Raw genomic sequence first — 230,686 nt, forward strand, 5'->3', positions numbered from 1 at the left:
ATCATTCTGCGGCGGGATCACGACCGTGGTTTTGAACTTACGCGGCAGATACGTTGAACCTAAAATCGGCTCTTCATCCGTCGTTGCCACTTTTTCCTGATCCATCCAGATCTCAGCATAGGCGCGCGTGCGCGGCAGCAGATGCTCAGAAATCTTTTTCGCCCACTCATACGCCTGCTGATGCAGTTCGGACTCGATCGGGTTAGACGTACACAGCACGTTGCGGTTCATATCATTCGCCGTCGCCAGCGCATCCAGCCCGATGCTATTCAGCATCTGGTGTACCGGTTTCACGTTCGATTTGAGAATGCCGTGATACTGGAACGTCTGACGGTTCGTGATACGAATGCTGCCGTAGATCGTATTTTCAGTCGCAAATTTGTCGATCCGCAGCCACTGCTCTGGCGTCATCACGCCACCGGGCAGACGGCAGCGCAGCAGCATCGCATGGCGCGGCTCCAGCTTCTGCTCGGCACGTTCGGCGCGAATATCGCGGTCATCCTGCTGATACATACCGTGGAAACGGATCAGCAGAAAGTTATCGCCCTTAAAGCCACCGGTCAGACCATCGTTCAGGTCTTCAGCAATCGTGCCGCGCAGAAAGTTACTTTCTGTCTTCATGCGCTCTGCGTCAGCGAGTTTCCCTTCTACCACTAAGGGGCCGGGGTGTTTTTCACTGAAAACGTATTTTTCACTCATTAGTACACATCTCGCTGATAACGGCGCTCAAGGCGCAGATCGCTTAAAAACTCATCGGCCTGTTCACTGTCCATGCCGCCATGCTCAACTATCACATCCAGCAGTGCTCGCTCGACGTCTTTTGCCATACGATTGGCATCACCACACACGTACAAGTGTGCACCGTCCTGAATCCAGCGCCAGATTTCCGCGCCTTTTTCTCGCAGTTTGTCCTGCACATAGACCTTGTTCGCCTGATCGCGTGACCAAGCCAGGTCGATGTTGGTCAGCAGGCCATCTTTGACGTAGCGCTGCCATTCAACCTGATACAGAAAATCTTCCGTAAAGTGCGGGTTACCAAAGAACAGCCAGTTTTTCCCTTCTGCTCCTTCGGCATCACGCTGCTGCATAAACGCACGGAACGGCGCAATGCCGGTGCCCGGCCCAATCATGATGACCGGTGCGTCGGAATTCGCAGGCAGACGGAAGTTATCGTTATGTTCGATGAAGACGCGGATTTCGTCGTCTTCGCTCAGCCTGTCGGCCAGATAGCTGGATGCGCCACCGGCACGCACGCGGCCTTCGTATTCGTAGCGCACCACGCCAACGGTGATGTGCACTTCACTTTCGGCTTCCGCCTGCGAGGAGGCAATAGAGTAAAGACGCGGCGTCAGCGGACGCAGCAGACCCAGCAGTTGCTCCGCCGTCAGTTCAGTCGGCGCTTGTCGCACCATATCAACCAGCGGCGTCCGCTGTGCGAACTGTTGAAGCGCAGGCTTATCGGCCAACAGCGACAGCAGCGTTTCATTACGCGACAGTGCTGCGTATTTTTCGACAATCGGTGCCGTGTTCTGCGTCAGCTCAAAGTGGCTTTTCAACGCCTGCGATAGTGGCAGCGTCTTGCCGTCAACGCTGACAGACTCATCGCCTTTCAGCCACAGTAGTTCCAGCAATTCCTGAACCAGCGCGGGATCGTTATCGAACCACACACCCAACGCATCTCCCGGCTGGTAACGCAAACCAGAATCGCCCAGATCGATCTCGATATGGCGAACATCCTTTTCGGAGTTACGCCCGGTCACTTTCTGATTGACGGCAAACGTGGCATGCAGCGGTGAAGTTTTGCTGTACGGGCTGCTGGTAATTTCATCCAGTGCGCCCTGAGCGGCAATCTGCGCGACGGCGTCCCCCTGAACTGGCACCCGCGCCTGTAAAATGTCCACCAGTTGGCGTCGCCACTGTTCGGCAAGCCCCTGATAATCGACATCGGCATCAACGCGATCCAGCAGGCGTTCCGCACCTAGCTCAGCCAGACGGCTATCGAAATCCTTACCCGCCTTGCTGAAGAATTCGTAAGAAGTATCGCCCAGACCAAACACGGCAAACGCGGTGTCTTTCATCTCTGGGGCTTTTTTGGACAGCAGGAACTTGTGCAGCGCGACGGCTTCTTCCGGCGGCTCCCCTTCCCCCTGCGTCGAGGCCACGATCAGCAGCAGCTTTTCCTGCCCGATTTGCTTGAATTTGTAATCACCCGCATTGACCAGATTGACGGACAGCTTGGCTGCCAGCAGATCGTCACGCAGCTGTTCCGCCACCCGACGTGCATTGCCGGTCTGTGAGGCGGAAATCAGCGTAATCGTTTGTACCGACACCGTGACTGCGGATGCTGTCGTTGCCGTGGCAGCGATCGCCCCCGGCTGCACATTCCCTGGCTGCTGAACTAAACCCCAGAAATAGCCGGATAGCCAGGCTAGCTGCGTCGATGAGAAATCACCGGTTGCCGCCTGTAAACGCGTTAATTGCTCCACACTCAACGGAAGCAATGAAGTGGGGGAAACCGGAGTAGTCATTGTGATTTCTGTTTCCTTGTGCCTGTGCTGTTAGCCAACGACGCTAATACAAAAACATGCAATAAAAAGATGGATGGAGGATAAGGGTAACGATCTGCATCTTAACAATTAAAGAAATGATGGAAATATTAAATAACCAAAATGACTAAATGGTTTTTCTGATAGTCCTTATTGCTTAAAGTGTTATGCCTGATAGCACATGCGCTTCATGCCTGTTGCGAGAGAAATATCGGTAGGATGTGATAAGGAATAAGGGCTGCCATGCAGCCCTCTATGCAGACGGTACTCGCTAAATTTTCAGGACCTTCATGCCGAAATCGTCAGGATGAACGATATTTTCGAGCTTACCGACCTGCTGCAAGTCGCCATTAGAAACGACACTGCTGATATTGGTATCCGGAAAACGCAGGTTTTTGATGAGATGCACCATGATAGGCTTACCCTTTTTATCAATATCCATCACCCACCCGAGGAAGCCTCCCGAATATTTCGCCAGACTGCCGATGGGGTAGAGGCCATAAATCTGCACGTATTTGACCAGCACGGCCTTATCATAGGCCGCGTTAGCCTCATAGATTTTGCGATAGACAGCCAATGGCGTGCGGGGAGAAACACCATTACGCGCATGCCTGAGCTTATTAATCGCCTTAATCACAGAGACCAATCGGACTAACGTCGATAATTGATCGGCGCGTTTGCCTTGCGGATAGCCGCTGCCGTCCAAACGCTCGTTAGCATTCTCAATCACATCGCGACAGGTAGGGGTCATCACCCAGCCTAGTTCACGTAACTTCGCGCACAGCTCCGCCACATGACCACTAAGGATCGCTTTTTGCGCCGGATTCATATTGACCTTGAGCGACGGCAGACGGGCGTTAACCAGCAGCGGCTTGCCCATCGTGTGGAGTAACGCGCCTAACACCGCCTCACGCACATGGGGATCGTGTGGATCGGCAATTAACAGCATGTCGGCCAATCTGCCAGCAACCTGCACCGCATGCCTGACCCAATCAGCCTCATCGCGTAGGAACGACAGCGCATACAGAAAAGCCTTTCGATCTTTTTTGACCATATACAGCAAGGTATCGACACAGTCATAAAAAATCTCAACGGGCAGTTGATTGCGTGTTTTGATGTACATCAGCCCAATCTGAAGCCGATGGGCAACCTCCATGACGCCGCGTTCCATCGGCGTCTGACGGGTACGTTTCTCCCGCTCCTGGCTTTCTCGCAGCAACAGATTTTTCTCCTTAGTGCCCGGAATGAACAACGGAGACGAATACACCATGCTGCCAGTCATGCCGGTTCGGTATGCGGCCTCTCTTTCCGACTCGTTTGTGTAGTGAAGCAAGGCCTCAGACTGGGATGAGGACAAGTTGATAAATTGGATACCGACGGCCGCATAGCCATTATTCCCAAAGGGGCGTATATGGCGAATTTTCCCCTCGGCATAAAAGCTTTCTCCGTTAGGGAATTCAAGCGTAATACCGGGGATATCCTGACCTACTTCAATCGCAATACTCTCAACCAGATCGATTTCGACCATACATCCACCGGTCGATAAATTACGCAGGGTTCCGGGCACATTAAGCGTGTGTAGATAAACTTCAATGCGAGCACGAGCCTGCATGCCAAGAATAAAGGGAATACGAATCGCGCCCCTGTTTTCAGTGACAAAAACAGATTCTGGCAAGCAACACTCCAGACGATAAAACATACTGTCCGTTTTGAATAACTGGGTTGGAATATTACAAAGACTGTAGGTTTCTCGTTCGATGTTATCCGTGCCTTTAAGCGCCTCTAGATCGAAATTCAAACCACCATCGGCAAGATATCTGTCGATATCCGAGCCAGAATATTCCACGTCCAACACGATACGGCTTTTATCCAGATTCAGTTCTACGACGTCTGCCTTCAATGCATATAACATATCTTTGGCATAGATAGACATCACATAGGTATGTTTCAGCAATGTGCTAATCACTTTAGCGGGCGGAGGAGAAAAATGTTCCACTATAATATCTACCTATTAACGCGATGGTGATATACCCAAAAACCCCAAAAGGATTTCTCTTTTTTAAGAAAAATGAATTCTTACGTGGGATTAACGGCTTTAGAAAATGCCTATTCTGACTGAGTAAAATATCAATCAGGATAAATTCCTTATTGCTTCTCACCCCGATATCATTACGAAACGACGATCTTAACATCGTTTATCATCCTAACAAGGATGACATGAACTCACAACGGTCGCACACACGGATCAAATAGATTTTAATTTAATCAAATTGAATGTAAATACCGATTAAAACAAAAATAACGACACTTAACACCAATAAATCACACATAAATGGAATTAAAACCCAACAACCACATAGATTTAAACGATCATTAGTTTTTATTCAATAGTCAAAAGCTATCAAATGGAAATTAATGATCGTTTAAAACAATTTCCAAATATTCCAAATTACTGTGTAGAATCCAAACGAGCAATGTTACGGAATTGCTATTTCTATGGAGAGGGTGAGTAATCAGTAAAATGAATACAACAACATTGAATATCGATGGAAAAATTCTTAGGCTGACCGCAGAGTTTCAGCCTATTATCCATCTCCCTCAAAATAAAATATTCCGCTATGAAGCCCTCGCCAGGTTTTATAACTCAGAAGGCGTTTTAACATCGACTCAGCAGACCATAGATAAAATTGAGGAGTGTAAAGCAATCGATAAAGTGACAGACTTTATGTTTGATGTGGTCTGTCAGGTAATAAAAAACAAAAGTAGCATGACAATATCATTCAACCTGTCGCATTTACTTTTTAATAACGTCCTCTATCTGGAAAGCTTATATCAAAAATGCTTAATGCATAATGTTAGCCCGCAGAATATAGAAATAGAGATCAGTGAAAAAACCACCCGACAACAGCTTATTGATGGAATACCTTTTTTAAACCAGGCAAAAAAATATGGTTTTATGATTTCATTAGATGACTTCGGCGCAGGAAATCTACAGATAGACAGCCTCAGTTTGTTTGACTTCGATACCATAAAAATCGATCGTTCCATTATCGATGGCATCGGTAAAGAAGAGACAAAATCACAAAAGCTAAAAGCCTTATTGAATAAACTCATTCCTCTTGGGGTCAATATCATCTGTGAGGGCGTTGAGAAAGCGACCGATTTGAATCGATTAAACAAATACCATCCTATTGGTATTCAAGGATATATCTTCTATCGTCCGTTAACATTCAGCCAATTAAGGCTACTGGAAGGTTTTTAGCTGGCGCCCTTAACATCGGCAGCCCTGCCCATAGCAGGTTAACGCATCATAATCTGTCCGTCATACCCACAACCACAATAACTCCCTCGCCAACAACGCCTTAGACGATCGACATTAGCGAACAGGCTCACATTTCTGGCGTTCGCTTCAGGAATTTATCCTTTGCGATAGCACATCAATGCGATACTCACGCCAGTGGCAACGGGAGAAAAACGATGTGGCAACGACGCGCGCTGGAACTCAATACGCAGGATATTTGGCACTGGCAGCAGGTCATCTCGGTCGTCGATTACGCCCGTGAGCACGGCTTTACTACGCTGGTGCTGGGCGCAGCGGATTTGCTGGACAAACTGGTGACGCCGGAAGCCTACAATAACGCGCGTTTTGACGATCGCATCAGCAGCCAGCAGCGTTCACGCTGTGTTTATCTGAATCAGGTCGCGGCGCACTGCCGTGAACAGGGGCTGGCGCTGTATCTGCAATGCAAAGAGCTGTCGTTTCCCACAGATCTACTACTTCATCACCCGGAATTGCTGGACGACACACATAGCCTCCGTATGGATACCGATTTTTGGTGCGACTACCTTGCCGCCAAAGTCGAACTGCTGATGCAGCAAATTCCACGTCTGAGCGGCCTGCTGCTGGCGATCTCCAACAGTGATAGCCTGCTGCGCTTTTCCGCCCCTTCCGGCGATGCGATCAACGGCGTCGTTCCCGTTACCACGCACTGGCCGACCAACGCCGACAGCGAGCAGATCTATCACCGCTTATTCTCCGCCGTCGCACGCGTGATGCACTATCACCAGCGCCATCTGGTATTGCGTGCGTTTCCCGCCAGCCATCAGGATATCGGTAATGTCCTGAACGCCATTCGCACGCTGCCGGAATCCGTCTCTGTCGCCATCAAAGTCACGCCGGAACGCTTCTGGCCTGAGTTTCCCAATAATCCGGCGCTGCTGGACATCAACGGGCGTGAAGTCTGGGTTGAGCTTGATCTGGCAGGCGAAGAGGTCGGCTGGGGCAATCTCCCCTTCCTGCGCTACACCGAAGTTCAAGGAAGACTGTTGTGGTGCCGGGAGAAAAATCCCGCGATTGTCAGCGCCCTGTGCCGCATCAGTTGGGAAGGCGTAGATAATCACAGCGTGATCGGCACGCTCAGCGAATTTACGCTGTTTGCCTGTTCCCGACTGTTGACTAACCAGACCGCAGCGGCAAACGAAAGCACGCTGTTTGCACAGTGGTTAATGACGCGCTACCAATGGCAGCCGGACGATACCGTGCTGCATGCGATGCTCGCCTTGTTGGATCAGGCTCATCAGGCCATTTCCCTATCGCTGTATGCGCGCCACCACGTTTTCCACCGTCACAGCCTGCTGCCGACCAGCTTTGGTCAGGCGATCTGGAGCCTGTACGGCCAGCTCAACCGTAACCACTGGCTGCCGGGTTCCGGTCAGGATATTACGTTCGATCCGCAGCATGCGGAGCTGGCTTCGCAGAATCTCTATCACATTGCGAAAGAGAAAGATGCCGCCTGGCAGTTGGCGGAACAGTGCCAGCAGGCCGCACTGCAATTCTCCCGCGAACACACGATGCCAGAAGCGCTTAGCGTGCGCTGGCAGCAGGAATGGCGCGGTCTGACGCTGTATTGCCGCGCCTTTGTTCACGCGCAGAAAGCCTTCTTTACGCTGCACTACTGCAAACAGGTGGAGAACAACTGGACGTTGCGGGAAATCGCCAAAACCAATATTCAGGCGCTGTACGGGATTGGGCATGAGATGGAGGATTTCTGCCTGCAACACCGGGATTATCCGGTGAGCCTGCATGTGATGTTTGATGCCGGGCGTCCACGCGCGTTAGCCGATAGCCTGCAACAGCAGTTGGCTGAACTCACGTAACGCACCGGCACCCTACCTTAATCAATAACGATCTTAATCAGTAACGATCTAGCGAACCACCCGTTTCAGAATGCGCTCACCTGAACTGCTGAAGTTTTTCGCCGATTCTTCCACGCTCTTCTTGCCATAGTCGAGCTGTTCGATGGTTTGCAGGATCAGGCTGGCAAGCTGCGGATCTTCAAGATACGAGGAAACAGGCGTTTGCATCGGTTTTTGCAGCGCCAGCGATAATCCGGCAACCGACAGATCCTTTGTATCCAGCTTCTGCTTTTCTTCCAGCGTTTGTCTGGCGATACGGCTGAGCGGAATGCCACGCTCGGTACCCATCAGCAGCGCACCTTCAGGATCGTTCATCAGATAATTCAGCAACAGCGCCGCTTCTTTTGGGTGCTTGGTATTCTTGCTGATGGCAAACAACATCGACGGTTTGAAGAACTGCCCGGAGTTATCCGATCCCGGCGTCATGATGTAAGGCCCTAATTCGAGCTTACCCGGTGCCGCCAGCGGATCGGCGTACTTCTTCACGACCGAAATCCACAGGTGTGCCCCACCATATTCCCCATTAATCCAGGGACGTGTTTCATACATGCCGACTTTACCAAACGCGTTGTAATACTTCGAAGACGGCATCACATGTTCGTCGATCAAACGTTTATAGAAGCGAAACGCCTCGATCCACTGCGCCTCGCTGTAGTTAAAGCGCTTGTTCTTTTCATCGATCATGCCGATCTGGTATTTCTGCGTCATGTAATAGTTGATCAACTCCAGCACACCTTCACCGCTGTCCTGCGCAGGCGAGGCGATAGGGAAATAGTTATCACCCAGCTTCTCTTTAAACACCTTGCCCGCATGGAACAGCTCATCCCAGGTGGTAGGATACGGCAGCCCGGCCTTCTTCCAGGTTTCCGTGTTGTAGTACATCACCAGCGCATTCAGCGAGGTGGAAATCGCGTTCACCTTGCCGTCGATTGTCGCGGGTTTCAACGCATCTTCGGGGAAATCCTGTAATTTCAGCGTATCAGTCAGCTTATTCAGGTCATAAAATCCGGTGCCCGTCTTGGAAAAAATCGGCAGCCAGTTCCAGTTTACCTGAAGCACATCCGGTTCTTCACCGCTGGCAATCTGCGTCGTCAGGCGGGATAGGTGCCCGTCCCAACCGGTATATTCTGGTCTCACGCTGATGTTCGGATACTTTTTCTGAAACGCTTCCAGCGCCGTCAAGGTCGCCTGATGGCGGCTGTTTCCTCCCCACCAGGAGAGGCGTAATTCCACAGGTTCAGCGGCCTGCGCGAACGAACAGAGCGCAGAGAAGGCGATGACAATCAGTCCAGGTAATCTCATTTTTCCCCCAACGACATTATTATTGTGTTTGTGTTTGTGCGTGTGTCTGGCGTACTGGTGTGGCGATATAGATGAGAAAGCAGGTAGGTACATAGCCGTGAATCAAACCATTTCTCGACCCTGACAAGATAGGCAGAACCCTTTTTATCGCGCTAGTCATCACGGCGGGAAAACGCGTGATTTGCGGGGCTGACGGAAGAAATGCTGATGACTGCACCGCGTTAGCGGGCGTTTCAACCACGCGGTGCGAGCCCGATGTGATGTGGCAGGGGGGTGCCTCACATCATTAACCGCCGCACCACACCAAAAAGAGATTTGATTCACAAATAAGAAACACAAAAACAACAAAATCACGCCGCGCGCGCAGAAAAAGCGGGAAAACGGCGCAAAAGCGTGATGAAACACACACGGCATAACGCGCCACATCGTCCTCTTCGTTATGCCTTTCACATTCTCTTACGCCACGCACCGTGCGCTGTGAAGCCCGCTCCAACCTGCGCAGATTTGATCACGACAGCCACAGCTAAAGGCCAGCAAACGTGCTGCAATCGGAGCAGGCTCGATCAGATAGGATAAAGCGATGAAGCACTCTATTCAGTCATACTCCCCCGCCGCCGACGGTATCACGCCGGATACTGCCATCTTTCAGCAGGCAATCGATCGGATTGCGGCACAGGGTGGCGGCACCCTGACGGTGGAACCGGGGCGCTATCTGTTAGGAGGATTGCTGCTGCCTTCCAATTTTTGTCTGCAATTGGAGGCAGGCGCTGAGCTCATCGTCAGCGGTGACTATGAACAGTTTGCGCAGGCCACGACGATCAGCATGGCCGAGCTGTCGCACCGTGCATTTCTTTATGCCTACCAACAACGCAATATCACGATCTGCGGTCAGGGTAAGATCATGGGAAATGCCGACGCCTATTTCTCTGCGGAACCCGACGATCAAGGCTATCGCCTGCCTGCACAGCATCGCCCGCGCATTGTGGTCTTTGAGGATTGCGAACACGTCCGCCTGTGCGATTTTACGATTGAACATGCTCCGATGTGGACCGTGCATCTGGTCAGCTGTCGCCAAATCATCGTCGAACGGCTGACGATTGATAACGATCTGAGCATGGCGAATACCGACGCGCTGGATCTTGATAGCTGCCAGCAGGTGCAAATCAGCAACTGCTCGCTGAGCGCCGCCGACGATGCGCTGTGCATCAAAACCACCCATAAGCCGCCCCATCTACAGCGTAAGGTGCAGCAGGTCGTCATCAGCAATTGCCTACTGCGATCCAAGAGCTGCGCTCTGAAGATCGGTACCGAAACCTTTGCCGACATCGAAGATATTTCCGTCAGCAACTGCGCCATTTACGATACTAACCGCGCGATCGGCCTGATCTCGCGCGATGGTGGCGCGTTCCGACGTCTACAGTTCAGCAACATCACGTTCCAGTGCGTTGCTGCACATCCCTGCCATTGGGGCAAAGCCGATCCGATCTTTATCTCCGTGCGCTATCGCGATCCCGCCATCGAACCAGGCCGGATCGAGGCAGTGCAATTTTCTCAGATCGCAGGGATCAGCGAGGGAGCGATTAACCTGCACAGCACGCCCGCAGGCTACATTCGGGATATCCATTTCCATGCCGTGCATCTCGAACAGCGGCAGAGCGACTCACCGGAACAGGGCATGTACGATGTGCGTCCCCCTTGTAACCCAGAGCGCCCGACGGGTATGGGGCTGGACAATGCGTATCGGGTCGATCCAGCGACAGGCCGTGCCTTCGGTGTCGACCATTACCCAGGCGGCATGCCCGCGCTATTTGCCCGTGGCGTTGTGAACCTGACCACCAGCCACATGACGATCCACCGCCCCGATCCGCTGCCATCAGGCTGGCATCACATGACAATCGTGGAGTTGGAAGAATAAGCACTTTCGGGTAGTATGCGACGGTTTTTTGCATACTATGTTCTGAAAGCCCCTTTTTCAGAACGAAACCGGGAACATCGCTATGGTCACTACGCTATTTAAAGATTTTCAGTTTGAAGCCGCGCATCATCTGCCCCACGTACCAGACGGCCACAAATGCGGGCGGCTGCATGGGCACTCTTTCATGGTGAGACTGGAAATTACCGGTGAAGTGGATCCGTATACCGGCTGGGTGATGGATTTCTCTGAGCTGAAAGCCGCGTTCAAACCTACGTGGGAACAGTTGGATCATCACTATCTGAATGAGATCCCCGGTCTGGAAAACCCGACCAGCGAAGTGCTGGCGCACTGGATCTGGCACCAGTTGAAACCGACATTACCGCTGCTCAGCGCCGTGATGGTGAAAGAAACCTGCACCGCCGGCTGCGTCTATAAAGGCGAGTAACAAAGAAGTGGTGGTGCTGTAGTCTGGCGTGAGCATTCCTCTCTCACGCCGCTACGATCGGTCGCTATTATCAGTAAATGAATATCAGGCGATATTCAGGTACTTATGTGTCTGCATAGACAGCCGCCAGTTGCGGGCGATACAAGTCTCGATACACAGTTTGGTCGCATCGTCTTTCTGGCTGATCGGCTGTAGCGCCACAATCCGCGGCTTATCATCATCAAGCCGCGCCAGTAATGCATCTAACGCCTCAATGTCACGCTCACGCGCCACTGGGTGTTTGATCTCATCCGCCCGTTGCAGCGCCTGATCGAGCACTTTCATACCGCCACGCATATTCACCTTCGGCGATACCGTCACCCAGGTTTTGGGCGAACAGCGCACGTCATGCGTGCCGCTGGTTTCGATCTGGCAACTGAAACCCTGCTTTTCCAACTGTAGCGTTAGCGGTGCTAAATCGTGGATGCAGGGTTCACCGCCGGTGATCACAATGTGGCGTGCCGTGTAGCCTTGCTGCACCATCAGCGCCAGAATGTCGTCCGCACTCGCCGCGCCCCAGGCATCGCTTTCTTCCGTTTTTACCAGCACCTGATCCAATGAGGTTTCCCGCTCTGCCAGTTTGTCCCAGGTATGTTTGGTATCGCACCAGCTACAACCGACCGGGCAGCCTTGCAGGCGTACAAACACCGCCGGCACACCGGTAAAATAGCCTTCACCCTGTAACGTCTGGAACATTTCATTAATCGGGTACTGCATGGTTTTCACTGTCTCTCTCACTTAAAAATGCAGTATACCCTAAATCATTCGCGTTGCAGGACAGCGGAAACGTCGTGACAAATCTGGCGGGAACACGCCAAAGTCAGGACAGTTGAGTAATTTGGCCCCTGCGTCAATAATCAATCTGTTGTTACAACTTCACCTGCTTTCATACGTTTCATTATTAACAAGGATAAGAATCAATGAAGTTATTGAAACCTCTAGCCCTATTACTCATCTCGAGCGCCTTTGTGCCTGCATTTGTTCAGGCGCAGGATATCGCTCAGATTAAAACTCAGCCGGGCTATTACCGCATGATGCTGGGCCAGTTTGAAATTACCGCGCTGTCTGACGGCACCAATACCATGCCAATGGATAAACTGTTACAGCGCACTCCACCGGAAAAAATCACCGAACTGCTGGCAGAGAAATCGCTGACGCCGCAGGTGGAAACCTCTATCAACGCCTATTTGGTCAATACCGGCAAACACCTGATTTTGATAGACACGGGCAACGGCAAGCAGAGCAACCCGACGGTCGGAAAAGTGCTGCCGAATCTGATTGCGGCGGGCTACAAACCTGAACAGGTCGATACCGTATTGATGACTCACCTGCACGGCGACCATTTTGGCGGTCTGGTGCAGGACAAGAAACTCAGCTACCCGAATGCCACCGTGTATGTCAGCCAGCCAGAAACCGACTTCTGGCTCAGCCCGGATAACCTGAAGAACGCGCCAGAGAACAGAAAGTCCGCGTTCCAACGCGTGCAAAGTACCTTTGATGCTATTCGCAAAGAGAACAAGCTGAAAACGTTCCCAGCTCAGCAGGCCGTCTTGTTACCCGGCATCACCGCGATTCCGAGCCCGGGACATACGCCGGGGCACACGTCTTTTCTGATCGAGAGCGAAGGTAAAAAACTGCTGGCGTGGGGAGACATCATTCATGCGGAAGCCGTGCAAATGAGCTTACCGGCCACCACCATCAGCTTTGACTCAAATATGGATCAGGCGACGGAATCCCGTAATAAAGCGCTGGCCGACGCCGCCAGCCAGGGTTACTGGGTTGCAGGCGCTCACCTGCCCTTCCCCGGCATCGGCCACGTTGGCACGCGTCTGGAACGCAACGGCACCACCAACGGCTATCGCTGGCTTCCAGCGAATTACAGTGTGGCAGGATTATCGCAATAATCTTCTTGTCGTCACTCAAGCAGGGGGCGGTTCCGTCCCCTGCTCTGCCACCACCTCAGCAATTTGCCCATACAGCCACGTTATCGCCGGATTACTGTCCTGTCTGGCATGCCAGAGCGCCGAGAGCGTATAGGTCGGTAACGCAAGCGGCACGGGGCTATCGATCAAGCCATAATACTGACACCACTGCGTCGCCAGCTTTTCCGGCACGGTAGCGATTGACGGCGTTTGCTGCAATATTCCCGGCAGAGCGGAGAAATGTGGCGTGGTGTAATGAATCGTCCGCGTCATGCCCTGTTTTTCCAACATGTCGTCCACGATGCCATGTGCACGTTCACGGTAGGTCACCAATAAATGGCGCTGCTGGCTGTATACGGCCAAAGGAAGAGGACGCGGCAGATCAAGCTGCTGCGGATGCCAAAGTACTCTGAATCCTGACGTTAGCAAGGCACGCTGCTTCAGCCAGCCTGCCTGTGCGCTGGCAACAGAAATCACCAGATCGACGCTGTCATTTTCCAGCCGAGCCACATCCAAAAACGGATCGGTGGCAACAAGGTTGATGCGCAAATTGGGTGCCTTCGCTTTGAGCCGTTTCAGCAGCAACGGCATTAGCCATATTTCCACCCAATCGGTCATTCCCAGCGTGATCACGCGTGAATCGGTTAGCGGATCAAACTTCTCGGGTTCGCCCAGAACCGACTGCAAGTGTCCAAAAGCGGGATATAGCTGGGCCGCCAGATAATCCGCACGCGCCGTCGGGCGCATAACCTGTCCCGTACGGATAAAAAGCGGATCGTCAAACAGGGTACGTAAACGTGCCAGCGCACCACTCACGGCGGGCTGCCCTAAATGCAGCTTATCCGCCGCCGCAGAGACGCTTTTCTCACGATACAACACCAGAAATGTCACCAACAGATTTAAATCCACGCCGCGAAAATCATTTTCCATGATAGGCAGTATCAAATTAATCAATTTGAACAATAGTACCGCCAGCAGAATAATCGTTCCAGTCCCTGACAAGCAGGATCACCTTCCAAGAGTGTGTGATGAAAATGAATCTTCTGAAACAAACGTTATTATCGGTCGTTTTACTGGCGGGAACGCCCCTTTTAGCCAAGGCAGAATCGGTGCCTCAACAAAGAACGCAGGCACCGGGTTATTACCGGATGATGCTAGGCCAGTTTGAAATTACTGCCCTTTCTGACGGCACGGTCACTATTCCATTGGATAAGCTGCTCACCCATATTTCCCATGAGGAAATGCTACATCTACTGGCGCAAAAGAATCTCCAGCCACAGGCTGAAACCTCCATTAATGCGTATCTCATTAATACGGGTAAACAGCTGATATTGGTAGACACGGGGGCTGGGCCACTATTCGGTAAACTGGGTGGAAAACTCCCCGACAACCTGCGCGCAGCTGGCTATCCGCCCGAGAAGATCGATACCGTTCTGCTGACCCATATTCATGCCGACCATTCCGGCGGCGTCTCGCGTGATGGCAAGTTGGTTTTCCCTAATGCCACCGTTTATGTTAACCAGAAGGATGCGGATTTCTGGCTCAACCCAGCTAACAGCGACCATGTGCGGGATAGCGAGAAACACACGTTCGGGCAGTCTGAAGATTCATTGCAACCCGTGCTTGCCGCCAACCGGCTGAAAACCTTCGCAGGTAAACAGCGGCTTTTCCCTGGCATTACCGCCGTGCCAGCACCGGGACATACGCCGGGGCACAGCCTTTATCAGATCGAAAGTGACGGTCAAAAACTGACGCTCTGGGGCGATACGATCCATGCCGAAGCCGTACAATTTCCTCGCCCCCTGACCACGATCGACTTCGATCGCAATATGGATGAAGCCGCAGAAGCGCGTTTACAGATTCTGGCAGAGGCCGCACGCAATAATGAATGGATTGGGGCGGCACACATTTCCTTCCCCGGTTTAGGCCAGGTTAAAGCCGTGTATGATGCTAACGGTAAACCAAACGGCTATCGCTGGCTCCCAGCGAATTACAGTATGGCGGGGCTAAAAAACTAAGGGGCAAAATGGAATTCATTACGTTAATTACTGGCGGTTCCCGCGGCATTGGCCGCGCAACCGCGAGCTATCTGGCAGGAAAAGGTCACAAGATTTGTATCGGCTACCGCACCCAGCAGGAGAGTGCGAATAGCCTCCTCGAAGAGATTCGCGCTAGCGGTGGAACCGCCATCGCCGTTCAGGTCGATATCGCTGATGAAGAGCAGGTTATCGAGCTTTTTAAGCGGACAGATAAAGAACTTGGCTGCCTCACGGGTCTGGTGAATAACGCCGCGATACTCAAACCTCAAGCCACCATTGAACAGCTTGATGCCGGGCGACTTAACGACATGTTTGCGACCAATACGGTGGGCAGTTTTCTCTGTGCTCGGGAAGCGGTCAAGCGTATGGCGTTCCGTCATGGCGGAAAAGGCGGCGCTATCGTCAACGTGTCATCCGCAGCCGCCCGTCTGGGCTCACCGCATGAATACATTGATTATGCGGCGTCAAAGGGCGCACTCGATACCTTAACGATTGGTTTGTCTCTGGAAGTCGCCGATCAGGGCATTCGTGTTAACGCCGTGCGCCCCGGTTTTATTTATACCGATATGCACGCTGACGGCGGGGAACCGGCAAGAGTCGATCGCATCAAGCATTCGCTGCCGATGAAACGGGGTGGTCACCCGATGGAGGTCGCGCAAGCGATAGGCTGGCTGTTATCGGATGAAGCGTCCTATGTCACTGGGAATTTTATCGATCTAGCGGGTGGGAAATGAAACATCCCTCTTATCTTCACTAATTTCTAATACACAAATGCTGCCAATTATTATGGTTTTTGCCGTTATCCAGCGTAAAAATTATGCAGCGGTGGGCGTGACCGCCGAGTGAGCGGCATGGATGCCGCGAAAGTCAGTGCCGCGTCGGACAAAAACGTCAGGGACGTTTTTGAACAGCACTTGTGCTGGCCCGAAGGGCGAGCCACATTTATGGGGCGAGTAAACGCGTCACTGACGGCTCGAATCGCGGTCATGAACACCGATGGCACCGCGCAGCGGCATAATTTAGCCGGAAGCCAGGGTTCACAGGGTGGCGGCGACTGAGCCTCCCTGTGTCGGGCGCGTATACGGTATCGCATATGAATAGCGGCGGTATCGCGCACGAAACATGCCCCTTAGCCAGCATAATAAATATGGCTAAGAGGCAACGCTCACGTTAACCCTTTACAGATACACCCGCAGGTATTCCGCCAGACACAGAATCGCCATTGCCTGACCGTACGGCATGGAGGTCAGGGCGATATTGCGATAGAAATCCAGATCGTTGCCCATCGCGGTGCCGAATGATACTTGCGTCAGCTCACCATCCTTATTGACGTGATTAATCACGCCACGAATCGCTTTCTCCGCCACTTCAGCGTAGCTCGGGTCGACGTAGCGCTTGCGCACCGCTTTCAGGATCCCGTAGGCAAAACCGGCGGTTGCCGAGCTTTCAAGGTACGAATTCGGATCGTCGATCAGCGTGTGCCACAGGCCGCTGTCATCCTGATATTTCGCCAATGCTTCAATCTGGCTTTCCAGCACTTGCAACAGGAAGCGACGCGTGGCGTTGTTCTCCGGCAGATCCAGCAGCTCGATAAATTCAGGAATAACGATCGTCAGCCAGCTGTTGCCACGTGCCCAGCGCGCTTTGGCGTAGTTATGCTGCCCTTCGAACGTCCAGCCGTGGAACCACAGGCCGCTTTCGCGATCCATCAGATATTGCACATGCAGCAGGAACTGATATGTGGCTTCTTCCACAAACTCAGGCCGGTTTAACAGCTTGCCAATTTTCGCCAGCGGCAGCACGCTCATCATCAGCGTGTCGTCCCACATCTGCTGGTGGTTTTCGTTGTTATAAACAATGTGCTGCAAGCCCTGCTTGTCCGTGCGCGGCATTTCATACATCACCCACTCCGCCCAGCGCTCCAGATATGGCAGCCAGCGGGCATCGCCCGTTTCTTCATAACGATAAGCCAGCGTCAGGAACGGGCATACGGTGTTCACGTTCTTCGTCGGCGTACCTTCCGCCAGACGCTCGGTAAACCAGTCGTCGATGATGGCGCGCATCTGCTCGTCGCCCGTCTGCTGGTAATACTGATAAATCCCGTACAGCCCGATGCCGTGCGTCCATTCCCATCCCGCCCAGCCTTTGGTATCAATCACCCGACCATCGTCCAGCCGTAACAAGAACTCACCGGTTTTATCCTCGATATTCACCAGATTGTCGGTGATACGGCAAATCAGCGCCTTCAGATCCTCACGGGAGATGAAGCGTTCCGGCTGACGTAAAAGCGGGCTATGTTTTACACTGAATACGGTCATAGTCATTCATCCAATTGAGTTATCAGTTAACAGTTCAATACAGTTACGGCTGCGTGGCGTGCGTGACCGGCTTGTCGCCTTTGTGGCGGTTCAGATAGCCGATATTGTTGTTGCCCCACAACGATTCATACGGCATACCAGCCAGCATTTCGACCGTTGCCCGCGCCTGCGGCGTAATTTTCTCCGGCACAGGACGCCCGGCTTCACGCATTTTCAGCGTCTCTTCCCGCAGCACGCTGTGCGTTTGCAGGTTGAGTTTAAAGCGCAGAGAAACCAGGAAGCCCAGCGCCAGCACGCCCACGGTGCCGAAGCTCAAAATCATCAGAATCGTGTGGCTAACGCTCGGTGCCTGTACGCTCTGGCCGGACACAAAGCCGGAGAGCTGTAACACCACGCCCACCAGCATCACCGCACCAGCCTGAGAGGCTTTGCGAGTCAGCGTCATAATCCCAGCGAAGATCCCTTCGCGACGCTGCGCGGTGATCACTTCATCCACATCCGCAATGTAAGTGTAGGTGTTCCACGGCACGTAGTTGATCCCGCCGCGTCCGATGCCCGCCAGCGCAGAAATCAACAGCAGCAGAGAGAAGGTGTCATGCAGGCCGCTGTACCACAGGACCGCGTAGGAAAGCGCGCTCACGCCAAACAGGCACACGACCAAGCGGTAAGATGGAGCTGGCCCAAAGCGGATGCACAGCGGAATCATGCCGATCACCGCGATGAATTGCAGAATCGCCATCGTTCCCATCAGGTTCGACGCCATGGTCGGGCTTTGCATCAGCACAAAGACCACGTAGTAGGTGAATACGGCGTTAAACACGTCCTGCGCGATATACCCGCCCAGATACATCCCGAGATGCTGACGGAAAATACGAATACGCAGCGTGGAAACCAGCTCGACGTTCAGCCGTTTCAGACTTTGGCCTAACGTCAGAGACTGGCGCTCTTTCTCCGCCCGCAGCGACGCTTCCGACATCTGATCGCGTGGCCGTTCCCAGGTAAAGAAATAGACTAGCGTCAGCACCAGCGCACAGATAACGGAGAACACCAGACTCGAATAGAAGAAGGACACCGCATTGTCTTTGCCAAAGTAGCCTAACAGGATGCCCGGCAGAAACGCGGCCAAAATCGCAGACAGCTGCGCCAGCGCGATACGTGCGCCGGAAAACTTAGTCTTCTGTTTGAAGTCATCGGTCATTTCCGGCACCAGCGTTTCATACGGCACCAGCACCATCGTATAAACGACATCGAACAGCAGGTACGTCAGCAGATAGTACCAATAGCTCATATCCCCGACCCACATGAAGCTGTAGCTAAACACGAAGGGAATACCGAGCAGAATAAAGAACTTACGGCGGCCAAAGCGTTTGCCCAGCCAGGTTGAACCGAAGTTATCGGTCAGGAAGCCCATCAGCGGGCTGACGACGGCATCGAGCACGCGCGCCATCGCAAAAATAAACGTTGCCTCAATCGGCGTTAAGCCACAGAACGTAGTGTAAAAATAGAGTAACCAAGCGGCCGTCAGCGCGGTGGTACCCGCACCAAGAAAGTCCCCTGAACCGTAGGCTAAATAGTTAGCCAAACCGATCTTACGCGTTTTCATCGCCATCCTTCCCCGAACATTTTTAATTATGAAGGTGTCACGCTGATACGGTAGCGCCCGGCGATCGTGAAAACCTTTGCGCTTTTGCCACCACGCGCCCCACGCTGGCAGCACAGGGAAGATTGGTGCGATCCGCTTCAAAGATTTTATAAAAAGCGATTTTAACTGAACGAAACCAGCAGTTCGTTTATGGCGATCACAGGATAGAAGATAGGAATTCAGCAGGAAGAAGGGCACCGTCGCCAACGGACGTTGCCTTGTGATGTCTTGAAAAATGGCGCTTTTTTTAGCAGAGAATAGCGCTATTCAGCGTGCTGTAGTCGCCACAGGAAAGTTTGCCGCGCGTGGGCTAAACGCGGCTGGCGCAGCGCACCCGGCACCCAGGCCAGATAGTAATCCAGCTGCGTTGTGCCAACGGGAGGCGGAATGACAACAAGCTCCCCCGCATCCAGCAGGTCCTGACACAAATACACCGGCATCACCGTCCAGCCAAATCCACTGGTCAGCACGCGACGCAGCGCACGCAGATCCTGACTCACCACGGCAGGCACCAGTCCCTTATCCTCCATGCGGTTCTTCTTCAACCAGTGATCGATCAGAGGAAACTCAAGGTCATACGCCAGCATCGGTTCCTGCGCCAGCGCCTGCGGCAAATCGCCCGTCTGCAATAGACGCTCGACGATTGCAGGTGCCGCCACAGCCTGTAATGTCGCACTCTTCAAAAGATCGCTTTTCAGCCGCTTATCCGTCACCGGGTGCGCCGTTATACCCAGATCGCAATGTCCTTCAAGCAGCATTTGTTTAATCAAATCGCCGTCGCCGGTATGCATGTGCACCCGCACACCCGCCTCAAGCAGCGGCAATAGCTGTTCCGACACCACTTCGGCCATGAAATCCGCATGACCAATGATATGCAGCGTCCCCGCGACGTCCATTGACCTCGCACGGGCCGAAGCCAGCGCCGCTTCCGCTTCATCGAGCTTATCCCCCAGATCCGCCGCCAGATCATCCGCTGCCGACGTTGGCGTTACACCGTTTGCCTGACGCTCAAAGAGACGACGTCCCACCGCCACCTCGAGTCCGGCAATATGCTGCGACACCGCTGGCTGGGTCAGATTGAGCGCGCGTGACGCGCCGCTAATCGAGCGCTGCCGATAGACTTCCACAAACGTGCGTAGACGGATAAGTGACATACGATACCTATAGATATTTATACCCTAAATAATTCGAGTTTCAGGAAGGCGGTAAGAGAGCGAATCCCGATGAGCTTACTCAAGTAAGTGATTCGGGTGAGTGAACGCAGCCAACGCACATGCAACTTGAAGTATGACGGGTATGGGCCATAAAATTATTTATACCCCCAGAATAATAATCTTGTTGGCGAGCGGATCAACCCCTGCCGTATCCTTTATCCCATCTTAAGTGACCCGGAAACCCCGGCTAACTTTCTGTTTTCTCTGGTACTCGACGACGAAAAGGAGACAAAACATGTCGACACAACAATCCAAAAAGGATTTACAAGCTATCCTGAATACGATGAAGCGCGCTCACATTGCCTCTGGCCCCGCCGATGCCGCACTGCGTCAAGATCGCTTACAGCGCAGCATCAACCTGCTCCGTGAAAACCATGCGGCGCTCGCGCAGGCTATGAGTGACGATTTCGGCCATCGCAGCCTGTATCACTCGTTCGCCGCCGACATCGGCATCACGCTGAAAATACTCCAGAACGCCATCGACAACGTTGAACGCTGGATGCAGCCAGAACCTGTGGATGAACCCGCTCCCGGCATGCAGGCATGGATTCAACATCAGCCTTTGGGCGTGATCGGCGTGATCAGCCCGTGGAACTTCCCCGTGAACCTATCGTTCGGCCCGCTGGCTGACATTTTTGCTGCCGGTAATACCGCAATTCTGAAACCGTCAGAGCTCACGCCGCGTACGTCTGAGCTGCTGGCGGAATTGATTGCCCACTATTTTGATCCGCTGGAATTGGCCGTGGTGCTGGGTGATGCAGAAATCGGTCAGGCATTCAGCGAACTGCCGTTCGATCATCTGGTTTTCACCGGCAGCACCGCCGTTGGGAAACAGGTGATGCGCGCGGCGGCAGAGAATCTGGTGCCGGTCACACTGGAGCTGGGTGGTAAATCACCGGTCGTGATTGATAGCAGCGCAGATATCACTGAAGCCGTTGAACGCACGCTGACGGTGAAAACCTTCAACGCCGGACAAATCTGCCTGTCGCCGGACTATGTTCTCCTGCCCGAAGGTCAGGAGCAGGCTTTCCGCGATGCCGCAAAAGCCTTTATGCAGAAAAGCTTCCCGACGTTACAGGCGAATCCAGATTACACGTCTATCATTGCTGACAGGCATTACGATCGCCTGATTCGTATTCTGAAAGAGGCTGAGCAGCAAGGCGCGACCGTCGTCAGTCTGGCACCAGAAGGCGAAGCGCCCTACGACGCTAAAAGTCGTAAGATTGCCCCGCATCTGGTGTTCGGCGTAAGCGATGAGATGACGATCATGCAGGAAGAAATTTTCGGCCCGCTGCTGCCCATCAAAACCTATCAGGCCGCAGAGGAACCGATTCACTACATCAATGCGCATCCACGCCCGCTGGCGGCCTATCTGTTCAGCAACGATGAGGCCATGCAGCAACGCTTCGCCAGCAGAACGACATCAGGCGCGCTGGTCGTCAACGATGTAATGACGCACGTGTCTATCGACACACTTCCGTTCGGCGGCGTTGGCGCATCCGGCATCGGCGCGTATCACGGCGTTCATGGATTCCGCCGTTTCAGCCACGCCAAACCGATTGTCATACAAAGTGAAGATGGCGCGTCTAACCTGACACTGCGTGCGCCTTACCATGAGAAACAAGACGCGATTGTCGCCGCCCTGAAAGGGTAACCAGCGTCTATTCACCCGATCATCCTGCAACCCTAGAGAGAAAAATGATGAAAATTTTAATGGTACTGACTTCTCACGACAAACTGGGCAATACGGGTAATAAAACCGGCTTCTGGCTGGAAGAGTTTGCCGCCCCTTATTACACCTTTAAAGACGCAGGTGCCGAGCTGGTGCTCACCTCCCCTGCTGGCGGCCAGCCGCCTCTTGACCCGAAAAGCGATTTGGCCGATTTTCAAACCGAACTCACGCACCGCTTTAAAGCCGACCCGGCTGCGCAGCAGGAACTGGCGAATACGATAAAATTGGATACCGTCAGCGAACAGGATTTCGATGCCGTTTTCTATCCCGGCGGTCACGGCCCGCTTTGGGATCTGGCAGAATCGCCGATCTCTATCGCGCTCATCGAAGCTTTTGTGCGCGCCAACAAACCGACCGGTTTTGTCTGCCACGCGCCGGGCGTACTGATTCATGTGAAAGCAGAAAATGGCGACGCGCTGATTAAAGGCCGCAAGGTGACAGGCTTCACCAACGGTGAAGAAGCGGCGGTTCAGTTGACGGACGTCGTACCTTTCCTGATTGAAGATGAATTCAAGAAACTCGGTGGGCTTTACGAAAAAGGCCCGGACTGGGCACCGTACCTCGTTGAAGACGGCAAGCTGATCACCGGTCAGAACCCGGCCAGCTCGGAAGTGGTCGCTAAAGCGATTCTCAAGCAGTTAGCTTAACCCGCGCTATACCTCATTCATCTGTGTCTAAAAAAGCAGGGCCGCATCAGCCTAGTGATGCGGCCCTACTCTGAAGCAATCGATCTCATTCAGGGGGAGACAAAATAGTATTTACCTGCTGCGCGGTTAAATCGAAGCCGTAAAAGCGCTGATAGAAGTCATGCGTCTCTTTTGCCATATCAATGTGCTGCATCTGCTGCGGATACAGCGTTTTTGCCAGCCAAAGAAATTGCAGCGCCTGCTCTGACGTTTCCCGACACCACCAGAACATGCCCAGCGGATTCGCGTAGACGCGCCCCTGTTTTACCGCCCGTAGCTGCTGCCACTGCGCATCCTGACGAATCGCCTTCGCATCCCCAGCCCGCATCGTAATAATCACATCGGGATCGGCCTGAAAAATTTGCTCAAGCGAAACGGGCGCGGTTGTTACACCAGAACGACTAAACCACGGCTCAGCCACGTTGATCGCGCCGCCCAGATCCATCCAATCCTGATTCAGTGAAGGACGTCCCGATGTCGTTAACGGATCGCCAACCGCATGGTAGACCTTTACACGCTGCTGTGACGGAATGTTCTGGATCACTTCCGTCACTCGCCTGACGTTATCCTGATAGTAGGCGGCAAAATCCTGTGCCCGACGCGATGCGTCCGGCCCCAGAACGTCACCGGTAATCAGCGTGCGTTCGACCATCGCTGCCAGTGAGTTATAGTGGAGCGGCACAATGGCGATCCCCGCCTTATTCAGCGCTTCGGCTTCAGCAACCGGAACGCTGTCAGACACGAAAAACACCTGGGCACGGCGAGAAATCAACGCTTCCGTGTTAATTCCCATGTTTCCACTATGAGCAACCAGCGAAGCCTGCGTGATGGACGGCACAAACTGGCGGAACAGTGGCATATCGCGCACAAGTTTGGTCGTCCCGACAATACGATCGCCATAGCCCAGCATAGCCAGTATCGAATTTTGCGCATTCCACGAGGTGGCAACGCGCTCAACCGTCGCGGGCACCGTTACAGTGCGATCGCCGTAATAGTGAATTGTCCGCTGCGGTGGTTCAGGCGTTTCCGCCTGAACCAGATGCACACCGGAGAAACTCACCGCCAACAGCACTAACGCATTGAGCAAATACTCGCGATACCGCGTTGTAAGGTTACGTTTCAGCATCACACTCACCAGTCAACGGTCAGAGAAGCACGAATTTCACGTGGTTCACCGACGAAAGCGTTGGCACCGCCGTTAATGCCGTCCGTGCTGCCGGGGAAAATTGAGGCCCAATAACGTTCATTGGTGACATTATTGAGCGACACGCGCAATGCCGCCGGTTTATCGTATAGTTTAAAGCCGTAGCGCGTACCGAGATCCAACGTGACGAAGCTATCTGCCCAGGTTGTGTTGGTATCATTCGCGGCACGTTTACCGGTGTAGTGGAGGTTCGCGATATAGACCAGATTAGGTGCTGATGGATGGCTATATTCCGTCAGCAGATTGGCCTGAAACTTCGGCACTCCAACCACCCGTTTATCACGCGTTGCCGCTAATGCAGTATCTTTCAGCTTGGGATCCAGCAGCGTCATGCTGCCATAGAGGTGCAAACCGGAAAGCACTTCACCATCCGCCATCAACTCCAGACCGGTGTTAACCTGATTACCTTGCTCTCTGAAAACGTTATCCGATGCAACATACGCAAAAGGACGCTCCAGACGGAAAATGGCCGCGTTCAGATTCAGCCCATCCCACTGCGATTTCACCCCCGCTTCATACTGGGTACTGCGATAAGGCTTCAGCGCTTGCCCTTCGTTCACCACCGGATTTAATTGATTTACCGGCGCAGTATCCCCCTGCTCAAACGAATCGGCGTAGGCGACATAGGTCATCACATTAGGTAAGGGTTTGTACATCAGCGACAGCGTTGGACTAGTACCCGTATCGCGAGTCACTTCACCATCAGCGCCAAAGCTGCGTGAGGTGATCCAACTTTGGCTCACCACACCCATCGCCGACCAGCGATCGTTGAACGTGATGGTATCGCCAGCCGTGATAGCCTGCTGACTGGTACGGCTGGATTTATAGCGGCCCGACCCCAGATAGAAACGCCCATCGCTGGGATCGGTATAGTTACGCGGCGAATCAATGGTGCTACTTCCCAGCGGGAAGCGCTTGCTATTCCCCAGCCCGTTATAGATCGTCCACTGGTATCCCGTAGTGCTGAATACCACGTCATGAGAAGGCCCATTCGTATCGATATGACCGTTCAGTTGCAGCGTATTGCTCAATACCTTAAAGCGTCCGGCGGTATAAGGCTGAGTCAGAGACGTACTCACGGTGCCCTGATTGTTAGTAATGGCATTCGACAGTGAACGCATACCGCGATCGGCGGTTTGATAACCTACGCCGCCAGAGGCATACCAGTTATTGTTGAAGTAGTGCTTCAGGCGTGTACTGGCGGTTTTCGTTACCAGATCCAAGCCCGAAAAACTTTGCCCGTATCCCTGTTTCGTCACATCCGGTGCGCTAGGTAACTGAATCGTCGGCCCATAGGAAAACCCACCGGCATAGCCCATTTTCCTGAAGCGATACTCGCTGGCATTGACTTCCAACACCGTATCGGGAGAAATATTCCAGTCAAATGCCACGCTGGCTAGTTGCCGTCTCAGGGTGCTGTTACTGATACTCCCTTCGCCTTCATCGTGCAGCAGGTTGATACGATAGCCGAACTGGTTTTCGTCCCCCAGATGTCCACCGAGATCGGCATGCCCCATCGCGGCACCTTTACCGGAATAGCCCACGGTAAGGCGGTTCAACGTCTGCGCAGTGGGTCTTTTTTGTGTGAAGTTAAATTGGCCGGACGGGCTGGCGGGTCCGTACAATGCGCCAGTCAGGCTGTTAATCACATCCAGCCGCTCCAGCATTTCCACCGGAAAGGCAGTGGTGGAAATAATGTTTAGCCCATCCAACCGACTGTTCGCCAGCACGTCACCTTGCATACCACGACTTTGTGGACGACCTACATCAATACCGCCTCGCGCCTGCATTTGGCTGGATGCGCTGTATTTCAGGAGGTCGTTAACGTTTTTCGCCTGCTGATTAGCAATCATGGCTTCCGTTACAGTCGTGGTCGAATACGGCGTGTCCAGTCTTGAGCGTTTACCCAACGGCCCGATCTCCACATCATCGGTCGTCATGCCTGCGCCAGCCAGATTTGCATTAGTCTCACTATGTTCTGCCTTGACGATCATAACGTCAGCCGCTTTTGCCTTCTCACTGGCGTTGCTCGTTGCGGGTTCAGCGCTCAGTACTGGTGGAACAACCACCATTAATGCTGGTAATAACCACTGTGCTTTTTTTCTATTATTTTTTTTTGGGGCTTTCATCTGCTATGTCCCTGTTGGTCAATATAATGTCAATTATCGATATGTAATTTTTTATATATCGCCGCATACTATACAGACATGACAGGAAGAAAATAAGGCGAGTGATAGAGGGATTTATTTTATAAAACGTTGAATATTAAAAATTAAAATATAAAAACGAGGTGTATAACCGATACCTCAAAGTGAGCATCTGCTATTCAACGAAAGAAAGAGATGGGCGATAAGCGCGTTGCGTAGCAACGGCCCGAAGGATGACAAACAGAGATGTCCGCCATAAAAAACGTCAGGAGCGTTTTTCAACGTTGCGTAGCAACGGCCCGAAGGGTGACAAACAGAGATGTCCGCCATAAAAAAACGTCAGGAGCGTTTTTCAACGTTGCGCAGCAACGGCCCGCAGGGTGACGGACAAGGATGTCCGTCATAAAAAAATCCAGAAACGTTTTCACGCTTCTGGATTTTTATAGTTAATCACGCTGGGCGCGTATCAGGCCGCTTTCTCCGCTACCTGATAACACCAGAGGCGTAATTACTGGCCTTTAACTTCTTTCAGGCCATTGAACGGTGCAGCATCACCCAGCGCTTCTTCGATACGAATCAGCTGGTTGTATTTAGCAACACGGTCAGAACGGCTCATAGAACCCGTTTTGATCTGGCCTGCTGCGGTACCTACAGCCAGGTCAGCGATGGTGGCATCTTCAGTTTCGCCTGAACGGTGAGAGATAACAGCCGTGTAGCCTGCATCTTTCGCCATTTTAATTGCAGCCAGCGTTTCGGTCAGAGAACCGATCTGGTTGAATTTGATCAGGATGGAGTTAGCGATACCTTTATCGATACCTTCTTTCAGGATCTTGGTGTTGGTTACGAACAGATCGTCACCAACCAGCTGGATTTTGTCGCCCAGAACTTTGGTCTGGTAAGCGAAGCCAGCCCAATCAGATTCGTCCAGACCGTCTTCGATAGAGACGATTGGGTACTGTTTGGTCAGATCTTCCAGGAAGTGGGTGAATTCTTCAGAGGTGAACGCTTTGTTGCCTTCGCCAGCCAGAACGTATTTACCGTCTTTGTAGAATTCAGAAGCTGCACAGTCCATCGCCAGAGTGATGTCTTTGCCCAGCTCGTAGCCTGCTGCTTTTACCGCTTCAGCGATAACAGCCAGCGCTTCGGCGTTGGAACCCAGGTTTGGCGCATAGCCACCTTCGTCACCAACAGCAGTACCCATACCTTTGGATTTCAGAACTTTAGCCAGGGTGTGGAACACTTCAGAACCCATACGGATGGCTTCTTTCAGCGTTTTCGCGCCAACAGGCTGAATCATGAACTCTTGGATATCAACGTTGTTATCCGCGTGCTCGCCGCCGTTGATGATGTTCATCATTGGCAGTGGCATAGAGTATTTGCCTGGGGTGCCGTTCAGTTCAGCGATGTGAGCATACAGCGGCAGGCCTTTTGACGCAGCTGCTGCTTTAGCGGCTGCCAGAGAAACGGCCAGAATGGCGTTAGCACCGAACTGGGATTTGTTCTCAGTACCATCCAGGTCGATCATGATCTTGTCGATGTTCGCCTGATCTTTCGCGTCTTTACCCAGTACAGCCTGAGCAATCGGGCCATTAACAGCAGCAACAGCTTTCGTTACGCCTTTGCCCAGAAAACGGGATTTGTCACCGTCACGCAGTTCCAGTGCTTCGCGAGAGCCAGTAGAAGCTCCTGATGGCGCAGCAGCCAGACCTACAAAACCACCTTCCAGATGAACTTCCGCTTCAACAGTTGGGTTTCCGCGTGAGTCGATGATTTCACGGCCGATGACTTTAACAATTTTGGACATTAGATTTTCCTCAGTACAAGTTAAACTAAAACTTTAGATAGAACTAAAACCCTAGACGAACAACGCGCGATAGCGATCGCGCGTTGCTGATATAACTCTTACTTCATCTGACGCTTCTGGTACGCGCCAGCGGCTTTCACAAAGCCGGCAAACAGGGGATGTCCATCTCGCGGCGTTGACGTGAATTCCGGGTGGAATTGGCAGGCAACGAACCAGGGATGATCGGGTAATTCAACAATCTCCACCAGTTTGCGGTCGGCGGAAAGACCAGCAACCCGTAATCCCGCCGCTTCAATCTGTTTCAACAGCATGTTGTTAACTTCATAACGATGACGGTGACGTTCAATAATCGTCTGCTCACCGTACATCTGACGCACCAGACTGCCTTCGGTCAGATGGCATTGCTGCCCGCCAACGCGCATGGTGCCGCCCAGATCGCTGGCTTCATCACGGATTTCAACTTCACCGTTCTCATCACGCCATTCGGTGATCAACGCAACCACTGGGTACTTACAGTCTGGCACAAACTCCGTTGAGTTTGCGCCTTCCATTCCAGCAACGTTGCGAGCAAATTCCATTAATGCGACCTGCATACCCAAGCAAATGCCCAGATAAGGGATATTGTTCTCACGGGCGTAACGCGCCGACATGATTTTCCCTTCGACGCCACGATAGCCAAAACCGCCCGGAATCAGAATAGCGTCTAAATCTTTCAATACTTCGACGCCACGGGTTTCAACATCCTGTGAGTCGATCAGCTTGATATTTACCGTCAGACGGTTCTTCAACCCGCCGTGTTTCAGGGCTTCAATAACGGATTTGTAGGCATCCGGCAGCGCAACATATTTGCCGACCATACCGATAGTGACTTCACCGCCCGGATTCGCTTCTTCATACACAACCTGTTCCCATTCTGACAGGTTCGCTTCGGGACAGTTCAAGCTGAATCGTTTACAAATATAATCGTCCAGCCCCTGTGATTTCAATAGCGACGGGATTTTATAAATTGAATCAATGTCTTTAAGGGAGATTACTGCTTTTTCCGGCACATTACAGAATAAAGCAATTTTTGCACGCTCGTTGGCAGGCACAGTGCGATCGGAACGGCAAATCAGCACATCAGGCTGAATACCGATAGAAAGCAGTTCTTTAACGGAGTGCTGCGTCGGCTTGGTTTTCACTTCGCCCGCCGCCGCCAGATACGGCACCAGCGTCAGGTGCATAAACAGCGTGTGTTCGCGGCCCACTTGCACCGCCATCTGCCGAATCGCTTCAAGGAACGGTAAAGACTCGATATCGCCGACGGTACCGCCGATTTCTACCAGAACGACATCGTGGCCTTCGCCACCTTCAATGATGCGTTCTTTAATCGCGTTGGTGATATGCGGGATCACCTGAATGGTCGCGCCCAGATAGTCGCCACGGCGCTCTTTGCGCAGGACATCAGAGTAGATACGGCCAGTGGTGAAGTTGTTGCGGCGCGACATTTTGGTGCGGATGAACCGCTCGTAGTGACCCAAGTCCAGATCGGTTTCGGCGCCGTCTTCGGTGACAAACACTTCACCGTGCTGCGTCGGGCTCATCGTGCCCGGATCCACGTTGATGTACGGGTCCAGTTTCATGATGGTAACGTTGAGGCCACGGGCTTCAAGAATAGCCGCCAGAGAGGCTGCGGCAATGCCTTTACCCAGAGAGGAAACGACCCCGCCGGTCACAAAAATATAATTAGTTGTCATGCTGAACCTGAGAGTTTAGGTTTAAAGACGATGGAGGTACCAAGACGGGAAAGTAGTATACCTGAACCTGATGAACGCCACAAATGTTCGTTTTACACAATGTGGCGATTCCAACACCCTCGAAGGCGAAGTAAAACCGCCCTCACCACAACCAATAATTACCTTTAAAAACAATATAATAAATTCATTAAAATCGATAAAAACAGAGTTTATGATTAAAAACGGATTAATGACCTATTTCCTGTTTTTTCACCTGCTGCCATGCGGCTTCCATTTCATCCAGCGTCGCCTGTTCCAGCGTTTTTCCCGATGCCGTAACGATTTGTTCTACCTCGCGAAAACGACGAGTGAACTTGCGATTTGCCGCCTGTAACGCATTCTCAGCCTTGTGCCCCAGATGACGAGAGAGATTGACTGTAGCGAACAATAAATCACCAATCTCTTCACCTAATTTTTCTTCATCGACAACGGCTTGCCGCGCCTCAAACATCACCTCGTCGATCTCTTCATAAACTTTGTCGAGCACCGGGCCCAGGCTATCCCAATCGAAGCCAACAGAGGCACAACGCTGCTGAATTTTTTGCGCTTTCATTAAGGCAGGCAGCGCATCAGGAATGTCATCCAACGGCGAATGACGATCTTTCTCCGCCCGCTCCTGCGCTTTGGTCTGTTCCCACTTTACCAGCACGGCATCGCTGTCCGTCAGCGTCAAGTCGCCGAAAATATGCGGGTGGCGGCGTTCCAGCTTGTCGCTGATGGCGTTACACACGTCGGAGAAATCGAACAAGCCCTTTTCCTGCGCCATTTGCGCGTAAAACACCACCTGAAACAGCAAATCCCCTAACTCACCGCGCAAGTCATCAAAATCCTGACGGCTGATGGCATCCAACACTTCATACGTTTCTTCCAGCGTATAAGGCGCGATAGTGTCAAAAGTCTGTTCCTTATCCCACGGACAACCATTTTCAGGGTCACGTAGGGTTTTCATGATGGCGAGCAGGCGCTCAACGGAGGATAAATTCGTCAAAGGTACAATCATAATATTCCTGAAAAAATTTGTGTGAAAATAGCAAAACACGGTAGCTAACTGTGCTAAAAAGCGCAAAGACATCACTATCTTCATTTAAACGGCGTAGAAAATTGTGCTGAGATGCACATGATCGCCGAGTGAGCCGCATGGATGCGGCGAAAGCCTGTGCCGCGTAGGGAACGCGTCACAGGCGGCTCGACAGCGGGCATGTTCATCGAAGGAACCGCATCGCGGCACAATTCTCGCCAAAAGCCAGGGTTCTGAGGGATGCGGCGTCTGAGCATCCCTCAGTCGGGCGTGGCAATGGTGCCACAAAGAACAATACGGCTAATCACGCACGAAACTGTTCACCACACCCGCACAAGATTTTCACCTGGCTGATGGTGAAACCAGTATTTACGCCCCCTGCTGGCGCCTCGCATCGATCACATCTGGAAGTTGGTTGAGCTTCGCCAGAATGCGGCCCAGCACTTGCAGGTTGTAGATCTCGATATCCATATCAATCGTGGCCAGTTGCTGCTTGGTATCGCTGCGGCTGGCGACGCCCAGTACATTAACCTTCTCATTCGCCAGAATCGTGGTGATATCTCGCAGCAACCCGCTGCGATCGTTAGCAATCACCCTCACCACCAGCGAATAGCCGCTGGAGTAGCTTTCGCCCCATACCGCATCCACAATGCGCTCCGGCGAACTGGCGCGCAGCTCGTCCAACTGTTCACAGTCGGCACGGTGAATCGAAATTCCGCGTCCGCGCGTGATAAACCCGGTGATCTCATCACCCGGAATCGGCTGGCAGCAGCGGGCAATGTGGTGCATCAGATTGCCCACACCTTCCACTACCACGCGACCGTTGTCCTTCGTGTTACGTGCCGCTGGCTGATGCGATTTTTGCGTCAGCTGACGCAGCGCTTCGCGATCCAGCTCTTCCGCACTCGGCTGTTTTAGCTGCGATTGCAGGAAATTCACCATCTGGTTCAGACGAACATCACCGCCACCGATGGCGGCCAGTAACTCATCCAGCGAATTCACGTTGTAACGCGGCAGCAGCAGTTTTTCCGCGGCTTTCAGGCTGACACCCAAATGCGCCAGTTCGTCATCCAGGATCTGTCGACCCGCCAAAATGTTCTTGTCGCGATCTTGCTTACGGAACCAGTTCTGGATCTTCGAACGTCCGCGGCTGGTGGTGATATAGCCTAAATTCGGGTTCAGCCAGTCACGGCTCGGGTTCGGTTGCTTCTGGGTGATGATTTCAATCTGATCGCCCATTTGCAGTTGGTAGGTAAACGGCACGATACGTCCGCCGATTTTCGCCCCGATGCAGCGGTGCCCGATATCACTGTGGATGTTATAAGCAAAATCCAACGGCGTGGAGCCCGTAGGGAGATCCACCACATCGCCTTTCGGCGTAAAGACATAAACCCGGTCGTCAAACACCTGACTGCGAACTTCGTCCAGTACATCATTCGAATCCGCCACTTCTTCCTGCCAGGCAAGCAGTTTACGCAGCCAGGCAATGCGGCCTTCGTAACCGGAACGCCCGCCCACGGAGGTGCCTTCTTTGTATTTCCAGTGTGCTGCGACGCCCAGTTCGGCATCTTCATGCATCTGCCGCGTACGAATCTGGATTTCGAGCGTCTTTCCACCCGGCCCTAACACCACCGTGTGAATAGACTGATAGCCGTTTGGTTTGGGGTTAGCGACGTAGTCGTCAAACTCGTCCGGCAGATGGCGATAGTGGGTATGCACGATACCGAGCGCCCCGTAGCAGTCCTGCAAGCGCTCAACGACAATGCGTACCGCACGGACATCAAACAGCTCATCGAACGACAGCGCTTTCTTCTGCATCTTGCGCCAGATGCTGTAGATATGCTTAGGACGACCGTAGATCTCCGCCTGCACGCCCTCTTCTTTCATCGCGTTGCGCAGCGTTTTGACAAAATCGTCAATGTACTGCGCACGATCGATACGGCGCTCGTGCAGCAGCTTGGCGATTTTTTTATATTCATCAGGATGCAGATAGCGGAAGCAGAAATCTTCCAGCTCCCACTTTAACTGGCCGATACCTAAGCGGTTAGCCAGTGGCGCATAGATATTGGTACACTCTTTAGCCGCCAATACCCGTTCTTCTTCCGGGGCATCCTTCACTTCACGCAGGTGCGCGATCCGCTCGGCGAGCTTGATCACCACGCAGCGGAAATCTTCCACCATCGCCAGCAGCATGCGGCGGATGTTATCGACCTGCTCAGACGAGCCTGAATCATTCTGCGTCGCTTTGAGCTGGCGGATTGCATCCATATCGCGCACGCCATGCACCAAATCAACGATGTTTTTACCAAACGCGGCTTCCAGCGTCGCCTCATCCACCACGTTCGCATCTGCCAGCGGAAAGAGCAGCGCCGCGCGCATGCTGTCATTGTCCATGCTCAGCGTGGACAGGATTTCCACCATTTCAATGCCGCGCCACAGCAGTAGCGATGCATCGGCGTGATCTTGCGTTTGCTGCTCACAGTAACGCCAGGTTTCGGCTAAACGTTCACACGATTGCTGGCTGGAAATACCCAGTGAAGCAATCCACGCGTCAGGGACAAACTCACCTGCCGTATTCAAATGCGCACTTCTTACCGCAACCATAATTTCTCCCTACGTTACCCTTCACCTTGCAAACGACGCCGCTTTGCTGCCTATTACGCCTTTCGCGTGCCGGTATCGTGCAAAAACAGTGCCATCGATTCAAGGTGACCGGTATGTGGAAACATATCCAACATGGCGACATTCGCCAGCCGATAACCAGCGGCCAGTAATACTTTGCTGTCGCGTGCTAGCGTCGTGGCGTTACAGGAGACATACACCACGCGTTTCGGTGCCAGTCTGGTTATCTGTTCCATCACGCCTGCCGCGCCCGCACGTGCCGGATCAAGTAATATCTTATCAAAACCCTGAGCCGCCCATGGCTGCTGCGTGACGTCATCTTCAAGATTTTGGTGAAAAAATGTGACATTGGACAACCCATTGCGTCGGGCATTCTCGCGTCCTTTCTCAACTAACGCGGTCACCCCCTCCACACCAACGACGCTGGCGGCACGATGTGCCAGCGGTAGCGTGAAGTTACCCATGCCGCAAAACAGATCTAATATTCTATCCTGCGGTTGCACATCCAGCCATGCCAGCGCCTGCGCGACCATCTGCTGGTTCACTGCGTCATTAACCTGAATAAAATCACGCGGGCTAAAGGCCAGCGTCAGCCCAGCAACGTGATAAACCGGCTCTTCACCCTGTAAACACGTCAGCGAATCGGCATCCGGTGCCAGATAAACCGAAACGCCCTGCTGCTGCGCAAAATCACGCAGCGCCAGTTGATCCGATGAATAGAGTGGGTCAAGGTGCCTCAGCACCAGCAGCGGACCGTTCTCCGCCTGCACCAGCTCCACATGCCCAAGGCGCTTCACCGCCTTTAATCGGCTCAGGCAATCGCGCAGCGGTTGCAGCAACGCTTCAAGCTCGGGGCGCAACACCGGACAGGCTTTGATATCCACCAGATCGTGAGAATTTGACTGCCGGTAGCCCATCAACAGACGCTGCTCTTTTGCCTGAAAGTATAACGCAAGCCGCGCGCGCCTCCGATAGGCATAAGGTGTGCCAGCAATCAGCGAGGCTTCAGGCAGCTCTGCGCCCGTTTCCCGCGTCATCAAACGCATCAATGCAGCCGATTTACTGCTCTGTTGCAGCGCGATATCCGCGTGCTGCTGTTGGCAACCGCCACAGCGGGTAAAATGCGGGCACGGCGGCGTAACGCGCTGCGGGCTAGGCGTCAGCAGGCGTTTAAGTTTTGCATGCGAAAACTGACGCTTCTCTTCTGTCAGTTGGACCTCGGCCTGCTCTCCCGGCAGTACACCCGTGACAAACACCGTCTTGCCTTCGTGACGCGCCACCCCCTGCCCAAACGGATCAAGCGACGTGACCGTAACAGTGAGGTTCTTAGCAGGAATTGCTTTCCGGGTCGTCACACGCCGGTTTGGAGAGTAGAATTGCGCCATAATGTACTATCGATTGATCTCTTGAGTTGAACGGCTGTAACCGGTACATGCAGTACCCGATAACTAATTACATCATTGGGTGCTCAGCATCCTCTAATTCTCCCACATTGGAACCCCATGACCAAATACAGTCTTCGTGCACGGATGTTGATACTGATTTTGGCACCGACGTTGATGATCGGGCTGCTGCTTAGTTCGTTCTTCGTCATCCATCGTTACAATCAGTTGCAGTCGCAATTGGCCGATTCGGGCACCAGCATCATTGAGCCGCTGGCGACCATCAGCGCTTATGCCATTACTCATCGCCAGATGGACACGATTCCCGCGCTAATCAATACGCTTCATCGCCGTCACTCCGCGATTATTCGTACCATTAGCGTGTTCGATGCGCGTAATCAGCTCCTCGCCACCACCAACGTCCGCAACAACGTGACCTTAGAGTCGCTCAGCAGCGATGCGCTTGCACACAATAAGCTGCACCTGCACCACACGAATGACGCGCTGATTCTGCACATGCCGATCGTCACTGACAGCGAATTCATGCAGGGCGGAACAACGCCCGTGCTGCCCGGCACCGCGACACCTCTCGGCTATCTGGTGATCGAGCTGGATACCAGCACCATTCGGCTTCAGCAGTATCAGGAAATTTTCATTGCCGCGCTCCTACTGCTGTTATCTTTGGGTGCCGCCGTCATCTTTGCCTATCGTCTGATGCGGGATGTCACCACACCGATTCGCAATATGGTGGATACCGTCGATCGTATTCGTCGTGGGCAGTTGGATAGCCGGGTCGAAGGTTACATGCTCGGCGAACTGGATATGCTGAAAAACGGCATCAACTCGATGGCGATGTCGCTGACCGCCTACCACGAAGAAATGCAGCAAAATATCGATCAGGCGACCTACGATCTGCGGGAAACGCTGGAGCAGATGGAGATCCAAAACGTCGAGCTGGATCTGGCTAAAAAGCGCGCACAGGAAGCCGCCCGCATCAAGTCTGAGTTTCTGGCAAATATGTCGCACGAACTGAGAACGCCGCTAAATGGCGTGATCGGTTTCACCCGCCAGACGTTGAAAACACCGCTGAACACGACACAGACGGACTATCTGCTCACCATCGAGCGGTCCGCCAATAACTTGCTGAATATTATTAACGATGTGCTGGATTTCTCGAAGCTAGAAGCCGGAAAGCTGGTGCTGGAGGATATTCCGTTCTCGCTGCACAACACGCTGGACGACGTTGTGATGCTGCTGGCGCACACGGCACATGAAAAAGGGTTGGAACTGACGCTCAGTATTCAGAATGACGTGCCCGAACAGTTTGTCGGCGATCCGCTGCGGATTCAGCAAATCATCACCAACCTGCTGGGTAACGCGATTAAATTTACCGAACAGGGCAACATCGATATTCGGGTGGAGAAGCGTCGACAGGAACTTCATCAGGTGCAGTTAGAGGTGCAAATACGCGATACCGGTATCGGTATTGCCGAGTTGCAGCAATCGCAGCTGTTCCAGGCTTTCCGTCAGGCCGACACCAGCATTTCTCGCCGTCATGGTGGTACAGGGCTCGGGCTGGTCATCACCCAACGTCTGGTCAAAGAAATGGGTGGCGATATCAGTTTTCAGAGCGAACTCAGCAAGGGATCGACCTTCTGGTTCCACATCACGCTACCGCTCAACCCGCACGCGATACCGACCGAACCCGCCTACACGATGCTGCAAGGCAAACATCTGGCCTATGTGGAATACCATCCCATCGCCGCGCAGGCCACGCTGGATATCCTGAGTCAGACGCCGCTCATCGTGAGCTACAGCCCGACGTTTGAGCAGTTGCCGGAAGGGGAATTTGATATCCTGCTGCTCGGTATTCCCGTGCAATACCGTAATACGCTGCTCGACTACACGCCCAGACTGCGCGATATCTGCCGCCGCTCGCCCTGTGTGATTCTGGCGCTGCCCAGTCTGGCGCAAATGGATGCCGAGCAGTTGAAAACCTTCGGCGTACATGCCTGCCTGAGCAAACCGCTCGCCGCGTCACGCCTGCTGCCGCTGCTACAGGACAGCACGCTGTTCCAGTTCTCTTTTCTGCCGGACGATACTGCATCGCATCAGAGTGCCGCACGCCATCTCGCCCGTTTACCGTTGAGGGTGATGGCGGTGGATGACAATCCAGCTAATCTGAAACTGATCGGCACGCTGCTGGAAGAGCAGGTCGAGACGATTATCCTGTGCGAAAGCGGACAAGATGCGATTGCACAGGCAGAACTGAATCAGTGCGACATTATTCTCATGGATATTCAGATGCCGGGTATGGATGGCATTTGCGCCAGTGAGCTGATCCGTCAGATCCCTCACCATGCCACCACGCCTATCATCGCGGTGACGGCGCAGACTATGACGGGTGAACGTGAGCATCTGCTGCGTTCGGGTATGGATGACTATCTGGCGAAACCGATAGACGAACAGATGCTGAAAAGCGTGTTGACGCGTCATGCACGGCAAGATCCGTTGAAGCGCAATCGGGGCGAGATGACGGGATTACTGAACGAGCACGACGATAGCCAGCTATCACTCGACTGGGCGCTGGCGCAGCAACAGGCGGCCAACAAGCCGGAACTGGCGCGCGACCTGCTGCAAATGCTGTTGGATTTCTTGCCAGAGGTTCAGCGGAAGATAGAAAACGTGCTGAAGGGGCAGACGGATGATGACATCATCGAGCTGGTTCATAAACTGCACGGCAGTTGCAGCTACAGCGGCGTTCCGCGTCTGCAACGCATCTGCCGCTATCTGGAACAACAGCTGCGTAAAGGTGTTCACGCCAGCGATCTGGAACCCGAATGGCTAGAGCTGCTGGACGAAATCGACAACGTCAACAGAGCCGCCCAGCCGCATATCAATCCCCGACTCCCGTAATCACAACCACTGGCATAGCCCTGTCTCTTCGTCATATTTTATGTGGCCGTGGAGACAGTTTCGTGCGCTTACAATACGGCTGTTTCATGCTCCGCCGTAGCACGCGCCCGACACGAAGCGGCTCAATCGCCGCCGCCCCGTGACCCCAGGCTTTCGGCGTGAATTATGCCGCTACGCGGTACCTTCGTCGGTATCTGGCTTTACGGACCACTTGCAACACGATTACTCACCCCATAAATGGGGCTCGCCCTCCGGGCCAGCACACGTGCTGTTCAAAAACGTCTCTGACGTTTTTGTCCGGCGTGGCGCAAGTTTTCGCCGCGTCCTGCGGCTCATCCTAAGCCTGCTACCTCCTCAGCATAATCTTTTACGCCGGATAACAGCAAAGCCCGCAATTTCTCTGTATCTGCATAAGAAACAACGACTTGGAAAACGGCCATAATCCTGAACGTTTTAGGTACGAACGCGCGAAACTACCTCAGAGTCTGCATAAAAACGTGTAGATAAAAGGCGCTGATTAACAATCCTGCTGCCGCATCACGATGACGCTCAGCGCGACACAGACTGCGCCAGTCGGATCGTGGCGGCGATATTACGTGCCGTCATCCGCACATTCTCTGCCGCATTATCCAGCGCTTCTTCTAGTGAGCAGATGTTGTAAAGCACGCTGAATACTGCATCCAGACCATGTTCATGCACCACGCCGACATCTGCCGTCAGGCTGCCAGCAATACCAATCACCGGTTTGTTATACTGTTTGGCGATCCGCGCCACGCCAATCGGCACTTTACCGTGAATCGTCTGGCTGTCGATGCGCCCTTCCCCAGTAATCACCAGCGTGGCATCTCGTACCAGTTCATCCAGCCCCAATGCTTCTGTGACAATCTCAATGCCCTGACGAAGCTCAGCGCCGCAAAAAGCCTGTAGCGCCGCCCCCATACCGCCCGCCGCCCCCGCACCGGGAACGTGTTCCACGTCCATATCCAGATCGTGGCGAATCACCGCCGCATAATGCTTCAACGCATTATCCAGCTGTTCAATCATCTCCGGCGTTGCCCCTTTCTGGGGGCCAAAAATCGCCGACGCACCCAGTTTCCCCGTCAATGGGTTGGTCACATCACAGGCCACTTCAAAGCGACAATTTTTAATACGCTCATCCAGCTCGCTGATATCAATGCGAGCGAGTTTGTCGAGTTCACCCCCGCCAAAACCGATCTGTTCGCCCTGCTTATCCAGCAACTTCGCGCCCAGCGCCTGCACCATGCCCGATCCGCCGTCATTGGTTGCGCTTCCACCAATGCCGATGATGCAGTGTCGAACACCGTGATCTAACGCGCAGCGAATCAACTCGCCCGTGCCATAGCTGGTCGTTTTTAACGGATTACGCAGTTGCGAAGGCACTCGTTCCAGACCGCTCGCTGCCGCCATCTCAATAAAAGCCGTTTTTTCATCGCCAGACAGGCCAAAGAACGCGTCGATGTTATCGCCTAACGGTCCTGTCACCTTAACATTCACAATCTTGCCATCGGTCGCAGCGACCATGGCTTCAACGGTGCCTTCCCCACCATCTGCAACAGGCAATTTGACATAGCAGGCATCGGGGAATATTTCACGAAATCCCTTTTCAATCTGCGTAGCAACCTCTTGTGCAGACAGGCTTTCTTTATAAGAATCCGGTGCGATCACTATTTTCATAAACGATCCGATTTCATCAACGTTCCGATTGCATCAATAATCCGCGCGCTCATGAAACGGCGCTTATACCTGCCAACGTTCAGGGCAGCAGATCCTGAAACCCAGTAGGTAGATCAGAGTGATTATCTGCCAGTCGGCTGGCATCCTGTGCCAGCCTCGTGACTATCGCTTCACGGCTTATCGCGTAACTTCAACTTTGGCCAGCTTCTCGTAGTAACACGCCAGCGCACTGTGGTCAGCCGATCCCAGATCGTCCGCTTTCAGCGCCTGCATCATTTCCATCACAGCCGCCGTTAACGGCAGCTGTGCGCCGACGCCGTGTGAGGTATCCAGCGCGTTCGCCAAATCTTTGATATGCAGATCGATGCGGAAACCTGGCTTAAAGTTACGATCCATCACCATCGGCGCTTTCGCATCCAGCACGGTGCTGCCCGCCAATCCACCGCGGATCGCCTGATAAACCAGATCTGGGTTAACCCCTGCTTTCGTCGCCAGAACCAGCGCTTCAGACATGGCGGCAATGTTCAGCGCCACAATCACCTGATTCGCCAGTTTGGTCACGTTCCCTGCACCGATATCACCAGTATGTACAACAGAACCTGCCATGGATTTCAGAATCTCAAAGCAGCGCTCAAACTGGGCTTTGTCGCCACCGACCATCACAGACAGCGTGCCGTCGATCGCTTTCGGTTCACCGCCGCTGACTGGCGCGTCCAGCATAGCGATCTCTTTCGCCGCCAGTGCGGTAGCAATTTCACGGCTGGCAAGCGGGGCGATTGAACTCATATCCACCACAATGCTTCCGGCGCGCGCACCGTCGATGACGCCGTTTTCACCCAGCACCACCTCTTTAACGTGTGGAGAGTTAGGCAGCATGGTGATGATGACATCACACAGCTCCGCAACCTGTTTCGGCGTTTCAGCCGCCGTAGCGCCCGCTGCAACCACTTCCGCGACCGCGTCCAGATTTCGATCCATCACGACTAATGAGTAACCTGCTTTCAGCAGATTTTTACTCATCGGTTTTCCCATGATGCCCAATCCAATAAAACCAATTTTCATCGCCCTAACCTCATTGTCTGATGTAGATATCACTTCAATTCACGATGAACCCACCTCATGGCGGATCCGATTCGCACGGAATTAATCCATTACTTCTTGTACTTGTCGCTCAGCGCCTGTGTTGCGCTGCGGAACACGCCCAGATCGCTACCGACCGCAACGAAGCTTGCGCCCCATTCCAGATAGCGACGCGCATCGGCTTCAACCGGTGCCAGAATGCCGCACGGCTTGTTGTGCGCAGCGGTGCGATCGAAGATGTGGCGGATCGCTTTCTGCACGTCAGGATGATTAGGCTGACCGAGATAGCCCAGCGCCGCAGACAGGTCGCTCGGGCCAACAAACACGCCGTCTACGCCGTCAACGGCAATAATTGCATCCAGATTGTCGAGGCCGTCCTGACTTTCGATTTGCACTACGACGGTAATGTTGTCGTTAATCTTGGCGAAATAGTCCGGTTCGGTGCCATAGCAGTTGCTACGGTGCGCCACGGAAACGCCGCGGATGCCCGCAGGCGGATAACGGGTTGACGCGACCGCACGCGCAGCTTCTTCCGCCGTTTCCACGAAAGGAATCAGGAAGTTATTGAACCCGATATCCAGCAGTCGTTTGATAATGATCGGCTCATTGCACGGCGGACGGACGACAGGCGCACTGTGGCTGCCTTTCAGCGCCATGAGCTGAGGAATAAACGTCACGATATCGTTAGGCGCATGTTCTCCATCCAGCACCAGCCAGTCGAATCCCGCCAGCCCCAGCACTTCAGTTGAAATCGGGTTGCCCAGCGCACACCAGCAGCCAATCAACGTTTTCCCCTGCAGCAAATCTTGGCGAAAACGGTTAGGTAACAGCGGAGTCTTCATTTTTTATCCTCGGTCATTCCAGCGCCGCTTGCCTGAAGCGGCGCGCTCAAAAAACGGAAAATCAGAACGTTAGCGAACCAGACACGGACGTTTATTATCAAACGTCCACTCAGGAATAAGGTACTGCATTCCCATGGCGTCGTTACGTGCGCCTAATCCCATGTTTTTATACAGTTCGTGTGCTTTCATCACTTGGTCCATATCCAGCTCGACGCCCAGACCCGGTTTCTTCGGCACTTCCACCATGCCGCCAGCAATCTGCAACGGTTCTTTCGTCAGGCGTTGGTTGCCTTCCTGCCAGATCCAGTGCGTATCAATCGCCGTAATCTTGCCCGGTGCCGCCGCGGCGACCTGAGTAAACATGGCCAGTGAAATATCAAAGTGGTTATTGGAGTGAGAACCCCAGGTTAAGCCCCATTCGTGGCACATTTGCGCCACACGTACGGAACCTTGCATTGTCCAGAAGTGCGGATCGGCCAACGGAATATCGACCGATTGCAGCGAAATAGTGTGCCCCATCTGTCGCCAGTCGGTAGCGATCATATTGGTCGCGGTAGGCAGCCCCGTCGCACGGCGGAATTCCGCCATCACTTCACGACCCGAGAAACCTTGCTCCGCGCCGCACGGATCTTCTGCATACGCCAACACGCCGCGCAACTGTTTGCCCAGGCCGATAGCTTCATCCAGCGACCAGGCACCGTTTGGATCCAGCGTGATGCGGGCCTGCGGGAAGCGTTTCGCCAGCGCGGTAACCGCTTCGGCCTCTTCGCTGCCGGCCAGTACGCCGCCTTTCAGTTTGAAATCATTGAAACCATATTTTTCGTACGCGGCTTCAGCCAGACGCACGATGGTTTCTGGCGTCAGCGCTTCTTCATGACGCAGACGATACCAGTCGCATTTCTCGTTAGCCTGACTCTGGTAAGGCAGATCGGTTTTATTACGATCGCCAATGTAGAACAGATAACCCAGCATCTCGACGGCATCACGCTGCTGCCCATCCCCCAGCAGCGAGGCCACGCTGACGTTGAGGAATTGCCCCAGCAGATCGAGCATGGCGGCTTCGATCCCCGTGACGACATGAATGGTGGTACGCAGATCGAACGTCTGCAAACCGCGCCCGGAAGAATCGCGGTCGGCGAACTGCGCACGCACCGCTGTCATCACGTTTTTGTATTCGCCCAGCGTTTTGCCCACCACCAGCGCGGCAGCATCTTCCAGCGTCTGACGGATTTTCTCACCGCCGGGAATTTCTCCGACACCGGTATTCCCGGCGTTATCTTTCAGAATCACAATGTTGCGAGTGAAATAAGGTGCATGTGCGCCACTCAGGTTGAGCAACATACTGTCGTGACCTGCAACCGGAATAACCTGCATGTGGGTAATCACCGGAGTTGAACTTTGCAATGTCATTTTCTTATCCTTTCTCTCTAATTTTTCTATGTAGGGTTAGCGGCCAAAAACCGGGCGTTTACGATCAAATTTCCAACCAGGAATCAGGTACTGCATGGCGACGGCATCATTACGTGCCCCGCTCGGTAATTTTTTGTAGAGATCGTGAGCCTTCATGACCTGTTCCATATCCAGCTCAATTCCCAGACCGGGACGATCCGGCACCTTAATCTTGCCGTTGACGATTTGCAGTGGCTCTTTGGTCAGATGCTGCCCTTCCTGCCAGATCCAGTGCGTATCAATCGCAGTCGGGTTACCCGGTGCCGCAGCCCCCACGTGCGTGAACATCGCCAGAGAGATATCGAAGTGGTTATTGGAATGACAGCCCCACGTCAGCCCCCACTCATCACACAGTTGGGCGACGCGCACCGCACCGTGCATCGTCCAGAAATGGGGATCGGCTAACGGAATATCGACCGCCTGCAACATCACGGCATGGTTCATTTCGCGCCAGTTGGTCGCAATCATGTTGGTCGCGACCGGTAGCCCGGTAGCTCGGCGGAATTCCGCCATCACTTCACGACCGGAGAAACCTTGTTCGGCACCACACGGGTCTTCCGCGTAAGTCAGAATGCCCTTCATGTCTTTGCACAATCCGATCGCTTCATCCAGCAGCCAGGCACCGTTTGGATCGACGGTAATACGCGCATCCGGGAAACGCTTTTTCAGCGCTTTCACGGCATCGATTTCCTGCTCGCCGGGCAGTACACCACCTTTGAGTTTGAAATCTTTAAATCCGTAGCGGTCGGTTGTGGCTTCGGCCAAACGCACAATCGCATCGCTGTCCATCGCCTGCTGGTGACGCAGGTGATACCACTCGTGCTTGCCTTTCTCACCTGATACTTTCTCACCCGACAGATAAGGTAAATCCGTCTTCGTGCGATCGCCGATATAGAACAGATAACCGAGCACGGTGACTTCATCACGCTGTTTACCCGGCCCCAGCAGCTCGGCAACGGGGACACCCATGAATTGCCCCAGCAGATCGAGCAGCGCCGCTTCGAGTGCCGCCACCGCATTCACGCGCAGTTCAAACGTCCAGGCACCTTTGCCGAAGGAATCAAAATCAGAAGACTGGTTGCCGACATGAATGTCATGAACCAGACGGTTCATCCGGGCGATTTGTTCGCCTTTCACACGAGGAATAGCTTCAACCAGCGTGTTGTAAATGACTTCACCACCGGGCGCTTCGCCGACACCGGTATGCCCAGCGCTGTCGGTTAAAATGACGAGGTTACGCGTGAAGTAAGCACCATGCGCACCGCCGATGTTCAGCAACATGCTGTCATAGCCCGCAACGGGAATGACTTTCATGTCGGTAATCACAGGCGTCGCTGAAAAGTTTGTCATGACAGGCTCCCGTCATGAATGGATCGCACAGGATTGACGCTTAGGTTTCCGATGGTTGCCACAACGCAGAAGCGCGCTGAAGCGGATGAAAATAATTCAGTCATACAGAAATAAAAAACAGATGGTGCACCAGTAGATGATTTCATGTTGTTTTCCTACTTTATTAGCGCGACCTTGTTTTTACTCTGATTTGAACTGAACAATGCTTGTAGGGCTTGTAAGATTGTCAGAATAAAAACAGGTTATTACTGAAATAAACCAGTCAGGAATGCGGTGTTGTAATTCGTACCGCCTCACCAACCTCAGTAAAAAGTATAAGTTTTCTTATTTCACAACTCATTGGGCAATAGCACAGCATTCCCTATCGAAATGCAGATTAAATATGTCATTATCACAGGCCAATGGGAGGTGTTTCACGAAAACTGGGAAAAGCGAATTCCTGCTTTATCAACACCGAAATACGTCCCCTTGGTACTCGATTTCGAAGAGGTAAAACCCGACGTTAAAGGGCATGAATAAATGACAAATCTAATAGCGAAACGCTGCGCCATCATACTGATGCCGCAGCGTTTTGTTTTATTACCTATATTCAAACTAATACGGTAACGACTGGCCTTAATTCTTAACGAACGGCTTCAATTCGACACGTTTAATATCTTTCACAATGAACAGGTAGCTGAAGATCGCAACCAGCGCATGAATCCCGACATACACCAGACCACCATTGAAGGAACCAGTCATTCCGATGATGTAGCCAATCGCAATCGGCGTCACGATACCAGACGCGTTACCAAACATATTGAACAGTCCACCGCTCAATCCGCTGATTTCTTTCGGTGCGGTATCGGCCATAACCGCCCAGCCCAGCGCACCAATGCCTTTGCCGAAGAAGGCTGCAGACATCACCGCAATAACGACCCACTCGGTTTCAACGTAGTTACAAATCACCATCGACATGGAGAGCAACATACCGAGAACGATTGGCGTTTTACGGGCAAAGGTCAGTGAATTAGTCCGGCGCATCAGGTAATCGGAAATAATGCCGCCCAGAACGCCTCCCACAAAACCACAGATAGCAGGAACCGAGGCGACGAATCCTGCTTTGAGGATCGACATACCGCGCGCCTGAACCAGATAAAGCGGGAACCAGGTGATGAAGAAGTAAGTCAGTGCATTAATACAATATTGACCGATGTAAACACCAAGCATCATACGGGACTGCATTAATTGCTTGATCTGGTGCCATTTTTCACCCTTCTCAGTCGCTTTCTTCGACCCTTTGGCATCCATATTGATCAGTGCGCCACCGGCCTCGATGTAATCCAGTTCTGCCTGATTCACGCTAGGGTGATCTTTAGGATCGTGGATCACTTTCAGCCAGACAAAGCTCAGAATGATCCCCAATCCGCCCATGAACCAGAACACATGCGCCCAACCCACGGCGTGTACCAGCCAGCCCATGATCGGAGCAAAAATCACGGTAGCGAAGTATTGTGCCGAGTTGAATATCGCGACAGCAGTACCGCGCTCTTGTGCAGGGAACCAGGCCGCTACAATTCGGCTATTCCCCGGGAAGGAGGGTGATTCACACAAACCAACCATAAAGCGCAGCAAGAACAGGGAAATGACGATGCCCGCACCGCTGAAGATATCGACAAAACCTTGTAATAAGGTAAAAATCGACCAGGTAAAAATACTATAGAAGTAGACTTTCTTTGAACCAAAACGATCGAGCAGCCAGCCTCCGGGTATTTGCCCAATAACATATGCCCAGGAGAAAGCAGAGAAGATATAGCCCATCCCCACCGCATCCAGCCCAATTTCCTTAGACATTGCTGAACCAGCAATGGACAAGGTTGCGCGGTCCCCATAGTTAAATGACGTGACAATAAACAACATCACGACAATCCAGTAGCGGGCGTTTGTTCTCTTTTGTATCGCGCCAGCTGCTGAGCTTACTGTATTCATGATGAACTCCTGCTTCAATCGCGGTTCGCTCATTCATTCCGAATAACAGATAACGGTGTAGGGTTATCAGAATGAAGATCAGTGGATAGTTAACATTCCCATTTTTATTTTTTTTGCGAATAGCCAGGCTATATAGCATCAGAGTAATTAGCTGACATCTTCAACTCGCAGGAACATTATAATTTTTACCCACTGACGGCTCACTAGCTAAAAGCACAACATTAAAAATGTCCTTTTGAATATGTTGGTGCACTTGCCCTATATAGTGCGAGGTGTTTCACGAAAAACGCCGCTATTCTCTTTTTACATTCATACACATTATTTTCATTTCTGACTTAAAAACCGTGCGCCGGAAGAATGTGATCAAACTCACCAAAAATTGGGTCTTCGCCTGATAAATCAGAAACAAAAAGCGCTGGCTTAGGTCAATTGCATAATGTACGAGAAGGGAACCTCACGTATACTCATTAGCGAGCAATGAAGTAATAGCGTGGTAATAGTTACCACCGTGTTTCTGATAAACCAATAATAAAGGCTTGCATCATGTCAGATAAATCAGAAAGTAATGCTGCACAAGAGCAGCCACTTTATATTAAGGTCCACGATTCTGATAATGTTGCCATTGTTGTTAATAATAATGGCTTACGTGCCGGAACCCGTTTTAATGATGATCTGGAATTAATTGAGCATGTTCCGCAAGGTCACAAAGTGGCGCTTGTGGATATCGCCAAATCAGGCGCCATCATCCGCTATGGTGAAATTATCGGGTATGCGCTGCGTGATATTGCCAAAGGAAGCTGGATCGATGAATCTCTGGTCGAGTTGCCTCAGGCTCCCGCGCTGGAAACCCTGCCGCTGGCGACCAAAATCCCCCCCACGCTGCCTGCGCTGGAAGGCTACACCTTTGAAGGTTACCGCAACGCCGATGGCAGCGTAGGTACGAAAAACCTGTTGGGCATTACCACCAGCGTGCACTGCGTCGCGGGCGTGGTGGACTATGTCGTCAAAATTATCGAGCGAGACTTATTGCCGAGATATCCCAATGTGGATGGCGTGGTCGCACTCAACCATCTTTATGGCTGTGGCGTGGCAATCAATGCCCCTGCTGCGGTGGTTCCCATCCGTACCATTCACAATCTGGCGCTGAACCCGAATTTTGGCGGCGAGATACTGGTGGTCGGCCTGGGCTGTGAAAAATTACAGCCGGAGCGCCTGCTGGAAGGGACGCCTGATGTACAAGCCATCTCCCTCGACGACACCAGCATTGTCCGCTTGCAGGATGAACACCATGTTGGTTTCAGATCGATGGTGGATGACATTCTGACGATGGCAGACAAGCACCTGCAACGGTTGAACAAACGTCAGCGTGAAACCTGTCCGGCCTCTGAGCTGGTTGTCGGCATGCAGTGTGGCGGCAGCGATGCTTTCTCCGGCGTCACCGCGAACCCTGCCGTTGGTTTTGCATCCGACCTCTTGGTTCGCTGCGGCGCGACCGTCATGTTCTCCGAAGTGACCGAAGTACGCGATGCCATTCATCTGTTGACGCCGCGCGTCATCAATGAAGAAGTCGGTAAACGCCTGCTGGAAGAAATGGCCTGGTACGATAACTACCTCGACAGCGGCCAGACCGATCGTAGCGCCAACCCATCGCCGGGCAACAAAAAAGGTGGCCTCGCGAACGTGGTGGAAAAAGCGCTCGGCTCCATCGCCAAATCCGGCACCAGCGCGATTGTCGAAGTCCTGTCCCCCGGTCAGCGTCCAACCAAACGCGGGCTGATTTACGCCGCAACGCCAGCCAGTGATTTCGTGTGCGGCACCCAGCAGCTTGCTTCCGGTATCACCGTGCAGGTCTTCACCACCGGTCGCGGTACCCCTTATGGCCTGCTGGCTGTCCCTGTGATCAAAATGGCGACCCGAACCGCATTGGCAAACCGCTGGCACGATCTGATGGATATTGATGCCGGAACCATTGCTACCGGAGAGGCCACGATCGAAGACGTAGGCTGGCAGCTTTTCCACTTCATTTTGGATATCGCCAGCGGCAGGAAAAAAACCTGGTCCGATCAGTGGGGGCTGCATAACGCACTGGCCGTTTTCAATCCGGCGCCAGTAACCTGATTATCTTTCTCCGCAGGCCAGAATCATTATCTGGTCTGCGGATAGCGTTATTTGATCTGCAATAAATTCAGCGTCAATAAAAATGGAAGAAAGGCCGTAATTAAAAGAATAAACAGCAGGGCAGCAACATTTAATTTCATTCGCGCAAAGAAAAGATAAAAAAAACTTAACAAGTCATTCTTCTTAGCGTCACCTTCATCAATTCTAAAACACCTTTTAAGAAAAATCCCTATTTTAATCCCCGCCTATTTTTAATCATTTTTTACCAATTATTTATTGCCAATAAAATGAATCAATTGACAGATAATCGTCCTCATCATAGATTTACGCGTGCTGAAAAAGCGTGCTAACACTGATGACATATTTGTTACAAAAATACAGTTACAAAATCTCCATCACGCACAATATAGGGTCAATAGCCCGCTCATAAATAATGCATAACATTATTTTATATAAATGAGTAAGCCACCCAAAAAATTTCAGTATACCCATTTGAATAACTTGAATATTTACACAGCAATATGCCTGACAGATTTCACGGGACTAACCATTCGGCAGCGACACTGCGTTTCAGCCTCTGTAATAAACAGAGCAGCAGAGACGAGAAAAGCGGCCAGCGTGGCTGAACCTGGAAACTGAGCGGGATACGTACGCCGGGGTTTCTAATGAGATTGAATACACCTGTTACACAGCAGGAGTATCTGTTAGACATGGACACCATATTGATGTCCACGACAAATATTCACAGCCACATTACCTATGCCAACTCTGCCTTCATTACGGTTAGCGGTTTTTCCGAAGAGCAGCTCATCAACCAGCCTCACAATATTGTGCGCCATCCCGACATGCCCGTGGAAGCCTATGCCGACATGTGGTTTACGTTGAAACAAGGCGATAGCTGGACCGGATTAGTGAAAAACCGTCGCAACAACGGTGACCACTACTGGGTTCGCGCCAACGTTACGCCGGTCTACCAGCAGGAGCAGCTCGCAGGCTATATTTCGGTGCGTAACACGCCCAGCGCCGAAGAAATCAAGTATGCCGAAACGCTGTATAGCGCAGTGCAGAAAAAACAGGCGGGCAGCCGTAAGTTCTACAAAGGATTAGTCGTTCGCACTGGACTCTTTTCGCCACTGTCGCTCTTGCAGAAATTGTCAGTCCGCTGGCGCTTGCGCTTCGCAGTACTGGCGGTGGGCCTCATTCCAGCACTGCTTGCTTTCAGCGGCATGAATCCGCTGTGGCTGCTGGCAATGACGCTGTTACTCATCGTCATCATGGATCAGTTTCTGCAAAAGCAAATTGCACAGCCAATCAGGATGATACTAAAGCAGGCTCAGCATGTGGTATCGGGCCGTAAAGTAAAGCATGTCCACCTGAACCGGGTCGACGAAATTGGCTTGCTTCTCCGCTCTGTTAACCAGTTTGCCCTGAACCTGCATTCGCTTGTCGACGACGTCAGTACACAGGTAAACGGCATCACCAACGTCAGTCATAAGCTGGCGGAAAACAATGTCGATCTGAATACCCGCACGGAAGAGACATCGGCCAATCTGCAACAGACTGCCGCCGCCATTGAAGAAATTACCGTTGCCGTGCAGCAAAGTGCAGAAACGGCGGCACAGGCCACCACCATGGCAGAAGCCGCCAGCAGCACCGCGTTTAAAGGTGGCAACATCATGAAGGAAACCATCGGCATGATGGATTCCATCTCAAGCGCCAGTGATAAAATCGTTGATATCATTGGCGTGATAGACAGTATTGCCTTCCAGACCAACATCCTTGCGCTGAATGCGGCCGTTGAAGCCGCTCGTGCTGGCGTACAAGGACGCGGGTTTGCGGTGGTAGCCGCCGAGGTTCGCAATCTGGCACAGCATTCCGCCTCTGCGGCCAAAGAGATTAAAACGTTGATCGATGCTAACGTCCAAAGTGTGAAACAGGGCAGCACAATGGTCGAAAACGCGGGCAAACATATCAGCGATATCGTTGATGAAGTCTTGCAGGTCTCCACCATGATCAAAGAGATCAGCAACGCAACGCATGAGCAAACCTCGGCATTGGGCCTGATCAATACCTCTATTGCACAGATAGAACAAATGACACAGCGCAACACCGATATGGTTACCCATTCAACAGAAGCGGCTGAAGGGCTAAACCTCCAGGCCAGAAGGCTGAACAGCGCGATTAACGTGTACGGTAGTTAACGAGCATCATCTCTTCAACTCTGGCAAGGGAGTAGGACAGCGCCCTTGCCAGCAACTTTTTTTCCTTCCAGCAAACGCACAGCCCCCCATTTGTAAGTTTTTCGTAAAGAAAAGCACGATACAGCCGATAATAGTCGAAGAATTGACTTATTTCAGGAGGAAGTGATGTCCATTACAATGAATACGGTGTCAAACGTAACAGCGACGGCCTCTGCGGCCAATAAGCCTGCAGCGAATAAGGCTTCATCTGATACAGAGAGTAAAGCTGCCTCTACCGCCAATACGGGTAGTGGCGCTCAACAAAAAATCGCTGCTATACAAAATCAAATCAAGCAACTGACTAACAAGCTAAAAGAGCTGGGTGCATCCGCCCAAAAAGCGCAAAGTGAAGCCGAGCGCAAACTCATCAAGCAGCAGCAGCAGATGATCCAGGCGCAAATTCAGGCGCTCTATACCGAAATTGCCCGTATCCAAAAAGAAGAAGCAGAAAAGAAAGCAGCCGAGGCTGCATCAAAAATGACATCACAACAAACTGAAAATAAAGACAAAAAAGGCGGAGTTAATATCTACGTCTGACAGCAATATCTGACGCATTCCCTTCTTTCTTTCTCTCTCTTTCCTGATTGATACATTTTGTTACATGAGCTATCAGGAAAGTGAGTATTTAATGCTTCATTGCCAACAATATCCCCTTCGAGAAAGTGCTTAAATTGCCGATGCAAAGGCATGTAGCCCAAACCATTCGGGTATAAACCCTAAATAATTCGAGTTTCAGGCAGGCGGCAAGCGAGCGAATCCCGATGAGCTTACACAAGTAAGTGATTCGGGTGAGTAAACGCAGCCAACGCACATGCAACTTGAAGTATGACGGGTATATCGGCATCTTTTCAGGAGGGAAAATGTCAAACACCATCAGCAGTATCAGCGTATCGACAACAACAGCAAGCAGCAGTAAAAGCAGCAACACCTCAGAGCAGCAGATTGCGCAGCTAACCAAGCAGGTTCAGACGCTTACCAAACAGGTAAGTAAACTGACCGAATCTGCTTCCAGCGCAGAAAGTGATGAAGAACGTAAACTGATCGAACAACAACAACAGGCAATTCAGGCACAGATTCAGGCGTTACAAGCACAAATTGCCCGCTTGCAGAGTGAAAAATCAGAACAGCAGTCTGATTCATCTGCTCCGACTCAAAGTGCTAAACAAGAAGGCGTTAACCGCCCGACAGAAGACAACCAGATTAATATCTACGTATAGTCTGCGTCAGGGATGGGGTAGTCAGTAAACGTGAAAGGTCGCTTCATTGAAGCGACCTTTTTTCATCGAGGGTTACGACAGGAAATGGATAATCAGGGACGGAGCCGTTTCAGTGGCGTGACCAACCCTTGCAGACCTTCTATCTTGATTGCCAACGTAATTTGCATCAATTCCCCTAAGCGACCTTTAGGAAATTCATCCTTGCGGGAGAACCACAGCAGGTACTCTTCCGGTAAATCAATCAGCACTCGCCCTTTGTATTTACCAAACGGCATCTGCATCCTAGCAATGTCTATCAGGTCTTCTTTTTCCATCCGTTTACGCCCCCAATAGTCGGATCATTTCCGCCTCATCGATCACTGGGATCCCCAATTCTTGCGCCTTCGCCAGTTTAGAACCTGCGGCTTCACCAGCAATCACCATATCGGTTTTCTTCGAGACGCTGCCGCTCACTTTTGCCCCTAACGCCGTTAGCCGATCTTTGGCTTCATCTCGGGACAGAATACTCAGCGATCCGGTCAATACTACGGTTTTCCCCGCAAATGGGCTGTCGATCTCTTCAGCATTGACCACCTGAACCTCAGGCCAGTGAATGTTGATGCCTGCGGGATCGGTTAATTCGCGGATCACGGTTTGGTTGTGCTCTTCCTCAAGGAAATGACGCACATGCGCGGCAACGACTTTACCGACATCCGGCACCTCCAGCAGCGCGTCTTCATCAGCAGCAAAAAGCGTTTCCAGCGAACCAAAATGGGCAGCCAGATTAGCCGCCGTCGATTCGCCAACGTCGCGGATCCCCAACGCATAGAGGAAACGCGCCAGCGTGGTGCTTTTCGCCTTTTCCAACGCATTGACCAGATTCGTCGCGGATTTCGGCCCCATGCGATCCAGCCCCGTCATGATCCCAGCGCTCAGGCGGAACAGATCGGCGGGCGTCTTGACGTACTCTTTTTCCACCAGTTGATCGATGATCTTATCGCCCATGCCTTCCACATCCAACGCGCGACGAGAAACAAAATGCTTCAGTGCCTCTTTGCGCTGGGCACCGCAGATCAAGCCAGCGGTACAGCGCGTGACGGCCTCACCTTCTACGCGTTCAACGTCAGATCCACATACGGGACAAGCAGTAGGGAAAACGATCGGCTGCACCGTTTCTGGCCGTTCAGATTCCACGATACCGACGATCTGCGGGATCACGTCCCCCGCTCGACGCACAATCACGCGATCGCCAATCTGCAAACCTAGCCGTTCAATTTCATCGGCATTATGCAGCGTGGCGTTGCTGACGATCACGCCAGCTACGGCGACGGGTTCAAGACGCGCAACGGGCGTAATCGCGCCTGTCCGCCCAACCTGAAACTCGACATCGCGCACCCAGGTCAGCTGTTCCTGCGCTGGGAATTTAAAGGCTACAGCCCAGCGAGGCGCACGAGCAACGAACCCTAATCGCTCCTGCAACTCCAGCGAGTCAACTTTGACAACGACGCCGTCAATATCAAAACCTAACGAGCCGCGAGTCTGTTCAATCTCACGATAAAAATCGAGTACCTCAGTCGGACCAGTGCATAGCCTAATTCTATCGCTAACCGGCAGCCCCCACGCCTTGAACTGCATCAGCCGCTCTTTGTGGCTTGCGGGTAGCTCACCGCCTTCCAGCAGGCCGACGCCGTAACAGAAGAAGGTCAGCGGACGCGTAGCGGTAATGCGTGGATCGAGCTGGCGCAGCGATCCGGCAGCAGCGTTACGCGGGTTAGCAAAGACTTTGCTCCCCGTACGGCGAGCTTCTTCGTTCAGTTTTTCAAAGCCGCTGTGCTTCATGAACACTTCGCCGCGCACTTCAACACGACGCGGAATATTGTCACCCTCAAGGCGCAGTGGAATCGCCGCAACGGTACGAATGTTACTGGTGATATTTTCCCCAGTCGTGCCATCCCCGCGCGTGGCCGCCTGTACCAAAACGCCCTCTTCATACAACAAGCTGACGGCTAAACCATCCAGTTTCAGTTCGCAGCAGAACGTCAGATCGTCACCGTTTTTCAGCCTGTCGCCAATTCGCTTGCTGAAGGCCAGATAACTCTCTTCATCAAATACGTTATCCAGCGATAACATTGGCACTTCATGACGAACCTGTTCAAATGCCGCCAACGGTGCCGCGCCTACACGCTGCGTCGGAGAATCGCGGGTCACCAGCTCGGGGTGATCCACCTCTAACGATTTCAGTTCCTGCATAAGTTTGTCATATTCGACATCAGGAATTTCGGGCGCATCTTCAACGTGATATTTGTATTCGTGATGGCGTAAGACCCGGCGCAACTCCGCTACCCGCAGTGCGGCCGCATTCACTTCGGCTGGTTCTTTCTTCACTGGTTTCATACCTGTTTTATCTGACGTGTCGCCCTGTCGGCATCGTGATTGTTATGATTCTCGCCCGTGATGTACCAGAGCGAGAATCATTAGCTTGCGGACTAACGGCGTCGAAACCTTTCGAGCACCGTCAGTTTTATTTCGTTCAAGATTTAGACGTGTTGGCTTTAATCGTGTTGATGATGTTCGTCGTGGAGCAACCATCCTCAAAGTTCAGGACTTTCACTTCACCGCCGTTGGCCCAGACTTCTTCACTACCGGCGATTTCATGTGGCTGGTAGTCGCCGCCTTTCACCAGAATGTCTGGCAGAATGCTGGCAATCAAACGCTGCGGTGTATCTTCTTCAAACGGCACGACCCAATCGACAGCTTCCAACGCACCCAGCACGATCATCCGCTGCGGCAGCGGGTTGACGGGACGAGTCGGCCCCTTCAGACGCTTGGTTGAGGCATCGCTGTTTACCGCCACGATTAAGCGGTCGCCAAGTTTGCGAGCGTTTGCCAGATAAGACACATGTCCGGCGTGCAGAATATCGAAGCAGCCGTTAGTCATCACAATCTTTTCGCCACGCTGACGCGCCAGTTCAACAACATGTTTCAGCTGTTCTTCGGTCATCACGCCAAATCCGGTTTCAGCACGACCGCGGATAGCATTTTCTAATTCAATCGGCGTGACCGTTGACGTACCCAGCTTGCCAACGACGACGCCTGCGGCAGCATTCGCCAGGAAACAGGCTTCTTCCAGTGAGTTACCTGCCGCCAGCGCAGCGGCCAAAACACCAATCACCGTGTCGCCCGCACCGGTCACGTCATACACTTCCTGCGCCTGCGTCGGCAAATGCAGTGGCGCCTTGCCCGGCTGTAGCAGCGTCATCCCTTGCTCGGAACGGGTAATCAGCAACGCGGACAGATCGTAATCAGCCACCAGTTGCATACCGCGCTCGACCAGCTCTTCTTCCGTTTTGCAACGCCCTGCGACCGCTTCAAACTCAGACAGGTTCGGCGTCAGCAATGTCGCGCCACGGTAGCGGGAAAAATCCGTGCCTTTCGGGTCGATCAGCACCGGAACGCCAGCCGCTTTTGCCGTCTGAATCATGGTTTGCACATGCGCTAACGCGCCTTTTGCATAGTCAGACAGCACCAGTGCGCCAATTTTTGGCAGCGCCAGTTGAATACGTTCGATAATCGGCTGAGGATCAATCCCCTCAAAGCCCTCTTCGAAATCCAGTCGGATCAACTGCTGATTGCGCGACAGCACGCGCAGCTTGGTGATCGTCGGGTGCGTAGGAACAGCGACAAAGTCACACTTCACATTCACTTCGCCAAGTTTGGCATTCAGTGCGCGAGCAGCATCGTCAATGCCCGTTAACCCCACCAGACGCGATCCCGCGCCCAATGCAGCGATGTTCATGGCGACGTTCGCTGCGCCGCCTGGGCGCTCTTCGATCGTATCAACCTTGACCACAGGCACGGGTGCCTCTGGTGAAATTCGGCTGGTCGGCCCATACCAGTAACGATCCAGCATGACATCACCCACCACTAACACACCCGCTTGACGGAAATCAGGCAGCGTCACTTTCATCCTCTACTCCAGGCTTATTTCGCATAATGCGCGTAATAATATCATAGGCACGTATCATACACGCCACTGCCGTGCGGCTCTTCACCGCACGGCACATTTGACCATTAGATAGGAGGAACTTACGCTCCCACTAACCACTTATTCCAACTCACCAGTACCTGCTCCCGCTCCGCAACAAACCGATCCTTGCTGACCCGACCAGACAGTTCCTGCAAGGCCAGATGGTGCAGTTCATTGCGCATGGTGACATAGGCCAGCTTGAGCGCGTTGGCTTCGCTCTCTTCCATCACGCCATATTGCGCCATCAGTTCCAGAATACGCACGTTGTCTGACCAACGGGTCAAACGCGGTTCCTGAGCGGCGTAACGCAGCATCAGATACTGGGCAATGAATTCGATATCCGTAATGCCGCCTGCATCCGTTTTGATGTCAAAGAGTGCTTTATCTTTGTTCGCCAGATGCTGGCGCATTTTTTCCCGCATTTCTCGCACTTCGGTTCGCAGAGTCTCCGCGTCACGCTCTGCGCACAGAATACTGCGGCGAATAGACTCAAATGTCTGCTGCACGCCACTTTCGCCGTACACCATACGCGCGCGCACCAGCGCCTGATGCTCCCACGTCCATGCCTCATTGCGCTGATAGTCATCAAACGCTTCTACCGTACTCACCAACATACCCGCCGCGCCCGATGGCCGCAGACGGGCATCCACTTCATACAAAATGCCTGATGACGTCCGAGTGCTAAATAGATGCATCACTCGCTGTGCGAGGCGCAGGTAAAACTGGCGGCCATCAATGCTGCGTTCGCCATCCGTCATCACGTCCGATGGACAGTCCAGCAAGAACACCAAATCCAGATCGGAGCTGTATCCCAGCTCCCAGCCGCCGAGTTTGCCGTAGGCAATAACGGCAAACCCACGACCTTCACGATGCTGCAAATGCGACGGCTGGCCATAGCGCGCCACCATCTGCCCCCACGCTTGCTGAACCACTGCCGCGATAATCGCTTCCGCCAAATACGTTAAGTGATCGCTCACTTTCATCACTGGCAGTACGCCACCGATATCTCCTGCGGCGATACGCAGTTGCTGCGACTGTTTGAACTGGCGAACCGCTTCTAACTGCTGTTCTTCGTCATCCTCAGGGACGCGCATCAAATACTGGCGTAGCTCATCGGCGTACGCACCCGGTGCCGTCGGCTGATACAGCGTTGACGCATCGAGCAATTCATCCAGCAGCAGGGGATAGCGTGCCAGTTGGCTGGCAACCATCGGCGACGCTGCACACAGGCGAATCAATTGGGCGAGCGCAGCGCGAGACTCCAGCAGCAATTCGAGATAGGTGGTTCGTGTGACGATCCCCAGCAGCAGCGGCGTCAGACGAGACAGCACCGTATCCGCTTCCTGACGAGCGCAGACTTCCGCCAGCAAACACGGCATGAGCTGATCCAGCACGTCTCGCCCACGCGGCCCTATGGTGCGTTTCGCCACGTCGTGACGGAATTCCACAATCGTCCGCATCAGCTTTTCACGCACGCTTTCCGAGAGATGCGGCGTCAGCGGAGCCAGTTCGCCGTCGTCCAGCGTGTCCTGCCATAGGCTGCTATAGCTGCCATGTTCGGGGATATCATTATTGTCCGGCGCATCATCGCCAATCAGGTCATCAAAGACGTGTCGCACCGCCTGCATATGCTGTTCCAGCATGGATTGCAGCGCGTCCCAGTTGTCGAAACCCATTCCCCATGCCAGCCGCTGCTGATTCAGCTCATCACCCGGCAAGGTTTGCGTCTGCTCATCGGCAATGGCCTGCAACAGGTTCTCTAAACGACGCAGAAACAGGTAAGAGGTACTGAGGTCAAGTACCTGCTGCGGCGTTAATAATCCCAGCGATCCCACATGCTGGAGCGTAGGCAGCAGCGAACGCCCTTGTAATCCCGGTTCACGTCCGCCACGAATCAGTTGGAAAACCTGCGTGATAAATTCGATTTCACGAATCCCACCCGCACCCAGCTTGATGTTGTTGCGCAGATCCCGGCGACGCACCTCACGGGCAATCATGCCCTTCATATTTCGCAGCGATTGGATCACACTGAAATCGATATAGCGACGGAAGACAAAAGGCTTCAGCGTACTGCGCAGTTCCTGACTGTAAGCATCGTCCATTCCCCCCATCAGGCGCGCTTTGACCATTGCATAGCGTTCCCAGTCTCGGCCCTGCTCCTGATAGTAATCTTCCATCGCCGCGAAGCTGAGCACCAGCGGACCACTGTCACCAAAGGGACGTAGTCGCATATCCACACGGTACACAAAACCATCGACGGTCGGCTGATCCAGCACCTTAATGAGCCGCTGCCCCAGACGCGTGAAGAACTGCGCGTTATCCAGCTCGCGCCGCCCGCCTTGCGTATGACCATTTTCGGGATAGACAAAAATCAGATCGATATCCGAAGAGAAGTTAAGTTCTCCCCCACCCAACTTTCCCATGCCAAGAATCAGCAGAGGCTGAGCCACGCCCTGAGCATTGCAAGGTGTGCCCCACTCGCGACAACAGGCCTGATATAGCCAGCTTCTGGCCGCTACAATCATCACCTCAGCCAGTTCACTAAGCTGACGCAGCGTGTGTTCTGTCGTACTGGTTTGCAGCGCCTGTGACCACGCAATTCGTGTCAACATATGTCGGCGAAACCGTCGCAATGAGGCCATCAACGCATTTTCATCGTTCACATCGGCCAATGCATTGCTCAACCAGTCGGCGTAGTGCTGCCACTCTTCGGGCTGCGGCGGTTGCTGATGAATCCCTTGCCACCAGTCAGGATGCAGCGCAAGCGCATCGCTGACAAAATCGCTCAATGCCAGAACAGCAGAGTCACTGTCGGTTATCGGTTCATCAGGTGCGGCTTCCCACAAACGTGACAGAGCACGCTGAGAGTGTTCCGTCAGAAGCACAGGTAAAGCGGGCAAAGGAAGTATCGACATGGGGGTTCCCTTGATGCGCCGCCTATCCTCACTGACAAGCGGCAGTTAACAGTTACTGTGATGGTCCGCCGCTATGTAGCCAGAACGGGGACAAGTTCAGCACCTCTTTACGGTAGGCTTCCAGATACGCAGAAGGAGCCTGCCCAGCAGCGAGCCGCTCAATTTCGTGCAGTAACGCCTGCCAGTGTTCAACGTAGGCTTCCACTTGCTCCGCCGGATAGGCTCCGGATAAGAGAAGAAAAGCGTAGATATTACGTTGCAGGCGAGGAATCTGCTGTTCGTACTGTGCTTCCGTCAATTTAGAAGAAAAGGCACTTTTCAGCTCCGCAGTACTGCGGCTTAGCATAATGTCGGCAAAGCGTTTGAACGAGCCCTGTAACTTAATGCGATCTTTATTACCCATATGGTCACACCAGCCAGACTCGACCAACCAGGAAGTCAGTACTAACTTACTTTGCAGGTACTCAGCGCTGTAACACACATCCGCGCCATCAGGGCCTTGTAGCCGAGCCTCCAGAGTGGCGAGTGCAGAGCGAAAAAGCGTGGTGACCTTGCGTAACACGACGCCTCCCACCAGCACCAACATTTCGCGCATCAACGCACTGGCTTCTGGCAGAGCTTCGCGGGCAGAGGCATTCCCTCTGACCCACAGTTCTTCGTGGTATTGCCAGTGACTCAACCCCAGTTCCAGCGCCGCGCGGATGGCTTGATCGATATTGGTTTTTGGATCCACAATCAGTCGATTGAGAGGCTGGCACTCACGAACTGGATTACCTTTAGCCAGATGGTATCCGCGCGCTGCCTTACTCAGGCTGCCCTGTCGCATACCACCAAACTCCGCGATTTCCTTTGCCAGCTCTAACAGATGGGTGGTCTGCCCGACCTTAAGCTCCATCTCCAGTTCGCACAGCGGTTCACTCAGATCCCCGGCGCGAATCTCACCGCGATCTAAGGCAACCTCAATCACGCTTTGATAGTAAGTAAACACCCACTTTTCACGCGTGAAATCTGTACTAAACAGCGGGTTTAGCGACGATTGCAGCTCCACAACATCGCAATCCTCCGGCCAGACTTCCGCCGGAAACAGGCTGAGATCCAGCTCTGCTTTCTCCAGCTCAACGTTATATTCTGGGTGTTGATGCAGCCCGCCAATCACCTTGCCAGCCGTTTTCGCCGTCATTTCGTAGCGTTCATTTTCACCGCGAATACGCAGGCCGATGCCATTGCGGCGCAGGTAATTATCCGCCGTTTCATAATAGGTATTGCTCAGACGCTGAGCACGCATATGCTCATACTGACTGTAATCACTCTCCCAGTCAGTCAGTTGCGTCAGCAGCGATTCAACGCTGTCGGGATGAACAATAAACTTCAGCTCAATTTCTTCACTCATAGCATTCACAACACCAAGACCGCGTTCATTATTATGTCAGTAAATAACATTTTACCTTACCTGACTACTCTTACCGCACACACTCTTTTTCACCTGCGAACAAGCGCGCATTTCTTATGCAAACCTGTCATCAGCTGCGCGGTTTTACCCCGCTTAAACACGCTGCACGCCGCCTTCTAAGAACCTATCCCAGTAAGCGCTATTGGGGCAAAATAGCCCTAATGGGACAGGTTCTAAGACTGTTCTCATTTCGGTTTATAGATTGCCTCGTCAGACTTAAGCCTCTACTATCGGACCACCATTAACGCAACATGATGATCTTATGCAGAAATTAGGCTTACTCTGTTTTACTTTATTTTCTCTCACGTTGAGCTGGACCGCACAGGCGGAAGAAAAACGCTACATTTCCGATGAGTTATTGACGTATGTCCACAGCGGGCCGGGCAATCAATATCGTATCGTCGGCACCGTGAATGCTGGCGCTGAAGTCACGCTACTCAGCGTTAATGAAAGCGCGGGCTATGCGCAGATCCGTGATGATAAAAACCGTACGACCTGGATCCCACTCGACCAGCTTAGCAATACGCCGAGCCTGCGCACGCGGGTGCCGGAGCTGGAAAATCAGGTCAAAGACCTGACTGACAAACTGAATAATATCGATCAGACTTGGAACCAACGTACCGCAGATATGCAGCAGAAAGTCGCTGCCAGCGATAATATTATCAACGGGTTACGTCAGGAAAATCAGGATCTGAAAAATCAGCTTATCATCGCGCAGAAGAAAGTCAGCGCGGCGAATGTCCAGCTTGACGATAAGCAGCGCACCATCATTTTACAGTGGTTTATGTATGGCGGCGGCGTTGCTGGCATAGGTTTGCTGCTGGGCCTGCTGTTGCCGCACATCATCCCTCGCAAAAAGAAAAATGACCGCTGGATGAGCTAATCAGAACACGTGCCTGCTTCTTGCAGGCATTTTTCTTTGCGGCCAACGCAGCGGCGCAAAGATGGTAGTATGTGGTGAAGTATTGGTTATTTATTCAGGAGCCCGACGTTGAAGATTTACCTTGTCGGCGGCGCTGTTCGGGACAGCCTGCTGGGTTTACCCGTCACCGAGAAAGATTGGGTGGTGGTCGGCGCGACGCCGGAGAACCTGCTCGCGCAGGGCTACCAGCAGGTTGGAAAGGATTTTCCCGTCTTCTTACACCCCGTTAGCCGCGATGAATACGCCCTCGCGCGTACCGAACGCAAATCTGGCAAAGGCTATACCGGGTTTGTCTGCCATGCCGCCCCCGATGTCACGTTAGAGCAGGATTTGCTGCGCCGCGATTTGACCATCAATGCCATTGCCCGCACCGAGCGGGGCGACCTTATCGATCCTTATCACGGTCGTCGCGATCTTGAAAGTCGCGTGCTGCGCCACGTCTCCGACGCATTTAGCGAAGATCCGTTACGGGTGCTGCGCGTCGCGCGTTTTGCCGCGCGTTTTGCTCATCTCGGCTTCCAGATTGCAGAAGAAACCATGGCGCTGATGCAAAAAATGGCGCATGAGGGCGAGCTGGCTTACCTGACGCCAGAGCGCGTCTGGAAAGAGACGGAAAAAGCGCTTGGCACATCGTCGCCAGATGTCTATTTTCAGGTGCTGCGAGACTGCGGCGCCTTGGCCGTGCTGTTCCCTGAAATCGATAATCTGTACGGCGTGCCCGCCCCCGCCAAATGGCATCCGGAAATTGATACCGGTATTCATACGATGATGACGGTGGCAATGGCTGCTCGTCTCAGCCCCGAGATTGACGTACGTTTTGCTACGCTGTGCCACGATTTAGGAAAAGGGCTGACGCCGCCTGAACTCTGGCCGCGTCATCTTGGCCACGGCCCAGCGGGCGTCAAACTGGTTGAAGCACTGTGCCAGCGCCTGCGTGTGCCGAATCCGATTCGCGATTTGGCAAAACTGGTTGCGGAATATCATGACCTGGTTCATACCGTGCAGGTGCTGCAACCCAAAACCCTGCTGAAGTTATTTGATGCGATTGACGTCTGGCGCAAACCACAGCGTCTGGAGCAGTTAGCGCTCACGAGCGAAGCCGATGCCAGAGGCCGTGCCGGTTTTGAAGAGAACCCGTATCCACAAGGTGATTATCTGCGTGAAGCCTTCCGCGTCGCCAGTCAGGTCAGCAGTACGGCCGTCGTCGCCGATGGTTTTAAAGGCATTGACGTGCGTAACGAACTGGCACGTCGTCGCATTCATGCACTGGCAGACTGGAAAGCACAGCAGCCGGATAGCTCGGGCACGTCCTGAAACAAAGAGGCCACGCATTAGCGTGGCCTCTTCTCTATAACGGTCTACCTAAAATCGACGTTCTCAGTCTTACATAAACACTATGTAAACCACGCCTGCGACGATAAAACGGTAAATCGCGAATGGGACAAACGAGATGCGTTTGATGATTTTCAGGAAGGTTTTAATCGCAATCAGCGCCACGACAAACGCCGTCACGAAGCCCACGGCAAACATCGGCACATCGGCCAGCGACAGGAAATGCCAGCTTTTATACAGATCCAGAACAGTCGCGCCCATCATCATGGGAACCGCCAAAATAAAAGAGAACTCAGAAGCGGCATAGCGGCTGACGCCCATCAGCATCCCACCAGAAATGGTCGCTCCCGAACGTGAAAAACCAGGCCACAGCGCCAGACATTGAAAACAGCCAATCATAAATGCCTGACGGTGCGTGATGTCATCCAGCCCGACAGCACGCGGCTGTTTTGGCTTGAACCATTCCGCCGCTAACAGCAGGAAGCCACCGATAACCAGCGCATACATCACGTTCTGCGGATAAAACAGCGACTTGATGAAGTCATGAAAAATCAGGCCAAGCACCACTGCGGGAATCATTGCCAGCAAGATGTGCGTCAGTTTCAGACGCCCAGAGGTTTTCCCCTCGTGCGGAACTTCACCGAAGTGAATCCCTATTAGACCAAAGAGGCGGCGCCAGAACATCACGACAACGGCCAGAATCGAGCCAAGCTGAATGATCACTTCAAATGTCTTGGCTTTCTCATCAGCAAACCCTAACCAATGACCAACAATAATCATATGCCCTGTAGACGATACGGGCAAAAACTCGGTCAGTCCTTCGACCACGCCAAGAATAAATGCGATTAGCAATGAATGCAGGTCAGTCATCTAAAAATCCTTGCCTCTAATATAAAAACGAAAATACAGCCCACAAAAAAGCGGCCGCGTACTTCCGCGAGCCGCTACACACCCTAAATAATTCGAGTTGCAGGCAGGCGGCAAGCGAACAAGTCCCGATGAGCTTACTCAAGTAAGTGATTCGGGTGAGTGAACGCAGCCAACGCACATGCAGCTTGAAGTATGACGGGTATAACTGGCTTATAGACTATTTGGGTTACGGTTTAGTTGCACGTAAAGCCGTATTTATTCTGTTAAACCAGATTTATCGTATGCCGCGCTCAATAATCACTCCAACCTGACGCGCCTGCGCGACGGCGCCCGGCTTGCTGAGCTTGATCCGCAGCCAGGGAATCGAGAAGCGCTGCATCAGCATGTGCGCGACTTCTTCAGCAACGCGTTCCACCAGCGCAAAACGCTGGTTTGCCACGTGGGCAATCACCGCCTCGCTGACATCGGCATAGCTCAGGCAGTCATTAACATCGTCACTGGCGGCTGCCTGACGGTTATCCCAGCCCATTTCGATATCGAACACCAGTTTCTGCTGGATGGTCTGTTCCCAATCGTAAACACCAATAGTAGTGATTACAGTAAGTTCTTCAATAAATACGATATCCATCACGCCATTCTCTGTTTTTGTCGCTGTCGGATACCACTTCCGACGGAATGTGCGTATTATCCACAGATGAGAAGAGTAAAACGACCCTTATTAAACGTCTCTCTATACAAACTAAACGGAATAGCGTTATGAGTGTTACCGCGCTTGGTATGATGTTAATCGCGTATCTGTGTGGCTCTATTTCCAGTGCGATTTTGTTTTGCAGAATTGCTGGGCTACCCGACCCGCGCCAGCATGGTTCTGGGAACCCCGGAGCCACTAACGTATTGCGTATTGGCGGCAAAGCGGCCGCTGCAACCGTATTGGTGTTTGATATCCTGAAAGGCATGCTGCCTGTTTGGGCTGCTTACGCGTTAGGCGTTGCCCCGCTGTATCTCGGGCTAACCGCCATCGCCGCCTGCCTCGGCCATATCTATCCGGTCTTTTTCCACTTTCGCGGCGGCAAAGGTGTGGCAACGGCTTTGGGCGCCATCGCCCCGATCGGCTGGGATCTAACGGGCCTGATGACCGGCACCTGGCTACTGACCGTACTGCTGAGCGGCTATTCCTCGCTTGGCGCGATTGTCAGTGCGCTCATCGCGCCGTTTTATGTCTGGTGGTTCAAGCCACAGTTTACCTTCCCCGTCGCGATGCTCTCTTGCCTGATACTGATGCGTCATCATGACAATATCCAACGCCTCTGGCGCGGACAGGAAAGTAAAATCTGGAATAAGCTGCGTAAGAAAAAACAGCCGGAAGACGAACAAACCTCCCCCGAAGAGTAAGGCAAAAAAATTCCCGTTTTCACGGGAATTTTTTTATGAAATATGACTAGAATCGGCCGATAGCGGCAAACTCCTGCGACTGCACTTTAAACTGTGACATGCTTTCTGCCAGCAGGCGCGCCTGATCTTCCAGTGAGCGCGTGGCCGCGGCGGACTCTTCTACCAGAGACGCATTTTGCTGTGCGACTTCATCCATCTGCGATACCGCCAGATTTACCTGCCCAATGCCATTACTCTGCTCACGCGTTGCCGTTGAGATCTCCCGCATCAGGGACGTCACGCGCGCCACAGCGTCAGAAACGTCATTCATCGTTTCGCCCGCCATTTTCGCCATAACGGTGCCTTCACTGACGCGACTTTGAGATTCTTCCATCAGCATTTTGATCTCTTTGGCCGATTGCGCACTGCGCTGTGCCAGACTGCGGACTTCCCCCGCCACCACGGCAAATCCACGCCCCTGCTCACCCGCACGAGCCGCTTCAACTGCTGCATTCAGCGCCAGAATATTGGTCTGGAACGCGATGCCGTCGATCACCGCCAGAATATCGCCAATGCGTGCTGAGCTGCTGGAGATCATCTGCATTTTCTCAATCATGCTCCCCACGGTTTCACTGCCTTTATTGGCAATGTCGGACACATTTTGCGCCAGCGAATGTGCTTGCTCTGCACTCTCCGCGTTCAGCGTCACCGTAGCGGTCAACTGCTCCATGCTGGCTGCGGTTTCTTCCAGCGAGGAGGCTGACTCTTCCGTACGCGCGGCTAAATGGGTATTGCCGGAAGACAGTTCGCGCGTACCGACGTCAATCTGCATACCGGCATCACGGACGCGGCCCACGGCGGTTGCCAGCGAATGCTGCATGGCCTTCATCGCCTGAATCAGGCGGCCAATTTCATTATTGCCGCCATCGGCGATGCGCTGAGTCAAATCACCATGGGCAATAAATTCCAGTTGGCCGACGGTCTCTTCAAGCGGAGACAGAATGGAACGCTTCAACGCAATCCAGGCAGCCAACACCAGAAGCAGCACGGATATACAGGCAACACCAATAATCATCAAACGGTTGAACGCAAAGCTTTCCGCTTCTGCGAGCATGTTTTCCCCGACTTCCAGACCGAAGTCACGGAATTCGTTCGCGACCTTATCCATCTTAACGCTGAGCGGCGGTAGCACGTCCTGCAACAGCACGTAATAGGCAGCGACATCGCCACGCTTCAGCGCATCGACCATCGGCTGAACGCCAAGATTCATGTATTGCTCGTAGTTGCTTTTAACTTCTGCGGCCATTTTGGCACCGCGCTCTGTTACGGTCCCGTAGGAAAGAAAGCGTGCCATTTCTTTGTGGGAAAGTGCGGTGTAGGCTTCTGCCCGCGCGACCGATGCATTCGCCAGATCGGTCAGCCCATTTTCCATCTGACGAGCGGCCAACGCCGCCCCCGTTCTTGCACGCAGTGAAGCGGTATAGCTCCCTGCCAGCGCCGTAACTTCTTTGCCCTGAATCTTGTCGATTGTCGTAAGAGACGTGATTCCCTGATTGATTGAAGTGATGCCGATTCCGCACACCAGTAGTAAGAGCAGTACCATCGTTCCTAACAAAGCAATCAAGCTCGTCTTGATGGTGATATTTCTTAACATTTTCGTTTCCCTGGAATTACAAATGATAAATAAATGCGGAGAAAAGCTCTGCATAACGTGATCTTGATCATGTTCCCTATCGGTAACAAACCCACTTTCTTTAAAGAAACTTTAGTAACGAAAGTATTTTTACTTAAACGACTCACGGGAGCCGTATAGCGCCTCGGTACGCTAAAAATCGGCGACATCAAACGCTTTTTGGCTATAATGACGGCCACGCTATTTCAGGTTTAAGAGAAGGAAACCGACATGAGTCTGATCAATGTCCCGGCGGGTAAAGATCTGCCGGAAGATATCTATGTAGTAATTGAAATTCCCGCGAACGCCGATCCGATCAAATATGAAATTGATAAAGATACCGGTGCGCTGTTTGTAGACCGTTTCATGTCTACAGCCATGTTCTACCCATGCAACTACGGCTACATCAACCACACGCTGTCTCTGGATGGTGACCCGGTTGACGTTCTGGTTCCGACCCCGTATCCGTTGCAGCCGGGCTCAGTGATCCGCTGCCGTCCTGTTGGCGTGCTGAAAATGACCGACGAAGCGGGCGAAGATGCCAAGCTGGTTGCCGTTCCGCACAGCAAGCTGAGCAAAGAATACGATCACATTAAAGACGTTAACGACCTGCCTGAACTGCTGCGTGCACAGATCAGCCACTTCTTTGAACACTACAAAGATCTGGAAAAGGGCAAGTGGGTTAAAGTTGAAGGTTGGGATAACGCTGAAGCGGCAAAAGCCGAAATCGTTGCTTCCTTCGAGCGCGCAAAAAACAAATAAGCGCCACACGATATGCATTAAAGCCCTTATGGGCTCAAGATATCGCATGATCAAAAACACCGCCTTGCGCGGTGTTTTTATTTATGGCGACCATGACTTGATTGGCTACTCGGCCTCAAGCCTCTTCTTCATCTTCTTCGCTGCGCTTTAGCCAGTCACCGCTGGCAATACGCGTCAGCCCTACAACAGGGTGCTTGTACAGATAGATCCAGGCACTGCCCAGAGGCGTACGAATCAGCTCACGTTGGTATTCGTGGCCGTCCCGCTTTAAGGCATCCAGCTCTGTCAAAATCGACGAACTAATGCGATAGACCTCGCAATGGATTTCTCCATCGCCGGGTACGACTGCCGGATAATGGCCGAGATCGTACAGCTCGAAACCTGCGAGCTGACAGTCCCCTAACCATTGCGCATTTGTCATCCAATGACTGTTTCCCTGTTTGCGTCGTAAACTGCCGTAAACAATAATTCGCATCGCTAGAACTCAAACTGATAGAGCACATCTAATGCCTGGCTAATGCCAGACACCGCTTCCAAGTATAGTTTTGGCATCAGGCGATAACGTAGCGTTAACGTTGCCAAAGAATCGAATATGCCAACACCATATTTCACTTGCAGACCCGGAAGGACGTAGCCGCTGACGACAACTTGAGAATTATCGCCAACACCCTGTGTATCCAGAGCTAAATTACTTACGCCAAAGGCCTCGCCGATTTTACCCACAACTTGACCACTTTGTGCAACCCCTAAACCGACTAACATTGAGGTCATTGCCGAGCTATCTGCTCCACCGCTGTCCAAACCCTGTCCACGCAGCAGATAAGAGAGCGCTTCCTGCTGTGACATCGCCGGATCGGAGAAGACTTCCAGCTTCGGTGTCGCAGCCATGCCAGTGACGCGCACGCCAGCAATGACGTCATTCGCCGTGTTGTCTGGGTTACGAATGGCTTCGATATTCAGGATCGGCTGATCCGGCGGGCCAGAGAACAGAATCAGTCCTTTGCGGACGATCAGATCCTGCCCGTAGGCTTTAAAGCGGCCAGACGGAATGTCGATCTGGCCGTTCAGCCCTAATCCGCGCTCGTCCTGAACCATTTTCAGGTCGCCCTGTAGGCGAGCCGCCAGCCCGAACGCATCCAGCTGTACATCATTACCGACGCGGATCGTCAGGTTGCTGTTAATCGGAATCGCGGCGCTGGCTTTCTTCAGCGGCTGCCGCTGCGCATCCAGCATCACTTCATCCGATGACACCGCCACCGCACTTTCCGGCATGTCTTTAACCACAATGCGCGCCCACGGAATACTGACCGATCCGTTTAATGCGAACAGCTGCGGCGTGGCCTCGAAGACAATATCCGGTGAGACATCCAGCCGCGCCATCGGCGGAATCGTTACCCGCAGCTTCTGGCCTTTCGCCGCAATGCGCGCACGCCAGGCATCCGGCTGCGACCAGTCCGCGTTCCCGCCAAGATTCAACTGTCCGTTATCCGTTTTCAGGAAGCCTTGCAGCGTTGACGACATCCCACTGAAGTTCACCGCCAGCCGCCCGTTGGTCAGATCGACCGGCATCCAGTTGCCATCAATATCCAAGCGTTCCAGCACCATCTGGCCGAAGAGCTGAGGACGCGCCGCATCCCCCGCCAGACGCAGGTTCGCATTCAGTATCCCCGCCGCTTTTTCTCCTTTACTCAACGCAGGGTTGAGCAACGCCAGCGAAATAGTATTGATCGTGACGCTGCCGCCGAGATTGCGTCGGCCCTGTGGATCGGTCACCTGAATATCACCGCTGAAGCGTCCGTTCTCTCGAATCGCCATCAGCCAGCCGAGCTGCGCCCGCCCGCGATCGAGCCCGGCATTCAGCGTAAAGGTATCGAAATCAATCGGCAGCGTGTTGCCCTGCATCTGCTGGCGAACGCTGACGCCGTTACCCACCAGCGACACTTTCGCCTGTGGTAAACCTTGCCCTGCCTGCCAGCTGATATCCGCACCACCGGTGAACGTCCCGGCTAGCACCGTATCCGCCATCAGGAACGGTTTCAACATGGCGAGATCGAAGCGGTTCAGTCGAATGTTCGCCTGTCCACTCGGCCCAGCTTCAATTGCTTTTGGTACGCAAAGCTCTGCGTTAGGATTCCGCCAGCAGTGCGTGCCGATGGTGATCTTCTGCTGCGCATTCAGATAATCCAACGCCATATCCTGCGTCAGACGCCATTCCCCCACCGGCGTGTCGAAGCGGGTATTGTTCAGCGTGCCGCGCCAGCGCTGTTCCTGACGATCGAAACTGCCCGAAAGTGCCAGTTGCCCGGCAACCGGTTCGCCCTGCATAGTCAGCCGGAGCTGATGCTGTTTCTCGTTACCGCTGGCATCCAGCGTCAGCAGCGCAATATTCAGGCCTTCTTGCTTCAGTGCTTCGAGGCGTACGGTCAGCTTGCCCTGAATCTGCTGCTCGGAGCGCACATCGCCTTCCACCCGCACCTGACTAATCGTCATCGCCTGCCAGCGCAGGCCAGACGCAGTGATATCCGCCAGCATCTGCGGTTCACGCAGATTGCCACGTAATTTAAGCGTGCCGATGGCACGCCCTGCCAGACCGGGCAACATGCCGTCCAGCGACGGTGCATTGATGTCTGCATCCAACTGCCACTTATCGCTCAGGTCGCCTTTGACGTTCAACTGGTTACGGCCTAACGCCAGATTCAGTGCTGGAATTGTCCACTGGCCCGCCGCGTTACCGCGCAGTTCACCTCTGGCCGTGAGTTTATTCGCTTTCACGTTGCCGTCCAGACGCAATTCCGGCACCTGTAACTGCCAGCTACCGCCATAGACGCTGCCGCGCGTCGTTATCTTACCGTCTACTTTCGCGGGCCATTCAGGCCACTGTTTCGCCGTGTTAATCCCGTTCAACACCAGCTCACTGCGCCAGCTTATGGCTTTGCTCCAGTCGATAAGCGCACTCAGATCGGCATTACCCTGCAACGCCGCCAGCCGCAAGCGGCTCAGCGTAAACTGCTGTTCGTTGCCTTTACCATCGAGCAGCAGCGTTGCGGGAGGAATATCCGCGCCGCTCAGATCGCCGCGCAGCGACAGCGCATAGTCGGTCGCTTTGCCGTTAAAACGCAGCCTGACGTTATCAGCCTGATATTGCGTCGTGCCCGTCAACGGCCAACGAACGCGTTCGGTTTGCAGCGTCAACGCCAGCGGCAGCCCAGCTTCCGCCAGCTGAGTTTGCAGCTCCAATTGCGCACGCTGCGGCCCCGAAAGATTCAGCGCCACATTCAACTGCTCGCGCAGGCCGCCATCAACCGTCAGTTTCAGCTTCTCGCCTTTGAGCGGATCAACGTTTAGCACGCCGTTTGCTGTCAGCGAGACAGGCCAGTTATCGCTAAGCGTCGCTTCACCGCGCACATTCAATCCACCCTGTGGCGATTGCACGATCAACTTGTCCAGACGCAAATGCTGTTGCTGGGTCGATGCTTGTACGAAAAGGTTATTAATCAAAATGTCCTGATCGCCCGTCAGCCGTAGCTGTTCACCGTGAATCTCGACAATATTCAGATCCAGCGGCAGCGTGAACTGCGGTAAATCAGGTAATAGCGGTTTGGAGAACAGCTCGCTAAGGCGTTCACCCAATGGCTGTTCAGGCACGGCAGGCTTGTCAGAATCATTATCTGCTTTGGATGTCGACGCAGTCGGTATCGGTGTCGTCGTGGCTGCCGCTACCGTATTATTTGCCTTGAGTACTTTATCGATGTTAAGCGTTTGCGAGGAGCCTTGCTCGGCCGCTTCACGCACGCTCTGCGCCGTTTCTTTGACGACAGACGCCATTTCCGCCGCCGTCACTTTGCCATCTTCCAGCACATCGACGGGAGTCTTTGGCAAGGCCACCAGCAGCGCGCTGATTTTGGTCGGTAGCAGCGTCAACGCGCGCCCTTCCCACTGCATGCCCGTGCGGAACTCGCCCAGTGAAATCGCCGTATCGTCCACAGTGACCTGAACGTTGCTGAGCGTTAGCTGGCGCAGAGAAATAGGGAAGGGTGTTGAAATTTCCGTTACTGTTGTTGAAGGCGGCGGTGGCTCTGCCGCCACAGGCAAGGCTTTGGTATCCACAACCACATCGACACGGTTTGCCGACAGGTCATTGATGCACAGCTGACTTTTGCGCAGACAGCCCAGCGCGAGCGACAGATGAAACTCATCGCTCTTTACCGTCACGCCCGGCATTTCGTAGCTGACGTTTTTCAGCGTTAAATCGCGCCAGCCGCCGCTCACGCTGGCAATGTCCAGCCCCGGCACCACGCGTGCAGCGGTATTCAGCAACAGATGCAGGCCCGGAGTGGTTCCCACCAGCAATCCTAGCCCAACAACGAGAAGCAGTAAGAAGGCGACGATGCCAATACCGACTCTTTTCCACCAGCGCCCTTTCCGCGCAGGCGTCGTCGGCGCGTTGTCGTGCGCGACACCTTCTTCCGCCACCGAATCCTGTGCTTTTTTTTCGTTTTTATCATCCATCATAATTCAGGCCCCAGTGCGATATAGAACTGAACATCGTTCTTCTTCTCTGCATCGCCGATCGGCATAGCAACATCAAGTTTCACCGGGCCAATCGGCGAGGCCCAGCGTACACCAACGCCCGTACCGGTCTTGAAGTTACTCCGTTTGATGTCATTCACTGCTTCACCTGAATCAACAAAAACCGCGCCCCACCATTTTCCCGTCACGTTGTATTGGTATTCGAGCGAGCCAGTCGCCAATTTGGACGCACCGGTCAGTTTGCCGTCGCTGTCGCGCGGCGAAATAGATTTGTACTTATACCCACGGATGCTGCGATCGCCACCGGCAAAGAAACGCAGTGAGGGTGGAACGCGGGAGAAATTATTGGTCTCAATCCAGCCCAGATTGCCACGCGCAACAAAGCGGTGTTTATCCGCCAGCGTACGAATCCAGACGTTTTGTGCCTGAACCACGGCAAAGTCGATATCCGATCCCCAAGTGGTGTCGGAAATATCGATAGAATAACGTTGCGTATCGCCCCACACTGGCATCAGCCCGCCGCGTTGGCGGGTTCGGTTAATGCTCACGCCCGGATAGATCAGCATCGTGGTATCCGTCACGCTTGCCTGCGTAAAGTGGTCGAGGCTCCAGCGCAGGTTAATCGCACGTTGCCAGCCGCTGGAGAGATCCCAGTAGCGCGCCACGTTCAGCGTGGTGCCATCGGATTTGGTATCGTTGAGATCTTCGCGCTTGAAGCCACCTTGTAGCAGGTAATACTGCTCAAGCGGGTTCTTCAACAAGGGAATTTTGTAGCTAAAATCGAGTGATTGCTCCGGCGCAGACACGCTCAGGCTACTTTCCAGACTGTGGCCCCGTGAATTCACCCAAGGCTTATTCCAGGTCGTTTTAAAGCGGGGGCCAACATCCGTGGCATAGCCGACCCCGGTTTCAATCCGGTTACGGGTTCGCGGCGTCACCACCGCTTCCAACGGCAGCACCTTGGAGCTTTTCGACCGTTCGAAATCAGGCGACACCACCACAGAGTTAAACCACCCCGTCGCAGAAAGACGGCGATTTAACTCACCGAGATCTTCACTGGTGTAAGCCTCACCTTCGTGAAACGGCACCAAATTTTGCAGATAATCATCGCGGATTTGGGCGCCCTGAAAGTGTACGGCGCCAAAGCGATAGCGTTCACCGCTATCAAAGTCGATATCCCAAAACGCTTCTCTCTCTTCCCGCATCACGCCGAGCTGGCTTTGCTGGAAGCGTGCATCGAAATAGCCTTTGCGTAATGACAAACCGTTCAGCCCGCTTTTAAAGCGATCGAAATCACCGTGGTTCAACACCGAACCGATTTCGGGGCGATCGTCTTTAACCAACTGTTGGTAGTCTTTATCGTCATGCGCACCGCCGCGCAGGGTGATGTTCACCCCGGCAATTTTTACCGGTTCACCGGGAGTGACGGTGGCAATCAATACGGGTCGTCCGCCATTAACGGCAGGCCGGAATTCGAAACCAATCTGTGGATCGTAGTAGCCGAGCGCGCGCAATCCCTGACGGATCGCGTCATCGACCCGTGAGCGGAAACGCCCGTCGGCATTAATCTCATCGACCGCAATGGTAGATAAGCGCGCCCGTACATTCTTTTGTAACTGCCCTTCCAGCCCCATGACTTGCAGACGCACATTCGCCGCCTGGCTCTCTGGGGCCAGCATAAGCAGCGCGCACATCAGGCCAAGAACCCGGTATCGTGGCGCACCGCAGCCAGCAAAGCTATTTTTTTGTCCTGCGATGCCTTTTTGCCCGGTAACGCTTTTTTTTCCAATGAAACTTTTCGTTGAGATGAAAATAGTCACTGAGCTCCCTGATAAATCTGTCTGTCGCCTAAAACCTATAGCATGGCTTTTATCACTTCGCCCGCCGCATTGACGGCCGTCGTTGTACGCTTACCTGACAATCCGCCACGCAGCGCCGAAATCTCCTACCAACTTTGCATGATATTAGTGATAAATACTAATTTTCCATCTTAAGAATAGATTTTCACCTACAAACATCAATATGCGGCATTACAGATAAACATTACCTTAACATTAAACACGATGAAGATATAAAGACAGCCCCCTGCTTCTTGGTTATGCTTTCCATGAAAGCGGGTTATTTACCCAGTCTAGCTGGAGTTAACAACGTGATGAATTCAATTGATAAAACACAGCGGATTACGCAATCCGATGCTCTACCGGGGCGTTCCACGCCTATGCCAGTCGCCAGGCTGCATGTCGTTCATGAACATTCCATGACGCATGTGCCGGAACCGATGTCTGTCGCTATTTTTGCGATGGGCTGTTTCTGGGGCGCTGAGCGTTTGTTCTGGCAACAGCCGGGCGTCTACAGCACCGCAGCAGGTTATATCGGGGGTTACACGCCTAACCCGACCTACCGTGAAATATGCAGCGGGCAAACCGACCACGCCGAAGCCGTGCGCGTCGTTTTCGATCCTGCGGTGATCAGCTATGAGCAGTTGCTGCGACTGTTCTGGGAAAATCACGACCCCGCGCAGGGTATGCGTCAGGGTGGCGATATCGGCAGCCAATACCGCTCTGCTATCTATACGCTCACGCCCGAGCAAGAACAGGCGGCACAGGAAAGCCTTCAGCGCTTTCAGCAGGCGATGAGAGAGAACGGCGACGGTCGCGCTATCAGCACAGAAATCGAGCCTGCGGGCCCGTTCTATTATGCGGAAGACGACCACCAGCAATACCTGCACAAGAACCCGAACGGCTACTGTGGGTTAGGTGGCATCAGCATCTGTCTGCCGCCTCCGCGTTGACTGCTGGCGGTAATTTCACCGCTCCTGCTATAATGCCCCCGAACCGGGCTAATCCTCGCCCGGTTATGACCTTCAATAATGATCATAATGTGTTCACTTTTATGTGCTCACCTTTCTGAGGATCGCTGCGTCAATCTCGGCTCATGCGAAAACTTACCTAAAGTAAAAACTATGTTAAACAGTCTATTACTGATTCTTTGTCTCATTGCCATCAGTGCGTTTTTCTCGATTTCGGAGATCTCGCTGGCGGCGTCTCGTAAAATTAAACTCAAACTGATGGCCGATGAGGGAAACCTCAACGCCGATCTGGTGCTCAAGTTTCAAGAAACGCCGGGCATTTTCTTTACCGTGATTCAAATTGGCGTCAACGCCGTCGCGATTCTGGCCGGTATCATCGGCGATGCGGCATTTTCTCCGACCTTCTCCATGCTGTTTGAACGCTTCATGTCACCCGAAGCCGCAGATAAAGTCAGTTTCATCTGCTCATTCGTACTCGTCACCAGTCTGTTTATCCTGTTTGGCGATCTCACCCCGAAACGCATTGGTATGATTGCGCCGGAAACCGTCGCGGTCCGCATAATCAACCCCATGCGCTTCTGCCTGTTCCTCTTCCGTCCGCTGGTTTGGGTATTTAACGGCCTGGCTAACGTCATTTTCCGCCTGCTCAAGCTGCCGATGGTGCGTAAAGATGACATCACATCCGATGATATTTACGCCGTGGTGGAAGCCGGTGCTCTGGCTGGCGTACTGCGTAAGCAAGAACATGAGCTGATCGAGAACGTGTTTGAGCTGGAATCCCGTACCGTGCCGTCTTCGATGACCTCACGCGAAAGCGTGGTCTATTTCGATCTGCGCGAGCAGGAAGACAGTATTAAGGAAAAGATCGCCCAGCAGCCACATTCCAAGTTTTTGGTTTGCGATGGCACTATCGATCAGATCATCGGCTACGTGGATTCCAAAGACCTGCTGATTCGGGTGCTGGGAAACCAGAGCCTGACGCTGAGTAGCGGCGTGCAGATTCGTCCGGCGCTGATCGTGCCGGATACGCTGACATTGTCCGAAGCGTTAGAAAGCTTTAAAACCGCGGGCGAAGATTTCGCCGTTATTCTGAATGAATACGCGCTGATCGTCGGCATCATCACCCTTAATGACGTGATGACGACGCTGATGGGCGATCTCGTCGGTCAGGGAATGGAAGAACAGATTGTCGCGCGCGACGAGAATTCGTGGCTGGTTGAAGGCGGTACGCCAATAGAAGACGTAATGCGCGCGCTGAATATTGATGATTTCCCGCATTCCGGCAACTACGAAACCATCGGCGGCTTCATGATGTATACGCTGCGGAAAATCCCGAAACGTACCGATGCGGTGCGCTTCTCAGGCTATAAGTTTGAAGTGGTAGATATCGATAGTTACAAGATCGATCAGCTGCTGGTGACGCGTCTGGAAGACCGCCCGATTGTCTCATCAAGCGCGAGGCTTGATAGCGACGATTAACCGCTAAAAGGCATGCATATCATAAAAAACCAGAACGGCCCGCTACGGGCCGTTTCTTTATCACTCATCCCATCTCGGCCTGAAGCCGGATGACCTGGCGATTGACTTCGGACATCACCAGAAGATGCTGCTTATCCTGTTTCTTTGGCAATAGAATTTTGCCGTAGTCGAACTCAAAAGCACCAACCCCTTTTATGTACAGCCGCCCACGAAACAGGGTTTTCACATACTTGGCGACTTTCAAAGGATTGTAACGTTCGAAGATCCTCATCGTTTTACTCTCCCGTTTTATTTTTCTACGCTCTCCCTTTCGCCAACATGGCTGAGGTTCTGGAGCGCTAATGAGATAACGGATACTGCTAATTAGTACCGTAAAACGGCATTTAGTTCCCCACTATTCAGTATTCTTAACTGCTTTTACAGATTTTTACAGAGTAGTGTTTAAGGAAACCCCTAGTCATCAGTATAAACCTTCAAAAATAAGGGTTTTGTGCACTCGGGCACAAAGCGTTTTATCGCGGAGCAGGACAGACCAGTTTCCTGAATCTACGCTTATTCCATAGCCCGATATTTCCCACCATTGACACCGCATCGGGCCACCCACACTGAAGGACATACCATGATAAAAATACGCCACCTGCTCTTCACGCTCTCTATCACGTCTCTGTTGGGGCTGCTCTCACTCCCAGCCTCGGCCCATACGCTGGTGCTCAACCAATTGGTTCCACCGGTTGGCGTCGCGGACAGGGGAGAACTTCAGTACCTTAATAATCAGTTTAGTTATAAAAACTGGAACAGCGCGCAGTTGCCCGGAAAAGTACGGGTGATACAACATATCGCTGGCCGCACCTCTGCCAAAGAGATGAACGATCCGCTCATCTCCGCACTGAAGGCCGCTAACCTACCGCATGATTATTACCAAACGACGACAATCGTGAATACCGACGATGCCATCATCGGCACCAGCATGTTTGTGCGCAGTAGCCTTGAAGACAACAAGAAAGCCTTTCCGTGGTCGCAGTTTATTGTCGATAGCAACGGCAACGTGCGGAAAACCTGGCAGCTCCAGCCACAGAGCTCAGCTATCGCGGTGCTGGATAAACAAGGGAAAATCCGTTTCGTGAAGGATGGCGCATTAAGCGGACAGGAAGTGCAGCAGGTGATGTCCCTGCTGCGCCAGTTACTGGAAGAGAAATAGCGCTAAAGTAGTTAAAACAGGGAGACGCGAAAACCGGGGTTGAGGAAAGATTCACGCGGCGTGTAAGACAGAGTTTGCCCCTGCCAATCGTGAATCTGCGCCCCGGCCGCTACCGCCACCGCATGGCCCGCCGCCGTATCCCAAATGTTCGTCGGCCCGAAGCGGGGGTAAAGCTGCGCTTCACCTTCCGCCACCAGACAAAATTTTAGCGATGACCCAACCGCCACCGTCTGGTGTTCACCCAGTTGATTGAGATAGTCCTTTAATTCGCGATCGGCATGAGAGCGGCTGACCACTACCAGAGGAGGTCGAGCCTGTTTCACTGTAATTTGCCGACGCTGGCCGTTCTCTTCTTTCCAGGCTTTACCCTCCGCCGCGGAGTACATCACACCCGTAACCGGCACGTAAACCACGCCGAGTACGGCCTGACCGTTCTCGATCAGCGCAATATTCACCGTAAACTCGCCATTGCGGCTGAGGAACTCTTTAGTGCCATCGAGCGGATCGACCAGCCAATAGCGCTGCCAGTGCCGGCGGATTTCCCATTCAGGCGGATCTTCTTCTGACAGCAAAGGAATGTCAGGATACGCGGCAGCCAGGCCATCCTTAATGACCCGATGCGCCGCAAGATCGGCGGCGGTTACTGGCGAATCATCTTTCTTGTGCGCGACATCTACGGGATGCTGCCCGTCATAAACCTGCATAATGGCAGCACCGGCATCACGGGCCAGTTGGCAAATAGGTTCTAGCATGATCTACCTCGTCGTTATCGGTTACGCGACGATAGCGTAACGCAGACTTCATCTCTGTCATTCATTATACATCTGTGAAGCAATCTACGATTATTGCCATTATTGATGTCATCCTCAGCATTTAGAGACGATAATCACTTTAACTTCATCATGATATGAAAAACACCCCCGATCGCCTCACGCGTCGACAATTACCTCACAAGGAGTTACGCAATGAAGCATTCACTGGCACTCAGCCTGCTTGCTACGCTGGTCGCCACGACCGTTCATGCCGCTACTGTTGATCTACGGGTATTGGAAACCACCGATCTGCACAGCAATATGATGGACTTCGACTATTACAAGGATACGCCAACCGATAAATTTGGTCTGGTGCGTACCGCCAGCCTGATTCACGCCGCACGCGAACAAGCCACCAACAGCGTGCTGGTGGATAACGGCGATTTGATCCAAGGCAGCCCGTTAGGGGATTACATGGCGGCGAAGGGGCTGAAGGCAGGCGATGTACATCCGGTTTATCAGGCGATGAACACGCTGGATTATTCCGTCGGCAATATCGGTAACCACGAATTCAACTATGGCCTGGACTATCTGCACAAGGCGCTGTCCGGCGCGAAATTCCCTTATGTGAACGCCAACGTGCTGGATGCGAAAACGGATAAACCGCTGTTTACGCCTTACCACATTGAAAACAAGTCGGTCACCGACCGCGACGGCAAACAGCATACCCTGCGTATCGGCTATATTGGCTTCGTCCCGCCGCAGGTCATGGTATGGGATAAAGCTAATCTGACCGGAAAAGCCACCGTAGAAGACATCACCGCCAGCGCGAAAAAGTGGGTACCGGAAATGCGCAAGCAAGGTGCCGATCTGGTGATTGTGATCCCTCACTCCGGTCTTTCTGCCGAGCCGTATAAAGCGATGGCGGAAAACTCCGTTTACTACCTCAGCCAAATCCCCGGCGTTGACGCGATCATGTTCGGTCATGCTCATGCGGTTTTCCCCAGCAATGACTTTGCGAACATCAAGGGCGCCGACATCAAACAGGGAACGCTCAACGGCGTGCCTGCGGTGATGCCGGGGCAATGGGGTGACCACCTCGGCGTCGTCGATTTCACGCTGAATAACGACAGCGGCACATGGAAAGTGGAACAGGCGAAAGCGGAAGCCAGACCGATCTATGACAAAGCGCAGAAGAAATCACTGGCGGCGGAAGACGACAAACTGGTGAAAGTGCTGTCCGATGCCCACCAGAATACGCGCGAGTTTGTCAGCAAACCGATCGGCAAATCCGCAGACAACATGTATAGCTACCTGTCGCTGATTCAGGACGATCCGACCGTGCAGATCGTCAACAATGCTCAGCGCGCTTATGTAGAGCATTTTATTCAGGGCGATCCCGATCTGGCCGATATTCCGGTGCTCTCCGCCGCCGCACCGTTTAAAGCCGGTGGCCGTAAAAACGATCCGGCCAGCTATGTCGAAGTAGAAAAAGGCCAGCTCACCTTCCGTAACGCTGCCGATCTGTATCTCTACCCGAATACGCTGGTGGTAGTGAAAGTCAACGGGCAGCAGGTACAGGAGTGGCTGGAGTGCTCTGCGGGTCAGTTCAAACAAATCGATACAAGCAAGCGTGAGCCGCAATCCCTGCTCAACTGGGACGGCTTCCGCACGTATAACTTCGACGTGATCGATGGTGTTAATTATCAGATTGATGTGACGCAGCCTGCCCGCTACGACAGCGAATGTGCGTTAATCAACGATAAATCACACCGTATCAAAGGGCTGACGTTTAACGGCAAACCGATCGATCCCAAAGCGACTTTCCTGATCGCCACCAATAACTATCGCGCCTACGGCGAGAAATTTGCCGGTACGGGTGAGAAGTATGTGGCCTTCGCGTCACCGGATGAAAACCGCTCCGTTCTGGCGGCCTACATCAGCGCGGAAACGCAAAAATCGGGAGAAGTGAAGCCGCAGGCAGATAACAACTGGCGTCTGGCCCCTATCGTCAGCGATACGCCGCTGGATATCCGTTTTGAGACCTCACCGTCTGAGAAAGCTACGGCGTTTATCAAAGAGAAAGCGCAGTACCCGATGACGTCAGTCGGCAATGATGAAACGGGCTTTGCAGTTTATCGCCTTGACCTGCAACACGCTAAATAAAGACTGACAGCGATGTCATTCACAGGCTCCTGCTTCGGCAGGAGCCTGAACGGCTAGTCGCGAAACGATCCTCGCCCATTGCGATAGTAACCATTTCCCCGCTCGTGCCCGCGCCTGTCCCACTCGCCGCGACGCGGCCCGCGATCGTCAACATAGCGTGGCGGATCAAAACGACGGTTGTCATAATCACGTCTATCACGCTGACTCTCACGCCACCAGCGGGCATCGCGCCAGCGCCAGCCATCCCAATAGTAGCCGTGCCGATTACGTTCACCACGATGGTAACCCCGGTGCTCCTGCCACCAGCGCTCACTGCGCCAGTCATAGCCATCCCAGTAATTACCTCGTCTGTCACGCTCGCCGATATTCAACGTGACGCCGGGCATCAGCTCAATGCTGGCACCCTTAGCCTCTGGTGCTGGCATAACCGCAAACATTCCCACAAACAGGGCACTGATGACGAGTGGCTTAAACATAGGGTAACTCCTTGCTCACCGCGACTGCGGCCTGACAGAGATATACGGGGAATTCCTCTGCATCACTATCAGATAAATGCGCATTTTCCTGATTTTACCGTTCTTAACGTTTCGCTAACGCCAACGCACGCTATTCATCAGCCCCCTATTAATTAATTCATTAATAAATTTAATACAAAAATCTCTCCCAAGTGAGAATAAATGCAGGGTTAGGGATTAACCATAGGGAATAAATATTAGAAATATTCACCTTAGCGCTAATACTTAATTTCAGAATATCCATCATTCATAGAGGGAATAGCAATGAGCGAAAACTATACGGTGGGCGATTATTTACTGGATCGTCTGACACAAATTGGTATTCAGCATCTCTTCGGGGTGCCGGGCGATTACAACCTGCATTTTCTCGATCATGTCATCAGGCACCCGGAGATCGCCTGGGTGGGCTGTGCGAACGAGTTAAACGCCGCTTACGCCGCCGATGGCTATGCGCGATGCCGGCCAGCGGCGGCCCTGCTCACCACCTTCGGCGTGGGCGAACTCAGCGCGATTAACGGAATTGCAGGCAGCTACGCGGAATGCCTGCCCGTCATTCACATTGCCGCTGCACCCAGTCTCGCGTCACAACACAACGGCGAATTACTCCATCACACATTAGGCGACGGTGACTTTAGCCACTTTTCCCGCATGGCAGCAGAAGTTACCGTTGCGCAGGCCAGCCTCACCGTCGAGAACGCCACCACAGAAATCGACAGGGTTATTGGAGAAGCGCTTGCGCAGCACAAGCCGGTATACCTGTTTCTGCCATTGGACGTGGCGGCGGCACCTGCGGGTACACAACCATATCCACTCGTTATCCCTGAACCACTCCGCTCTGATGAATCGCTGCAAGCTTTTATCGCAGCCGCCACCACGATGCTCAGCGAGGCAAGATCAGTCTCATTGCTGGCTGACTTTCTAGCTCAGCGCTCAGGCGTTGCAGGGCAAATCCAACGCTGGCTCGATAAAACCCCGCTCCCCCACGCCACCTTGCTGATGGGGAAAGGCACGCTAAACGAACAGCACCACAGTTTTACCGGCACCTACGCGGGTGGCGGCAGTCACGAAGCGATCCGGGCACACATCGAAGACGCGGATGTCATCATCAGCATTGGCGTGCGTTATACCGATACGATTACTGCTGGCTTCAGTCACCAGATTTCCAGCGAAAAAAACATCGATATCCACCCAACGCTGGCGCGCGTTGGAGGTCAGGTTTTCCCTGCGGTTCCGATGTCAGACGCCATCACCGCGCTGGAAAACATCACCGTGACACTCGCGCCCCGTTGGGATCACCGCACCATTACGCCTCCGGCCTTACCGCAGTCAGAGCACACCGACACACTCAATCAACGGGAGTTTTGGCAACAGATGCAGCGTTTCCTCCGCTCTGGCGATATTCTCGTGACCGACCAGGGCACTTCCTGTTTTGGAGCCGCCACGCTCCGGTTACCAGCGGACTGCCATTTCATCGTCCAACCGCTGTGGGGTTCAATAGGCTATTCTCTACCCGCCGCATTCGGCGCACAGATTGCCGAACCGGAACGACGAGTAGTGCTGTTGATCGGAGACGGCTCACTTCAGCTCACCGTACAGGAACTGGGCTCGATCATTCGGGATCGCCTGAACATGGTCATTGTGGTGCTGAATAACGAAGGCTACACCGTTGAACGCGCGATTCACGGCCCCGAACAGCGCTACAACGACATTGCCGCCTGGAACTGGACACAGCTTCCTACCGCGCTAGGGGCGAATGAAGACGAGATACTCTGCGAACAAGTGTGTTCACCAGCAGCACTCGCGCAGGTGCTTGAGCAGATGAATGCCACATCTCGCTTCTCACTCATTGAGGTGGTATTGCCGAGAATGGATATTCCCGCGCTTTTACACACCATCACGCAGTCGCTTGAGACCCGCAATACCGTGCAGTAGCACGGTCAGACTGTTGACGAACCTATTTATTGAACAAGAACGGGAGTAACGGAATAGAAGAGTAAAGCGTTTGCGCCATGGATGGCGCAATCCGAGCGTACAGGGATGTATTCACAGCGTCTTTACGATCTATCCGTTACTACCGCCATACGGGCTTTGTCAGCAACCTCGGTATACTTTATGCCACCTACCTCGTAAGCGGTATATTCAACGCTTAAAGATGCATTTAAAATGCAATTTATAAACTGCATTCGTTGAGAGGCAACATCATGGCATACCGCGATCAATCCCTGGGTGAGTTGGCTATCGCTATTCCGCGCGCGACCAAACTCTTTCGTGAACTCAATCTGGATTTCTGCTGCGGCGGAAAGCAAACACTCAGCCGCGCGGCTGGCAAAAAAGATCTCAATATCGACGAGCTGGAAGCACAGCTAGAAAAACTGGCCGCGCAGCCTTCTGACGCGCGGGACTGGCGTGAAGCACCGCTGGCTGACATTATCGCGTACATCATCCCTCGCTTTCACGATCGCCACCGTGAACAACTGCCAGAGCTGATTCTGATGGCGGAAAAAGTCGAGCGCGTGCATCACGATAAAGCCGATTGCCCGCACGGCCTCGCAAACCAACTGACCGCCATCTATAACGAGCTGTCTCAGCATATGATGAAAGAAGAGCGCATCCTCTTCCCAATGATCAGTCAGGGCATGGGGGCGAATGCTGCCGCTCCGATTTCCGTGATGGAGCACGAGCACGATGACGCCGGGCGTGATGTAGAAGTGGTCAAAGAGCTGACCAACGGCGTTGTACCGCCAGAAGGTGCCTGCAACACCTGGCGTGCGCTGTACTCCGGTATCAACGAGTTCATTACCGACCTGATGGAACACATCCATCTGGAAAACAATTTGCTGTTCCCACGCGCGCTGCGCGGTGAGTAATGTCGTTTCAATAAAAAAAGAAAGTCAGTAAAAACTATTCAGTAAAAACCATTCCGTAAAAATAACAAAGGCGCTCAGTGAGCGCCTTTGTTTTTGTCTGGAGATTACAGAATTTCCAGCAGTTCCACTTCAAAAATCAGCGCGCTGAACGGCGGAATGGACGCACCCGCACCACGTTCGCCATACGCCAGATTGTGCGGAATATAGAGTTCCCACTTGGAACCGACTGGCATCAGCGTCAACGCCTCAATCCAGCCAGGAATTACGCCGCTTACCGGGAATTCAGCGGGTTGGCCACGCTGAACGGAGCTGTCGAACACGCTGCCGTCAGTCAGGCGACCAGTGTAATGTACACGTACGCGATCCTGACGAGCAGGAATCGAACCTTCACCCTGAGTCAACACTCGGAATTGCAGACCAGATTCCGTGCTGTTCACGCCTTCTTTCTGCGCGTTTTCGGCCAGGAACTGCTGACCTTCTACCGCCAGCACCTGTTGGCGATCGCGACGTACCGCATCAGCACGTTCATGAACTTCACGCAGCGCACGATGAACCACATCCACAGGCACCGCTGGCGCATTACCTTCCAGCGCATCGCGTAGACCAGCAAGCAGGGCTTCCGGAATCAGGCCTTCAAGGCCTGATTCCTGTAACTGTTGACCAACCTGTAAGCCGATGCCGTAACTTGCCTGCGCTTCGACGCTATCAAAAGAAGGAGTTGTCATGGATGTTCCTTTTAATCTGTAAAAAACTGAAAGCGCAGCATAACAGCGACGGGGATTGGGGTAAAATCCTGTGTGCAGGTAATCACGTTAACCGCACGTCAGCCAAGCCATTCCGGGAAGCTGGCCTATACTGGTAGTTCTAATGTTTCTGTCGCACCGGTTACCTTAATCATCAACGCGTTAACTGGTCAGCTCATGCGGATTATCGGTATACTGGATTGCGTTATTATCCTGATACTGTTTTTATGCCAACGCCGCCTGGCTAGTGATGTAGCTTAGTTACTGGCATAGTTTTAGTTACTGGCAAGTTTGTTTGGTTGCTGGCAAGTTTGTTTGGTTGCTGGCATAGCATTGTTAATGACATCATTTTTATATGATGCTGTTTTTATACTGATTGTTTTTATACTGATTGTTTTTATGCTGAACTGTTTTTATATTAAACCGTAGTAAGAGAGGTCACCATGGGCAGAATTGCGCCCAGGAAGCGGAAAACCACCTGGGATTATCAAACGCTAGTACGCTTCTGCCAGCGAATCATCCAGCGGCAGCCCTCACATGCTGTAGCCGTAGAAAACGACGGGGAGTGCGAAGAGCAGGAACAGTTGCCTTCTCCTTCCCTGCGCGAACGTCTTGGTGCCATACTGCAAAAAGTCTGGCATCTGCCCGACGGCTATCACTGGATGGAACCGTTGCCGTTCCTCCATCGTCGCTGGATTTTAATCGCTATCGCACTGCTGCTCGTCGTGTTGCTCTGGCCTTACAGCGCGCAACATCCGCAGCCTGCCCGTACCACGCCCGTCCCTCTTACGCAGGCGGATAATCAGGCGGCGATGCAGGCAGTGATTATTGAAAGCCAGCCTTTAACACCCCAGCAGCAGCCTGCGGCTACCGAGCCTCCAACGTCGTCATCAGCACCGTGGCGACAGTATGAGATCGCCTCGGGGCAAACGCTGGCCCAGCTCTTTCGCGATAACAATCTGCCAGTCAGCGATGTGTTCGCGATGGCTCAGGTGGAAGGCAGGGATAAGCCGCTCAGCAATTTACGGGCGGGTCAGGCAGTCAAATTACAGTTAAATGCACAAGGTATGGTCGCAGAGTTGGAGATCGAAACCACGGCGAACCAGACGATTCGGTTCACCCGCAGTGCAGACGGTGCTTTTACTCGTACTCGCTAACGAGCATGCCGTTCCAATAGAAAATCGCGCAGGACAATAGCATGGTTGTGCTGCGCATCTTTACTGCCATAAAGCAGCGTGATTGCCTGCTTCTGCGCAAGTAACGCTAGCAGCCTGTCGCACGCCGTACCCTGCGTTAACTCATTACGATAATAATCCACAAATTCCGCCCAGCGTTCAGGCTCGGCGTGAAACCATTTCCGCAACTCGCTGCTCGGCGCGATGTCTTTAAACCACTCAACGCCCTCCAGACGCGCTTTGCTGATGCCGCGCGGCCACAGACGATCAATCAGAAAAGTGGGGGAAGAGAAAGGCGCGTGCGCGTCATAAACGCGGGTGAGATGAATCAAGTCAGACATGCGGCCTCCGGCCTCATTTTTAGGTATATACCCGTCATACTTCAAGCTGCTTGTGCGTTGGCCGCCCTTACTCACCCAGTCACTTACCTGAGTAAGTTTCTGGGGATTCGTTCAGTTGCCGCCTTCACGCAACTCGAATTATTTAGGGTATAGGCAATGATAGATCATTTCCCGATCCCTAAAATGCAAAACGCTGGCACAAGGCCAGCGTTTCACATGTTAACTAAAGTGTTAATTCAACGATAAACGTGAATTACGCTCCAGCAACAACAACTACATTCAGTTCAGCAAAGACATCGCTGTGTACCTGGAAGCTCACTTCGTGCTCACCCACAGTACGCAGAACGCCGTTCGGCAGGCGAACTTCGCTCTTAGCAATATCAACACCGGCAGCCGTTACCGCATCAGCGATATCGCGAGTACCGATGGAACCGAACAGTTTACCTTCGTCGCCTGCTTTAGACGCGATGGTAACGCTACCCAGTTCTTTGATCTTAGCAGCGCGAGCTTCAGCAGCAGCCAGAACGTCAGCCAGTTTGGCTTCCAGTTCAGCACGGCGTGCTTCGAAGAACTCAACGTTTTTCTTGGTTGCCGGGACAGCTTTGCCCTGTGGAACCAGGAAGTTACGAGCATAGCCCGCTTTAACGTTTACCTGATCACCCAGGCTGCCCAGGTTTGCTACTTTATCAAGCAGAATAACTTGCATTACTTTATCCTCTCAAAGTCTCGTTAATGGACAGTGGCCGATTACTGATGACGGTCAGTGTACGGCAACAAAGACAAGTAACGCGCACGCTTGATAGCGCGGGCCAGCTGACGCTGGTATTTTGCACGAGTACCGGTGATACGGCTCGGAACAATCTTGCCGCTTTCAGTGATATAGTTTTTCAGCGTAGCGATATCTTTATAATCAATCTCTACAACGCCTTCCGCGGTGAAACGGCAGAATTTGCGACGACGGAAATAACGTGCCATGTGGCTAGTCTCCAGAATCTATCAATTCAATCTGCTCGGCATGTAACACTATCTTGCTCAAGCCATTGCGCCCTTGATGGCAGCTAATGAACCCGTGCACGGTAAGTTGCGTGCCGACCGTTATACTGTGGGTAACTGCTTGTGACGAGAGTCCGCTGACAATCACGGGCATACGACACCATGCTTGCCGACTCAACCCGGCTTCCTCTTGTGTCGAGCGGTGCTCAAGCACAAACTGACAGTGAGGAATGCCTGACGGGCTGACTTTACGAATGGGCGTCTTGCACACTGTGCCGGACAACACCAGACGGTTCACCGTCACCACAACAATTACTCTTCAGAATCCCCTGCATCCACATCATCGCCAGCTTCAGCGAAATCTTCACGACGCTCACGGCGTTCGTCTTTCGCTTTCACCATTGGAGATGCTTCAGTTACCGCGTGCTTAACGCGCATAACCATGCTGCGGATAACGGCATCGTTAAAGCGGAAGTTTGTTTCCAGCTCATCGATCGCTTCCTGCGGCGCTTCAACGTTCAGCAGAACGTAATGTGCCTTGTGCAGTTTGTTGATCGGGTAAGCCAGCTGACGGCGGCCCCAGTCTTCCAGACGGTGGATCGTGCCCTGCGCACCAGTGATAGTGGCAGTGTAGCGCTCGATCATGCCCGGAACCTGTTCGCTCTGGTCAGGATGAACCATAAATACGATTTCGTAATGACGCATCGAATTGCTCCTTACGGATTATTCAGCCTCCTGTCTGGGTCAACCGCGGCCCGTGGAGGCAAGGAACGTGTGTATGTGCGGCTGAAAAAATGACGCGTAAGTATAGTGCCCGACATTAAAGAACACAAGGAAGAAACACAGGAGTTTTCTGCGTGGCAATATTTAAACAGCCGGGCCAGGATTACAGCGTCCGCCGGAAGAAATCAGCACCCGCCTGCAGCGCCGTTGGCGTAATGCGATGCCCTACGCCCGGCTCGGTCAAATACGTCAGATTGGCCAGCTTATCGCGCGCCTGTAATGCCTGATAGAGACGTGCGCTTTCTGCCGCCGGCACGACATCATCCGCTTCACCGTGCCACACCAGCAGCGGCCGATCGGACAGCGCATCCAGACGCGTCGTGACATCATAATCAGCCAGTTTGCTCGCTAACGCCTGCAACACGTCCTGATTTTCCTCACGATCGGCCGGAACGGGAGGAAACAGCGCAGACGATAGCGTAGAGAAATAACCCGATCCCATCAACGCTGCCACCGCAGTAATCCAGGGGTAGCGAGCCATACATCCGAGTGCACTCATTCCACCAAGTGACGCGCCGCAAACGCCAACACGTTCCCCGTCGATCAGGCCACGCTGCCGATATTCCGCGACATAATCGGGAAGTTCTTCAATATTCGATTGCAGAATATCCCAGAAATGGCGCAATCGATGCGCTTCATCGCCGTTATAGCGCGCACCGTGCATGGCCGCATCGGCTAAAATCACCCGAAATCCAGCCTGAGCCAACGCATAGCCAAAATACGAATACACCTCTTTTGATGACGTGTAACCATGAAAGAAAAAAATCGTCGGCAGGGGCTGTTCTCTTTTTCCCGCAGGTGTCGCGTGAATCGTTTCAATACCGCTACCGAGTTTATCCAGTGACATTTCGACCATATTTCCCTCGTTTTCTGTTCTGTCAGCCTATTTTTATGTAGCGAAATCGTATTTAGCAGAAAGGGGACGACCTTTTACGATAACCCCACTCACAGCCATTTCTTATCTCCGTGTCGTCCTTGATTCCGTTCGGGTTTAATCGGCGCATTTATGTAAATAAAAAAATCACATTGATCTAGATCAATAACTGAAATGAATGTTTACACTCCGTGATTAATTTTTTTCCATTTACTGCCGTTAACGCATGTGAAGCAAGACTAAAAAATAACCTTTTTTATTATAAGAGACACACATATGTTGGGACTTTCTTTTAAGCACTGGGGCCTGGGTATCAAATTATCAGTCATCGCTTCACTGAGCGTGGCGATACTTTTTATCGCATTCACCCTATCCCTTACCCGATCAGCAGGCAATCAGCTCAAGGCCCTGACCCTTAACGACATGCAGAGCCAGGTGAATGGCGTCACCGACATGATCAACATGTACGATGCCAGCCTACAAGCCGAGGTCAGCAACTATACGCGGCTGCTGGCAAGCTTTCTGCCAACGCGGTTTTCGCTGGATACCATTAACCGCACGCCTTTTGGCAACACCTCTCACCCAACGCTTAAGGCTGGCGATACGGTATTGAACCTCAATACTGAAGTGCCGGACGACTTTCTGAGCCGTACCCACGCGATCTCAACGATTTTTGTCCGCGATGGCGAGGATTTTACGCGCATCACCACTTCACTGAAAAAAGAAGATGGATCGCGTGCAATGGGCACCAAACTCGATCGTGAAAGCCCAGCCTATGCGCCCGTGATGAAAGGTGACACCTACAGTGGGTTAGCCACGCTGTTCGGCAAACAGTACATCACGCAGTATCAACCGATACGCGATAGTGAAAACAAGGTTATCGGTATTCTGTTCGTCGGTGTCGACATCACGAAGCAATTTACCGAGATGCAACAAACTATTCTGAACAAGAAAATCGGTGAAACTGGCCATTTCTTTGTCCTTAGCACGAAAAAAGGAAAGGATGCGGGTAACTATCTTTACCACCAAAGCAATGCCAATCAGCGCCCTGATTGGTCAGAAGGTGCGCTAGAGAACGTGCTGGCAACCGGTAATGGTACGATCGAATACGACAACAACACGATGACGGGCGAAGAAAGAACCCGAATAATGGTGTACCGCAGTATCCCGCAGTGGAACTGGATTGTTGCAGGCGCAGTGAGCAAAGAAAGCCTAATGGCAGAGGTTAATCACACCCGTAACTTGTTTTTGGGCGGCGGCATTATTCTGGTTCTGCTCTTCGCTGGATTCTTTGTCGTACTGACGCGCAAATGGCTGAGCCAGCCGCTGGTTGAAATCGTCAAAGTGGCGGAACAGTTTTCTGCCGGTAACCTGACAGCGACGCTTTCAAGCAACCGTTATGATGAAGTTGGCCGTCTGATCGATGCCATTAACGGCATCGGACAAGGGCTAACGACCATAGTGTCGCAGGTGAGAAACTCATCCGAAGAAATCAGTGCCAGCACCGATGCACTGGCTGCAGATAGCGAAAACATCAGCGAGCAGATTGCCCGTCAGGCCAGTAGCGTCGAAGAGACATCTGCCAGCATGGAACAACTCTCCGCCAGCGTGAAGCAGAACGCCGATAACGTCTCCGCCGCCAAAGATCTGGCAGAGCAGAGCGCCGCAGCAGCACGAAACGGCAGCCAGACCGTCACCGACTCCGTTTCTACGATGAGCGATATCAAGAACTCATCGCAGCGGATTGCCGATATCACGACAGTAATCGAATCTATCGCTTTCCAAACCAATATTCTGGCGCTTAATGCCGCAGTAGAAGCCGCTCGTGCAGGCGAACATGGCAGAGGCTTCGCCGTGGTTGCTGCCGAAGTACGGGCGCTGGCACAGCGCAGTTCGACCGCCGTGAAAGAGATTGAAACCCTGATTGATGAATCACTGGAGAAAATCGAAGCGGGTTATCACTTCTCAGAAAAAACGCAGGCGGTAATGGACGACTTGCGTAACCGTATCTTGCAGGTCAGCACCATCGTGAACGATATCGATATCGCCTCACGCGAGCAGTCCGCTGGTATCAGCCAGGTGAACATCGCGATTGTACAGATTGGTCAGGCAACACAGGAAAACGCCATTCTGGTCAACAATTCGGAAGACACCGCGCAGAGTCTGCGCCAGAAAGGCCACCACCTCAGCGAGCTGGTCAGTGTCTTCCGTATTTAACATTCACACATACCCTAAATAATTCGAGTTGCAGGCAGGCGGCAAGAGAAGGTATCCCGATGAGCTTACTCAGGTAAGTGATTCGGGTGACTGAATGCAGCCAACGCACCTGCAGCTTGAAGTATGACGGGTATAACAGCCATCGTGTTACAGGTATTGCACGATGGCCGCCACTTGAGTATTATGCCGACGCTTTTTCACCCATCCCCCACACTGACAAAGGAGACGACATCATGACAACACTTACTCTGATTCTTTGCAGGACATCTCGGGACTAATTCCGCATTCTTTTCCGCTTTGCGTTATCCCCCAGCTGTAGCCTGCCTTACCCTATTTTTAAATTGATCAGCAGGATGATCTATGGGCAATGCTATTCGCTCTATTTCGGCGCGCGTCAGTGTGATCGCGACGGAAAACACCTGGATTGAAGATAAAGCAATCCAACAGCTTCAAATTACATCACAACTTCCCGATATGGTTCGCGTGGCCGGCATGCCAGATTTGCATCCGGGTCGGGGTTACCCTATCGGTGCGGCCTTCTTTTCACAACAGCGCTTCTATCCGGCGCTGGTCGGAAACGACATCGGCTGCGGCATGGCGCTATGGCGCACGAGCCTGAACGCCAACAAAATTTCGCTGGATAAGCTGGAGAAACGTCTTGGCAATATCGATGGGCCACTAGAAGACGATATCGATATTCCCCCATCTCTGGCGGATTTCCGCTATTCACTGGGCACCATCGGTGGCGGTAACCACTTTGCGGAATTGCAGCAGCTTGATGAAATTTATCAGCCAGAGGCGCTGCACGCTCTGCACATCGATCCTAAACAGCTACTGCTGCTTGTGCATAGCGGCTCGCGCGGATTAGGACAAACCATACTGGAAGCTCACGTGCGGGAATTCGGCCATCAGGGGCTTGAAGCCAATACGCCAGCCGCTGAGGCCTATTTGGAACAGCATCAGTTCGCGCTGTTGTTTGCCACCCACAATCGGCGACTGATCGCACAACGGATGCTGGAACGCTGGCATACGGAAGGCGATGCCGCACTGGACGTGAACCACAATCTAGTGACACCGGCAACGATTGAGGGCATTTCCGGCTGGCTGCACCGCAAAGGCGCGACGCCTGCCGACTGCGGCCCGGTCATCATTCCCGGCTCGCGCGGCGATTACAGCTATATTGTGCAACCCATTCCCCACGCTGACAGCCTGTATTCGCTGGCACATGGCGCAGGCAGAAAATGGATGCGTACGGAGTGCAAGGATCGGCTGTCTTCACGTTATAGCGTCCAGCAGTTGGCACGTACCCGCTTCGGCAGCCGCGTGATTTGTCAGGACAGGCAGCTGATTTTTCAGGAAGCACCAGAAGCCTACAAACCCATAGATAGCGTGATCGGCGCGATGCAGCAGGCGGGATTAATTACGTTAATTGCTCGCCTGAAACCGGTACTCACCTACAAAACGCGCGGGGAGGACAAATGATATTGCTCCAACTTTCCGCTGCGCAGGGGCCGGACGAATGCATGCTGGCAACCGCAAAAGCGTTGCAGGCTCTGACGCGAGATGCTGCGCGACAAGGTATCGAATGTGAAGTCATCGAAACCGAAGCAGGGAAACGTTCTGGTACGCTGCGTTCCGCACTGGTTCTGTTAAACGGTGAACAGGCGGAAACGCTGGCTGCCAGCTGGTGCGGTACACTCCAGTGGACGTGCAATAGTCCCTGGCGCAAAGGTGGCGGACGCAAGAACTGGTTTATCGGCGTCGCACGCTTTCATCAGGAACAGGCGTTTGCCGATAATGAGATTCGCTTTGAAGCCACCAAGTCTTCCGGTCCCGGCGGGCAGCATGTGAATAAAACCGAGTCTGCCGTCCGCGCCACGCATGTCGCCAGCGGCATCACGGTGAAGGTGCAGAGTGAACGTAGTCAGCACGCCAACAAGCGCCTGGCCTGTTATCTCATCGCCTATCGTCTGGAAGCGTTACAACAGCAGCAGCATGCTGAACTACGGGCACAGCGGCGCCTATTCCACCACCAGATAGAACGCGGCAATCCAGTAAAAGTCTTCAAAGGCGAAGATTTTACGCTGGTCACGTCGCGCTAACCTCAACTCACGGGTGGCACCTACTGCCGCCCGTTATTTTCCCTGTTAAAGAGAATGCCATCTGTCCGATGATAGCGCTACACTCCCGCTATCTACTCCTGTCAGGCTGAAACGATGAACATCGTGCGGATACTTTTCTTACCCTTAATACTGATGCTGTCCGGCTGCCAGATCATCCAAGGAAAGCCCGTCGCGGCACCGCCGCCTGCGGAGAAAGCACTCGAAATTCGCTACGCGCAAACCAGCCAGTTGGAAAAAATGGGGACGATTTCGGTTAACGTGCACGGAAACGCTGATGATGTGGATCGCGCCATTCAACAGAAAGCCGATGCCTCCGGCGCACATTATTATGTGATTGTGCTGAAATCCGAGGCCGCGACACTCCCAGGCATATGGTTCGCCCGCGCCGTGCTATATCAATGAATCTAAGGGACATGCAGTAAAACAATACCGGGCAGATCCCCGATATTGTCATGCCACGGCAAATTAATACGACATACACGCCGCATTCAGAATCCCGCCGCTAAGCGAAGCGGCACAGAGAAAGGCTCCAGTGGCGATATCGTTATTCTGGATATGCTGGCTGAGGCGCGGCATATACAGGCGCACAGCGAAATAAATCAGTAATTGCACCACCAGCGCGACCGCACCCCAGGTGATGTAATCCACCAGACTCACCGAATTAATCGCCGCACTGGAAAGCGGGATCACATAGCCAATTAACGCCCCACCAAACCCAATAGCAGCCGTACCGTTGTTCTCTTTAATCAGCGCCCACTCATCATGCGACGTGATGCGGGTGTAGATAAACAGAAAGGCCAGCACCATGGCAAACCCGATAAAGAAATAGGAAGCGAAAGCGAGTAGCGACGTAACAATAGGCATAGCGATATTCCTTTTAAATGAGCCCCGTTGGCGCATCAGCAACAGATAAGGCGAAGGAGGGAGAATTATATACCCTAAATAATTCGAGTTGCGTGAAGGCGGCAATCGCACGAATCCCCAGGAGCTTACTCAGGTAAGTGACTGGGGTGAGTAAGAGCAGCCAACGCACAAGCAGCTTGAAGTATGACGGGTATAGATGATTCTTGCATAGCAAAGTGTTTATACATAACTTTACGTGATAAACAACGCAGGAATCCCCTGCGGAGCACTTTATCCCCCGCTCTTCATATCCGCACAAGTCTCCTCACATTTTTTAAGAAAACGGATAAGCATTGCGCCTGAAATGCCGATAACAGATAAGGCATTTTTTATCAGTTAGATAGTGCCTGTTTCACCTTTATCACCTGCTTTTTATGCAAACACACAACAACAACTAATCCGTTATTGACCTGCGATGACGGTAAATAATTAATGAACGAAAGGAAGAGGTTTATGCTGCGCTGGATGTCATTTCAAAACCTGTCTGTAACGCGAAAGTTATTGGTAGGGTTTGGTTTATTGCTCGTCATGGGGGTCATCCTCTCCATGGTTGGCTTTTACGGATTGCACAATAGCGACCAATCGTTAAAACGCATCAGCCGTCTTGGTGCCATGTATGACAAGACGGTGGTCGCGCGGGAAGGCAACTTTGGTTATGCGCTGGAGCGTAAAGCACAGTATCTGGAACAGCACGACAGTGCGATCGGTAACATTAAGGAAGAGCTGTCCGCGTTGCTGAAAGCGATCGACACGGGCCACTGGCCAGCGGAAGACAAAAGTGCCATTCAGGATATCAATGCATCACTCAGCGCTTATATTTCACAGCGCCAGCAGGTTATGAGCCCGGATGTGAGCCAACAGCGGCTCAGTGAATTGAACGAGCAGATGGCGGTGTTGCAGGAAAACATCAACAAACTTTACTTCACGGAAGAGAGCCGCGCGGGTCGTAATGTCATTAGCAGCGACATACAGCTGGGCGTGATTACGCTGATTGCCATCATACTCGGCCTGACCACAGCCATTGTTATCTCACGGCAGATCGTACGCCCGCTGCATCAGGCGTTACATGCCACCCGTGCGATTGCGGAAGGCGATCTCACCGTGCAACTTCACAACGATCGTCATGATGAATTAGGCCAGTTGATTTCAGCCATGGGGCAGATGAACAGCAATCTGCACAGCATGATTGATAAAATTCGCCTCAGTGCGAACCACATTTCCTATGCCGCAGGGGAAATTTCTGCCGGTAATACCGATCTCTCTTCTCGCACAACGCAACAAGCTGCTGCGCTTGAAGAAACCGCCGCCAGTATGGAGCAGTTGACGTCAACGGTGAAACAGAATGCTGATAACGCCCATCAGGCCAACCGGCTGGTTATGGATGCTTCTGACACCGCGAATCAAGGGGGAGAACAGGTTTCTAAAGCCGTCAACACCATGCACGATATCGCGCAAAGCTCCCACCGCATCGCTGAAATTACCTCAATGATCAACAGCATCGCGTTTCAGACCAATATTCTGGCGCTTAATGCCGCGGTAGAGGCTGCGCGAGCCGGTGAACAAGGGCGTGGTTTCGCCGTCGTCGCCAGCGAAGTGCGTAGTCTTGCACAGCGCAGCGCACAGGCGGCCAAAGAGATCGATACACTGATTGCCGAGTCGGTTTCGCAGATTAATAACGGTGCAGCACTCGTTAACGGCGCGGGGAAAACGATGGAAGGGATTGTCCAGTCAGTGACGCAGGTCCACGACATCATGAAAGACATTACTACCGCTTCTGACGAACAGCATCGCGGCATTTCTCAGGTTGGTCGGGCTATTATAGAAATGGATCAGAACACACAGCAAAACACCGTGCTGGTGGAGCAATCCTCATCTGCCGCTCAGTCGCTGGAACAGCAGGCGATCGTGCTGTCTGACGCCGTTTCCGTCTTCCGGCTTTTACAGCCTTCGCAACACGAGGTTCGCAGACTGACATCTGCTGCATAAGCACTATTTAGAACACCAACCAAAAAAATCAACGAGGTGCCTGATGGCACCTCGTTATTATTGATAGCGACGGCAATTATGCGCGCTGGCGAACGGCTTCAAACAGACACACACCAGTAGCAACCGACACATTCAGTGAAGACACGCTGCCCGCCATCGGAATACTGATCAGTTCATCGCAGTGTTCACGAGTCAGACGACGCATCCCTTCCCCTTCCGCGCCCATCACCAGCGCCAGCGGCCCGGTCAGCTTACTTTGGTATAAAGTATGATCCGCTTCACCCGCCGTGCCGACGATCCAGATATTACGCTCCTGCAACAGGCGCATCGTACGGGCAAGATTGGTCACGCTAATAACCGGTACAGTTTCTGCCGCACCACAGGCCACCTTCTTCACCGTCGCATTCAGTTGCGCGGAACGATCGCGTGGCACAATCACCGCGTGCACGCCAGCCCCATCCGCATTACGCAGGCAAGCGCCCAGATTGTGTGGATCAGTCACACCGTCCAATATCAGCAGGAAAGGCGTTTCCAAATTGTCTAACATCGCAGGCAGATCGTTTTCCTGATATTTCCGCCCTTCTTTGACTTTCGCTACGATCCCCTGATGCACCGCGTCTTCAGCCTGCTTATCCAGCCATTGGCGATTCGCCACTTGAATGACGATGCCCTGCGCTTCCAGCTCCGTAATAACGGACTGAAGGCGACGATCGTCGCGTCCTTTCAGAATAAAGACTTCCAGAAAACGCTGTGGATCGCGCTCAAGCAGTGCCTTAACCGCGTGGATACCGTAAATAATTTCGCTCATTGATACTCTTCAAATTGTGTAAAGCGAGATAACATTCGTCTTGCGGGTTGTAGAGACCGAAGCCTCTACAACGTCAAGCCGTTCGTTATTCCTCAGATTTCTTCTTTGCTCGTTTAGCCTTCGTCGCGGCGGCAATTTTACGCGTTTTTTCCGCGTTCTTTTTCGCTTTATCGCGGTTCTTTTTCGGCTTGGCTTTTGGCTTATCCGATTTCGCGTTGCTATCGCCTTCTTTGCGGAATGCGGCATCCGGCTCAAAGTTTGCCGGCGCTTTACTGGCGCTGCGACGACGTCGAGCTGGTTTGGCCTCACGCGACTCCGGCTTCTTCACACGATCGCGCGCCGTTTTACCTTCGCCACGCACCTTACGCGTGCTGGAAATCAGCGCGAAATCAATGTTGCGCTCATCCATATGAACAGCTTCAACACGAATTTCGACTTCATCACCCAGACGATAAACCTGCCCGCGTGATTCGCCGATCAGCCGCTGGCCGATATTATCGTAGCGGTAGTAGTCATTATCCAGCGTGGAAACGTGCACCAGCCCATCGATAAACAAATCTTTCAGGCGTACGAAGAAGCCAAAACCGGTCACACTGGCGATAATCCCCGTAAAGACCTCACCCACGTGATCCTGCATAAAGTCGCATTTCAGCCAGTCCGCAACGTCACGCGTGGCTTCATCCGCACGGCGCTCCGTCATCGAGCAATGCATACCCAGCTGTAGCATTTCGTTAATGTCACTATGCCAGCCGCCCGTTGACGTCCAGCGCTCATGACGATCGCTCAGCAGATACTTAATCGCGCGGTGCAGCGACAGGTCTGGATAACGACGAATCGGTGACGTGAAATGACCGTAAGACGTTAATGCCAGACCGAAGTGACCTCGGTTCTCTGGGTCATAAATCGCCTGTTTCATTGAGCGCAGCAGCATAGTTTGCAGCATTTCCCGGTCGGGACGTTCAGCCAACTCATTCATCAATTCCGCGTAATCTTTCGGCTGTGGCTTCATTCCGCCTTTCAGCGTCAGCCCCAGCTCGCCCAGTACGCTACGCAGGGCTAAGACATGGTCTTCACTCGGCTGATCGTGTACGCGGAACAGCGCTGGCTCTTCGTTTTTCTCCACAAATTTCGCGGCGGAGATATTCGCCAGAATCATGCACTCTTCGATCAGCTTGTGCGCATCGTTACGCACCACCGCTTCCACACGCTCAATACGGCGTTCAGCGTTGAAAATGAACTTCGCCTCTTCCGTTTCAAACGCGATGCCGCCACGCACTTCACGCGCGTGTTCAAGCGCCTTGTACATACGGTGCAGCTCTTCCAACCCACCGACCAGCGGCTTGTAGTGCTCGCGCAGCTCGGCGTCACCTTGCAGAATATGCCACACTTTGGTGTAGGTCAGGCGCGCATGTGAACTCATCACCGCTTCATAGAACTTATAGGACGACAGCTTACCCTGCGCCGAGACGGTCATTTCACAGACCATACACAGGCGATCGACCTGCGGGTTAAGCGAACAGAGTCCGTTCGACAGGACTTCCGGCAGCATCGGCACCACCTGCGACGGGAAGTACACCGAGGTGCCACGCGCCCGCGCTTCATGGTCGAGCGGCGTATTTGGCCGAACGTAATAGCTCACATCCGCAATCGCAACCCATAAGCGCCAGCCACCGCCGCGTTTCGGTTCACAGTGCACCGCGTCATCGAAATCGCGAGCATCTTCGCCGTCAATGGTGACAAGCGGCAACTTACGCAGATCCACACGGCCTTTTTTCGCGGCTTCCGGCACCTCTTCGGAGAGATCTTTCACCTGCTCTTCCACTTTAGGTGGCCAGGTGTGCGGAATATCATGGGTACGCAGGGCGATATCCACCGCCAGCCCGGTGCCCATGTTGTCACCGAGGATCTCGACGATCTTACCCACCGCTTTCGTGCGGCGCGTGGCGCGTTGTGTCAGCTCAACCACCACCACGAAGCCCATGCGAGCACCGTTAATTTCTTCTTTCGGGATCAGAATATCGAAGCTCAGGCGACTATCATCTGGCACCACGAACCCGACACCAGCATCGACAAAATAGCGGCCGACAATTTGTCCGGTACGCGGTTCCAGCACGCGTACAATGCGCCCTTCACGACGTCCTTTACGATCCGCACCCAGCGGCTGTGCCAACGCCACATCGCCGTGAATCGTCCGTTTCATCTCTTCAGCCGACAGATAAAGATCGTCTTTGCGGCCTTCCACGCGCAGGAAGCCAAAACCATCACGGTGACCAATGACCGTACCGCGCAGCAGATCGAGCTTTTCCGGCAACGCATAGCACTGGCGGCGGGTAAAAATAAGCTGACCATCACGCTCCATCGCACGCAGGCGACGGCGTAGCGCTTCGAGAGCTTCTTCTCCGGTTAATTGCAGATCGGTGGCTAATTCTTCTCGGCTAATCGGGGTATCGCGCTTGGCGATGTGCGCCAAAATATATTCACGACTGGGGATGGGGGATTCGTATTTTTCTGCTTCTCGTTCCAGGAATGGATCTTGTGACATTGCGGTTCCTCCGTTGTCATCAGCAGGAGGCTGAACAAAATTCATTCAACCAACAATAATTTATAAAGCGGCGGGTTTTCTTTGACCATATCAGCCAGTGTGTATTGATCCAGCTCATGCAGGAAATTTTGTACCGCCTGTTGAAGCACCTGCTTTAAGCGACAGGCCGGCGTAATGTGGCAAAACTCTTGGCTACAGTTAACCAGCGTGAGCGGCTCCAATTCGCGCACGACATCGCCAATTCGGATGGTTTCTGCCGGTTTTCCAAGACGGATACCGCCATTCTTGCCGCGCACGGCCATCACCAACCCAGCACGACTAAGTTGATTGATAATTTTGACCATATGATTACGAGACACGCCATACACTTCCGTTACTTCCGAAATGCTGGTCATTTTCCCGCCCGGCAGCGATGCCATGTAAATCAGCGCTCGCAAACCATAATCCGTAAAACTTGTTAACTGCACATAAACCTCGGATACCTCTGGGTATCATTGACTGGCGTATTGAGTACGCCCCTGAAAAACCAACGCTATTAACAGATAATAAACCAGGCGTAAACGCTACGGCTAATTATTTATACCCTTTGTGTTGTGAGAAGCCTGTGTTGAGAGAAACCCGTGTGAGAGAAGCCTGTGTTGCGGGAAGCCTCGCGGCTACGCTCTTCTTGCCCAAGCCTTTTTACGCCTGCCATAGCTTTTTAATTTTATCTCACCGCAACACAGATAACGTATTCTCTCCCGTTGCACACACCACATCCAATGATGACTGGGTTATCACCCACGAAGGCGGCGTAAGGAAAAGGACACCATGGGGTTGAAAAATATTTCTATTCGTACCGGCTTATTAACGTTATTGCTGCTAACCACCCTGTTACTGCTTATCGTCAGCAGCATGGGCGTAGTCGCCATTAAGAAAGACAGGGAAACGCTGACAGCACAAAATCAGATTCAGGGCATTGAGCTGGGCAACCTGATGAGCGGCTATAACCAGACGCTCAGCGCACGTGCCTCGGCAACGCTTGCCGTCAGGAAAATCGAAATCGGCCTGCTGGACGACGGTGCCAAGGAAACTGGGGTCGTAGAGAAACATCTCCGCCAATCGCAGGAAGACATTGAACGCGTGATCAAATCAGCCAATGCCGATCCCAAACAGCAAGCGCTGGCGCAGGACGTGTTGAAAACCTATCAAACCTATTTTCAGCAAGGCATGACGCCGATGCTGAGCGCACTGCAAAAACAGTATACCGACGAATACTATGAAGTTCTGGAAAAACAGCTCGGCCCGCTGAGCGAAGCCTTTGATTTGTCGATCCAGAATTTCCGACAGTATGCTCAGCAACTTTCCGAACAGGGTCTGGCGCAGTCCGAGCACAATGAGCGCCTCATGCTGCTGCTCATTGCCATCGCCAGCCTGTTGTCTATCACGCTGGTGGCATTAGCCTGGGTCGCACTGCGTCACATGCTGCTCAAACCGCTGGACTATGCAATTGAGCAGTTGGAGCAGGTTGCTAGCGGTAATCTGACGCGCCGCCTGATTCAAGGCGGAAACAACGAACTGGGTCGGCTCAATGATGCCATCGGCCGTATGCAAGGGGCGCTGCTGGAGTCGGTTAGCCAGGTGCGTGATGCCAGCACGCAAATCGATCTCGGTAGCCGAGAACTGTTTGAAGAAAACGCCCAGCTTTCCCAACGCACCGAAGAATCCGTTGCCGCACTGGAACAGACAGCAGCGAGCATGGAGCAACTGAGTGCGACGGTGAAACTCAATGCCGATCACGCAGAACTCGCACATCAGCTCGCCAATAACGTCTCAAACACCAGCAGCCGCAGCAACGAGTCCGTCTGTTACGTCATTGAAAAAATGCACGAGATTGCCACCAGCGCCAAGCGCATCAATGACATTCTTAGCGTCATTGATGGCATCGCGTTCCAGACCAACATTCTGGCGCTGAACGCCTCCGTCGAGTCCGCTCGCGCAGGCGAACAAGGCAGGGGCTTTGCCGTCGTCGCAGGAGAAGTCCGTAATCTTGCGCAGCATAGTGCGCAGGCGGCGAAAGAGATCCGTTCGTTGATTCTAGATTCCCAGACTCGCGTATCCGAAGGGCTTGAATTAGCCTCTAAAGCGGGTGAAACCATGGATGAAGTGACCGACGAAATCATCCGTATTACACAATTGATGCGAGATATTTCCACCGCCACGCAAGAACAGCATCGCGGTATTGAGCAGGTTAACGTCGCCTTCACACAGATCGACAAGGTCGCTCAGCACAACGCACAGCTCGTCAAAGCCTCATCTGCAACGACACAGTCGCTGGAGCAACAGTCCCAGCAGTTGATGCGGTCTATGGCGCTGTTTCAGGTAGACCCCCGCCTTTCCTAATTTATTGGTGTATTGCACCGCCTGTGGTCGGCCCAGCGCTGGTCACAGGCCTTTCGCTGAATCGCCCGAGCCCTATTTACGCCGCATATCCTCTCAAGAATCGAATAAATAATGACAGAAGGCAGGAACCCTTTCCCTCCTTAACATACCTATTTCATAGGTATACTTTCAGATAATTTGAGTATTATTTTTTTACCGCTATTCTCTGTTTTTACACATAAGCGTATAAATAGAGTTTCTGCGTGAAAGCGGCAAAATCAATTACGGCAATACATTGAATAAAAAGACAATCAGAGACATCTCTTATTGGTAATATTCATCATGCGTTTTAGGCCATTAATTATATCTCGATATAATATTTATTAATTTAATTAATAGCACGCTATTTTATTAATTCGACCCATTGATTTTCGCGTAAAAAAAGGGGGCAGCCAATCACCCGATAGCATCACAGATGGCTTCATGATAAAAGAGTGCCTCTGAAAACAGCGAATCAAGGGTAAAGACAGAAAGAATATAGGCAAATATAAACATGAATAATCAGTCAGTTGATGTTGATTTGATTACCAGGTTTGACAATGAAGCCAAACTGCTCGCGCTCAATTCCGTTTATGCCATCGCCGAATTCGACCTGGCAGGGAAACTAATTGAAGCCAATCCTCTTTTCTGCAAAATGCTGGGCTACAAAAAAGAAGACATTATTCAGAAAAGCCACACGCTTTTTATGCCAGAAGCACTGCGCCAAAAACACGATCATTTCTGGCACGATGTGATTAAAGGGAATATCAACGCAGGGGAATTCCAACGGAAAACCCAAAAAGGAGACATCATTTGGCTCCATGCGGCTTATACGCCCATTATTGATCATTCAGGTCGCCGCATTGGCGTCATAAAACTGGCGCTTGATATTACTCAGGAAAAGCGTCTGATGTCGGAGCACCGGGCACAGCTAGACGCGATTGAAAATTCGCAAGGCGTGATCGAATTTGATAAAGACGGCTATATTACCCACGTCAATAAACACTACCTGATGCTGACGGGCTACGAAGAGAAAGAAATTCTCGGCCTGCACCACAAATCACTCTGCGATCCCCTTTATACCGAACAAGCCGACTATCAAACATTCTGGGAAACCTTGCATCGCGGTCACCCTATCAGCGGGCGCTTCCATCGACTGGGCAAAGGCAACCATTCATTCTGGATACAGGCGACCTACAGTCCGGTCATGGATAGCGACGGTAATGTGAGAAAAATCATTAAATATGCTCACAACATCACGCAAAACGTCGAAACCGAAAAGAAAGCCCATCAGCAAGGCATCATTCTCGATATCCTGCTGTCAGTTCACGACAGCTTTCTGCTCGACCACAATCTGCCTTCCGCCTGCGATAAAGTCTTTGAGCGACTGCTCAGCGTCACCAACAGTACCTTCGGCTTCATTGCCACATTGCAGGAAGATGAAGACGGCCAGTCGCTCTATCTTCCCGCGATTTCCAACCTGGCCTGGGATGAAGAAACCCTGAACTGGTACAGGCACCAGCGCAGAACCCACGGCGGCCTGAGACTCCGTAAACTGGATAATCTGTTTGGCCACGTGGTGACCCACAATACGGTGGTGTGCACCAATAACCTGCTGAGGCAAAAGGCCGGCCGGGATCTTCCTCCCATCCATCCCGCACTGTATTCCCTGCTTGGGATTCCAATTACCCACAATGGCAAAGCGATCGGGATGATCGCGCTGGCCAATCGCCGGGAAGGTTACGATCAAACGATGATCGAACTATTGGCACCACTGGTGAAAACCCTCGGCATCATTATGCATGCGCGTTCGCTTGAGGATGAACGCACGCAGATAGAAGCGTCTCTGCGCTTTAACGCGGGACATGATTTTCTTACCGGACTGCCGAATCGCAGCAGCTTCTTTGAACAGGCCAGCGCCTTTTTTCTACTCAAGCAGCAAAGCCAACACACCGACAAAGGCTGTCTGGCGATTATCGATATCGATTTGTTCAAAAACATTAACGATCAATACGGCCATCTGGCTGGCGATGCCGTCCTGAAAGAGCTGGCAATGCTCATGCGCATGTCGCTGCGTCAGGAAGATCTGGTCGCCCGCCTCGGCGGAGAAGAGTTCATCATCCTGTTAAAAGAGGTCTCTTATCAAACGGCAGTGGTAACGATTGAGCGTATTCGTCAAGCGATTGAGCAACATACGCTGGAATACGATCGCCAGAACCTACGTTTCACGATCAGCGCTGGCATTGCCGCCTACCGTTCCGATCTTGCTTCCGTTGAAGAGTGGATTCAGTTAGCCGATGAAAACCTCTATGCAGCTAAACGGCAAGGTCGCAACTGTGTGAAATAAGCCCATCCCGACAGCGCTGCTGGTAGCTTTGCTCGAACGTTTGCATTCCCGCAGCGGCTCCCGTCTGAATCAGGCCGGGGAGCTGGTGCGTTTTCCCTTCCCGAATCAGGTTGCTGACTGCCGCGGTGGCGGTCAGTACTTCATAAAGCGCAATGCGGCCACCGTGTGCCGCAGGCAAGAGTGTTTGCGTCACCACCGCCTGCAAACAGGTGGCTAACTGGCTGCGAACATAGGCTTTTTCTTCACCAGGAAAGACGTCAATCAGACGATCGACCGCCTGCGATGCGCTACGGGTATGCAGCGTCGACAACACCAGATGGCCGGTTTCCGCCGCCGTCAGCGCCAGCCGAATCGTCTCCGTATCGCGTAGTTCTCCCAGCAGAATGACATCGGGATCCTCCCGCAATGCGGCCCGTAATGCCTGCGAAAACGACGCGCTGTGCGCACCGATCTCCCGCTGTTGAATCAGGCAGCGTCGGCTGGCATGGATAAACTCGATCGGATCCTCCAGCGTAATCACATGGCGATCGCAGCGGTCGTTTAACGCCCCAAGCATGGCCGCCAGCGTTGTGGATTTGCCGCTCCCCGTCGCACCGGTAATCAGGAGCAGTCCGTTCGGTTTCTCCAGCAGCGTCGAGAAAACGGGTGGCGCGTGTAGCGCGTCCAATGAAGGCTGAGCGGATGGAATAACGCGCAGCGCCGCAGACAGCCCTTCCCGCTGGCGAAACACGTTAACCCGCAGGCGTTGCCCATCAGGCAGCATTAATGCCCCATCCACCTGACCAGCCTGCCGCAGTTGCTCGCGCTGAGCCGGTTCGAGCCAGGCATCGCACCATTGTGCCACCTGATCCGGCGTTAAACGTGGTAAGGTATTTTCAGGCTGTAGCCGCCCGTCCACACGCAACACCGGCGGGTGACCGCTACAAAGGTGCAGATCCGAGGCATTATGTTTTACACTACGCGCCATCCACTCATCCAACTCCATAGATTAACCTCCTGAATAACCATGACGACAATCCAGCAGAATCTACAGGACATCCGGCAGCAAATCGCCACCGCCGCCGCGCATTGCGCGCGGGCACCAGAAGAAATTACGCTACTTGCAGTCAGTAAAACCAAACCTGTGAGCGCGATCGAAGAAGCCATTGCGGCAGGGCAACGGGCATTTGGCGAGAACTATGTTCAGGAAGGCGTGGAGAAGATCCATTATTTCCAGGAAAACCACCCGGACACGCCGTTGGAGTGGCACTTTATCGGCCCGCTACAGTCAAATAAAAGTCGGCTGGTGGCTGAGAATTTTGACTGGTTTCACACCGTGGATCGCCTGCGCATCGCGCAGCGTCTGAGTGAACAACGTCCAGCCACCTTGCCGCCGTTAAACGTTCTGTTGCAGATTAATATCAGCGGCGAACCAAGCAAATCCGGCATTATGGTCGATGAACTCGCGGAACTCGCCACCAGCGTCGCCGCACTGCCCAACCTGCGCCTGCGAGGCCTGATGGCGATTCCGGCACCGGAAACCGATTATGAGCAGCAGCTTGCTGTTTTCAAGCAAATGACCGTGCTGTTCCAAACGTTGTCTGCAAATCATCCGCATATTGATACACTTTCTATGGGGATGACGGACGACATGCGTGCGGCGATTACCGCAGGCAGCACATTGGTGCGCATTGGTACGGCAATCTTTGGCGCGCGCGACTATTCAGCCAAAAGCGTATAAATAAACAGTCAGTCAAAAACGAATCAACAGCAGGGCACGCCCTGAACGGCACGTCATCTTTGACAGAATACAAACGGAACAGGTGATCAGCGATAATGCAGATGCAACAACGTAAAATAGCGTTTATTGGTGCCGGGAATATGGCGCAGGCCATTATCGCCGGATTGGTCAACGGCGGTTATCCCGCTCAACACATCAGCATCTGCGCGCCTTCGGGTAAGAACCGCGATGCGCTGGCTGCGCAGTATGGCGTGATCAGTAGCGCGGACAATGTACGCTGCGCTCAGGAAGCCGACGTCATTGTGCTGGCCGTCAAACCGCAGATGATGGCAACGGTTTGCGAACCGCTACGTGAACAGGTCAACTTCAGCGGTAAGCTGGTGCTCTCGATTGCGGCAGGCATCAACATCGCCCGTTTTCAGGCGCTGCTGGGCGAGCCACTGAATATCGTGCGGATTATGCCAAATACGCCGTCTCTGGTCGGCAAAGGCATGAGCGGGATGTATGCCCCCGCCTCCGTCAGTCAGGCGGATAAAGACTTCACCGCACAGCTGATGCAGAGCGTCGGTAAAATTTGCTGGGTGGATAGCGAACAAGGTATTAACGGCGTGATCGCCGCAGCGGGCAGCGCACCGGCCTATTTCTTCCTGTTTATGGAAGCAATGCAGCAGGAAGCCATCCGTCAGGGGTTCAGCCAGGCAACGGCTCGCCTACTGGTGCAACAGGCCGCGTCCGGCGCTGCCGCACTGGTTGAAGCCAATCCCGATACGCCGCTATCGACCCTGCGGGAAAATGTGACGTCCAAGGGCGGTACCACGGCAGAAGCCTTGCGGGTATTTAACGAACAGCAGTTGACGCAAACCGTGGCTGAAGCCATGCAGGCGGCAATTGCTCGCGCACAGGAAATGGAAACGCTTTTTTAACCAAAGCGGGTTCCCCGATTCTTTATCTTATTAAGGAAAAGACGTACTTATGCTCACGCTGACTTTTCTGGTCAAAACGTTGGTCGACCTCTATGTAATGGTCCTGCTGCTACGCATCTGGATGCAGTGGTCACGCAGCGATTTCTATAACCCGCTGTCGCAGTTTGTCGTCAAAATCACCCAGCCGATTGTCGGGCCGCTGCGCCGCATTCTGCCGTCGTTAGGGCCGATTGACAGCGCCTCGCTGCTGCTGGCCTTTATTCTCACGACGATCAAATACCCGTTACTGCTATTAATTCAGGTTGGTGCGATTTCCCTTAGCCCAATGAACCTGCTGGTCGGGCTCATTTCGCTAATTAAATCCGCAGGCTATCTGGTTTTCTGGGTCATCATCATCCGTTCTATTATGAGCTGGGTCAGTCAGGGCCGTAGCCCCATCGAGTATCTGCTGCATCAGTTGACCGAACCGCTGATGGCGCCGCTCCGCCGCATTATTCCGGTTATGGGCGGCATCGATTTCTCCGCGATGGCGGTGATTCTGATTCTGTATATGCTCAACTATCTGGGCATGGACCTGTTTCCGGGGCTGTGGTTTCTGCTGTGAGTGCCATTACCCGCCACGGCGATGCGCTGGTGATTCGGCTGTATATTCAGCCGAAAGCCAGCCGGGATCAGATCGTGGGTTTGCATGGCGACGAACTGAAAGTCGCCATCACCGCTCCGCCGGTTGATGGGCAGGCCAATGCCCATCTGACCAAATTCCTCGCCAAACAGTTTCGAGTCGCCAAGAGTCTGGTCGTGATTGAAAAAGGCGAACTCGGACGGCATAAACAGATTAGAATTACCTATCCGCAACACATCCCGGCTGACGTCGCGGGCTTCATTGAATAAACACGATTGAATAAATACGCAGGACAAGACGATGCAAAAAGTGGTTTTGGCTACCGGAAACCCCGGTAAAGTGCGCGAGCTCGCCAGCTTGCTGGCCGATTTCGGTCTGGATATTGTGGCGCAGACCGAGCTGGGCGTGGATTCCGCCGAAGAAACCGGCCTGACCTTTATCGAAAACGCCATCCTGAAAGCACGTCATGCGGCACAAATTACGGGACTGCCAGCGATTGCCGATGATTCCGGTCTGGCTGTCGATGCACTGGGCGGCGCGCCGGGCATTTACTCGGCACGTTACGCGGGCGTGGATGCCAGCGACCAGCAAAATCTGGATAAGCTGCTGCTGACACTAAAAGACGTACCGGACGAGCAGCGCCGCGCCAGCTTCCACTGCGTGCTGGTGTATCTGCGCCACGCGGAAGACCCGACGCCGATTGTCTGCCACGGTAGCTGGCAGGGTGTGCTGACGCATGAAGCTGCGGGCAGCGGCGGCTTCGGCTATGATCCGATCTTCTTCGTGCCAGAGCTGGGTAAAACGGCAGCGGAGCTGACGCGTGAAGAGAAGAACGCACGGTCTCATCGCGGTCAGGCGCTGCGCCTGCTGCTGGATGCGCTACGCAATGCTTAAGCTGCCCCCGCTCAGCCTGTACATCCATATTCCGTGGTGCGTACAGAAATGTCCGTACTGCGACTTCAACTCTCACGCACTGAAAGGCGACGTGCCGCATCAGGAATATGTCGATCATCTGCTGGCGGATCTGGATGCCGATTTGCCGCTGGCAAGCGGTCGTGAACTGCACTCGATCTTTATCGGCGGCGGCACGCCCAGCCTGCTGAGTGCAGAGGCAATGCAGGCGCTGCTCGACGGCGTGCGGGCGAGAATTCCGCTAACGCCGGATGCCGAAATTACGATGGAAGCCAATCCCGGTACGGTTGAAGCCGACCGTTTCAGCGGCTATCAGCGCGCGGGGATTAACCGCATCTCCATCGGCGTGCAGAGTTTCGATCCGCAAAAGCTGACGCGTTTAGGGCGTATTCACGGCCCGGACGAGGCCAAGCGCGCCGCGCACCTGGCGACCGGTCTGGGATTACGCAGCTTTAATCTGGACTTGATGCACGGCTTGCCGGATCAATCGCTGGAAGAAGCGCTGGACGACCTGCGTCAGGCCATTGCACTCAATCCGCCGCATCTGTCTTGGTATCAGCTGACTATCGAGCCTAATACGCTGTTTAGTTCGCGCCCGCCGACTCTACCGGACGACGACGCGCTATGGGACATCTACGAGCAGGGCCATGCGCTACTGAGCGCGGCGGGTTACCAGCAATATGAAACCTCCGCCTACGCCAAACCGGGCTACCAGTGTCAGCACAACCTGAACTACTGGCGCTTCGGTGACTATTTGGGGATCGGCTGCGGAGCACACGGCAAGCTAACCTTCAGCGACGGCCGCATTCTGCGCACGGTAAAAGTCCGCCATCCTCGTGGCTACATGCAGGGCACGTATCTGGATAAACAGCACGACGTCGCCAACGACGATCGGCCTTTTGAGTTTTTCATGAACCGCTTTCGCCTGCTGGAAGCCGCCCCGCGCGAGGATTTCACGGCGTACACCGGTCTAGAAGAACACAGCATCCGCCCACAGTTGGATCAAGCGCTAGCACAAGGCTACCTGACGGAAACCGCCACGCACTGGCAAATCACCGAACACGGCAAACTGTTTCTGAACTCCCTGCTGGAACTGTTTCTGGCGGAAGAGTAACGATAATTCTGTGGGCACGTTTTCTCTGATAAACCTGCCCACCGCTTCCCACCCTATCCCTCCCTTTTGCAATGCTTACAAACCTTATGTCGAGCCGCCTCCCTTTTCCATCACGCGCCGCTTGTCCGCCGAGCGGAAATCCTTTTTCCTTGTGCTGGACGACAATTTCATCTTTAAGTACGCTACGTGCTTCTAGTAAGAATAAATCTTACATCTGAGAATCGGGAGGCATGATGGCCAGAACCATGACAATTGACCTTGGAGATGAACTTCGCCATTACGTGGAATCGCTGGTGGAATCCGGTGATTACCGCACACAAAGTGAAGTCATTCGGGAAGCGCTGAGAATGCTACGGGAAAAACAGGCGGAGTCAGATCTGCAAACACTGCGTCATTTACTCGCTGAAGGGATAAACAGCGGAGAGCCACAGGAGTGGAATAAAGATGAGTTCTTACAAAAAATCAGAAACAGGACGCGAACGGCCACCCGATAAAATCAAGCTAACCCCGCTGGCGCAACGCGATCTGGAAGCAATTTACCTCTACGGTTTACAGCATTTTAATGAGGAAAGCGCCAACACCTATCTGGAAACCATCGAACACGCGTTTAACGCTATCAGGCACAACAAGATAGGCATCGAACGTAGGGAACTTGGGCCAGGCTTGTACTCATTTCCCGTCGTCAGACATACGCTATTTTTTCTGTACGAAACAGATAGCGTCATTGTTGTTCGAATACTCCATCAGTCGCAGGACATTGTGCGCCATCTTAAGTGGCTATGAACCCTTTCTTGCAACCATCGGTTGAACTCACAGCAAGAAGCGGATATAAAAATGTAGTATGTTAGTCAAAGGGAAGCAGGTCACCAGCTCTCCTTACAACAATCATCTCTCACACTCCTAAATGTATTCTGAATACGCTGATAGGTACTTCTTTTTCAATATTAAGATCAAAATTTATCCTGATGTACCCTTACACTTGCAGCAGCGGAGAGTGTAACGATTCCGCTGGCTGCACTTGCTAAGCTTTTTCCATGGCATTAATAAAATAACTATTTTCGAGATATTGATACCAATGCTCGAAAGATTCATCTTCGCCTCGAGGGGCATAAGAATTGCCGTTCTTATATAGTTGGCCACCAATTAGATAGTGAGACACCCTTATCTTCAATACATTATTTTTAATAGAAAGACTATTTAGCTTAGAACTTTTACTTCCTTCATCAATGAAATAAAAATAGACATGGTGATTTGTTTTTGAAAGTTCAAAGAGTTTCTGAAAGGTATCTTTATCCGGATGATGGGTACGTACTACTTCAATAATAATGTTTGGATAAGCCGAACGTGGGAAGAACTTGTTTCTATCTCTTCCCCCTATGTCGGGTTGAATATAAGATCCCTCATGAAATGCGATACGTGCATCCTTTTCTTTATACCACTGAAAATCACTGTCGTTCAGAGGACTAAAAATCACTTGCTCTTCATATTTTCGGTCTTCAGCAAAAACATATGTAGAGAACTTAACAGATTCAATATTTTGGTTATTTAGCTCATCATATAAGTAATTCACACAATCATCGTGCGTTGGATTATTCTCAGCTCTACCTAACCTTTTACCGAAAGATGGATTTCCTACTTTTCTAAAATGGGGGGCGTTATCATTTCTAACAGGTACCACAATACAATCATCTTCATTAAGAAGGGGCTCCTCTTTCATTCTCGGATATAAAGTCTGATCAAAGATATCGCACTCCGAGTAATCTCGACCTGAGATTAGTCCTCTTGGCATATGTTCTCCTTAAGCTTAACAGTTAAGACTTCTAAATAAAATTTTAGTTTTGATATTAAAAAACTTATAAAACAAATACAATCAATAGGTTATTATGAATCCACGCCGTTTACAACAGGATGTTATTGTGACTCCATAATAATCAAGATGATCTCCGTTAATCTTTACTCAGTGGTGCTCAAATCACTTGAATTAACCATAATGATATTTTCGCTATTGGCACAAAACTGCCCGTCAGATTAGGTTTAGCTCCGCGCAGCAACAGTACCAACTCAGGCCAGATCTAATACACATCAGCCGCAACATAATCTCAAACAATATCAGCTGGTTCAGTGCTATCGAGGATTGAATTTTTACCTGCGGTTATGACACAGTAGAAACCTGTCACGCTCTGTTTATCAACAACCTGCGGGTAACGATGATGAAACGTATAACAACGATCGTAGTAGCGTTGCTGGTCACAGCAACATTGAGCGGCTGTAACACCACACGCGGCTTTGGTCAGGATGTGCAGAAACTGGGTAGCAAAATTTCTCACGCTGCCAGTTAACCCACCGTCAAATAACAAAAAACCGGCTATACCTTAGCCGGTTTTTTTGTTTACGCCGCGCGCCCTACTCTTTCCGCAGCTGGCTCGATATCCCTCAGAACGCCGACAGCATATCAATATGCGGAATGCCGTCTTCGTCGTATTCCTCACCGGTCGCCACAAAGCCGAACGCGCCGTAGAACGATTGCAGATGAGCCTGCGCGGACAGGAAAAGATGCTTTTGCGGCCAGTGGCGTGCGCAGGCAATCAGCGTGTGTTCCATCAACTGGTGCCCCAAGTGTTGCCCACGGGCATGCGGTGCGACAATCACGCGCCCAATCGTCACCACATCGTTGTTCGGATGGGGAGCAAGCAGCCGGGCGCAGGCGGCCAGCTTGCCGTCACGGTACGCCGTAATATGGCGATTGCCGTCCACCAGATCGCGACCATCAATATCCAGATAGGGGCAGGTTTGCTCGACCACGAATACCTGATTGCGCAGCGCCAATATGTCATGCAGTGAATACACGTTAAGGTCTGCCACATCCCAGTCATGCCATATCAAACTCATACCTTTCCCCATTACACAATGTGTTCATTACACGATACGTTTATTCTTTACCTGCGCCGACGGAACCATCGCGGCGCTTAGCCAGAATCAGCCATGCCCACAGCAGCGCAATTGCCAGCGCAAACAAGACGCCAAAGCCAATCCCAATGGTGATGACCGACACACCCAGTTTCACCACCAGAGAATAGAGCCCCAGCATTAACAGCATAGCGCCGTTCTCACCCAAATTCTGTACGGCGATCGCATTCCCCGCACCGACGCTGGCCTTCCCACGTTCCTGCAACAGCGCGTTCAGCGGGACAATAAAGAACCCACCCAGCGCCCCCAGCAGAATCAGCAACGAGTAGGCGCTCATGAGGTTATGCTGAAGCGTGAAAATCACCACTACCACGCCGATGAGGAACCCCGCAGGCAGGCAGCGCCGTACATTATCGAGCGTCACCAGCTTAGCGGCCGCACCCGCACCCGCCACGATGCCCACGGCGACCATCGCGTTAAGCAGCGTCGGCGTGGCATTGTCGGTTATGCCGAGCGCATGCGGCACCCACAGCACCAGCAGAAAGCGCAGCGTCACACCCGCGCCCCAGAACATACTGGTCCCAATCAGCGACAGCCTGGCATCACCATCGCGCCACAGCACCCGACAGGCGGAAAAGAAGCTGCTCACCATCTGCACCGGATGCCACGGCTGCCCCGGTCGTGCCGCGTTGAGACGAGGAATCAGCATATTCGCCCCCAGCGCTATGCCGTAAGCCACCGCACAAACCGACAGCGCCCCGTAAATGTTCCAGTCCGCCAGCACGCCGCCAGCGACGGAACCGGTCAGGATCGCCGCAATCGTCGAGGCTTCCATCAGCCCATTGGCCTTGACCAACTGATCGCCACGCGTGATCTCACCCAAGATGCCGTATTTCGCCGGTGAATAAGCGGCTGCACCAATCCCCACCAGCGTGTACCCCAGAAACGGATTCCCGCCCACGCAAATCAGCAGCGCACCCGCCAGCTTCAGGGTATTGGCGAACATCATCACCTGCCCTTTGGAGAAGCTGTCCGCAATTTGCCCGACAAACGGTGCCAGAATGATGTACGCGGCGACAAACCCCATCTGCAAAAACGGCTGGCTCCAGTCGGGATACACCAGCTGTTTGATCAGCGCTAAGGTGGCAAACAGCAGCGCGTTATCACCAAACGCGGAGAAGAACTGCGCGATAATCACCGCGCTCATACTGCGCGACAGCAAAGGCGTCGCAGGTTCAGTCTGTTGACTCATGCATTCGACTCCGATGCGTTAGTGACGGACTCTTCGGCCATCTGGCGCAGCGTGACAAAGTCAGGCTTGCCGCTGCCGAGTAACGGTAAGGCTTTCACATAGCGAATATCACGCGGCACGGCCAGTTCCGGCACGCCGCTACTGCGAGCCTGTGCAAGCAGCACGTCACGGGTAATCTGGTTGTCCGTCGTAAACAGCACCAGCGCCTCGCCTTTGCTGCTGTCACTTTTCGCACTGGCCGCATGCTGCGCTTCCGGCGAGATCTTCACCGCCAGCTGTTCTACGCTTTCGAGCGAGACCATCTCCCCCGCCAGCTTGGCAAAGCGCTTCACGCGGCCAATGATGGTGCAGAAGCCTCTTTCATCCAGCTCGACGATATCGCCCGTGTCATACCAGCCCTGCTGCAACTCGCCCTGGGCATTTTCTGCCGCAGGCGCTTCAAGTACGCCGGGGTTTTCCACCCGCAGATAGCCTTTCATGATATTCGGCCCACGCAGTTGCAGACGACCACCGCGCGTAATGCCCGGAACCGTAATCAAGCGCGATTCGATTTCCGGCAACAGCTTGCCGACAGAATGAATTTTCGTCGCCATCGGCACGTTGATCGCCACCACCGGCGCGCACTCAGTCACGCCGTAGCCTTCCAGAATGCGGATACCAAATTTGTCCTGCCAGACCTGACGCGTGGTTTCAGACAGCTTTTCCGCCCCAGCAACCACGTAGCGTAAACGAGCGAAATCATACGGATGGGCAAAGCGCGCGTAGTTGCCTAAGAACGTTGATGTCCCAAATAGCACGGTGCAGTTCTGGTCATAAACCAGCTCCGGCACAATGCGATAGTGCAGCGGGCTGGGATAGAGGAACACGCGAGCGCCCGTCATCAGCGGCGTTAACAGCCCCACCGTCAGGCCAAACGCATGGAACAGCGGCAGCGCGGACATAAAGCGGTCGCGCGGCGTGAAATCCGCCACCGTACGAATCTGCTCAACGTTCGCCAGCAGGCTGTCATGGGAATGCACGACGCCTTTCGGATTCCCCTCGGAACCGGAGGTAAACAGCACGATGGCTGCATCGTCAGGTTTCTGCGGCAGCATCGCGCGGGCAGGAAACAGCAGATGGAACAGGATCCATAGCTTATCGGTCAGCGTCACGGTGTCTTTCAAATCTTCCAGATAAACCCAGTTGGCCTCGCTGACCTGCTTCGGTAGATCCGTCAGCTTGCCCTTTTCCAGAAACTGGCGAGACGTGACGATGGTTTTGATCCCCGCCGCTTTCATCGCGCTTTGTAGCCCTTTCGCACCAGCGGTGTAGTTCAGCATGGCAGGGACGCGGTTACGTAGCGATGCGCCCAGGATGGATGCCGCGGTAATGGTCGCGTTGGGCAACAGCATGCCGACATGTTCATCGACGCGGGTGAAGCGCTGCAAAATGCGCGATACGCCCAGCGATTTTTTCAATAAGCCCTGGTAGCTGTCTTCATTGAATGAGATATCCGCAATGCTGGGGGAGGAGCTCCCGTAACGGGTTCTCGCCGCCAGAAAAGCCTGATACAGCGTGTGCTGCGGGCGCGTATCCATCCGCGCTTTCATCATAATCTGGTGTAAATGCTCACCGGCCAGCGCACGGCGTTCTCTGGCACTGCTGGCTTCCGGCATCGGCAACGTGGTCGGTGGCAAATAGGTGATCGTAATCTGCGGGAGGCAGCGGCGTTTAAAGACGCCAGCCAGCCGACCAAACGGCGTGAACTCTGCGCCATCAATGCGCACGGGGATAATCGTTGCCCCCGATTTCGCCGCGACAAACGCCGCGCCGCTGTAAATCTTCATCAGCGATCCGGTGACGCTGATCCGCCCTTCCGGGAAAACCACGACGGGCTGCCCGCGTTCGATCACTTTGATTAACCCTTTGATCGCCAGCGGCTTGGCGGGATCTAACGGTACGAAATCGATGTAAGGCTTCAGCCAGCGCATAAACCAGCGATCGGAAATGGAAGAATACACGGCAAAGACGGGTTTTATCGGTAAGAATAACGCCAGCAAAACACCATCAAGGAACGAGACGTGATTCGGGGTGATGAGCAATTTGGATTGCTGAAACTGGCTGCTGTCGCCCTCGATCCGGATGCGGTACAGACGCTGGAACACCCAACGTAACAGGGTATGAATCATGCCTTCTCCCAATAGACAGATAAACGGGCAGCTTGCTGAAGCGCAAAAACCACCAAGCGATACGTCAAAATACTACATACACACCATACTTCAAGCGACGGGTACGCGGCTGAACGCGAAGATTGCCGACGGCACAGCATTCACATCGCATTAAAATGGCTGGAAATAACGAAAGCGGGAAATTCAGGCAAAAAAAAACCTACGCATCCGCGTAGGTTGGTGTAATCAAATGGTTTCAATGTACAGAGCACATCGATATATCACCAATCAATACCTCTGGGACTTGTAACTCTAAAGATCGCCGCTTCGCTTCACCAGCGATGAATCGAAAGAGTTATTCTATAAGTGCAACCAACTGTAAGATTCTGGTGAATCATGTAAGGCAGCCGCCTTTTAGCGCGTTTTTCTAGCTTGATAGCGACTGGTGATACAGGCGCACGGACTTATCTGGATAGTCCAGTCCATCGCCGATATAACGCCAGCCGTGTTTTTCGTAATAGCCGCTAAACGTGGCGAACAGATAAAGATCGTCGAAGCCCTGACGGCGGCTGAAATCCAATACGTGCTGTTGCAGCGCGATGCCCAGCCCTTTATCACGCTGGCTTTCTTCCACATACAGCGATGCCAGCCAGGGCGTCAGATCCTGTCGGCTGATTAAATCGCAGCGCCATAATCCCACCGTCCCGACTAAACGCTCGCCCTCCAGCGCGATAAACGTCAGCGGCAGCGCCTCTGGGTTCAGGCTATTGCGCACCACGCTGGCAAAGAATTCACGGCTGTTCTGGCTGCCGAACGCCTGCCATATCCAGTCAATCACCTGCTCTTGATGCTGAGGATGATCCGCCAGATAAACAATCTTCACCTTAGTAAGGTCTGTCATCGCTACACCAGCTTCCCTTGAAAAATCGGTACAGAATCAAACAAATAGCCGTCAAACTCCGGCGCATCGGCGTCAGAGATTTCCATCAGCGTATTTTTGACATTTTCGAGGTGCTGCCACATGGCCTGATAAGAACCAGACACATCGCGACGCCGCAGTGCCGCCAGAATAGCCTGATGATCCGCCAGCCATTTCAGGCGATAGCCCTGCGTCCCGACGTGCGTATAAAGCTGCTGCCAGAGCGCGTTATCGTCACGGCACGCCCAGATATTGCTGACCGTTTCCAGCAGCATCTGGTTTTGCGTCGCACCGGCAATTTGTAGATGGAACAGGCGATCGAAATCGCCACGGTAATCTTTTACGGCAATCGCGGCCTGCTCTTGTTCCAGCGTCTTACGCAGGTTTTCGATATCCGCCCGCGTTGCCATACGTGCCGCAAACGCCGCAATGTTGCTTTCCAGCAACTGACGAGCCTGTAGCATTTCAAACGCGCCAATATGGTTTTTGCCACCGTCTGCCGCGTCGTCTTCATCAGGAATACGCAAGACATAAACCCCGGAGCCTTGACGAATATCGACTGTGCCTTCCAGTTCAAGCATCAGTAGCGCTTCGCGCACTATCGTCCGGCTAACGCCATAGGTTTCCGCAATATTGCGTTCAGGAGGAAGGCGCGATCCGACGGGATAATCCCCTGACTGAATCTTCTGGCGTAAATCACAGCCGATTTCCTGATATTGCTTCTTCTCTTGCAGAACCACATCCTTCGCCACGCTTTCACCCTACATGCACTGTCGCCCTGAGTGCGGGCGTCAGGCCCGCTCTGATTTTGCCCGTCATACGTCAAGCTGCAACTTGAATGATGACGGGCACGTCTCCAGCCACGTACTGACGTGGCGGTGGGGCATTAGTTTACCAAACTCAGCGCCTGATCCAGTACTTTTGCGCCATTTAATGTGCCGTAGGCGACGGGGTCGATCACCGCGATAGGAATCTGGTAGCTGTCCGTCAGCTTTTTATTTTCGTTAAGCTTGAAGCGCACCTGCGGCCCCAGTAGAACCGCAATAATATCGCTGCCGAACTCCTGCAACTCATCCCGCAAATTTTGCTCTGGGATCGCGTAGATCTTAAACGCCATTCCCCGTGTTTCCGCTTCCTTCTCCATCTTGGTGACCACCAGTGAGGTCGACATTCCTGCTGAACAGGCCAGTACGATTCTTTTCATATTCCGTTCCTCATTTTGGTTATCTGCACCTATTTCTCTTCATCATCCAGCGTCAATTCAAGCCGACGTGTGTCGTGTAGCTGACGAAACCAGGCGGCGGATTTTTTCGGCCGCCGTTGCCGATCCTGTTCCAGATCGATTTCGATCAATCCGTAGCGGTTTTTAAACGCGTTCATCGGCGAGACGTTGTCGGTAAACGCCCACAGCATGTAGCCGCAGCAGTTTGCCCCCTCTTCCTTCGCCTTCAGCGTCCAGTAAAGGTGCTCGGCAATAAACGCGATGCGGTAATCGTCCTGAATCACGCCCGCATCGTCTTTAAAGCGCGCTTCGTTCTCGATACCGATACCATTTTCCGCCACAAACCACGGCGCATTGCCGTAGTCGCGCTCTATGCGTTTCGCCATGTCGTAAATGATTTTGGGATTGATCTCCCAGCCACGCGAGGTGTTCATCCGACGCCCCGGCAGCTCAAAGTGCTCGTAGTAATAGGCCGGGTGGAACGGTGTCTCCTTGTTCCATTCACGGCTGGGCGCTTTGACCCGATGCGGGTAATACAGGTTGATCCCCACCTCATCGACCGTATTATCCCGAATGATCGCCAGCTCTTCTTCCGTGTAATCCCACTTCACCTGATGCTGTGCCAGTAGTGCCATCAGTTCCGCCGGATATTCACCTTTTAACGCCGGATCGAGGAAAACCCGGTTATAGAACAGATCGTAAAGGTGCGCCGCTTTCACATCGTGCGCCGCACGGGATCGCGGATACGTGACTTCGGGATTGAGGATCACGCCGATCGAGCCGCCATTCTGGTGATAGCCCTGCTGCCGAAACCGCTGCACCACTTTTGCCGTCGCCAGATTTTTATGGTGATTCCACTGCATCCACGTGTGCGTGTTCTGCTCATAAGGGTAGCGTAGCGCGTCCAGATAAACGCGCGTCTGCACCACAATCGGCTCATTGAAGGTAAACCAGCGCTTCACTTTCCCGGCATAGCGGGCGAAAACCGCGTCGGCGTACAGCACAAACCACTCCACCACCTGCTTTGATGACCAGCCCTGATACTTCTCCAGCAGGCAAGCGGGCAGCTCGTAATGTTCAAGGCAGATCATCGGTTCGATCCCCTGCCGGTGCATTTCATCCAGCAGGTTATCGATGTAGGCCGCGTACTCCTCATCGACGATGCCTTTCTCATAGTCCAGCATAAAGCGTGACCAGTTGATCGACGTACGATAGTGCGTCAGCCCTGCCAGCTTCATCAGCGCCACGTCTTCCCGATAGCGATTAAAGAAATCCGTCGCTTTCGCCGGGCCGTAGCCGTTATGCCAAACCTGACGATCCTGCTTGTACCAGAGATCCAGATAGGAATCCTGCCCGGCTTTCTTGCCGCTCCATCCTTCCGTTTGCCATGCCGATGCCGCCGCGCCCAGAATAAAATCCGGTGGAATAGTCAGTGCAACCTTACTCATGCGTTACCTCTCTTCTCGTCCGTTTCAGGCTTTTTCCGCTGCGGACTGCTTTTCTGCTTCCAACTGCGCCAGTTCAGCACGACGGGACGCCACTTTGACAAACGGCAGATAGATCAGCATCGCGACGATGATGCATACGATCTGTGTAGCGACGGCTCCCATCGATCCCGCCGTCGACAGCCAGGCGTTAATGATCGGCGGCGTCGTCCACGGCACCATAACCACGGCTTTGCCCGCAAAGCCCATGCTGGTGGCGAAATAACCAATCGTGCCCGTCACTAACGGTGTGATAATGAAGGGAATAGCCAGAATCGGGTTGAGCATAATCGGCATACCAAAAATTACCGGCTCATTAATATTGAACACGCTGGGGCCGAAAGAAATTTTGGCGATCTCTTTCATCTCTTTGCGTTTAGAGGCAATCATCACCGCCAGCAGCAGGCCAATGGTCAGGCCGGAACCGCCGATGCTCATGTACACATCCCAGAACGGCATAGTGATAATGTTCGGTATCTCATGCCCCTGCTCGAACGCGGTCATGTTGACGGCAATCGCCCCCAGCAGCAGCGGTTCACGAATCGGTTTAATCATCTGGTTGCCGTGAATCCCGATCACCCAGAACAGCTGAGCGACAAACATCAGCACCAGTAACCCAGGCAGGCTCTGCACCACAGATTCCAGCGGCTGCTGTACGACTTTATAAACGGCGTCATACAGATACATGCCCGTCACGCGGTGAAACACAAACCCAAAGGTGGCAATCGCAACCACCGTGATGATGGAAGGAAACAGCGCAGAAAAAGAGGCGGCGACGTTGGGCGGCACGCTGTCCGGCATTTTAATCTGCAACCGATCAATATTTTGTAGCTTGGTATACATCTCGACCGACAGGATGGCGATGAACATCCCCAGAAACAGGCTTTTGGTATCGGAGAACTGTTTCGCCAGCACGTCTTTCACCACCATCATCTGCCCGTTGACGGCCATTTCGATCGTGGTTGGCGTGACGGCAATAAAGCAGATCACCGCAAGCAGACCGGGAAACAGCCCGCGTGAACCGTTAATCTTCCCAAGCTCGATACCAATCAGGAAGACGGCACCGATAGTCAGAAAGCTGAGCGTGGCGTAGTTAATGCCGCTCATAATCGGTTTAAGTTCAGCCAGAAACGAAAATAGGGGAAAACTGGCCAGACCATTTTTCGGGTCCATCACCATGTTGGAAATCAGAACGGAAAACGCCCCGACGATAATGACAGGCATCAGCGTAATAAAGGATGCCTTAATCGCCATAATGTAACGCAGACTGTTAAATTTATTGGCAAAGGAGCCCAATGAATCAATCAGTTGGTCCTTAAATGACATAACACCACCTCTTTCATCATCATATTGTTATATCGCGTGTGACACGCGGGATGGCCGTTACGCGCAGGGTAAATGCAGGTACCGCGCTTTCGCGTTTGGCATACCAAAAATCAACCATAATGAATTATTTTTCTGTGACATGATTCTCACAAGACGATATTGGAATTCCAATATGATGAAAATGTGATTTTTGGCATACCATAATTTCTCAGCTACATAGATTGTCAGCCACATAAGTTATCAACCAACTTGGGCTGCTTTCCTGACTGCGATAAGGAAACCTACGATGAAAGACACAGAAAACATTCCTGCATTCGATATGGAACAAACCGTGATGGAACTGCTGATTAATGCGGGTGAAGCGCGCTCAAACGCCATGATGGCCATTCAGGCGGCACGCCAACGGGAGTGGCAACAGGCTGACGATCTGCTCGCGGCGTCACAAGAAGCGGCGCGTGCGGCTCATCGCGTTCAAACACGGCTGATCGGTCTGGACGAAGGGGAAGGCAAGGTGCCCGTCAACCTGATCATGGTGCATGCGCAGGATCATCTGATGACCGCCATGCTCTGCCGGGATTTGGCAGAAGAGATTGTCTTGCTACGCCGAGAAATGGCTGCATCACAAAATTGACAAAAATCTGATTGAGAAACGAACATCAGGCGTTAAATCCAACAATATGCCTGTGGTAACATGCCATATGATGTTCGTAACAGGGATGAATAGGCGTTTTTAGCCCGTCATCATACTCAATTAAGGTGCAGCGATGAAAACCATGCTTGAGGTGGCAAGACGTGCAGGCGTGTCTAAAGCGACCGTCTCCAGAGTGCTAAACGGCACGGGTCAGGTCAAACAGGCAACACGCGATGCCGTATTTCAGGCAATGGAGGAGCTAGGCTACCGTCCTAACTTTCTGGCGCGTTCGCTGGCTCGTCGTACTTCAAACAGCATTGGTCTCGTTATTTCCAATTTTGACGGCCCCTACTTTGGCCGCCTGTTGCGGCGTGCGGCGGATATCGCGGAAAGCAACGGCAAACACCTGATCGTCACCGACGGGCACGATACGCCGGAAGATGAGCATCGTGCGGTGCAGCTTCTGTCTGACAGACAATGCGACGCCATTATTCTCTATACCCGCTATATGTCCGAAACGGACCTCATGACGCTGCTCGACACGCTGACTATTCCGATGATCGTGATGAATCGCGATCTGCCACAGGCACGGGAACGCTGTATTTTCTTCCGCCAGCAGCAGGCCGCATTTGACGTAGTGAATTACCTGATCGAACAGGGCCACCGTGAGATCGCTTTTATCACCGCCCCCATGAAAACGCCGACGGCACAGGCGCGGCTCGCGGGTTATCAGCAGGCATTAACCACCCACCAGATCGCGCTTGAACCACGTCGGGTGGCATATGGCACCAGCATGGTCGCCAGCGGCTATCAGGCTGCACGCCAGTTGCTGGACAGCGGCGTCAGCTTTAGCGCGCTGTTTGTCAGCAACGATCACATGGCGATTGGCGCGATGAAAGCGCTGTACGAGGCGGGAAAAAAATTACCGCAGGATGTCTCCGTCTTCGGTTTTGACGATGAGCCCTGCGCGACCTATCTGCACCCTTCGCTTTCCACCGTCTACATGCCGATTGAAGAGATGGCCGCCACCGCGATTACGCAAGTGCTGGATCTGATTGCGGGCAAGGACGTCAACCCGCTACAGCCCTTCACCGGAGAGCTAAAAATCCGCGAGTCGGTACAGAAAGGGCCGTACTACGCTAAGTAAAGCTCACCGTAAAACTGCGTCCCGCGCAAACAGCCTGCACGGGGTTCGCCTCTTTAGCCATGTTCAATCAACATCACCGCGCTCGTATCCGCTTCCAACGCGTCAAACAGGTGCGGGACATCCGCCGAATAACTGATGTAATCCCCCGCGCTCAGTTCAACGGGCTGTGTGACAGGCCCGATTCTGGCGCGGCCGCTGCTCAGAATCACATGTTCTATCGTTCCGGGCATATGCGGTTGCGAGATTCTAGCCTCGCCCGGCTGCACCTTAAGCCGATAGATATCACGCTGCACGCCAGCCGGACAGGCAGCCAGCAGCGTCGCGGCATAGTTTGCCTGCTCCGAATAGGTGGCTGCGCCTTCATTAGCTCGAATCACCTGTACGTGCTGACGAGATTGGCCAATCAACTGGCTGACCTGCACGTCAAGTGCCATCGCCAATGCCCAGAGCGTTTCCAGGCTCGGGTTGCCGATCCCGGTTTCCAGCTGTGAAAGCGTTGATTTAGCTAGCCCCGCACGCTTTGCCAGCTCGGTGACTGACAGGTTTAACCGCTCACGCTCACGCCGAATAGAGACAGCCAGCCGTGCGATAGGCGTGGCAACCTGCATACCCTCTTGTGCGCCATTTTCCTGATTATCGATCGTCATAGCGTTCACCATAATGTCCATTTGTTCGACTTGACGAACAAATGGTTTGTGTTCATTATTTTGTCCTGTTGTTCATTATAAAAAATTTTGTTCGCTATAGCAGCACACTTTTCACACTGACAGGCAGGAAAAAGAGATGACACCCCAGACGCGCGGCACGATAGAAATGACTATCGCGATGATCATTTCCGGTACGGTTGGCTGGTTCGTTTTAACGGCAGGACAGCCAGCCATGACGGCGGTCTTCTGGCGCTGCGCGTTCGGCGCATTGACGATGTTAATCGTCTGCGGGCTATTGGGCTTGCTGCGGCGAGGCATCATTAGCAGAAAACAGGCTGGCATTGCCGTACTCGGTGGTCTGGCGCTGGTGCTCAACTGGACGCTGCTGTTCGGTGCTTATGCACACGCCTCTATCGCCGTCGCCACCGTGGTTTATCACACACAGCCCTTTATGCTCGTGGGGCTAGGCGCGATCTTTTTCAGGGAAACGCTGACCCTCAACAAAACCAGCTGGTTACTGTGCGCCTTTGGCGGCATCGTCCTGATCGTCAGCGCCCAAACGGGGGCCGACAGCGATAGTAACGGTTATCTCTCTGGCGTGCTGATGGCATTGGGTGCGGCATTCTTTTATGCCATTGCAGCCGCGATAACGAAAAAGCTGTCAGGAATTCCGCCGCATGTGCTTGTGCTGATACAGTTGCTCGTTGGCGTTGTGGTTCTTGCGCCCTTCGCGGCAATACCTGCTTCTCCTACGGCTTCACAGTGGGGAATGCTTGTGGCGATTGGCGTGATCCATACCGGCCTGATGTCGACGCTCTTGTACAGCGCGATCCAGAAGATCCCGACCGCGCTGGTTGGCGCACTGTCGTTTATCTATCCCGTTATCGCGGCGCTGGTAGACTGGGCGACTTTTGGGCATCGGTTGGATGCCATGCAGCTTGCCGGGGCGGTCGCAATTCTGCTGTCCGCCGCCGGAATGACGTTCGGCTGGCGCATCACGTTCTGGGGGAAAAGCAGAGCGCTTCTCCCCTGATACCACCGAATAAAACCGATTAAAGCGCTTCCAGCGCCAGCAGCTCGTCCAGCGTCTGACGACGGCGAATCAGGCGCGGTTCGCCGTTTTCAAACAGCACTTCCGGCAGCAGCGGACGGCTGTTGTAGTTAGAAGACATGGATGCACCGTACGCACCGGTGTCATGGAACACCAGATAGTCGCCAACCTGCGCATCCGGCAGCGCGAACGTTTCCACGCCGCCACCCGCCTGCTGGGTAAACACATCGCCGGATTCACACAGCGGCCCAGCAATCACGCTGTCGCGCAGCGCGGACTGGCTGATATCTCGACCATCGCCCGGCAGCAGAGAAACATGGTGATAGCTGCCGTACATCGCCGGACGCATCAGATCGTTAAATCCGGCATCGACCAGCACAAAGTGACGGCTTCCCATCGATTTTATCGCCCGAACTTCCGCCACCAGCACGCCAGATTCCGCGACCAGAAAACGTCCCGGCTCGATTTCCAACGTTACCGGATGGCCGAGGTGCGCAGCAATTTTCTCGCGCGCCGCGTTCCACAGCCCGTAGTAGTGTTCAGTATCAATCGCTTCTTCGCCGTGGCGATACGGAATAGACAGCCCGCCGCCCGCTGAAATCGCCTCGATATCCTGACCCAGCTCAACGACCTGCTGCACCATCGCCTCGCACACCTGTTCCAGATGGCCGTAATCAACGCCGGAACCAATGTGCATGTGAATTCCCACCAGCTTCAGTTGATAGCGCTGAATGTGTGCCAGCGCCAGCGGCAAATCGCCGTACCAGATACCGTGCTTGCTGTTCTCGCCGCCGGTGTTGGTTTTCTGGCTGTGACCATGACCAAAGCCTGGATTCACACGCAGCCACACCGGATGCCCCGGTGACTGCTGCCCGAGCTGTTCCAGCATATCGACTGAACCGGCGTTCACCGGAATGTTCAGTTCGGAAACGCGTTGCAGCGTCGGGCGATCCAGCAGATCGGCGGTAAATACGATCTCATGCGCATCGGTGCCCGGTACAAACCCCGCAATCAGCGCACGCTCGATCTCACCCAGCGATACCGAATCCACTTTCACACCCTGCTCACGCATCAGGCGCAAAATATGCGTGTTGGAACACGCCTTCTGCGCGAAGCGGATCGTGTCGAACTGGCGCAGTTGGGCGATGCGGCTAACGATGGTTTGCGCATCATAGGCCCAAACCGGACAACCAAAGCGGGCAGGCAGTTCACGCAGGCTTTGTGCGTTCAGAGCATGGGTTACGTCATTCAGATCGTGTGGCATAAAAGTTACCGAGTTTCAGGATTAAAGGTGATAGGCAATCACTATAAAAAGTACCCAATGGGTACACAAATATCGTTTTAGGCAGACTCTATTCATTTCTGATATGGTTTATAAAATAAATGAAGGAGGCGACATGGCGGCAGTATCCCTACGACACATCGAGATTTTCCATGCAGTCATGACCACTGGCAATCTGACAGAAGCAGCAGCGCTGCTGAACACCTCGCAGCCGACCGTCAGCCGCGAGCTGGCCCGCTTCGAGAAACTGATTCAGATGACGCTATTTGAACGGCTGCGCGGCAGGCTTTACCCTACCGCACAGGGGCTACAGCTGTTTGAAGAAGTGCAGCGCTCTTACTATGGACTGGATCGGATCATCAACGCCGCCAGCGATATTCGCCGTTTTCAGCAGGCACAGCTTTCTATTACCTGTCTGCCCGTGTTCTCACAGTCACTGCTACCCAACGTCTGCAAGCCGCTGCTGGCGCGTTATCCACTGCTTAATCTGCACATCATTCCGCAGGAATCGCCGCTGCTGGAAGAGTGGCTGTCTGCCCAGCGCCACGATTTGGGCCTAACGGAAAACAGTCTCACGCCAGCCGGTACCGAGCGGCAAACGCTGATGTTACTCAATGAAGTGTGCGTGCTGCCTGCCGGACATCCGCTGGCGCAAAAAGCGGTGCTCACGCCGCAGGATTTTGCCGATGAACCCTTTATCAGCCTGTCGAGCGCCGACAGCTATCGCCAGTTGCTGGACAAGCTGTTTCAGGAACAAGGTGTGTCGCGCCGGATGGTGCTGGAAACTCACAGCGCGGCGTCAGTGTGTGCGATGGTGCGGGCGGGCATTGGGCTGTCCATCGTTAATCCGCTCACCGCGTTGGATTATGCCGCCTCCGGCGTGGTCGTGCGGCCTTTCAGCATCGACGTACCTTTTACGGTCAGCCTGATTCGTCCGCTGCACCGCCCCGCTTCGGCGCTGGTCGATACCGTGATTGATCAACTCAAGCAGTACGCCGCCGGCGTGCCTTCACGTCTGGAGCAGGTCTTGCGGCAGTAATATTCCGGCCTTGGTTCGGCTCACTTCACCGATTACAGCGCTAACGCCCGCCAGCGAGGATCGTGAGCAAACCATTCCACCAGAAAATCCAGCAGGATACGCAGCGCGGCAGGCATTTGGCGGCGCGAGGTGTAAATACCATAAATCCCCATCGCCTGCGGACGGTATTCCGGCAACAGCGCTACCAGTTGTCCGCTGGCGAGATAAGGCGCCACCGAATAGCGCGGTTGCAGGGCGATGCCCGCGCCTTCCAGCGCACCGGCCAGCAGCACCAGCGATTCATTGCCGCTCAGGTTACCGCTAACGGGAATCGTAAACTTTTCATCACCGCGGGAAAAATGCCACAGGCTTTTGCCGAAATAGGTGTAGGTCAGGCAGTTATGAATCGAGAGATCGGTCAGCTGTCGCGGAATACCGTGCTCATTCAGATAAGAAGGCGATGCACACAGCACCGACTCACAGCTTGAAAGCGGTCGGGCGATCAGATTGGGATCCAGTTCGTTGGTAATGCGCAGTGCCAGATCGATACGTTCCTCGACCAGATTCACCGTTCGGTTATTCATTTGCAGGTCGATAGCGACCCGAGGATGCCGCCGCAGGAAGGCCGTTATCGCCATACCGAGCGCGCCCTGCGCCAGCGACTGCGAACAGCCGATGCGCAGCAAACCGCTTAACGTGGCATCGTCGGTATCGGCCTCGACGCGCATATCCGCCGTCAGCGCTAGCATCTCCCGACAGCGCGCCAGCGTTTTTTCACCGGCATCCGTCAGACTCAGCTTACGCGTGGTGCGGTGCAATAATCGCGCCCCCGCCCACGTTTCCATCTCCGCCAGATAGCGCGTCACCATTGCCCGAGACATATCCAGCGTGTCCGCCGCCGCGATCATGCTACCGCGGTCTATAATAGTCACAAACACTTCGGCTGCCGTTATACGATCCATAAATTAGTCCGTTTTATGCAACAAACAATTGCCAGTTTTGCGGTTTTTCGTACGATTAATGCAACATAACATGAACCCACTTTCTGTCATACCTGTGGAGTATCACCATGTCTAAATCTATCGCTTTTACCGTATCTTTACTCGCTGCATCGCTGGGCCTGGCTTCTGCTGCTAACGCTGCCGAGTTAAAAATCGACGTGTTTAATCCAGGTGAAGCCAGTGTATTCCCTGTTTCCTCTGAAATTATCAGCGGCGATAAAGAAGTCGCCCTGATCGATGCGCAGTTCCAGCGTAACGATGCTCAAACGCTGGTTGATCGCATCAAAGCCACCGGAAAAAAACTGACCACCGTTTATATCAGCCACTCCGACCCTGACTACTATTTCGGTCTGGACGTGATTAAAGCCGCGTTCCCAGACGCTAAAATCGTTGCGACCCAAGCCACCATCGATGCGATTAACGCCAGCAAAGACGGCAAAGTGGCACACTGGGGCCCAGTTCTGAAAGAAAACGCGCCGAAAGAGATCGTCGTTCCTCAAGCGTTGGAAGGCGATAGCTTTACCGTTGACGGCAAAAAACTGGAAGTGAAAGGTCTGAAAGGGCCAACGCCGGATCGCACGTACGTCTGGATCCCTTCTCTGAAAGCCGTTGTCGGTGGTATTCCGGTGTCTGCCAACATCCACGTCTGGCTTGCCGATACCCAAACGCCAGAATCTCGCGTTCACTGGCGTGAAACGCTGAAATCCATTGAAGCGCTGAAGCCAACCACCGTCGTGCCGGGTCACTTTATCGCGCCAACGGATTACACCTTGAAAAACGTGACCTTTACGCTGCAATATCTGGATACGGTGGAAAAAGAGCTGGCAAAAGCGAAAGATTCTGCCGAACTGATCGCAGCAATGAAAAAACACTACCCGACGCTGAAAGAAGAATCGGGTCTTGAACTGAGCGCCAAAGTCCTGAAAGGTGAAATGAAGTGGCCACAGTAAGACTGCATTACATTTACGATCCGTTGTGTGGTTGGTGCTACGGCGCCGCCCCACTCGCGCTGGCCGCGCAGGAGATTGACGGGCTGGATCTGATCCTCCACGGCGGCGGTATGATGACGGGCAGCAATAGCCGCACCATAACCCCAGAGTGGCACGATTATGTGATCCCCCACGATCGCCGCATTGCGCAAATGACCGGGCAGACCTTCGGGGAAGCCTATTACGAAGGGCTGCTGCGCGACACCAGCGTCGTGCTGGATTCCGCGCCGCCAACAGCCGCCGTACTCGCTGCGGAAGCGATGGCTGACAAAGGCATGGTGATGCTGCACGAGATCGAGCGTGCGCACTACGTTTCCGGGCTAAAAATCGCCGACACCGCCGTGCTGCGTCAGTGCGCGGAAGCAATTGGTCTGGATGGCGATGCTTTCAGCACCGAGTTCGCCTTTATTCAGGCTGAAACGCTGTCAAAACACATCAGCGCTAGCCGGGAATTACTGGCGAAAGTGCGTGGGCAAGGCTTCCCCACTTTTGCGCTGGAAGACGCCAACGGGAATTTCCAGCAAATCCCGGCGGCAAACTACCTCGGTCAGGTAGATGCATGGCACAAGATGCTGACACAGATGGTCAGCCACGCGATCGCATAAGCATCCGCATCAACCTTCATAAGGGAGCACGCCAACGGCCTGCTCCTTTTTTCGTTCCCGATACTGTCTGTATCTCGTCCCCTTAAACCGTTAAAGTATCCTCTTCTCGATAAACCAGTACGCGGCGGCGTTATAAACGTGATGGTTTACTTATTGCGTCGTAACCGGCGCTTTTTATTATTAAAAATGTGAAGGATTGCACATGAAATTTATTTCATTACTTTTTGTCATCGCACTCTCACTTATCCTGCCAACGGCACACGCCGTAGCCAGCGACGTTGAGAATAAAACACTCGCAGAAATGCAGCAGCTAGCGAACAACGGTAATGTGGACGCACAGTTGGCGCTGGGCGACATGTACTATGACGGTGACGGCATAGAAGAAGATTACGCGCAAGCCAAAACGTGGTACATGAAAGCGGCAGGGCAAGGCAATGCCTACGCACAATTGATGCTGGGTGACATGTACTATAACGGTGACGGCGTAGAGAAAGATTATGCGCAAGCAAAAGCGTGGTACACGAAATCCGCGGAGCAAGGCAGTGCTGAAGCACAATATGAACTTGGTACCATGTATTTTGACGAAAAAGAGTCAGCTAAAGCGATCTCATGGTTTAAAAAAGCGGCCGAGCAAGGCATGCCTGACGCACATTTCGACCTGGCTGTAATGTATCTAAATGGAGTGGGTACTCCGGTAAATGCCAGAGCGGCGTTTACGCATTTTAAAGATGCAGCAGAACAAAATATGCAAAAAGCACAGTTCATGACCTCAGCAATGTACGCTGACGGCATTGGTGTTAAGAAGAATGACTCTCAGGCCTATTTTTGGTTCTCGGTATTCAATCGAAACGAAAAAGATCTGGAATGGGGCTCAATCCCAGAGATCCAAAAAGCCATTCAGATACATGAGAAAAGAATACAAGAAATTGAGAAAAATATGTCGCAAAGTGAGCTTCAGGAGTCTAAACGCTTACAGGACAAATTTATTAGTAAGCATAACAATAGGGCTTAGTAACGCACTATATTACTAATAGTAAATTGCTGACGTGGTCGCTTAGGCGACCTTTATGATAACCGATGGATAAGGAGTGTAATAAATTATTTAAAATTTCAATCCACACTCTCCTGTTGAGATCATTTACATGAATATAATATACCCAAGCGATTACTTTGATAGTTCCAAAGTAGATGAGATTTTTGAGGCAGAGTATAATTCTGCAAAGGAAAGCGGATTATCATGCATATTACTATCAACACAGCATGCATCAGATGGAAAATACAAGTTTTCCAAGTATTTTGAACCAAACGCATCCGCCATTTGGCGCGGCTGGATGCTCAAATCTGATGAATATAAAAAATTGAGCGATGCAGTGAATCAGAATAGCAGTAACATGCTCGTTTCTTTAGAGGATTATCTCTCAAGCCATCATATTACGGGATGGTATAACTCATGCAAGAAATACACGCCAGAGACCATTTTCTTAAATGAAGATGATAACGTCGATCAAATTACTAACCAGCTAAAATGGCCAGACTATTTCGTTAAAGACTATGTTAAATCGCTAACCACATCCAGAGGATCTATCGCTAAAAACGCTGAAGAGATCCGAGAAATAATAGCCGCCATTAAGCAATTTCGTGGCGACATTGAAGGCGGGATTAGCCTGAGAAAGGTTGAAGACATTATAAAAACTAGCGAAAGACGCTATTTTTCCTTTAGAAATAACGTGTGTTCCTCTGACGGCATTGTTCCTGATATTGTTGTTGAAATAGCACAACCTATCAGCTCACCCTTTTTCTCGATTGATATGGCTGAAAACGCTTCTGGTGAACTTCGCCTGATAGAAATTGGTGATGGGCAAGTCTCTGATACCAAAGAATGGAACGTCGACAGGTTCATTCAACTATTTCTTAATACTTAGCGAAAAGCGTCATGAATCCCATTTATTGATGCCAGGTTATCGCGCACGCGGGACACCCGTTTCCTAGCCCAGGGTAAGATAGCGATCAGCCACAGCCCGCTCCCTGTGCTATAGTCGGCACCAGCAAAGATAACCTCAGACAACACCGCCAGACACACACGAAACGATGACTGACAAACCATGACCGACGTAAAATCAGGTACACACAACACGGTATCCACCGACACCCGCGCTTCTCGCCTTAACCGCTTCTCCATCGCGCCGATGCTCGACTGGACCGATCGCCACTGCCGGTATTTTCTTCGCCAGTTGACTAGCCAGACGCTGCTGTATACCGAAATGGTGACGACGGGCGCGATTCTTCACGGCAAAGGCGACTATCTGGCCTACAGTGAAGAAGAACATCCGCTGGCGCTACAGCTTGGCGGTAGCGATCCGCAAGCGCTGGCGCAGTGTGCCAAACTGGCAGAACAGCGCGGCTATGATGAAGTAAACCTAAACGTCGGCTGCCCGTCTGACCGTGTACAGAATGGCCGTTTCGGTGCCTGCCTGATGGGCGAAGCCGCACTGGTGGCAGACTGCATCAAGGCGATGAAAGACAGTACCTCAATCCCGATTACGGTGAAAACCCGCATCGGCATTGACGATCAAGATAGCTATGAATTCCTGTGCGACTTTATTCAAACCGTCGCCGAACGCGGCGAGTGCGATACTTTTATCGTCCACGCGCGCAAAGCCTGGCTATCAGGCCTTAGCCCGAAAGAGAATCGCGAAATTCCACCGCTGGATTATCCGCGCGTTTACCAGCTCAAGCGCGATTTCCCGGCGCTCATCATCGCCATCAACGGCGGCGTCAAAACGCTGGAAGAAGCCAAAACGCATTTACAGCATCTGGACGGCGTAATGATGGGCCGTGAGGCGTACCAGAATCCCGGTATTCTGGCGCAGGTCGACCGTGAGCTATTTGGCATCGACGCCACGACACCGGATTTGGCTGGCGTGGTACGAGCCATGTATCCCTATATCGAGCGCGAACTCTCTTCCGGCGCATCATTAGGCCACATCACGCGCCACATGCTCGGCATGTTTCAGGGCATCCCCGGTGCGCGTCAGTGGCGACGCTATCTGAGTGAAAACGCCCACAAACCCGGTGCCGACGCGGCAGTGGTAGAACGTGCGCTAGCGCTGGTTAATCTGGTTTAAAAAACACTAACAGTTAGTATTTTTCATCAACACTCTTTCATTTCTCTTCCTCATGCTGCTGGTAAATCAATCACTTACCAGCAGCACATCTTGGCACGATTCTTGTTATAGCTTATGTAGCACGCAGAACCTTCTCTTCCCTGCGTAAGATACGGTTTAACCGCTACAGGAGCGCACCATGTTGGAAATTTTCTTCGTTATTGGCTTTTTTATCATGCTGATGTTGACGGGCGTGTCACTGCTGGGCGTGATTGCTGCACTGTTTGTGGCGTCCCTTTTTATGTTGATCGGTGGGCTGTTTAGCATCGCGATAAAGGTACTGCCGTGGCTGATCTTGGCCGTCGCGGCGGTGTGGCTGTGGCGCAAATTTAGCGGACGACCTGTCTACAACTCGCACCGCTATACCTATCGCAAATACACGTATCGCCAGCGCAACGGGAATGAGTGGTAATGCCAGAAAGGGAAAAAACTGGGTTACACGAAAATGAGTTGCGCACGCAAATGACGGGCAAAGCCGTATTTAACACCGACTTATTTTAGTACGTGTTTTAGTACGGTCTGTTTTAGTACAAAAGTGTGCGCCAGCAGATATTTTTTCCCTGATGTGGCTGCTAGGATGGCGCCACAGTTTGACACCCCATAGTTGTTTAAAGGGTGAACAAACTAAACTGGGTAAATAAAACCTGGTGGCAAGCAAGCCACACGATTTCATCGTCGTCAGGGAAATAATAGCCGCACAGCGGCACTTTCGTGACGATCACCACGCTGTACCCTACATACAGTCTGATGAAATTAGCGTAACGGCCAAGGCTTTTCTGGCAATCATACCGACTCTTAACGAGTCGGTATGATTGTCTGGCTTAACCGCCGTCCTCCCTGACCTCAGCACGTTCACTCACACCCCACATCCAGCGTTGCTATTGCAACGGTTCGCGCTTGTATAGCTTCACGCGAAAACCGGATGGCGACATCGTAAAAGCAAAATTCTCGGTGACGTCTGATGCAGGCTGCTGCGCCTCGACGCGGAACCCGCTACACAACGCGTGAAACCCCAGTTTAATTTCCATTAATGCCAGCGACCGTCCGGGGCACATCCGCGGCCCACCGCCGAAAGGCTGGAGATCGGAAAAAGAGGCTTTTCCGCGTTCAAGCCACCGCTCAGGCACGAAATCATAGGGCTGTTGAAATAACGCGTCGTCAAACCCGCTCGCACTCAGCATCAGCAACAAAGGTGTGCCTTTTTTGATCAGGAAATCATCAATAACGGTGTTCTTCGTTGGCTCAAGATACAGCAGAGGCGCAACGGGCTTGAGCCGCATGGATTCATACATCACGGTGGTGAGCCAGGGCATACGCGGCAGCGGCCACGGGAGGATAGCCCCAGCACCATCAGTTGCCTCTTTGCACTCCTGAAAAACGCACTCTTCTACCGAAGGCGACGAACAAAGCAGAAAACTCATCCAGGTGAGCGTATTTGCCGTCGTGTCCTCCCCTGCAAGCAGAAGCGTAATGGCATTCGCCATAATATCGTCGTCTTTCAGCGTCCCGTCTTTTTTCTGCTCGGCGAGCATCACTTGCAGCATGTTTTCAGGCGCATCCATCAACTGCGGATTTAGCTGGATGCGCTTACGCTGACGATAAATGAAGCCATCAAGGTACTCGCGAATCAGGCTCAGGCTCGCATCAAACTGCTTATCTCGCGCCGTCCTGATGAATCGCCAGAAGGGAAACAAGGCGCTGCTGCGGGCATTAATCATGGGGAATAAGTGGCGTAAGCTTTGCGATAGCGGGTTTTCGCCCTGTTCGAGCGTATTCACGTCCTCGCCGAAGGCCAGTAATGACGTGATATCAACCGTATAGCGCTTAAACTCCTCTACCAGAGCGACGCTCTCCCCGGTTTCAGCCAGCAGCGTAAAACGGTCAGATAACCGGGAAGTCACCTTCCTGAGAAGGGGATAGAAATGCTTCAAATGAGCGGGCTGAAACATCGGCTCCGTCAATTTGCGCTGATGTTCCCATCGTTCTCCTTCCGATGAAAAAACACCGTTCACCCCAGCTTCCTGAAACACGGATTCAATGCTGCTGATTCGCCGAAATTCGTCGGGGCGGGATTTCATAATGCTGCGAATACATTCAGCGTCGGAAATCACTATCGCTGACGTGAGCCCCAGCCTTAAGCGGTAAAAGCGACCATACTGTGCTTTCCACCGCAGCATCTGTAGATGAACATCACTTCGTTTTAAGTAATCAACATGCCCGAGAATGCTTCGGGTTGGGGGCATTGGCAGCAGTTTGATGGATCTCATACTCACATCCTTCTTTAGTGTGTTCAAAATCAGGCGAGAATTCGCCTGTGAAAACAACAATCGAGATAGCGAAGAGGTAAAGAGAGAACCATTTTTGAAAAAATACCGTGGAACCTATGCTCACAGCCAAATGCAATATGCGCGATCGACGCTGCTTATTGGGATTGATATACGGCGCAGACAACGAGCAAGGCACAGAATCTGAATGACTGTCTTACTCTATTTTTCGTCAAATCCTACAGAGGGGTGTTTAAAAAACAAACAGTGCGTTTTGGTTTTTTTGTTAAGAAGTAATACCGTAGGCAGCCCTTTATCCTGTCTGGAAAAAGAACGGCGGGAGAAGCGAGGTTATCGCCAGAACACGATAACCTCATTGAGTGATTAGCCCGGAATTAACAGGCAGGAGCCCTGCGTGCTGCGGCTTTCCAGTGCCCGATGGGCCGCTTGCGCATCCGCCAGCGCGAATTTCTGGTTCTGCGGCACGTCTACCGTAATCGCCCCGCTGGCGATCAGTGAAAAGAGTTCATTGCTGGCCTGCTCGAGTTCGGCGCGGTTCGTCACGTAACCAAACAGCGACGGACGCGTGACGTACAGCGAGCCTTTCTGGTTCAAAATACCCAGATTAACACCGGTCACCGGCCCAGACGCATTGCCGAAGCTGACCATCAATCCGCGACGACGCAGGCTATCGAGCGAGGCTTCCCAGGTATCTTTCCCAACCGAGTCATAGACGACGTTCACCTTCTGCCCATCGGTCAGTTCCGCGACGCGCTGTGCAATATTCTCGGTACGGTAATTAATGGTCGCCCAGGCACCCGCCTGTTTTGCCCGCTCCGCTTTCTCATCAGAACCCACCGTTCCGATCAGCTTCGCCCCTAGCGCCTTCGCCCACTGACAGGCAATCAACCCAACGCCACCCGCCGCCGCATGGAACAGGAAGACTTCATTTGGCTTGATTTCATACGTCTGGCGCAGCAGATAGTAAACCGTCAGCCCTTTCAGGAAAGAGGCCGCGGCCTGCTCAAAGCTGATGGCATCCGGTAGCAGCGCAACCTTCTCCGCTACCACGTTATGCACTTCGCTATACGCCCCTAACCCAGACTGCGCATAAACGACGCGATCGCCGACCTTCAGCACGCTAACCCCTGCCCCGACTTTCGTCACGACGCCTGCCGCTTCGGTTCCCAGACCGGAAGGTAGGTCAGGCACTGGATACAGGCCGCTGCGAATATAGGTATCGATAAAATTAATGCCGATGGCGCGGTTCTCAACCTGAACCTCTCCCGCTGCGGGGTCGGCAGGCGTAAAATCCACATATTGCAGAACCTCTGGGCCACCATAAGCTCGGAACTGAACGCGTTTTGTCATGTTATCTCCTTAATCGTGACAGGTTCGTTGTCTCTCTATAATACGTATACCCTAAATAATTCGAGTTTCAGGCAGGCGGCAAGCGAAGGAGTCCGATGAGCTTACTTGAGTAAGTGATTCGGGTGACTGAACGCAACCAACGCACATGCAACTTGAAGTATGACGGGTATATTGTGTTATTTCGGACGTGTGGCATATACAATGCCCCCTAATCCAATGGCAAATCAACCGGTAAAGAACCCGTTTCATGGCAGAGAAAAGACCCACCAATAAATCGAATGAACCCCGTGACCGCCAGATGGAAGGTCTGAAACTTCCACCACATTCGCTGGAAGCGGAGCAATCGGTATTGGGCGGCCTGATGCTCGACAATGAACGCTGGGATAATGTCGCCGAGCGTGTTGTTGCTAACGATTTCTATAACCGCGCCCACCGTCTGATCTTCACAGAGATGCATCGGCTGCTGGAAATGAGCAAACCGATCGATCTGATCACGCTGTCCGAATCGCTCGAACTGCAAGGTTCATTGGAATCCGCCGGTGGCTTTGCCTATTTGGCCGAGCTGGCAAAGAACACCCCCAGCGCCGCTAACATCGGTGCCTACGCCGATATCGTGCGCGAGCGCGCCGTGGTACGTGAAATGATCTCCGTCGCCAATGAGATCGCCGACGCGGGCTACGATCCGCAGGGGCGCAGCAGCGAGGATCTGCTCGATCTGGCGGAATCCCGCGTCTTCCAGATCGCTGAAAACCGCGCCAGCAAAGATGAAGGCCCAAAAAGTATCGACCGCATTCTGGAAGATACCGTTTCCCGTATCGAGCAGCTTTACCAGAAACCACATGATGGCGTTACGGGTGTGGACACGGGCTATCAGGATCTCAACAAAAAAACCGCTGGCTTGCAGAAATCTGACCTGATCATCGTGGCAGCACGTCCATCAATGGGGAAAACCACCTTTGCGATGAACCTGTGCGAACATGCCGCGATGACTCAAGAAAAGCCCGTACTGATCTTCAGTCTGGAGATGCCCGGCGAACAGATCATGATGCGTATGCTCGCGTCTCTGTCGCGCGTGGATCAGACCCGCATTCGTACCGGTCAGTTGGACGATGAAGACTGGGCGCGCATTTCCAGCACCATGGGGATCCTGCTGGAAAAACGCAACATGTACATCGATGACTCCTCTGGCCTGACGCCGACCGACGTGCGATCCCGCGCCCGTCGCGTGTTCCGTGAACATAATGGCCTGAGCCTGATCATGATCGACTACCTGCAATTGATGCGCGTGCCGTCATTGTCCGACAACCGTACGCTGGAAATTGCAGAAATTTCCCGCTCGCTCAAAGCGTTGGCAAAAGAATTGCAGGTTCCTGTTGTCGCCCTGTCGCAGCTTAACCGTAGTCTGGAGCAGCGCGCCGACAAGCGCCCGGTTAACTCGGATCTGCGTGAATCCGGCTCCATCGAGCAGGATGCCGACCTGATTATGTTTATCTATCGTGATGAGGTTTATCACGAAAACAGCGACCTGAAAGGCATCGCTGAAATCATTCTGGGGAAACAGCGTAACGGCCCGATTGGTTCCGTTCGTTTGACCTTTAACGGGCAGTGGTCGCGCTTTGATAACTATGCCGGCCCACAATATGACGATGAATAACGCAGCGCTCAGTAATGACAACACTGCACTAAGGAACAAGAATGAAAACGGCAACTGCCGTCATTAACCGGCGTGCTTTGCGCCACAACCTGCAACGTATCCGTCAGCTAGCGCCTGACAGTCAGGTCGTTGCCGTCGTGAAAGCCAATGCCTACGGCCACGGCATGAGCGAAGCTGCCCATACTTTTTCCGACGCTGACTGCTACGGCGTCGCGCGACTCTCCGAAGCGCTGGCGCTACGCGCCGCGGGCATCACCAAGCCCATCGTCCTGCTGGAAGGCTTTTTCTCCGCCGACGACCTCCCGCTTCTGGTGGAGCACCAGTTAGAAACCGCCGTTCACAGCCCTGAACAGCTTGCCGCATTGGAACAGGCCGCGCTGCCACAGCCGATCCCCGTGTGGATGAAACTGGATAGCGGTATGCATCGCCTTGGCGTTCTGCCGGAACACGCCGACGCATTCTGGCAACGCCTGACCGAATGCCGCAACGTGGTGCAGCCAGTCAATATCATGAGCCACTTTTGCCGCGCCGATGAACCCGAAGCGGGAACCACCGAACGCCAACTGGCCTGCTTCGATGCCTTTACGCAAGGTAAACCCGGCGCACAGTCCATTGCGGCCTCCGGCGGTATTCTGCTGTGGCCGCAGTCGCACCGCGATCGCGTTCGTCCCGGAATTATTCTCTATGGCGTGTCGCCGCTGGATAACGAAGACGCCGCACATTTCGGCTTCCAGCCAGCCATGACCTTTACGTCTCACCTGATCGCGGTACGCGAACACAACTCAGGCGAAGCGGTCGGTTACGGCGGCACCTGGACCAGCCCGCGCAATACCCGTTTAGGCGTGGTCGCCGTCGGTTACGGCGATGGCTACCCGCGCTGCGCGCCAGCCGGTACGCCCGTGCTCGTCAACGGTCGCGAAGTGCCGCTTTCCGGCCGCGTATCGATGGATATGATTACGGTGGATTTAGGGCCGGATGCGCAGGACAAGGTCGGCGATGAGGTCATCCTTTGGGGGCCAACGCTACCGGTTGAACGCATTGCCGCACATACGGGTGCCAGCGCCTACGAACTGATCACGCGCTTAACCCAGCGCACCGCGTTGGAATACATCGACGGTGAATAAAAACGGACTGGCTAGTTTTTATCGGCAGGCTCATGACTTGCCGACCTTAAAACGGGTTATCTACTATACGGCAAGCTGGCTTGCCGTATCCGCTATCCTGACGCTGTTTGCCCTCATTAATTTCTATACTTTGAAACCGACGGACGTCGGCGGCACGCTGTTTGGCGGCATGTTTAGCGCGATGTTCGATCTCATCTACTGGTCTTGCGCGGCATCGGGTTTCTGCTTTCTGGCGCTCTTTCGGCTTTCAGGATGGCGTGTTGCCTGGATACTCGCGGGGCTGGTGCAAATCGGTATCAGCGCCCTGTGGCGCATTCAATATTGGCAGGATTATGAAAACGACAATGTGATACTCTCCCCGATGCCCGGTGAACTGTATGTTTCCATGCTGGTAGGCGCAGGCATGGCCGCCATTGGCATCGTGAAATATCGACACGCTCGGCGCAACCCAGTCGCTCAACGCCCAACCTATGCGAAAGCGGTCGCTGCATTGCTGCTCGTTGCGCTTTATTTCGCGCTCCCGCTGCATCTCTACCTACGTGAACCTCTCCCCTACTGCGCTTTCAGCCCTGACGGCCAGCAGTTAAGTATCTGTCTGGGAGAGAATGATGAGCGGATTATTGTGGAGTGATGGATTTACTGCCGTGTAGGCAGCTTAACAAGTATCAGGACTTTCACTTCACCAGACATAATCCGCGATTATTTAACCCAATCTTCCAACGTCAACCCCGGTACTCGCTCAAATTCTCTCAGATTATTGGTGACCAATATGGCCTTAGCACTGATGGCATGACCCGCGATGGCCGTATCATTCGGGCCAATAGGCGTGCCTGCTGCGGCTAGCGCGATTTTAATTTTCGTCGTAGCGTCTACTGCGGCGCTATCCCAAGGTAACACCGCATCGAGCGATACCTGACATAGGCCTATCGTCGATAAATAAAATCTTTGCCATACGTTCATGACCCTTTTTTTACGCATAGTCGTAGCTCATTGATTTTTAATTTTGATTATCAGCCCTGATAAAAAAGGGTTTTTCGGGAAAAATGGTTTATTTCCTTTTAAAATTAGGTAACTACCGTAAAATATGAACGGTTCACTGCCGTATAGGCAGCTTAGAAATGGCTGCAAAACTGGATCTGAACGCTGGCATCGTTCACTGCCGTATAGGCAGCTTAGAAATCCGGGCAAAAATAAGGCCCGCGATTATTAGCGTTCACTGCCGTATAGGCAGCTTAGAAACTGTAGACATCACTAATACGGTAAAGGCCATCGGTTCACTGCCGTATAGGCAGCTTAGAAAAATTAGTCGTTGGGTGATAGTCGTCCCATAGAGTTCACTGCCGTATAGGCAGCTTAGAAATTCCGGCACTGAACCATCCGGAGTTACCGGAGGTTCACTGCCGTATAGGCAGCTTAGAAAATGATGTTGAACGCATAGCCCGGCCGGATCTCAGTTCACTGCCGTACAGGCAGTTAAGAAAATTAAACGCGCCGAAAATCAGTAATAAAAAACTCATAGGCAACGCGGCCTAAAAAGCTGGTAGTCTGTTTGGCCGACTGCCTGATACTGTTTAGGAAACGCGATGTACCACATTGATGATTTCGATCTGAAAATCCTGACGCTGCTACAGACGAACGGCCGCCTGACCAATCAGGAACTGAGCGATCTGGTTGGGCTTTCCGCCTCGCAGTGTTCCCGCCGTCGCATCGCGCTAGAACAGGCACAGCTGATTCTCGGCTACCATGCCCGCCTGTCGCCGAACGCAGTCGGGTTGGAATGCCTAGGGTTAATTGAAGTGCGGTTGATCAACCATACCAGCGAATACGTTGAACGCTTTCACCAGATGCTGGGGGAAGTGGATGCCATCATCGATGCCTATAAAACCACGGGTGATGCCGATTATCTGTTAAAAGTCGCCGTGGCAGACCTGCCCGGACTCAGCACGCTGATTAGCCAGATTCTGTCGCAAAACAAAAGCGTCGCACACCTGAAAACCTCAGTGGTATTGAACCGCCTCAAAGAGAACGGTTTGATGATGCCAGAACTGCCTGCGTTGCCCTGAATTGGGGCAACTGCCTCTATTTGGTGCAAAAAATGAGTGCATCACGCAACAAACCCCATATAAACGCACGATCCAGCCAAATAAATAATAAAAAACGCATGAATCACGCATTATTTTCATTCATATAATTCAATACGTTGCTCTTATCGCAGTCAACATTACGCAGACACCAGCCGCTAAACAGCACTATCTGGTGCGATTCTTGCTTTGGTAAGCACATGTTTTTACGACAGTCTGTTGAGTGCTCACCATGGATAACGTTATTCCTACACAAAAAATATCACATACTCTGCTGGAAGATATTCTGGCGATCCTGATCGGCACGCTGATGGTGTCGTTTGGCGTTATCCTGCTGCGTCAGGCCGGCGCCCTCACCGGCGGCACCGCGGGCATCGCTTTTCTTATCCACTATCTGACCAACGTCTCCTTTGGCGTTGCCTTTTTCCTGCTGAATCTGCCCTTCTATTATCTGGCTGTGCGCCGTATGGGGTGGGAGTTCACGGTGAAAACGTTCTGCGCCGTCGGGCTGGTTTCTCTGTTTTCCGACCTGCATCCACTGTTCGTTCATTTCGATCAGCTCAACCCGTTCTACGCCACGCTGTTTGGCAATATCATTACCGGAATCGGCTTCGTGGTGCTGTTCCGCCATAAGGCCAGTCTCGGCGGCATGAATATTCTGGCGCTGTATCTTCAGGACAAATATGGCCTGCGGGCGGGAAAACTCCAGATGGGCGTTGACGTTGTGATTGTGCTGACTTCCCTGTTCGTGGTAAGCATACCGATGTTGATTGCTTCGATTCTGGGGGCAACCATTCTGAACCTGATTATCGCGATGAACCATCGCCCCGGCCGTTACGCGGCCTGATTATCCCCACCATCGTCGGGGTTGCGGTACCCATAAAAATGACACACTCAGGAGAGCTACACTGTGTTTCAAAACGTTGATACCTATGCCGGAGATCCTATCCTGTCTCTGATGGAAAAATTCAAACAGGATCCAAGAGCGGATAAGATCAATTTGAGTATCGGGCTCTACTACAACGAGCAGAATATTATCCCGCAGCTGCGCTCCGTCAGCGCGGCCGAAAGCAGCCTGAAACAGCCGGCTCAGAGCGCAAGCTCCTATCTGCCGATGGAAGGGTTACAGCCTTACCGTACCGCGATCCAACACCTGCTGTTTGGTGAAAACCACGCTGCGCTGGAAGCGGGTCGCATCGCCACCATCCAGACGCTGGGCGGTTCCGGTGCACTGAAAGTCGGTGCAGATTTCCTGAAACGCTACTTCCCGAACTCAGAAGTGTGGGTCAGCGATCCAACATGGGAAAACCATATTGCGATCTTTGAGGGCGCGGGCTTTAACGTTCACACCTATCCGTATTTCGATGGCGAAAACCTAGGCGTGAAATTTGACGCCATGCTCGCCACCCTGCAAACGTTGCCAGCGCGCAGCATCGTGCTGCTCCACCCGTGCTGCCACAACCCGACCGGTTCCGACCTCACCACCGAACAGTGGGATCGCGTCATTGAGGTTATCATCCAGCGTGAACTGATTCCGTTTATGGACATCGCCTATCAGGGCTTTGGCCTCGGGATTGAGCAGGATGCCTATGCGATTCGCGCCGTTGCCAGCGCGGGCGTTCCGGCACTCATCGCCAACTCGTTCTCCAAGATTTTCTCGCTGTATAGCGAGCGCGTTGGTGGCCTTTCTGTGGTGTGTGACGATGCCGACAGCGCACAGCGCGTGCTGGGTCAGTTAAAAGCGACCGTCCGTCGCAACTACTCTTCCCCGCCGAATTTCGGCGCACAGGTAGTTTCTAAAGTCCTGAATGACGGGCAGTTGAACGCTGACTGGAAAGCGGAAGTCGAAGAGATGCGCACCCGTATTCTGAGCATGCGTCAGGAGCTGGTTTCAGCACTGAAAAACGCGCTGCCGAACCGTAACTTCGACTACCTGCTCACCCAGCGCGGCATGTTCAGCTACACCGGTTTCAGCCCGGAACAGGTTGATCGTCTGCGTGAAGAATTCGGCGTCTACCTGATCGCCAGCGGCCGTATGTGTATGGCGGGGCTGAACCACAGCAACGTCCAGCGCGTCGCCGCCGCTTTCGCCGCGATTCAGTAAATTGTAAATGACAACGCCACTGGCTTAACCGACTCACATGAGTGAACTCGCTTAACCCAGTGGCTTGTGTTTTCAGTTAACTATCGCTGTCGTGCTATCTGTTCTCTACACTCAGACTGAAAGCAACACATCGACAAATCCGCCATGCGCTATCCCAACGAATAAAATATGACTCAGCTACGCTACCTTAACGGTTATCCCCCAGCAATTATTGCCCAAGTTCAAACGCTCCTTGATCAAGGCAAACTCGGCCCGTGGCTGGAAAAAAAATACCCTGACCGCCATCCGATCCAGAGTGACAAATCGCTCTATCAGTTTGTCGCCGAGCTGAAACAGCGCTATCTAAAAAACGCCCCGGCAATATCAAAGGTGCTTTACGACAATAAACAGAACCCGATCAAAGGGACGCTGGGAACCAATACCTTTGTGGCACGCGTGCAGGGCGGAAAATTAAAGTCCAATAATGAAATCCGAATAGCAACGCTATTCCGTGATGGGCCGGAAGATTTCCTGCGGATGATCGTGATACACGAACTCGCTCACCTCAAAGAAAAAGACCACAACAAGGCTTTCTACCAACTCTGCTGCCATATGGATCCTGATTATCACCAGCTGGAATTTGATATGCGAATCTGGCTGAACTGGCGAGAAATAAATTCAGGCGCGGTCTGAATTCACCGTTTATGATTGTTCGCTTTGCTTTGACGTTGCCTTAGCCGTATTATTTCCGAGCTGATGATTGATATATTTTCACTCAGCCTATTGATAAATTTTCTCATAAGGATTTGATATGGCTAATTTGATTTACGCCAGCATTAATGGTCAAAAACAGGGTTTAATATCATCGGGTTGCTCAACGCTCGATTCAATTGGTAATCGCTACCAAACAGGTCATGAAGATCAAATACAGGTATTAGGTTTAAATCATAGCATCAGCCGCGATCAGAATGTCGCTCATCACCCCATTCATTTTATTAAGCCAATCGATAAGTCGTCCCCGTTATTAGGAATGGCAATCTCTTATAATGAAAAGGTCGATGTGACATTTTATTTTTATCTCGTCAATTCCGCTGGGCAGTTAGAGCTTTATTATGAAGTCACCTTAACGGATGCGAGCATTGTCGACGTCACCTGTGTCTATCCGCACGTCATCGATAACAACGACATCATGCCGTATGAAAAAGTCCAGCTAAAATATAAAACCATAGCATGGAACCATAAGATCGCAGGCACGTCGGGTTATAGTATTTGGGAGGAAATGAGCCTCTAAAATTTATGACCTTTGATAACAAGCGCATCTTATCAGGTGTGCTTGTTATTCACTATTCATCACAAAGAGCGATATTTTTCACATATTTATTGGGATCCATTCAAGATATTTTAGGGCATATTTCATAACCATAATCTCTAAAATTATAAGACATGTAGAAAGATGAGAATGAACTAATTACAGCACCAACGATCATTATTATAAATAACCCTCCTCCAAATTTATTATTAATTTTCGCCACTTTATTATTTATTGCGGAATAAAAAAATAAATATGAAAAATAGAATAGCAAAGGAGAACCAAATACCATCAACCCAACTTTCCATGAAAACACTATCACATCATTTAAATGTAAAATATCCAAATATGAATTAAAAGAAAACCAACCAGTAAAGCATGTCAATAGAAAAATAAAAACTGCAAAAGCGCCAACTAATGGCCTATTTACCTTAACCAAGAATATATCCACCCTAAGCTTAAAAAATAAAAAATCATCAGATAATTGTTTACCATTCATCACAAAGAGAAATATCTTTCACATACTTACTGGGAGCTACCCATGAGTTATTAGGACAGATTTTATAATATTGAGCATTAAGATTATATGATATATAAATTGATGAAAAAAAACTAACAACCGCACCAAATATAGCCACAATAGCTAATGAGTTAGCTAGTTTATTATTCATTTTAGGCACTTCATTTTTTATAGCTGAATAAAATGCCAAATATGAAAAATAAAACAACAAAGGTGATCCAAATACCATTAAACCAAGTTTCCATGAAAAAATGATCACATCACTTTTTTGTAAAAAACTCAAATATCCATTGAAGGAAATCCAGCTAATAAAACATGAGATACAAAAAAGAAAAACTGCAAAAGCGCCAACTAATGGCCTATTTACCTTAACCACGGCTGTACCTCCCCCAGGCATGAAAGAATTGATCGGGATGGTATGGTGTATATTGTTTTTTATGTGATTTTAAATTTTTTATTATCGTCTCACTTATTTTATATTCGTTATCCAACCAAAGTAACGCAAAACTGACACCTAATCCCAATATAAATATACCAAAAGAAATAGCAATAACACTACCTCCTGCAACCATAAGCCCAGTAGCTGCCATTTTTGCTCCCCAAGCAACCCCAACCGATATAGCCAGCTTTGCCGCATCCATCGTTAAATTAACAAAGAAATCGGTTAGTGCGTATTCGTCTTTCACCATCAACTCAATGGCTCGATAAGCGCCTGAAAATACAATACAGAACCTTGCTCCAGTCGCAATACCACTTTCAATTCCTTTTGTACCTATCCCTATGTCGAGTATTTTTTGGTTACTGACTAAATATCGGGTGGCATCTAAATATTTTCTTACTCCTGGGTATCCAGATAGTTTTATGTACTTACTGCCATTCTTCCCGACATATTCCGTTGCCGTTACGCCGAACCCTTTCATCTCCATCACGATTCTGCTTACAGATACCGCTTCTGCAATATTCCCAGCAAACGATGAGATGGGGTCGGTACAACCAAATATTGCCGTTTTCCAGGAGTCATTAGGATTGGGTGTGCATAACGTCTTTAAAAAATACATCGCTTCCTGCGCAGTCAATATGGCATGAATATTATCGTTATTTATTTCGTTTAGTTGAGCATGTAATTTCTGATAGTTAATATCTGCATGCTGCTTTTTAAAATCAAGATGATCTTCTAACCGATAGTCATCATCCACAAGCGTTTTTAAAACGGGATCGTATTTCACAGTCACTCACTCCCTTGAATTTGACTTAAGTCAACGTGCTATTCCCCTATAAGGACACTTTAACGGAAAAATGATGATTTTTAAATGTTAATAATGCCGACCCCACAATTTTTCATTCCCTCTAAAATAAACTCATTACTTAAAAACGTTACGGAATAAGGCCATCAATATGCGTCATTTAACGAGGGTGAGCGCTGGCGCAGTACTACTTCGATAATAGCCAGACAACAGCGCTTAAGGTCGTGGATGAACTGCCTGTGCGGCAGTGAACAATTGTTATATTTTTACCATCCCTTACTGTCTTTTCTAAGCTGCCTGTACGGCAGTGAACACATCCGGTCTATCAGCATCGTCGGTCGGTAATTTCTAAGCTGCCTGTACGGCAGTGAACTACTAAATGCGTTTTTTGCCCCACAACATACGTTTCTAAGCTGCCTGTACGGCAGTGAACCTTGAGTTACGATCCCGTATGATATGCCAGCTTTTCTAAGCTGCCTGTACGGCAGTGAACTATCTGCGCCTAAATTGTTGGTCTGTGATCTGTTTCTAAGCTGCCTGTACGGCAGTGAACAATCCGGCCTTGCCCCCTGCCTTGCTGCTGGAGTTTCTAAGCTGCCTGTACGGCAGTGAACGTGTGGTCACACCCTCTACTGCGCGGTGCGATTTTCTAAGCTGCCTGTACGGCAGTGAACGTCAGCAGTGGGAATCCAGATTTAACGATGGCTTTCTAAGCTGCCTGTACGGCAGTGAACGGCGCGGATCTAACATTGAGATTTTCTGATGATTTCTAAGCTGCCTGTACGGCAGTGAACGAGTTCCGTGTGTTGCTTATATTCATCTTCCGTTTCTAAGCTGCCTGTACGGCAGTGAACCTGTGCGGCGGCGGTATTGTCCGTAATACTCATTTCTAAGCTGCCTGTACGGCAGTGAACGGACGTGCCCGCTGAGGGCATGGATACGGTCTTTTCTAAGCTGCCTGTACGGCAGTGAACATCCCAAAATCATGCGGCCAACAAACAGACGCTTTCTAAGCTGCCTGTACGGCAGTGAACGCACCGCAGCGGGCAGCGTCTGACTTTTTGCTTTTCTAAGCTGCCTGTACGGCAGTGAACGCGGTGCTGAGCTGGGAACGCTGGCCGTATCGTTTCTAAGCTGCCTGTACGGCAGTGAACCCCAGGCCCGACACATTGCAGAACGGGTTTCATTTCTAAGCTGCCTGTACGGCAGTGAACCATCAGGTCGATTTCTTCCGCCGTCAGTTCGCTTTCTAAGCTGCCTGTACGGCAGTGAACAGTTGTCGCGCGGTGCGATGGCTGAGCTTCAATTTCTAAGCTGCCTGTACGGCAGTGAACATTTAAGGTTCAACATTTTCAATAATCATGCTTTTCTAAGCTGCCTGTACGGCAGTGAACGCAATGGCGTAGGCAGCAGAGTACGCATTCTCTTTCTAAGCTGCCTGTACGGCAGTGAACGGATGAATTTGATAACAGGAGATTGATGTAATTTTCTAAGCTGCCTGTACGGCAGTGAACGAGCGCATGAATCTTCCCGTTGTTCCTGCTCATTTCTAAGCTGCCTGTACGGCAGTGAACTCAGCCTTGCGCTTCTCTTGCTGATCTGCGTATTTCTAAGCTGCCTGTACGGCAGTGAACTTTTTACACTCGTTTTCTGCTGCGCTGTCAGATTTCTAAGCTGCCTGTACGGCAGTGAACATCCTCAATCCCCATGTGCCGCAGTGGTGCGGTTTCTAAGCTGCCTGTACGGCAGTGAACCAATCAAAGTAAATGATATCAGGCTGCCTTCGTTTCTAAGCTGCCTGTACGGCAGTGAACTCATCGATAAGCGCTCTCCGTCTTTACGCTGGTTTCTAAGCTGCCTGTACGGCAGTGAACATGGCCTGTTTGACAAAGCCTATTTAATTATCTTTCTAAGCTGCCTGTACGGCAGTGAACCGTTGCCCGATTACTCTAACGGTTTGTTTTATTAGCAGCAATTGCCATTTTCGCCGCAAAAACCCTTTTTTTCAGCCTAGCCGTAACTCATTGATTATTAAACCTGTGAAATGGGCCAAATAAAAAGGGTCTGTGTTTGGGTAATATTTTTTGCAGCCACCATTTTCCCAGAATATTTGTGATAGTCTGATTTTCGTTAGTTTTCTTGACGATTATATTTTTCTTTATCAAATAGTTAGCCTGCGATTTATTCCGCTGGCGTCACCGCTATTATCGATTACGGCAGAAAATACATGATGGATAACGCCTTTAGCCCTTCGGACTTAAAAACCATTCTGCATTCCAAACGCGCCAATGTTTATTACCTCCAGCATTGCCGCATTCTCGTTAACGGTGGCCGTGTCGAATATGTCACGGAAGAAGGAAACCAGTCTCTGTACTGGAATATCCCCATCGCCAATACCAGCGTTGTGATGCTGGGAACCGGCACCTCCGTCACGCAGGCAGCGATGCGGGAGTTCGCCAGAGCAGGTGTAATGGTTGGCTTTTGTGGCGGCGGCGGTACACCGCTGTTTGCGGCCAACGAGGCGGAAGTGGCGGTATCCTGGCTATCGCCGCAGAGCGAATATCGGCCAACCGAGTATTTGCAGGATTGGGTCAGCTTTTGGTTCGATGATGAGAAAAGGCTCGCCGCCGCCATCGCTTTCCAACAGGTGCGGATAACACAAATTCGTCAGCACTGGCTGGGCTCTCGTCTGTCCCGCGAATCTCACTTTACCTTTAAGGCCGACCACCTTCAGGCGCTTCTGAATCGCTATGAAAAAGGGCTAACCGACTGCCGCACCAGCAATGACGTGCTGGTGCAGGAAGCGATGATGACCAAAGCCCTGTACAAACTGGCCGCTAATGCCGTGAGCTATGGCGACTTTACTCGTGCCAAACGCGGCGGTGGCACCGATCTGGCTAACCGCTTTCTCGATCACGGTAATTATCTGGCTTACGGGCTGGCCGCCGTCTCGACATGGGTCTTGGGTCTGCCGCACGGGTTAGCGGTGTTACACGGTAAAACTCGCCGTGGCGGGCTGGTATTCGACGTTGCCGATTTAATTAAAGATGCACTTGTACTGCCGCAGGCCTTTATCGCCGCGATGGAAGGCGAAGATGAGCAAGAATTTCGTCAGCGCTGCCTGACTGCATTCCAACAATCCGAGGCGCTGGATGTCATGATCGGCAGTTTGCAGGATGTCGCCAGCACGCTGAGTCAGGTGGGTCGATGAACATTCTGCTGATTTCAGAATGCAATAAGCGCGCGCTGGTCGAAACCAGACGGATACTGGATCAGTTTGCAGAACGCAAGGGCGAGCGCACGTGGCAAACCGCTATCACGCTAGAAGGGCTGAACACGCTACGCAAGCTGCTGCGCAAAACGGCGCGTCGTAATACGGCTGTCGCCTGTCACTGGGTTCGTAGTGCGAATCATACCGAACTGCTGTGGATCGTCGGTAATTTACGGCGTTTTAATACGCAGGGGAGCGTGCCGACCAACACCACCAGCCGCGATATTTTGCGCTCGAAAGATGAAAACCCATGGCACAGCGCCGAGGTGTTTAGCCTGCTGGCGGCCATTGCTGGGTTATTTCACGATGTCGGCAAGGCCAATGCGCTATTCCAGGCGGGGTTGAGCGGCACAGGTCCACGCAGCCAACCGTATCGCCATGAGTGGGTGTCGCTGCGGCTGTTTCAGGCCTTCGTAGGGGAGCAAGACGACAAAGGCTGGTTAACCGCGCTCAGCACGATGACGCCAGAGGCAGAAACAACCCTGCTGACAGCCCTACAGCGGGATAAGCAAACGCCCAGTAGTAGCCCATTTCGCACTTTGCCGCCGCTGGCACAGGTTATCGCCTGGCTGATTGTTTCTCACCATCGGCTGCCTGTGTTTAACAAATCGACAGAGCTTGCCCCCAACAGCAGTGAACCCCAACTCGACTATGCAGAAACATGGTTAACCGACCATCTCTCGGCACAATGGAATGCACTCAATCATTGCAAGCCCAATGTCACGTCTGCCGATCTGGCACAGGTGTGGCAGTTTCCGCATGGCACACCGCTACGCAGCAGCGTCTGGCGTGAGAAAGCGCGCAAGTTTGCAGATCGTGCATTGAAGCTCCCTTCATTTATTCATTTTGCTCAGTTAGACCAACGGCTGACCGTGCATCTGGCGCGTCTCGCACTCATGCTAGCGGACCACCACTATTCGGCTGGTGCCGCAACGGTTGGCTGGCAGGACATGGCTTATTCCGTCTGGGCTAACACCGATCGCAAAACGGGGGAATATAAACAGAAGCTGGACGAACACTGCGTCGGCGTCGGGCAAAACGCGCTGCTGCTGGGACGCAGCCTGCCACATCTGCGCGACACGCTACCCGCGATTACTCGCCATAAAGGATTTCGTCAGCGCAGCACGCACCCGCGCTTTCGCTGGCAGGATCGCGCCTTCGATCTCGCCTGTTCCATTCGGGAATCCAGCAAGCAGCATGGTTTTTTCGGCGTCAATATGGCGTCGACAGGCCGGGGGAAAACCTTTGCTAACGCCCGAATTATGTATGGTCTATCAGACGAGTCTACCGGCTGTCGCTTCTCGGTCGCGCTGGGGTTACGCACGCTGACGCTACAAACCGGTGATGCACTACGGCAGCGCTTAACGCTGGATGAAGACGACTTAGCGGTGCTGATTGGTTCACAGGCCGTGCAAGATCTCCATGAAATGCGGCAGGACAATGAGACGCGCCAACAAAACACGCCGCAGACGGGCAGTGAATCCGCCGATCCGCTGTTCTCTGAACATCAATATGTTCGTTACGATGGCTCTCTGGACGATGGCAGGTTAAAGACGTGGCTGGAACGTAGCCCCACCCTGCATCAATTACTGAGTGCACCGGTGCTGATCACCACCATCGATCACCTGATGCCCGCAACGGAAAGTCTGCGCGGCGGCCACCAAATTGCCCCGATGCTACGGCTATTGACCTCCGATCTGGTGCTAGATGAACCGGATGATTTTGGGCTGGAAGATCTTCCCGCGCTCTGCCGATTGGTGAACTGGGCAGGCATGCTGGGATCGCGTGTTCTACTTTCCTCGGCCACGTTGCCACCCGCGTTAATTCGTGCGCTGTTCGGTGCCTATCTTGATGGCCGTGCCGCCTGGCAACAGGCTTACGGCACGCCGAATACACCGCTTAACGTGTGCTGCGGCTGGTTTGATGAATTTGATTGTCAGCATGAGCAATACGGCGACGTGAAAGGCTTCATGACCCAGCACGATGCGTTCGTTCAGCAGCGGCTGAAGAATCTTACCAAAGATGAACTTCCGCTTCGGCTGGCTTCCATTGTGCCCGTCAGCAGCCCCAGCAAAAATAAAGATGATGTTCATCTGGCCGTCGCGCAGGCGATCCACCCACTGCTGCGCGATTTACATTCACAGCATCACCAACAGCATAAGAGCGGAAAAACCGTCTCGCTGGGGCTGGTCAGAATGGCAAACATCAACCCATTGGTTGCCGTCGCCCGCCAGTTGCTTGCCATCCCCTCGCCGCCGGACACCGGTATTCATTACTGCATTTATCACAGCCAACATCCGCTGGCGATGCGTTCCTATATTGAGCAACGGCTTGATGCTGCGCTGATGCGTAACGACGCCGATGCGCTATGGCAGGTAGATGAAATTCGTCAGGCGATAGAAAACTCGCCGCAGCAGCATCATATCTTTGTGGTGTTAGCGACCTCAGTCGCCGAGGTCGGTAGAGATCATGATTACGATTGGGCGATTGTCGAACCCAGCTCAATGCGTTCGTTCATTCAGCTTGCCGGACGAATATTACGCCATCGGCAGAATGAACAGCATGTACCTAAAACCCCCAATATCACCCTACTTAGCCACAATATTCGCGCGCTGAAAGGTGAAGACGTCGCGTACTGTAAACCCGGCTTTGAGTCGAAGGATGAGAGGCTGGATACGCACGATCTTCGTCAGTTATTGCAGGAGGAGGACTACCGTCATCTCAACGCCGCCCCGCGCATTGTGCAACCGGCGCCCCTCACCAAACCGTTTTCACTGGTGGCGTTAGAACATGCGGTTTTAGGAAAAACGCTGCTTGGCCTAAAAAATCAAAAGCTTGATGGGCTGAAACGCCCGCCCGCCGCATTCTGGTGGCGCGCACATCCGCACTGGAACGGTGAACTCCAACGGCGTACGCCGTTTCGTCAATCGGCAAAAGATGAATCGTACACCCTGTGGATCGCCGACGACGATGAAGATGCCGTTTTCATGATTCCGGACGACGGCCCCAACAAGTGGAAGCAAAGCGATGTTATCCGCCCCACGTCACTGCACATGGCAGAAGGCGTTTGTGCGTGGATCGATCCCGACTACCACGCGTTGTATCAACGGCTGGCGGACGAGAAACAGTGGGAACTCAAACGGGTTAGCGCCCGCTTCGGCGAAATTCGCCTGCGGGAAGACGAGGAAAAAGACTGGCTCTGGCATCCACTGCTGGGGGTGTTTGCACTGTGACAAGAATAACAATAGGAGGAGGAATGGCAGAAAACAGGCTGACACAGTTCATCGTGTCCTACGTGACGAATCGAAAGCAGGCCAAGCTGGATGCGTTCGATAAAGAGGCAGAGAAGAAATGTGCAGCGCTCAGCGGCGAAGCGTTAGCCGCAGAGGAATTGGAGCTGGCCGAGAAGCGGCGAGAGATCGAGCAAAAACATGAGGTTCGCGCTTGGTTAACCAATGCCGCCAGCCGCGCCGGGCAAATCAGCTTGGTCACCCACGCGCTGAAATATACTCACAGCGATGCTAAAGGCAGCAGCATCTTTAGCGCTGAAGCGGCAGCAGATGCTAGAACGCTTTCCACCGCGACATTGGCACAACCTGCTATTGATGTAGTGGGAAACGCAGCCGTATTGGATGTTGCTGGGCTGTTACAGACCGAGCACGAAGGTGATTCGCTGGTCGTAGCCTTACAGCGTGGTGACCACCGCGCACTGGAAGCGCTGGCAGAAAGCCCCGAACAGTTCGCATTGTGGCTGGCAGGCTTTCAGAAGGTCTTTACCGATCGACAGCCCAGCTCACATAAGTTGGCCAAGCAGATCTATTTCCCACTCGAAAGCGGTGAATACCATCTGCTCAGCCCACTTTACTCCTCGTCGCTGGCACAAGCACTTCATCAGCGTATTAATGCCGTGCGTTTTGGCGATAAGGCAAAAGCGATTCGTCAGGCGCAAAAAGCAAACCAGTGGCACGAACAGCTATCTATCAGCTACCCCAATCTGGCAGTACAGAATAGGGGAGGTTCTAATAAGCAAAATATTTCATCTTTGAATGTCACACGTAATGGCCGTTCCTATTTGCTCAGCAGTGCCCCACCGCAGTGGAACAGCGTTGAAAAACCACCGCAGCAGCATGAATCCATTTTCCGGCCACGCGGCGAGGTGGACTACTACACCCGCGCGACCTTAGCGCACATGCAGCGCTTTCTGCTCAGCGTCAAAGAGGTGGAAAACAATCGCGACATTCGTCAACAGCGCCTGCGTTACCTCGACCAGTTGATCGATCAGCTCTTCTTCTATGTTGCCAGCGTGCAGAATCTACCCGCCGGCTGGAGTGCACAGTCAGAGCTGAAACGCGCCCAGCAGCTGTGGCTCGATCCCTATCGTGCAGAAACGGATACGGTTTTCCGCCGCGAGCGTGAAGCAGGAGGCTGGCAAAAGGCCGTGGCCTACGATTTTGGTCGCTGGCTGAACCGCCGACTCAAGCATGAAGAATTGATCTTCGGCGAAGTCGAACGCAGAGAATGGTCCACCGCAGCACTGTTCAAGCGCCGGATGCGCGAAATGGAAAGTAGCCTAAAAGAGGATCTGGCATGAGCACGCTGATTATTCTGCATCGTATCAAAGTCGAAAACGCCAACGCCATTGCCGGGCTGACCTATGGATTCCCCGCTGTTACGCACTTTCTTGGTTTTACCCATGCGCTGTCGCGTAAATTGCAGGCCAGCCACGGGTTGACGCTGGAAGGTTGCGGCGTGGTGAGCCATCAACATCAGCTACACGCCTATGGTTCCAGTTGGGAACGGAGCTTCGCTCTGACCCGCAACCCACTGACCAAAGAAGCGAAAACCGCCGCCTTCAATGAAGAAGGCCGTATGCACATGACCGTTTCGCTGCTAATCCGCTGCGAGGGACAGATTCCGGCGGATACCACGGCATTGCGTGATTTCCTCACCCAGCAGGCACAGTGCCAGCGGCTGGCGGGCGGCACGATTGTCGATATCGAGCGCGTCACCATTCAGTCATTACCCAGCGACGCAGTGGAAACCCGTAAAGTTATGCGCCGTTTGTTACCTGGCTTTGTACTAAAAGATCGCACATCGCTACTGCATGACCATTTCCAGACGCTACAGCAGGACAATCCGCACGCAGAACTGATTGATGCCTGGCTGGATTTCGCCGCGTTAAAAATGCGGGCAGAGCGCGATCCCAACGGGAGCAGTGTACAGTGGCAATACCAGCCCAAACCCGGTGGCGGCGGCTTCCTGATCCCGCTAATGATCGGCTACCGCGCCATTTCGCCGCTTTATGCCCCCGGTGAAGTCGATAAAACCCGCGATCCGCACACGCCATTCTGTTTTGCCGAAGCCGCCTACGGCATCGGGGAATGGCAAGGCGCGCACCGTATCAGCGATATCCACCAGATACTCTGGGAGTACGGCTACCAGAACGGCGATTATCACTGCCGCCAATTAGCGGATACCGATTCAACAGCAGAAGACACTTCCTACGAATTCGATGACTAAAAAGGACGACATCATGGCAAAAGCACCAACAAGCTTAAAAACTGCATCGGTACTGGCTTTTGAACGCAAGCTGGCGAATTCGGACGCAGTAATGTACGCAGGTAACTGGGCGCAGCAGGACAACTGGACGCCGATTGCCATTCAGGAGAAATCGGTGCGCGGGACGATCTCCAACCGCCAACCGAATGCAGTAACTAGCGATCCTGGCAAGCTAAATCAAAAAATTGAAAATGCTAATTTGCAAAAAGTGGACGTTGCCGCCCTTCCCTTCGGTGCCGATACCCTGAAAATCGAGTTCACCCTTCGCGTGCTGGGTAATCTGGCGCAGCCCTCGGTCTGTAACGATCCGGATTATCAAACCGCATTGGGTAACATCATCGCCGGATACGCTCAGGATCAGGGTTTTGGCACACTGGCGGCACGCTATGCGGAAAATATCGCGAACGGCCGTTTTCTGTGGCGCAACCGCATTGGTGCAGAGGCGATCCGCATCGTCGTCACCAAAAAAGGTGAACGGAGTTGGGAATTTAACGGTGAAGACTATTCACTGCGCCAGTTCAGCCAACCAGCCGGTGACCTTGCCGCACTAGCACAGGCCATTGAGCAAGGGCTGGCTGGCGACTCATCGGTGCTTTTTACCGTGGAAGCTTACGTACAGCTCGGTAACGGGCAAGAAGTTTTCCCTTCTCAGGAACTCATTCTTGATAAACAAGTGAATAAAGATAAAGGTAAAATCCTCTATCAGGTCAATGATGTCGCCGCGATTCATTCACAGAAAATCGGTAACGCGTTGCGCACCATCGACGACTGGCATCCGGCGGCGGATGAGGCTGGCCCGATTGCCGTCGAACCCTACGGTTCCGTCACCAGCCGAGGCCAAGCCTACCGCCAGCCCAGAGATAAAATGGATTTTTACACGCTGCTGGATAACTGGGTGATTAAAGGCGATGTACCTGCGCCAGAGCAGCAGCATTATGTGATCGCCACGCTGATTCGCGGCGGCGTGTTTGGTGAAAAAGGCGAATAAGGTGGCGGTATGGATCACTACATTGATATTCGCGTCCAGCCCGATCTTGAGTTCACGGCCTCGCAGCTCTTGAACGCGCTGTTTGCCAAACTGCACCGAGCGCTCGGACAGGTGGCAGATGGCAAGATTGGGATCAGTTTTCCCCAAGTGGGTAAAACGCTGGGGGAATGTCTGCGGCTGCACGGTACAAAAGAGGCGCTCTCTACACTGGAGCAAACGGCCTGGCTGAAAGGATTGCGGGATTACACGCAGGTTTCCGCGTGTACAGCCGTACCTAACGGTGTGAAATTTCGCACCGTGCGCCGCGTTCAGCTCAAGAGCAGCGCCGAACGGTTACGCCGACGCTCGGTCAGCAAAGGCTGGTTGACGGAAGCGGAAGCCGCAGCACGTATCCCCGATGCGGTGGAAAAACGCAGCGCACTGCCGTTTGTGCAAATCAAAAGCTTGTCCAACGGGCAGATGTTTTTCGTGTTTGTGGAACATGGCCCGCTACAGGACGCCCCCGTCGCAGGCCGCTTCTCTTCTTACGGTTTAAGCGCAGAAGCCACCGTTCCGTGGTTCTAACCCTTTTTTAGCGGCCAACTGCAAGCTATTGATTTTTAATTGCAGTTGGTCACCCTAATAAAAAGGGTTTTTCGCCAAAAAAGTCATATTCTCTTTAACAATCTGGTGGTTAGTGTAAAAACTTAACGGTTCACTGCCGCATAGGCAGCTTAGAAAAAAGGGCAATCGATTCTGGGAGGCCCGTAGCAGTTCACTGCCGCATAGGCAGCTTAGAAAGATGCAATTTTTCTGACATTACATCAGAGCAGGTTCACTGCCGCATAGGCAGCTTAGAAAAACGTGATTCCGTGTTCATCAAACCACATATAGTTCACTGCCGCATAGGCAGCTTAGAAAGTCAGTTACACCGCCAGAGGGCTGGCTGGAGTGTTCACTGCCGCATAGGCAGCTTAGAAAACTCGATACCACGATCAAAGATAACGCGATCAGTTCACTGCCGCATAGGCAGCTTAGAAAGCAGCTAAAACGCCAGCCTCTGGGGTTGGAAAGTTCACTGCCGCATAGGCAGCTTAGAAAAGATTACCAGCAGATTGAGGCGGATATAGAGGGTTCACTGCCGCATAGGCAGCTTAGAAAAGAGAAACGCATTTCTCCCGCGCCAGCCGCGAGTTCACTGCCGTATAGGCAGCTTAGAAATTGATTTCGCCGCCGCTTGGCTACCGTCGAGGGTTCACTGCCGCACAGGCAGCTTAGAAATGTAACCAGCTTCGCTGGGCTTCCGGCGGGATGTTCACTGCCGTATAGGCAGCTTAGAAAAATGTTCCAGTGATTTGAGAGGAACTCCTTCGGTTCACTGCCGCACAGGCAGCTTAGAAAGCAATTGCTGAAATCGATGCACAAGCGGCTGTGTTCACTGCCGTACAGGCAGCTAGATGCTTATCGGGATGCGTCGCTGGCGCGACACATTTCGTGGCGTTATTCCCCGTTGAGCGTGACAACCAGCGAGCGGCTGCCGCCGTGGTTGCGGTGTTCGCACAGGTAGATGCCCTGCCAGGTGCCGATGTTCAGGCGTCCGTTGGTGATGGGGATCGTCAGGCTGTTTCCCAGCAAGCTGCCTTTCAGGTGCGCGGGCATGTCGTCGCTACCTTCATACGTATGGCGGTAGTACGGTTCATCCTCCAGCACTAAGCGATTAAAGAAACTCTCGAAATCCTGCCGCACCGTAGGGTCGGCATTCTCGTTAATCGTCAGCGCTGCCGAGGTGTGCTTGATGAATATCTGCATCAACCCGACGTTTATCTGGCGCAGTGCGGTGACCTGCGCCAGTATCTCGTCGGTCACCAGATGGAAGCCTCTGCTTTTCGGCTTCAGGCGGATTTCATATTGCGTCCACATCGGAGTCCCCTGCTATCAGGCTTCACGCGCCAGAATAGGTCGCAGGAAGCGCGCAGTGTGAGACTGTTCGCACTCCGCCACCGTTTCCGGCGTGCCGGAGACTAGAATTTCTCCGCCGCCGCTGCCGCCTTCCGGCCCTAAGTCGACAATCCAGTCCGCCGTTTTAATCACATCCAGATTGTGTTCAATCACCACGATGGTATTGCCCTGATCGCGCAACTGATGCAGAACGGTAAGAAGCTGCTGAATATCGGCAAAGTGCAGGCCGGTTGTCGGTTCGTCGAGAATATACAGCGTCTGCCCGGTGCCGCGTTTCGACAGCTCGCGCGACAGTTTCACACGCTGCGCTTCCCCACCGGATAGCGTGGTGGCCGACTGCCCAAGGCGAATGTAGGACAGGCCGACGTCGATCAGGGTTTGCAGTTTCCGCGCCAGCGCAGGAATGGCATCAAAGAACCCTCGCGCCTCTTCAATGGTCATATCCAGCACTTCATGAATGCCTTTGCCTTTGTATTGAATCTCCAGCGTTTCGCGGTTATAGCGCTTGCCTTTGCACTGGTCACACGGCACATAGACATCCGGCAGGAAGTGCATTTCGACCTTAATCACGCCGTCGCCCTGACAGGCTTCGCAGCGCCCGCCGCGCACGTTAAAGCTGAAACGGCCGGGGTTGTAGCCACGAGTACGGGCTTCCGGCACGCCAGCAAACAGTTCACGAATCGGCGTGAAAATACCGGTATAAGTTGCGGGGTTAGAGCGCGGCGTACGGCCAATCGGGCTTTGATCAATATCGATCACCTTATCGAAATGCTCCAGTCCCTGAATCTCGCGGTGCGCGGCAGGCTCTACCAGCGTTGCACCGTTCAACTGGCGCTGCGCCAGTGGGAACAAGGTATCGTTGATAAGGGTCGATTTGCCCGATCCCGATACCCCAGTGATGCAGGTAAACAGCCCAACCGGCAGCGTCAGCGTGACGTCTTTCAGGTTGTTGCCCTTCGCACCAATCAGCTTGAGCACTTTGGTCGGATCCGCAGGCACGCGCTGCTTCGGTATTTCAATCTTGCGTTTACCGCTGAGGAACTGCCCCGTCAGCGAATCCGGCACCGCCATGATCTCTTCCATCGTGCCTTCTGCGACAATCTGCCCGCCATGCACGCCCGCGCCGGGGCCGATATCAATCACATGGTCAGCGGCACGAATCGCGTCTTCATCATGCTCAACCACAATGACGGTATTGCCCAGATTACGCAGGTGAATCAGGGTTTCCAGCAGGCGCTCGTTATCACGCTGATGCAGGCCGATAGACGGTTCATCCAGTACGTACATCACGCCAACCAGCCCGGCACCGATCTGGCTTGCCAGACGAATGCGCTGCGCCTCGCCGCCGGACAGCGTTTCCGCCGAACGGGAGAGTGACAAATAGTTCAGCCCGACATTCACCAGAAACTTGAGTCGATCGCCGATCTCTTTTAGCACTTTCTCGGCGATTTGGGCGCGTTGCCCGCTGAGCTTCATATTCTGGAAAAACGTCATCGCATGGCCGATGCTCATATCGGAAATCTGCGGCAGCGTCGTCTGCTCGACAAACACGTTACGCGCTTCTTCACGCAGACGCGTTCCGCCACAGCTGGCGCAGGAACGGTTACTGATGAATTTCGCCAGCTCTTCGCGCACCGCCGTGGATTCCGTCTCTTTATAACGGCGCTCCATGTTGTGCAGCACGCCTTCGAACGGATGGCGACGTATCGAGGTGTCGCCGCGATCGTTGATATATTTGAATTCGACGTTCTCTTTACCGGAGCCGTACAGGATCACTTTCTGAACCGCGGCGCTCAGGCTTTCAAACGGGGCATCGACGTCAAATTTGTAGTGCTCTGCCAGTGAGCGCAGCATTTGAAAATAGTAGAAGTTGCGGCGATCCCAGCCGCGAATCGCGCCGCCTGCCAGCGACAGCTCGGCATTTTGCACCACGCGGGACGGATCGAAGAACTGCTGTACACCCAGACCATCACAGCTTGGGCACGCGCCCGCCGGGTTATTGAACGAGAACATGCGCGGTTCCAGCTCATGCATGCTGTAGCCACACACCGGACAGGCAAAGTTCGCCGAGAACAGCAGTTCAGGCTGCGTCGGGTCGTCCATATCCGCGACCACCACGCTACCACCAGACAGATCCAGCGCGGTTTCGAATGACTCCGCCAGCCGCTGCGCCAAATCGTCGCGCACTTTAAACCGGTCAACGACAACTTCAATAGTGTGCTTTTTCTGTAATTCCAGCTTCGGCGGATCGGACAGATCGCACACTTCGCCGTCGATACGGGCGCGGATATAGCCCTGTGACGCCAGGTTTTCCAGCGTCTTGCTGTGTTCGCCTTTGCGATCTTTCACAATCGGCGCCAGCAGCATCAGGCGTTTGCCTTCCGGCTGCGCCAGCACGTTGTCGACCATCTGGCTGACCGTTTGCGCATCCAGCGGCACATCGTGCTCTGGGCAGCGCGGCTCACCCACGCGAGCAAACAGCAAACGCAGGTAGTCATGAATTTCGGTAATCGTCCCGACCGTGGAACGCGGGTTATGCGAGGTGGATTTCTGTTCGATAGAGATGGCGGGCGATAGCCCTTCTATATGATCGACGTCCGGTTTTTCCATCAGCGACAGGAACTGACGGGCGTAGGCGGAGAGTGATTCCACATAGCGCCGCTGCCCTTCGGCATACAGCGTGTCAAACGCCAGCGATGACTTACCCGAACCAGACAGACCGGTGATTACGATCAGTTTGTCACGAGGGATTATCAGGTTGATATTCTTGAGATTATGGGTACGAGCACCACGAACTTCGATCTTATCCATTCACACACTTCCCGGAATAAAAACGGTTTGTCATCGCCTCTCGAACGGAGAGAACCGGTACGAAACGAGCAATTATGGCACAAAAAAAACTGAATGGATATCCAGTATTAAACCCGTTTACCTTGCAAACGCTGCAAATATTACTTTCATTTCGGAAGCCATTTCGCAGGTATGATACAAATGTGTATCATGATAAAATTGATCGTTTAGACTTACATAAATTGATTCATCAGGAGACACGAGCATGGCCAGCAGAGGCGTTAATAAAGTGATTCTTGTCGGGAATCTGGGTCAAGACCCGGAAGTCCGCTATATGCCGAATGGTGGTGCAGTTGCCAACATCACGCTGGCTACGTCGGAAAGCTGGCGTGACAAGCAAACCGGTGAGCAGAAAGAGAAGACCGAGTGGCACCGTGTGGTTCTGTTCGGCAAACTGGCAGAAGTCGCAGGCGAATACCTGCGCAAAGGCTCTCAGGTTTACATCGAAGGCGCACTGCAAACCCGTAAATGGGCCGATCAGGCTGGCGTAGAACGTTACACCACAGAAGTAGTTGTTAACGTCGGCGGCACCATGCAAATGCTGGGTGGACGCCAGAGCGGCGGCGCACCAGCAGGCGGTGGCAGTGCAGGTGGCGGCCAGCAACAAGGCGGTTGGGGTCAACCTCAGCAGCCGCAGGGCGGCAACCAGTTCAGCGGCGGCGCGCAATCTCAGCAGCGCCCGGCACAGAACAGCGCTCCAGCGCAAAGCAACGAACCACCAATGGATTTCGACGACGACATTCCGTTTTAAAGTTGACCTTAGTAATTATTTTCAGTAATTCCATTAAAAGCCTCGTTTCTTGCGAGGCTTTTTTATAAAAATCTACGTAGCGAAGATTTGCACGACCAACCATTTTTATAATTGATAATTTTTTATTTTTATTAGATTCCCAGAAATTTAAACACCTATTAAAAAAAATTAAATATACCCGTCATACTTCAATTTGCATGTGCGTTGGCTTCGCTCAGTCATACGAATCACTTACTTGAGTAAGCTCATCAGGATTCCCACACTTGTCGCCACCTGAAGCTCAAATTATTTAGAGTATATATCCTATCTAATAAAAAACACTGACAGTATATTATTATCAATGAAATAATGATCACATTAACAAACCGACATTCACTCAAACAACAAAGTAAATAAAATAAACAAAAACAGTGAATTAAATATTTTCATTCAACATTACACTTAGACACATTGACAGGTGAAATTATTTACCTATAACTTATATCACGAGTTTTTCATTGAGTTCACCAACAATACCCTGCATTACTATTTACCAAGAAGTGCACATTAACACCTAAAATAATTTGAGTTGCATAAACGCGAAAAATTAACGTAATTGCAGCTTGAAGTATGACGGGTATACTCATTTATCAATTGAGGTTTAAATTATGCCTAATACTAAATTTTCCGTTGTCAGTGTTAATTCCGGTTCAACTCAAAGCGTTGAATTTGGTACACGTGTTATTAATGCGTCAGTAGCGGTTCAAGGTTTTAATGTTTCTTATGGGAATACCGATCATCATCTGAAAACTATGGATGTTTCCAGTGCGATTGCAGGAATCAGCGGTAGTCAGGTTACCGTGTCCGCAACTTGTTTTATGGAAGATAAATCAAATAACAAAGTTTCCGGCACGGTACGCGTTCTCATTATTGCCGAATGTGATTCTTAATTAACACACGACTTCGACACCTAGTTATCGCAGGCAGCCTTGCTGTCTGCGATAACTTTTTAATAGAAATTAAATAGCCATAACGAACTGGCAGTGCCATTAACGACCTCATCAAGCCAATAATCCATCCATTGATACATTACCCCTAGCGATGGCGTTCTATTTAAAGGATGCAAAAATGAGTGATAAAACGAATAGTCAAATACCTCAAATACGCCCAACACAGTTTGGTAATAGTGAAAATAATCTATTCACAGACAGCGTAAACCTCTTCCGGGGCGACGTTAACCTATCACTCGATCTGGTGGCACTCAAAGGGAGAAATCAGCTTGATGTGAAAGTGACAGCATCCTATGGGAGTAATGTAAAAAATGAAATTGATCAATCAAATGTCAGTGCACCAACAGGAATATTAGGTTTAGGCTGGAAACTCCCTTTTGACAGAATCGAAGTCGATGAACGAGGCAACGCTTCACAAGGTGACAACGTTTATCAAATTTATATTAACAATAGTGCGACTGAACTTGTCAGAACAACAAGTGAATGGAAACGTGCAACACTATCAAACAGTAGCATTAATGCGCTTAATCAAGGGAAAGTGGATGTCACCATTCAGTCTCAGTTTATTGATGCTGGATTAGCAATAGATAGCAATGCCAGCGCCAAGACCATTGAACAAAATCGGCAATGGAAAATAACCGATATTAAAAACCAACGAATATTTATCGTCGAGAATAAAGACTCACAGTTGAGCGTCTATTCCGGTGGTGCTGCTTTTGAATGTTTTCAATATGATTTCAGTAAAATTATTTATTACTCTGAGTTCGAGCGTTGGGAAATCGTTAAAGATGATGGAACCAGCTATTTTTATGGTGGAATGACACCGAATCAAAATGCGATTCAATGGAAGGTTAGATGGGGTAACTGGTCAGGGCAATCCGCACTGACGCATTCGCAAGATAACACCTTATTGCAATCACGTTATCCGTCTGCCTGGAATCTGGCTCAGGTCGAGAATCTCTGGGGAGATACCATCAGCTTTCGCTATGATGTTGTGGAACAGCGCGTGGGTGAGAAAGGATTGTATTTCACCAAAGCCTGTTATCTCACCACAATAACCGATATGTTTAACCGTACTGTAAATTTAAATTATAAGGAAAAACAGTACGATATTAACAATTCCGCCGCCCCACGCGAATATCTTTCCCCCCACGATAATACACCTTATACCCAGGTTCCCAAGAATGACCCCGGCCCTTATCAGGACCGATACGAAACGCGTTATCTGGACAATATCGTCGTCAATAACGCACAAGGCACCCTGCTCTATTCCGTGCAGTTGAGTTATGATTCCACGAGCAATTTTAGCCACTATGAAAAAAATAACGCGCTCTATGGCGATACGGTAAAACGCACGCTGACCAGCATACAACGACGTTATGCCAATCACTGTGCCCTACCAGCTTTGCAACTAAGTTACTGGCCGCCAAACGCCGTGAATGCAGGCGCATTGAGCAGCGCGATTACACCTGACGGGGCAGAAATTACTTATCGCTATAAGCAGCAGACGTTACCTTTGTGTGACCGACAGCGGCAAATCAGCAATCCCTGGCCCCGCGCCGCGAAACCACGCATCTGGTTCGGCGCAGATTATGTCGTGAGCGTCTGGTTAAACGAATCTACCGATCAGATTCACGTCACGCTCTATACCTGGCTGGGTCGATGGCAGCAATGGATACCCAAACAGCAGATCATTAAGGCCGCGTTCGATATCAACAGCGTGAATGTGATTACCGGTACTGATTTTGCCTGTCTGACTTATTCCAGCCCGCAGAATGGAAAATCCTGGGTACACGTTTACCATAAAGACAATCGCAAATGGGGCGAATGGCTCGAAGCTGCGCCGATAGGCGCGGAAACCGCTCATTTGCAACTTGCCGCAGGTGATAATTTCCTCATCACCTGCGATGGAAGTCACCGCATTCTGATGCGCTACACGTGGGACGCTTTTTCCAAGGTTTGGATCACTGAAAACCGTTCGGGCGATCTGCCCGTAGGCAAGCCCAACAATAAGCCTTTCATTACCGCCGCCAACAAACATTATGCGGTTCTGGACTATGACTCGCAAAGCTCGGATAGTCGCCGCAATCCCCTCACTCTCTACTATCAGGACAGCGATAACCATTGGCAGACCGGTGCCTCCACTACGCTGGCGTTCACCATTGGGGGTTACCGCCCAGAAAGCAGCTTTGGTTTTACCAGTAGCGCGTCGTTTATCGCATTGACCTACATCACTCAGGAAGCCTCACTCAGCGTTGATTACATCGTCAAGGCTGTGGAGTGGGATGAAAATTTCAACGCCATAACCAGCCATGATTTCCCCTGCAAGCTCCCGAAAAGCAACCCGTCGAAAGTCATCACCATTCCGTTTCTCGCCAGATTCGTGAATAACAGTATGATTGCCTCTGGCCCTTATTTACTGCGTTATAACGGAAAAGCCTGGCTGTTCAACAAAAGTCTGTACTTCCGAGATACCTGTACCGATCAGGATATCAATTGGTATGCCTACGGGGGCGATTACGCCATCGCCGTAAGCAACCGGGAATCCGCTGTTCAGGCCAAGCTCCTTGCCTACGATCCCACGACACAAATCACCCGCTGGGATACCACTCCAACCGATTTGTATAGCAAGGATGGTCCGACATCATCGCGGAAAATACACTTCTTCCCTACGGCGGGAGCTGATATTGCGACGATGGGAAATCGCATTTATCACCGCGGATCGTGGTGCAACTGGCAGGATGCTGTGGGCCAGTATCAGGAAGTGCCTTACGAAATAGACAGCACCACCATGATCAATCAGGGGCCGCGTTTTATTTCTTATCTGAATCTGGCAGGTAGCACCGCCAAAAACACGTCCGTCTGGCCCTTTAAAAATCAAATTCTGGCTAATGAAGATGTGATTGCACAGCGCTACTTTACGCAGATAGACGCCAACGGATCGCTTAAAGCCAACGTTAACGGGCAGTATCCTGCCGGACTGTCCACGTTCGTGACCTATCAGCCGTTGGACAAAAACTTTGACAGCGCGGAAACCCTGACGCTTAACCGTTATCTGGATAATACGTTACAAGGTTCGCTGGTCGATTACTGCGTGGATTCCGTTAGCATCAATGACGGTTACACCACCAGCACCACGAAATATGTTTTTGACCTCAACAGTGCAACGTGTGACCCAACAGGCACCGTGTTCAAGTACTACAAAAGTACCTGCTATCCGGGCACGGAGACCACCAGCACGCCGCGCTTCGGCTACACCGAAAATCACTATTTCAACGGGCTAACCGCACAAAATACTGCCTCCAGCCAGAAAGTACGTGCCGCAGACAGTGACGCTTCCGGCCTGTTAGACGGACAGTTGATCGAACAAAAAACCTTCGACAGCCGCGGCAATGTGCTTATCCATGAGCAGAAAAGAATCGAGGTATTTACCACGCAGGTTCAAGATGGCGTACCACACGAGCTATTCGGCGGTTACCTCCGTTGTATCAGCAATACCACGATTAACGACGGGTTACTGACGGCAACGAACTATGTCTATGACAGCCAGTTCGGCAAGGTTATCGAAGAAGCGTTCGATAACGTCACGCGTGACGGAACGATAGAAACCGTCGGCAAGCACTATGATTACGCCTATCAAAGCTACCCGTGGTTCTTGTTTAAGAACGTGATTGACGTGCCTTTCACACAGTTTGATTCTGTTGTCACGCCAGCGCCTGGCACAGAGAAAGAACTGATTGGCGGGAGCCTGCAACAATACACTGCCTATGCACGACGCGATCCCACCTCTGGCGCTCCTGCACCTACCGTGTGGGCAGCGAATGATGCCTACGTGCTACAACAAGCGATCGACGATATCGCAGCCTCAAACCCACGCTTCACCGATGCAGATCCCGGCACGCAGTGGCAGATCGTAAACCGCGTTCTTCACAGAAATTTTTATGGCGCAATTACCTGTCAGAAAAATGCCACAGAACAAATCGACAGCACGCTGTGGGATAGCAGTGCCATTCTACCTGTCGCCGAGTTTACCAGCGCGGGTGAAGACGAGTGCGACTTCGTTGGATTCGAACCTTACGAAACGTACCTCACAACCTGGCAGCTCGCACGAGGTAAGGGAAAGCTGCCCGACTACATTATTTCCGGCGATGCCCACACCGGTAGCCGTAGCTTTAAACTGGCAGGGGGCAGCACGCTGGCACGAACTACACCATTGCAACAATCGCAAACGACGATCGTGTCTGGGTGGATCAAAGCAGAGAAAGGCTTTCATGCCAACACCGGGGATGTCTATCTGGAAACACGATCCGGATCCGGAAGCGTCAAAAAGACGATCATCACGCCTTCCAGTGAAGGAGTCTGGCTGTATTGGCAGGTCGTGGTCGAGGCTAGCAGCGTAACCCGCCAACCGCTCACCGTGGCGCTGGTTAATGACAAATCGACGGCATCGCTTTTGATTAACAACATCAGCATTACGCCGCTGGTCAGCACCATGAAGGCGAAGTTCTACGATCTGACCTACTGGGATGAAACCGCCACGCTGGGTAATAATGCCGATATTATGCGCTATGGCTACGATCCTCTGCGCCAGAAATTCACCGAGATAGGCCCGCAGGAAAACAGTAAAAAAGGGGCGGTGAGCTATGCTACCCGCAGTTGGAATACCGCGCAGCCCTTTATCTATCCGCAAAACGATCCTTCCAGCAGTTGCGACATTCTGCCAGCAGAAGGGGGGCTTTATGAAACCTTTATGAACGGCGAGCAGACCTGGGACCGCTGGCAGCGGGATTCGGCGAGTGCCTGGCATCTCGATAACGGCCAACTCTCCCACCGTAACGCTACGCTTAACAGCATCACGTGGCTCCCAACACAGCAACAGGGCAGCTACGCCGTGGGATGTACACTAACCTCTTCAGCGCCGCAAGCAGTGTCGTTTGCTATCGCCATTGGTAAATCCGTTAATGCAAAATGGAATGCCGTAACCGGTTGGAGTTTGGAGCTAGGTGGTCAGACTTACAAAAACAGCGCGGTAAACGGCAGCGTGCCTACGACAGTCCTGCTGATCCCCATCAGCGGTGGCGTGCTGCTGTTGGCTGATGGGCGACAGGTCTTCGCAGTACAAAGTCAAATCGCCATCAGCGGGGAGTGTGTGCTATCAGCACAAGGCGAGCTGAACATTGCCAACCCAGTGACTTATCGTTCACCCCAGCTCTCCATGATCTATAAAAATGGCAATCGCCGCGACATGCAGTATCAGGTGTTAAATGACACCCGTTGTCTGGTCAAAGAAAAATGCTATGACGCGCTGGGTAATTGCGTCGCGGAAACCAAAATTGCGGCGTTTGACAACACCCTGTTAGGTTACCGCAAAGACTTTGTCAGCAGGCTGGATAGCATCACTGGCGTAATGAGCGGGGAAGTCAGCAATTTTTACTCCGAAGATGAAGGTTACCCCTACAGCGGCACGCGTTACGAAGCGTCTTCGCTTAGTCGCCCCGTTAAGAAAGGCTTACCGGGTAAGGCATTTGCCACCACCGAAAGCAACAGTCATGTCACACAATATAGTTACGCTGTGACCGATCAGAAGAGCGTAGCAAACATTCCCTATCGTGCGGGTGAACTGCTGGTTACTGCACTGACCGATGCCAACGGATCGCAGGTACTGGCGATTCAGGATCGTCGCGGGCAAGTACTGGGTAAACAGACCACCGCTGGCGGCGCACAGCTTGATGCCGTGCAGCAAGTGTTCGACACCGCTGGGAATATCAGCAAGATTTTGCATCCAAACGATTTCTCCGCGTCCGGTAATCACGAGGTCTATACTACCCATAATCAGTACAACTTCCTCGGTCAACTCACCGCGAGAACCACACAGGATGCGGGAGAGACGCGCTATATCTACGATTCTGCGGGTCGTCTGCGCTTCAGCTCGACGCCGCTCACGCTTGCCGCAGGCACGGTGCTCTACAAGAAATATGATGTGCTGGGACGGATCAGCGAAGAAGGCGAGATCCAACAAACCTGGGGAGATGGATCGCATTTACAGATCATTGCCGATACCGATCCTGACTATCCACAGTACGATCGGTGGGAAACCAAGAACTACTATGACGGTACGGGCGACGATCCCACGCAGCGCGGGCGCTTGTGGAAAACCGAAAAACGTAATCCAGACGACTGCCTGATTGAAAACAGCTACGGTTACGACGTCTACGGCAATACCGTGGTATCTACGTTAAACGTACCAGGAGAAAGTGCACAGACCACCAGCTATCGCTACAACAATCTGGGGAATATTGCCGAGATCCACTACCCCGCTGGATCGGCTGTTCCTCAGGTCGTCTACACATACAATGATATTGGGCAAAACGTAGCGATTGGCACGGAGCAGACGCCGGATAAGTTCGCCCGCTACCGTTACCACGCCGATGGCAGTCTGGCGCAAGAACAGCTTAATACGACCGGTAGCAGGCCACTCACGCGCGCCGTCAGCTATAACTCACCGGGCTGGATTACCGCGATAGATAACCAGTATGCCGACGGTAGCCCACTGCTTAAACACCGTTTTAGCTATACGTCAGAGGGTTATAACGGTGCAGGCTACTATAATGGGAATATTGCCAGTGCAACGCTCGACAATGCCATCGCGCCGGATCGCTCATTTATCTACCGCTATCAATACGATCAACGTAGCCAGTTAATGGTGGCACAACACAGTGTTCATCCTGAGTACAGTCTGGGCATCGGCGATCCACTAGCCTTCGATCCTAACGGCAATATTTTATCCCTCAAGAGAGGTAACGCGCTTTATACCTATGATTACCAGAAAGACACCAACAAGGTGATGGCGGTCAAACAGGGAAGCACAGTCACACAGTGCTACCAATATGACACCGTCGGTAATGTGAGCGCATCTTCACACCGTCATATTTCACAGATTGCCTACAACACGCTGAATAATTTGCCACTACATGTCGCATTGGAAGATGGCAACGCGCTCACACTGGCCTATAACGGAATCAATCAGCGTGTGCTCAAAAAACACAGCGATGGCAGCCAAACCCTCTATGTACATGGGTTAAGTCACTCTCCGCTGGTGGAATCTGGTAACAGTCGAACCCAATACATTTATGGAATTGGTGGCCTGTTACTGATCGTGCAGGACGGTGAATCCCTCTACGTGTTGAAAGATCAGCAAGGCTCGGTACGGGCGGTCATCGCAGAGGACGGTACGGTAAAAACCATGCTGGATTACATGCCGTTCGGCCAACGACTGCCCAACAGCGTAGGGACACCAGAGATCGTCCGCTATCGCTTCACCGGTCAGGAGTTTGACGGCGAGTTGGCACTCTATAACTATCGTGCCAGATTCTACGATCCTGAACTAGGGCGCTTCTACTCCTGCGATCCCAGATTCCAATACGCGAGCCCTTTCGTTTACGCGAACAATAATCCGGTCAACCAGACCGATCCCTCCGGCGAAATCGCGCCTATTCTGGCCATACTGATCGCGGGAGCCGTCATTGGCGCGTTAATCGGCGGGGGAACCGCCCTCTACACCGGACTGAAAGCCGATCTCTCTGGCGGTGCGCTTGTCGGTTACGTTGCATTGGATATCGGGATTGGTGCCGCAGCAGGCGCATTATCCGCGGCGGGGGGCGTCGGCGCGTTTGCCGCTGGCTCTGCGGCTGCGGCTGCCACTACCACAACCGCAGGGGGAATTGCTGCGGGCATTGCAGCAGGTGCCGCCGTTGGCGGTGCGGTAGGTGGCGTCGTCGGTGCGGCACAGGGCGTCAGCCAGCATTTCGTCAACGATGCCTTTGGCGTAGCAAATAACGGTAGCTGGCAAGACGCCATGATTGGCGGCTTAATCACCGGAGCCATCGGTGGAGCCATTGCTGGGGGCGTGTCCGGTGCAGGAGGCGCGATTGCCGTCCAACAAGCTGCCCGCTTCGCGGAACTCAGCGGGCAGGCAGTGTCTTTCAGCCCATCATCACTCACCCAAGTCAGCGAGGCCTATAGCTCATTTGGTTCGATGGGCATTATCCCGCTGCCATCATTTGTCAGCCGTATACCTAATGTCAATGCACCGATAATCGGTCGACTGCAAACCTTCGTGTTGAGCAAATTCAGTCTGCCAACACTCAGTGCTCTCCCCAAAGCCGCTGCGCAGAAAGCGGTATCGCCACTGTTGCCAACGTCCGGCGGCAGTGGACATTCATCATCACAGCAAAGCCAGCTCGGCACGTTTTACGGACAGCAAGCCTATAACCCATCAATGAGCGGTAGTGTAGGTATGCAACCCGCGCTAATCATGAATCCTTCAAGCTGGAACAACGACCAAGCATAACGGTATTGCAGATGAGGAAAGTCGTCTTTCCTCATCTGTCCGAAGAACGAAAAGGGGGAATGAGAATGGACTACGCATCGATTCGTTATAATCAGGTTCAGCAAAAGAGCAGCCACAACGCCTATCAGCGCACAGAAGGTTACCCTTGTCAGGCGCTTTACTGGCGAATTCGCTCTTTAGAGATTGATATTCATAACAGCAACAGCAGCGCTGGATGGCCGCAACTCAATGGCAACTGGTACGTTTATCATATTGCCGTCGTCGATCAAGCAACCTCAGTCAATACGCTGGTCGATGCACTGGATACCCTGCACGCTTTTCATCTGGCCGTACCCAACCACGAAGTCATCACCATCTGGCTGGATCTAAAAGACGATTTTGTTAAGGAAAGGAACCAGACGCCAGCATCACTGGATAATTTGATCGCCACTAAACTAGGCAGAGAGAACATCTGGGGGCCGCCAGATTTAATCCAAAACGCATTATCACTTCAGGCTGCCATTGCCGACAACCAATGGCCGACGCTGCAAAGTTTACGCGGAAAATTTATTTTTGGTTGCACGACGGGTGATTTATCCTCACCGACATCGGTACTCAACCAGTATGTGGAGAATGGGGCAACAGCAAATCAGCGGCTGGCTTTTGTCGCACCGCAAATCACTAAATCAGACGATATTATCCGCCATAACTACGCCGTCATATTCAACCTAGCGGCTGGGAACATGTCACTGGCAAAACAGGTTTTTGCCGCAGGCTATATTAGCCGGGTTTATGGGCTCAACGGTAAAAGTGATTGGGACAGCGCGAAAAAAACGTACGCCAATCATCTGGGCACCAACAAGGTGAATGTCTACACAGATGGCTGGGCACGCACCGACCTCCCCGACACGGGCTACCCGTTCACAGGGATTGATGTCGCGCTGCCAGCGGATACGACAGAACCCGGCCAGCTCTATGCGATAAACGTTGACTCCGGAGATATTTGGAGCAAAGCCGACAGTTTCTATTTTCAGTATGACGAAGTGGACACGTCTGTCGAACATACCTTCACGGCCTTCGTCAGTAATCCTCAATCCCATACAGATGATTTTATTAAAGGCGGACTTATGGCTCGAGCGGGGGTCGCAAACGACGCTGCCTACATCGCAATATTTCAAACGGCCCGTAACGCCATTCGCATGCAGTACCGTCAGGCACAAGGTAATACATCGGAAAGAATTGACGCGCGCATTCCCAACGGTGGCAACGGCTTGCCTATCGTCGGCAACAATACACCGATCTGGTTCCAACTAACGCTCAAGTCGGGAGGAAAAACCGCTCTGGGACGTTATTCGGTAGATGGAGAACGCTGGTACGATGTCGGCAACATTACCGTGAGTCAGATGCTACCCTTGAGCGGTTGGGCGGCCAGTTCTCACAGTGCAGGCAAAGTGAAATGGCTCTTCGGCGGCGCACACGCTCCCCACAACAGTGCAGTAATCGGCAATCGCGCCAGCGGATCTTTTATTAGCAATAATGCCGAAGCTGCTAGCCTCGGCCCTTATCGCTAGTGTAGCCACCGTAAAAGCCACTGTGTCCAAGGCACTATTGCATCGTCCGCACCGATTCCCTAACCACCACCTGCCCAGCCAGTTCAGTACGCTGGGCGATACCGAGCGCCTGTGCGGGCGTCATTTGCTGCGCCAGTAGCTGTAGCGCGGCGCGGGCAATCGTCTCAAACGGCAGATGCACCGTGGTGAGTGAAACCGGCAGCATGTCGAACGGCAGAATGTCGTCCATGCCCATGACGGAAATGTCCTCCGGCACGCGCAGCCCGTGCTGATACAGCGCGTCGATCACGCCGATAGCCTGATTGTCCGCCGCACAGAAAATCGCGGTAACGCCCAATCTGTCGGGGTTAGCCGTCAGCCAGCGCAGCAGCGCATCACGTGCCGTGCGCGGGTGGAAATCAGGCAGCGACAGAATTAGATCCTCATCCACCGCAATGCCCGCCTGCGCGAGCGCATCCCGATAGCCGCGTTCGCGCTGTTTGATCGTCATACGCGACGTCCAGGTCAGATGCAGAATACGCGTGTGCCCTTGTTCGATCAGATAACGCACCGCGGCGGCGGCGGCATAGTGGTTGGCGGGCGTGACGCTGCTCAGGCGCATGGAGGGATCTTCCCCGTTGATCAGCACCGCCGGAATACCACTTTCCGCCACGGCGTTCAGCAGCGTTGGATGATCGTCATTCACGATCAGAATGCCGCTCTCTTTTCCGCCCTGAAGCTCACGCAACAGCTGCTGTTCGTTAATGGTATCGTGCTCCCCCAGAAACGGGCGAAGCTGGATATTACGTTGCAAACACAGCGTTTTCAGGGCGTTAATCAGCGTCAGCGACACCAGATTGTACTCACTTTCCAGCATCAGGTTACGCGGCGTCGCCAGCAGGATGTGGCGCAGCGGTTCCGTCTGCGCGACGGTCGCTTTGCCCACTTTATGCAGCGGATAGCCTTGGTCGGTGGCAATCGCCATGATGTGCTGCCTGACCTTGGCGCTGATCGGTGCCGTCCCGTTCAGCGCGCGGGAAACTGTGCTGATGGAAACCCCAGCGCGGTCGGCAATATCCTTGAGTGTCGCCATTATTTCATCCCCGTGTTGGCAATCCCCGTCGTGATGTATTTTTGCAGGAAGACGAACACCGCCGTCACCGGCAGAAGCGAGAGCATCGTCATCGCCAGTATATAGTGCCACTGCACCGAGAACTGCCCCTGAAACGCATTCAGCCCGATTTGCAGCGTAAAATTGTCCTGACTGGAGAGGACGATCAGCGGCCAGAGGAAGTCGTTCCAACGCCAGATCACCGAGAAGATCGCCAGCACCGCCAGCGCGGGGGCAGTCAGCGGCAGGATGATCTTCCAGTAAATACGGAACTCGCTGGCGGCATCGATACGCGCCGCCTCGATCAGTTCATCAGGAATCGTCAGCATGTATTGCCGCAGCAGAAACACACCGGTCGGCGTCGCCACCGTGGGAATAATCACGCCCCACAGGTTATCGCCCATGTTCAGGCCAATCACCACCAGAAACGTCGGCACCATCACCACCGACAGCGGAATCATCATCGTAGAGAGAAACAGCGTCAGCACCGTACCGCGCCCGCGAAACTCGTATTTCGATAGCGCAAACGCGGCCATCGAACTGAGCAACAGGGTCAGCAGCGTCGCCATCACCGTCACGAACACGGTGTTCTTCAGGTAGGTGGCAAAGTGGAACTTCGTTATCGGCGTCGTGTAGTTCTCCGTCTCCAGATGCAAGGCCTTCATCGGCACCAGATCTTTGGTCGACACACGCACCACTTCACTCGGTGCATCCGGGTTCACCAGCTGTGCAATCAGCCCGATGCGACGTACCAGCGCCATCGTTTTCGCTTCGCCGTCTTCCTGCTTAACCTGCCACAGCTCGAGCGGCTTCGGGTACTCCGGCAGCGTGACGGTATCCGCCGCCTGCGGTAGAAAGCTGGGCGGAAAGCGGTTGATCTCCGCAGGCGTTTTGAACGACGACATCGCCGCCCACATCACCGGAATCATCACCAGCAGCGTACCCACCACCAGCCAGACCCAGCTCATAATATCCGTAATATGAATGCGCCCCGGATGACGGGTACGGGTGAGAAATGCGATTATTTTCATCATGGCTCCCGTTATTTTTTCCCTTCCAGCCGACGCGTCAGCAGGAACTGCAATGCCGTCAGAATCATCAGCACCACGCCCATCAGCACCGACGCCGCCGAGGCCAGCCCGTAAAGCGAGGCATTCGACGAGAAGGCGGTCTGGTAGATGTACTGCACGATAAAGCTGTTGGCTGTGCCGGGGCCGCCGCCGTTGGTCAGTACCCAGGCTTCATCGAAGATCTGCACGCTATTGATGGTCAGCAGAATCACCACCACCAGAATATTCGGTGCCAGCAGCGGCAACGTCAGGCGATAAAACCCCCGCCAGCGCGAGGTGCCGTCCACCGCCGCCGCCTCGTAAATATCACGCGGGATCGCCTGCAATCCGGCCAGCAGGATCAGGGTATAAAACCCGACGTGAAACCAGACAGAGACAAACACCACCCAGAAGCGCGAAAACGTTGGATCGAGCAGGAAGGTAATCGGCTGCCCGCCCAGCGACGACAGCACCAGATTCAGCAAGCCGTTGCGGTTCAGGAACCACTGCCAGATCAGGCCAACGACCACCGGCGACAGCAGCACCGGATAGAAGAACATGGCGCGGAAAAAACCACGGGCGATAATCTTGCGGTTGAGGATCAGCGCCGTCACCAGCGCCACCAGCAGCGTGCAGAGCACGTTGAAAAAGGTGAACGACACCGTGTTGTAGACACCGGTCCAGAACAGATCCTGCTCACAGGTGGATGGCTCAGCGTAGTTGCCGCAGCTCAGCAGCGTGGAAAAGTTATCCACGCCAACGTAAGGGCGTTCCCACAGCAGGATATTGGTGCCGCCGGTAAAGGCGTAGCACACCGCCAGCAGGATCGGAATAAAGACAAAAACGGCGAACAGCAGCATATTCGGTGCGATAAAAAACCACGGCATCACTTTGCGGCCACCGAGTTTTTGTAGCAGATTCACCGCTTTTTCCACTGGCGTTACCAGCTTATCGATCAGCGATCCTGCGGGCAGTAAGGCAATCTTTTTCATGTCGTCCTCTCCCGTCGCGATAATTAATGCTCGGTACAGCGCGGCAATGTGTCATCCGTTTTGCCATCGAACAGATGGCAGTACGTTGGCGGGAAGCGGACGAATACCGATTCACCCGCGGCGAACTCGCGGTGCTGCGCCAGATGGACGATCATCTCATCGTCAATGCCGCCCATCCGCCCGTAGATGAAGGTCTCATGCCCCATCATCTCGCAGCGATCGACACACAGTGCAATCCCCTCACCTTCCTCTACCAACTCACAGTGCGAAGGGCGAATGCCGAGCGTGACGTTCTGCCCGACGGTGCCGATAAACGGCAGCACCAGACGATTGCCGGACGGACACTGCACTTCGACGCCATCCGCACAGGTGGCGACGATCTGCGCCGGAAACATATTCATGCGCGGTGAACCGATGAAGCCCGCGACAAATTTGTTTTTCGGCCGATTGAACAGCTCCAACGGCGTGCCAACCTGCTCGATGCGGCCGGCGTTCAGCACCACAATGCGCTGCGCCATCGTCATCGCTTCCACCTGATCGTGAGTCACGTAAATCATGGTGGTGCGCAGCTTCTGGTGCAGGCGAGACAGCTCGCCGCGCGTCTGCACGCGCAGCTTGGCATCCAGATTGGAGAGCGGTTCATCAAACAGGAACAGGTCGGGTTCACGCACGATGGCGCGCCCAATCGCCACGCGCTGCTGCTGCCCACCCGACAGCGCACGCGGTCGGCGATCCAGATAAGGTTCCAGCCCCAGCATACGGGCGGCTTCATCAATACGACGGATGATTTCGTCTTTAGGAAAGTGCAGGTTCTCCAGCCCGAACGCGAGGTTCTTGCGCACCGAGAGGTGCGGATAGAGCGCGTAAGACTGGAACACCATCGCAATCTTGCGCTCTGCTGGCGTGAGATCGTTCACCTTGCGGTTGTCGATCAACAGCTCACCGCTGCTGATCTCTTCCAGCCCGGCAATCATGCGCAGCAGCGTGGATTTTCCACAACCCGACGGGCCGACAAAGACCATGAACTCGCCGTCATGAATCGTTAAGTCCACGCCTTTGATGATGCTCACCGCACCATAACTTTTGTGGACGTTTTTTAGTTCCAGACTCGCCATTGTCAGCCCTCGCAAACAGAATCTAACTGTGCCAATAACATCAGCATGACCAGCGCCTGCCCGTAAGGCACAGCGACATTGGGAATATCGCGATAGAACTGTAAGTCGTGTCCCATCGCCGTGCCGTCCGAGACACCTTGCACCACGCCCTGCGCGTCAATCTGCGCCACCACGGCGGCATAGCCTTTTTCCAGTACGTCCTGCGGGAAGTCGCGCAGCATGCCCAGCCGCCGCGCCGCCAGAATACCGGCGATAAACCCAGCGCTGGCGGACGTCTCCAGCGGCGAATCCGGGTCATCCAGCAGCGTGTGCCACAGGCCGGAATCGTGCTGGCAGCGCGCCAGCGTTGTCGTTTGCTGTTCCAGAATCGCTTCCAGCGTGCGCAATACCGGCGCAGACAGCAGATCCTCCGCCAGCACCCGCATTTCCGGCAGCACCAGCGTGATCCAGGCGTTACCACGTCCCCAGAACGCATTCGCATAGTGATGGCGACCAACAAACGTCCAGCCGTGATACCACAGCCCGCTGCGCACATCGGCCAGATAGCGCGCGTGCGTGACGAGCTGGTATTCCGCCTCTTCGATCAGATCGCGGCGGGAGAGTAATTTCCCCGCAACCACCAGAAACAGACCCGCCATAAACAGCGTGTCGTCCCACAGCTGTCCGGTATTCGGCCGCTCTTTTACCGTATGCTGGAAGCCGCCATCCTCGGTTTTCGGCAGCGAGTTAAGCAGCCAGTCCGCCCAATCACTCACGGTTTCGCGCCACTGCGCGGGCGCATCCGGCTTGTCCTGACACAGCAAAGCCAGCACCAGCATTGGTGCCGTCGAGTTAATCTGGCGCGGCGGCAGCCCGGCATCCAGCTTTTGCTGATACCAGTTCGCCAGCGTCGTCAGCATGGTGTCGTCCTGCGTCAGATGCGCCAGCTTCCAAAAACCGTACAGCCCGACGCCAACTTCCCAATCCCACTCTTCAAATTGAATTGTCAGCCCAGCATCCGGCGCATCGTCCTGCGTCACGCTGTCGATAGCCTTCAGGCGGCAAAACGCCCGCGCCACCTGCGCCAGCAGCACTTCGGTTTGTTGTCGGTTAAGTGAACCTGTCTGCATGTCATGGGTTTCCTGTGTTGAACTGCGGGACGACCGGGACATCGTCGGGGAAAAGGAAAGGCTGCTGCGCCACGCTGAATCCTGCCGCATAGCTAAAGGCCAGTTCGCCATAATCGGGATCGTCGATACGCACACCGTCGCTGTCCTGTATCAGCGAACGCCCTCGGAAGCGGTCAGCAAACGCGGCAAATCCCTCTGCCCCATCGCCGCTGTCCACGGCAACGAACCAGACGTTCTGTTCGCCATACGCCCGCAGTTCGCCTTCCGCCTGCTGGCCTGCGGTCGCAAACGGCTGTAATCCGGCAGGATTATGGAAGGCAGCATAGCCGTTGCCACCGCGCACAAAGCACCAGACGTCTTCAACGATGACGTCATCCAGTGCGGTTTGCGGCAGATAAAGGTGCGTCCACGGGCGGATATCCTGTTGCAGATCGAACACCATCAGCGCGCGATTACGATGTTGCATCAGGTGCGGCAAACGCCCGTTTCCCGCCCAGTAAGAAGGACGGTGTACGCCGTCGGGGCGATCTTCGCCGGGGTGGTTCACCCACAGGCGGGCGGCATAGTGCGTTCCCAGCCGCACATCCAGCAGATGCTGCTGGTGCCCATGCTCGCCGGGGTGATGATCGAAAACGGAAGAAAAGGCGACGTCGCGCTGCTTCCAGGCGATGATGCGAGCGCTGCGGTTCAGCCCCTGTACCCAGCGCGCTTCTGCACCGTGCGGCAGTGACCAGTGTGCAATCTGATTCGTCGCTTCCGGTGGCTGATAGTCGCTCAGGCACAGCAGCGGCAGCGCGGCGCAGTGCGGAATCAGCCAGCCCTCGCCCCACATCAGCGCACACAGGCCGGACAGCTCGGTCAACATGCCGGAACGCAGCTCTTTATCGTAGGCGCGCCCCATCGTGCCAACCGCGACGCCGTTCTGATGCACCCACGCCGTCATCAGCATGATGCGGTCGATCACCACGCGGGATTTCTCGCGCAGATCGGCGTCCTGAGCCAGTTCGTACAGCGCGACTAGCCCGATCAGATCGATGGGGTAATAGGCTGCCGAATTCCACTCCACCAGCCCGTGTTCCAGAATGGAATCGAACCAGCGCGTCAGGCGTTCGTGAGCTATCGTCTTCTGCTCCAGCCCGCGACGACCGCTGCACGGAAAGGTGTCATCAGGGAAGTTTTGTCCGGCCAGATACTGCGCAACGTGGAAGCACAGGCAGTGGTTTTCGCTCCAGAACCACATGGTGTCGTTGCCCGGCTCATCAATCCAGTAGCGGAAACCGAGAATCGCGCTGCGCACGCGCCGCCAGTCCTGCGGCGGCAACTGCTGTCCCTGATAGCGCTGCCACAGCCAAATCAGCGGCACCAGTTGGAAATCGGCACAGTCTTCACGACGGCTGATTTTCTGCAATGCGCTATTGAGAATCGGCGCAGCGGCATCGTTGCCCTCACCGGTTTCGACAATCGCCAGCAGCCGACCGAGGCGCTCAAAACCGTGTAACGCGGTATGGCGCAGTACCGCTTCACGCCGCGCCGCTAATGTCGGCAACGCAGGCATCGTTTGTTCAGGCAAGCGCCCAAAGCTGAGGGTGCGCGTCAGCGTAATGCCGTTGCAGGTCGCGGCGCAGACCAGATCGTAATAGCCAACCAAGATTTCGGGTAAATCCACCTGCCAGCCCAGATTGCCGGCTGGCAGCGTGTGTTGCTGCTGCCACGCAGGAACGGACTCGTTGACGTTGCCAACCAATCGGTGTGCCATCGTCACCGTTTCCGACAGCGGTTGTAAGCTATTCAGCACCAGTACGGGCGGTTGGATCAGGTTATTCTCCAGCGTCAGCCCGTTCACCCAGCCATCCAGCGCGGTCAGCTGTTCGCTGAGCGCCGCGTCTTCATCAAGCTGCCAGAAGAGCGTGTCTTCCCCCTGATAGCACAGGCTAAACAGGTAGTCAGTATCACGCTCGCACAGCTCTTCGCTGTGCACCACCAGCGTGTTCAGCCCCGCTCTCAACGACAGCGAAATCGCACAGGTTTGCTCGGTGTTGCGGGTAAACGGCGTAAAGCGGGTAACCTGTTCGCCGTTCAGCCACAGCGTGACGCCGCCGCAGGTGCTGAGCGTAAACGGTGCAACCTGCACGCTGTCGCTGTGGATCGCGCAGCGAGCAAAGCGCTGAACGTGAACCGGACACGGCCAGAAATCGCTGAAATTCACGCTGCGACTTTCATCGCCGCCGCTCCACATCAGCGGGAAATGAAGATTTTCGGGTAACGTCACTTCGCGCTTTGCCTCTTCCTGCAAAAAGCGCACGCGGCAGGGTAAAACACCGACATCGACAAAGCCGTTAATAAAGCGGTAATTCACCTTATCCGGCAGCGTATCCGGCTCGGCGAAATAACGTTTCTCCGTCAACTCGGTGATGAGAAACCGATTAATGACGCCGTTCTTCTTTAATTTCCAACCGATATTCATACGGAATCCTGTTTACGGCGTTGAAAAATAAAATAACGAAAATGTATGGCGGCACTTATTTGCACTTTCGCTGTGCACACCCTGCCAATATTTAGGGCAGCGGGTCATTCCCTGCACTTTGATATCGCAATTAGAATGCAAATTTGCATTAAATTGTCATTTGCATTCATTTATTGACATTTCGCATTAATAAATAAGATTATCGCGTTTATATATGTGATTAATATCACAAAAATGCTTTATTTAAATCAACATTTAAAATATCTTTAACCTGCTTCACATAAATCAATCAGGGTTCTGTCCATGATTGCATAATGAAAATGACAAATTAATGCAAATTTGCATTAATAAAAAATGAAATAAATCGCCAAAAGAAAATATGCTCTAAATAATTCGAGTTTCAGGAAGGCGGCAAGAGAAGGAATCCCGATGAGCTTACATAAGTAAGTGATTCGGGTGACTGAGCGCGGCCAACGCACATGCAACTTGAAGTATGACGAGCATAAAACCCGTCGCCAACGCTTGGGTATTTGCGCCATTAAATCAAACCTATGATGTGGAGATGTTTATGATACGTCCCAACACCGCGTTATTTTTTTCCGCCCTTGCACTGGGGTTATTCGGCAACAGCGCGTTAGCCGCCAAAACGCAAATAACATTTTTATATAGTGACGACGATCCCGAATTAGTGCATTTCATGGAGCAGAAAGTTAAATCCTTCTCTCAAAGTAATGAACGCATTGATGTGAATTTCGTCAGCACTGGCTATAACGCGCTGCAAACACAGTTGCCGATGCAGTTGGCTGCGGGCTTAGGCCCCGATATTGCTAAAACCACGCAAATGGGGCTGCTCGGCTATACGCTGGATTTACGTCCCTACTTGAAAGATCCCGCTGCATTTGAGAAACGCTACAGCGCCGGTATCGAAAAGATCATGCGCGTGAAAGGCGTGCATAAAGCCGATGCGCTGCCGGGCTTTGTCGCTTCCTGGACCGCCGACCTGCCGTTCGTTAACGTGACGCTGTTTGAGCAGGCGGGCGTTCCGCTACCGCAGCCGGGCTACACGATTGATGATTTGATGAAAGCCTCGAAGCTAGTCGCAGAAAAAACCGGCGTGCATATTCCCTTTACCATCGACCGCAGCGGTTTTCGCTTCTCCGGCCCTGCCTACTCCTATGGCGCACGTTACGATAAAAACGGGCTGATCAACTTCCCGGATGCGGCAGCACAGCAGTGGATTAAAGATCTGAAGCGCTGGTCGGACGAAGGCGTGTTCCCGCGTGAAATGTGGGGCGCGGCGGGCGGCGGCCAGTACAAGAGCATGGCGGACGATTTCGTGAACGGCAACATCGTGACCTACTTCTCCGGCAACTGGCTGTTGAACCAGTTCAGTAAGCAGATTGGCGACGGTTTTGACTGGAAAGTGCTGCCTGCGCCTTGCAAAGAGAAGTGTATTTCGATGGGCGGCGCGACCTTCATCATGCCGTTCACCACCACCAAACACCCGCAGGAAGTCGCCGAATTCATGGAGTGGCTGGGCAGTGAGCCGCTGCAACGTGAGATCGCCGAGCGCTTCAATATCATCGTCGGCGCAGATATTGCCGATCTGCACTACCAGACCAAAGATAAGCACGTGATCGACGGCCTGAACACCGCGCGTGAAGAGATCAAAAAGATCCCGTCTTACGTCTTTGATTGGGAACGCATGGAAAGTCTGGGCGCGAACGAACTGTACCCCATCATCCTGACGCGCTTTACCCAATATCTGAACGATCAGGTGTCGTTTGATGAGTATCTGCGCCTGACGTCCAACGATGTGAAGCGCCTCAACGAAACGATCGCGACCAATCAACAACAGCGGAAAAACACACCGTGAAAGGGCAACTGAGGGAGATCGGCATTGATGGCGATCGCCCCTTTGATCGGGCGCAGGAGAGCACGTTGTGTGAACAGCGCTGGCCGGGGCAAAGCCGCTATCTGCTGGTCACCGGCGGTTTTACCCGGCTGCTGCACTGGCATGACGGCCTCCTGACCTGTCGCGGCGGCGAGAGCTTTCCCATCGGCAACCCAGCCAGCCTGTCGCGGCTGGGGCTGTGGGCGGTGCAAGAGATGCTTCAGGCTGTTGAGGGCATCACCCCACTGACGCCACTCAGTGAAGCACTGTTCCTGCACTTCGATAAGCATATCGATCGGGTGATCGACTGGTCAAAACAGGCGCAGGCCGCAGACTACAGCACGCTAGGGCAAATTGTGTTGGCGCACCCGCAGGATGCGCTGGCGGTGCAACTGCTGGCCCGCTGCGCGGGCGAGCTGACCCTGCTGCTCACCAGTCTGCCGGACTCGCAGACTGAAACCGTCAGTCTCAGCGGCGATCTGGCGGTTGCCTGCCTTCCCTATCTGGATTCTGGAGCACGCGCATCATGACAACATGGCTCTATGCCGGTGTGGATGGCGGCGGAACAGGCTGTCGGGCACGCATTTATCAGGCGGATGGCACGCCGCTCGGACAGGGACACGGCGGTCGCGCCAACCTGCTGCTCGGCGTGGAGAACGTACGCCAGTCGGTGGACGACGCCATCGCACAGGCGTTGAAGCACAGCGGACTATCACCGGATGACGTATCCCGGCTGAAAGTCGGGCTGGCACTCGCCAGCGCAGAACACCGCGCCGCCTATGATGCCTTTCTTGCACTGCCGCATCCTTACGCCGCTCAGGTACTCAATACCGATGCGTTGGGCGCCTGCCTGGCAGTCAACCAAGGGAAAGATGCGGGCGTAGTGATTGCCGGCACGGGTTCCTGCGGGCTGGCGTGGCAGAATCAAACGATTACCGCCTACGGCGGCCATGAATTCCCGATTTCCGATCAGGGCAGCGGCGCACGGCTTGGCCTAGCGGCGCTGCAACATACCTATGATGTGCTGCAAGGCTGGTGCGCGCCGTCTGCGCTCAGTCAGCGCATCGACGATTTCTTTTCCGCCCGTGTAGCGCCCACGCAAGCCGCGAATACGCTCGACGCGCTACAGACGTTTAGCCAGCAGGCGAAACCGGGCGACTATGCGCAGTTCGCCCGCCACGTATTTGACTGCGCTCAGCAGGACGATACCGTTTCTCACGCGCTACTGGCGCAGACGGCTAGCGAAATCGGCCTGCTGTTGGCCGCCGTAGCACGCCATACGCCTCCCCGCCTGTCGCTCATGGGCAGCATCGGCTTACATATTCGTCCGTGGCTACCGGACGAGTGGCAATCCCAACTCGCCGCCCCGATGGGTGATGCACTCGACGGCGCACGATTGATAGCCTGTCATGATTATGCGCTATACCGCTAGTCCTTTGGGTTCGACCAGCAACCCCGCCTATGGAGATAGTCATGGAATCACTCACTCGCAGAACTTTCGTCAAGCTCGGTGCAGGCAGCGCCATTACGCTGGCTGGCGGCTTTTTCCACGCTAACGGCGAATCGGCAGCACCCGCCGGACCGCTGCGTATTGCCATTATTTCGGATGTCCACGTCCACAATATCTACGGCAACTACGATTTTGACGGCCTGCCTGATGCGCAGACGGGAAAGAAGCTGACCATTCGTACACTGAAAGATTCGGTGAATTCGACCCGTATCTTCAACGAACCCTACTTTGCGCTGCTGGCGGCGCTCGACGAACTGGCAAAACAGCAGGTGAAATACGTCGTGCTGTCCGGCGATTATTCTGATGATGGCCAACAGCCCACCGTTGAAGGTATTGCCGCTATCCTGACGCAGTATGAGCAGCGTCACGGTATGCGCTTCTTCGCCACGCCAGGCAACCACGATGTTAATCGCCCGCAGGGGGATGATTCCTCGGAGAGAATGCTCAATGCCGACGGCAGCAGCACCATGCTGAGCAGTAAATCCGACGTCAAACTCGGTGATGCAAAATCGTTGATTGTCACAGCCAAAATGCAGGCACTCGGCTATGAACGTGGCCTGCCGCTGATGAAGCCGTTTGGTTTCTTTAAACGCGACGATTTTCTGCACTGGGAAACGCCGTTTGGTGACAGCGATGAACTCAGTCAGCGTCAGTATCTCGCCCGTTCGCCGGACGGCAGCAAACAGTGGAACATCGTAGACGCCTCCTATCTGGTGGAGCCGGAAGCCGGACTGTGGCTGCTTTCCATTGATGCCAACGTGTATCAGGTTAAAAACGGCCCGGAAAAACGTGAGGAGATCAAAGGCTACTCCACCAGCAGCGACACGGGCTGGAATGCCTTGTTGACGGAAAAGCCGTTCATGCTGCCGTGGGTGAAATCGGTAGTGCAACGGGCGAAAGCGCAGAACAAGAAGCTGCTGGTGTTCTCGCACTATCCGCTGGTCGATTTTCTCGACGGCACGGTAGAAGATGAAAAACAGCTCTTTGGCAGCAACAGCTTCATTAAACGCACGCCGCGGCCGGAGGTCGCCGAACAGGCGCTGGCAGCCGGAATCCGTCTGCATTTCAGCGGCCACCTGCACGTTAACGACACTGGCGTGTATCGCGGTTCACAGGGGACGCTGGTAAATGTTGCCGTGCCATCGCTAGCCGCTTACCCGCCCGCGATGAAGCTGGCGACGCTACATAACGACCGGGTGGACATTGATACGCTGGTGCTGCGCAATGTGCCGCAGTTCAACCACCTGTTCCCGTTTTATCAGAAAGAGTTGGATCGCACCGGTGAACCGCTGGGTGACATCCTGAAAAGCCGCGATTATTACGACTTCCTGCACCATCATCTGGCGCTACTGGTGCGCCAGCGTTTTCTGGTGAAAGACTGGCCGGAAGATTTATCGCCCCTCATCACTACGCTGAACTGCGCCGATCTGCTGTGGATCGCACAACAACAGGAACCGCTCAGCGCCAAAACGCTGCCCGACGCCGCCGAGCGCAAACCGACTGTGGTTGCAGGCACCGAAGGGTTACAGGATATTTCGCTGCTCACCCTGGTGACAGACTGGTATTGCCTGCGCAACGGCAGCGATCTCGCCTGGCAGGATATTCCAACTGCGCGGGTGAAACAGTACCGCGCACTGCTGGCAGCCTACACGCCAACGACCACGCTACCGCAGGACAGCCTGCAATACCGCTTCGGCCTGATGCTGAAAATCCTAGCCGGTTACATCAACGATGAGCCTGCTACTCGCTTTGTGGTTGATATGCAGGGGAATTTTTTAACAGTATAAGATTTTCTCTTTCGGGGGAGGCTTCGTACGCCACGCTGAAGATAAAAACTGAGCCAACTCATATTGCTCACGGGTCTTCTCTTCACGGCGTAAAAAATTATGCTGAGGTGAACATGAACGCCGAGTGAGCGGCATGGATGCCGCGAAAGCCAGTGCCGCGTCGGGAACGCGTCACTGGCGGCTCGAAAAGCGGGCATGGGCACCGAAGGCACCGCGTTAGCGGCATAATTTCCGCCAAAAGCCGGGGTTCATAGGGGGCTGGCGTAGCCCCCTATGTCGGGCGCGTGCTACGACGTAGCATGAAGATAACAGTGTTCGACGCGCACGAAATAGTGCCCCCCTGCCTCATCAATCACACCCCTCCCCCTAATCGGCTTACATAATTTTTTACCTATTCCCTCTGTCGTCATCGCCAAAAAGTGATATGTTATAATATAACAATTTAGCTTTTTACTGATGATAATGACAAGTTTTTACTCTCTCTCCGCGTTCAAGCGCGTGTTACTGGTTTCCCTGCTGTTGGTGCTGTTGTGGCTATTGGTTGGGTGGGCGGTGATGTTGCCATGATTGCTCTACAGGAACTGGCCTTTGGCTATCGTCATCAGCCACCGCTCGCGACGCTCAGCGGATGCTTTCATCAGGGTTCGCTGACGGCGATTATCGGCGCGAACGGCAGCGGAAAATCTACGCTACTGAAAACGCTGGTGGGTCTGCTGCCGCCACTTTCCGGTTCGTTCAGCCTCGGTAACGGCAGCAACAATAACGCTATTGGCTATTTACCCCAGCTATCCGAATTTGATCGGCAGTTTCCTATCAGCGTGCGCGATCTGGTGCTCATGGGGTCGCTGCCCCATCGCGGCTTGCTGCGGAGTATTAACGCCAACTGGCACAGTAAAGCGATCGATGCGCTCGACGCTGTCTCCATGACGGACTTCGCCGATCGGCATATTGGCGTCCTGTCCGGCGGGCAGCTACAGCGTGTGCTCTTCGCGCGACTGCTGCTGACACAGGCTCCCATCATTCTGCTGGATGAGCCTTTTACCGGCGTCGATAGCCAGACCACGCAAACGCTCTTGCAGATTATCGAACAGCTTCACGCCGAAGGCAGAACCATTCTGGCCGTATTGCACGATCTGGAAGTAGTCGGGCAGCACTTCCCGACTATCTTACACCTCACCCCAGACGGCCACCGCTGGGGAGATGCCCAACCCATATTACATAGCCTGCGCAAGGCCGACAGCGATACGCCAACGCTCAGGATCGTCACGTCATGATGCTATTTCACCTGATTACTTCTCCTTTTGCCGAATTCGGTTTTATGCGTCGTGCGCTGGTCGGCTGTCTGGTCATCACGCTGAGTGCCGCACCGCTGGGCTGTTTCCTGCTGTTGCGGCGCATGAGCCTGATTGGTGATGCGCTGTCGCACGCGGTCTTACCCGGCGTCGCCATCGGCTACCTCATCTCCGGGATGTCGCTGCTGGCGATGGGGATCGGCGGTTTTATCGCCGGTCTGTCTGTCGCCATGCTCTCCGGATTCGTCACCCGCCACACGGAATTGAAAGAGGACGCCAGCTTTGCCGGATTTTACCTCGGCTCGCTGGCGCTCGGCGTCACGCTGGTGTCACTGCGCGGTTCCAGCGTCGATCTGCTGCATGTGCTGTTCGGATCGATTCTGGCGGTGGATCGCGCCGCGCTGATCGATATTGCGCTGATCGGATCGACCTCCTTGCTGGTGCTGGCGGTGATCTATCGGGCGCTGGTGATTGAATCGTTTGACGTGACCTTCCTGCGCATCAGTTCAGGGCGCTATCGGGCGTTAATCCACGGTCTGTTTCTGTCGCTGGTGGTGTTGAATCTGGTCGCAGGATTCCAACTGCTAGGCACGCTAATGACGGTCGGCATGATGATGCTGCCTGCCGCCAGCGCCCGCTTCTGGACGCAGCGCCTGCCCGTCATGCTCGGTATTGCGGTGCTGCAAGGGATGCTCGCCAGCCTGATCGGGCTGCTGTGGTCCTACTATGCAGAGCTGCCTGCCGGGCCTGCCATCATTCTGACGATTACGCTGTTTTTTTGTTTCTCGGTCTGCGTTGGTCACAACGGTGGGCTGTTACGCCTGCGTCGGTGACCGATGAATCTCGTTATCTGCAACTGTCTGTGAGGGAAAAATGAAACGTTCACTGTTAGCTATTGCTTTATCCGGCCTGCTGCTTAGCCCACTGGCGATGGCAAAGAATCTTGATGTTGTCGCCAGCTTTTCCGTACTCGGCGATATGGTCAGCCACATCGGCGGCGATCGCGTTACCGTGACCGATCTGGTGAAGCCCAATGGCGATCCCCATGAGTTTGAACCGTCTCCGAAAGACAGCAAAACGCTGGCTAAAGCCGATCTGGTTTTCGTTAACGGGCTGGGTCTGGAAGGGTGGATCGACCGGTTGGTCACCGCTTCCGGCTACCGTGGTGAGGTCATCACGGCATCAAACGGAATTGAAACACGCTCGATGGTGGAAGATGGGAAAACCGAAACCGACCCTCACGCTTGGAACAGCATGAGCAACGGCGTGGTCTACGCGCACAACATCGTCAATGCGCTGGTAAAAGCCGATCCAACCAATGCCGATTACTATCGTCAGCAGGGTGACACCTATATCAAACAGCTACAGGGACTGGATAGCTATGCGAAGAAAACGTTCGCCGACATTCCGCCAGAAAAACGTAAAGTGCTGACCAGCCATGACGCGTTCGGCTATTTCGGCCAGGCCTACGGCGTGACGTTCCTGTCGCCAGTGGGCTACTCTACTGAGTCAGAAGCCAGCAGCAAAAAAGTGGCCTCGCTGATTAAGCAAATCAAAAAAGAGAAGGTGAAAAGCTACTTCATTGAAAACCAGACCGATGGACGTCTGGTGAAGCAAATCGCGACGGCCAGCGGCGCGCAGCCCGGCGGTGAACTGTACCCGGAAGCGCTGACCGATGCATCCGGCCCCGCGTCAACTTACACGGCGGCGTTTAAGCACAACGTCGATACCCTCGCCGCCAGCATGAAGTAAGCCCCATTCCTGCCCTTGCGTTTATCAACAGAGACGCACAAGGGCAGCGATACCGGAAAACACTCCGCCGAACGCTGCCCATGGCGTCATGTCCTCTGTTAGCTCATGTTCTCTGTTAGAATAGTGCCGTGTTAATTTGTGACCAACTGAACTACCACCAGCCTTCCCCCCTCTTGGGTGGAAAGAACAAACTGGGCACCGTCCGTCAACGCCAGTTTATCTCCGATGGCAACCTTCTTTTTGTCGGGTAACGACATCAATTCCTCAATGCCTTCATTAACCAGCCACCATTGGTCATTATGAAACACGAAATAGCCAACACGCTTCTTTTGTTCTGGTGTCGTGCGCTCGTTGGGGGCAATTAACCGGTTCACGTGCCAGGCATACAAGGACTGACCATTCCATACCATCAGACGGTGGTCGTCTGGACGATAGCTTCCCGTTTTACGCGAAGAATACAGATTGAGTATCGGCAGTTTTCCTTTATACGGCGTGCCACAGTAAGGGCATGAGGGCTGCGTTTTACCTGAAAACACATACCATTTCTGTTCACAGGCTACATTCTGGCACGGCTGGATGAGATCGACCGTTTTCACCAGTGCCGTTTCCCACTCGTCGGCCGTTGGGCGCTTGGTTGGCTCATGCAAACCGGTAATAAAGGCTTTATCAAAAAGAGGCGTAAGATAAGGCCCGAGAACGGTATAGGGGATCTTATCCGTATCTGCCCACGGTAAGGATGATGGGCTAACCTGGCTGAGCTTAACCGCATTGCTGCGGTCTGTCGGGTGCTCGATAAACAAAGCCTTTTCCCCCATAGACAGGGATTCGTCCCGCATTTCATCATCCATGTCATGAATTTTACCGCCCCGTAGCGGGTGTCGGTAAAACAGATACATGTAGATTAATACTGACAGCGCGTGGCGATCGGTGCTGATGCTCGGTAAGATCCGATTGGCATCCTCTTTCGCCAGATGGGTCGTTTTCACGACTTCAGGGGCGATAAAGTCCGGCGTGCCGACAACGTCCGGCGGGTATTTCCCCGGTACCACCAAACCATCGATATCGATCACGCAGGCATGCCCAGCCTCAGGATCCACCAGCACATTCTTATAACTCAGATCGCTATGACACAAACCCGCTGCGTGCATGCGCCGTACCGCACGGGTCAACAACAGGCAGACTTTCAGATAATTGAGCAGGTTGCCGCGCTCACGCGGATCGAGGAATTTATTCTGGTTATTCGCACTGGCGAACCATTTCCCTTCTTTTTCCCGCCCCTTGATACCAAGAAAATCATCATTCTTAGAACCATACTTAAAGAAAAAGTGGCTGTGGTAGGTTGGCACCACAATCCCTATCCGCCCCTGATGCTCAACCACGCTGGTCGGCCAGCAGAACAGGTCTTGCCAGTAGTCGCCCCCCGCTTGCTCAAAAATACTTTGCCGATAGCGGCCGGTGATCATCGCGATCCGTTCTTTCGCCTGCTCATTCTGGGGCTTTTTGTAGAAAGCCACCACGTAGGTCTTATCAGGGGAAAAATAGACATCCTTCATCGAACCCGAACCGATGATTTCGTCAACGTATTGGACAAGCTCACCGTCTCGGGTAGTACAACTAATAATATTAGTCATTGATTATCACCAGCAATCCATTTCTGAGACTCACCATGCCACGACGATCGTCCGGTCATCATGGTTTCCGGGCGAGAAAAAGTTTAGCCACTCAGCCAATTGTTCTGCCGCCTGTTCGCTATCATTCAGACAGGGGGCAATATCGGCGACCAGCGCATCCCATTTTTCCGGATTTTTTAGCCCGTTATCGGTTTCAAAATACGGATCGGACACCCCATCGGTCATCAGGATCAGGTGCGAAATATCGCTCCATTTGCCGATAATGACTCGCTCGCTAAACTGGGGATCCTGTACGGCATTCTGATCCAAAAAACGGGTTTGCCCTGCATATTCACCACTATCTGGCTTGCCTAATAGACGAACTTTGCCCACCGGGCCGTAGGCGGCAATAGCCCCATCTCCCAGCCAGAATGAGGCAGCAAACAGCCCATCCGCAGTGCGCAACGATACCGTCGCGAGCAGCGTGGTGGAGTAAGATTTGACATGTTCACCGGTTTCTATCGATTCGCCGTCGAGCTTATGTACCGCAAGCTGTGCCGCCTTATGAAACTGTCTGCTGAAGAAGGTGAAAATCTCTTTCTGGCCTTCCGACGTCCACTGGGAAATCTCAGGCTTTAGCCATGCGGCCGATTCTTCCGCCATCTGCCGTGCTAAATAGCCGCCAACCTCCTCTGTGACCAGCCGCGACCCTTCACGAGAATTTTTGGCACTCCCAGCGCCATCAGCAACCAGCAGGATGCTCCAGCCGCTGTCATTATCGTGAGCGATAAAATAATCATCATCACGAAAAGTGCCAACGTGTTCGTGTGAACGCCCTCGGCGGCTAGCAGCAACGATATTAACGCCTGGTTGACGGATCAGTTGGTGCGCGACATTCGCTTTAAAATAACGATCGTCCGCTGGAGGATCGATAATTTTCCATAGGCTGCGCGGATCGGGATTCACGATCAAGAGCACCGTTGTTGTCCCTGTTAGCGCGGCTCCACATGACCAGTGGAGGGTGATTTCCCGATCGCCACTTTGGGTCGGCGTTCCCACCAGCGACGTCGTGTCTCGGTCGAAATGCAGTCCGATCGCTTCGCCAAAAATCACGTCCTGTATATCAGGCTGGATCCCGTTATCGAGGATAATTTCAATAGGCGCGTTAAATGGCGTACCGACACGCGCATTGGCGATGTTAACTTTTGCCTGTGGCGCACGCGTCGTGGGAGCCGCGTTCTGGCGCTGGTTCGACGTTGGGATCTGTCCAGGTTTTAGCATATCTGCACCACTCAGATTATTTTGCGTGGCATTCAATTCCGTAAATGGCATCGTTTCCCACTGTGCTTTTTCCACGTTCTCCTGCTCTGTCGATTCTACACCGCTGGTCGATACCGGCTCAACGCTCTCCAGCACGATGATCTCAGACGGAAGCGTATCATCCGGCCCAGATGCGGTTACCACATCGGGTAGCGTTGCGGCGCTAGTTGGCGGCGTTCCTTCAGCCTTGAGCATCACCTGTTCACGCAGTTTTTCTAACTGTAGGCATAACTCAGTATCGTCGTCCCAGACGTGATGTTCGGCTTCGGGAAGCGTTTTTCCTGCCTGTTGTAGAATAAGCGTGAATATCTGGCGATTCAGACTGACATCATGATCCATTAGCCTCTCCCACGGTTAACATCAAAATCTTCCACACCGCCATTTTCACTAAAGCTAATGTTATTATCGCACCATGGGCATATCACGGTTTCTGGCCCGTTGATACACAATAGCTTTCCACAGGAACACATCGCGAAGGCACTGGCATTACCACAATGGGGACAACCCGGCGCACCGTGTAATTCGCTTGTATTCACCTGTAGCGCAGAGGCGGAGGCATCACTCCAGGCAAAATAATCTTCATCAATAGGGAAACAGCCTGCCAAATTAAACCCGTTGATATTGAGCTTAAAATTGAGGGAAGACAGATTGACGTTGGGGCGCTCATATTTCATCAGATAGGGACGACGTGATTTATTGCAGCGGCCGACGAGGATCACACAGTTCTCATCATAAGCCCTCGCCACCTCATCCTTGGCCAGCCGAACAATAGATCCCGTCGTCGGCAACAGCGGCGGTGTCTCCTCTCCGACACTACGGCTATGTGCGGTAACAGAGGCCGTTATCCATTTAATAAAGCGGGTGAAATCCCCTTCCTGTGCATCAGTAAACAACAAGACATTTTCGGTGAGCTGGCGCAGCGTACTTAAGTCGGCAGAAGCCCCTAAGCCAATCGCAATCAGGTTAACCTTACTGGCGTAGTGTGTTTTCCAACGTGTAATCTCTGGGGTGATATCATCTGTCGGGCGACCATCGGTCAGTAAATAGACCACCGGTTTCCAATCACCTTTACGCTCTTGCGTCGTCTTTCTGACTTGCTCATCGATCTGTTTAGTCAATTCCCGCATCGCCGCCCCGAGGCTAGTGCCACCACCTAACGGCAGACGCGGTGGATAAAATGACACTACTTCCACAAGGGGGACGATGGTTTGCGCCACACCAGCAAAAGCAATGACAGAAATCCATGCGGTTTCGAGGGCGTGAGGGTCTTTTTTCAGATCGCTGACGATAGTCTGGAGGCCATCGTTCATTTTCTTCAGATTATCTCCGATCATCGACTCCGAGCAGTCGAGAACGAAGAAAATGGGTAGTCGTCTCATCACAGACACCTTTATTAAGCGAATCGCTTTTATTCAGAATAGCCTTTGCGGTAAGCGCTTCTCTGGGTTCAATATTGATAAAATAAAGGCAGAGCCCTGTTGGGAGCCCTGCCTTGGTGTCACAGAACCAGCTGTATTTCGGGAGGGGGTGGCGGCAGGTTATCCTGACCCGCATTGACACCGGAGCTAGCGCTACCTGATGCAACACTCGCCGAAACCCATTTGAAGAAACCGGCAAACGCCGTAGAGTCCAGCGTTTCTAACGCCACCACTTGGCTGGTCAATTGTTTAAGGTGTTCATGCTTGGCTTTCGGCCCAACGGCACAGGCAATGATCGAACCAAAAGCACGTTTTTTGATTTCTTTCACTGCCTCATCGTACGCATAGGCGTCAGAGGGACTGCCGTCGGTCATGAGGAACACCAGAGGCCGCCAGTCGCCTTTCTGATCGCCATCGGAACGTTTGATATCGCGATCGACTGACTGAATCAGGCACTCAAGGGCCGCACCCGTAAACGTTCCACCCGCGCTAGGCACCACAATATCGGTAAACTGGAAATCTTCCAGCGGCGTCAACGGGATAAACTCTCGCGCTTCATTATCGTATGTGATGATTGAGATATAGACACTTTCTAACGCATAAGGATCCTGACGCAACGCGCTTAGCATCGCCTGGATCCCCACATTGACCGCATGAATGGACTCACCACGCATGGAGCCTGACGTATCAATCAAGAGATAAACCGGTAGACGTCTCATTTACAGGTAGCTCTTTAAATGCGTGATAAAGGAATCTGAATCGGAAGGTTCGCCAATCGCGCTAAGTTTCCAGCCCGTCCCTTCACGTACCAGTTCAGCAAACACCATGGAGAATTTTTGGTTAAATGCAGGCCCGCCAGATAGGTCAAAACGCGCCATTTCGATATTTTTAGCATCCACGGCGCGGATAAAGGCATTCTGTACTTTGCCAAAGTGCTGTTGCAGTTCCCGACCATTGTAGATCTGGACAATAAAGACGATCTTTTCGTATCTGGCATCCAGCGTATTCAAGTTGGCAATAATCTGCTCATCATCGCCATCTCCCGCGCCGGTGCGGTTGTCGCCAGTTAACCAGATTTGCCCTGAATGATGTCGCTGGTTATTAAAAAAGATCACATCCCCGTTATCTAACGTTGGCCGACCCTCTTCGATTTTCCCCAAATCGACCACTTTCCCTTCGGCGTTACACAGGAAGGCAACCACATCGAGATCGTACTCATCTTCTGTTTTTTTGCTAAAGATTCCCCCGAGGAATCCTTTTTTCTCTTCACTGATGTCCCAGCCTAGACCGATGGTCACAGAGGAGAGATCGAATTCATTCTTCTTGAGGCTAACACTTTGTCCTTTACGCAAACTGACTGACATACAGTCTCCTTGTTTTTTCTGTTAGAGCACTATATTCACTTAGAGCACGACATTCACTTCTGGCGGCGGCGGCGGAAGATCGTCAAGACCGATAACTTCTTTTTTACCAGATTCTACTTTTTGACTTCCAACCGAGATGCTCGCCGATACCCACTTGAAAAAAGCCTTAATGGAATTCGAATCCGCGGTATCAAGTCGTAGGACTATCTCAGTAATTTCCTGTAGTACTTTCGTTTCTGCTACCTGCCCAGCAGCACAAGCAACCACAACGCCAGTACGTGCCGATTTAAAATCAGCAACACCTTTACGCCAGTCATCCGTCGGTGCGCCGTCCGTCATGATGAAGACCAGCGGACGCCAATCTCCTTTAGTTTCCGCCGTGGTTTTCCTAACCTCACTCCCAATAGCCTGTGCTACCAGTGATAACGCCTCACCCAGCGCAGTCGTGCCACTGGCAACCAGATCGGGGGATTTGAAATTAAGCAGATCGGTTAGCGGTACCGCTTGGCGGGCAGAGGTATCAAAGGTAATGACGGAAACATAGGCCGTTTCCAGCGCATAAGGGTCTTGGCGTAGCGTCGTGAGGAGTGTCTGTACCCCGTTCTTCACGGCTTCAATTGGCTCACCATGCATTGAGCCTGAGGTATCGAGTAACAAATAGACCGGTAGTCTTCGCATATCATCAATCCATTAATTTTATGAATAATACGATTGAGACATCATAATCAATCTGGTCGTTATCTCAACAAAAAACACGCATCGTCAACCGGTTAACTTGAGGGAAGAGAATGAGATACAGAGAAAGGCACGGGCGAGAGAGGCCAGCATAATGTGAGTTATTTTTTTGACGGCGAGGAAGCGCGAATCAACTCATTCGCACATTTATCGATCAGCATTTCCACTGCTTCGCTACGCGTCACCTCTTTCAGGCTTGCAAGCGTGTCGATCTTACGCAAGATAGACATCCTTAATGACAGAGAAACCGCTTTCTTTTTTTCTTTATCCAGAAAAACCCGACTCACCGTTTCTTCTTTAAACGCGGCGTTAGATGACAGCGCTTCCGCCATACGACGTAACGTTTTTTTATCGAGCTGGCCGGGCTGAACCATATGATAAGCGTGTAGTGCTTTGCTGTATTTTATCTCAGCGGAATACGTGTTTCTCAGCTCCTTCAGTACACGGGTCAACGTAGGTTCCGAGCAATCAAGCGCGGCGATGATCTGTGCGGCGGCAACGGGCTTCCCCGTTCCCAGGATATTGGCGAGCTGGAAAACACGTACCTGACGGGTGCTTAGTTGCATAGAGAATCACACCCTGCATGCCAGAATAATGATCGTATGGGCTGAAAAATAAGCGTGTTCACTGGCATTTTTCTAGATGACTCTCTCATGCTAACTACTGTTAATTAACGAACTATCATACCGCAGCCCTTAACGCTGGGTAATCATAGCGCCACCATCGTTTCTGAGCATGGGCAGACAATAAGGATGGCAGCGGCTAAGCACGCCCTCTGCATCCCTATGCAAAACTTTAATATTTCTCACTCTAACAGACAAATTTTCAACGAGAGATAAACCAGAGAAAATACCGGATGTTCCCCCAAGCAGAACGGAATATCGCAACGCTCTACCCTCTATCAACATCGCCTCAATGGTTATGCGTTGCTGCAATAAAGCGCGGCCCCTGATTCTGCTCTGACGCGATGCCATAGACCTGAGCACGTTCCAGAATCTCCGATGCCCAGCGCCGATGCGTGGCAGGCTCGCACATCGATCCCTGAGATTTAAACACCGCCTGGCTAGAGTTCAGGATACGCAACGCATCCGCATAGTCGGTGGCCGATACCATCAACGCGTGCTCAATGAGCGTAATTTGCTTGGGATGAATAGCCGTTTTCCCTACCAACCCATGTGCCATGTCCAACGCGAGTTCGCGGGACATGATCTCGTGATCGTCAATATGTTCACAGACCGGTGCGGTCAAAGCGAAATTTCGGGCCGCAAATATCGAGACCAGCATTTTGATCACATACCCCATAGGCCCATCATATAAAGTCAGGTGGCGCGAGCGCCGCAGTGAGATCACATTCATCAGATCGTTTCCCCCAATGCGCAGGGCGATAATTCGCTCATGGCAAGGGTGAGACTGGAGTTGAGTGGCTAATTCACGCATCTGCACCACGTCAAAAACATCTTCTGTTTCCAGCGTGGGCATCATGCAAAGCTCGCTATTACGCACAGCTTCCCACCACAGAGGCAAGGAAGACAGGGTAAATTTGGGTAGCACCAGCCCATCTAGCGGACTCAAATCCATTTCATCCACAAGCCACTGCCCCATTTCGCTGTCGCGCGGACGAACGAAAACCAGCGGCCAGTCAGCTTTTCCATCGGCGTCTCTCGCTTGTGCCAATCTCGTCAGCAGTTCACGGAGCCGTGATAGTGCCAGAGGCACATCGCTTTCAGCGACCGCATCTTCAAGGCAAATAACCAGAGAACGCAGCCCGCTAATCTTATCGTTCAGGATAACATCAGCAATATCGGTACGCGTGGCAGGCATATAAAGCGTCGCACCGAGATTCCAGGGAGAAAGCCTTTTGTTCATCAGAGCACCTTTTTGATGATCGTAGCCGCACGGTACTGACCAATTTCATCACCGACTTCAGTAATGGTAATCCCCTTTTCCTGGGCAAGATAAACCAACAGAGCGACATCGGGATCGTCCAGCTTTCGCACCAAAACATGGTCCGGTACACGGCGCAACACGGCACGAGTTGCTTCAGCGATTCCCGGTTTTATTCTATTGATACTGTTGATGTCATAGCGTTCAGCCAACGTGCGAATCACCCTTTCGCTCTGTTGTTGAAGATAACGCTGTCGTTCAGGCAGTGACTCACAACATGATGGAACCACAGAAGAGGACGAGCCATGCAGCGCCTCAATGGTATCCACCAGCATTTGGCTGCACTCATAGCGCTTAAGGTGATCGCATATCACACAGCCGTGCAGCCCGTTATCGGCCCATAAAGACCGGGATATCAACCCAGAAACAGGTGCGCCCATAATCCCGAACGGAATCAGCCAATCATCATTGCTCGCCGCCAGCCAGGCACAACCGCAGGGATCTGCCAGTACGACCAAGCGCGGCTGAGCGGGATATCCCGCTCTCCCCTTTAAGGATCGGATCAATTCACCCGTGATAGCGCCTTTACCCGTCCAGCCATCAACAAACACAATGCCCTCGCTGCCGTGGCGGGTTTCAATCCATTCCAGCGCGGTGTTATCAATGCCCCGATCGCGGATAATGCTAATGCCATAGTGGTAGGACGTTTTCCCCATAGCACGCAAAGCCCGGTGCAGCATCACGCCCAGAGGAACACCTGCACGCACTAAACTGGTCAACACTATCGGCGTATCACCAAAACGCTCTGCCAGCGTCTGCGCGAGCATCTGTACCTCTCGAGCTAAACGAGCCCCCCCTTGTTCGAGGGCGCGGGAGAACAGTTCAAGGTGCCACACCGTCGGTTCCGGTTCCTGACTCAGCATATCTGAATAGTGCTTAGCGCCCGATTGAATCAGCCGTTCCTTCTCTTCCACAGAAGTCACTTCAATCTCTACGGGCTGAAGCAAAAAGTGGATGTCATCTGGTAAATAGGAACCCGAGAAGGGCGTGATATCGTCATGCATTTTTGGGGTCTCCGAAAACGCGGCGGGCGATCGCCTCCGCAAACTGGCCTTGTCGGGGCAACCCGTACCAGGTGCAGAGTTTCATAAAACGGTGATCGCTGAGGCTATCTCCCAAGCCAATAACGGGAAAGGTTCCCCGTTCCGCGCGCAATTTATTGAGTAAATAAGTCACTGCCAGCCCTTTTTCTACCGGATTAGGTAACCAGGCAATGTTGTTACTGTTGCGGTGCACGTAAAAACCCTGAGTCGGATAGCACTGCTCTATTTCATCGGCGATAGCGTAAAGCTCCTCAAGTCTGGTGCTATCTCGGTGCTTCATCACCAGATAAATCGGGGTATCGCCATATTCGTAATTAATGCGTGCCCAGCCGTTAATTCCACGCGCGGCCATCAGTTCGGTGATGCCCTGCTGCATCGCGTGAAGTTGCTCCGCATAGGGTGCCAGATCGCTCAATATCTGCGCTTTCCAGTCACTTTCTGGTTCACCCTGCGGGGTGAGGATCACCGCACCATGTGTGGTGACCGCCCAAGAGCGGAAAGGGATGGTCACACGGGCGATTTCCTCCGTGCCACGCGCCGTCACCGGAATCAGTTCAGCGTGTTCCAGCATCCAGTCCACCAGCATCGCCTGCTCTTCAGTCATAAAACTGCGCGGCGTCAGGCTGGGATCCAGCGCTCCCGTGCGGTACGGCTCCAGATCCAGCTCATCAACCATCTTACGCCGCGTCTGAAACAGGGTATCGTCAAGGTCAGAAAAAATAACGGGCTTAGTCATAGCTGATAATCTCCACCTGGGGCGCAACCGTCGCCAGCGCATCGAGTAATTGGGAATCAACACTCTCTGGCGGCGTTTCCACGCAGAGCAAAATGCGATCAAAACGTTGATGCAGCACGTTGTAGACAAAATTCGCAATGCCTAGCCCGTAATTATCATTGAACGTTATCGCTGACTGAATAGCGAATCCGTTTGCGATAGGCGATCGCGTAGTTGAACCGAACTTAACCTCGGCCCCCTGCGTGTGCAAATGTTCTGCCAGTAAGAAAGGCTCCCAAACAAACTCACTACTGCCCAACACCAATATTTTTTCACCCTGCGACACGCATAAATCTCGTCCTAAATCCCCCGCAGGTGCAACCATTCCCAAACGTCCCCAGCTCTGTTTGCCAGTGATCGCAACATTACCACGTGCCGTAACGTTAACCGTCGGCATCACAGGCAGTGGTGCATCTGGCTCCGGCACCCACTGCCAGTCGCCCTGAACCAGAGAGATCGACTGAATCGGTAAAGGGCAGCGCTGTGCGAGAGCACTACCGCTCCAATCAGTCAGCGTGACGGCAAACACCTGTTGCAAATGCTTGAATAACGTCGTTTCACGCAGTGCAGCGAGTAAATTAATGAATGTATTGCCAGTGGTCGCTTCATCATCGATCAGGATCAGAGAACGCGAATCAAGTACGCGACGACGCAGTTGTTCATCGTCGGGAAGATAGATCAGGTGATCGGTAGCGTGGCTATGCGCTTCCTTAAACTCACACAGCAGTTCGCCATCTTGCGGATGACGAGTGGAAGTCAAATAAACGGCGTCACTGACCCGTTGCCTCACCTCATCAAAAACCCCTGCACCCAAACCCACCGCAGTTTCAGCCATGCCAATAAACAGCACGGGACCCGCGATAGAAGCGGGGAGCTGTTCTGCAAGCTGGCGATAAACACCGCGCATAACCGTTGGAGACACAGGAATATGTCGCCCCAGAACCTTACTAACAAACAAAAAGGCACGCTTGGGATTACGGCGTTCAGCGATATCAAACAATGTATCCAGCGCCGCTGCGCCGCCCGTTGGCGTCACATTCAGTGTGCCACAAGAAAGGCTGCGGGTATAAACGGTCTGTGGTGAAACCTGTGACATGGCGACTTACCCTTCTTGAAGTCGATTAGACAACGTGGTCTGGTAACGGACAACATCGGTTATAGCGCGTACTGTCGCGGGCGAAAAAGCGTCAGCCGCCAGCTCAACCACCTGTTGTGTACTCAGTAATCCCAGTTGGCGCAGGGCAAATAGGCCGGGCAGGTTTACGCCACTAAAACGGGTATAACCGATGCCACCAGAAGGGCGCATATTGATCTCAAGCAGTTGGGGTATCCCATCGCTATTGTTGCGGGTTTGCACATTGACTAAACCATCTGCCTGCATTGCCTCAGCGCAGGCAATGGCGAGCTGATAAGCCTCACCACTGTTCTCCAGATATTGCAGCGCACCGACCTTACGCCGCGCAACCGCCGCCAACACGGTGCCGTTTTCTACCAGCATATCGACAGAATATTCCGGCCCCGGCAGGTACGGCATGAGTACCAGCGGCGCAAAATTCCCCGCCTCTTCCTGTGCTTGCAAATAGTATTTCGGTGCAACCAGACGTCTGTCTGGATCGGTAAATATCGACATCGGTGAGGCGTTATCATCAAAACGCCAAAAACCCATGCCATAAATTCCCGTTACAGGTTTCACGCACAGCGGTGCACCAGAAAAAGGTGCCGCAGCGATCTGCTGCCTGAGTTCATCAACAGAGGACACGCGAATTGACGGCACGACAGCCAGCCCCAGTTTCTCCATTTCATCGGCAAAAGAGACTTTGTCATCCGCTATCAGTAACGATTTGGCATCGACAGTGCCAGTAGTGAGTTTTACACCAAGGGATTCAATTTCACGTCGATGGTTTTCGCACCAGCGGCCATGTCGGCCAGCATGGATGACATGAATTCCCTGCGTCTTGAGGATGGTGAGAATAAACGAGAGTCGAGCAGCCTCGTCTTTAGGCTCCAGGATCGCATGATCGGCCAGAGACAAAATTTCATTACGTTCATTACGATGAGAGGCAAAAATGGTCACATCTGCACGGCGCGTTTCGGCAAAAGACTTGATCGCCAAAATCATATCGCGCTGGGAAGACAAACCTTCCATCAGCCAAATTTTATGTGTCATTGGTATGTATTTCCATACGGTGTTGACTGATTACTTTAAGCGTACTGAGTCTATTTATGCCATCTCTATATGTCAATCATATTATGATTTACATCAAGTAAATAAAAAACCTTAATGAAACATCTTAAAATAGCAATACGCCATCGATGATTTATGCATATTTGTTAATATTCATATTAAAATCATTAGCATGATACATTTAAAACAATAAAAGGTAAAAAGTTTCTTGCTCACAAACTACATCATGATATGATTTTCTTCATCAATGGATTTTGGTGTAAAAAGCGTTGTTCTTTTCAATACCTTTATAAGGAATATGGCTATGGTTTCGTTAAGTAAAAACCAGACAATTTCTCTCAGTAAACAGTCTTCTGCAATCAGCAATCTTCATTTTGGTTTAGGCTGGGATCCACTCAAAAAGAAGGGCCTTTTAGGGGGATTATTTGGCGGCAATGCGTCAATTGATCTCGATGCTGGTTGCGTGCTGCTCGACAAAGCGGGTAATGAAATCGATACCGTATGGTTTCGTAAATTGAAATCCTCCTGTGGGTCGGTAGTGCATAGCGGTGATAACCTGACCGGCGAAGGAGACGGCGATGACGAAGTGATCCGCGTTGATCTGAACCGGTTACCTCAAAACGTCGAATATTTGGCGTTCACCGTGAACAGCTTCCGTGGCCAAACATTTAATGAAGTTGAAAATGCATTCTGCCGCGTTGTTGATCAGGCCAATAAAGAACAGGCTCGCTATCAGTTGACCGAACAAGGTTCTCATACTGGTATCGTTATCTCCTCGCTGCGTCGCAATAACGGCCAATGGGATTTCACGGCTCATGGGCAGGCCTGTCGTGGTCGCACCATTAGTGATATGCACGCCGATATTGTTACTACGGTGGTGCGCTAATGAATTTGATCCCAGGAGGCAATGCCCCCGTCCCCAATAAAACGTTGCAGGTTCGTATACTTTCCGGCTCAGCAGTAGACGCCAGTGCTTTCCGTCTGTTCTCAACCGGTAAGGTACAGGGCGATGCTGATATGGTTTTTTACGGTCAGCCACGTAACGATGACGGCAGTATCAGTCTGAGTAACGAAGGGAATAACACCGTTTTCACTATCGATGTTACCCGACTAAAACCAGACGTACAAAAAGTCGCCTTCACCGTTGCCTGTGAAGGCAGCCAGACCGTCACAAATTTACAGCGACTCAACATTCAAGTTGAGGCTGATAATGAGGTTCTGGTTAACGGCAACGTCGAATTGGCAGGACGCCAGGAAGCGGCCTTGATCCTGGGAGAGCTTTACCGTCGTAACAACGACTGGAAATTCCGCTTTATCGCTCAGGGATTTAACGGCGGGCTACAGCCTCTCGCCGAGCACTTTGGTATTGAGGTGTCGGCAAGCCCAGCGCCTACCGCAGCGCCTGCGCCCACGCCAGCACCGACTCCCGCACCAACCCGCATCAACCTGAGCAAGGTATCACTCACCAAAGAAAAACCGGCCATTAGCCTGGAGAAGCGAGACAACTTCGGCGAGATCCGCATCAACCTCAACTGGCATCGTGAAAGTAAAGCTTCTGGGCTACGAGGTATGTTTGGTGGCAGTAAGGGCGTCGATCTCGACCTCGGTGCTTTTGTCGAAATGCAAGATGGTCACAAAACCGTGATTCAGGCTCTGGGAGGCCGCTTTGGTGACTACCAGAACGAGCCGTTTGTCCTGCTCAAAGGGGATGACCGTACTGGTGATGTGTCAGATGGCGAATGGCTGCATATCAACGGTCGTGAATGGAAGAACCTGCGTCAGATTCTGATTTACGCCTTTATCTACGAAGGTGTGCCTAGCTGGGATAAAACCGATGGCGTAGTCACGCTACACATCCCCGATCAACCGCCTATCGAAACCCGCATGACGGAAGGACAAGATAATCGCAGCATGTGTGCTGTCGCACGTCTTGTCAATGAAGGGGGAAGCATCAAGGTAGAACGTATCAACCAATTCTTCCGTGACCACGGCGAGATGGATAACGCACATGGTTGGGGGTTCCGCTGGAAAGCGGGCTCAAAATAGTTTCATTTTACGAGGGTTTAAAAATGAGTTTTCTTAATAAGGTTAAAGGTGCCTTTAACGCCAGTCGGGAAGAGTTGACCAAACAGGTCGGACGCTTCAAAAACAAGAAATTTCTGCAAGGTACTGTCGCTGTTTGTGTCCGTATCGCGGTATCCAGCGGTGGTGTGAGTGCAGAAGAAAAACAGAAGATGATCGGTTTTCTCAAATCATCAGAAGAGTTAAAAGTATTTGATACTGCTGAAGTCATTGAATTCTTTAACAAGTTAGCCACCAGTTTCGATTTCGATGAAGAAATTGGAAAAGGCGAAACGATGAAATATATCCTGGCGCTCAAAGATCAGCCTGAAGCGGCACAACTCGCCCTGCGAGTGGGTATTGCTGTTGCTAAAAGTGACGGTGATTTCGATGCAGCAGAACAAAATGCCGTGCGCGAGATCGCAACAGCGCTTGGGTTTCAACCGGCCGATTTCGGCCTTTGATGTCAATATCCTCTAAGGGTTATTTATGGTGTCCACTAATATCGGCTTCCCGACAGAAACCGTCATTGTTTTCATAGCACTGGCTATCGGGGCCATTTTTATCGACCTATTCATGCACCGCCATGATAAGCCGATTTCATTGAAAAGCGCTGCACTTTGGTCTGTGTTTTGGGTCGCGGTGGCAATGGCTTTTGCAGGGTTCCTCTATATTCACCACGGTACCGAGGTCGCCAGCTTGTTCATCACTGGCTATGCGCTGGAAAAAGTGCTGTCGGTAGATAACCTGTTCGTGATGATGGCGATTTTCTCCTGGTTCTCCGTTCCAGACCGCTACCGTCACCGCGTTCTTTACTGGGGGATTATCGGGGCCATCGTGTTCCGCGGTATCTTCGTTGCGATCGGGACTGGGCTGCTCAGCCTGGGGCCTTATGTGGAGATCGTCTTTGCGTTGATCGTTGCCTGGACCGCCGTCATGATGTTGAGAAGCGGTGACGATAGTGATGAGATCGAGGACTACTCACAGCACCTTGCTTATCGTTTAGTTAAGCGTTTCTTCCCTATCTGGCCAAAATTACGAGGCCACGCTTTTCTGTTAAACCAGAAGGAAGTGGACGAAGAACTCGCTAAACCAGAGAACAAAGACGTCACCATTGGCCGTGGTACCAAAGCCGCGTTTTACGCCACCCCACTGATGCTGTGTGTGGCAGTCGTAGAACTTTCTGACGTGATGTTCGCCTTTGACTCTGTTCCCGCTATTATTGCCGTGAGCCGTGAACCGCTGATCGTCTATAGCGCCATGATGTTCGCTATCCTTGGTTTGCGTACACTCTATTTTGTACTGGAAGCGCTGAAACAATATCTGGTGCATCTGGAAAAAGCCGTTATTGTGTTGCTATTCTTCATTGCCGCCAAGCTTGGCCTGAACGCAACCGATCACATATGGCACCATGGCTATGGCATCTCGGCAACCACCAGCCTACTTGTTGTTCTGGGTGTACTGGCGCTAGGTATTATCATCAGTATCATGTTCCCAGGTAAACCCGATGCTGAGGAGAACAAGGAGAGCTAATCTTCTTCTCCTTACACTGAATTCTGAAATATCAACTTAAGAGGTTAATTTAATGAGCGTTTCTCTTTCTAAAGGCGGTAATGTTTCACTGAGCAAAGCAGCGCCGACGATGAAAAATGTCTTAGTCGGCCTTGGCTGGGATGCCCGCGCAACAGATGGTCAGGACTTTGACCTGGATGCTTCGGCATTCCTGTTAAATGTTAACGGCAAAGTGCGTGGCGATACTGACTTCATTTTCTACAATAACCTGAAGTCTGCTGACGGCTCAGTGGCTCACACCGGCGATAACCGCACAGGCGCGGGCGATGGAGATGACGAGTCATTGAAAATTAAGCTAGATCTGATTCCAACTGAAGTGGACAAAATCGTTTTCGTTGTCACGATTCATGATGCACAAACACGTAACCAGAGTTTTGGTCAGGTTTCCGGTGCGTTCATCCGCCTGGTAAACGATGACACTCAGACCGAAATCGCACGCTACGATCTGACTGAAGATGCTTCAACCGAAACCGCAATGCTGTTCGGTGAACTGTATCGCCATAATGCGGAGTGGAAATTCCGTGCAGTTGGTCAAGGCTATGCGGGTGGTTTGGCATCTGTTTGTTCACAGTACGGTATCAACGCATCCTGATAACCCTCACCTTGTTTCCCCTCCGGGCAGCCTGAACTGCCCGGTAATCCAATCTAAAGCAGGAGCTATAAAATGGCAGTTTCTCTGGTAAAAGGCGGTAATGTATCCCTGACGAAAGAAGCACCAGCCATGAATATTGCCATGGTCGGCCTGGGGTGGGACTCTCGTGTCACCGATGGACAATCTTTCGATCTGGACGCCTCAGTATTTATGGTAGGTGAAGATGGCAAGGTACTGTCTGACGCTAATTTTATTTTCTTCAATAATAAGCTGAGCCCATGCGCCTCCGTTGAACACCAAGGTGACAACCGTACTGGAGAAGGCGACGGCGATGATGAGCAGGTGAAAATCCATCTGGCGAAGGTGCCGGCTGAAGTGAAAAAGCTGGTATTTTCCGTGACTATTTACGATGCAGAAGGTCGTAAACAAAACTTCGGTATGGTCAGCAACAGCTTCATGCGCGTATATAACAATGATACGGGCACTGAAATTGCTCGTTTCGATTTATCTGAAGATGCCTCCACCGAAACTGCCATGATTTTTGGCGAACTGTACCGTAACGGTACTGAGTGGAAATTCAAGGCCGTAGGTCAAGGTTTCGCGGGTGGGTTGTCCGCCCTTGCGTCCCAGCACGGCGTCAATATCTAATTGATACTGGCTCCTCGGTTAAAACTGGGGAGCCATTAATATTTAAGGATGTCCTTTAACGACACCCGATAGCAGCAACCGTTTTGCAAGCGGCTTGAGCCGCATCCAGTGCGGGTGAAAATGACGCCAGTGCGCATCTTGAGCGGATGCTAATAGCTCGTAGTCGCCACGGGTATCACCCCACGCGCGCAAATGATATTGGCTCAGCGGGCCATACACCCCTTCCAAGCGTTCTACCTTATAAAGACATCGGCAGTTATGCCCGTTAATCTTCCCAGTCAGTACGCCATTTTTCACTTCAAGCTGCGTCCCAATCAGTTTGATACCAAGTCGATCGGCAAAAGGACGTAACACGATCTCTGGCGATGCTGAACAGAGTGTCACTTCGGCCCCGGAATGGAGTTCTGCGGCAACACCAAGTAAGCCTGACTTGCGCATCAACGTATTCCACTTGCGGTTGCAGAAGGCCTCTGCTTTTTCCTGCATCCAGGAAACGTCGATACCCGTAAGAAAGGTGGCGATGAGCGCTTCTTTGAGTTCATCTCGCGTCAATTTGCGCTGTATACAACGCGCGGAAGGCAACACCAGATGTATCACTCGGCGAGCAAAAACACGCTTGCCGAAGGCGAAACGTAAAAAAGGAATAAAACTGTCATGGTAGGTCAACGTTCCATCGAAGTCGAAGACCGATAGAACCTGACGAGCCCGATTAAACTCAGTGCTCATTGGTCAAAAAACTCCCCTATAAACCACCAACCAGCGTCAGATTGAACGTTTTGCCTTTCAGTTCCGTTTGCGCCTCGGGTGCTAACGCGCTGTCGGTGATGATATCGGTTAATTCCGACAGGGGCGTGACGCAGAACAACGAATACGCACCGTATTTACTGCTGTCGGCCAGCAATATCCGGCGGCTGGCATTCGCACCGAGATCTTGTTTTATGCCCGCTTTCTCTTCCGTCGGCGTGGTAACGCCTTTGTCCAGACTCCACGAGTTGCAACTGATAAACGCGATATCGGGGTAAATGCTGCGTAACAGACGGCGGCCGTGTTCGCCAATGCAGGACTGGCTGCTGTCATCAATACGTCCACCGATAATCGTCACTTCGATCTGCTTGAACTCAGACAGAAACAGCGCAATTTGCAAATCGGCGGTAATCACACGCAGCGGCAAATGCGTCAGGTTTCGCGCCAGTTCCAGCATGGTCGTTCCCGCATCCAGCACCACCGCACTGCCTGGTTTAACCAGCGTCGCGGCATAGCGAGCTATCGCCTGTTTTTCTTGAAGGCTACGATGTAATTTCTCATTCGTGGTCGGCTGGGAAGGGATAAAACGATTGAGCGTCACGCCGCCATGACTGCGGCTAATCACACCCTGCTCATCCAGTTTGATCAAATCACGACGAATCGTCGCTGGGGAAGCGTCGATCACGGACACCAGTTCATCTACCGTCACCAGATTATGGCTTTTCAGGTAATCCATAATCTGATCAAGACGGCTCTGCCCTTTTACTTTATCCCCGCTCATGCGGAAAGCATCAGTTAATGTAGGATCCACGGCGATATCCATCTTGCTGTCATATACCTGTGATACTTCAAGCTGCTTGTGCGTTGGCTGCGCTACTCGAATTATTGGGGGTATAAAGTTATTTTACATTGTTGGTTCTTGATTGCAGGATACCAGAAACCTTCCCGAACGCGGGAAGGAAGATATCCTGCAATGTGCACTGTAGCTTAAAAAACCGTGCTATCAACCGTGATGGGTTACTGCCAATCAGGCCAGTTGCATGGCGAGCTGGATAGAAATCGCCATACTTTCTGACTTCGCTTTCCCTGTCCAGGCAATATCAAACGCCGTACCGTGGTCAGCAGACGTGCGGATGAACGGCAATCCGGCGGTGATATTCACCCCATCATAGAAGCCCAGCAGCTTAAGCGGAATGTGGCCCTGATCGTGATACATCGCCACCACCATGTCGTACTGTCCTTCATACGCCTGCAAATAGACGGTATCCGGCGGGCACGGGCCATAGACATCAATGCCTTTAGCTTTCATGGCTTCAACCGATGGCGACACGATGGTGATCTCTTCATCACCAAACAGGCCATTCTCACCCGCATGCGGGTTAACCCCGGCAACGGCAATACGCGGGTGAGTAAAACCAACGCGCTTGAGGAAGACATCCGCCATCTCGATCACGGTTTCCACACGATCGCGGTTCAGCGTATCCAGGAACTTACGCAGCGCGATGTGCGTTGAAACATGGATCACCTTCAACTTATCGGTATACAGCACCATCGCATAGTCGCGGCTGTTGGTCAGCTTCGCCAGCAGTTCGGTGTGGCCCGGATAGAGATGGCCTGCCGAGTGCAGCGCTTCCTTATTCAGCGGCGCGGTGGCAATCGCATGGACTTCACCCGCCATCGCCAGCGCGGTCGCTTTCTTAATGCAGCGGTAAGCTAAATCACCCGCCTGCGCCTGAACAAGACCCGGCTTCAGCGCCTGCGGATCTTCCAACGGCTCATCAATCATGTTGATGACGCCCGGCGCGAAGACCGCGTCAGCCGGTTTATCAATAATTTTCAGTTCTACGGCTGGCACGATATTCAGCGCCAGAATACGTCGCATCGTCTGTACGCAGCCCACCACCACGGCGGATGCGCCGGAAAGCTCGCCTTCGGCCAGCGATTTGATAATAATTTCCGGTCCAATCCCTGCCGGATCACCCATCGTTACCGCAATAATTTTACTCACTGACCTTCTCCTCAATAAAACGTAAAACGTCGAGCAAAGTAGTTTCGTTGCCAAAACCCCCCGCTTTAGTCATCACAGGGGTCGTGCCGACAACGCTGTTCAGCAGGTATCCCCAGGGCACACAGGATGCGATTTGCCCCTTAATCTGAAAGCCGGTCGCGCCCAGTGCGGTTGCCACGGCAATCGCAATGTCACCACCGGATAAATACAGCCCACTCGGCAGGCGCCGGTTAGCCCTGTCCGCCGTCAGGCTGTCTAGCGCCTGAACAATATTGCGCGTAAGTTCCCCCAGATAGTGGCTGATCGTTTCGCCAAGCTGCTGTCGGCTAAGCCCAAGCTGCTGGCACCGCGCGTCAATCTCGAAGCGCTGATTTTCGTTATGACAGGTACGAATAATGCAGTGATTACCGTTCATCAGCGCCTTCACCGCGTCCTGACACTGAGATGCCATGACGGTGGACGAGTCGAGTGAAAAGAGTGCGTTGATATCAATCTCAACCAGCGTGACATCACCGCGCAGTCTGACGGCCGCAATCTGTTTTTGAGCAATATCGCTCATCGACCCGACGACAGCCAGCAGCGGCCTTTCGGTCTTACGCGTAAAATTCTGCGTATTCGCCAGCGCTTCGCTCAGGCCTGCCGAGCCAACCAGCAAGGGGCGAAATGGCAACGTTCTGGCGGCGTGAACGATATGTGTCAGATCGTCCTGCTCGTCGGTATCAAGAATAATCAGACGTACGCCCTCGTCCGCCAGTTGCTGCAAACGGTCGGCTAAATTGTCCTGGCGGACGTCATCAAGGTGTATTTCCGCCACGGATAAAGCGGTTTGCTCTGCCAGACGGGCAGCGATAGACGCCGAAGCCACCGGTGTTTTTGGGTCGCTAGCAAATTCTGTATCGGTAAGCAGGCGCCCATTCACCCAGACTTCACCTTTGCGGGTCACGCGCCCCAGCGTCGGGGACGCGGCAGCAATCAGCGCGACGGGCACGCCTGCCGCAGACAGCGCAGCAGCCACTTCCGCCCCCAGATTCCCACGTAGCGTCGAGTCAATCTTCTTAATAATCCAGCCTTGTCCGCCAGCAGCCTGCCAGGCTGTAACCGCTTCTGCGGTACGTTGAGACGCCACGTCGTCACGCGCCGCACGGCTATCGGTGTTGATCACCACCGCATCACCCAGTAAATCCGCATGCAGTTTATTAACGTCAAATACGACGCTAACCCGCGCGCCATGCTGCGCCAGACCGACGCCCGAATCATTGGCACCCGTAAAGTCATCAGCGACTACTAATACCTGTTCTGCTGATTGCTGCACGTTTGACATACCTCATCCCCGGTTCATGATTACCTGATAATGATTATATTGAATCACATTTGATTATATGTGAGCAATATCAAATTATTTAAAAGGAATTTCACCTATAAATTATCACCACGATGTGGCAAATGGCGTTTCTGCGTGATGATAACCACGCTATTTGACTGAAAGTAATCACCATCGCAACCATTATCATCATAGCGACAACGCTCTGGCGAAAGAGAAAAGGCAAGGTAATAAGCATGAACATCAATAGCACTATCCTCAGCGGTTACCGGGTACTTCAGGACATTAGTCACCTGTTGGCAGGGAAACAGCACGTTTTATTTGTCACCGACAAAAACATCGTCGGGCTGCCTGACGTTCAGGCGCTGATCGCACAAGTTAAGCAAGCCGTTCCGCAGGTTCTGTTGGTTGATCATGTTCCTGCCGAACCAAGCCAGCACGACGTCGCCCAGATACTGAGCCAGCTCAATCAAATCCAAACCGATCTGGTCATCGGCGTAGGCGGCGGCAGCGTACTGGATGTTGCCAAACTACTTTCTGTGCTGTGCGCGGGCGATGACACCGTCACGCTGGATAGCCTGCTGGCAGGAGAGAAGCCGACTCGCCGCACCACATCACTGTTGATCCCGACCACCGCAGGAACTGGCTCAGAAGCCACACCGAATGCCATTTTGGCGATCCCAGAAAAAGAGACCAAAGTCGGTATTATTACGCCAGTGATGCTGCCGGATTACGTTGCGCTGGTGCCGGAGCTGACCATCAGCATGCCGTCGCATATCGCCGCTTCAACCGGTATCGATGCACTCTGCCACCTGATCGAGTGCTTCACCTCGACGATCGCCAACCCAGTCAGCGACAACTACGCGCTGATTGGCCTGAAAAAGCTGTTTGCCAACCTCGAAACCTCCGTGCGCGAGCCGAGCAATATGGAAGCCAAGCTGAACATGCTGTGGGCGTCCTATTACGGCGGTGCCGCTATTGCCCACTCCGGTACGCATCTGGTTCACGCCATGTCTTACCCGCTGGGCGGCAAGTACCACATCCCACACGGTGTAGCGAACGCCATCCTACTCGCCCCTTGCATGCGTTTCGTGCAGGACGCCGCACAGGACAAATTCGCACAGGCGTATGACCTGCTGCCGGATGCCGATCTGACGCTCAGCACGGCGGAAAAAGCGCAGGCGCTGGTGACCTACTTCAGCGAATTGGTTAAACGACTCAATCTGCCTAACACCTTACAGCAGCTCGGTGTGGAAAAAGACCACCTGCCGTACCTGGTTGATGCCGCGTTACAGGTTCAGCGCCTGATGAAAAACGTGCCGACACAGGTCAGCGCCGACGATGTCCGTGAGGTTTATCTGACCCTGTTTTAAAGCGCGCGGGTTTAGGTAGAACGGTTTTAAATTTTCATCTTTTTGATTACGTGTCACGAGGAAGAACAATGAGTAAAAATATTACCGGCGTACTAACTGCCATCGTCACGCCGTTTGATAACCAGGGCGAATTTAACCCCGCTGCCATGCGTCTTCAGGTTCAGCGCCAGATGCGCTACGGCAACGGTATTTTCTGTAACGGCACCAACGGTGAGTTTTTCGTTCTGCACACCGATGAGAAAGTCGCCGTCACGGAAACCTGCGTTGATGAAGTTGCCGGAAAAGTGCCGGTTGTCGGCCACATCGGTGAAATCTCCACGCGGGAAACCATCAAGCTCGGCAAGCGCATCGCCGCGCTGGGTGTTGATGCCGTTTCGGTCATCACCCCGTATTTCATCCCACTCAAACAGGAAGAACTGATCGCCCACTACACCGCCGTCGCCGATGCGCTGACTGTGCCGGTGTTTCTCTACAACATTCCTGCACGCACGGGAAATACGCTGGCACCGGAAACCGTCCGCACGCTGGCGGATCACCCGAACATCATCGGCATTAAAGACAGCGCAGGCAGCTATGAAAGCCTGAGCGGCTACGTGCAAGCGGTGAAAGGTGTACAGGGTTTTAACGTACTGAATGGCCCAGACTCGCTCATTCACCAGGGCTTTGTTGACGGCTGCTCCGCCTGTATTTCCGGGCTGGCTAACGTGGCACCGGAACCGATCAGCCAAATTTGGCACCGCTTCAACGCGGGTGACATCGAAGGCTCCCGTCAGGCACAAGAACAGGTTGCCGAATTGCGTAAGACACTGTACGCCATCGCGTTCTCACCGGCTGTGGTGAAAAAAGCGCTGGCGATTATGGGTGAAGATGTCGGCGTCAGCCGCTATCCGATCCAGTTTTCCGCACAGGATGAAGACAACATCCGCAACATACTTAGTCAATTCTCGCAGTAACAGAGAAATATCAATTTCCACTTATAGGCCGAGAAGATATGAACCATTTTAACTTTACTGACACCCTCATAATCGTTGGGATGATTGTGTTTTATATCGCATTCACCTCATGGTTAACCTACAAGCTCCGCAGTAAATCGAACACCGAGTTCATGGAAGGCTCACGCGCGCTACCGGCGTTTATCGTCGGTATCCTGCTGATGACCGAGTTCATCGGTGCCAAATCCACCATCGGTACGGCACAGTCCGCCTTTGAGAACGGCTTTGCCGCATCCTGGTCGGTGATTGGCGCCGCCATCGGTTTCCCGCTGTTTGGTATGATTCTGGTGAAGAAGATTTATAACACCGGGAAAATCACCATCTCCGGCGCGATTGCCGAGAAATACGGTACCAGCACCAAGAACATCATTTCGATCATCATGATCTATGCGCTGTTGCTGGTTAACGTAGGCAACTACGTCAGCGGCGCGGCAGCCATCGCCACGGTGTTGAAAGTCTCCCTGCCTGTCGCCGCGTTGATCACCGCTATCGTCAGTACCTTCTACTACTATTTCGGTGGCTTGAAAGGAACGGCCTACATCACACTGATCCACAGCGCCGTGAAATACGCTGGCGTCATGATCATTCTGTTCGTGGCATTGAAAATGACCGGCGGCTTCAAGCCAATGATCGAACAAATGCCGGATTACTACTGGACGTGGGACGGTAAACTCGGTGCCAGCACCATCTTCGCCTGGCTGATCGGGACCATCGGTTCTATCTTCTGTACGCAGTTCGTGATTCAGGCCATTTCATCAACGAAAGATGCCACCAGCGCCAAACGAGCCACCTGGGTTGCCTTCTTCTTCTGTATGCCGATTGCACTTGCTATCGCGGTCATCGGTGTCGCGGCGAAGTTTGCTCACCCTGAAATCAACAGCCTGTACGCGATGCCAGTCTTCCTGCAAGACATGAACCCATGGCTCGCCGGCTTGGTCACCACGTCACTGGTCGCGTCTATCTTCATCAGCGTGAGTATGGTGGCACTGGCTATCGTTTCCCTGCTGATTAAGGACTTCTACGTTCCTTACTGGAAACCGACGCCAGAAAAAGAAATGAAAATGACCCGGATCCTCTCGCTTGTCGTAGGTTTCGCGCCGCTCATCTTCGTTCTGTTCGTCCCTGAAATCCTGAAACTGTCATTCTTTACGCGTGCCATTCGTCTGTCGATTTCCGTGGTTGCTGTCATTGCGTTCTACCTGCCGTTCTTCGGCAGCGCCCGCGGTGCAAACGCCAGCCTGATCTCCGCCTGCGTGGTCACCTCTGTTTGGTATATTCTCGGCAACCCATACGGCATCGATAACATGTATGTCGCGTTGGTTACCCCTGCTGTCGTCATACTGATCGATCGCATGATTCCGAACAAAGCGAACAAAATCAAAACCTCTCCAACTGAAAATAAATCGGGAGCCTGAGTCATGAGTAGCGAAATCATTACTGTGGAACGTAGCGGAAAAGTTCATCACGCAGAAGGCGATGCCGCGCGTCTGGACGCCTACATTCCATCGGAATGCCCGCAGAATCATGCGGCCAACCTGCTCCATCTGCCGAACGGCGATGTACTGTGCGTCTGGTTTGGCGGCACACAAGAAGGGATTGCGGATATCTCTATCTATATGTCCCGTCTGGTGAAAGGCAGCGATAGCTGGAGTAAAGCCGTTAAGCTGTCTGAAGATGCTACGCGCTCCGAGCAGAACCCGGTTCTGTTCCTCGCGCCGGACAACGTGCTGTGGCTACTGTACACCGCGCAGAAATCCGGTAATCAGGACACCGCAATTGTGCGCTACCGTCAGTCTACAGATTTGGGGGCGACCTGGGGCGAGATCGGCACACTGCTCGATCAGCCCGGCACTTTTATCCGCCAGCCTATCACCGTGCTGGAAAACGGTGACTGGCTGCTGCCGGTGTTCTACTGCCGCGTTCAGCCGGGTGAGAAATGGGTCGGCAACGATGACGACAGCGCCGTGAAAATTTCCAGCGATCAGGGGAAAACCTGGCAGGAATACCCGGTGCCAAACAGCACGGGCTGCGTGCATATGAACATCACCCCGTTGCAGGACGGCACGCTGCTGGCGCTGTACCGCAGCCGCTGGGCGGATTTCATCTACCAAAGTCGTTCAACGGACGGCGGTAAAACCTGGTCAGATCCCGTGGCAACCGATTTGCCGAACAACAACTCGTCCATTCAGGTAACGACGCTGGAGAATGGCCATCTGGCACTGGTGTTCAACCATATGAGCGCCGCCGATGCTACCGAGCGCCGTCTGTCGCTGTACGATGAAATCGAGGATGAAGAAGACAAAGCCAGTGATGCCAAAATGCCGGAAGTACAAGCCGGTGGTCGTAGCGCCTTCTGGGGTGCTCCGCGCGCGCCGATGACGCTCGCCATTTCGGAAGACGGCGGTAAAAGCTGGCCGTGGCAGCGTAATATCGAAGTGGGCGACGGTTATTGCATGACCAATAACTCCACGGAGAAGCTGAACCGCGAGTTCTCTTACCCCAGCGTCAAACAAGCGCAGGACGGTAAGCTGCACGTCGCGTTCACTTACTTCCGACAGGCGATCAAGCACGTCGTGGTGAGTGAGGAGTGGGTCAAAGCGAACTAAACCGCGCGGCTTTTTTTCTCTTTATCAGCGGGGGCTCTCCCCCGCTAGTTTCAGGACTCGATTATGATTGCAGGAAACCTCAACGCCCTCAAACTCGCCACGCTGCCCGATGCGCTGTGGGCCATTCTGTCCGCACCGGGCATGTCGTTAGCTGAACTGAATGCGCTGCCCGAAGGCCGTTATCAGCCGGAAGGTGCCGAATGGTTCTACAACATCGGCACCGTGAACACCGCACCACGCGCCACGCGACATACCGAATTTCACAGCAACTATCTCGATATTCAACTGATTCTGGAAGGCGAGGAGATTATCGGTTACGGTCTGAATGATGTGCATGGTCAGCCCGCAACTGAACGTAAGCCGGATCTCTATATTCTGGATAATCCTCAGGTGCCGCATCAGATCCACCTGCGGGCAGGCGACTTCGTCACCTTCTATCCAGGTGAAGCTCATCAGGCGCTGTGTGCGATTAACGACAGCCCTGCTCCGGTCAAAAAAGCCGTGTTTAAAATCCCCGTCACGTTGTTGTATTAAAATGGTTATCCCCTAAATGATTCGAGTTGCAGGAAGGCGGCAACTGCGCGAATCCCCAGGAGCTTACTCAAGTAAGTGACTGGGGTGAGTAAGAGAAGCCAACGCACATGCAGCTTGAAGTATGACGGGGATGCATTAAGGAGACACATGTCAGCTACAGCCCCTAAACACGCCCTGATTACCGGTAGCAGCTCAGGGATCGGTGCCGCTATCACACAAAAATTACTGGCGGAAGGCTGGCGGGTAACCGGCCTGTCACGCAAGCCGGGTGACTATGCACATCCAAACTTTACCCACCGCGCGGTGGATATCATGGATACACCCGCGCTGACGGCCATTCTGGACGAGATTACGCAAGTTGATGCCGTCATCCATGCCGCTGGCATTATGAAAGCGGCCCCGCTCGGCCAGCTTTCGCTGGAAGACGGCGAAACGCTGTGGCGCTTGCATATCAACGCGGCACAGGTGCTTGCCGATCGTCTGGTCGATAAGCTGCCGCAAGGTGGAAGAATTGTGCTACTGGGCAGCCGCACGTCCAGCGGTTCAGCAGGACGCAGCCAGTACGTCACGACAAAATCCGCAATGATCGGCATGGCAAGAAGCTGGGCAGCAGAACTGGCTCCACGCGGCATTACGGTAAACATCGTCGCGCCGGGCGCAACGGAAACACCGATGCTGACCATGCCGGGTCGCCAAAGCTCTCCGCCGAAACTGCCGCCAATTGGACGCTTCATCCAGCCACAGGAAGTGGCCGATCTGGTGGGTTACCTGCTTTCCCCGTCTGCCGCGGCCATTACCGGCCAGCAGTTGGTGATGTGCGGCGGTGCATCGCTGTAACCTTGCTTAATACACGGGATAGCGGCAACAGCGCAGGCGCTTGCCGCTTCTCCCCCAAGCCTAGATAAATTATCGCTAAGCAAGTGTGAAAACTGGCATGTTTTTGTCCAACCTCGACGCCATCGGCAAAAAATCGCCGTGTTAATCCACCTACCAATTAACTCCCCCTTCGCATTTTATCTTTTCAAAAACAAGATGATAAATAGTTCAACGGGCTAATTGCCACAGTAATAATCTCGCAAACGGATAACACTCAGGAGAAACCAAGCTAATTAAAGAAAATAAAATTTTCGCCCCCTACATTCCCCGTCTAGCTTATGTCAAAAAACTCTTTATCAAGCACCGTGCGCTTCCCTACTCTCAGAAAGGCGATATTTTCATCCTTATCTTTTATCAGGCTGCACACAGCCCAACCTATTGATGGACAGGTCATTATGAATAATAAAAGCAATACTACTCGCCCTCTTCACTCCGGGAACGCTTTACGTCGTAAATGGCTTGGTCTGACAGTAGCCAGCGCGGTTTTACTGTCGGGACTCGGTCTGCCAACTCTGGCACAGGCGGAAGGACAGTTGCGCATCGCGCAGCAATTCGGGATCGTTTACCTGCTGCTGAATGTCGCGCAGGATCAAAAGTTGATTGAAAAACATGGCAAGGAAGAAGGGCTGGATATCAAGGTCGAATATCTACAACTTTCCGGCGGTGCCGCGGTGAACGATGCCTTGCTCTCCGGTTCGGTGGATATCGCTGGGGCAGGCACCGGGCCATTGTTCACGCTGTGGGATCGCACCAAGGGCCGTCAGAATGTACGTGCAGTGGTGGCGACAGGTAACTTCCCTTATTACCTGATCAGTAATAATCCCAACGTAAAAACCATTACGGATCTAACAGACAAAGATCGCATCGCCATTCCTGCGGTGGGCGTTTCTGTCCAGTCACGTTTCCTGCAACAGGCCTCTGCCGAACTGTGGGGCGATAAAGCCTATAATCGTCTGGATAAACTTCAGGTCGCCATTCCACACCCAGAGGCCACCGCTGCGATTATCAGCGGCGGCACGGAAATCACCACGCATTTTTCCAACTCTCCGTTTCAGGAACAAGCGCTGGCAGGTAATCCTAAGGCGCATATCATCCTGAATTCCTATCAGGTCACTGACGGACCGAACTCGCCGGTCGTGCTCTACGCCACCGAAAAATTCCGCCAGGACAATCCGCTGACCTACCGTGCCTTCGTTAATGCCATCGCAGAAGCGGCGGATTTCGCCAGCGCGCACCCTGAAGAGGCCGCTGACGCCTTCATTCGCGTGACCAAATCGCGTATCGATCGCGAGCTGCTGCTGAGCATTCTGAAAAGCCCGGAGGTGTCGTTCAGTGTGACGCCGCACAAAACCTTGCAGTTGGGTCAATTCCTGCATCGCGTTGGGGCGATTAAAAACAAGCCGGAATCCGTCAAAGACTACTTCTTCGACGATAAGCATGTCGATGCAGGCAGCTAATCACGCCGCGTGTGGCAGGCCTGCATGAGAAAGATGCAGGCTTGCTCAGCTCCCTGTTAGCTGCTGGCGCGGGGCTCAAAGATAAATTTCACCTTTTCCAGTACGGGCGGGTGATCGTCGTTGTCCATCATGGCGAGCACCAGACGCCCAACCTCCGCCCCCAGCTTTTCATAGTCAAGCCGCATCGCGGTTAACGCTGGGAACGTGTGCTCACATTGTTCGGAACCATCGAGACAGGCAATCGCCAGATCGTAAGGGACTTTCATCAGGCGGCGCTGGCATTCAAAGAGCGCGCCTAGTGCAATTTCCTCATGGCTACAGATAATCGCATCCAGCTCCGGCTGGTTTTGTAGCAGTTCCGTCATGGCGTAACGGCCAAATTGCAGGCTGGGTGCTTCCGGGATAGTAATTTTCAAATCCGCATTGTGATAGTGCGCCAGCATGGCTTTATTCCAGCCGTTCAACTGCTGTTTTTGCAAACGGTTATCCGTATGAGCGCCAATATAAGCCACGTGACGATATCCCTTTTCCAGCAGCGACATCGTCAGTTGCTCCGCCGCTTCAGCAAGGGCGATATCAATATTGATATTTGCACTCAGCGCATCAGCACCGGAGACGTTCACCGTAATGACGTTACTCGCCTGAATGATGTCCTGAGTTCGCTGTGAGAGTTGCGCACTAAACAGCACCAGCGCCGCAGGCCGTTGCTGCAAGAGTTTTTCGACCATGCCCGCTTCGGTATGCTGGCGATATTCATGGCAGCCCATGATTAATGGAATGTTGTGCTTGCCCACCGCCTGTTGCAGCGCCTGCACAAAACGAACGCTGGCGCGATCTTGCTGAAAAGGATAAAGCACCGCGATAGCGGGCTGATAGGCTGATGCCAGTGCGCCTGCGGCCTGATTCGGTACATAGCCCAGCGTTCTTATCGCGTCATTGATTTTCTTCTGCGTGGCATCAGAAACCAGTCCGGGCTCCCGCAACGCGCGGGACACCGTCATGGCGCCGACACCGGCATGGTTCGCGATGTCCTGTAGCGTTACGCGATGGGTGCTCTCGGTAAGCTGGCTGGCTTCTTGATTGGGTTCATAGCCTAATGCTCTGGCGGCCAGTTCCACTTTGCTGCGTAACTTTTCAGAGACCAGATCGGGTTTGCGCATCACGCGCGATACCGTCATCGTCCCTACGCCCGCGTAGTCGGCGACATCCTGTAGCGTAACCTTACCGGTACTGCGACGCTTACGCATGCTCACTTCCTCTCCATTCGTCATTTTTCTCATCGCACGGTCGCGATAACAGCCTGTTACGTCATTGCCTTCAGGCTAGCGTGAAGGGGTAAGCAACGTGCGAACACCCTGATTTCTACTGCGCCATTCACGCCGTGTCATCGCCGTTCATAGTGTGCCTGTGACAACACGGGGGAACAAATAATGGCCCCGCTTGTGCTAAGCAGGTCACAGTTAATGATAGCCATATCAGTTAGCGCTACCTTTTTAGATGTTAATCACATTATTTTCGACACTGGCACACTATCCTGCGTTCAGAATGATACAGAGGTGACTCTAATGCTTAACACTTTACTAACACCAGACGTTGTTCAGATTTTACCTGCCTGTGATGACTGGCGTCACGCTATCGCCTTGTCCTGTAAGCCTTTACTGGATAACGGTTCGATTGAATCCACCTATGTTGAGGCGATCTACCGCTCTCATGAGGCCATCGGTCCTTACTATGTCGTCGGCCCTGGGATTGCCATGCCGCATGCACGCCCGGAAGACGGCGTGAACCAACTTGCCGTCAGCCTGACGCTGATTCGCGACGGCGTGGTTTTCCATTCCGAAGACAACGATCCCGTGCATTTACTCATTGTTTTGGCTGCCACGGACAGCAATAGCCATATCGATATTATTTCACAGCTTGCTCAGTTGTTCGACACACCTGATGACGTCGCCGCATTACTCCGCGCGACGAACGTAGAACAGGTGCTTTCCGTTATTTCTCGTTATTAATTGCCACCAGAGGACACAGATTATGAAAATTACAGTCGTATGCGGTAACGGTCTTGGTACCAGCCTGATGATGGAAATGAGCATTAAAAACATCGTTAAAGAACTCGGCGTGGTTGCTGACGTGGATCACGTAGATTTGGGCTCGGCGAAAGGCACGGATAGCGACATTTTTGTCGGTACAAAGGATATTGCCGATCAGCTCGTCGCGCAGGCAGTGGGGGGGAAAATTGTGTCCCTGAGCAACATGATCGATAAAGTGGCGATGAAAGAGCGCCTGTCGATCGCCCTGACAGAACTTGGCGCATTATAAGCGGGGGATCAAAAATGGAATTCTTCCGTTTTTTAATGAGTGATGTGCTGTCTGAACCCTCCATCCTGGTAGGTTTGATTGCGCTTATTGGCCTGATTGCACAGAAAAAACCGGCCACAGAATGCATCAAGGGAACGGTGAAAACCGTAATGGGTTTCCTGATCCTCGGGGCGGGCGCGAGCCTGATCGTGTCCTCGCTGGGAGATTTCGCCCAGATTTTCCACCATGCGTTTGGTATCGCGGGTGTGGTGCCTAACAATGAAGCCATCGTCGCCGTCGCACAGAAGAACTTCGGCACCGAGATGGCAATGATCATGTTCTTCGCGATGGTCATTAATATCGCAATCGCACGCTTTACGCCGTGGAAATACATTTTCCTGACTGGCCACCACACGCTGTTTATGTCGATGATGGTTGCCGTGATTCTGGCGACAGCGGGCATGAAAGGCGTGCTGCTGATTACCGTTGGGTCGCTGGTGGTTGGGGTATCAATGGTGCTGTTCCCTGCCATTATTCACCCGTATATGAAGAAAGTCACAGGCTCGGATGACGTTGCCTTTGGTCACTTCTCGGCAATATCACAGCTGTTGTCGGCCTTTATCGGCAGCAAGTTTGGTAATAAAGAGAAATCAACGGAGGACATGGAAGTACCGAAGAGCCTGCTGTTCCTGCGTGATACGCCGGTTGCCATCGCTTTTACCATGTTCTTCATCTTCATTTTCACCTGCCTGTTTGCTGGCCCAGAAGCGGTGAAAACGATGAATGCTGGTGGGAAAAACTGGTTCATGTTTTCGCTGATCCAATCCATTACCTTTGCCGCTGGCGTGTATATCGTGCTGCAAGGCGTGCGGATGGTGATTGCGGAAATCGTGCCTGCGTTTAAAGGCATTTCTGACAAACTCGTCCCGAATGCTAAACCCGCATTAGATTGCCCCGTCGTCTTCCCTTATGCCCCGAATGCCGTTCTGGTCGGCTTCCTGAGCAGCTTTGCGGCTGGGGTGATCGGTATGGTCCTGCTCTACCTGCTGGGCATGACGGTGATCATTCCTGGCGTGGTACCACACTTCTTCGTCGGCGCGGCGGCAGGCGTTTTCGGTAACGCCACTGGCGGACGTCGCGGTGCGATTTTAGGGTCTTTTGCCAACGGACTGTTGATTACCTTCCTGCCTGTTTTCCTGCTGCCAGTGCTGGGCAGTATCGGACTGGCGAACACCACGTTCAGCGATTCCGATTTCGGCGCGGTGGGAATTCTACTGGGTATTATCGTGCGCTAAGCCCGCGCGATGAATGTCATCCGACAGACCGGTTTTAGTTAACGGGGGAAATGATGGAATTCTATTTAGATACGGCGGATGTAGCCGCAGTCGAACGACTCGCAGGCGTGTTGCCGATTAAAGGCGTGACCACCAATCCGAGTATTGTCGCACGCGGAAAATCCGATATTTATAGCGTGCTGCGGGACATGCAGGCCGTTATCGGCACGGAAGGACAGCTGTTTGCTCAGGTAATGTCGCGCGATCCTGACGTGATGGTGGAAGAGGCATTGAAGCTCAGAGACGTGATTCCTTCTCTGGTCGTTAAAGTGCCGGTGACACATGCGGGTTTGAGTGCCATCAGGCAGTTGACGGCGCTGGATATTCCCACCCTCGGCACCGCCGTATACGGTGCGGGGCAAGGGTTTTATGCCGCGCTGGCTGGCGCTCGCTATATCGCGCCTTACGTCAACCGCATTGATGCGCAAGGTGGCGATGGGATTGCGCTAGTGAAAGAACTGCAAACTCTGATTAACCTGCACAGCCCGCAGACTCAGGTGCTAGCAGCCAGCTTTCGCACACCGCGTCAGGTGCTGGACTGCCTGCTGGCTGGGTGTCGGGCGATTACCGTCGACCCTGCCGTTGCTGAACTGTTCCTGCAAGATCCTGCGGTTGAAGATGCGCTTAACCGCTTCGATCATGACTGGCAGGCACGCTTTGGTCATGCCGATCTTGGCTGATTGATGGAAAACACCACTCGCTCGCCGGGTGGTGTTTTACACTGTTTGTAAACTCATCTCTTTCAACCCCACCTCTGCTAACCCTTCTCGCGGATTCAAAAGCTAATGCTGAATCACCCATTCCCCCCACACCAGACCTCATGCGAACACGCGGTATCTCACCGTAGCCGTAGATCGGTTTTCCCATAAGATAATTGATTGGACAAAATTTGCACATTAAGGAAGAGGTGATTATATTTATCACTCGGTAGTTTTTTTAGTGATAATAACAATAACCAATAGTTACAATATAAAACCACTTGTCTTGTCAGTTTAAATTAAGGTTTAAATGACGCATTACTGAGGCTCTGTATTCTGGCAGAAATACGGCTTCTATTTGAAATGCGGCTTTTACCCTTTGCCGATAGCGATAGTGGCAATACTTTTCTCCTATAGTTGATTCAAAATACGTATGTATCTTTTATTACATTCAGGAGTCCAGCATGTTACTCAGAACGTTTTTATTAGGCACAATTTTAGGAATAACCTCATTTACGGCTTTCGCCGCCAATCCTGTCGATGGAAAGACACTTAACGTTGCCGTTTCTCCAGCGTCGCCACCGATGCTATTTAAATCCGCTGATGGGAAATTAGAAGGGATCGATCTTGAACTCTTCTCTTCTTATTGTAAGGAGAGAAAATGCAAACTGAAAATAACAGAATACTCGTGGGATGGCATGCTGGGTGCCGTAGCCAGTGGTCAGGCTGATGTCGCCTTTTCAGGGATATCCATCACGGATAAACGCAAGAAAGTCATGGATTTTTCCGCGCCTTATTATGTGAATTCATTTAATCTGGTGAGTTTAAATAATCGCGACATAGACCTGAGCGATCTGCATAATTTAAAAAAATACTCCGTGGGATTCCCCAGAGGCATGGCTTATGCGGATTTGATAAAAACCGATCTGGAACCCAAAGGATATTACTCGCTAAGCAAAGTAAAACTTTATCCCTCTTATAATGAAACCATTACCGACTTGAAAAATGGCAATTTAGATCTCGCCTTCATAGAAGACCCGGTTTACTTTAACTACAAGAACAAGCAAAAAGCCCCGATTGAAAGCCGCTATGTTTTTAAAGGCGTTGACCACCTTGGGTTTGCCTTTAAGAAAGGTTCACCGGTGCGTGATGATTTTAATACCTGGCTGAGTGAGCAAGGTGAAGAAAAGATATCGGGCATCGTAGATAAGTGGATGAAATAAAAAACGATGTCATCACAAGATATGATAAACATCTATTATTTCTTGTTTGAAGGTGTCAAGTACACGCTCATCGTTACCTTTACGTGTTTTGCATCAGCATTGGTTATTGGGTTAACCGTCGCCGTGTTACGGCGACTGGTTTTTCCCTCAGTGAAGAACATACTGGATATTCTGGTCTTCATTTTTCGTGGCATTCCCGTTTTAATCGCCGTCTTCCTTGTTTATTTCGGCCTTCCGGCAATAGGTCTGAGTATTCCCCCCCTGCTTGCCATGAACATTAGCATTGGGTTAATCAGCGGGAGTTATCTTGCGGAAGTGTTCCGCGGTGCGCTTCAGTTGGTTGATCCGTCAGAGATTACCGCCGCTAAGGCCGCAGGTTTAGGGAAATTACAAATTATAAGGTACATAGAGCTACCGCAAATGCTCCGTTTTTCCGTTCCTGGAGTCGCCAACGAATTCTCATCAGTATTAAAAGCCACACCTTTTGCCTATACCGTTGGCATACCGGAAATCACCAAGCAGGCCATGTCCCTGACCGCAGTCACGATGAACGGTCTGGTCATTTATACGCTTGCGGCAATACTTTATTTTCTCATTTACAAATTATCTATTATTGCCGTAAGGCGGCTCGAAATGAGATTTCAGGTAACGGGCGATGGCTTGAAAAGTCAGGGTGACACTAGATGACGCTAATAGAATTACGTGAGGTCAGTAAGACACTCGGCAGCAAAAAGGTGCTGGACAATCTCAATTTACAGATTGAGCATGGCGAAATAAAAATCGTCATGGGCCCATCTGGCTGTGGAAAAACGACGTTACTTCGCTGTCTGGCCCAGCTTGAAAAGCCAGATACGGGTACTCTATTTTTTCATGGCAATAACGTTGCCGATAAAAAATTTAATATTCTCGATTTCAGGAAAAAAATTGGATTTGTTTTCCAGAATTACGCGCTGTACCGCCATCTGAACGTGATGGACAATATTACTCTGGCACTGCGTAAAGTTTTTAACGTCTCCGATCGTGATGCCAGAAATAAAGCCTTATACGAGCTGGAAAGACTGGGCATGGAAGAACACAGTATGAAATACCCTTCACAGCTCTCTGGCGGGCAGCAGCAGCGCGTTGCTCTCATCCGTGCGCTGGTCACCGATCCTGAAATCATTGTGTTTGATGAGCCGACATCCGCCCTCGATCCGCTCATGACCCGTGAAGTCGGTTCGCTCATTAAGCAGCTTCACCGGCGTAAAGTCACCATATTATGTGTCACCCACGACATACGTCTGGCTAAACAGCTTTGTGACAGAGTGACCTTCCTGAATTATGGCCGGATCCGTGCCGAAGGATCTTTTGCAGAGCTTTCAGCCCTCAATGGCGAGCCGGACATTCATTATTTTTTTGGAGAAAAGTAATATGCTTGCCGGATGGATGAGTTTTTATCACGAGCTGATAGATCAGTTTCCTCTGGTGCTTGATGGAATCGGCGAGACAGTAAAGCTGGCGATAGTAGTTTCTCTCTCAGGCTTTTTCTGGGGCATTGTTATTTTTTTTCTGAGTATCAGCAACCGACCTACCGTTAAAAAACTAACAGAAATGTATATGGACTTTTTTATCGGCACGCCGTTAATTCTTATTCTATTTGTCATGTATTACGGCTTGCCACAAACCGGTATTAACCTATCGCCTTTCGCTGTCGCGGTAACGGGATTTACCCTTAATATCGGGGCTTATAACGCCGCCTATATGACAACCGCTTATAACTCACTGAACAAGTACGAGGCAGAGGCGGCCGTCGTACAAGGGTTTAGCCAGTGGCAAATTTTTCGCTTAATGATATTGCCTCAGGTATTAATTACCTCAGTGCCCGCCCTGACTAATCAGGTCATTAATAATATCAAGGACAGCACCATCGCTTTCCTTATCCAGTACACGGAATTTTTTTCCCGTATTCAGGAAGTCGCGGCAACTAACTTTGAGTTTTTCAGCGCCTACCTGTTCGCCGCGCTGGTTTACTTAGTGCTTATTTCTTTTATCGTGCTGCTGTCCAGAATCATTGAACGCAAACTGCTTGTCCTCACGCAGGCCTAACCTGACAGTGACCGATCATTGATACAGATAACGATCAAAGGCTTCCCTCGCGCACTGGCTCCAGCACGCTTTCCCTTCACCGTTCTGTCAATGCAGGACGAAATCGCGATACTTTTCCACCAGCGTCAGAAAATCATCCAGACCGCATAAAGACAGGCTCTCTTCGTCGTAATAACTCATGCCTTCCTCCAGCTCATCCGTGGTGAAAGACAGCTGATTTGCCTGCACCATCACTTCTTCTTCATCCAGCGACAGCGTGTATTCATGGCCCACGCGCCGCCACTGCCGCTCGCTGCCCGCGACGGAACGCGCGGCGTCTTCGACGTCAGTTAATACCGTCAGTTGGCCTTTCACTTCTTCATTAAACCAGTGCCCGATCGCTTCATGTCCCATCGACATACGAACGATGACCTGGCCCGTCACATCCCGCAAAAATTCATAGTCCATGATGCCATCCTCACTGTTATGTTTCTTTTGTTCAGTCTAGTCGCCTCTACACTCTACCGTCGTGATGCACCTTCACCTTTCATGTTGCAGATGCACACAATCCCGTATGCCAATTCCAGCAGAGATGGCGCATAAAAAAAGGAGGCACAAGGCCTCCTTCAATGTTGGGATGCGAACTATAGCGAGTTAGACCGTCGTCTGGAAGATCACGCCATCAGCTTTCTCGGTATATTGACCTAACTGGTCAAAATTCAGATAGCGATAGGTGTCCTGCGCGGTTTTATCCACCTGCGACATGTAGGTCTGGTACTCTTCTGAGGTCGGCAAGCGACCCAGCAGCGAAGCCACCGCAGCCAGTTCGGCAGAAGCCAGATACACGTTAGCACCGGTTCCCAAACGGTTCGGGAAGTTACGGGTCGAAGTAGAAACGACCGTCGCACCATCCGCTACGCGCGCCTGGTTACCCATGCACAGCGAGCAACCTGGGATCTCGATACGCGCCCCGCTCTTACCAAACACGCTGTAGTAGCCTTCTTCGGTCAGCTGTGCTGCATCCATCTTGGTCGGCGGCGCAACCCACAGGCGGGTCGGCAGCTGGCCTTTGTGGCTATCCAGCAGTTTACCTGCCGCACGGAAGTGACCGATGTTGGTCATACAGGAACCGATGAAGACTTCATCAATCTTCTCGCCCTGCACGTCAGACAACCAGCGCGCATCGTCTGGATCGTTCGGCGCACACAGGATTGGCTCTTTGATATCGGCCAGATCGATGTCGATCACCGCCGCGTACTCAGCATCAGCATCGGCTTCCAGCAGTTGCGGATCGGCCAGCCATTTTTCCATGCCCTGAATACGGCGTTCCAACGTACGACGATCGCCGTAGCCTTCGGAGATCATCCACTTCAGCAGCACAATGTTGGAGTTCAGGTACTCGATAATCGGCGCTTTATCCAGCTTGATCGTACAGCCAGCCGCAGAACGTTCCGCCGAGGCGTCGGTCAGTTCAAACGCCTGCTCAACTTTCAGATCCGGCAGACCTTCGATTTCCAGAATACGACCAGAGAAGATGTTCTTCTTACCTTTCTTCTCAACGGTCAGCAGGCCTTGCTTGATGGCATACAGCGGAATGGCGTGAACCAAGTCGCGCAGAGTAATACCCGGCTGCATTTTACCTTTGAAGCGCACCAGAACAGATTCTGGCATATCCAGCGGCATCACGCCCGTCGCGGCAGCAAACGCCACCAGCCCGGAGCCCGCAGGGAAAGAGATCCCGATAGGGAAACGGGTGTGGGAGTCACCGCCCGTACCAACGGTATCCGGCAGCAGCATGCGGTTCAGCCAGGAGTGGATAACCCCATCGCCCGGACGCAGCGATACGCCGCCACGGTTCATGATGAAGTCTGGCAGCGTGTGGTGCGTGGTCACGTCAACCGGCTTAGGATAAGCCGCGGTGTGACAGAACGACTGCATCACCAAATCAGCGGAGAAGCCCAGACAAGCCAGATCTTTCAGCTCATCACGGGTCATCGGCCCGGTGGTGTCCTGTGAACCTACAGATGTCATCTTCGGTTCGCAGTATTCATCAGGGCGAATACCCGCAACGCCACAGGCACGTCCCACCATTTTCTGCGCCAGCGAGAAGCCTTTTTTGCTGGCTTCAACCGCTTTGGAAATACGGAAGATATCGCTGTGCGGCAAGCCCAGTGATTCGCGCGCCTTGGACGTCAGTCCACGACCGATAATCAGCGGAATACGGCCACCAGCGCGAACTTCATCCAGCAAGACGTCGGTCTTCAGCGCAAATGTCGCCAGCACGTCATTAGTGTCATGACGACGCACTTCACCTTCATACGGGTAAATGTCAATGACATCGCCCATATTCAGATCGTTCACATCGACTTCGATCGGCAGCGCACCCGCATCTTCCATGGTGTTGAAGAAGATCGGGGCGATCTTGCCGCCCAGCACCACACCACCGCCGCGTTTGTTCGGGACGTGAGGGATATCATCCCCCATGAACCACAGCACGGAGTTAGTTGCAGATTTACGCGACGAACCGGTACCGACAACGTCACCGACGTAAGCCAGCGGGAAGCCTTTCTTGTTCAGTTCTTCGATCTGTTTGATCGGGCCCACGGCGCCAGGTTGATCGGGATCGATACCTTCACGGGCGTTTTTCAGCATCGCCAGCGCGTGCAGCGGGATGTCAGGGCGCGACCAGGCATCAGGTGCCGGAGACAGGTCATCCGTGTTGGTTTCACCGGTGACTTTAAAGACGGTAACGGTAATTTTTTCCGCCAGTTTCGGGCGGGATAGGAACCACTCGGCATCAGCCCAGGATTGAATCACTTTCTTGGCGTGCGCATTGCCTGCTTTCGCCTTTTCTTCTACATCGTAGAAGTTATCAAACATCAGCAGCGTGCGGGACAGCGCTTCGGCGGCAATCGGTGCCAGCTTGTCGTTGTCTAACGCATCAATCAGCGGATGAATGTTGTAACCCCCTTGCATGGTGCCCAGCAGCTCAACTGCTTTTTCCTGGGTGACCAATGGGGAAGTGGCTTCGCCTTTGGCGACAGCAGCCAGAAAACCAGCTTTCACGTAGGCGGCTTCATCAACGCCGGGGGGGACACGGTTAATCAGCAGGTCAAGCAATACTTCTTCTTCGCCCGCCGGGGGATTCTTGAGTGACTCAACCAGCGCGGCCATCTGCGTGGCATCTAACGGTTTAGGAACAATCCCCTGCGCAGCCCGGTCGGCTACGTGCTTACGATATTCTTCTAGCACGACGTTCTCCTCGCTCTCATTGTCTTCATTATGCCCGGCGCTCTTGTTCCCGCTTATGGTGTCCATGCCTGGGTGCCAGCGTGTGGATGTAAGGTAGTAGAGTGTCCGGTCCAGCCTCGTCAGCATATCAGGATTTGAATTGATTGTTAATTCGTTCACATAATAGCAACATTAATTTTTATTCAACTATGCTATGTGCCCAATTTCACTATCACTGAAAAATGCCGACCTCAGCAGAATAGCATGTCCCTGACGGCGCACACTAACTATGCTGAGTTAACCACATAATAGGTAGGTTTTTAACAACATAGCGTGATTAATCATCGTTTGATGGCGTAGCGATAATCAGAATGTTCGCAATAGAGTCAGGAAAAGTGTTAACAGATGATAGGAGCCTTGACGGCAATGATGCCGGATGACCTCTTTGATCACAGGAAAAAGCACCATGAAGATAAAACGGTATCTGCCAATGGTTTTCGCCACTGCTTTCACGTTCACCGCATCCGTCTATGCCGCCCCTATCGAGCTGGAGGGTATCGGTTTAACACGCGATATTCCTTGCCATGGCAATGATGTCAATATCTCAGGCAACAGCAATAACATCGTGCTAACGGGCAAGTGTGCCAATATTTCCGTCGCGGGTTCCGAGCACAAAATCACATTCGATTCCGCTACATCGCTCACCGTGACTGGCTCAGAGATTGCCGTGACGGGTCAATCAACGGGCGATCTGACCGTTGCCGCATATAAAAACACGGTCCACACTCACATCGTTGCCGAAGATAAGCCAGCAAAGGTGAACGTGACGGGTACGGAACATCATCTCGATCTCGATTTTAAAGGCCCCGCCGTTGTCTCCTTCAATGGCATCAGCAACCGCCTCTCATGGGGAGGAACAGAGCCGAAACTCTCTTCCAGCGGCGCTAATAACGTCATCAAACAAAAACCCTAATTTGCTGCGTTTATTCCTCTGACAGATGCCCGATAAACGGAGTCTGGCAACGAAGAACACACGGCCCAATCGACAACTCGCCGATTGGGCCGTCATTTTTAGTACAAAGAATATCGAATCAATTCCCGCAGGAGCGGGTCACATCAGGCCTTAAACGTCAGCCACGGACGCAGCCGCGCTACGGGTTGAATCAGCCCCGACTGTTCCTGAATATCAATCACGGGCGTAACCGGCTTATAGGCCGCTGGCGCCTCTTCCCGCAGGCGCTCATCCTTCAGCGTAATACACTGCCAGGGCAACGTATCTGCCTGCTTCACAGTATCGACCTTGTTACGCATACTTTGCCGACGCTCGGCACGCCCCGCGTCGTGTGAACACGACCACAGCCAATCGGGATTTCCTTTCCCCGTAACGAGATAAGAGTAGTCCCCCATTGAACCGGGAATCAGCGCAAACTCCCCGGCTTTGGCGGGCGTCGCGCCTTTACGATGCAGGTTCATTCCGTGTTCCGGCAGGATAATGTTATGCGACAGATCGACCACCAGCTTGCTGGCGTCATGCGTAAACACCTGCTTCCAAGAGGAACGAATCAGTTCAGTCAGCACGATCCGGTTGATCCACGCATAGCGGGCGGCGACGCCCATGGCTTCCATATAATCCGTCGCCTGCTCATCAACCAGACCAAACAGGCCTGATGCCGGATATTTCTCTCCCGCAGGCCAACAGGCTCGCGCTTTATCGATCCCACGCTGGCCGACATAAAAGCCCACGTCCCGTGAACCGGTATGAATCATCACCACGACTTCGCCTTCCTGCACGCCAGCCTGATACGCCGCGTGCCTGTCCAACACGGCATCGACAATTTGCAGCTCAACGAAATGGTTACCCGACCCTACCGTGCCCAGACTGGAAGGTCGAAGTATCTCGCGAGGCGCAAAAAACGACTCAGGCGCATGCCGACTATCGGCACGAACCGCATCGGTTCCGGCGATAGAACCGAGTTCCGCCGCCAGCCGTCGGAAGTCCACCTCCTGCCAAAGCCCCTGTAAGGGCAATGCCGCCAGCCACGCCGACAGCCCTTCATCAAAGAGTGCGGAAAACGAATCTGGCGTAACGGGAACATCGCGCCGATCCAGAAGTAACGTGTTTTTGAGCGCCTGAATCAGCGCGGGTTTGTGCTCATCAGCATCCGTATGATGCACGCCCGTCGTCAGCAAGCGCATACCACAATTGATATCCGTCCCAATCGCCGCAGGGATAACAAAGTTCTCCGTTGTGGCGACAATGCTGCCAACGGGCGCAAGCGTGCCAGGATGGAAATCCGGCGTCGCGCGAGCAGCACAGACGCGCGCATCGCTGCCCGGTAGGTGTACCGAGGCAAAATCCAGCAATTGCTGAACCGCCTTTTCTTCCAGCGGCAATGTTTCCGGCAACAGAACCTGCGCTTCTGCATTCTGCCTGCGGAGATGATAAATAGAATGTTGGTAATCGGTGTCTATCCCCAAACGGGATAAACGTTTTTGTAAGCGAGTAAATGTAGACATGGTGCTACCTAGAAAAACAAAAAATCGCTCCTCCCGTTTCGGAGAGAAGGTTGTTTTTCCTGCAGCAGCAGATTCAGGAAAGGATGTCGGGCTATTCTAGGGAGGAACGCCCCTCTTGTAAACCGCAGGTCGCATCGCGCTGGCTCCATCATGAGCTGTTTTATCGATGTCAGTCATATCCTCGCTCCAGGCCGGGGTATGATAAACTCAATACATTAGGTATCACTAAATTAGTCAGTCACGCAGGATGGTAGGAACATGGCGTTGAGCAATTCGGATCGGGGATTCATGCAGGACGGTGCAGCAAAAGCAGCGGCTATGCTGCGCGCGATTGGCAACGAGAACAGGCTACTGGTGCTTTGCCTGCTTATTGAAAAGGGTGAAATGTCGGTTGGCGCGCTGCTTGAACACATCCCGCTAAGCCAGTCCGCTCTCT

Annotated in this window: 193 protein-coding genes, 1 pseudogene and 3 CRISPR repeat arrays (2 of these 197 cut by a window edge); of the genes and pseudogenes, 100 read left to right on the top strand and 94 right to left on the bottom strand. The window is 52.7% G+C overall.

What is annotated here, in order from left to right:
- The 3 genes from cysI to EIP93_RS17835 form a co-directional block, all read right to left on the bottom strand.
- Window positions 1-699, bottom strand: partial view of an assimilatory sulfite reductase (NADPH) hemoprotein subunit gene (cysI, locus tag EIP93_RS17825; RefSeq protein WP_039494689.1) — the 5' portion only. The gene continues 1,035 nt to the left of window position 1, outside the view; only the first 699 of its 1,734 coding nucleotides appear in the window; its start codon is at window positions 697-699; its stop codon lies off the left edge, out of view.
- Window positions 699-2,528 (bottom strand): NADPH-dependent assimilatory sulfite reductase flavoprotein subunit, encoded by a 1,830-nt coding sequence (cysJ, locus tag EIP93_RS17830; protein ID WP_125233059.1) that lies wholly within the window; start codon window positions 2,526-2,528, stop codon window positions 699-701. The genes cysI and cysJ overlap by 1 nt, the downstream gene beginning before the upstream one ends.
- Before the next feature lie 289 nt (window positions 2,529-2,817).
- A complete protein-coding gene (locus EIP93_RS17835; RefSeq protein WP_103972391.1) occupies window positions 2,818-4,542 on the bottom strand; it encodes a PilZ domain-containing protein in 1,725 nt (574 codons plus the stop codon).
- Window positions 4,543-5,067: 525 nt separating this feature from the next.
- On the opposite strand from EIP93_RS17835, the gene EIP93_RS17840 reads away from it, so the two are divergent.
- A complete protein-coding gene (locus tag EIP93_RS17840; RefSeq protein ID WP_109225232.1) occupies window positions 5,068-5,808 on the top strand; it encodes an EAL domain-containing protein in 741 nt (246 codons plus the stop codon).
- A 215-nt stretch (window positions 5,809-6,023) separates the two neighbouring features.
- Entirely contained in the window at window positions 6,024-7,703 is a 1,680-nt protein-coding gene (locus EIP93_RS17845) for a hypothetical protein (protein ID WP_103861722.1), read from the top strand.
- A gap of 48 nt (window positions 7,704-7,751) precedes the next feature.
- Here EIP93_RS17845 and EIP93_RS17850 read toward each other — a convergent pair whose 3' ends face one another.
- Window positions 7,752-9,044 carry an ABC transporter substrate-binding protein gene (locus EIP93_RS17850; protein WP_125233060.1) on the bottom strand — a complete coding sequence of 431 codons (1,293 nt, stop codon included), beginning with the start codon at window positions 9,042-9,044 and terminating at the stop codon, window positions 7,752-7,754.
- Window positions 9,045-9,624: 580 nt separating this feature from the next.
- Between EIP93_RS17850 and EIP93_RS17855 the strand changes: the two genes are divergently transcribed.
- Window positions 9,625-10,959, top strand: a complete 1,335-nt coding sequence (locus tag EIP93_RS17855) for a glycoside hydrolase family 28 protein (RefSeq protein WP_103942438.1) — start codon at window positions 9,625-9,627, stop codon at window positions 10,957-10,959.
- A gap of 82 nt (window positions 10,960-11,041) precedes the next feature.
- Complete coding sequence (gene queD / locus EIP93_RS17860) at window positions 11,042-11,404, top strand: 6-carboxytetrahydropterin synthase QueD (protein WP_103861725.1); 363 nt, start codon at window positions 11,042-11,044, stop codon at window positions 11,402-11,404.
- An 84-nt stretch (window positions 11,405-11,488) separates the two neighbouring features.
- Here queD and queE read toward each other — a convergent pair whose 3' ends face one another.
- Window positions 11,489-12,160 (bottom strand): 7-carboxy-7-deazaguanine synthase QueE, encoded by a 672-nt coding sequence (queE, locus tag EIP93_RS17865; protein ID WP_039272795.1) that lies wholly within the window; start codon window positions 12,158-12,160, stop codon window positions 11,489-11,491.
- Between the two features lie 203 nt (window positions 12,161-12,363).
- Between queE and EIP93_RS17870 the strand changes: the two genes are divergently transcribed.
- Window positions 12,364-13,347, top strand: coding sequence for an MBL fold metallo-hydrolase (locus tag EIP93_RS17870; RefSeq protein WP_125233061.1), 984 nt, complete (start codon window positions 12,364-12,366; stop codon window positions 13,345-13,347).
- Window positions 13,348-13,362: 15 nt separating this feature from the next.
- Here EIP93_RS17870 and EIP93_RS17875 read toward each other — a convergent pair whose 3' ends face one another.
- Complete coding sequence (locus tag EIP93_RS17875) at window positions 13,363-14,295, bottom strand: LysR family transcriptional regulator (RefSeq protein WP_125233359.1); 933 nt, start codon at window positions 14,293-14,295, stop codon at window positions 13,363-13,365.
- A gap of 98 nt (window positions 14,296-14,393) precedes the next feature.
- Between EIP93_RS17875 and EIP93_RS17880 the strand changes: the two genes are divergently transcribed.
- From EIP93_RS17880 to EIP93_RS17890, 3 genes are all read left to right on the top strand, one after another.
- Window positions 14,394-15,383: an MBL fold metallo-hydrolase gene (locus EIP93_RS17880; RefSeq protein ID WP_125233062.1), complete on the top strand. Its 990-nt coding sequence runs from the start codon at window positions 14,394-14,396 to the stop codon at window positions 15,381-15,383.
- A gap of 8 nt (window positions 15,384-15,391) precedes the next feature.
- Entirely contained in the window at window positions 15,392-16,138 is a 747-nt protein-coding gene (locus tag EIP93_RS17885; protein WP_125233063.1) for an SDR family oxidoreductase, read from the top strand.
- A gap of 117 nt (window positions 16,139-16,255) precedes the next feature.
- Complete coding sequence (locus tag EIP93_RS17890; RefSeq protein WP_125233064.1) at window positions 16,256-16,462, top strand: hypothetical protein; 207 nt, start codon at window positions 16,256-16,258, stop codon at window positions 16,460-16,462.
- A 120-nt stretch (window positions 16,463-16,582) separates the two neighbouring features.
- Here the strand turns inward: EIP93_RS17890 and bglB (EIP93_RS17895) are convergent, their stop codons facing one another.
- From bglB (EIP93_RS17895) to EIP93_RS17905, 3 genes are all read right to left on the bottom strand, one after another.
- Window positions 16,583-17,722 carry a beta-galactosidase BglB gene (gene bglB / locus EIP93_RS17895; protein ID WP_095700449.1) on the bottom strand — a complete coding sequence of 380 codons (1,140 nt, stop codon included), beginning with the start codon at window positions 17,720-17,722 and terminating at the stop codon, window positions 16,583-16,585.
- 43 nt (window positions 17,723-17,765) lie between these two features.
- A complete protein-coding gene (locus EIP93_RS17900) occupies window positions 17,766-19,325 on the bottom strand; it encodes an MFS transporter (protein WP_010309927.1) in 1,560 nt (519 codons plus the stop codon).
- 302 nt (window positions 19,326-19,627) lie between these two features.
- The gene (locus EIP93_RS17905; RefSeq protein ID WP_103861728.1) at window positions 19,628-20,518 is read right to left on the bottom strand and encodes a LysR family transcriptional regulator; all 891 of its coding nucleotides are present in this window, start codon (window positions 20,516-20,518) and stop codon (window positions 19,628-19,630) included.
- Window positions 20,519-20,813: 295 nt separating this feature from the next.
- Between EIP93_RS17905 and EIP93_RS17910 the strand changes: the two genes are divergently transcribed.
- Both EIP93_RS17910 and EIP93_RS17915 read left to right on the top strand, forming a co-directional pair.
- Entirely contained in the window at window positions 20,814-22,232 is a 1,419-nt protein-coding gene (locus tag EIP93_RS17910) for a coniferyl aldehyde dehydrogenase (RefSeq protein WP_107333386.1), read from the top strand.
- Between the two features lie 47 nt (window positions 22,233-22,279).
- Window positions 22,280-22,957 carry a type 1 glutamine amidotransferase domain-containing protein gene (locus EIP93_RS17915; RefSeq protein WP_105879763.1) on the top strand — a complete coding sequence of 226 codons (678 nt, stop codon included), beginning with the start codon at window positions 22,280-22,282 and terminating at the stop codon, window positions 22,955-22,957.
- A gap of 85 nt (window positions 22,958-23,042) precedes the next feature.
- On the opposite strand, the gene EIP93_RS17920 is transcribed toward EIP93_RS17915, so the two are convergent.
- The 7 genes from EIP93_RS17920 to rlmD all read right to left on the bottom strand — a co-directional run bounded on the left by EIP93_RS17920 (window position 23,043) and on the right by rlmD (window position 34,951).
- Window positions 23,043-24,122, bottom strand: a complete 1,080-nt coding sequence (locus tag EIP93_RS17920) for an ABC transporter substrate-binding protein (RefSeq protein ID WP_103861730.1) — start codon at window positions 24,120-24,122, stop codon at window positions 23,043-23,045.
- A 5-nt stretch (window positions 24,123-24,127) separates the two neighbouring features.
- Window positions 24,128-26,329: a TonB-dependent receptor gene (locus EIP93_RS17925; protein WP_125233065.1), complete on the bottom strand. Its 2,202-nt coding sequence runs from the start codon at window positions 26,327-26,329 to the stop codon at window positions 24,128-24,130.
- Between the two features lie 526 nt (window positions 26,330-26,855).
- Window positions 26,856-28,151, bottom strand: a complete 1,296-nt coding sequence (gene eno / locus EIP93_RS17930; RefSeq protein ID WP_039513233.1) for a phosphopyruvate hydratase — start codon at window positions 28,149-28,151, stop codon at window positions 26,856-26,858.
- Window positions 28,152-28,249: 98 nt separating this feature from the next.
- On the bottom strand, window positions 28,250-29,887 hold the full coding sequence (gene pyrG, locus EIP93_RS17935) for a glutamine hydrolyzing CTP synthase (protein ID WP_039486203.1): 1,638 nt from the start codon (window positions 29,885-29,887) through the stop codon (window positions 28,250-28,252).
- A 226-nt stretch (window positions 29,888-30,113) separates the two neighbouring features.
- Complete coding sequence (mazG, locus tag EIP93_RS17940) at window positions 30,114-30,926, bottom strand: nucleoside triphosphate pyrophosphohydrolase (RefSeq protein ID WP_103861732.1); 813 nt, start codon at window positions 30,924-30,926, stop codon at window positions 30,114-30,116.
- Between the two features lie 387 nt (window positions 30,927-31,313).
- The gene (gene relA / locus EIP93_RS17950; protein ID WP_103861733.1) at window positions 31,314-33,548 is read right to left on the bottom strand and encodes a GTP diphosphokinase; all 2,235 of its coding nucleotides are present in this window, start codon (window positions 33,546-33,548) and stop codon (window positions 31,314-31,316) included.
- A gap of 53 nt (window positions 33,549-33,601) precedes the next feature.
- The gene (gene rlmD, locus EIP93_RS17955) at window positions 33,602-34,951 is read right to left on the bottom strand and encodes a 23S rRNA (uracil(1939)-C(5))-methyltransferase RlmD (protein ID WP_125233066.1); all 1,350 of its coding nucleotides are present in this window, start codon (window positions 34,949-34,951) and stop codon (window positions 33,602-33,604) included.
- A gap of 117 nt (window positions 34,952-35,068) precedes the next feature.
- Here rlmD and barA point away from each other — a divergent pair, with 117 nt between their 5' ends.
- Complete coding sequence (gene barA / locus EIP93_RS17960) at window positions 35,069-37,864, top strand: two-component sensor histidine kinase BarA (RefSeq protein WP_125233067.1); 2,796 nt, start codon at window positions 35,069-35,071, stop codon at window positions 37,862-37,864.
- A 549-nt stretch (window positions 37,865-38,413) separates the two neighbouring features.
- Here barA and EIP93_RS17965 read toward each other — a convergent pair.
- From EIP93_RS17965 to EIP93_RS17990, 6 genes are all read right to left on the bottom strand, one after another.
- Window positions 38,414-39,559 carry a glycerate kinase gene (locus tag EIP93_RS17965; RefSeq protein WP_103861736.1) on the bottom strand — a complete coding sequence of 382 codons (1,146 nt, stop codon included), beginning with the start codon at window positions 39,557-39,559 and terminating at the stop codon, window positions 38,414-38,416.
- Between the two features lie 177 nt (window positions 39,560-39,736).
- Window positions 39,737-40,651, bottom strand: coding sequence for a 2-hydroxy-3-oxopropionate reductase (gene garR, locus EIP93_RS17970; protein WP_258874442.1), 915 nt, complete (start codon window positions 40,649-40,651; stop codon window positions 39,737-39,739).
- A 59-nt stretch (window positions 40,652-40,710) separates the two neighbouring features.
- Entirely contained in the window at window positions 40,711-41,481 is a 771-nt protein-coding gene (gene garL / locus EIP93_RS17975; protein WP_010309153.1) for a 2-dehydro-3-deoxyglucarate aldolase, read from the bottom strand.
- Between the two features lie 69 nt (window positions 41,482-41,550).
- Window positions 41,551-42,891: a glucarate dehydratase gene (gudD, locus tag EIP93_RS17980; protein WP_107333390.1), complete on the bottom strand. Its 1,341-nt coding sequence runs from the start codon at window positions 42,889-42,891 to the stop codon at window positions 41,551-41,553.
- 36 nt (window positions 42,892-42,927) lie between these two features.
- Window positions 42,928-44,280 carry an enolase C-terminal domain-like protein gene (locus EIP93_RS17985; protein WP_010285156.1) on the bottom strand — a complete coding sequence of 451 codons (1,353 nt, stop codon included), beginning with the start codon at window positions 44,278-44,280 and terminating at the stop codon, window positions 42,928-42,930.
- Window positions 44,281-44,895: 615 nt separating this feature from the next.
- On the bottom strand, window positions 44,896-46,248 hold the full coding sequence (locus EIP93_RS17990; protein WP_103861738.1) for an MFS transporter: 1,353 nt from the start codon (window positions 46,246-46,248) through the stop codon (window positions 44,896-44,898).
- Between the two features lie 543 nt (window positions 46,249-46,791).
- On the opposite strand from EIP93_RS17990, the gene garD reads away from it, so the two are divergent.
- The 4 genes from garD (at window position 46,792) to EIP93_RS18010 (ending at window position 51,823) form a co-directional block, all read left to right on the top strand.
- Window positions 46,792-48,366, top strand: coding sequence for a galactarate dehydratase (garD, locus tag EIP93_RS17995; protein WP_095700462.1), 1,575 nt, complete (start codon window positions 46,792-46,794; stop codon window positions 48,364-48,366).
- A gap of 665 nt (window positions 48,367-49,031) precedes the next feature.
- The gene (locus EIP93_RS18000; RefSeq protein ID WP_164498017.1) at window positions 49,032-50,567 is read left to right on the top strand and encodes a methyl-accepting chemotaxis protein; all 1,536 of its coding nucleotides are present in this window, start codon (window positions 49,032-49,034) and stop codon (window positions 50,565-50,567) included.
- 165 nt (window positions 50,568-50,732) lie between these two features.
- Window positions 50,733-51,143 carry a FlxA-like family protein gene (locus EIP93_RS18005; protein WP_103861741.1) on the top strand — a complete coding sequence of 137 codons (411 nt, stop codon included), beginning with the start codon at window positions 50,733-50,735 and terminating at the stop codon, window positions 51,141-51,143.
- A 323-nt stretch (window positions 51,144-51,466) separates the two neighbouring features.
- Window positions 51,467-51,823: a FlxA-like family protein gene (locus tag EIP93_RS18010; protein ID WP_103861742.1), complete on the top strand. Its 357-nt coding sequence runs from the start codon at window positions 51,467-51,469 to the stop codon at window positions 51,821-51,823.
- Window positions 51,824-51,915: 92 nt separating this feature from the next.
- Here the strand turns inward: EIP93_RS18010 and EIP93_RS18015 are convergent, their stop codons facing one another.
- The 5 genes from EIP93_RS18015 to EIP93_RS18035 all read right to left on the bottom strand — a co-directional run bounded on the left by EIP93_RS18015 (window position 51,916) and on the right by EIP93_RS18035 (window position 60,134).
- On the bottom strand, window positions 51,916-52,137 hold the full coding sequence (locus EIP93_RS18015; RefSeq protein ID WP_103861743.1) for a DUF3820 family protein: 222 nt from the start codon (window positions 52,135-52,137) through the stop codon (window positions 51,916-51,918).
- Between the two features lie 4 nt (window positions 52,138-52,141).
- Complete coding sequence (gene ligA, locus EIP93_RS18020; protein WP_125233068.1) at window positions 52,142-54,196, bottom strand: NAD-dependent DNA ligase LigA; 2,055 nt, start codon at window positions 54,194-54,196, stop codon at window positions 52,142-52,144.
- A gap of 136 nt (window positions 54,197-54,332) precedes the next feature.
- Window positions 54,333-55,769 carry a bifunctional D-glycero-beta-D-manno-heptose-7-phosphate kinase/D-glycero-beta-D-manno-heptose 1-phosphate adenylyltransferase HldE gene (gene hldE / locus EIP93_RS18025; protein WP_125233069.1) on the bottom strand — a complete coding sequence of 479 codons (1,437 nt, stop codon included), beginning with the start codon at window positions 55,767-55,769 and terminating at the stop codon, window positions 54,333-54,335.
- A gap of 119 nt (window positions 55,770-55,888) precedes the next feature.
- On the bottom strand, window positions 55,889-58,744 hold the full coding sequence (glnE, locus tag EIP93_RS18030; protein WP_125233070.1) for a bifunctional [glutamate--ammonia ligase]-adenylyl-L-tyrosine phosphorylase/[glutamate--ammonia-ligase] adenylyltransferase: 2,856 nt from the start codon (window positions 58,742-58,744) through the stop codon (window positions 55,889-55,891).
- Window positions 58,745-58,796: 52 nt separating this feature from the next.
- The gene (locus EIP93_RS18035; protein WP_125233071.1) at window positions 58,797-60,134 is read right to left on the bottom strand and encodes a CYTH domain-containing protein; all 1,338 of its coding nucleotides are present in this window, start codon (window positions 60,132-60,134) and stop codon (window positions 58,797-58,799) included.
- Between the two features lie 322 nt (window positions 60,135-60,456).
- On the opposite strand from EIP93_RS18035, the gene EIP93_RS18040 reads away from it, so the two are divergent.
- Complete coding sequence (locus EIP93_RS18040) at window positions 60,457-61,077, top strand: TIGR04211 family SH3 domain-containing protein (protein ID WP_103861748.1); 621 nt, start codon at window positions 60,457-60,459, stop codon at window positions 61,075-61,077.
- Window positions 61,078-61,185: 108 nt separating this feature from the next.
- Window positions 61,186-62,430, top strand: a complete 1,245-nt coding sequence (locus tag EIP93_RS18045) for a multifunctional CCA addition/repair protein (protein WP_125233072.1) — start codon at window positions 61,186-61,188, stop codon at window positions 62,428-62,430.
- Window positions 62,431-62,499: 69 nt separating this feature from the next.
- On the opposite strand, the gene bacA is transcribed toward EIP93_RS18045, so the two are convergent.
- Window positions 62,500-63,318, bottom strand: a complete 819-nt coding sequence (bacA, locus tag EIP93_RS18050) for an undecaprenyl-diphosphate phosphatase (RefSeq protein WP_109225247.1) — start codon at window positions 63,316-63,318, stop codon at window positions 62,500-62,502.
- Between the two features lie 274 nt (window positions 63,319-63,592).
- A complete protein-coding gene (folB, locus tag EIP93_RS18055) occupies window positions 63,593-63,946 on the bottom strand; it encodes a bifunctional dihydroneopterin aldolase/7,8-dihydroneopterin epimerase (protein WP_039470228.1) in 354 nt (117 codons plus the stop codon).
- A 128-nt stretch (window positions 63,947-64,074) separates the two neighbouring features.
- Between folB and plsY the strand changes: the two genes are divergently transcribed.
- Window positions 64,075-64,710: a glycerol-3-phosphate 1-O-acyltransferase PlsY gene (gene plsY, locus EIP93_RS18060; RefSeq protein WP_039470226.1), complete on the top strand. Its 636-nt coding sequence runs from the start codon at window positions 64,075-64,077 to the stop codon at window positions 64,708-64,710.
- Window positions 64,711-64,756: 46 nt separating this feature from the next.
- On the opposite strand, the gene EIP93_RS18065 is transcribed toward plsY, so the two are convergent.
- Window positions 64,757-66,343, bottom strand: a complete 1,587-nt coding sequence (locus EIP93_RS18065; protein ID WP_107333402.1) for a methyl-accepting chemotaxis protein — start codon at window positions 66,341-66,343, stop codon at window positions 64,757-64,759.
- 249 nt (window positions 66,344-66,592) lie between these two features.
- On the opposite strand from EIP93_RS18065, the gene ppa reads away from it, so the two are divergent.
- The gene (ppa, locus tag EIP93_RS18070; RefSeq protein WP_103861751.1) at window positions 66,593-67,123 is read left to right on the top strand and encodes an inorganic diphosphatase; all 531 of its coding nucleotides are present in this window, start codon (window positions 66,593-66,595) and stop codon (window positions 67,121-67,123) included.
- Between the two features lie 115 nt (window positions 67,124-67,238).
- On the opposite strand, the gene EIP93_RS18075 is transcribed toward ppa, so the two are convergent.
- Genes EIP93_RS18075 through tamA form a run of 3 tightly spaced genes read right to left on the bottom strand, consistent with a single transcriptional unit; the run spans window position 67,239 to window position 73,347 of the window.
- On the bottom strand, window positions 67,239-67,598 hold the full coding sequence (locus EIP93_RS18075; RefSeq protein WP_039470221.1) for a gamma-glutamylcyclotransferase family protein: 360 nt from the start codon (window positions 67,596-67,598) through the stop codon (window positions 67,239-67,241).
- 2 nt (window positions 67,599-67,600) lie between these two features.
- Window positions 67,601-71,635: an autotransporter assembly complex protein TamB gene (gene tamB, locus EIP93_RS18080; protein WP_125233073.1), complete on the bottom strand. Its 4,035-nt coding sequence runs from the start codon at window positions 71,633-71,635 to the stop codon at window positions 67,601-67,603.
- Entirely contained in the window at window positions 71,632-73,347 is a 1,716-nt protein-coding gene (tamA, locus tag EIP93_RS18085) for an autotransporter assembly complex protein TamA (RefSeq protein WP_103861978.1), read from the bottom strand. Before tamA ends, tamB begins: the two co-directional genes overlap by 4 nt.
- Before the next feature lie 458 nt (window positions 73,348-73,805).
- On the opposite strand from tamA, the gene msrA reads away from it, so the two are divergent.
- Both msrA and paeA read left to right on the top strand, forming a co-directional pair.
- Window positions 73,806-74,444 carry a peptide-methionine (S)-S-oxide reductase MsrA gene (msrA, locus tag EIP93_RS18090; protein WP_119880148.1) on the top strand — a complete coding sequence of 213 codons (639 nt, stop codon included), beginning with the start codon at window positions 73,806-73,808 and terminating at the stop codon, window positions 74,442-74,444.
- Window positions 74,445-74,615: 171 nt separating this feature from the next.
- Window positions 74,616-75,941, top strand: a complete 1,326-nt coding sequence (gene paeA / locus EIP93_RS18095; RefSeq protein WP_040032580.1) for a polyamine export protein PaeA — start codon at window positions 74,616-74,618, stop codon at window positions 75,939-75,941.
- Between the two features lie 64 nt (window positions 75,942-76,005).
- Here paeA and EIP93_RS18100 read toward each other — a convergent pair whose 3' ends face one another.
- On the bottom strand, window positions 76,006-76,212 hold the full coding sequence (locus tag EIP93_RS18100; protein ID WP_005974755.1) for a DUF1107 domain-containing protein: 207 nt from the start codon (window positions 76,210-76,212) through the stop codon (window positions 76,006-76,008).
- Between the two features lie 348 nt (window positions 76,213-76,560).
- On the opposite strand from EIP93_RS18100, the gene EIP93_RS18105 reads away from it, so the two are divergent.
- A complete protein-coding gene (locus EIP93_RS18105) occupies window positions 76,561-77,139 on the top strand; it encodes a YtfJ family protein (RefSeq protein WP_040032581.1) in 579 nt (192 codons plus the stop codon).
- 11 nt (window positions 77,140-77,150) lie between these two features.
- On the opposite strand, the gene cysQ is transcribed toward EIP93_RS18105, so the two are convergent.
- Complete coding sequence (gene cysQ / locus EIP93_RS18110) at window positions 77,151-77,891, bottom strand: 3'(2'),5'-bisphosphate nucleotidase CysQ (RefSeq protein WP_010306475.1); 741 nt, start codon at window positions 77,889-77,891, stop codon at window positions 77,151-77,153.
- A gap of 213 nt (window positions 77,892-78,104) precedes the next feature.
- Between cysQ and EIP93_RS18115 the strand changes: the two genes are divergently transcribed.
- A complete protein-coding gene (locus EIP93_RS18115; RefSeq protein WP_103971940.1) occupies window positions 78,105-80,057 on the top strand; it encodes a bifunctional 2',3'-cyclic-nucleotide 2'-phosphodiesterase/3'-nucleotidase in 1,953 nt (650 codons plus the stop codon).
- Window positions 80,058-80,110: 53 nt separating this feature from the next.
- Here the strand turns inward: EIP93_RS18115 and EIP93_RS18120 are convergent, their stop codons facing one another.
- The gene (locus EIP93_RS18120) at window positions 80,111-80,533 is read right to left on the bottom strand and encodes a DUF2502 domain-containing protein (protein ID WP_107333405.1); all 423 of its coding nucleotides are present in this window, start codon (window positions 80,531-80,533) and stop codon (window positions 80,111-80,113) included.
- A gap of 303 nt (window positions 80,534-80,836) precedes the next feature.
- Between EIP93_RS18120 and ipdC the strand changes: the two genes are divergently transcribed.
- Window positions 80,837-82,504, top strand: coding sequence for an indolepyruvate decarboxylase (gene ipdC, locus EIP93_RS18125; protein WP_109225250.1), 1,668 nt, complete (start codon window positions 80,837-80,839; stop codon window positions 82,502-82,504).
- Window positions 82,505-82,773: 269 nt separating this feature from the next.
- Window positions 82,774-83,439 (top strand): iron-sulfur cluster repair protein YtfE, encoded by a 666-nt coding sequence (gene ytfE, locus EIP93_RS18130; protein ID WP_010279034.1) that lies wholly within the window; start codon window positions 82,774-82,776, stop codon window positions 83,437-83,439.
- Between the two features lie 104 nt (window positions 83,440-83,543).
- Here the strand turns inward: ytfE and fklB are convergent, their stop codons facing one another.
- Complete coding sequence (gene fklB, locus EIP93_RS18135) at window positions 83,544-84,164, bottom strand: BamJ family beta-barrel-assembly machinery protein (RefSeq protein WP_039507040.1); 621 nt, start codon at window positions 84,162-84,164, stop codon at window positions 83,544-83,546.
- Between the two features lie 461 nt (window positions 84,165-84,625).
- Here fklB and EIP93_RS18145 point away from each other — a divergent pair, with 461 nt between their 5' ends.
- Window positions 84,626-85,339 carry a LysM-like peptidoglycan-binding domain-containing protein gene (locus EIP93_RS18145; RefSeq protein ID WP_103942408.1) on the top strand — a complete coding sequence of 238 codons (714 nt, stop codon included), beginning with the start codon at window positions 84,626-84,628 and terminating at the stop codon, window positions 85,337-85,339.
- Here EIP93_RS18145 and EIP93_RS18150 read toward each other — a convergent pair.
- From EIP93_RS18150 to yjfP, 6 genes are all read right to left on the bottom strand, one after another.
- The gene (locus EIP93_RS18150) at window positions 85,336-85,698 is read right to left on the bottom strand and encodes a DUF488 domain-containing protein (protein ID WP_103942406.1); all 363 of its coding nucleotides are present in this window, start codon (window positions 85,696-85,698) and stop codon (window positions 85,336-85,338) included. The two genes, EIP93_RS18145 and EIP93_RS18150, sit on opposite strands and share 4 nt — an antisense overlap.
- 253 nt (window positions 85,699-85,951) lie before the next feature.
- Window positions 85,952-86,404 (bottom strand): 50S ribosomal protein L9, encoded by a 453-nt coding sequence (rplI, locus tag EIP93_RS18155; RefSeq protein WP_039486279.1) that lies wholly within the window; start codon window positions 86,402-86,404, stop codon window positions 85,952-85,954.
- A 41-nt stretch (window positions 86,405-86,445) separates the two neighbouring features.
- Window positions 86,446-86,673 carry a 30S ribosomal protein S18 gene (gene rpsR / locus EIP93_RS18160; protein WP_005974788.1) on the bottom strand — a complete coding sequence of 76 codons (228 nt, stop codon included), beginning with the start codon at window positions 86,671-86,673 and terminating at the stop codon, window positions 86,446-86,448.
- 4 nt (window positions 86,674-86,677) lie between these two features.
- Window positions 86,678-86,998 (bottom strand): primosomal replication protein N, encoded by a 321-nt coding sequence (gene priB, locus EIP93_RS18165; RefSeq protein WP_015841576.1) that lies wholly within the window; start codon window positions 86,996-86,998, stop codon window positions 86,678-86,680.
- 5 nt (window positions 86,999-87,003) lie between these two features.
- A complete protein-coding gene (rpsF, locus tag EIP93_RS18170; protein ID WP_005974793.1) occupies window positions 87,004-87,396 on the bottom strand; it encodes a 30S ribosomal protein S6 in 393 nt (130 codons plus the stop codon).
- 181 nt (window positions 87,397-87,577) lie between these two features.
- A complete protein-coding gene (gene yjfP / locus EIP93_RS18175) occupies window positions 87,578-88,330 on the bottom strand; it encodes an esterase (RefSeq protein ID WP_040032589.1) in 753 nt (250 codons plus the stop codon).
- A 294-nt stretch (window positions 88,331-88,624) separates the two neighbouring features.
- Between yjfP and EIP93_RS18180 the strand changes: the two genes are divergently transcribed.
- From EIP93_RS18180 to bsmA, 4 genes are all read left to right on the top strand, one after another.
- On the top strand, window positions 88,625-90,565 hold the full coding sequence (locus EIP93_RS18180; RefSeq protein WP_040032591.1) for a methyl-accepting chemotaxis protein: 1,941 nt from the start codon (window positions 88,625-88,627) through the stop codon (window positions 90,563-90,565).
- A gap of 360 nt (window positions 90,566-90,925) precedes the next feature.
- Complete coding sequence (locus tag EIP93_RS18185; RefSeq protein WP_125233074.1) at window positions 90,926-92,047, top strand: RNA ligase RtcB family protein; 1,122 nt, start codon at window positions 90,926-90,928, stop codon at window positions 92,045-92,047.
- A complete protein-coding gene (gene prfH, locus EIP93_RS18190) occupies window positions 92,044-92,667 on the top strand; it encodes a peptide chain release factor H (protein WP_103971945.1) in 624 nt (207 codons plus the stop codon). Before EIP93_RS18185 ends, prfH begins: the two co-directional genes overlap by 4 nt.
- Before the next feature lie 114 nt (window positions 92,668-92,781).
- Window positions 92,782-93,090: a biofilm peroxide resistance protein BsmA gene (bsmA, locus tag EIP93_RS18195; protein ID WP_125233075.1), complete on the top strand. Its 309-nt coding sequence runs from the start codon at window positions 92,782-92,784 to the stop codon at window positions 93,088-93,090.
- A 63-nt stretch (window positions 93,091-93,153) separates the two neighbouring features.
- On the opposite strand, the gene EIP93_RS18200 is transcribed toward bsmA, so the two are convergent.
- A complete protein-coding gene (locus EIP93_RS18200) occupies window positions 93,154-93,552 on the bottom strand; it encodes a DUF350 domain-containing protein (protein ID WP_040032595.1) in 399 nt (132 codons plus the stop codon).
- Between the two features lie 492 nt (window positions 93,553-94,044).
- Between EIP93_RS18200 and EIP93_RS18205 the strand changes: the two genes are divergently transcribed.
- On the top strand, window positions 94,045-95,577 hold the full coding sequence (locus EIP93_RS18205; protein WP_052439677.1) for a methyl-accepting chemotaxis protein: 1,533 nt from the start codon (window positions 94,045-94,047) through the stop codon (window positions 95,575-95,577).
- Window positions 95,578-95,653: 76 nt separating this feature from the next.
- On the opposite strand, the gene rlmB is transcribed toward EIP93_RS18205, so the two are convergent.
- The 3 genes from rlmB to nsrR form a co-directional block, all read right to left on the bottom strand.
- Window positions 95,654-96,385, bottom strand: a complete 732-nt coding sequence (gene rlmB, locus EIP93_RS18210) for a 23S rRNA (guanosine(2251)-2'-O)-methyltransferase RlmB (protein ID WP_040032596.1) — start codon at window positions 96,383-96,385, stop codon at window positions 95,654-95,656.
- Between the two features lie 85 nt (window positions 96,386-96,470).
- A complete protein-coding gene (gene rnr / locus EIP93_RS18215; RefSeq protein WP_125233076.1) occupies window positions 96,471-98,927 on the bottom strand; it encodes a ribonuclease R in 2,457 nt (818 codons plus the stop codon).
- A 41-nt stretch (window positions 98,928-98,968) separates the two neighbouring features.
- Entirely contained in the window at window positions 98,969-99,394 is a 426-nt protein-coding gene (gene nsrR / locus EIP93_RS18220) for a nitric oxide-sensing transcriptional repressor NsrR (protein ID WP_109225256.1), read from the bottom strand.
- Window positions 99,395-99,737: 343 nt separating this feature from the next.
- On the opposite strand from nsrR, the gene EIP93_RS18225 reads away from it, so the two are divergent.
- Both EIP93_RS18225 and EIP93_RS18230 read left to right on the top strand, forming a co-directional pair.
- Window positions 99,738-101,309, top strand: coding sequence for a methyl-accepting chemotaxis protein (locus tag EIP93_RS18225; protein WP_103971948.1), 1,572 nt, complete (start codon window positions 99,738-99,740; stop codon window positions 101,307-101,309).
- A 532-nt stretch (window positions 101,310-101,841) separates the two neighbouring features.
- The gene (locus EIP93_RS18230; protein WP_125233077.1) at window positions 101,842-103,674 is read left to right on the top strand and encodes a sensor domain-containing diguanylate cyclase; all 1,833 of its coding nucleotides are present in this window, start codon (window positions 101,842-101,844) and stop codon (window positions 103,672-103,674) included.
- Here EIP93_RS18230 and EIP93_RS18235 read toward each other — a convergent pair.
- The gene (locus tag EIP93_RS18235) at window positions 103,643-104,659 is read right to left on the bottom strand and encodes a type IV pilus twitching motility protein PilT (RefSeq protein ID WP_125233078.1); all 1,017 of its coding nucleotides are present in this window, start codon (window positions 104,657-104,659) and stop codon (window positions 103,643-103,645) included. The genes EIP93_RS18230 and EIP93_RS18235 overlap by 32 nt on opposite strands.
- Before the next feature lie 21 nt (window positions 104,660-104,680).
- On the opposite strand from EIP93_RS18235, the gene EIP93_RS18240 reads away from it, so the two are divergent.
- The 8 genes from EIP93_RS18240 (at window position 104,681) to EIP93_RS18275 (ending at window position 109,748) form a co-directional block, all read left to right on the top strand.
- The gene (locus tag EIP93_RS18240) at window positions 104,681-105,394 is read left to right on the top strand and encodes a YggS family pyridoxal phosphate-dependent enzyme (protein WP_125233079.1); all 714 of its coding nucleotides are present in this window, start codon (window positions 104,681-104,683) and stop codon (window positions 105,392-105,394) included.
- Window positions 105,395-105,495: 101 nt separating this feature from the next.
- Complete coding sequence (gene proC, locus EIP93_RS18245; RefSeq protein WP_125233360.1) at window positions 105,496-106,317, top strand: pyrroline-5-carboxylate reductase; 822 nt, start codon at window positions 105,496-105,498, stop codon at window positions 106,315-106,317.
- 49 nt (window positions 106,318-106,366) lie between these two features.
- On the top strand, window positions 106,367-106,921 hold the full coding sequence (locus EIP93_RS18250; RefSeq protein ID WP_010295003.1) for a YggT family protein: 555 nt from the start codon (window positions 106,367-106,369) through the stop codon (window positions 106,919-106,921).
- Entirely contained in the window at window positions 106,918-107,208 is a 291-nt protein-coding gene (gene yggU / locus EIP93_RS18255; protein WP_103942383.1) for a DUF167 family protein YggU, read from the top strand. Before EIP93_RS18250 ends, yggU begins: the two co-directional genes overlap by 4 nt.
- A gap of 31 nt (window positions 107,209-107,239) precedes the next feature.
- Window positions 107,240-107,833 carry an XTP/dITP diphosphatase gene (locus EIP93_RS18260; RefSeq protein WP_125233080.1) on the top strand — a complete coding sequence of 198 codons (594 nt, stop codon included), beginning with the start codon at window positions 107,240-107,242 and terminating at the stop codon, window positions 107,831-107,833.
- Window positions 107,826-108,965 carry a radical SAM family heme chaperone HemW gene (gene hemW / locus EIP93_RS18265; RefSeq protein WP_125233081.1) on the top strand — a complete coding sequence of 380 codons (1,140 nt, stop codon included), beginning with the start codon at window positions 107,826-107,828 and terminating at the stop codon, window positions 108,963-108,965. The genes EIP93_RS18260 and hemW overlap by 8 nt, the downstream gene beginning before the upstream one ends.
- Before the next feature lie 233 nt (window positions 108,966-109,198).
- Window positions 109,199-109,459 carry a type II toxin-antitoxin system ParD family antitoxin gene (locus EIP93_RS18270; RefSeq protein WP_072040255.1) on the top strand — a complete coding sequence of 87 codons (261 nt, stop codon included), beginning with the start codon at window positions 109,199-109,201 and terminating at the stop codon, window positions 109,457-109,459.
- Window positions 109,410-109,748, top strand: a complete 339-nt coding sequence (locus EIP93_RS18275; RefSeq protein ID WP_125233082.1) for a type II toxin-antitoxin system RelE/ParE family toxin — start codon at window positions 109,410-109,412, stop codon at window positions 109,746-109,748. The genes EIP93_RS18270 and EIP93_RS18275 overlap by 50 nt, the downstream gene beginning before the upstream one ends.
- A gap of 238 nt (window positions 109,749-109,986) precedes the next feature.
- On the opposite strand, the gene EIP93_RS18280 is transcribed toward EIP93_RS18275, so the two are convergent.
- The gene (locus EIP93_RS18280; protein WP_125233083.1) at window positions 109,987-110,754 is read right to left on the bottom strand and encodes a hypothetical protein; all 768 of its coding nucleotides are present in this window, start codon (window positions 110,752-110,754) and stop codon (window positions 109,987-109,989) included.
- 421 nt (window positions 110,755-111,175) lie between these two features.
- On the opposite strand from EIP93_RS18280, the gene EIP93_RS18285 reads away from it, so the two are divergent.
- Window positions 111,176-111,304, top strand: coding sequence for an entericidin A/B family lipoprotein (locus EIP93_RS18285; protein WP_039347108.1), 129 nt, complete (start codon window positions 111,176-111,178; stop codon window positions 111,302-111,304).
- Between the two features lie 94 nt (window positions 111,305-111,398).
- On the opposite strand, the gene EIP93_RS18290 is transcribed toward EIP93_RS18285, so the two are convergent.
- The 8 genes from EIP93_RS18290 to EIP93_RS18325 form a co-directional block, all read right to left on the bottom strand.
- Window positions 111,399-111,854, bottom strand: coding sequence for a GNAT family N-acetyltransferase (locus EIP93_RS18290; protein WP_039487998.1), 456 nt, complete (start codon window positions 111,852-111,854; stop codon window positions 111,399-111,401).
- A 40-nt stretch (window positions 111,855-111,894) separates the two neighbouring features.
- Window positions 111,895-113,124, bottom strand: a complete 1,230-nt coding sequence (gene lplT, locus EIP93_RS18295) for a lysophospholipid transporter LplT (RefSeq protein WP_125233084.1) — start codon at window positions 113,122-113,124, stop codon at window positions 111,895-111,897.
- Window positions 113,121-115,292: a bifunctional acyl-ACP--phospholipid O-acyltransferase/long-chain-fatty-acid--ACP ligase gene (aas, locus tag EIP93_RS18300; RefSeq protein WP_125233085.1), complete on the bottom strand. Its 2,172-nt coding sequence runs from the start codon at window positions 115,290-115,292 to the stop codon at window positions 113,121-113,123. The genes lplT and aas overlap by 4 nt, the downstream gene beginning before the upstream one ends.
- 406 nt (window positions 115,293-115,698) lie before the next feature.
- A complete protein-coding gene (locus EIP93_RS18305; RefSeq protein WP_116361663.1) occupies window positions 115,699-116,172 on the bottom strand; it encodes a GNAT family N-acetyltransferase in 474 nt (157 codons plus the stop codon).
- A 2-nt stretch (window positions 116,173-116,174) separates the two neighbouring features.
- Window positions 116,175-116,942 (bottom strand): FCD domain-containing protein, encoded by a 768-nt coding sequence (locus EIP93_RS18310; RefSeq protein WP_039277965.1) that lies wholly within the window; start codon window positions 116,940-116,942, stop codon window positions 116,175-116,177.
- A 134-nt stretch (window positions 116,943-117,076) separates the two neighbouring features.
- Window positions 117,077-117,394, bottom strand: a complete 318-nt coding sequence (locus EIP93_RS18315) for a PTS sugar transporter subunit IIB (protein WP_039277967.1) — start codon at window positions 117,392-117,394, stop codon at window positions 117,077-117,079.
- 29 nt (window positions 117,395-117,423) lie between these two features.
- Window positions 117,424-118,860 (bottom strand): glycoside hydrolase family 1 protein, encoded by a 1,437-nt coding sequence (locus EIP93_RS18320; RefSeq protein WP_116361662.1) that lies wholly within the window; start codon window positions 118,858-118,860, stop codon window positions 117,424-117,426.
- Window positions 118,861-118,884: 24 nt separating this feature from the next.
- Window positions 118,885-120,222 (bottom strand): PTS sugar transporter subunit IIC, encoded by a 1,338-nt coding sequence (locus EIP93_RS18325; protein ID WP_039277974.1) that lies wholly within the window; start codon window positions 120,220-120,222, stop codon window positions 118,885-118,887.
- Window positions 120,223-120,508: 286 nt separating this feature from the next.
- Between EIP93_RS18325 and EIP93_RS18330 the strand changes: the two genes are divergently transcribed.
- Both EIP93_RS18330 and EIP93_RS18335 read left to right on the top strand, forming a co-directional pair.
- Window positions 120,509-120,853 carry a PTS lactose/cellobiose transporter subunit IIA gene (locus EIP93_RS18330; protein ID WP_039488009.1) on the top strand — a complete coding sequence of 115 codons (345 nt, stop codon included), beginning with the start codon at window positions 120,509-120,511 and terminating at the stop codon, window positions 120,851-120,853.
- A 133-nt stretch (window positions 120,854-120,986) separates the two neighbouring features.
- Entirely contained in the window at window positions 120,987-122,000 is a 1,014-nt protein-coding gene (locus EIP93_RS18335) for a LacI family DNA-binding transcriptional regulator (protein ID WP_103861781.1), read from the top strand.
- A gap of 53 nt (window positions 122,001-122,053) precedes the next feature.
- Here the strand turns inward: EIP93_RS18335 and EIP93_RS18340 are convergent, their stop codons facing one another.
- Window positions 122,054-122,608, bottom strand: a complete 555-nt coding sequence (locus EIP93_RS18340) for a helix-turn-helix domain-containing protein (RefSeq protein WP_039542205.1) — start codon at window positions 122,606-122,608, stop codon at window positions 122,054-122,056.
- A 175-nt stretch (window positions 122,609-122,783) separates the two neighbouring features.
- On the opposite strand from EIP93_RS18340, the gene EIP93_RS18345 reads away from it, so the two are divergent.
- Window positions 122,784-123,680: a DMT family transporter gene (locus EIP93_RS18345; protein WP_125233086.1), complete on the top strand. Its 897-nt coding sequence runs from the start codon at window positions 122,784-122,786 to the stop codon at window positions 123,678-123,680.
- Between the two features lie 19 nt (window positions 123,681-123,699).
- Here EIP93_RS18345 and lysA read toward each other — a convergent pair whose 3' ends face one another.
- On the bottom strand, window positions 123,700-124,962 hold the full coding sequence (gene lysA, locus EIP93_RS18350) for a diaminopimelate decarboxylase (protein ID WP_125233087.1): 1,263 nt from the start codon (window positions 124,960-124,962) through the stop codon (window positions 123,700-123,702).
- 133 nt (window positions 124,963-125,095) lie between these two features.
- Between lysA and EIP93_RS18355 the strand changes: the two genes are divergently transcribed.
- The gene (locus tag EIP93_RS18355) at window positions 125,096-126,019 is read left to right on the top strand and encodes a LysR family transcriptional regulator (protein WP_125233088.1); all 924 of its coding nucleotides are present in this window, start codon (window positions 125,096-125,098) and stop codon (window positions 126,017-126,019) included.
- Window positions 126,020-126,051: 32 nt separating this feature from the next.
- On the opposite strand, the gene EIP93_RS18360 is transcribed toward EIP93_RS18355, so the two are convergent.
- Window positions 126,052-126,960 (bottom strand): LysR family transcriptional regulator, encoded by a 909-nt coding sequence (locus EIP93_RS18360; protein ID WP_103972263.1) that lies wholly within the window; start codon window positions 126,958-126,960, stop codon window positions 126,052-126,054.
- 107 nt (window positions 126,961-127,067) lie between these two features.
- Here EIP93_RS18360 and EIP93_RS18365 point away from each other — a divergent pair, with 107 nt between their 5' ends.
- The 6 genes from EIP93_RS18365 (at window position 127,068) to pspG (ending at window position 132,169) form a co-directional block, all read left to right on the top strand.
- Window positions 127,068-127,949, top strand: coding sequence for an MBL fold metallo-hydrolase (locus tag EIP93_RS18365; RefSeq protein WP_039545662.1), 882 nt, complete (start codon window positions 127,068-127,070; stop codon window positions 127,947-127,949).
- Window positions 127,937-128,593: a DsbA family protein gene (locus EIP93_RS18370; protein ID WP_125233089.1), complete on the top strand. Its 657-nt coding sequence runs from the start codon at window positions 127,937-127,939 to the stop codon at window positions 128,591-128,593. The genes EIP93_RS18365 and EIP93_RS18370 overlap by 13 nt, the downstream gene beginning before the upstream one ends.
- 202 nt (window positions 128,594-128,795) lie before the next feature.
- Window positions 128,796-129,605: a tetratricopeptide repeat protein gene (locus EIP93_RS18375; protein WP_103972265.1), complete on the top strand. Its 810-nt coding sequence runs from the start codon at window positions 128,796-128,798 to the stop codon at window positions 129,603-129,605.
- A 130-nt stretch (window positions 129,606-129,735) separates the two neighbouring features.
- The gene (locus tag EIP93_RS18380) at window positions 129,736-130,515 is read left to right on the top strand and encodes an ATP-grasp domain-containing protein (protein ID WP_125233090.1); all 780 of its coding nucleotides are present in this window, start codon (window positions 129,736-129,738) and stop codon (window positions 130,513-130,515) included.
- Between the two features lie 180 nt (window positions 130,516-130,695).
- Window positions 130,696-131,718 carry a tRNA dihydrouridine(20/20a) synthase DusA gene (gene dusA, locus EIP93_RS18385; protein WP_125233091.1) on the top strand — a complete coding sequence of 341 codons (1,023 nt, stop codon included), beginning with the start codon at window positions 130,696-130,698 and terminating at the stop codon, window positions 131,716-131,718.
- Window positions 131,719-131,896: 178 nt separating this feature from the next.
- Entirely contained in the window at window positions 131,897-132,169 is a 273-nt protein-coding gene (gene pspG, locus EIP93_RS18390) for an envelope stress response protein PspG (RefSeq protein ID WP_010279209.1), read from the top strand.
- Window positions 132,170-132,635: 466 nt separating this feature from the next.
- Here pspG and EIP93_RS18395 read toward each other — a convergent pair whose 3' ends face one another.
- Window positions 132,636-134,024, bottom strand: coding sequence for a cytochrome P450 (locus EIP93_RS18395; protein WP_125233092.1), 1,389 nt, complete (start codon window positions 134,022-134,024; stop codon window positions 132,636-132,638).
- Between the two features lie 381 nt (window positions 134,025-134,405).
- On the bottom strand, window positions 134,406-135,392 hold the full coding sequence (locus EIP93_RS18400; protein WP_103861790.1) for a quinone oxidoreductase: 987 nt from the start codon (window positions 135,390-135,392) through the stop codon (window positions 134,406-134,408).
- 247 nt (window positions 135,393-135,639) lie between these two features.
- Here EIP93_RS18400 and dnaB point away from each other — a divergent pair, with 247 nt between their 5' ends.
- From dnaB to EIP93_RS18415, 3 genes are read left to right on the top strand one after another with little or no spacing between them, the layout of a single operon-like run.
- Window positions 135,640-137,046, top strand: coding sequence for a replicative DNA helicase (gene dnaB, locus EIP93_RS18405; RefSeq protein WP_010295074.1), 1,407 nt, complete (start codon window positions 135,640-135,642; stop codon window positions 137,044-137,046).
- Between the two features lie 41 nt (window positions 137,047-137,087).
- Window positions 137,088-138,170, top strand: a complete 1,083-nt coding sequence (gene alr / locus EIP93_RS18410; protein WP_103942349.1) for an alanine racemase — start codon at window positions 137,088-137,090, stop codon at window positions 138,168-138,170.
- Window positions 138,163-138,801 carry a hypothetical protein gene (locus EIP93_RS18415; RefSeq protein ID WP_125233093.1) on the top strand — a complete coding sequence of 213 codons (639 nt, stop codon included), beginning with the start codon at window positions 138,163-138,165 and terminating at the stop codon, window positions 138,799-138,801. The genes alr and EIP93_RS18415 overlap by 8 nt, the downstream gene beginning before the upstream one ends.
- Window positions 138,802-138,869: 68 nt before the next feature.
- Here the strand turns inward: EIP93_RS18415 and EIP93_RS18420 are convergent.
- Window positions 138,870-139,076: pseudogene (locus EIP93_RS18420) on the bottom strand (PIN domain-containing protein); the annotation flags it as partial.
- 185 nt (window positions 139,077-139,261) lie between these two features.
- Window positions 139,262-139,651: direct repeats of the CRISPR family, unit length 28 nt; unit sequence GTTCACTGCCGTATAGGCAGCTTAGAAA.
- Window positions 139,652-139,753: 102 nt separating this feature from the next.
- Between EIP93_RS18420 and EIP93_RS18425 the strand changes: the two are divergent.
- The 5 genes from EIP93_RS18425 to EIP93_RS18445 all read left to right on the top strand — a co-directional run bounded on the left by EIP93_RS18425 (window position 139,754) and on the right by EIP93_RS18445 (window position 143,625).
- The gene (locus EIP93_RS18425) at window positions 139,754-140,233 is read left to right on the top strand and encodes an Lrp/AsnC family transcriptional regulator (RefSeq protein WP_010295086.1); all 480 of its coding nucleotides are present in this window, start codon (window positions 139,754-139,756) and stop codon (window positions 140,231-140,233) included.
- A 250-nt stretch (window positions 140,234-140,483) separates the two neighbouring features.
- Entirely contained in the window at window positions 140,484-141,098 is a 615-nt protein-coding gene (locus tag EIP93_RS18430; RefSeq protein ID WP_103942346.1) for a YitT family protein, read from the top strand.
- A gap of 63 nt (window positions 141,099-141,161) precedes the next feature.
- Window positions 141,162-142,355, top strand: a complete 1,194-nt coding sequence (locus EIP93_RS18435; protein ID WP_039545682.1) for an amino acid aminotransferase — start codon at window positions 141,162-141,164, stop codon at window positions 142,353-142,355.
- Window positions 142,356-142,523: 168 nt separating this feature from the next.
- Window positions 142,524-143,027: a M48 family metallopeptidase gene (locus tag EIP93_RS18440; protein WP_039507077.1), complete on the top strand. Its 504-nt coding sequence runs from the start codon at window positions 142,524-142,526 to the stop codon at window positions 143,025-143,027.
- 118 nt (window positions 143,028-143,145) lie between these two features.
- Complete coding sequence (locus EIP93_RS18445; protein ID WP_125233094.1) at window positions 143,146-143,625, top strand: Hcp family type VI secretion system effector; 480 nt, start codon at window positions 143,146-143,148, stop codon at window positions 143,623-143,625.
- 100 nt (window positions 143,626-143,725) lie between these two features.
- Here EIP93_RS18445 and EIP93_RS18450 read toward each other — a convergent pair whose 3' ends face one another.
- The 3 genes from EIP93_RS18450 to EIP93_RS18460 are packed head-to-tail and all read right to left on the bottom strand — an operon-like array spanning window position 143,726 to window position 145,389.
- Entirely contained in the window at window positions 143,726-144,082 is a 357-nt protein-coding gene (locus EIP93_RS18450) for a DUF1240 domain-containing protein (RefSeq protein ID WP_125233361.1), read from the bottom strand.
- 49 nt (window positions 144,083-144,131) lie between these two features.
- A complete protein-coding gene (locus EIP93_RS18455; protein ID WP_116361792.1) occupies window positions 144,132-144,539 on the bottom strand; it encodes a DUF1240 domain-containing protein in 408 nt (135 codons plus the stop codon).
- The gene (locus EIP93_RS18460; protein ID WP_080738469.1) at window positions 144,532-145,389 is read right to left on the bottom strand and encodes a hypothetical protein; all 858 of its coding nucleotides are present in this window, start codon (window positions 145,387-145,389) and stop codon (window positions 144,532-144,534) included. The genes EIP93_RS18455 and EIP93_RS18460 overlap by 8 nt, the downstream gene beginning before the upstream one ends.
- Window positions 145,390-145,692: 303 nt before the next feature.
- A CRISPR array of direct repeats spans window positions 145,693-147,341; the repeat unit is 28 nt; unit sequence TTTCTAAGCTGCCTGTACGGCAGTGAAC.
- A 296-nt stretch (window positions 147,342-147,637) separates the two neighbouring features.
- Here EIP93_RS18460 and cas1f point away from each other — a divergent pair.
- From cas1f to cas6f, 6 genes are read left to right on the top strand one after another with little or no spacing between them, the layout of a single operon-like run.
- The gene (gene cas1f / locus EIP93_RS18465; protein ID WP_125233362.1) at window positions 147,638-148,618 is read left to right on the top strand and encodes a type I-F CRISPR-associated endonuclease Cas1f; all 981 of its coding nucleotides are present in this window, start codon (window positions 147,638-147,640) and stop codon (window positions 148,616-148,618) included.
- Entirely contained in the window at window positions 148,615-151,911 is a 3,297-nt protein-coding gene (cas3f, locus tag EIP93_RS18470) for a type I-F CRISPR-associated helicase Cas3f (RefSeq protein WP_125233095.1), read from the top strand. Before cas1f ends, cas3f begins: the two co-directional genes overlap by 4 nt.
- Window positions 151,912-151,934: 23 nt before the next feature.
- A complete protein-coding gene (gene csy1, locus EIP93_RS18475) occupies window positions 151,935-153,269 on the top strand; it encodes a type I-F CRISPR-associated protein Csy1 (RefSeq protein WP_125233096.1) in 1,335 nt (444 codons plus the stop codon).
- Window positions 153,266-154,198, top strand: a complete 933-nt coding sequence (csy2, locus tag EIP93_RS18480) for a type I-F CRISPR-associated protein Csy2 (protein WP_125233097.1) — start codon at window positions 153,266-153,268, stop codon at window positions 154,196-154,198. Before csy1 ends, csy2 begins: the two co-directional genes overlap by 4 nt.
- Window positions 154,199-154,211: 13 nt before the next feature.
- Window positions 154,212-155,225 carry a type I-F CRISPR-associated protein Csy3 gene (gene csy3 / locus EIP93_RS18485; RefSeq protein ID WP_125233098.1) on the top strand — a complete coding sequence of 338 codons (1,014 nt, stop codon included), beginning with the start codon at window positions 154,212-154,214 and terminating at the stop codon, window positions 155,223-155,225.
- 9 nt (window positions 155,226-155,234) lie between these two features.
- A complete protein-coding gene (gene cas6f / locus EIP93_RS18490) occupies window positions 155,235-155,789 on the top strand; it encodes a type I-F CRISPR-associated endoribonuclease Cas6/Csy4 (RefSeq protein ID WP_125233099.1) in 555 nt (184 codons plus the stop codon).
- Window positions 155,790-155,917: 128 nt separating this feature from the next.
- A CRISPR array of direct repeats spans window positions 155,918-156,605; the repeat unit is 28 nt; unit sequence GTTCACTGCCGCATAGGCAGCTTAGAAA.
- Window positions 156,606-156,704: 99 nt separating this feature from the next.
- On the opposite strand, the gene EIP93_RS18495 is transcribed toward cas6f, so the two are convergent.
- Together EIP93_RS18495 and uvrA are read right to left on the bottom strand one after the other, a co-directional pair.
- The gene (locus EIP93_RS18495) at window positions 156,705-157,124 is read right to left on the bottom strand and encodes a secondary thiamine-phosphate synthase enzyme YjbQ (RefSeq protein WP_107333432.1); all 420 of its coding nucleotides are present in this window, start codon (window positions 157,122-157,124) and stop codon (window positions 156,705-156,707) included.
- 15 nt (window positions 157,125-157,139) lie between these two features.
- Window positions 157,140-159,974, bottom strand: a complete 2,835-nt coding sequence (gene uvrA / locus EIP93_RS18500) for an excinuclease ABC subunit UvrA (RefSeq protein WP_125233100.1) — start codon at window positions 159,972-159,974, stop codon at window positions 157,140-157,142.
- A gap of 244 nt (window positions 159,975-160,218) precedes the next feature.
- Between uvrA and ssb1 the strand changes: the two genes are divergently transcribed.
- The 4 genes from ssb1 to EIP93_RS18520 all read left to right on the top strand — a co-directional run bounded on the left by ssb1 (window position 160,219) and on the right by EIP93_RS18520 (window position 171,653).
- Window positions 160,219-160,764 (top strand): single-stranded DNA-binding protein SSB1, encoded by a 546-nt coding sequence (gene ssb1, locus EIP93_RS18505; RefSeq protein WP_103942327.1) that lies wholly within the window; start codon window positions 160,219-160,221, stop codon window positions 160,762-160,764.
- Window positions 160,765-161,411: 647 nt separating this feature from the next.
- Window positions 161,412-161,693: a hypothetical protein gene (locus tag EIP93_RS18510; protein WP_103861804.1), complete on the top strand. Its 282-nt coding sequence runs from the start codon at window positions 161,412-161,414 to the stop codon at window positions 161,691-161,693.
- Between the two features lie 178 nt (window positions 161,694-161,871).
- Window positions 161,872-170,103: an RHS repeat domain-containing protein gene (locus EIP93_RS18515; protein WP_164498018.1), complete on the top strand. Its 8,232-nt coding sequence runs from the start codon at window positions 161,872-161,874 to the stop codon at window positions 170,101-170,103.
- 65 nt (window positions 170,104-170,168) lie between these two features.
- Window positions 170,169-171,653 carry a Ca2+-dependent phosphoinositide-specific phospholipase C gene (locus EIP93_RS18520; RefSeq protein ID WP_103971030.1) on the top strand — a complete coding sequence of 495 codons (1,485 nt, stop codon included), beginning with the start codon at window positions 170,169-170,171 and terminating at the stop codon, window positions 171,651-171,653.
- A 34-nt stretch (window positions 171,654-171,687) separates the two neighbouring features.
- Here the strand turns inward: EIP93_RS18520 and EIP93_RS18525 are convergent, their stop codons facing one another.
- Genes EIP93_RS18525 through EIP93_RS18550 form a run of 6 tightly spaced genes read right to left on the bottom strand, consistent with a single transcriptional unit; the run spans window position 171,688 to window position 179,472 of the window.
- Window positions 171,688-172,725: a LacI family DNA-binding transcriptional regulator gene (locus tag EIP93_RS18525; RefSeq protein ID WP_103971031.1), complete on the bottom strand. Its 1,038-nt coding sequence runs from the start codon at window positions 172,723-172,725 to the stop codon at window positions 171,688-171,690.
- Complete coding sequence (locus EIP93_RS18530; protein ID WP_010295141.1) at window positions 172,725-173,777, bottom strand: carbohydrate ABC transporter permease; 1,053 nt, start codon at window positions 173,775-173,777, stop codon at window positions 172,725-172,727. Before EIP93_RS18530 ends, EIP93_RS18525 begins: the two co-directional genes overlap by 1 nt.
- Before the next feature lie 8 nt (window positions 173,778-173,785).
- On the bottom strand, window positions 173,786-174,784 hold the full coding sequence (locus EIP93_RS18535; RefSeq protein WP_039470140.1) for a carbohydrate ABC transporter permease: 999 nt from the start codon (window positions 174,782-174,784) through the stop codon (window positions 173,786-173,788).
- Between the two features lie 23 nt (window positions 174,785-174,807).
- A complete protein-coding gene (locus tag EIP93_RS18540; RefSeq protein ID WP_103971032.1) occupies window positions 174,808-175,899 on the bottom strand; it encodes an ABC transporter ATP-binding protein in 1,092 nt (363 codons plus the stop codon).
- A 2-nt stretch (window positions 175,900-175,901) separates the two neighbouring features.
- Window positions 175,902-177,008 (bottom strand): beta-galactosidase BglB, encoded by a 1,107-nt coding sequence (gene bglB / locus EIP93_RS18545; RefSeq protein WP_125233102.1) that lies wholly within the window; start codon window positions 177,006-177,008, stop codon window positions 175,902-175,904.
- A 1-nt stretch (window position 177,009) separates the two neighbouring features.
- Window positions 177,010-179,472 (bottom strand): hypothetical protein, encoded by a 2,463-nt coding sequence (locus EIP93_RS18550; protein ID WP_125233103.1) that lies wholly within the window; start codon window positions 179,470-179,472, stop codon window positions 177,010-177,012.
- 568 nt (window positions 179,473-180,040) lie between these two features.
- Here EIP93_RS18550 and EIP93_RS18555 point away from each other — a divergent pair.
- From EIP93_RS18555 to EIP93_RS18585, 7 genes are all read left to right on the top strand, one after another.
- Complete coding sequence (locus EIP93_RS18555; protein WP_119158191.1) at window positions 180,041-181,348, top strand: ABC transporter substrate-binding protein; 1,308 nt, start codon at window positions 180,041-180,043, stop codon at window positions 181,346-181,348.
- The gene (locus EIP93_RS18560) at window positions 181,345-181,896 is read left to right on the top strand and encodes a glucosamine kinase (RefSeq protein WP_125233104.1); all 552 of its coding nucleotides are present in this window, start codon (window positions 181,345-181,347) and stop codon (window positions 181,894-181,896) included. Before EIP93_RS18555 ends, EIP93_RS18560 begins: the two co-directional genes overlap by 4 nt.
- Complete coding sequence (locus EIP93_RS18565) at window positions 181,893-182,798, top strand: glucosamine kinase nucleotide-binding domain-containing protein (protein ID WP_125233105.1); 906 nt, start codon at window positions 181,893-181,895, stop codon at window positions 182,796-182,798. Before EIP93_RS18560 ends, EIP93_RS18565 begins: the two co-directional genes overlap by 4 nt.
- 41 nt (window positions 182,799-182,839) lie before the next feature.
- On the top strand, window positions 182,840-184,663 hold the full coding sequence (locus tag EIP93_RS18570) for a metallophosphoesterase family protein (RefSeq protein ID WP_125233106.1): 1,824 nt from the start codon (window positions 182,840-182,842) through the stop codon (window positions 184,661-184,663).
- 563 nt (window positions 184,664-185,226) lie between these two features.
- Window positions 185,227-185,937, top strand: coding sequence for a metal ABC transporter ATP-binding protein (locus EIP93_RS18575; RefSeq protein ID WP_103861816.1), 711 nt, complete (start codon window positions 185,227-185,229; stop codon window positions 185,935-185,937).
- Window positions 185,934-186,788 carry a metal ABC transporter permease gene (locus EIP93_RS18580; protein ID WP_010300359.1) on the top strand — a complete coding sequence of 285 codons (855 nt, stop codon included), beginning with the start codon at window positions 185,934-185,936 and terminating at the stop codon, window positions 186,786-186,788. The genes EIP93_RS18575 and EIP93_RS18580 overlap by 4 nt, the downstream gene beginning before the upstream one ends.
- Window positions 186,789-186,828: 40 nt before the next feature.
- Window positions 186,829-187,707, top strand: coding sequence for a metal ABC transporter substrate-binding protein (locus tag EIP93_RS18585; protein ID WP_103971040.1), 879 nt, complete (start codon window positions 186,829-186,831; stop codon window positions 187,705-187,707).
- A gap of 131 nt (window positions 187,708-187,838) precedes the next feature.
- Here EIP93_RS18585 and EIP93_RS18590 read toward each other — a convergent pair whose 3' ends face one another.
- From EIP93_RS18590 to EIP93_RS18645, 12 genes are all read right to left on the bottom strand, one after another.
- Complete coding sequence (locus EIP93_RS18590; RefSeq protein ID WP_103861818.1) at window positions 187,839-189,338, bottom strand: helix-hairpin-helix domain-containing protein; 1,500 nt, start codon at window positions 189,336-189,338, stop codon at window positions 187,839-187,841.
- A gap of 30 nt (window positions 189,339-189,368) precedes the next feature.
- On the bottom strand, window positions 189,369-190,976 hold the full coding sequence (locus EIP93_RS18595) for a PP2C family serine/threonine-protein phosphatase (RefSeq protein WP_125233107.1): 1,608 nt from the start codon (window positions 190,974-190,976) through the stop codon (window positions 189,369-189,371).
- Window positions 190,976-192,016, bottom strand: a complete 1,041-nt coding sequence (locus EIP93_RS18600) for a TerY-C metal binding domain-containing protein (protein WP_103861820.1) — start codon at window positions 192,014-192,016, stop codon at window positions 190,976-190,978. The genes EIP93_RS18595 and EIP93_RS18600 overlap by 1 nt, the downstream gene beginning before the upstream one ends.
- Window positions 192,017-192,135: 119 nt before the next feature.
- Complete coding sequence (locus tag EIP93_RS18605) at window positions 192,136-192,774, bottom strand: vWA domain-containing protein (protein WP_095700553.1); 639 nt, start codon at window positions 192,772-192,774, stop codon at window positions 192,136-192,138.
- Window positions 192,775-193,419, bottom strand: a complete 645-nt coding sequence (locus EIP93_RS18610) for a TerD family protein (protein WP_103861821.1) — start codon at window positions 193,417-193,419, stop codon at window positions 192,775-192,777.
- Window positions 193,420-193,458: 39 nt separating this feature from the next.
- A complete protein-coding gene (locus EIP93_RS18615; RefSeq protein WP_103861822.1) occupies window positions 193,459-194,097 on the bottom strand; it encodes a vWA domain-containing protein in 639 nt (212 codons plus the stop codon).
- A 158-nt stretch (window positions 194,098-194,255) separates the two neighbouring features.
- Entirely contained in the window at window positions 194,256-194,720 is a 465-nt protein-coding gene (locus EIP93_RS18620) for a tellurium resistance protein TerW (RefSeq protein WP_103942296.1), read from the bottom strand.
- Between the two features lie 346 nt (window positions 194,721-195,066).
- Window positions 195,067-196,020, bottom strand: a complete 954-nt coding sequence (locus tag EIP93_RS18625; protein ID WP_103942294.1) for an HpcH/HpaI aldolase/citrate lyase family protein — start codon at window positions 196,018-196,020, stop codon at window positions 195,067-195,069.
- A complete protein-coding gene (locus EIP93_RS18630; protein WP_103942292.1) occupies window positions 196,020-197,102 on the bottom strand; it encodes a cysteine protease StiP family protein in 1,083 nt (360 codons plus the stop codon). The genes EIP93_RS18625 and EIP93_RS18630 overlap by 1 nt, the downstream gene beginning before the upstream one ends.
- Window positions 197,095-197,877 carry an HAD family hydrolase gene (locus tag EIP93_RS18635; RefSeq protein WP_103942290.1) on the bottom strand — a complete coding sequence of 261 codons (783 nt, stop codon included), beginning with the start codon at window positions 197,875-197,877 and terminating at the stop codon, window positions 197,095-197,097. Before EIP93_RS18635 ends, EIP93_RS18630 begins: the two co-directional genes overlap by 8 nt.
- The gene (locus EIP93_RS18640; protein WP_105879787.1) at window positions 197,870-199,012 is read right to left on the bottom strand and encodes a phosphoribosyltransferase domain-containing protein; all 1,143 of its coding nucleotides are present in this window, start codon (window positions 199,010-199,012) and stop codon (window positions 197,870-197,872) included. The genes EIP93_RS18635 and EIP93_RS18640 overlap by 8 nt, the downstream gene beginning before the upstream one ends.
- A 6-nt stretch (window positions 199,013-199,018) precedes the next feature.
- The gene (locus EIP93_RS18645) at window positions 199,019-200,083 is read right to left on the bottom strand and encodes an ATP-grasp domain-containing protein (protein WP_103861828.1); all 1,065 of its coding nucleotides are present in this window, start codon (window positions 200,081-200,083) and stop codon (window positions 199,019-199,021) included.
- 322 nt (window positions 200,084-200,405) lie between these two features.
- On the opposite strand from EIP93_RS18645, the gene EIP93_RS18650 reads away from it, so the two are divergent.
- From EIP93_RS18650 to EIP93_RS18675, 6 genes are all read left to right on the top strand, one after another.
- The gene (locus tag EIP93_RS18650) at window positions 200,406-200,987 is read left to right on the top strand and encodes a TerD family protein (protein ID WP_103861829.1); all 582 of its coding nucleotides are present in this window, start codon (window positions 200,406-200,408) and stop codon (window positions 200,985-200,987) included.
- Window positions 200,987-202,147 (top strand): TerD family protein, encoded by a 1,161-nt coding sequence (locus EIP93_RS18655; protein WP_103861830.1) that lies wholly within the window; start codon window positions 200,987-200,989, stop codon window positions 202,145-202,147. The genes EIP93_RS18650 and EIP93_RS18655 overlap by 1 nt, the downstream gene beginning before the upstream one ends.
- Before the next feature lie 23 nt (window positions 202,148-202,170).
- Entirely contained in the window at window positions 202,171-202,626 is a 456-nt protein-coding gene (locus EIP93_RS18660) for a tellurite resistance TerB family protein (RefSeq protein WP_095700564.1), read from the top strand.
- A 25-nt stretch (window positions 202,627-202,651) separates the two neighbouring features.
- Entirely contained in the window at window positions 202,652-203,695 is a 1,044-nt protein-coding gene (locus EIP93_RS18665; protein WP_103861831.1) for a TerC/Alx family metal homeostasis membrane protein, read from the top strand.
- 52 nt (window positions 203,696-203,747) lie between these two features.
- On the top strand, window positions 203,748-204,326 hold the full coding sequence (locus tag EIP93_RS18670; protein ID WP_095700566.1) for a TerD family protein: 579 nt from the start codon (window positions 203,748-203,750) through the stop codon (window positions 204,324-204,326).
- 72 nt (window positions 204,327-204,398) lie between these two features.
- On the top strand, window positions 204,399-204,974 hold the full coding sequence (locus tag EIP93_RS18675) for a TerD family protein (RefSeq protein ID WP_125233108.1): 576 nt from the start codon (window positions 204,399-204,401) through the stop codon (window positions 204,972-204,974).
- 42 nt (window positions 204,975-205,016) lie between these two features.
- Here the strand turns inward: EIP93_RS18675 and EIP93_RS18680 are convergent, their stop codons facing one another.
- The 4 genes from EIP93_RS18680 to dtnK form a co-directional block, all read right to left on the bottom strand.
- Window positions 205,017-205,700, bottom strand: a complete 684-nt coding sequence (locus tag EIP93_RS18680; protein ID WP_125233109.1) for an HAD-IB family hydrolase — start codon at window positions 205,698-205,700, stop codon at window positions 205,017-205,019.
- A 16-nt stretch (window positions 205,701-205,716) separates the two neighbouring features.
- Window positions 205,717-206,541, bottom strand: coding sequence for a DeoR/GlpR family DNA-binding transcription regulator (locus EIP93_RS18685; RefSeq protein ID WP_103861834.1), 825 nt, complete (start codon window positions 206,539-206,541; stop codon window positions 205,717-205,719).
- A gap of 204 nt (window positions 206,542-206,745) precedes the next feature.
- Entirely contained in the window at window positions 206,746-207,726 is a 981-nt protein-coding gene (locus EIP93_RS18690) for a D-threonate 4-phosphate dehydrogenase (protein WP_103861835.1), read from the bottom strand.
- Window positions 207,719-209,047 (bottom strand): D-threonate kinase, encoded by a 1,329-nt coding sequence (gene dtnK / locus EIP93_RS18695; RefSeq protein WP_125233110.1) that lies wholly within the window; start codon window positions 209,045-209,047, stop codon window positions 207,719-207,721. The genes EIP93_RS18690 and dtnK overlap by 8 nt, the downstream gene beginning before the upstream one ends.
- A 236-nt stretch (window positions 209,048-209,283) precedes the next feature.
- Between dtnK and EIP93_RS18700 the strand changes: the two genes are divergently transcribed.
- From EIP93_RS18700 to EIP93_RS18730, 7 genes are all read left to right on the top strand, one after another.
- Window positions 209,284-210,420: an iron-containing alcohol dehydrogenase gene (locus EIP93_RS18700; protein ID WP_103942280.1), complete on the top strand. Its 1,137-nt coding sequence runs from the start codon at window positions 209,284-209,286 to the stop codon at window positions 210,418-210,420.
- A gap of 68 nt (window positions 210,421-210,488) precedes the next feature.
- Window positions 210,489-211,373 carry a dihydrodipicolinate synthase family protein gene (locus EIP93_RS18705; protein ID WP_039470120.1) on the top strand — a complete coding sequence of 295 codons (885 nt, stop codon included), beginning with the start codon at window positions 210,489-210,491 and terminating at the stop codon, window positions 211,371-211,373.
- A 38-nt stretch (window positions 211,374-211,411) separates the two neighbouring features.
- Window positions 211,412-212,827 (top strand): sodium:solute symporter family protein, encoded by a 1,416-nt coding sequence (locus tag EIP93_RS18710; RefSeq protein WP_039483619.1) that lies wholly within the window; start codon window positions 211,412-211,414, stop codon window positions 212,825-212,827.
- Window positions 212,828-212,830: 3 nt separating this feature from the next.
- Complete coding sequence (locus EIP93_RS18715; protein WP_125233111.1) at window positions 212,831-214,018, top strand: sialidase family protein; 1,188 nt, start codon at window positions 212,831-212,833, stop codon at window positions 214,016-214,018.
- Between the two features lie 63 nt (window positions 214,019-214,081).
- On the top strand, window positions 214,082-214,552 hold the full coding sequence (locus tag EIP93_RS18720; protein ID WP_103861839.1) for a NanQ anomerase/TabA/YiaL family protein: 471 nt from the start codon (window positions 214,082-214,084) through the stop codon (window positions 214,550-214,552).
- Between the two features lie 147 nt (window positions 214,553-214,699).
- Window positions 214,700-215,389, top strand: a complete 690-nt coding sequence (locus EIP93_RS18725; RefSeq protein ID WP_125233112.1) for an SDR family NAD(P)-dependent oxidoreductase — start codon at window positions 214,700-214,702, stop codon at window positions 215,387-215,389.
- A gap of 434 nt (window positions 215,390-215,823) precedes the next feature.
- Complete coding sequence (locus tag EIP93_RS18730) at window positions 215,824-216,885, top strand: ABC transporter substrate-binding protein (RefSeq protein WP_180790377.1); 1,062 nt, start codon at window positions 215,824-215,826, stop codon at window positions 216,883-216,885.
- A 56-nt stretch (window positions 216,886-216,941) separates the two neighbouring features.
- Here EIP93_RS18730 and EIP93_RS18735 read toward each other — a convergent pair whose 3' ends face one another.
- Window positions 216,942-218,132 (bottom strand): LacI family DNA-binding transcriptional regulator, encoded by a 1,191-nt coding sequence (locus tag EIP93_RS18735; protein WP_039545707.1) that lies wholly within the window; start codon window positions 218,130-218,132, stop codon window positions 216,942-216,944.
- Window positions 218,133-218,450: 318 nt separating this feature from the next.
- Here EIP93_RS18735 and EIP93_RS18740 point away from each other — a divergent pair, with 318 nt between their 5' ends.
- From EIP93_RS18740 to EIP93_RS18775, 8 genes are all read left to right on the top strand, one after another.
- Entirely contained in the window at window positions 218,451-218,894 is a 444-nt protein-coding gene (locus tag EIP93_RS18740) for a PTS sugar transporter subunit IIA (RefSeq protein WP_039530939.1), read from the top strand.
- Between the two features lie 22 nt (window positions 218,895-218,916).
- Window positions 218,917-219,204 (top strand): PTS sugar transporter subunit IIB, encoded by a 288-nt coding sequence (locus EIP93_RS18745; RefSeq protein WP_039507113.1) that lies wholly within the window; start codon window positions 218,917-218,919, stop codon window positions 219,202-219,204.
- 14 nt (window positions 219,205-219,218) lie between these two features.
- On the top strand, window positions 219,219-220,478 hold the full coding sequence (locus tag EIP93_RS18750; protein WP_010300423.1) for a PTS ascorbate transporter subunit IIC: 1,260 nt from the start codon (window positions 219,219-219,221) through the stop codon (window positions 220,476-220,478).
- Window positions 220,479-220,531: 53 nt separating this feature from the next.
- Window positions 220,532-221,197: a fructose-6-phosphate aldolase gene (fsa, locus tag EIP93_RS18755; protein ID WP_010300426.1), complete on the top strand. Its 666-nt coding sequence runs from the start codon at window positions 220,532-220,534 to the stop codon at window positions 221,195-221,197.
- A gap of 482 nt (window positions 221,198-221,679) precedes the next feature.
- Window positions 221,680-222,438 (top strand): transporter substrate-binding domain-containing protein, encoded by a 759-nt coding sequence (locus EIP93_RS18760; protein WP_125233113.1) that lies wholly within the window; start codon window positions 221,680-221,682, stop codon window positions 222,436-222,438.
- A gap of 6 nt (window positions 222,439-222,444) precedes the next feature.
- Window positions 222,445-223,125, top strand: a complete 681-nt coding sequence (locus EIP93_RS18765) for an amino acid ABC transporter permease (RefSeq protein ID WP_125233114.1) — start codon at window positions 222,445-222,447, stop codon at window positions 223,123-223,125.
- Complete coding sequence (locus EIP93_RS18770; protein ID WP_103942264.1) at window positions 223,122-223,847, top strand: amino acid ABC transporter ATP-binding protein; 726 nt, start codon at window positions 223,122-223,124, stop codon at window positions 223,845-223,847. Before EIP93_RS18765 ends, EIP93_RS18770 begins: the two co-directional genes overlap by 4 nt.
- Before the next feature lies 1 nt (window position 223,848).
- Window positions 223,849-224,523, top strand: a complete 675-nt coding sequence (locus EIP93_RS18775; RefSeq protein ID WP_125233364.1) for an amino acid ABC transporter permease — start codon at window positions 223,849-223,851, stop codon at window positions 224,521-224,523.
- An 87-nt stretch (window positions 224,524-224,610) separates the two neighbouring features.
- On the opposite strand, the gene yacL is transcribed toward EIP93_RS18775, so the two are convergent.
- Together yacL and acnB are read right to left on the bottom strand one after the other, a co-directional pair.
- Entirely contained in the window at window positions 224,611-224,970 is a 360-nt protein-coding gene (gene yacL, locus EIP93_RS18780; RefSeq protein WP_103861848.1) for a protein YacL, read from the bottom strand.
- 186 nt (window positions 224,971-225,156) lie between these two features.
- Window positions 225,157-227,754, bottom strand: coding sequence for a bifunctional aconitate hydratase 2/2-methylisocitrate dehydratase (gene acnB / locus EIP93_RS18785; protein ID WP_125233115.1), 2,598 nt, complete (start codon window positions 227,752-227,754; stop codon window positions 225,157-225,159).
- Window positions 227,755-228,199: 445 nt separating this feature from the next.
- Here acnB and EIP93_RS18790 point away from each other — a divergent pair, with 445 nt between their 5' ends.
- Window positions 228,200-228,706 (top strand): DUF3060 domain-containing protein, encoded by a 507-nt coding sequence (locus tag EIP93_RS18790; RefSeq protein WP_105879798.1) that lies wholly within the window; start codon window positions 228,200-228,202, stop codon window positions 228,704-228,706.
- A gap of 143 nt (window positions 228,707-228,849) precedes the next feature.
- On the opposite strand, the gene EIP93_RS18795 is transcribed toward EIP93_RS18790, so the two are convergent.
- Window positions 228,850-230,250: an RtcB family protein gene (locus EIP93_RS18795; RefSeq protein ID WP_125233116.1), complete on the bottom strand. Its 1,401-nt coding sequence runs from the start codon at window positions 230,248-230,250 to the stop codon at window positions 228,850-228,852.
- Between the two features lie 258 nt (window positions 230,251-230,508).
- Between EIP93_RS18795 and EIP93_RS18800 the strand changes: the two genes are divergently transcribed.
- On the top strand, window positions 230,509-230,686 hold the 5' portion of the coding sequence (locus EIP93_RS18800) for an ArsR/SmtB family transcription factor (RefSeq protein ID WP_125233117.1). It continues 134 nt past the right edge of the window; 178 of the gene's 312 nt are visible here — the first part of the coding sequence; its start codon is at window positions 230,509-230,511; its stop codon lies off the right edge, out of view.

The organism is Pectobacterium versatile, from assembly GCF_003932035.1.
Classification (GTDB): Bacteria; Pseudomonadota; Gammaproteobacteria; order Enterobacterales; family Enterobacteriaceae; genus Pectobacterium; species Pectobacterium versatile.

What these genes read in the sequence shown, in the direction of transcription:
- hemW (WP_125233081.1), top strand. Translation starts at nt 107,826, where the DNA reads ATGCTTAAGCTGCCCCCGCTCAGCCTGTACATCCATATTCCGTGGTGC.
- EIP93_RS18525 (WP_103971031.1), bottom strand. Translation starts at nt 172,725, where the DNA reads ATGGCGACACTCAAGGATATTGCCGACCGCGCTGGGGTTTCCATCAGC.
- EIP93_RS18665 (WP_103861831.1), top strand. Translation starts at nt 202,652, where the DNA reads ATGGTGTCCACTAATATCGGCTTCCCGACAGAAACCGTCATTGTTTTC.
- csy1 (WP_125233096.1), top strand. Translation starts at nt 151,935, where the DNA reads ATGGCAGAAAACAGGCTGACACAGTTCATCGTGTCCTACGTGACGAAT.
- EIP93_RS17870 (WP_125233061.1), top strand. Translation starts at nt 12,364, where the DNA reads ATGAAGTTATTGAAACCTCTAGCCCTATTACTCATCTCGAGCGCCTTT.
- ligA (WP_125233068.1), bottom strand. Translation starts at nt 54,196, where the DNA reads ATGAAACCAGTGAAGAAAGAACCAGCCGAAGTGAATGCGGCCGCACTG.
- EIP93_RS18520 (WP_103971030.1), top strand. Translation starts at nt 170,169, where the DNA reads ATGGACTACGCATCGATTCGTTATAATCAGGTTCAGCAAAAGAGCAGC.
- EIP93_RS18595 (WP_125233107.1), bottom strand. Translation starts at nt 190,976, where the DNA reads ATGGATCATGATGTCAGTCTGAATCGCCAGATATTCACGCTTATTCTA.
- EIP93_RS18330 (WP_039488009.1), top strand. Translation starts at nt 120,509, where the DNA reads ATGAAAGACACAGAAAACATTCCTGCATTCGATATGGAACAAACCGTG.
- EIP93_RS18315 (WP_039277967.1), bottom strand. Translation starts at nt 117,394, where the DNA reads ATGAAAAGAATCGTACTGGCCTGTTCAGCAGGAATGTCGACCTCACTG.
- EIP93_RS18290 (WP_039487998.1), bottom strand. Translation starts at nt 111,854, where the DNA reads ATGAGTTTGATATGGCATGACTGGGATGTGGCAGACCTTAACGTGTAT.
- EIP93_RS17890 (WP_125233064.1), top strand. Translation starts at nt 16,256, where the DNA reads ATGGATGCCGCGAAAGTCAGTGCCGCGTCGGACAAAAACGTCAGGGAC.
- cas1f (WP_125233362.1), top strand. Translation starts at nt 147,638, where the DNA reads ATGGATAACGCCTTTAGCCCTTCGGACTTAAAAACCATTCTGCATTCC.
- EIP93_RS18575 (WP_103861816.1), top strand. Translation starts at nt 185,227, where the DNA reads ATGATTGCTCTACAGGAACTGGCCTTTGGCTATCGTCATCAGCCACCG.
- fsa (WP_010300426.1), top strand. Translation starts at nt 220,532, where the DNA reads ATGGAATTCTATTTAGATACGGCGGATGTAGCCGCAGTCGAACGACTC.
- cysQ (WP_010306475.1), bottom strand. Translation starts at nt 77,891, where the DNA reads ATGCTAGAACCTATTTGCCAACTGGCCCGTGATGCCGGTGCTGCCATT.
- EIP93_RS18730 (WP_180790377.1), top strand. Translation starts at nt 215,824, where the DNA reads ATGAATAATAAAAGCAATACTACTCGCCCTCTTCACTCCGGGAACGCT.
- rplI (WP_039486279.1), bottom strand. Translation starts at nt 86,404, where the DNA reads ATGCAAGTTATTCTGCTTGATAAAGTAGCAAACCTGGGCAGCCTGGGT.
- eno (WP_039513233.1), bottom strand. Translation starts at nt 28,151, where the DNA reads ATGTCCAAAATTGTTAAAGTCATCGGCCGTGAAATCATCGACTCACGC.
- dusA (WP_125233091.1), top strand. Translation starts at nt 130,696, where the DNA reads ATGACCGACGTAAAATCAGGTACACACAACACGGTATCCACCGACACC.
- EIP93_RS18305 (WP_116361663.1), bottom strand. Translation starts at nt 116,172, where the DNA reads ATGACAGACCTTACTAAGGTGAAGATTGTTTATCTGGCGGATCATCCT.
- EIP93_RS18625 (WP_103942294.1), bottom strand. Translation starts at nt 196,020, where the DNA reads ATGAACAAAAGGCTTTCTCCCTGGAATCTCGGTGCGACGCTTTATATG.
- EIP93_RS17985 (WP_010285156.1), bottom strand. Translation starts at nt 44,280, where the DNA reads ATGACAAACTTTTCAGCGACGCCTGTGATTACCGACATGAAAGTCATT.
- EIP93_RS18700 (WP_103942280.1), top strand. Translation starts at nt 209,284, where the DNA reads ATGAACATCAATAGCACTATCCTCAGCGGTTACCGGGTACTTCAGGAC.
- bacA (WP_109225247.1), bottom strand. Translation starts at nt 63,318, where the DNA reads ATGACTGACCTGCATTCATTGCTAATCGCATTTATTCTTGGCGTGGTC.
- csy2 (WP_125233097.1), top strand. Translation starts at nt 153,266, where the DNA reads ATGAGCACGCTGATTATTCTGCATCGTATCAAAGTCGAAAACGCCAAC.
- EIP93_RS17880 (WP_125233062.1), top strand. Translation starts at nt 14,394, where the DNA reads ATGAAAATGAATCTTCTGAAACAAACGTTATTATCGGTCGTTTTACTG.
- lysA (WP_125233087.1), bottom strand. Translation starts at nt 124,962, where the DNA reads ATGCCACACGATCTGAATGACGTAACCCATGCTCTGAACGCACAAAGC.
- EIP93_RS18235 (WP_125233078.1), bottom strand. Translation starts at nt 104,659, where the DNA reads ATGGAGTTGGATGAGTGGATGGCGCGTAGTGTAAAACATAATGCCTCG.
- EIP93_RS18515 (WP_164498018.1), top strand. Translation starts at nt 161,872, where the DNA reads ATGAGTGATAAAACGAATAGTCAAATACCTCAAATACGCCCAACACAG.
- EIP93_RS18650 (WP_103861829.1), top strand. Translation starts at nt 200,406, where the DNA reads ATGGTTTCGTTAAGTAAAAACCAGACAATTTCTCTCAGTAAACAGTCT.
- EIP93_RS18360 (WP_103972263.1), bottom strand. Translation starts at nt 126,960, where the DNA reads ATGGATCGTATAACGGCAGCCGAAGTGTTTGTGACTATTATAGACCGC.
- EIP93_RS18145 (WP_103942408.1), top strand. Translation starts at nt 84,626, where the DNA reads ATGGGCAGAATTGCGCCCAGGAAGCGGAAAACCACCTGGGATTATCAA.
- gudD (WP_107333390.1), bottom strand. Translation starts at nt 42,891, where the DNA reads ATGACATTGCAAAGTTCAACTCCGGTGATTACCCACATGCAGGTTATT.
- EIP93_RS18355 (WP_125233088.1), top strand. Translation starts at nt 125,096, where the DNA reads ATGGCGGCAGTATCCCTACGACACATCGAGATTTTCCATGCAGTCATG.
- hldE (WP_125233069.1), bottom strand. Translation starts at nt 55,769, where the DNA reads ATGAAAGTGACGCTGCCTGATTTCCGTCAAGCGGGTGTGTTAGTGGTG.
- EIP93_RS18225 (WP_103971948.1), top strand. Translation starts at nt 99,738, where the DNA reads ATGGGGTTGAAAAATATTTCTATTCGTACCGGCTTATTAACGTTATTG.
- rpsR (WP_005974788.1), bottom strand. Translation starts at nt 86,673, where the DNA reads ATGGCACGTTATTTCCGTCGTCGCAAATTCTGCCGTTTCACCGCGGAA.
- EIP93_RS18015 (WP_103861743.1), bottom strand. Translation starts at nt 52,137, where the DNA reads ATGGAAAAAGAAGACCTGATAGACATTGCTAGGATGCAGATGCCGTTT.
- EIP93_RS18550 (WP_125233103.1), bottom strand. Translation starts at nt 179,472, where the DNA reads ATGAATATCGGTTGGAAATTAAAGAAGAACGGCGTCATTAATCGGTTT.
- EIP93_RS17885 (WP_125233063.1), top strand. Translation starts at nt 15,392, where the DNA reads ATGGAATTCATTACGTTAATTACTGGCGGTTCCCGCGGCATTGGCCGC.
- EIP93_RS18510 (WP_103861804.1), top strand. Translation starts at nt 161,412, where the DNA reads ATGCCTAATACTAAATTTTCCGTTGTCAGTGTTAATTCCGGTTCAACT.
- EIP93_RS18065 (WP_107333402.1), bottom strand. Translation starts at nt 66,343, where the DNA reads ATGTTAAGAAATATCACCATCAAGACGAGCTTGATTGCTTTGTTAGGA.
- pspG (WP_010279209.1), top strand. Translation starts at nt 131,897, where the DNA reads ATGTTGGAAATTTTCTTCGTTATTGGCTTTTTTATCATGCTGATGTTG.
- EIP93_RS17915 (WP_105879763.1), top strand. Translation starts at nt 22,280, where the DNA reads ATGAAAATTTTAATGGTACTGACTTCTCACGACAAACTGGGCAATACG.
- EIP93_RS18765 (WP_125233114.1), top strand. Translation starts at nt 222,445, where the DNA reads ATGTCATCACAAGATATGATAAACATCTATTATTTCTTGTTTGAAGGT.
- bsmA (WP_125233075.1), top strand. Translation starts at nt 92,782, where the DNA reads ATGAACATCGTGCGGATACTTTTCTTACCCTTAATACTGATGCTGTCC.
- EIP93_RS18735 (WP_039545707.1), bottom strand. Translation starts at nt 218,132, where the DNA reads ATGCGTAAGCGTCGCAGTACCGGTAAGGTTACGCTACAGGATGTCGCC.
- EIP93_RS18790 (WP_105879798.1), top strand. Translation starts at nt 228,200, where the DNA reads ATGAAGATAAAACGGTATCTGCCAATGGTTTTCGCCACTGCTTTCACG.
- EIP93_RS18530 (WP_010295141.1), bottom strand. Translation starts at nt 173,777, where the DNA reads ATGATGAAAATAATCGCATTTCTCACCCGTACCCGTCATCCGGGGCGC.
- EIP93_RS18615 (WP_103861822.1), bottom strand. Translation starts at nt 194,097, where the DNA reads ATGCGAAGACTACCGGTCTATTTGTTACTCGATACCTCAGGCTCAATG.
- ytfE (WP_010279034.1), top strand. Translation starts at nt 82,774, where the DNA reads ATGGCATACCGCGATCAATCCCTGGGTGAGTTGGCTATCGCTATTCCG.
- yjfP (WP_040032589.1), bottom strand. Translation starts at nt 88,330, where the DNA reads ATGGTCGAAATGTCACTGGATAAACTCGGTAGCGGTATTGAAACGATT.
- EIP93_RS18040 (WP_103861748.1), top strand. Translation starts at nt 60,457, where the DNA reads ATGCAGAAATTAGGCTTACTCTGTTTTACTTTATTTTCTCTCACGTTG.
- EIP93_RS17920 (WP_103861730.1), bottom strand. Translation starts at nt 24,122, where the DNA reads ATGCTGAAACGTAACCTTACAACGCGGTATCGCGAGTATTTGCTCAAT.
- EIP93_RS18725 (WP_125233112.1), top strand. Translation starts at nt 214,700, where the DNA reads ATGTCAGCTACAGCCCCTAAACACGCCCTGATTACCGGTAGCAGCTCA.
- EIP93_RS18270 (WP_072040255.1), top strand. Translation starts at nt 109,199, where the DNA reads ATGGCCAGAACCATGACAATTGACCTTGGAGATGAACTTCGCCATTAC.
- EIP93_RS17875 (WP_125233359.1), bottom strand. Translation starts at nt 14,295, where the DNA reads ATGGAAAATGATTTTCGCGGCGTGGATTTAAATCTGTTGGTGACATTT.
- csy3 (WP_125233098.1), top strand. Translation starts at nt 154,212, where the DNA reads ATGGCAAAAGCACCAACAAGCTTAAAAACTGCATCGGTACTGGCTTTT.
- EIP93_RS18000 (WP_164498017.1), top strand. Translation starts at nt 49,032, where the DNA reads ATGAGATTGAATACACCTGTTACACAGCAGGAGTATCTGTTAGACATG.
- EIP93_RS18120 (WP_107333405.1), bottom strand. Translation starts at nt 80,533, where the DNA reads ATGTTTAAGCCACTCGTCATCAGTGCCCTGTTTGTGGGAATGTTTGCG.
- EIP93_RS18250 (WP_010295003.1), top strand. Translation starts at nt 106,367, where the DNA reads ATGCTCACGCTGACTTTTCTGGTCAAAACGTTGGTCGACCTCTATGTA.
- EIP93_RS18230 (WP_125233077.1), top strand. Translation starts at nt 101,842, where the DNA reads ATGAATAATCAGTCAGTTGATGTTGATTTGATTACCAGGTTTGACAAT.
- mazG (WP_103861732.1), bottom strand. Translation starts at nt 30,926, where the DNA reads ATGATTGTACCTTTGACGAATTTATCCTCCGTTGAGCGCCTGCTCGCC.
- EIP93_RS18430 (WP_103942346.1), top strand. Translation starts at nt 140,484, where the DNA reads ATGGATAACGTTATTCCTACACAAAAAATATCACATACTCTGCTGGAA.
- EIP93_RS18240 (WP_125233079.1), top strand. Translation starts at nt 104,681, where the DNA reads ATGACGACAATCCAGCAGAATCTACAGGACATCCGGCAGCAAATCGCC.
- alr (WP_103942349.1), top strand. Translation starts at nt 137,088, where the DNA reads ATGAAAACGGCAACTGCCGTCATTAACCGGCGTGCTTTGCGCCACAAC.
- EIP93_RS18100 (WP_005974755.1), bottom strand. Translation starts at nt 76,212, where the DNA reads ATGAGGATCTTCGAACGTTACAATCCTTTGAAAGTCGCCAAGTATGTG.
- EIP93_RS18535 (WP_039470140.1), bottom strand. Translation starts at nt 174,784, where the DNA reads ATGAAAAAGATTGCCTTACTGCCCGCAGGATCGCTGATCGATAAGCTG.
- barA (WP_125233067.1), top strand. Translation starts at nt 35,069, where the DNA reads ATGACCAAATACAGTCTTCGTGCACGGATGTTGATACTGATTTTGGCA.
- EIP93_RS18600 (WP_103861820.1), bottom strand. Translation starts at nt 192,016, where the DNA reads ATGAGACGACTACCCATTTTCTTCGTTCTCGACTGCTCGGAGTCGATG.
- bglB (WP_095700449.1), bottom strand. Translation starts at nt 17,722, where the DNA reads ATGACCGTATTCAGTGTAAAACATAGCCCGCTTTTACGTCAGCCGGAA.
- EIP93_RS18720 (WP_103861839.1), top strand. Translation starts at nt 214,082, where the DNA reads ATGATTGCAGGAAACCTCAACGCCCTCAAACTCGCCACGCTGCCCGAT.
- EIP93_RS18260 (WP_125233080.1), top strand. Translation starts at nt 107,240, where the DNA reads ATGCAAAAAGTGGTTTTGGCTACCGGAAACCCCGGTAAAGTGCGCGAG.
- rnr (WP_125233076.1), bottom strand. Translation starts at nt 98,927, where the DNA reads ATGTCACAAGATCCATTCCTGGAACGAGAAGCAGAAAAATACGAATCC.
- paeA (WP_040032580.1), top strand. Translation starts at nt 74,616, where the DNA reads ATGTTAAACAGTCTATTACTGATTCTTTGTCTCATTGCCATCAGTGCG.
- EIP93_RS18335 (WP_103861781.1), top strand. Translation starts at nt 120,987, where the DNA reads ATGAAAACCATGCTTGAGGTGGCAAGACGTGCAGGCGTGTCTAAAGCG.
- EIP93_RS18540 (WP_103971032.1), bottom strand. Translation starts at nt 175,899, where the DNA reads ATGGCGAGTCTGGAACTAAAAAACGTCCACAAAAGTTATGGTGCGGTG.
- EIP93_RS18010 (WP_103861742.1), top strand. Translation starts at nt 51,467, where the DNA reads ATGTCAAACACCATCAGCAGTATCAGCGTATCGACAACAACAGCAAGC.
- EIP93_RS18715 (WP_125233111.1), top strand. Translation starts at nt 212,831, where the DNA reads ATGAGTAGCGAAATCATTACTGTGGAACGTAGCGGAAAAGTTCATCAC.
- rlmB (WP_040032596.1), bottom strand. Translation starts at nt 96,385, where the DNA reads ATGAGCGAAATTATTTACGGTATCCACGCGGTTAAGGCACTGCTTGAG.
- dnaB (WP_010295074.1), top strand. Translation starts at nt 135,640, where the DNA reads ATGGCAGAGAAAAGACCCACCAATAAATCGAATGAACCCCGTGACCGC.
- rlmD (WP_125233066.1), bottom strand. Translation starts at nt 34,951, where the DNA reads ATGGCGCAATTCTACTCTCCAAACCGGCGTGTGACGACCCGGAAAGCA.
- cas6f (WP_125233099.1), top strand. Translation starts at nt 155,235, where the DNA reads ATGGATCACTACATTGATATTCGCGTCCAGCCCGATCTTGAGTTCACG.
- EIP93_RS18280 (WP_125233083.1), bottom strand. Translation starts at nt 110,754, where the DNA reads ATGCCAAGAGGACTAATCTCAGGTCGAGATTACTCGGAGTGCGATATC.
- EIP93_RS18105 (WP_040032581.1), top strand. Translation starts at nt 76,561, where the DNA reads ATGATAAAAATACGCCACCTGCTCTTCACGCTCTCTATCACGTCTCTG.
- EIP93_RS18440 (WP_039507077.1), top strand. Translation starts at nt 142,524, where the DNA reads ATGACTCAGCTACGCTACCTTAACGGTTATCCCCCAGCAATTATTGCC.
- cysJ (WP_125233059.1), bottom strand. Translation starts at nt 2,528, where the DNA reads ATGACTACTCCGGTTTCCCCCACTTCATTGCTTCCGTTGAGTGTGGAG.
- EIP93_RS18115 (WP_103971940.1), top strand. Translation starts at nt 78,105, where the DNA reads ATGAAGCATTCACTGGCACTCAGCCTGCTTGCTACGCTGGTCGCCACG.
- EIP93_RS18495 (WP_107333432.1), bottom strand. Translation starts at nt 157,124, where the DNA reads ATGTGGACGCAATATGAAATCCGCCTGAAGCCGAAAAGCAGAGGCTTC.
- EIP93_RS18635 (WP_103942290.1), bottom strand. Translation starts at nt 197,877, where the DNA reads ATGACTAAGCCCGTTATTTTTTCTGACCTTGACGATACCCTGTTTCAG.
- EIP93_RS18680 (WP_125233109.1), bottom strand. Translation starts at nt 205,700, where the DNA reads ATGAGCACTGAGTTTAATCGGGCTCGTCAGGTTCTATCGGTCTTCGAC.
- EIP93_RS18275 (WP_125233082.1), top strand. Translation starts at nt 109,410, where the DNA reads ATGAGTTCTTACAAAAAATCAGAAACAGGACGCGAACGGCCACCCGAT.
- EIP93_RS18710 (WP_039483619.1), top strand. Translation starts at nt 211,412, where the DNA reads ATGAACCATTTTAACTTTACTGACACCCTCATAATCGTTGGGATGATT.
- folB (WP_039470228.1), bottom strand. Translation starts at nt 63,946, where the DNA reads ATGGATATCGTATTTATTGAAGAACTTACTGTAATCACTACTATTGGT.
- EIP93_RS18340 (WP_039542205.1), bottom strand. Translation starts at nt 122,608, where the DNA reads ATGCAGGTTGCCACGCCTATCGCACGGCTGGCTGTCTCTATTCGGCGT.
- EIP93_RS17900 (WP_010309927.1), bottom strand. Translation starts at nt 19,325, where the DNA reads ATGAAAACGCGTAAGATCGGTTTGGCTAACTATTTAGCCTACGGTTCA.
- EIP93_RS18795 (WP_125233116.1), bottom strand. Translation starts at nt 230,250, where the DNA reads ATGTCTACATTTACTCGCTTACAAAAACGTTTATCCCGTTTGGGGATA.
- EIP93_RS18395 (WP_125233092.1), bottom strand. Translation starts at nt 134,024, where the DNA reads ATGAGATCCATCAAACTGCTGCCAATGCCCCCAACCCGAAGCATTCTC.
- EIP93_RS18590 (WP_103861818.1), bottom strand. Translation starts at nt 189,338, where the DNA reads ATGACTAATATTATTAGTTGTACTACCCGAGACGGTGAGCTTGTCCAA.
- garD (WP_095700462.1), top strand. Translation starts at nt 46,792, where the DNA reads ATGTCAGATAAATCAGAAAGTAATGCTGCACAAGAGCAGCCACTTTAT.
- EIP93_RS17845 (WP_103861722.1), top strand. Translation starts at nt 6,024, where the DNA reads ATGTGGCAACGACGCGCGCTGGAACTCAATACGCAGGATATTTGGCAC.
- EIP93_RS18180 (WP_040032591.1), top strand. Translation starts at nt 88,625, where the DNA reads ATGTTGGGACTTTCTTTTAAGCACTGGGGCCTGGGTATCAAATTATCA.
- EIP93_RS18660 (WP_095700564.1), top strand. Translation starts at nt 202,171, where the DNA reads ATGAGTTTTCTTAATAAGGTTAAAGGTGCCTTTAACGCCAGTCGGGAA.
- garL (WP_010309153.1), bottom strand. Translation starts at nt 41,481, where the DNA reads ATGAAGACTCCGCTGTTACCTAACCGTTTTCGCCAAGATTTGCTGCAG.
- EIP93_RS18605 (WP_095700553.1), bottom strand. Translation starts at nt 192,774, where the DNA reads ATGAGACGTCTACCGGTTTATCTCTTGATTGATACGTCAGGCTCCATG.
- cas3f (WP_125233095.1), top strand. Translation starts at nt 148,615, where the DNA reads ATGAACATTCTGCTGATTTCAGAATGCAATAAGCGCGCGCTGGTCGAA.
- EIP93_RS18325 (WP_039277974.1), bottom strand. Translation starts at nt 120,222, where the DNA reads ATGTCATTTAAGGACCAACTGATTGATTCATTGGGCTCCTTTGCCAAT.
- EIP93_RS17850 (WP_125233060.1), bottom strand. Translation starts at nt 9,044, where the DNA reads ATGAGATTACCTGGACTGATTGTCATCGCCTTCTCTGCGCTCTGTTCG.
- uvrA (WP_125233100.1), bottom strand. Translation starts at nt 159,974, where the DNA reads ATGGATAAGATCGAAGTTCGTGGTGCTCGTACCCATAATCTCAAGAAT.
- lplT (WP_125233084.1), bottom strand. Translation starts at nt 113,124, where the DNA reads ATGAGTCAACAGACTGAACCTGCGACGCCTTTGCTGTCGCGCAGTATG.
- rpsF (WP_005974793.1), bottom strand. Translation starts at nt 87,396, where the DNA reads ATGCGTCATTACGAAATCGTATTTATGGTTCATCCTGACCAGAGCGAA.
- prfH (WP_103971945.1), top strand. Translation starts at nt 92,044, where the DNA reads ATGATATTGCTCCAACTTTCCGCTGCGCAGGGGCCGGACGAATGCATG.
- relA (WP_103861733.1), bottom strand. Translation starts at nt 33,548, where the DNA reads ATGGTTGCGGTAAGAAGTGCGCATTTGAATACGGCAGGTGAGTTTGTC.
- glnE (WP_125233070.1), bottom strand. Translation starts at nt 58,744, where the DNA reads ATGTCGATACTTCCTTTGCCCGCTTTACCTGTGCTTCTGACGGAACAC.
- plsY (WP_039470226.1), top strand. Translation starts at nt 64,075, where the DNA reads ATGAGTGTTACCGCGCTTGGTATGATGTTAATCGCGTATCTGTGTGGC.
- EIP93_RS18205 (WP_052439677.1), top strand. Translation starts at nt 94,045, where the DNA reads ATGCTGCGCTGGATGTCATTTCAAAACCTGTCTGTAACGCGAAAGTTA.
- EIP93_RS18565 (WP_125233105.1), top strand. Translation starts at nt 181,893, where the DNA reads ATGACAACATGGCTCTATGCCGGTGTGGATGGCGGCGGAACAGGCTGT.
- ipdC (WP_109225250.1), top strand. Translation starts at nt 80,837, where the DNA reads ATGAGCGAAAACTATACGGTGGGCGATTATTTACTGGATCGTCTGACA.
- EIP93_RS18365 (WP_039545662.1), top strand. Translation starts at nt 127,068, where the DNA reads ATGTCTAAATCTATCGCTTTTACCGTATCTTTACTCGCTGCATCGCTG.
- yacL (WP_103861848.1), bottom strand. Translation starts at nt 224,970, where the DNA reads ATGGACTATGAATTTTTGCGGGATGTGACGGGCCAGGTCATCGTTCGT.
- aas (WP_125233085.1), bottom strand. Translation starts at nt 115,292, where the DNA reads ATGATTCATACCCTGTTACGTTGGGTGTTCCAGCGTCTGTACCGCATC.
- EIP93_RS18645 (WP_103861828.1), bottom strand. Translation starts at nt 200,083, where the DNA reads ATGACACATAAAATTTGGCTGATGGAAGGTTTGTCTTCCCAGCGCGAT.
- EIP93_RS18150 (WP_103942406.1), bottom strand. Translation starts at nt 85,698, where the DNA reads ATGTCTGACTTGATTCATCTCACCCGCGTTTATGACGCGCACGCGCCT.
- fklB (WP_039507040.1), bottom strand. Translation starts at nt 84,164, where the DNA reads ATGACAACTCCTTCTTTTGATAGCGTCGAAGCGCAGGCAAGTTACGGC.
- queE (WP_039272795.1), bottom strand. Translation starts at nt 12,160, where the DNA reads ATGCAGTACCCGATTAATGAAATGTTCCAGACGTTACAGGGTGAAGGC.
- tamA (WP_103861978.1), bottom strand. Translation starts at nt 73,347, where the DNA reads ATGTGCGCGCTGCTTATGCTGGCCCCAGAGAGCCAGGCGGCGAATGTG.
- proC (WP_125233360.1), top strand. Translation starts at nt 105,496, where the DNA reads ATGCAACAACGTAAAATAGCGTTTATTGGTGCCGGGAATATGGCGCAG.
- EIP93_RS18445 (WP_125233094.1), top strand. Translation starts at nt 143,146, where the DNA reads ATGGCTAATTTGATTTACGCCAGCATTAATGGTCAAAAACAGGGTTTA.
- EIP93_RS18580 (WP_010300359.1), top strand. Translation starts at nt 185,934, where the DNA reads ATGATGCTATTTCACCTGATTACTTCTCCTTTTGCCGAATTCGGTTTT.
- EIP93_RS18075 (WP_039470221.1), bottom strand. Translation starts at nt 67,598, where the DNA reads ATGCGAATTATTGTTTACGGCAGTTTACGACGCAAACAGGGAAACAGT.
- EIP93_RS18640 (WP_105879787.1), bottom strand. Translation starts at nt 199,012, where the DNA reads ATGTCACAGGTTTCACCACAGACCGTTTATACCCGCAGCCTTTCTTGT.
- EIP93_RS18005 (WP_103861741.1), top strand. Translation starts at nt 50,733, where the DNA reads ATGTCCATTACAATGAATACGGTGTCAAACGTAACAGCGACGGCCTCT.
- EIP93_RS18685 (WP_103861834.1), bottom strand. Translation starts at nt 206,541, where the DNA reads ATGGATATCGCCGTGGATCCTACATTAACTGATGCTTTCCGCATGAGC.
- EIP93_RS18750 (WP_010300423.1), top strand. Translation starts at nt 219,219, where the DNA reads ATGGAATTCTTCCGTTTTTTAATGAGTGATGTGCTGTCTGAACCCTCC.
- EIP93_RS18705 (WP_039470120.1), top strand. Translation starts at nt 210,489, where the DNA reads ATGAGTAAAAATATTACCGGCGTACTAACTGCCATCGTCACGCCGTTT.
- ssb1 (WP_103942327.1), top strand. Translation starts at nt 160,219, where the DNA reads ATGGCCAGCAGAGGCGTTAATAAAGTGATTCTTGTCGGGAATCTGGGT.
- dtnK (WP_125233110.1), bottom strand. Translation starts at nt 209,047, where the DNA reads ATGTCAAACGTGCAGCAATCAGCAGAACAGGTATTAGTAGTCGCTGAT.
- EIP93_RS18555 (WP_119158191.1), top strand. Translation starts at nt 180,041, where the DNA reads ATGATACGTCCCAACACCGCGTTATTTTTTTCCGCCCTTGCACTGGGG.
- EIP93_RS18425 (WP_010295086.1), top strand. Translation starts at nt 139,754, where the DNA reads ATGTACCACATTGATGATTTCGATCTGAAAATCCTGACGCTGCTACAG.
- EIP93_RS18400 (WP_103861790.1), bottom strand. Translation starts at nt 135,392, where the DNA reads ATGACAAAACGCGTTCAGTTCCGAGCTTATGGTGGCCCAGAGGTTCTG.
- EIP93_RS17855 (WP_103942438.1), top strand. Translation starts at nt 9,625, where the DNA reads ATGAAGCACTCTATTCAGTCATACTCCCCCGCCGCCGACGGTATCACG.
- EIP93_RS18380 (WP_125233090.1), top strand. Translation starts at nt 129,736, where the DNA reads ATGAATATAATATACCCAAGCGATTACTTTGATAGTTCCAAAGTAGAT.
- ppa (WP_103861751.1), top strand. Translation starts at nt 66,593, where the DNA reads ATGAGTCTGATCAATGTCCCGGCGGGTAAAGATCTGCCGGAAGATATC.
- EIP93_RS18345 (WP_125233086.1), top strand. Translation starts at nt 122,784, where the DNA reads ATGACACCCCAGACGCGCGGCACGATAGAAATGACTATCGCGATGATC.
- EIP93_RS18200 (WP_040032595.1), bottom strand. Translation starts at nt 93,552, where the DNA reads ATGCCTATTGTTACGTCGCTACTCGCTTTCGCTTCCTATTTCTTTATC.
- msrA (WP_119880148.1), top strand. Translation starts at nt 73,806, where the DNA reads ATGAATTCAATTGATAAAACACAGCGGATTACGCAATCCGATGCTCTA.
- queD (WP_103861725.1), top strand. Translation starts at nt 11,042, where the DNA reads ATGGTCACTACGCTATTTAAAGATTTTCAGTTTGAAGCCGCGCATCAT.
- EIP93_RS18655 (WP_103861830.1), top strand. Translation starts at nt 200,987, where the DNA reads ATGAATTTGATCCCAGGAGGCAATGCCCCCGTCCCCAATAAAACGTTG.
- EIP93_RS18570 (WP_125233106.1), top strand. Translation starts at nt 182,840, where the DNA reads ATGGAATCACTCACTCGCAGAACTTTCGTCAAGCTCGGTGCAGGCAGC.
- EIP93_RS17990 (WP_103861738.1), bottom strand. Translation starts at nt 46,248, where the DNA reads ATGAATACAGTAAGCTCAGCAGCTGGCGCGATACAAAAGAGAACAAAC.
- EIP93_RS18775 (WP_125233364.1), top strand. Translation starts at nt 223,849, where the DNA reads ATGCTTGCCGGATGGATGAGTTTTTATCACGAGCTGATAGATCAGTTT.
- EIP93_RS18675 (WP_125233108.1), top strand. Translation starts at nt 204,399, where the DNA reads ATGGCAGTTTCTCTGGTAAAAGGCGGTAATGTATCCCTGACGAAAGAA.
- EIP93_RS18610 (WP_103861821.1), bottom strand. Translation starts at nt 193,419, where the DNA reads ATGTCAGTCAGTTTGCGTAAAGGACAAAGTGTTAGCCTCAAGAAGAAT.
- EIP93_RS18035 (WP_125233071.1), bottom strand. Translation starts at nt 60,134, where the DNA reads ATGAGTGAAGAAATTGAGCTGAAGTTTATTGTTCATCCCGACAGCGTT.
- EIP93_RS17905 (WP_103861728.1), bottom strand. Translation starts at nt 20,518, where the DNA reads ATGTCACTTATCCGTCTACGCACGTTTGTGGAAGTCTATCGGCAGCGC.
- EIP93_RS18285 (WP_039347108.1), top strand. Translation starts at nt 111,176, where the DNA reads ATGAAACGTATAACAACGATCGTAGTAGCGTTGCTGGTCACAGCAACA.
- EIP93_RS18375 (WP_103972265.1), top strand. Translation starts at nt 128,796, where the DNA reads ATGAAATTTATTTCATTACTTTTTGTCATCGCACTCTCACTTATCCTG.
- pyrG (WP_039486203.1), bottom strand. Translation starts at nt 29,887, where the DNA reads ATGACAACTAATTATATTTTTGTGACCGGCGGGGTCGTTTCCTCTCTG.
- EIP93_RS18320 (WP_116361662.1), bottom strand. Translation starts at nt 118,860, where the DNA reads ATGAGTAAGGTTGCACTGACTATTCCACCGGATTTTATTCTGGGCGCG.
- EIP93_RS18185 (WP_125233074.1), top strand. Translation starts at nt 90,926, where the DNA reads ATGGGCAATGCTATTCGCTCTATTTCGGCGCGCGTCAGTGTGATCGCG.
- EIP93_RS17910 (WP_107333386.1), top strand. Translation starts at nt 20,814, where the DNA reads ATGTCGACACAACAATCCAAAAAGGATTTACAAGCTATCCTGAATACG.
- EIP93_RS18585 (WP_103971040.1), top strand. Translation starts at nt 186,829, where the DNA reads ATGAAACGTTCACTGTTAGCTATTGCTTTATCCGGCCTGCTGCTTAGC.
- EIP93_RS17965 (WP_103861736.1), bottom strand. Translation starts at nt 39,559, where the DNA reads ATGAAAATAGTGATCGCACCGGATTCTTATAAAGAAAGCCTGTCTGCA.
- EIP93_RS18620 (WP_103942296.1), bottom strand. Translation starts at nt 194,720, where the DNA reads ATGCAACTAAGCACCCGTCAGGTACGTGTTTTCCAGCTCGCCAATATC.
- EIP93_RS18770 (WP_103942264.1), top strand. Translation starts at nt 223,122, where the DNA reads ATGACGCTAATAGAATTACGTGAGGTCAGTAAGACACTCGGCAGCAAA.
- EIP93_RS18630 (WP_103942292.1), bottom strand. Translation starts at nt 197,102, where the DNA reads ATGCATGACGATATCACGCCCTTCTCGGGTTCCTATTTACCAGATGAC.
- bglB (WP_125233102.1), bottom strand. Translation starts at nt 177,008, where the DNA reads ATGCAGACAGGTTCACTTAACCGACAACAAACCGAAGTGCTGCTGGCG.
- tamB (WP_125233073.1), bottom strand. Translation starts at nt 71,635, where the DNA reads ATGATGGATGATAAAAACGAAAAAAAAGCACAGGATTCGGTGGCGGAA.
- EIP93_RS18670 (WP_095700566.1), top strand. Translation starts at nt 203,748, where the DNA reads ATGAGCGTTTCTCTTTCTAAAGGCGGTAATGTTTCACTGAGCAAAGCA.
- EIP93_RS17840 (WP_109225232.1), top strand. Translation starts at nt 5,068, where the DNA reads ATGAATACAACAACATTGAATATCGATGGAAAAATTCTTAGGCTGACC.
- EIP93_RS18760 (WP_125233113.1), top strand. Translation starts at nt 221,680, where the DNA reads ATGTTACTCAGAACGTTTTTATTAGGCACAATTTTAGGAATAACCTCA.
- EIP93_RS18745 (WP_039507113.1), top strand. Translation starts at nt 218,917, where the DNA reads ATGAAAATTACAGTCGTATGCGGTAACGGTCTTGGTACCAGCCTGATG.
- EIP93_RS18740 (WP_039530939.1), top strand. Translation starts at nt 218,451, where the DNA reads ATGCTTAACACTTTACTAACACCAGACGTTGTTCAGATTTTACCTGCC.
- EIP93_RS17925 (WP_125233065.1), bottom strand. Translation starts at nt 26,329, where the DNA reads ATGAAAGCCCCAAAAAAAAATAATAGAAAAAAAGCACAGTGGTTATTA.